The organism is Mesorhizobium sp. M8A.F.Ca.ET.202.01.1.1 (assembly GCF_004791595.1).
Taxonomy (GTDB): Bacteria; Pseudomonadota; Alphaproteobacteria; order Rhizobiales; family Rhizobiaceae; genus Mesorhizobium.
Window position 1 is genome coordinate 110,868 of the sequence record NZ_SRUN01000007.1, and the last position, 205,093, is coordinate 315,960.

203 protein-coding genes, 1 tRNA gene and 1 riboswitch (1 of these 205 running past the window's edge) are annotated in these 205,093 nt (G+C 63.6%); of the genes, 107 read left to right on the plus strand and 97 right to left on the minus strand.

Annotation, left to right across the window (positions count from 1 at the left end; translation table 11 throughout):
* On the minus strand, nucleotides 1-175 hold the start of the coding sequence (locus EN845_RS16930; RefSeq protein WP_127872125.1) for a hypothetical protein. Its footprint begins 284 nt before the window's first position; 175 of the gene's 459 nt are visible here — the first part of the coding sequence; the start codon lies at nucleotides 173-175; the stop codon falls past the left edge of the window.
* Nucleotides 176-412: 237 nt separating this feature from the next.
* Nucleotides 413-1,252, minus strand: coding sequence for a hypothetical protein (locus tag EN845_RS16935; RefSeq protein ID WP_127872124.1), 840 nt, complete (start codon nucleotides 1,250-1,252; stop codon nucleotides 413-415).
* 369 nt (nucleotides 1,253-1,621) lie between these two features.
* On the opposite strand from EN845_RS16935, the gene glmM reads away from it, so the two are divergent.
* The 8 genes from glmM (at nucleotide 1,622) to EN845_RS16975 (ending at nucleotide 12,274) form a co-directional block, all read left to right on the plus strand.
* A complete protein-coding gene (gene glmM, locus EN845_RS16940; protein ID WP_127279665.1) occupies nucleotides 1,622-2,974 on the plus strand; it encodes a phosphoglucosamine mutase in 1,353 nt (450 codons plus the stop codon).
* A 245-nt stretch (nucleotides 2,975-3,219) separates the two neighbouring features.
* The gene (locus tag EN845_RS16945) at nucleotides 3,220-4,071 is read left to right on the plus strand and encodes an outer membrane protein (RefSeq protein ID WP_127872123.1); all 852 of its coding nucleotides are present in this window, start codon (nucleotides 3,220-3,222) and stop codon (nucleotides 4,069-4,071) included.
* Between the two features lie 207 nt (nucleotides 4,072-4,278).
* A complete protein-coding gene (locus EN845_RS16950; RefSeq protein ID WP_127281137.1) occupies nucleotides 4,279-5,061 on the plus strand; it encodes an outer membrane protein in 783 nt (260 codons plus the stop codon).
* Nucleotides 5,062-5,319: 258 nt separating this feature from the next.
* Nucleotides 5,320-6,495 (plus strand): phosphoserine transaminase, encoded by a 1,176-nt coding sequence (locus tag EN845_RS16955; protein ID WP_127872122.1) that lies wholly within the window; start codon nucleotides 5,320-5,322, stop codon nucleotides 6,493-6,495.
* A 64-nt stretch (nucleotides 6,496-6,559) separates the two neighbouring features.
* On the plus strand, nucleotides 6,560-8,161 hold the full coding sequence (serA, locus tag EN845_RS16960) for a phosphoglycerate dehydrogenase (protein WP_127279677.1): 1,602 nt from the start codon (nucleotides 6,560-6,562) through the stop codon (nucleotides 8,159-8,161).
* 527 nt (nucleotides 8,162-8,688) lie between these two features.
* Nucleotides 8,689-9,297, plus strand: coding sequence for a gluconate 2-dehydrogenase subunit 3 family protein (locus EN845_RS16965; protein ID WP_245464451.1), 609 nt, complete (start codon nucleotides 8,689-8,691; stop codon nucleotides 9,295-9,297).
* 2 nt (nucleotides 9,298-9,299) lie between these two features.
* The gene (locus EN845_RS16970) at nucleotides 9,300-11,066 is read left to right on the plus strand and encodes a GMC family oxidoreductase (RefSeq protein WP_127872121.1); all 1,767 of its coding nucleotides are present in this window, start codon (nucleotides 9,300-9,302) and stop codon (nucleotides 11,064-11,066) included.
* Entirely contained in the window at nucleotides 11,063-12,274 is a 1,212-nt protein-coding gene (locus EN845_RS16975; RefSeq protein WP_127872120.1) for a cytochrome c, read from the plus strand. The genes EN845_RS16970 and EN845_RS16975 overlap by 4 nt, the downstream gene beginning before the upstream one ends.
* 62 nt (nucleotides 12,275-12,336) lie before the next feature.
* Here EN845_RS16975 and EN845_RS16980 read toward each other — a convergent pair whose 3' ends face one another.
* Nucleotides 12,337-13,236: a DMT family transporter gene (locus tag EN845_RS16980; protein WP_127872119.1), complete on the minus strand. Its 900-nt coding sequence runs from the start codon at nucleotides 13,234-13,236 to the stop codon at nucleotides 12,337-12,339.
* A 211-nt stretch (nucleotides 13,237-13,447) separates the two neighbouring features.
* Between EN845_RS16980 and EN845_RS16985 the strand changes: the two genes are divergently transcribed.
* On the plus strand, nucleotides 13,448-14,746 hold the full coding sequence (locus EN845_RS16985; protein ID WP_127279499.1) for an adenylosuccinate synthase: 1,299 nt from the start codon (nucleotides 13,448-13,450) through the stop codon (nucleotides 14,744-14,746).
* 75 nt (nucleotides 14,747-14,821) lie between these two features.
* Nucleotides 14,822-16,561, plus strand: a complete 1,740-nt coding sequence (locus EN845_RS16990) for a hypothetical protein (RefSeq protein WP_127872118.1) — start codon at nucleotides 14,822-14,824, stop codon at nucleotides 16,559-16,561.
* Between the two features lie 26 nt (nucleotides 16,562-16,587).
* Here the strand turns inward: EN845_RS16990 and EN845_RS16995 are convergent, their stop codons facing one another.
* The 4 genes from EN845_RS16995 to EN845_RS17010 form a co-directional block, all read right to left on the minus strand.
* Complete coding sequence (locus EN845_RS16995) at nucleotides 16,588-16,887, minus strand: CcdB family protein (protein ID WP_127279501.1); 300 nt, start codon at nucleotides 16,885-16,887, stop codon at nucleotides 16,588-16,590.
* On the minus strand, nucleotides 16,887-17,129 hold the full coding sequence (locus EN845_RS17000; RefSeq protein WP_127279502.1) for a type II toxin-antitoxin system CcdA family antitoxin: 243 nt from the start codon (nucleotides 17,127-17,129) through the stop codon (nucleotides 16,887-16,889). The genes EN845_RS16995 and EN845_RS17000 overlap by 1 nt, the downstream gene beginning before the upstream one ends.
* 86 nt (nucleotides 17,130-17,215) lie before the next feature.
* Nucleotides 17,216-19,033 (minus strand): ABC-F family ATP-binding cassette domain-containing protein, encoded by a 1,818-nt coding sequence (locus EN845_RS17005; protein ID WP_127872117.1) that lies wholly within the window; start codon nucleotides 19,031-19,033, stop codon nucleotides 17,216-17,218.
* 1 nt (nucleotide 19,034) lies between these two features.
* Nucleotides 19,035-19,679 (minus strand): thiamine diphosphokinase, encoded by a 645-nt coding sequence (locus EN845_RS17010; protein ID WP_127279533.1) that lies wholly within the window; start codon nucleotides 19,677-19,679, stop codon nucleotides 19,035-19,037.
* Nucleotides 19,680-19,765: 86 nt separating this feature from the next.
* A riboswitch (TPP riboswitch) is annotated at nucleotides 19,766-19,880 on the plus strand.
* Between the two features lie 43 nt (nucleotides 19,881-19,923).
* Here EN845_RS17010 and thiB point away from each other — a divergent pair.
* From thiB to EN845_RS17035, 4 genes are all read left to right on the plus strand, one after another.
* Nucleotides 19,924-20,922 (plus strand): thiamine ABC transporter substrate binding subunit, encoded by a 999-nt coding sequence (thiB, locus tag EN845_RS17015; RefSeq protein ID WP_127279532.1) that lies wholly within the window; start codon nucleotides 19,924-19,926, stop codon nucleotides 20,920-20,922.
* A gap of 224 nt (nucleotides 20,923-21,146) precedes the next feature.
* Nucleotides 21,147-22,766, plus strand: a complete 1,620-nt coding sequence (gene thiP, locus EN845_RS17025; protein ID WP_127872116.1) for a thiamine/thiamine pyrophosphate ABC transporter permease — start codon at nucleotides 21,147-21,149, stop codon at nucleotides 22,764-22,766.
* Complete coding sequence (gene thiQ, locus EN845_RS17030; protein ID WP_127872115.1) at nucleotides 22,759-23,535, plus strand: thiamine ABC transporter ATP-binding protein; 777 nt, start codon at nucleotides 22,759-22,761, stop codon at nucleotides 23,533-23,535. The genes thiP and thiQ overlap by 8 nt, the downstream gene beginning before the upstream one ends.
* Nucleotides 23,536-23,767: 232 nt before the next feature.
* The gene (locus tag EN845_RS17035) at nucleotides 23,768-25,237 is read left to right on the plus strand and encodes a M48 family metalloprotease (protein ID WP_023784820.1); all 1,470 of its coding nucleotides are present in this window, start codon (nucleotides 23,768-23,770) and stop codon (nucleotides 25,235-25,237) included.
* Between the two features lie 15 nt (nucleotides 25,238-25,252).
* Here the strand turns inward: EN845_RS17035 and EN845_RS17040 are convergent, their stop codons facing one another.
* On the minus strand, nucleotides 25,253-26,116 hold the full coding sequence (locus EN845_RS17040) for an RNA polymerase factor sigma-32 (protein ID WP_127279395.1): 864 nt from the start codon (nucleotides 26,114-26,116) through the stop codon (nucleotides 25,253-25,255).
* 312 nt (nucleotides 26,117-26,428) lie between these two features.
* Here EN845_RS17040 and EN845_RS17045 point away from each other — a divergent pair, with 312 nt between their 5' ends.
* The 3 genes from EN845_RS17045 (at nucleotide 26,429) to EN845_RS17055 (ending at nucleotide 28,787) form a co-directional block, all read left to right on the plus strand.
* The gene (locus EN845_RS17045) at nucleotides 26,429-27,202 is read left to right on the plus strand and encodes an amino acid ABC transporter substrate-binding protein (protein ID WP_127279396.1); all 774 of its coding nucleotides are present in this window, start codon (nucleotides 26,429-26,431) and stop codon (nucleotides 27,200-27,202) included.
* A gap of 137 nt (nucleotides 27,203-27,339) precedes the next feature.
* Nucleotides 27,340-28,020: an amino acid ABC transporter permease gene (locus tag EN845_RS17050; protein WP_127279397.1), complete on the plus strand. Its 681-nt coding sequence runs from the start codon at nucleotides 27,340-27,342 to the stop codon at nucleotides 28,018-28,020.
* Nucleotides 28,017-28,787 (plus strand): amino acid ABC transporter ATP-binding protein, encoded by a 771-nt coding sequence (locus EN845_RS17055; protein WP_127279398.1) that lies wholly within the window; start codon nucleotides 28,017-28,019, stop codon nucleotides 28,785-28,787. The genes EN845_RS17050 and EN845_RS17055 overlap by 4 nt, the downstream gene beginning before the upstream one ends.
* 79 nt (nucleotides 28,788-28,866) lie before the next feature.
* On the opposite strand, the gene EN845_RS17060 is transcribed toward EN845_RS17055, so the two are convergent.
* The 7 genes from EN845_RS17060 to EN845_RS35510 form a co-directional block, all read right to left on the minus strand.
* Nucleotides 28,867-29,448 carry a CarD family transcriptional regulator gene (locus EN845_RS17060; protein WP_006327799.1) on the minus strand — a complete coding sequence of 194 codons (582 nt, stop codon included), beginning with the start codon at nucleotides 29,446-29,448 and terminating at the stop codon, nucleotides 28,867-28,869.
* Between the two features lie 370 nt (nucleotides 29,449-29,818).
* Complete coding sequence (gene fdxA / locus EN845_RS17065; RefSeq protein ID WP_095089463.1) at nucleotides 29,819-30,157, minus strand: ferredoxin FdxA; 339 nt, start codon at nucleotides 30,155-30,157, stop codon at nucleotides 29,819-29,821.
* A 235-nt stretch (nucleotides 30,158-30,392) separates the two neighbouring features.
* The gene (locus EN845_RS17070; protein WP_127279399.1) at nucleotides 30,393-30,779 is read right to left on the minus strand and encodes an RNA-binding S4 domain-containing protein; all 387 of its coding nucleotides are present in this window, start codon (nucleotides 30,777-30,779) and stop codon (nucleotides 30,393-30,395) included.
* Nucleotides 30,780-30,792: 13 nt separating this feature from the next.
* On the minus strand, nucleotides 30,793-34,179 hold the full coding sequence (locus tag EN845_RS17075) for a helicase-related protein (RefSeq protein ID WP_127872114.1): 3,387 nt from the start codon (nucleotides 34,177-34,179) through the stop codon (nucleotides 30,793-30,795).
* 725 nt (nucleotides 34,180-34,904) lie between these two features.
* On the minus strand, nucleotides 34,905-35,630 hold the full coding sequence (gene phbB, locus EN845_RS17080; RefSeq protein WP_127277284.1) for an acetoacetyl-CoA reductase: 726 nt from the start codon (nucleotides 35,628-35,630) through the stop codon (nucleotides 34,905-34,907).
* 122 nt (nucleotides 35,631-35,752) lie between these two features.
* Nucleotides 35,753-36,937: an acetyl-CoA C-acetyltransferase gene (locus EN845_RS17085; protein WP_127277282.1), complete on the minus strand. Its 1,185-nt coding sequence runs from the start codon at nucleotides 36,935-36,937 to the stop codon at nucleotides 35,753-35,755.
* 23 nt (nucleotides 36,938-36,960) lie between these two features.
* Nucleotides 36,961-37,119, minus strand: a complete 159-nt coding sequence (locus tag EN845_RS35510; RefSeq protein WP_167531411.1) for a hypothetical protein — start codon at nucleotides 37,117-37,119, stop codon at nucleotides 36,961-36,963.
* A 120-nt stretch (nucleotides 37,120-37,239) separates the two neighbouring features.
* On the opposite strand from EN845_RS35510, the gene phaR reads away from it, so the two are divergent.
* On the plus strand, nucleotides 37,240-37,848 hold the full coding sequence (gene phaR, locus EN845_RS17090; protein ID WP_127277280.1) for a polyhydroxyalkanoate synthesis repressor PhaR: 609 nt from the start codon (nucleotides 37,240-37,242) through the stop codon (nucleotides 37,846-37,848).
* A gap of 96 nt (nucleotides 37,849-37,944) precedes the next feature.
* On the opposite strand, the gene EN845_RS17095 is transcribed toward phaR, so the two are convergent.
* Complete coding sequence (locus EN845_RS17095) at nucleotides 37,945-38,364, minus strand: rhodanese-like domain-containing protein (RefSeq protein ID WP_127872113.1); 420 nt, start codon at nucleotides 38,362-38,364, stop codon at nucleotides 37,945-37,947.
* A 108-nt stretch (nucleotides 38,365-38,472) separates the two neighbouring features.
* Between EN845_RS17095 and ftrA the strand changes: the two genes are divergently transcribed.
* Nucleotides 38,473-39,471 carry a transcriptional regulator FtrA gene (gene ftrA / locus EN845_RS17100; protein WP_127277276.1) on the plus strand — a complete coding sequence of 333 codons (999 nt, stop codon included), beginning with the start codon at nucleotides 38,473-38,475 and terminating at the stop codon, nucleotides 39,469-39,471.
* 15 nt (nucleotides 39,472-39,486) lie between these two features.
* On the opposite strand, the gene EN845_RS17105 is transcribed toward ftrA, so the two are convergent.
* The gene (locus EN845_RS17105) at nucleotides 39,487-40,629 is read right to left on the minus strand and encodes a citrate synthase (RefSeq protein WP_127872112.1); all 1,143 of its coding nucleotides are present in this window, start codon (nucleotides 40,627-40,629) and stop codon (nucleotides 39,487-39,489) included.
* A 93-nt stretch (nucleotides 40,630-40,722) separates the two neighbouring features.
* On the opposite strand from EN845_RS17105, the gene EN845_RS17110 reads away from it, so the two are divergent.
* From EN845_RS17110 to EN845_RS17130, 5 genes are all read left to right on the plus strand, one after another.
* On the plus strand, nucleotides 40,723-41,811 hold the full coding sequence (locus tag EN845_RS17110; RefSeq protein WP_127277272.1) for a citrate synthase/methylcitrate synthase: 1,089 nt from the start codon (nucleotides 40,723-40,725) through the stop codon (nucleotides 41,809-41,811).
* A gap of 223 nt (nucleotides 41,812-42,034) precedes the next feature.
* A complete protein-coding gene (locus EN845_RS17115) occupies nucleotides 42,035-43,165 on the plus strand; it encodes a patatin-like phospholipase family protein (protein ID WP_127277270.1) in 1,131 nt (376 codons plus the stop codon).
* 827 nt (nucleotides 43,166-43,992) lie between these two features.
* Entirely contained in the window at nucleotides 43,993-45,165 is a 1,173-nt protein-coding gene (locus tag EN845_RS17120) for an efflux RND transporter periplasmic adaptor subunit (RefSeq protein ID WP_127872111.1), read from the plus strand.
* A gap of 79 nt (nucleotides 45,166-45,244) precedes the next feature.
* Nucleotides 45,245-48,415: an efflux RND transporter permease subunit gene (locus EN845_RS17125; RefSeq protein WP_127872110.1), complete on the plus strand. Its 3,171-nt coding sequence runs from the start codon at nucleotides 45,245-45,247 to the stop codon at nucleotides 48,413-48,415.
* Between the two features lie 119 nt (nucleotides 48,416-48,534).
* Nucleotides 48,535-48,693 (plus strand): DUF3309 family protein, encoded by a 159-nt coding sequence (locus tag EN845_RS17130; RefSeq protein WP_127278628.1) that lies wholly within the window; start codon nucleotides 48,535-48,537, stop codon nucleotides 48,691-48,693.
* A gap of 50 nt (nucleotides 48,694-48,743) precedes the next feature.
* Here the strand turns inward: EN845_RS17130 and EN845_RS17135 are convergent, their stop codons facing one another.
* Nucleotides 48,744-49,703 carry an SDR family oxidoreductase gene (locus tag EN845_RS17135; protein WP_127872109.1) on the minus strand — a complete coding sequence of 320 codons (960 nt, stop codon included), beginning with the start codon at nucleotides 49,701-49,703 and terminating at the stop codon, nucleotides 48,744-48,746.
* 95 nt (nucleotides 49,704-49,798) lie between these two features.
* Between EN845_RS17135 and EN845_RS17140 the strand changes: the two genes are divergently transcribed.
* Nucleotides 49,799-50,713, plus strand: coding sequence for a LysR family transcriptional regulator (locus tag EN845_RS17140; RefSeq protein ID WP_127872108.1), 915 nt, complete (start codon nucleotides 49,799-49,801; stop codon nucleotides 50,711-50,713).
* Here EN845_RS17140 and EN845_RS17145 read toward each other — a convergent pair.
* The 3 genes from EN845_RS17145 to EN845_RS17155 all read right to left on the minus strand — a co-directional run bounded on the left by EN845_RS17145 (nucleotide 50,671) and on the right by EN845_RS17155 (nucleotide 53,068).
* Nucleotides 50,671-51,852 carry an MFS transporter gene (locus EN845_RS17145; RefSeq protein ID WP_127872107.1) on the minus strand — a complete coding sequence of 394 codons (1,182 nt, stop codon included), beginning with the start codon at nucleotides 51,850-51,852 and terminating at the stop codon, nucleotides 50,671-50,673. The genes EN845_RS17140 and EN845_RS17145 overlap by 43 nt on opposite strands.
* A 98-nt stretch (nucleotides 51,853-51,950) precedes the next feature.
* The gene (locus tag EN845_RS17150; protein WP_127278624.1) at nucleotides 51,951-52,259 is read right to left on the minus strand and encodes a DUF1244 domain-containing protein; all 309 of its coding nucleotides are present in this window, start codon (nucleotides 52,257-52,259) and stop codon (nucleotides 51,951-51,953) included.
* An 11-nt stretch (nucleotides 52,260-52,270) separates the two neighbouring features.
* Entirely contained in the window at nucleotides 52,271-53,068 is a 798-nt protein-coding gene (locus tag EN845_RS17155; protein ID WP_127872106.1) for an N-formylglutamate amidohydrolase, read from the minus strand.
* A gap of 269 nt (nucleotides 53,069-53,337) precedes the next feature.
* Here EN845_RS17155 and EN845_RS17160 point away from each other — a divergent pair, with 269 nt between their 5' ends.
* The 3 genes from EN845_RS17160 (at nucleotide 53,338) to EN845_RS17170 (ending at nucleotide 56,184) form a co-directional block, all read left to right on the plus strand.
* Complete coding sequence (locus EN845_RS17160; protein WP_189522881.1) at nucleotides 53,338-53,802, plus strand: DUF1036 domain-containing protein; 465 nt, start codon at nucleotides 53,338-53,340, stop codon at nucleotides 53,800-53,802.
* Nucleotides 53,799-55,232, plus strand: a complete 1,434-nt coding sequence (gene pyk, locus EN845_RS17165) for a pyruvate kinase (protein WP_127872104.1) — start codon at nucleotides 53,799-53,801, stop codon at nucleotides 55,230-55,232. Before EN845_RS17160 ends, pyk begins: the two co-directional genes overlap by 4 nt.
* 217 nt (nucleotides 55,233-55,449) lie before the next feature.
* A complete protein-coding gene (locus EN845_RS17170; RefSeq protein ID WP_127872103.1) occupies nucleotides 55,450-56,184 on the plus strand; it encodes a L,D-transpeptidase in 735 nt (244 codons plus the stop codon).
* Between the two features lie 33 nt (nucleotides 56,185-56,217).
* On the opposite strand, the gene EN845_RS17175 is transcribed toward EN845_RS17170, so the two are convergent.
* The 4 genes from EN845_RS17175 to ykgO form a co-directional block, all read right to left on the minus strand.
* Nucleotides 56,218-56,682, minus strand: a complete 465-nt coding sequence (locus EN845_RS17175) for a hypothetical protein (protein WP_127872102.1) — start codon at nucleotides 56,680-56,682, stop codon at nucleotides 56,218-56,220.
* A gap of 42 nt (nucleotides 56,683-56,724) precedes the next feature.
* Entirely contained in the window at nucleotides 56,725-57,792 is a 1,068-nt protein-coding gene (locus tag EN845_RS17180) for an alpha/beta hydrolase (RefSeq protein WP_127872101.1), read from the minus strand.
* Between the two features lie 106 nt (nucleotides 57,793-57,898).
* Nucleotides 57,899-58,507 carry a hypothetical protein gene (locus EN845_RS17185; RefSeq protein WP_127872100.1) on the minus strand — a complete coding sequence of 203 codons (609 nt, stop codon included), beginning with the start codon at nucleotides 58,505-58,507 and terminating at the stop codon, nucleotides 57,899-57,901.
* Between the two features lie 109 nt (nucleotides 58,508-58,616).
* Nucleotides 58,617-58,742 carry a type B 50S ribosomal protein L36 gene (gene ykgO / locus EN845_RS17190; RefSeq protein ID WP_006203764.1) on the minus strand — a complete coding sequence of 42 codons (126 nt, stop codon included), beginning with the start codon at nucleotides 58,740-58,742 and terminating at the stop codon, nucleotides 58,617-58,619.
* Between the two features lie 242 nt (nucleotides 58,743-58,984).
* Here ykgO and EN845_RS17195 point away from each other — a divergent pair, with 242 nt between their 5' ends.
* Nucleotides 58,985-59,413, plus strand: coding sequence for a lysozyme inhibitor LprI family protein (locus EN845_RS17195; RefSeq protein ID WP_127872099.1), 429 nt, complete (start codon nucleotides 58,985-58,987; stop codon nucleotides 59,411-59,413).
* Nucleotides 59,414-59,428: 15 nt separating this feature from the next.
* Here EN845_RS17195 and EN845_RS17200 read toward each other — a convergent pair whose 3' ends face one another.
* The 10 genes from EN845_RS17200 to EN845_RS17245 form a co-directional block, all read right to left on the minus strand.
* Nucleotides 59,429-60,505, minus strand: a complete 1,077-nt coding sequence (locus EN845_RS17200; protein WP_127872098.1) for a 5-(carboxyamino)imidazole ribonucleotide synthase — start codon at nucleotides 60,503-60,505, stop codon at nucleotides 59,429-59,431.
* Entirely contained in the window at nucleotides 60,502-60,999 is a 498-nt protein-coding gene (gene purE / locus EN845_RS17205; RefSeq protein ID WP_027141852.1) for a 5-(carboxyamino)imidazole ribonucleotide mutase, read from the minus strand. The genes EN845_RS17200 and purE overlap by 4 nt, the downstream gene beginning before the upstream one ends.
* Nucleotides 61,000-61,097: 98 nt before the next feature.
* Nucleotides 61,098-62,003: an anti-sigma factor gene (locus tag EN845_RS17210; protein ID WP_127872097.1), complete on the minus strand. Its 906-nt coding sequence runs from the start codon at nucleotides 62,001-62,003 to the stop codon at nucleotides 61,098-61,100.
* The gene (locus EN845_RS17215; protein WP_127872096.1) at nucleotides 62,000-62,539 is read right to left on the minus strand and encodes a sigma-70 family RNA polymerase sigma factor; all 540 of its coding nucleotides are present in this window, start codon (nucleotides 62,537-62,539) and stop codon (nucleotides 62,000-62,002) included. The genes EN845_RS17210 and EN845_RS17215 overlap by 4 nt, the downstream gene beginning before the upstream one ends.
* Before the next feature lie 389 nt (nucleotides 62,540-62,928).
* Complete coding sequence (locus EN845_RS17220) at nucleotides 62,929-64,134, minus strand: aminotransferase class V-fold PLP-dependent enzyme (RefSeq protein ID WP_127872095.1); 1,206 nt, start codon at nucleotides 64,132-64,134, stop codon at nucleotides 62,929-62,931.
* Nucleotides 64,135-64,158: 24 nt separating this feature from the next.
* A complete protein-coding gene (locus EN845_RS17225) occupies nucleotides 64,159-64,620 on the minus strand; it encodes a RidA family protein (protein WP_127872094.1) in 462 nt (153 codons plus the stop codon).
* 38 nt (nucleotides 64,621-64,658) lie between these two features.
* Complete coding sequence (locus EN845_RS17230; protein WP_127872093.1) at nucleotides 64,659-65,453, minus strand: amino acid ABC transporter ATP-binding protein; 795 nt, start codon at nucleotides 65,451-65,453, stop codon at nucleotides 64,659-64,661.
* Between the two features lie 4 nt (nucleotides 65,454-65,457).
* On the minus strand, nucleotides 65,458-66,108 hold the full coding sequence (locus EN845_RS17235) for an amino acid ABC transporter permease (RefSeq protein WP_127278465.1): 651 nt from the start codon (nucleotides 66,106-66,108) through the stop codon (nucleotides 65,458-65,460).
* Between the two features lies 1 nt (nucleotide 66,109).
* Nucleotides 66,110-66,775 carry an amino acid ABC transporter permease gene (locus EN845_RS17240; protein ID WP_127872092.1) on the minus strand — a complete coding sequence of 222 codons (666 nt, stop codon included), beginning with the start codon at nucleotides 66,773-66,775 and terminating at the stop codon, nucleotides 66,110-66,112.
* A gap of 73 nt (nucleotides 66,776-66,848) precedes the next feature.
* Nucleotides 66,849-67,679 carry a transporter substrate-binding domain-containing protein gene (locus EN845_RS17245; RefSeq protein ID WP_189522882.1) on the minus strand — a complete coding sequence of 277 codons (831 nt, stop codon included), beginning with the start codon at nucleotides 67,677-67,679 and terminating at the stop codon, nucleotides 66,849-66,851.
* A gap of 169 nt (nucleotides 67,680-67,848) precedes the next feature.
* On the opposite strand from EN845_RS17245, the gene EN845_RS17250 reads away from it, so the two are divergent.
* The gene (locus tag EN845_RS17250; RefSeq protein WP_127872090.1) at nucleotides 67,849-68,637 is read left to right on the plus strand and encodes an IclR family transcriptional regulator; all 789 of its coding nucleotides are present in this window, start codon (nucleotides 67,849-67,851) and stop codon (nucleotides 68,635-68,637) included.
* Between the two features lie 19 nt (nucleotides 68,638-68,656).
* On the opposite strand, the gene EN845_RS17255 is transcribed toward EN845_RS17250, so the two are convergent.
* Nucleotides 68,657-68,860, minus strand: coding sequence for a YdcH family protein (locus tag EN845_RS17255; protein ID WP_127278462.1), 204 nt, complete (start codon nucleotides 68,858-68,860; stop codon nucleotides 68,657-68,659).
* Nucleotides 68,861-69,098: 238 nt separating this feature from the next.
* On the opposite strand from EN845_RS17255, the gene EN845_RS17260 reads away from it, so the two are divergent.
* The 5 genes from EN845_RS17260 to EN845_RS17280 all read left to right on the plus strand — a co-directional run bounded on the left by EN845_RS17260 (nucleotide 69,099) and on the right by EN845_RS17280 (nucleotide 72,702).
* Nucleotides 69,099-69,278 carry a YdcH family protein gene (locus tag EN845_RS17260; RefSeq protein ID WP_127278461.1) on the plus strand — a complete coding sequence of 60 codons (180 nt, stop codon included), beginning with the start codon at nucleotides 69,099-69,101 and terminating at the stop codon, nucleotides 69,276-69,278.
* Between the two features lie 349 nt (nucleotides 69,279-69,627).
* Nucleotides 69,628-70,881 carry a flavodoxin-dependent (E)-4-hydroxy-3-methylbut-2-enyl-diphosphate synthase gene (ispG, locus tag EN845_RS17265; protein WP_127872170.1) on the plus strand — a complete coding sequence of 418 codons (1,254 nt, stop codon included), beginning with the start codon at nucleotides 69,628-69,630 and terminating at the stop codon, nucleotides 70,879-70,881.
* A gap of 5 nt (nucleotides 70,882-70,886) precedes the next feature.
* On the plus strand, nucleotides 70,887-71,741 hold the full coding sequence (locus EN845_RS17270; RefSeq protein ID WP_127872089.1) for a lytic transglycosylase domain-containing protein: 855 nt from the start codon (nucleotides 70,887-70,889) through the stop codon (nucleotides 71,739-71,741).
* 57 nt (nucleotides 71,742-71,798) lie between these two features.
* A complete protein-coding gene (locus EN845_RS36110) occupies nucleotides 71,799-71,900 on the plus strand; it encodes a hypothetical protein (RefSeq protein ID WP_245491608.1) in 102 nt (33 codons plus the stop codon).
* 49 nt (nucleotides 71,901-71,949) lie between these two features.
* On the plus strand, nucleotides 71,950-72,702 hold the full coding sequence (locus tag EN845_RS17280) for a Stf0 family sulfotransferase (RefSeq protein WP_167531419.1): 753 nt from the start codon (nucleotides 71,950-71,952) through the stop codon (nucleotides 72,700-72,702).
* Between the two features lie 15 nt (nucleotides 72,703-72,717).
* Here the strand turns inward: EN845_RS17280 and EN845_RS17285 are convergent, their stop codons facing one another.
* Together EN845_RS17285 and EN845_RS17290 are read right to left on the minus strand one after the other, a co-directional pair.
* Nucleotides 72,718-75,051 carry a response regulator gene (locus EN845_RS17285; RefSeq protein ID WP_127872087.1) on the minus strand — a complete coding sequence of 778 codons (2,334 nt, stop codon included), beginning with the start codon at nucleotides 75,049-75,051 and terminating at the stop codon, nucleotides 72,718-72,720.
* Nucleotides 75,052-75,223: 172 nt separating this feature from the next.
* Nucleotides 75,224-76,141 carry a polyprenyl synthetase family protein gene (locus EN845_RS17290; protein ID WP_127872086.1) on the minus strand — a complete coding sequence of 306 codons (918 nt, stop codon included), beginning with the start codon at nucleotides 76,139-76,141 and terminating at the stop codon, nucleotides 75,224-75,226.
* 222 nt (nucleotides 76,142-76,363) lie between these two features.
* Between EN845_RS17290 and EN845_RS17295 the strand changes: the two genes are divergently transcribed.
* The 3 genes from EN845_RS17295 to EN845_RS17305 all read left to right on the plus strand — a co-directional run bounded on the left by EN845_RS17295 (nucleotide 76,364) and on the right by EN845_RS17305 (nucleotide 78,100).
* Nucleotides 76,364-77,125 carry a transglycosylase domain-containing protein gene (locus EN845_RS17295; protein WP_127872085.1) on the plus strand — a complete coding sequence of 254 codons (762 nt, stop codon included), beginning with the start codon at nucleotides 76,364-76,366 and terminating at the stop codon, nucleotides 77,123-77,125.
* Nucleotides 77,126-77,266: 141 nt separating this feature from the next.
* Nucleotides 77,267-77,449, plus strand: a complete 183-nt coding sequence (gene rpmF, locus EN845_RS17300; RefSeq protein WP_008834724.1) for a 50S ribosomal protein L32 — start codon at nucleotides 77,267-77,269, stop codon at nucleotides 77,447-77,449.
* A 249-nt stretch (nucleotides 77,450-77,698) separates the two neighbouring features.
* Nucleotides 77,699-78,100 (plus strand): hypothetical protein, encoded by a 402-nt coding sequence (locus EN845_RS17305; protein WP_127278211.1) that lies wholly within the window; start codon nucleotides 77,699-77,701, stop codon nucleotides 78,098-78,100.
* Nucleotides 78,101-78,103: 3 nt separating this feature from the next.
* Here EN845_RS17305 and EN845_RS17310 read toward each other — a convergent pair whose 3' ends face one another.
* The 3 genes from EN845_RS17310 to EN845_RS17320 all read right to left on the minus strand — a co-directional run bounded on the left by EN845_RS17310 (nucleotide 78,104) and on the right by EN845_RS17320 (nucleotide 79,528).
* Nucleotides 78,104-78,535: a heme-binding protein gene (locus EN845_RS17310; protein ID WP_127872084.1), complete on the minus strand. Its 432-nt coding sequence runs from the start codon at nucleotides 78,533-78,535 to the stop codon at nucleotides 78,104-78,106.
* Nucleotides 78,536-78,696: 161 nt separating this feature from the next.
* On the minus strand, nucleotides 78,697-78,930 hold the full coding sequence (locus tag EN845_RS17315; protein ID WP_127278213.1) for a hypothetical protein: 234 nt from the start codon (nucleotides 78,928-78,930) through the stop codon (nucleotides 78,697-78,699).
* Between the two features lie 76 nt (nucleotides 78,931-79,006).
* Nucleotides 79,007-79,528, minus strand: coding sequence for a helix-turn-helix domain-containing protein (locus EN845_RS17320; protein ID WP_127278214.1), 522 nt, complete (start codon nucleotides 79,526-79,528; stop codon nucleotides 79,007-79,009).
* Nucleotides 79,529-79,622: 94 nt separating this feature from the next.
* On the opposite strand from EN845_RS17320, the gene EN845_RS17325 reads away from it, so the two are divergent.
* The 5 genes from EN845_RS17325 to EN845_RS17345 all read left to right on the plus strand — a co-directional run bounded on the left by EN845_RS17325 (nucleotide 79,623) and on the right by EN845_RS17345 (nucleotide 82,164).
* The gene (locus EN845_RS17325; RefSeq protein ID WP_127278215.1) at nucleotides 79,623-80,459 is read left to right on the plus strand and encodes an alpha/beta hydrolase; all 837 of its coding nucleotides are present in this window, start codon (nucleotides 79,623-79,625) and stop codon (nucleotides 80,457-80,459) included.
* 89 nt (nucleotides 80,460-80,548) lie between these two features.
* Nucleotides 80,549-81,205: a glutathione S-transferase family protein gene (locus EN845_RS17330; RefSeq protein ID WP_127872083.1), complete on the plus strand. Its 657-nt coding sequence runs from the start codon at nucleotides 80,549-80,551 to the stop codon at nucleotides 81,203-81,205.
* Between the two features lie 5 nt (nucleotides 81,206-81,210).
* Nucleotides 81,211-81,534, plus strand: coding sequence for a metalloregulator ArsR/SmtB family transcription factor (locus EN845_RS17335; protein WP_127278217.1), 324 nt, complete (start codon nucleotides 81,211-81,213; stop codon nucleotides 81,532-81,534).
* 13 nt (nucleotides 81,535-81,547) lie between these two features.
* Nucleotides 81,548-81,703 carry a hypothetical protein gene (locus tag EN845_RS35515; RefSeq protein ID WP_189522879.1) on the plus strand — a complete coding sequence of 52 codons (156 nt, stop codon included), beginning with the start codon at nucleotides 81,548-81,550 and terminating at the stop codon, nucleotides 81,701-81,703.
* Nucleotides 81,700-82,164: an SRPBCC family protein gene (locus EN845_RS17345; RefSeq protein ID WP_127872082.1), complete on the plus strand. Its 465-nt coding sequence runs from the start codon at nucleotides 81,700-81,702 to the stop codon at nucleotides 82,162-82,164. Before EN845_RS35515 ends, EN845_RS17345 begins: the two co-directional genes overlap by 4 nt.
* A 32-nt stretch (nucleotides 82,165-82,196) precedes the next feature.
* On the opposite strand, the gene EN845_RS17350 is transcribed toward EN845_RS17345, so the two are convergent.
* From EN845_RS17350 to EN845_RS17360, 3 genes are all read right to left on the minus strand, one after another.
* A complete protein-coding gene (locus EN845_RS17350) occupies nucleotides 82,197-82,460 on the minus strand; it encodes a metalloregulator ArsR/SmtB family transcription factor (RefSeq protein ID WP_019861642.1) in 264 nt (87 codons plus the stop codon).
* 31 nt (nucleotides 82,461-82,491) lie between these two features.
* Nucleotides 82,492-83,739, minus strand: coding sequence for an MFS transporter (locus EN845_RS17355; RefSeq protein WP_127872081.1), 1,248 nt, complete (start codon nucleotides 83,737-83,739; stop codon nucleotides 82,492-82,494).
* A gap of 88 nt (nucleotides 83,740-83,827) precedes the next feature.
* Nucleotides 83,828-84,022 (minus strand): DUF1192 domain-containing protein, encoded by a 195-nt coding sequence (locus tag EN845_RS17360; protein WP_027141877.1) that lies wholly within the window; start codon nucleotides 84,020-84,022, stop codon nucleotides 83,828-83,830.
* 121 nt (nucleotides 84,023-84,143) lie between these two features.
* On the opposite strand from EN845_RS17360, the gene EN845_RS17365 reads away from it, so the two are divergent.
* The 4 genes from EN845_RS17365 (at nucleotide 84,144) to EN845_RS17380 (ending at nucleotide 87,654) form a co-directional block, all read left to right on the plus strand.
* Nucleotides 84,144-85,154, plus strand: coding sequence for an NAD(P)H-quinone oxidoreductase (locus tag EN845_RS17365; RefSeq protein WP_127278220.1), 1,011 nt, complete (start codon nucleotides 84,144-84,146; stop codon nucleotides 85,152-85,154).
* 178 nt (nucleotides 85,155-85,332) lie between these two features.
* Complete coding sequence (locus tag EN845_RS17370) at nucleotides 85,333-85,473, plus strand: DUF1127 domain-containing protein (RefSeq protein ID WP_064987068.1); 141 nt, start codon at nucleotides 85,333-85,335, stop codon at nucleotides 85,471-85,473.
* Between the two features lie 257 nt (nucleotides 85,474-85,730).
* Nucleotides 85,731-86,813 (plus strand): helix-turn-helix transcriptional regulator, encoded by a 1,083-nt coding sequence (locus EN845_RS17375; protein ID WP_127872080.1) that lies wholly within the window; start codon nucleotides 85,731-85,733, stop codon nucleotides 86,811-86,813.
* Between the two features lie 145 nt (nucleotides 86,814-86,958).
* Nucleotides 86,959-87,654 (plus strand): DUF1013 domain-containing protein, encoded by a 696-nt coding sequence (locus EN845_RS17380; RefSeq protein WP_015315358.1) that lies wholly within the window; start codon nucleotides 86,959-86,961, stop codon nucleotides 87,652-87,654.
* A gap of 63 nt (nucleotides 87,655-87,717) precedes the next feature.
* Here the strand turns inward: EN845_RS17380 and EN845_RS17385 are convergent, their stop codons facing one another.
* From EN845_RS17385 to EN845_RS17400, 4 genes are all read right to left on the minus strand, one after another.
* Nucleotides 87,718-88,437, minus strand: coding sequence for a YafY family protein (locus EN845_RS17385; RefSeq protein WP_013529238.1), 720 nt, complete (start codon nucleotides 88,435-88,437; stop codon nucleotides 87,718-87,720).
* A 72-nt stretch (nucleotides 88,438-88,509) separates the two neighbouring features.
* The gene (locus EN845_RS17390) at nucleotides 88,510-88,917 is read right to left on the minus strand and encodes a hypothetical protein (protein WP_127278673.1); all 408 of its coding nucleotides are present in this window, start codon (nucleotides 88,915-88,917) and stop codon (nucleotides 88,510-88,512) included.
* A gap of 65 nt (nucleotides 88,918-88,982) precedes the next feature.
* Nucleotides 88,983-89,573 (minus strand): DJ-1/PfpI family protein, encoded by a 591-nt coding sequence (locus tag EN845_RS17395; RefSeq protein ID WP_127278672.1) that lies wholly within the window; start codon nucleotides 89,571-89,573, stop codon nucleotides 88,983-88,985.
* A gap of 81 nt (nucleotides 89,574-89,654) precedes the next feature.
* A complete protein-coding gene (locus EN845_RS17400; protein WP_015315361.1) occupies nucleotides 89,655-89,822 on the minus strand; it encodes a hypothetical protein in 168 nt (55 codons plus the stop codon).
* Between the two features lie 263 nt (nucleotides 89,823-90,085).
* Between EN845_RS17400 and EN845_RS17405 the strand changes: the two genes are divergently transcribed.
* Together EN845_RS17405 and EN845_RS17410 are read left to right on the plus strand one after the other, a co-directional pair.
* Nucleotides 90,086-91,039, plus strand: a complete 954-nt coding sequence (locus EN845_RS17405; protein WP_127278671.1) for a ring-cleaving dioxygenase — start codon at nucleotides 90,086-90,088, stop codon at nucleotides 91,037-91,039.
* A gap of 117 nt (nucleotides 91,040-91,156) precedes the next feature.
* Nucleotides 91,157-91,318: a hypothetical protein gene (locus EN845_RS17410; protein ID WP_015315363.1), complete on the plus strand. Its 162-nt coding sequence runs from the start codon at nucleotides 91,157-91,159 to the stop codon at nucleotides 91,316-91,318.
* A gap of 27 nt (nucleotides 91,319-91,345) precedes the next feature.
* Here EN845_RS17410 and EN845_RS17415 read toward each other — a convergent pair whose 3' ends face one another.
* From EN845_RS17415 to tkt, 7 genes are all read right to left on the minus strand, one after another.
* Nucleotides 91,346-92,059 carry an SGNH/GDSL hydrolase family protein gene (locus tag EN845_RS17415; RefSeq protein WP_127278670.1) on the minus strand — a complete coding sequence of 238 codons (714 nt, stop codon included), beginning with the start codon at nucleotides 92,057-92,059 and terminating at the stop codon, nucleotides 91,346-91,348.
* Between the two features lie 137 nt (nucleotides 92,060-92,196).
* A complete protein-coding gene (locus EN845_RS17420; RefSeq protein ID WP_127278669.1) occupies nucleotides 92,197-92,934 on the minus strand; it encodes a thioredoxin family protein in 738 nt (245 codons plus the stop codon).
* A 178-nt stretch (nucleotides 92,935-93,112) separates the two neighbouring features.
* Nucleotides 93,113-94,138 carry a class I fructose-bisphosphate aldolase gene (locus EN845_RS17425; protein WP_127872079.1) on the minus strand — a complete coding sequence of 342 codons (1,026 nt, stop codon included), beginning with the start codon at nucleotides 94,136-94,138 and terminating at the stop codon, nucleotides 93,113-93,115.
* Nucleotides 94,139-94,286: 148 nt separating this feature from the next.
* The gene (locus EN845_RS17430) at nucleotides 94,287-95,483 is read right to left on the minus strand and encodes a phosphoglycerate kinase (protein ID WP_127872078.1); all 1,197 of its coding nucleotides are present in this window, start codon (nucleotides 95,481-95,483) and stop codon (nucleotides 94,287-94,289) included.
* A gap of 159 nt (nucleotides 95,484-95,642) precedes the next feature.
* Nucleotides 95,643-97,523 (minus strand): potassium/proton antiporter, encoded by a 1,881-nt coding sequence (locus EN845_RS17435; RefSeq protein ID WP_127872077.1) that lies wholly within the window; start codon nucleotides 97,521-97,523, stop codon nucleotides 95,643-95,645.
* 186 nt (nucleotides 97,524-97,709) lie between these two features.
* The gene (gap, locus tag EN845_RS17440) at nucleotides 97,710-98,720 is read right to left on the minus strand and encodes a type I glyceraldehyde-3-phosphate dehydrogenase (RefSeq protein ID WP_127872076.1); all 1,011 of its coding nucleotides are present in this window, start codon (nucleotides 98,718-98,720) and stop codon (nucleotides 97,710-97,712) included.
* A 199-nt stretch (nucleotides 98,721-98,919) separates the two neighbouring features.
* Complete coding sequence (gene tkt, locus EN845_RS17445; RefSeq protein WP_127872075.1) at nucleotides 98,920-100,911, minus strand: transketolase; 1,992 nt, start codon at nucleotides 100,909-100,911, stop codon at nucleotides 98,920-98,922.
* Between the two features lie 261 nt (nucleotides 100,912-101,172).
* On the opposite strand from tkt, the gene EN845_RS17450 reads away from it, so the two are divergent.
* The 4 genes from EN845_RS17450 to EN845_RS17465 all read left to right on the plus strand — a co-directional run bounded on the left by EN845_RS17450 (nucleotide 101,173) and on the right by EN845_RS17465 (nucleotide 103,716).
* Nucleotides 101,173-101,445, plus strand: coding sequence for a DUF4164 domain-containing protein (locus tag EN845_RS17450; protein ID WP_015315371.1), 273 nt, complete (start codon nucleotides 101,173-101,175; stop codon nucleotides 101,443-101,445).
* An 11-nt stretch (nucleotides 101,446-101,456) separates the two neighbouring features.
* On the plus strand, nucleotides 101,457-101,822 hold the full coding sequence (locus EN845_RS17455) for a cell division protein ZapA (protein WP_127277837.1): 366 nt from the start codon (nucleotides 101,457-101,459) through the stop codon (nucleotides 101,820-101,822).
* A 214-nt stretch (nucleotides 101,823-102,036) separates the two neighbouring features.
* The gene (locus tag EN845_RS17460; protein WP_015315373.1) at nucleotides 102,037-102,696 is read left to right on the plus strand and encodes a peroxiredoxin; all 660 of its coding nucleotides are present in this window, start codon (nucleotides 102,037-102,039) and stop codon (nucleotides 102,694-102,696) included.
* A gap of 147 nt (nucleotides 102,697-102,843) precedes the next feature.
* Entirely contained in the window at nucleotides 102,844-103,716 is an 873-nt protein-coding gene (locus tag EN845_RS17465) for an MBL fold metallo-hydrolase (RefSeq protein ID WP_127872074.1), read from the plus strand.
* Nucleotides 103,717-103,797: 81 nt separating this feature from the next.
* Here EN845_RS17465 and rpoH read toward each other — a convergent pair whose 3' ends face one another.
* Complete coding sequence (gene rpoH, locus EN845_RS17470) at nucleotides 103,798-104,709, minus strand: RNA polymerase sigma factor RpoH (RefSeq protein ID WP_127872073.1); 912 nt, start codon at nucleotides 104,707-104,709, stop codon at nucleotides 103,798-103,800.
* A gap of 190 nt (nucleotides 104,710-104,899) precedes the next feature.
* A complete protein-coding gene (locus tag EN845_RS17475; protein WP_127872072.1) occupies nucleotides 104,900-105,955 on the minus strand; it encodes an RluA family pseudouridine synthase in 1,056 nt (351 codons plus the stop codon).
* A gap of 26 nt (nucleotides 105,956-105,981) precedes the next feature.
* Here EN845_RS17475 and EN845_RS17480 point away from each other — a divergent pair, with 26 nt between their 5' ends.
* From EN845_RS17480 to EN845_RS17495, 4 genes are all read left to right on the plus strand, one after another.
* Entirely contained in the window at nucleotides 105,982-106,365 is a 384-nt protein-coding gene (locus EN845_RS17480; RefSeq protein ID WP_127872071.1) for a fimbrial protein, read from the plus strand.
* Nucleotides 106,366-106,378: 13 nt separating this feature from the next.
* On the plus strand, nucleotides 106,379-106,786 hold the full coding sequence (locus EN845_RS17485; RefSeq protein WP_127872070.1) for a VOC family protein: 408 nt from the start codon (nucleotides 106,379-106,381) through the stop codon (nucleotides 106,784-106,786).
* Between the two features lie 90 nt (nucleotides 106,787-106,876).
* Nucleotides 106,877-106,951, plus strand: a tRNA-Glu gene (locus tag EN845_RS17490).
* Nucleotides 106,952-107,718: 767 nt separating this feature from the next.
* Nucleotides 107,719-108,087 carry a cell envelope integrity protein TolA gene (locus EN845_RS17495; RefSeq protein WP_127872169.1) on the plus strand — a complete coding sequence of 123 codons (369 nt, stop codon included), beginning with the start codon at nucleotides 107,719-107,721 and terminating at the stop codon, nucleotides 108,085-108,087.
* Between the two features lie 44 nt (nucleotides 108,088-108,131).
* Here the strand turns inward: EN845_RS17495 and EN845_RS17500 are convergent, their stop codons facing one another.
* Nucleotides 108,132-108,347: a hypothetical protein gene (locus EN845_RS17500; RefSeq protein WP_127872069.1), complete on the minus strand. Its 216-nt coding sequence runs from the start codon at nucleotides 108,345-108,347 to the stop codon at nucleotides 108,132-108,134.
* A 324-nt stretch (nucleotides 108,348-108,671) separates the two neighbouring features.
* On the opposite strand from EN845_RS17500, the gene EN845_RS17505 reads away from it, so the two are divergent.
* From EN845_RS17505 to phoB, 9 genes are all read left to right on the plus strand, one after another.
* A complete protein-coding gene (locus tag EN845_RS17505) occupies nucleotides 108,672-109,586 on the plus strand; it encodes a DUF2865 domain-containing protein (protein WP_127872068.1) in 915 nt (304 codons plus the stop codon).
* Between the two features lie 125 nt (nucleotides 109,587-109,711).
* Nucleotides 109,712-109,948 carry a hypothetical protein gene (locus EN845_RS17510; protein WP_127872067.1) on the plus strand — a complete coding sequence of 79 codons (237 nt, stop codon included), beginning with the start codon at nucleotides 109,712-109,714 and terminating at the stop codon, nucleotides 109,946-109,948.
* Nucleotides 109,949-110,532: 584 nt separating this feature from the next.
* Entirely contained in the window at nucleotides 110,533-115,083 is a 4,551-nt protein-coding gene (locus tag EN845_RS17520) for a PAS domain-containing protein (protein WP_127872065.1), read from the plus strand.
* Between the two features lie 531 nt (nucleotides 115,084-115,614).
* Nucleotides 115,615-116,670: a phosphate ABC transporter substrate-binding protein PstS gene (gene pstS, locus EN845_RS17525; protein WP_127277560.1), complete on the plus strand. Its 1,056-nt coding sequence runs from the start codon at nucleotides 115,615-115,617 to the stop codon at nucleotides 116,668-116,670.
* Nucleotides 116,671-116,736: 66 nt separating this feature from the next.
* A complete protein-coding gene (pstC, locus tag EN845_RS17530) occupies nucleotides 116,737-117,720 on the plus strand; it encodes a phosphate ABC transporter permease subunit PstC (protein ID WP_127872064.1) in 984 nt (327 codons plus the stop codon).
* Between the two features lie 3 nt (nucleotides 117,721-117,723).
* Nucleotides 117,724-118,575 carry a phosphate ABC transporter permease PstA gene (pstA, locus tag EN845_RS17535; RefSeq protein WP_127277556.1) on the plus strand — a complete coding sequence of 284 codons (852 nt, stop codon included), beginning with the start codon at nucleotides 117,724-117,726 and terminating at the stop codon, nucleotides 118,573-118,575.
* Nucleotides 118,572-119,375: a phosphate ABC transporter ATP-binding protein PstB gene (gene pstB / locus EN845_RS17540; protein WP_127277554.1), complete on the plus strand. Its 804-nt coding sequence runs from the start codon at nucleotides 118,572-118,574 to the stop codon at nucleotides 119,373-119,375. Before pstA ends, pstB begins: the two co-directional genes overlap by 4 nt.
* A gap of 25 nt (nucleotides 119,376-119,400) precedes the next feature.
* Nucleotides 119,401-120,108: a phosphate signaling complex protein PhoU gene (phoU, locus tag EN845_RS17545; RefSeq protein WP_127277552.1), complete on the plus strand. Its 708-nt coding sequence runs from the start codon at nucleotides 119,401-119,403 to the stop codon at nucleotides 120,106-120,108.
* A gap of 18 nt (nucleotides 120,109-120,126) precedes the next feature.
* Nucleotides 120,127-120,816, plus strand: coding sequence for a phosphate regulon transcriptional regulator PhoB (gene phoB / locus EN845_RS17550; protein ID WP_010911896.1), 690 nt, complete (start codon nucleotides 120,127-120,129; stop codon nucleotides 120,814-120,816).
* A 257-nt stretch (nucleotides 120,817-121,073) separates the two neighbouring features.
* Here phoB and EN845_RS17555 read toward each other — a convergent pair whose 3' ends face one another.
* Nucleotides 121,074-122,318, minus strand: a complete 1,245-nt coding sequence (locus EN845_RS17555; protein WP_127277549.1) for an ROK family protein — start codon at nucleotides 122,316-122,318, stop codon at nucleotides 121,074-121,076.
* A gap of 264 nt (nucleotides 122,319-122,582) precedes the next feature.
* On the opposite strand from EN845_RS17555, the gene xylF reads away from it, so the two are divergent.
* From xylF to EN845_RS17575, 4 genes are all read left to right on the plus strand, one after another.
* Nucleotides 122,583-123,623, plus strand: coding sequence for a D-xylose ABC transporter substrate-binding protein (xylF, locus tag EN845_RS17560; protein WP_127277547.1), 1,041 nt, complete (start codon nucleotides 122,583-122,585; stop codon nucleotides 123,621-123,623).
* Nucleotides 123,624-123,764: 141 nt separating this feature from the next.
* A complete protein-coding gene (locus EN845_RS17565; protein WP_127277544.1) occupies nucleotides 123,765-125,117 on the plus strand; it encodes a sugar ABC transporter permease in 1,353 nt (450 codons plus the stop codon).
* Between the two features lie 10 nt (nucleotides 125,118-125,127).
* The gene (locus EN845_RS17570) at nucleotides 125,128-125,952 is read left to right on the plus strand and encodes an ATP-binding cassette domain-containing protein (RefSeq protein ID WP_127277541.1); all 825 of its coding nucleotides are present in this window, start codon (nucleotides 125,128-125,130) and stop codon (nucleotides 125,950-125,952) included.
* A 149-nt stretch (nucleotides 125,953-126,101) separates the two neighbouring features.
* Complete coding sequence (locus EN845_RS17575) at nucleotides 126,102-127,742, plus strand: CHASE domain-containing protein (RefSeq protein WP_127872063.1); 1,641 nt, start codon at nucleotides 126,102-126,104, stop codon at nucleotides 127,740-127,742.
* Between the two features lie 136 nt (nucleotides 127,743-127,878).
* On the opposite strand, the gene EN845_RS17580 is transcribed toward EN845_RS17575, so the two are convergent.
* The 6 genes from EN845_RS17580 to EN845_RS17600 all read right to left on the minus strand — a co-directional run bounded on the left by EN845_RS17580 (nucleotide 127,879) and on the right by EN845_RS17600 (nucleotide 131,313).
* Nucleotides 127,879-128,124, minus strand: coding sequence for a YMGG-like glycine zipper-containing protein (locus EN845_RS17580; protein ID WP_027141909.1), 246 nt, complete (start codon nucleotides 128,122-128,124; stop codon nucleotides 127,879-127,881).
* Nucleotides 128,125-128,207: 83 nt separating this feature from the next.
* A complete protein-coding gene (locus EN845_RS17585) occupies nucleotides 128,208-128,534 on the minus strand; it encodes a hypothetical protein (RefSeq protein ID WP_127872062.1) in 327 nt (108 codons plus the stop codon).
* Between the two features lie 104 nt (nucleotides 128,535-128,638).
* Complete coding sequence (locus tag EN845_RS35520) at nucleotides 128,639-128,815, minus strand: hypothetical protein (RefSeq protein WP_167531410.1); 177 nt, start codon at nucleotides 128,813-128,815, stop codon at nucleotides 128,639-128,641.
* 132 nt (nucleotides 128,816-128,947) lie between these two features.
* Entirely contained in the window at nucleotides 128,948-129,982 is a 1,035-nt protein-coding gene (locus EN845_RS17590) for a sensor histidine kinase (RefSeq protein ID WP_127872061.1), read from the minus strand.
* 163 nt (nucleotides 129,983-130,145) lie between these two features.
* Nucleotides 130,146-130,310: a DUF1328 domain-containing protein gene (locus tag EN845_RS17595; protein WP_027031438.1), complete on the minus strand. Its 165-nt coding sequence runs from the start codon at nucleotides 130,308-130,310 to the stop codon at nucleotides 130,146-130,148.
* 208 nt (nucleotides 130,311-130,518) lie between these two features.
* On the minus strand, nucleotides 130,519-131,313 hold the full coding sequence (locus tag EN845_RS17600) for a response regulator (protein ID WP_127280180.1): 795 nt from the start codon (nucleotides 131,311-131,313) through the stop codon (nucleotides 130,519-130,521).
* 222 nt (nucleotides 131,314-131,535) lie between these two features.
* Here EN845_RS17600 and EN845_RS17605 point away from each other — a divergent pair, with 222 nt between their 5' ends.
* Nucleotides 131,536-131,739: a NepR family anti-sigma factor gene (locus EN845_RS17605; RefSeq protein WP_127280183.1), complete on the plus strand. Its 204-nt coding sequence runs from the start codon at nucleotides 131,536-131,538 to the stop codon at nucleotides 131,737-131,739.
* Between the two features lie 3 nt (nucleotides 131,740-131,742).
* Nucleotides 131,743-132,294, plus strand: a complete 552-nt coding sequence (locus EN845_RS17610) for an RNA polymerase sigma factor (protein WP_010911883.1) — start codon at nucleotides 131,743-131,745, stop codon at nucleotides 132,292-132,294.
* A gap of 44 nt (nucleotides 132,295-132,338) precedes the next feature.
* Here EN845_RS17610 and EN845_RS17615 read toward each other — a convergent pair whose 3' ends face one another.
* Nucleotides 132,339-132,719, minus strand: coding sequence for a response regulator (locus tag EN845_RS17615; RefSeq protein ID WP_245464483.1), 381 nt, complete (start codon nucleotides 132,717-132,719; stop codon nucleotides 132,339-132,341).
* Between the two features lie 151 nt (nucleotides 132,720-132,870).
* Between EN845_RS17615 and EN845_RS17620 the strand changes: the two genes are divergently transcribed.
* The 3 genes from EN845_RS17620 to EN845_RS17630 all read left to right on the plus strand — a co-directional run bounded on the left by EN845_RS17620 (nucleotide 132,871) and on the right by EN845_RS17630 (nucleotide 134,557).
* A complete protein-coding gene (locus tag EN845_RS17620; RefSeq protein WP_127872060.1) occupies nucleotides 132,871-133,632 on the plus strand; it encodes a Crp/Fnr family transcriptional regulator in 762 nt (253 codons plus the stop codon).
* A 126-nt stretch (nucleotides 133,633-133,758) separates the two neighbouring features.
* Entirely contained in the window at nucleotides 133,759-134,085 is a 327-nt protein-coding gene (locus tag EN845_RS17625; RefSeq protein WP_127872059.1) for a DUF883 family protein, read from the plus strand.
* 10 nt (nucleotides 134,086-134,095) lie between these two features.
* Nucleotides 134,096-134,557 carry a hypothetical protein gene (locus tag EN845_RS17630; protein WP_127872058.1) on the plus strand — a complete coding sequence of 154 codons (462 nt, stop codon included), beginning with the start codon at nucleotides 134,096-134,098 and terminating at the stop codon, nucleotides 134,555-134,557.
* 26 nt (nucleotides 134,558-134,583) lie between these two features.
* Here the strand turns inward: EN845_RS17630 and EN845_RS17635 are convergent, their stop codons facing one another.
* Nucleotides 134,584-136,116, minus strand: a complete 1,533-nt coding sequence (locus EN845_RS17635; protein WP_127872057.1) for an HWE histidine kinase domain-containing protein — start codon at nucleotides 136,114-136,116, stop codon at nucleotides 134,584-134,586.
* 155 nt (nucleotides 136,117-136,271) lie between these two features.
* Here EN845_RS17635 and EN845_RS35525 point away from each other — a divergent pair, with 155 nt between their 5' ends.
* The gene (locus tag EN845_RS35525; protein ID WP_167531409.1) at nucleotides 136,272-136,445 is read left to right on the plus strand and encodes a hypothetical protein; all 174 of its coding nucleotides are present in this window, start codon (nucleotides 136,272-136,274) and stop codon (nucleotides 136,443-136,445) included.
* A 29-nt stretch (nucleotides 136,446-136,474) separates the two neighbouring features.
* Here EN845_RS35525 and EN845_RS17640 read toward each other — a convergent pair whose 3' ends face one another.
* A complete protein-coding gene (locus EN845_RS17640; protein WP_127872056.1) occupies nucleotides 136,475-137,395 on the minus strand; it encodes a diacylglycerol kinase family protein in 921 nt (306 codons plus the stop codon).
* Between the two features lie 250 nt (nucleotides 137,396-137,645).
* On the opposite strand from EN845_RS17640, the gene EN845_RS17645 reads away from it, so the two are divergent.
* Nucleotides 137,646-138,938, plus strand: a complete 1,293-nt coding sequence (locus EN845_RS17645; protein ID WP_127872055.1) for a PRC-barrel domain-containing protein — start codon at nucleotides 137,646-137,648, stop codon at nucleotides 138,936-138,938.
* Nucleotides 138,939-138,967: 29 nt separating this feature from the next.
* Here EN845_RS17645 and EN845_RS17650 read toward each other — a convergent pair whose 3' ends face one another.
* Nucleotides 138,968-140,527, minus strand: coding sequence for an alkaline phosphatase family protein (locus EN845_RS17650; protein WP_127872054.1), 1,560 nt, complete (start codon nucleotides 140,525-140,527; stop codon nucleotides 138,968-138,970).
* Nucleotides 140,528-140,752: 225 nt separating this feature from the next.
* Here EN845_RS17650 and EN845_RS17655 point away from each other — a divergent pair, with 225 nt between their 5' ends.
* The 4 genes from EN845_RS17655 (at nucleotide 140,753) to EN845_RS17670 (ending at nucleotide 143,766) form a co-directional block, all read left to right on the plus strand.
* Nucleotides 140,753-141,685: a VOC family protein gene (locus EN845_RS17655; protein ID WP_127872053.1), complete on the plus strand. Its 933-nt coding sequence runs from the start codon at nucleotides 140,753-140,755 to the stop codon at nucleotides 141,683-141,685.
* Between the two features lie 3 nt (nucleotides 141,686-141,688).
* The gene (locus EN845_RS17660) at nucleotides 141,689-142,306 is read left to right on the plus strand and encodes an alpha/beta hydrolase (RefSeq protein ID WP_127872052.1); all 618 of its coding nucleotides are present in this window, start codon (nucleotides 141,689-141,691) and stop codon (nucleotides 142,304-142,306) included.
* A 4-nt stretch (nucleotides 142,307-142,310) separates the two neighbouring features.
* Nucleotides 142,311-142,610, plus strand: a complete 300-nt coding sequence (locus EN845_RS17665) for a GNAT family N-acetyltransferase (RefSeq protein ID WP_127872051.1) — start codon at nucleotides 142,311-142,313, stop codon at nucleotides 142,608-142,610.
* A 97-nt stretch (nucleotides 142,611-142,707) separates the two neighbouring features.
* On the plus strand, nucleotides 142,708-143,766 hold the full coding sequence (locus EN845_RS17670) for a dipeptidase (RefSeq protein WP_127872050.1): 1,059 nt from the start codon (nucleotides 142,708-142,710) through the stop codon (nucleotides 143,764-143,766).
* Between the two features lie 7 nt (nucleotides 143,767-143,773).
* On the opposite strand, the gene EN845_RS17675 is transcribed toward EN845_RS17670, so the two are convergent.
* Genes EN845_RS17675 through EN845_RS17690 form a run of 4 tightly spaced genes read right to left on the minus strand, consistent with a single transcriptional unit; the run spans nucleotide 143,774 to nucleotide 148,456 of the window.
* Complete coding sequence (locus EN845_RS17675; RefSeq protein ID WP_127872049.1) at nucleotides 143,774-144,019, minus strand: hypothetical protein; 246 nt, start codon at nucleotides 144,017-144,019, stop codon at nucleotides 143,774-143,776.
* A gap of 2 nt (nucleotides 144,020-144,021) precedes the next feature.
* Nucleotides 144,022-145,281 (minus strand): aminomethyltransferase family protein, encoded by a 1,260-nt coding sequence (locus EN845_RS17680; protein WP_127872048.1) that lies wholly within the window; start codon nucleotides 145,279-145,281, stop codon nucleotides 144,022-144,024.
* 3 nt (nucleotides 145,282-145,284) lie between these two features.
* Nucleotides 145,285-146,850, minus strand: a complete 1,566-nt coding sequence (locus EN845_RS17685; protein WP_127872047.1) for an NAD(P)/FAD-dependent oxidoreductase — start codon at nucleotides 146,848-146,850, stop codon at nucleotides 145,285-145,287.
* The gene (locus EN845_RS17690; protein ID WP_127872046.1) at nucleotides 146,837-148,456 is read right to left on the minus strand and encodes an NAD(P)/FAD-dependent oxidoreductase; all 1,620 of its coding nucleotides are present in this window, start codon (nucleotides 148,454-148,456) and stop codon (nucleotides 146,837-146,839) included. The genes EN845_RS17685 and EN845_RS17690 overlap by 14 nt, the downstream gene beginning before the upstream one ends.
* Nucleotides 148,457-148,736: 280 nt before the next feature.
* Between EN845_RS17690 and EN845_RS17695 the strand changes: the two genes are divergently transcribed.
* The 5 genes from EN845_RS17695 (at nucleotide 148,737) to EN845_RS17720 (ending at nucleotide 154,166) form a co-directional block, all read left to right on the plus strand.
* Nucleotides 148,737-149,534, plus strand: coding sequence for a methyltransferase domain-containing protein (locus tag EN845_RS17695; RefSeq protein WP_127872045.1), 798 nt, complete (start codon nucleotides 148,737-148,739; stop codon nucleotides 149,532-149,534).
* A gap of 30 nt (nucleotides 149,535-149,564) precedes the next feature.
* Nucleotides 149,565-150,275 carry a transcriptional regulator BetI gene (betI, locus tag EN845_RS17700; RefSeq protein ID WP_245511760.1) on the plus strand — a complete coding sequence of 237 codons (711 nt, stop codon included), beginning with the start codon at nucleotides 149,565-149,567 and terminating at the stop codon, nucleotides 150,273-150,275.
* A 25-nt stretch (nucleotides 150,276-150,300) separates the two neighbouring features.
* Nucleotides 150,301-151,383, plus strand: a complete 1,083-nt coding sequence (locus EN845_RS17705; RefSeq protein WP_127872043.1) for an ABC transporter substrate-binding protein — start codon at nucleotides 150,301-150,303, stop codon at nucleotides 151,381-151,383.
* A 402-nt stretch (nucleotides 151,384-151,785) separates the two neighbouring features.
* The gene (locus EN845_RS17715; protein ID WP_127872042.1) at nucleotides 151,786-152,859 is read left to right on the plus strand and encodes an extracellular solute-binding protein; all 1,074 of its coding nucleotides are present in this window, start codon (nucleotides 151,786-151,788) and stop codon (nucleotides 152,857-152,859) included.
* Nucleotides 152,856-154,166, plus strand: a complete 1,311-nt coding sequence (locus EN845_RS17720; protein ID WP_127872041.1) for a flavin monoamine oxidase family protein — start codon at nucleotides 152,856-152,858, stop codon at nucleotides 154,164-154,166. The genes EN845_RS17715 and EN845_RS17720 overlap by 4 nt, the downstream gene beginning before the upstream one ends.
* Here the strand turns inward: EN845_RS17720 and EN845_RS17725 are convergent.
* The 3 genes from EN845_RS17725 to EN845_RS17735 are packed head-to-tail and all read right to left on the minus strand — an operon-like array spanning nucleotide 154,130 to nucleotide 156,991.
* On the minus strand, nucleotides 154,130-155,203 hold the full coding sequence (locus EN845_RS17725) for an ABC transporter ATP-binding protein (RefSeq protein WP_127872040.1): 1,074 nt from the start codon (nucleotides 155,201-155,203) through the stop codon (nucleotides 154,130-154,132). The genes EN845_RS17720 and EN845_RS17725 overlap by 37 nt on opposite strands.
* A gap of 52 nt (nucleotides 155,204-155,255) precedes the next feature.
* The gene (locus EN845_RS17730) at nucleotides 155,256-156,077 is read right to left on the minus strand and encodes an ABC transporter permease (protein ID WP_127872039.1); all 822 of its coding nucleotides are present in this window, start codon (nucleotides 156,075-156,077) and stop codon (nucleotides 155,256-155,258) included.
* Entirely contained in the window at nucleotides 156,074-156,991 is a 918-nt protein-coding gene (locus tag EN845_RS17735) for an ABC transporter permease (RefSeq protein WP_127872038.1), read from the minus strand. The genes EN845_RS17730 and EN845_RS17735 overlap by 4 nt, the downstream gene beginning before the upstream one ends.
* Nucleotides 156,992-157,260: 269 nt before the next feature.
* On the opposite strand from EN845_RS17735, the gene EN845_RS17740 reads away from it, so the two are divergent.
* Nucleotides 157,261-158,679 carry an aminotransferase gene (locus EN845_RS17740; RefSeq protein WP_127872037.1) on the plus strand — a complete coding sequence of 473 codons (1,419 nt, stop codon included), beginning with the start codon at nucleotides 157,261-157,263 and terminating at the stop codon, nucleotides 158,677-158,679.
* 144 nt (nucleotides 158,680-158,823) lie between these two features.
* On the opposite strand, the gene EN845_RS17745 is transcribed toward EN845_RS17740, so the two are convergent.
* Together EN845_RS17745 and EN845_RS17750 are read right to left on the minus strand one after the other, a co-directional pair.
* Complete coding sequence (locus EN845_RS17745) at nucleotides 158,824-159,582, minus strand: SDR family oxidoreductase (RefSeq protein WP_127872036.1); 759 nt, start codon at nucleotides 159,580-159,582, stop codon at nucleotides 158,824-158,826.
* A gap of 31 nt (nucleotides 159,583-159,613) precedes the next feature.
* A complete protein-coding gene (locus EN845_RS17750) occupies nucleotides 159,614-160,645 on the minus strand; it encodes an aldo/keto reductase (protein WP_127872035.1) in 1,032 nt (343 codons plus the stop codon).
* A 115-nt stretch (nucleotides 160,646-160,760) separates the two neighbouring features.
* On the opposite strand from EN845_RS17750, the gene EN845_RS17755 reads away from it, so the two are divergent.
* Nucleotides 160,761-161,378 (plus strand): TetR/AcrR family transcriptional regulator, encoded by a 618-nt coding sequence (locus EN845_RS17755; protein WP_281040980.1) that lies wholly within the window; start codon nucleotides 160,761-160,763, stop codon nucleotides 161,376-161,378.
* A gap of 44 nt (nucleotides 161,379-161,422) precedes the next feature.
* On the opposite strand, the gene EN845_RS17760 is transcribed toward EN845_RS17755, so the two are convergent.
* Nucleotides 161,423-162,625: an aromatic ring-hydroxylating dioxygenase subunit alpha gene (locus EN845_RS17760; RefSeq protein ID WP_127872034.1), complete on the minus strand. Its 1,203-nt coding sequence runs from the start codon at nucleotides 162,623-162,625 to the stop codon at nucleotides 161,423-161,425.
* A 437-nt stretch (nucleotides 162,626-163,062) separates the two neighbouring features.
* Between EN845_RS17760 and EN845_RS17765 the strand changes: the two genes are divergently transcribed.
* Complete coding sequence (locus EN845_RS17765) at nucleotides 163,063-163,470, plus strand: hypothetical protein (RefSeq protein ID WP_127872167.1); 408 nt, start codon at nucleotides 163,063-163,065, stop codon at nucleotides 163,468-163,470.
* A gap of 133 nt (nucleotides 163,471-163,603) precedes the next feature.
* Here EN845_RS17765 and EN845_RS17770 read toward each other — a convergent pair whose 3' ends face one another.
* The gene (locus tag EN845_RS17770; protein WP_167531408.1) at nucleotides 163,604-165,691 is read right to left on the minus strand and encodes a PAS domain S-box protein; all 2,088 of its coding nucleotides are present in this window, start codon (nucleotides 165,689-165,691) and stop codon (nucleotides 163,604-163,606) included.
* A gap of 77 nt (nucleotides 165,692-165,768) precedes the next feature.
* A complete protein-coding gene (locus EN845_RS17775) occupies nucleotides 165,769-166,542 on the minus strand; it encodes a response regulator transcription factor (protein ID WP_189522880.1) in 774 nt (257 codons plus the stop codon).
* Nucleotides 166,543-166,587: 45 nt separating this feature from the next.
* Between EN845_RS17775 and EN845_RS17780 the strand changes: the two genes are divergently transcribed.
* Nucleotides 166,588-167,289 carry a response regulator transcription factor gene (locus tag EN845_RS17780; RefSeq protein ID WP_127275746.1) on the plus strand — a complete coding sequence of 234 codons (702 nt, stop codon included), beginning with the start codon at nucleotides 166,588-166,590 and terminating at the stop codon, nucleotides 167,287-167,289.
* Between the two features lie 71 nt (nucleotides 167,290-167,360).
* Here the strand turns inward: EN845_RS17780 and EN845_RS17785 are convergent, their stop codons facing one another.
* Nucleotides 167,361-167,528 (minus strand): hypothetical protein, encoded by a 168-nt coding sequence (locus tag EN845_RS17785; RefSeq protein WP_127275745.1) that lies wholly within the window; start codon nucleotides 167,526-167,528, stop codon nucleotides 167,361-167,363.
* A gap of 40 nt (nucleotides 167,529-167,568) precedes the next feature.
* Nucleotides 167,569-167,901 (minus strand): hypothetical protein, encoded by a 333-nt coding sequence (locus EN845_RS17790; protein ID WP_127275744.1) that lies wholly within the window; start codon nucleotides 167,899-167,901, stop codon nucleotides 167,569-167,571.
* A 343-nt stretch (nucleotides 167,902-168,244) separates the two neighbouring features.
* Between EN845_RS17790 and EN845_RS17795 the strand changes: the two genes are divergently transcribed.
* Nucleotides 168,245-168,700: a L,D-transpeptidase gene (locus EN845_RS17795; protein ID WP_127275743.1), complete on the plus strand. Its 456-nt coding sequence runs from the start codon at nucleotides 168,245-168,247 to the stop codon at nucleotides 168,698-168,700.
* Nucleotides 168,701-168,805: 105 nt separating this feature from the next.
* Here EN845_RS17795 and EN845_RS17800 read toward each other — a convergent pair whose 3' ends face one another.
* Both EN845_RS17800 and EN845_RS17805 read right to left on the minus strand, forming a co-directional pair.
* Nucleotides 168,806-171,889: an efflux RND transporter permease subunit gene (locus EN845_RS17800; protein WP_127872033.1), complete on the minus strand. Its 3,084-nt coding sequence runs from the start codon at nucleotides 171,887-171,889 to the stop codon at nucleotides 168,806-168,808.
* Complete coding sequence (locus EN845_RS17805; protein WP_127872032.1) at nucleotides 171,886-173,259, minus strand: efflux RND transporter periplasmic adaptor subunit; 1,374 nt, start codon at nucleotides 173,257-173,259, stop codon at nucleotides 171,886-171,888. The genes EN845_RS17800 and EN845_RS17805 overlap by 4 nt, the downstream gene beginning before the upstream one ends.
* A gap of 145 nt (nucleotides 173,260-173,404) precedes the next feature.
* Between EN845_RS17805 and EN845_RS17810 the strand changes: the two genes are divergently transcribed.
* Entirely contained in the window at nucleotides 173,405-173,938 is a 534-nt protein-coding gene (locus EN845_RS17810) for a TetR/AcrR family transcriptional regulator (protein WP_127872031.1), read from the plus strand.
* 38 nt (nucleotides 173,939-173,976) lie between these two features.
* Here EN845_RS17810 and EN845_RS17815 read toward each other — a convergent pair whose 3' ends face one another.
* Nucleotides 173,977-174,417, minus strand: a complete 441-nt coding sequence (locus EN845_RS17815; RefSeq protein ID WP_127278763.1) for an Lrp/AsnC family transcriptional regulator — start codon at nucleotides 174,415-174,417, stop codon at nucleotides 173,977-173,979.
* Between the two features lie 131 nt (nucleotides 174,418-174,548).
* Here EN845_RS17815 and EN845_RS17820 point away from each other — a divergent pair, with 131 nt between their 5' ends.
* From EN845_RS17820 to EN845_RS17850, 7 genes are all read left to right on the plus strand, one after another.
* Nucleotides 174,549-177,605, plus strand: a complete 3,057-nt coding sequence (locus tag EN845_RS17820; RefSeq protein ID WP_127872030.1) for an aminotransferase class III-fold pyridoxal phosphate-dependent enzyme — start codon at nucleotides 174,549-174,551, stop codon at nucleotides 177,603-177,605.
* A gap of 115 nt (nucleotides 177,606-177,720) precedes the next feature.
* Nucleotides 177,721-178,728, plus strand: coding sequence for an amino acid ABC transporter substrate-binding protein (locus EN845_RS17825; protein WP_127872029.1), 1,008 nt, complete (start codon nucleotides 177,721-177,723; stop codon nucleotides 178,726-178,728).
* 198 nt (nucleotides 178,729-178,926) lie between these two features.
* Nucleotides 178,927-179,997 carry a LacI family transcriptional regulator gene (locus tag EN845_RS17830; protein ID WP_127872028.1) on the plus strand — a complete coding sequence of 357 codons (1,071 nt, stop codon included), beginning with the start codon at nucleotides 178,927-178,929 and terminating at the stop codon, nucleotides 179,995-179,997.
* A gap of 22 nt (nucleotides 179,998-180,019) precedes the next feature.
* Nucleotides 180,020-180,766: a transporter substrate-binding domain-containing protein gene (locus EN845_RS17835; protein WP_127872027.1), complete on the plus strand. Its 747-nt coding sequence runs from the start codon at nucleotides 180,020-180,022 to the stop codon at nucleotides 180,764-180,766.
* Nucleotides 180,767-180,831: 65 nt separating this feature from the next.
* Complete coding sequence (locus EN845_RS17840; RefSeq protein ID WP_127872026.1) at nucleotides 180,832-182,484, plus strand: amino acid ABC transporter permease; 1,653 nt, start codon at nucleotides 180,832-180,834, stop codon at nucleotides 182,482-182,484.
* Nucleotides 182,465-183,868, plus strand: coding sequence for a GH1 family beta-glucosidase (locus EN845_RS17845; RefSeq protein WP_127872025.1), 1,404 nt, complete (start codon nucleotides 182,465-182,467; stop codon nucleotides 183,866-183,868). The genes EN845_RS17840 and EN845_RS17845 overlap by 20 nt, the downstream gene beginning before the upstream one ends.
* A 31-nt stretch (nucleotides 183,869-183,899) precedes the next feature.
* On the plus strand, nucleotides 183,900-184,568 hold the full coding sequence (locus tag EN845_RS17850) for an SDR family oxidoreductase (protein WP_127872024.1): 669 nt from the start codon (nucleotides 183,900-183,902) through the stop codon (nucleotides 184,566-184,568).
* A gap of 41 nt (nucleotides 184,569-184,609) precedes the next feature.
* Here EN845_RS17850 and ugpC read toward each other — a convergent pair whose 3' ends face one another.
* The 6 genes from ugpC to EN845_RS17880 form a co-directional block, all read right to left on the minus strand.
* Entirely contained in the window at nucleotides 184,610-185,719 is a 1,110-nt protein-coding gene (ugpC, locus tag EN845_RS17855) for a sn-glycerol-3-phosphate ABC transporter ATP-binding protein UgpC (protein ID WP_127872023.1), read from the minus strand.
* On the minus strand, nucleotides 185,706-186,644 hold the full coding sequence (locus tag EN845_RS17860) for a PfkB family carbohydrate kinase (protein WP_127872022.1): 939 nt from the start codon (nucleotides 186,642-186,644) through the stop codon (nucleotides 185,706-185,708). The genes ugpC and EN845_RS17860 overlap by 14 nt, the downstream gene beginning before the upstream one ends.
* Nucleotides 186,644-187,666, minus strand: a complete 1,023-nt coding sequence (locus EN845_RS17865; protein ID WP_127872021.1) for an SIS domain-containing protein — start codon at nucleotides 187,664-187,666, stop codon at nucleotides 186,644-186,646. The genes EN845_RS17860 and EN845_RS17865 overlap by 1 nt, the downstream gene beginning before the upstream one ends.
* A complete protein-coding gene (locus tag EN845_RS17870) occupies nucleotides 187,666-188,511 on the minus strand; it encodes a carbohydrate ABC transporter permease (RefSeq protein ID WP_127872020.1) in 846 nt (281 codons plus the stop codon). The genes EN845_RS17865 and EN845_RS17870 overlap by 1 nt, the downstream gene beginning before the upstream one ends.
* Nucleotides 188,511-189,395, minus strand: coding sequence for a sugar ABC transporter permease (locus tag EN845_RS17875; protein WP_127872019.1), 885 nt, complete (start codon nucleotides 189,393-189,395; stop codon nucleotides 188,511-188,513). Before EN845_RS17875 ends, EN845_RS17870 begins: the two co-directional genes overlap by 1 nt.
* A 187-nt stretch (nucleotides 189,396-189,582) precedes the next feature.
* Entirely contained in the window at nucleotides 189,583-190,821 is a 1,239-nt protein-coding gene (locus EN845_RS17880) for an extracellular solute-binding protein (protein WP_127872018.1), read from the minus strand.
* A 217-nt stretch (nucleotides 190,822-191,038) separates the two neighbouring features.
* Here EN845_RS17880 and EN845_RS17885 point away from each other — a divergent pair, with 217 nt between their 5' ends.
* Nucleotides 191,039-192,253, plus strand: coding sequence for an ROK family transcriptional regulator (locus tag EN845_RS17885; protein ID WP_127872017.1), 1,215 nt, complete (start codon nucleotides 191,039-191,041; stop codon nucleotides 192,251-192,253).
* A gap of 107 nt (nucleotides 192,254-192,360) precedes the next feature.
* Nucleotides 192,361-193,971 (plus strand): inorganic phosphate transporter, encoded by a 1,611-nt coding sequence (locus EN845_RS17890; protein WP_127872016.1) that lies wholly within the window; start codon nucleotides 192,361-192,363, stop codon nucleotides 193,969-193,971.
* Between the two features lie 146 nt (nucleotides 193,972-194,117).
* On the opposite strand, the gene EN845_RS17895 is transcribed toward EN845_RS17890, so the two are convergent.
* From EN845_RS17895 to EN845_RS17905, 3 genes are all read right to left on the minus strand, one after another.
* Entirely contained in the window at nucleotides 194,118-194,969 is an 852-nt protein-coding gene (locus EN845_RS17895; RefSeq protein WP_127872015.1) for an MFS transporter, read from the minus strand.
* A 183-nt stretch (nucleotides 194,970-195,152) separates the two neighbouring features.
* Entirely contained in the window at nucleotides 195,153-196,313 is a 1,161-nt protein-coding gene (locus EN845_RS17900) for a patatin-like phospholipase family protein (protein ID WP_127872014.1), read from the minus strand.
* Nucleotides 196,306-197,094 carry an acetoacetate decarboxylase gene (locus tag EN845_RS17905; RefSeq protein ID WP_127872013.1) on the minus strand — a complete coding sequence of 263 codons (789 nt, stop codon included), beginning with the start codon at nucleotides 197,092-197,094 and terminating at the stop codon, nucleotides 196,306-196,308. Before EN845_RS17905 ends, EN845_RS17900 begins: the two co-directional genes overlap by 8 nt.
* Nucleotides 197,095-197,321: 227 nt before the next feature.
* On the opposite strand from EN845_RS17905, the gene EN845_RS17910 reads away from it, so the two are divergent.
* Complete coding sequence (locus tag EN845_RS17910; protein ID WP_127872012.1) at nucleotides 197,322-198,110, plus strand: 3-hydroxybutyrate dehydrogenase; 789 nt, start codon at nucleotides 197,322-197,324, stop codon at nucleotides 198,108-198,110.
* A gap of 66 nt (nucleotides 198,111-198,176) precedes the next feature.
* Nucleotides 198,177-198,956, plus strand: coding sequence for a phosphodiesterase (locus tag EN845_RS17915; protein WP_127872011.1), 780 nt, complete (start codon nucleotides 198,177-198,179; stop codon nucleotides 198,954-198,956).
* On the opposite strand, the gene EN845_RS17920 is transcribed toward EN845_RS17915, so the two are convergent.
* Nucleotides 198,943-199,842 carry a glycosyltransferase family 2 protein gene (locus EN845_RS17920; protein WP_127872010.1) on the minus strand — a complete coding sequence of 300 codons (900 nt, stop codon included), beginning with the start codon at nucleotides 199,840-199,842 and terminating at the stop codon, nucleotides 198,943-198,945. The genes EN845_RS17915 and EN845_RS17920 overlap by 14 nt on opposite strands.
* A gap of 171 nt (nucleotides 199,843-200,013) precedes the next feature.
* Nucleotides 200,014-200,676 carry an acyl carrier protein gene (locus tag EN845_RS36115; RefSeq protein ID WP_281040981.1) on the minus strand — a complete coding sequence of 221 codons (663 nt, stop codon included), beginning with the start codon at nucleotides 200,674-200,676 and terminating at the stop codon, nucleotides 200,014-200,016.
* 302 nt (nucleotides 200,677-200,978) lie between these two features.
* Between EN845_RS36115 and EN845_RS17930 the strand changes: the two genes are divergently transcribed.
* From EN845_RS17930 to EN845_RS17945, 4 genes are all read left to right on the plus strand, one after another.
* Nucleotides 200,979-202,307 carry an NAD(P)H-dependent oxidoreductase gene (locus EN845_RS17930; protein ID WP_127872009.1) on the plus strand — a complete coding sequence of 443 codons (1,329 nt, stop codon included), beginning with the start codon at nucleotides 200,979-200,981 and terminating at the stop codon, nucleotides 202,305-202,307.
* Nucleotides 202,308-202,309: 2 nt separating this feature from the next.
* A complete protein-coding gene (locus EN845_RS17935) occupies nucleotides 202,310-203,338 on the plus strand; it encodes a thiamine pyrophosphate-dependent dehydrogenase E1 component subunit alpha (RefSeq protein WP_127872008.1) in 1,029 nt (342 codons plus the stop codon).
* Complete coding sequence (locus tag EN845_RS17940; protein ID WP_127872165.1) at nucleotides 203,338-204,336, plus strand: alpha-ketoacid dehydrogenase subunit beta; 999 nt, start codon at nucleotides 203,338-203,340, stop codon at nucleotides 204,334-204,336. Before EN845_RS17935 ends, EN845_RS17940 begins: the two co-directional genes overlap by 1 nt.
* A gap of 3 nt (nucleotides 204,337-204,339) precedes the next feature.
* On the plus strand, nucleotides 204,340-205,093 hold a 754-nt coding region (locus tag EN845_RS17945), incomplete at its 3' end, for a biotin/lipoyl-containing protein (protein WP_135897773.1).

Consider the following 205,093-nt stretch of genomic DNA (forward strand, 5'->3'; position numbering starts at 1 on the left):
ACGTCGCGCATTTCTCTTTGCGGAAAGCGGCCCAGTCCATGCCGTTCAGAGTGCCGCCTTCCTTGGCTGTCCGATAATTCTCGCCGCATTCCTTCATCGTCAGTGCGCTTGCAGGGGCGACGCTCCAAGCAACAAATGCGGTCGCAGCCAATACCGCCAATTTCAAACTGTGCATAAGACCCTCCTGGTTGATAATAAGCTTGACGTCCTTTTGTATACGTTTTGTTCTTTGTATGTTCAACCAGAATCTTTGCGGATTATCGATGAGCCTGGCGGGGGCAGTGTAGGCGAATTGATGATGCCGGCAGCCCCCGCAACATGCGTGCAAAGCCGCAGGCGTCTTCGCGCGCAACAAAAAGGCCCGCGCATCTTGCGATGCGCGGGCCTTTGTTTGGAGACTATGGCTACGCGATCAGCCCTTCAGCTTGGCATTGCAGAGGCTGTAGAAGCCGCCGCCCTTCTGGATCCACTTCAGGCCGCCGAGCGCGTTGGCGTCCTTGAGGACATAGTACTGGTCGAGGCAGGTATGCATGCGGCCCTTTCCGGGAGTTTCGCTGGCATACTTCGCCGAGATCGCGGACGGGAAGGTGACGCCCTTGGGCGCAACCGTCGTCGGCTTTGCCGGCTCCTTGGTGTAAGTGGCCTCGCTCGGGGCGGGCACGGTGTCGTCGTCGGACGCGCTGGCGCCGCATTCAGCCTTGCGGAAGTCGTTCCACTTCATGCCCTTCAGGGTGTTCGCCGTCTTGGCGGCCTGGTACTTGGTGCTGCATTCTGCCATGCTCAGACCCTTGCCAGAAGCAGCGGCCGGAGCTGCCGCCGCCTTGGTGGTCGCCGGTTTGGTGTCGGCGGCAGCGGATGCACCAGCGGCACATTCAGCCTTGCGGAAGTCGTTCCACTTCATGCCGTTCAGCGTGCCGGCGGCCTTGGCCGCCTGGTACTTGGTGCTGCATTCCTTGGCGGTCAGGCCCTTGGCCGTGCTGTCGGCAGCCGCGGCCGCAGCCTTGGTGGTCTTGGCCGGCTTGGTTTCAGTCGCCTTGGTGGTGGCAGCCTTGGTATCGGTGGTGGCCGCGGCGTCGGTACCGCATTGCGCCTTGCGGAACTGGTTCCAGGTCGCCCCCGCAAGCGTCCCCGCGTCCTTGGCGGCGTTATACTTCGTGCTGCACTCGGCCATCGTCAGCGCGTTGGCTGGCGCGGCCAGGAACAACGTCGCGACCGCGAGGCCGGTGAGAGTGGCAATTCGGTGGATGAGCATAGCGTTTCTCCGTGGCTGAAGCCCATTATACGTCCCAGCGAATCAATAACGCTCAACGGTCGGTTGCGCCAGATGCCAGGTGGCTTATATATCGCCGGAAATCGCCTTCTAACGACAAGGTGATGAAATCATTTGAACTTACGGCCGCCGAGCTAAGAATTCTCGGGGTGCATCCGCGCTCGATGGCTCGGAAAACTGGTATATTGTGGCGCAACGGTGGCTCGGTAACAGGACGCCACCAGGTTGTGTGCAGTGCACAACAATGATTTTCTAAGGATTGGTAACATATAATCACACAATGTGATCGGGGCACGACGGCCAATTGTGGCATGACGTGCCGGCTAAGGACAATCAGGGATACTGGCTAGCATGGCAGGGAATTACTTCGGCACGGACGGCATTCGCGGGCGCGCCAACAAGTTTCCGATGACCGCGGAAATCGCCATGCGGGTCGGCATGGCCGCTGGCCTTTCGTTCCAGCGCGGCAGCCATCGCCATCGTGTCGTGCTCGGCAAGGACACCAGGCTTTCCGGCTACATGATCGAGAACGCGATGGTGGCCGGCCTTTGCGCCGCCGGCATGGACGTGTTCCTGCTCGGCCCGATCCCGACGCCGGCGGTGGCCATGCTGGTGCGTTCGCTGCGCGCCGATATCGGCGTCATGATCTCGGCTTCGCACAATCCCTATTACGACAACGGCATCAAGCTGTTCGGCCCGGACGGCTACAAGCTCTCCGACGAGATCGAAGAACGCATTGAGAGCATGCTCGACAAGGACATCGAACTGGCGCTCGCCGATTCCGACGGGCTTGGCCGCGCCAAGCGCGTCGATGGCGTGCACGACCGCTACATCGAATTCGCCAAGCGCACCTTGCCGCGCTCGATGTCGCTTTCGGGTCTCAGGATCGTCGTCGACTGCGCCAATGGCGCGGCCTACAAGGTGGCGCCAGAGGCGCTGTGGGAGCTTGGCGCCGAGGTCGTGGCCATCAATGTCGAGCCCAACGGCTTCAACATCAACAGGGAATGCGGTTCGACCCATCCGGCCGGGCTGCAAAAGAAGGTGCATGAAGTGCGCGCCGACATCGGCATCGCGCTCGACGGCGATGCCGACCGCGTCGTCATCGTCGACGAGAACGGGGCCATCGTCGACGGCGACCAGATCATGGCGCTGATTGCCGAATCCTGGCACCAGAGCGGGCGGCTGGCCGGCGGTGGCGTCGTTTCGACCGTCATGTCCAATCTCGGCCTTGAACGCTTTCTCGGCGACATGAAGCTGCAATTGCACCGCACCAAGGTCGGCGACCGCTATGTCGTGGAGCATATGCGCGCGCATGGGCTCAATGTCGGCGGCGAGCAGTCGGGTCACATCGTGCTGTCCGACTTTTCAACCACCGGCGACGGTCTGGTCTCGGCGCTGCAGGTGCTGGCCTGCATCAAGCGGCAGGGCCGCCCGGTCAGCGAACTGTCGAAGAAGTTCGAGCCGGTGCCGCAACTGTTGAAGAACGTTCGCATCGCCGGCGGCAAGCCGCTGGAGGAGGCCCTGGTCAAGGCCGCGATCGAAGACGCCCGTCACCGTCTCGGCAAGGCCGGGCGGCTGGTCATCCGCCCATCCGGCACCGAGCCGCTGATCCGTGTCATGGCCGAGGGCGACGATCCGCAACTGGTCGAGGCCGTCGTCAACGACATCGTCGGGGTCATCTCGGAAACCCGCAGCGCCGCCTGACATTCGCCCGCCGGAAGGCGCCGCCGCCTTGCTTGCATCGAAGCCCGCCCCGCCGGCGGGCTTTTTGTTGGCCGGAGAACCGGTTCATTCTGTCGAAATCATCGCCAGATCTCCTGGATTTTAGAGATTCGTGGTTAATCGACAAGGTTAAACGCCTTTTAACTTTTGCAATTCATTATCCACGCCTGAAAGCCAATTTCATTCGGACACGATCGCCGTTCCGAGGGTTTCTAGGGGTGACAAGCATGTTCAATACAGCAAGAAAGGCCCTGTTCGCGCTGCTGTTCGCGGGCTTGGCCTGGCCGGTATTCGCGGCTGACCTGCCTGAGCCGCAGGTCGAAGAAGCGCCACCGCCGGTCTATGAGCAGCCGGTCGACGTCGGCGGATGGTATATCCGCGGCGACCTCGACTATCACAAGTCGAAGGTGGGTGACATCGACTACATCACCTATGGGGCCGCGCCCTGCCCGTGCGGACCTCCCGTCGGGGTCGCCGGCAGCAAGAGCTTCGACTACGGCAAGCTCAAGGGCGGCTTCTCGCTCGGCGGCGGCGTCGGCTACAAGATCAATGAACACTTCCGCACCGACCTGACCGCCGATTATTGGTTCAAGTCGAACTTCAACGGCGCCACCTCGGATCTCACCACGACCTCCACCGAAGTGTCGAAGATGAGCGCCTTGCTGCTGCTGGCCAATGCGTATGTCGATATTGGCACCTGGCATGGCATCACGCCCTATGTCGGCGCCGGCATCGGCGGTGCGCGCGTCAAGTGGGATACTGTCTACGATCCGAACACGACCGAGTCCAACCCCGGAACATCCAGCTGGCGCTTCGCCTACGCGGTCATGGCCGGCGCCTCCTACTGTCTGACCGACAAAGTCATCCTCGATGCTGGCTACCGTTTCTCCCATATTCAGGGCGGTCGCATGTTCGAGTATGGTCCAAGCGGCGCCACGCCGGGCGCCGGGCCGGGCTTCGATCACGGCTTCAACACCAACGAAGTGCGCGGTGGCTTGCGCTATCAGTTTGGCGGTAACAACGGGTGCAGCGTACCGGTTGCCTATCAGCCCGAACCCGAGCCGATCTACACCAAGTAATCGTCTAGAAGTTCCAAGAATTCGTCGACCGCCCGGCATCAGCCGGGCGGTTTTCGTTTGAGATGATCCGGGGTGAGTCCGTTCGAAATCAATTAGCTAACGCTCTGTTAGCCTTAACCGGCACTTAACCACTATGGTTAACAATGCTCCTTGAAACGATGGCTGCCTGCGTGATCGCAGGTGTCGCCAAATTGGGAGTCGGGGACCATGACACTCATATCGCGTATTGCGTTGGCGCTTGCCGGATTTGGCCTCTTGCCACTGACATCGGCACTCGCCGCCGATTACGATCCTCCGGTCTATGTCGACCAGGCGCCGGACTATGTGCCGGTCGAGGTCGGCTCCGGATGGTATCTGCGCGGCGACGTCTCCTATCTGGTGCAAAAGAGCTTCAAAAACGGGGATTTCACCTTCCCGTCGGCGATCAACAACGAAAACTTTAGCGAGAGCAACAAAGCGGCCTTCGCGAGCATCGGTTTCGGCTATCATTTCACCGACTATCTGCGCGCCGATCTCAACCTCGGCTATTTGCCCGGTAACGACGTCAGCTTCAGCTATGACGATTCAGCGGTCGTCACGCTGCCGACATTGTCGACCCAGGGATCGGGATCGCTGAAGAACTATGCCTTCTCGGGGATACTCAATGGCTATGTCGATCTCGGCACATATGTCGGAATCACGCCCTATCTCGGCGCCGGCATCGGTGTTGTCCGCAGCAGGCACACGCTTTCGGCGACTTACACGGATAACAATGTCCCCGCCAACAGTTTCAACCTGCAGGACAACAAGACACAGTATTCCTTCGCCTATACGTTGAATGCCGGCCTTGCCTATCAGGTTTCCAAGAACGTTTCCGTCGATCTCGGTTATCAGTATTTCTCGGCCCCCGACGCCGAATATGTGACGGCCGAAAGCCTGACCTCCTTCCCGGTCCACAAGGGAATCAGCAATCACCAGGTCAAGCTGGGGCTGCGCTACGATCTCTGGTAGGTCCCGCACAGATCAGCATTTCGGCGGCGGATCCCTGCGGTCCGCCGTCTGCATTTGAATCACGCGATCCTGATCACGGACATTCTTGTTTGATGCATGTCGTCGACCCAAAACCGCCGGGCACTTTTGGGCGACATGCATTTGGTATCCCGGCAGCGACAAAAACTTTCCTCTTGACGCCCGAGGCCTGAACGCATATCGCCGTCCGTGGGCCACCCCTCCCCAACGAGGGGCCACTATCTGGAAGGATAGACCACGATGACGACGCATACGAAGCCCGGATTCCGTCCGGTAAATCCCAATTTTTCCTCAGGTCCCTGCGCAAAACGTCCCGGCTGGTCGGTCGAGGCGCTGAAATCCGCTGCGCTCGGCCGCTCCCACCGCGCCAAGATCGGCAAGACAAAGCTCGAGCAGGCGATCGCGCTGACGCGCGAGATTCTCAACGTTCCGGCGGACTACCGCATCGGCATCGTGCCGGCCTCCGACACGGGTGCCGTCGAGATGGCGCTGTGGTCGCTGCTCGGCGAGCGCGGCGTCGACATGGTCGCCTGGGAAAGCTTCGGCTCCGGTTGGGTCACCGACGTGGTCAAGCAACTGAAACTCGCCGATATCAGAAAGATCGAGGCTGGCTATGGCGCGCTGCCTGATCTGACCAAGATCGATTTCGACCGCGATGTGGTCTTCACCTGGAACGGCACGACCTCGGGCGTGCGCGTGCCGAACGGTGATTTCATCCCAGCCGATCGCAAGGGGCTGACCATCTGCGACGCGACGTCGGCCGCCTTCGCGCAAAGGCTGGACTTCGAGAAGCTCGATGTCGTGACCTTCTCCTGGCAGAAGGTGCTGGGCGGCGAGGGCGCGCATGGCATGCTGATCCTGTCGCCACGTGCCGTCGCGCGGCTGGAGAGCTACAAGCCTTCATGGCCGTTGCCGAAAATCTTCCGCCTGACCTCGGGCGGCAAGCTGATCGAAGGCATCTTCAAGGGCGAAACCATCAACACGCCATCGATGCTTTGCGTCGAGGACTATCTCGATGCGTTGAACTGGGCGAAGTCGATCGGTGGCCTCGATGCGCTGATTGCCAGGGCGGATGCCAATGCCGCCGTGCTCGACCGGTTCGTGGAAAGCTCATCCTGGCTCGGTCATCTCGCCGTCGCGCCGGCGACACGCTCGAACACGTCGGTCTGTCTGTCCTTCAGCGATCCGGATATCGCGGCGCTCGACGCTGACGGGCAGGCGGCGTTCGCCAAGGGGCTTGTCTCGACGCTCGACAAGGAAGGCGTCGCCTACGACATCGGTTCCTACCGCGATGCCCCACCGGGATTGCGCATCTGGTGCGGCGCAACCGTCGAGACCTCCGATCTCGAAGCGCTGCTGCCCTGGCTCGACTGGGCCTTTGCCAGCCAGAAGGCGTCGCTGAAAGCGGCTGCCTGAGGTACTCCGCGGCGGCCCGAGGGCCGTCCGTTCCCGGATCAATCTCATTTTCAAGGAGGCCGCCATGGCGCCCCGCGTTCTCGTTTCCGACAAACTCTCTCCTACCGCCGTGCAGATCTTCAAGGATCGCGGCGTCGAGGTCGACTATCTGCCCGACCTCGGCAAGGACAAGGAAAAGCTGCTTGAAGTGATCGGCCAGTACGACGGCCTCGCCATCCGCTCGGCGACCAAAGTCACCGAGAAGCTGATCAACGCCGCCACCAATCTCAAGGTCATCGGCCGCGCCGGCATCGGCGTCGACAATGTCGATATCCCGGCGGCAAGCCGCAAAGGTATCATCGTGATGAACACGCCCTTCGGCAATTCGATCACGACGGCCGAACACGCCGTGGCGATGATCTTCGCGCTCGCCCGCCAGATACCGGAAGCCAACGCTTCGACCCATGCCGGTAGATGGGAGAAAAACCGCTTCATGGGCGTCGAGATCACCGGCAAGACGCTCGGCGTCATCGGCTGCGGCAACATCGGTTCGATCGTCGCCACACGCGGCGTCGGGCTGAAGATGCATGTCGTCGCCTTCGACCCGTTCCTCTCGGACAAGCGGGCCGAGGAACTCGGCGTCGACAAGGTGGAACTGGACGAACTCTTCGCCCGCGCGGACTTCATCACGCTGCACACGCCGCTGACCGACAAGACCCGCAACATCATCGATGCGGCCGCCATCGCCAAGATGAAGAACGGCGTGCGCATCATAAACTGCGCCCGTGGCGGGCTGGTGGTCGAAGCCGACCTCGTCGCGGCGCTGAAGAGCGGCAAAGTGGCGGGCGCCGGTATCGACGTGTTCGAGGTCGAACCGGCGGAGCAGAATACGCTGTTCGGCATGGAGAACGTGGTGGCGACGCCGCATCTCGGCGCCTCGACGGCGGAAGCGCAGGAGAATGTCGCGCTGCAGGTCGCCGAGCAGATGGCCGACTACCTGATCAAGGGTGCAGTCTCCAACGCCATAAACATGCCGTCGATCACGGCGGAAGAGGCGCCACGGCTGAAGCCGTTCGTCAAGCTCGCCGAAGTGCTCGGCGCCTTCGTCGGCCAGGTGACCGAGGATCCGATCACCGAGGTCGAGATCCTGTTCGACGGCTCGACCGCGACGATGAACACGCGCGCGCTGATCAGCGCTGCCCTGGCCGGGCTGATCAGGCCGCAGGTCGCCGACGTCAACATGGTCTCGGCGCCGATCATGGTGAAAGAGCGCGGCATCATCGTCGCCGAGGTCAAGCGCGACAAATCGGGCGTCTTCGACGGCTATATCAAGCTGACGGTCAAGACCGAGCACAGGACCCGCTCGATCGCCGGCACCTGCTTCTCCGACGGCAAGCCGCGCTTCATCCAGATCAAGGGCATCAACCTCGACGCCGAGGTCGGCCAGCACATGCTCTACACGACCAATGCCGACGCGCCCGGCATCATCGGCCTGCTCGGTACTGTCTGTGGCGAGAATGGCGTCAACATCGCCAACTTCCAGCTTGGCCGCAATCGGCCGGGGGGCGACGCCATCGCCCTGCTCTATCTCGACGCGCCGTTCCCGGAAAAGGTGCTGGAGCAGGTGCGGGGCCACAAGTCGATCGACTCGGCAAAGCGCCTCCAGTTCGACGTGGGCGGGTTCTAGTCGATCCCTCCGCACCCTCAGGGTGATAAGCAAAACCATTACGACGCCCCGTTTGCCGGCATGCATGCGGGGCGTTGCCGTGACCGCTGGAGTGGCCTGGCGGGTTGGGCCGTTGCCGGCGGTAGCACGCTTTGGAAACCCGCCTGATGATACGCTCGTTGCTTCAAGCTGCTACAAGGATATCCTCTTTAGCCATCAGTACATTAGCGCATGACGATAAGAAGATGACTGGCCTAATCTAACGATTTTGTGATCTGCTTGACGATCCCGGTTTCTTTCCGCAGGCTGACACCAAGTGATTGGCATGACTTAAACTTAACAGATTTTGTCATGATTTTGCGCGCTCCTTTCGGCGCGCCTCTATTGTTGTCGGGGTGCCTTCGATGGATCGTCACAATACTGTCCGACTGAGCCGCCGTCTTTTTCTGTCTTCGGTTGCGATGTTTACGGCAACGGCAACATCGGCAAGCTTTGCCCGATCCTTGTCGGGCTCGCTGCCTTGGGCGCCGCTGTCGTCCGATCCGCCGATGCAGGTCGTGTCCGGCGGCTGGCAGTTCTTCACGCCGCAGGAAGCCGCGCTCGTCGAGGCCATCGTCGACCGCCTTGTCCCCGCCGACGATCTCTCGATGGGCGGCAAGGAGGCCGGCTGCGCTGTCTATATAGACCGTCAGTTGACGGGCGCGTTCGGAACGTCGAGCCGGCTCTACACAAAAGGACCGTTCCTGCCGGGGTTGCCCACGCAAGGTTACCAGGGCGAAGCCAATCCCGCCCAGCGTTACCGCATCGGCCTTGCCGCCATCGACGCTTTCCTGAAACAGCGCGACGGCAAGACATTCGCCGAGCTCCAGCCGGCGGACCAGGATGCATTCCTGACCGCCATGGAAGCTGGAAAGGTTGACTTGCCAAACGGCGTCAAGGGTCCTGGTTTCTTCGGGCTTCTGTTGCAGAACACGATGGAAGGGTTCTTTGCCGATCCGGTCTATGGCGGCAACAAGGACATGGTCTCGTGGCGCATGCTTGGTTTCCCCGGCGCTCGCTATGACTACCGGGACCACGTCAGCAAGCACAATCAGCCCTATCCGCGGCCGCCCGTCTCCATCGAAGGCAGCCCGGAATGGCTCGTGAAAAGGAGCTGACCATGGCGACGATACTGCCTCGCAAGGATGTCGTGATCGTCGGCCTCGGCTGGACAGGGTCCATCCTTGCGCATGAACTCACCGATCAGGGCCTGGACGTTCTGGCCATCGAGCGTGGTCCCTGGCGCGATACGGCAACCGATTTCAACATCGGCTACGCACAGGACGAGTTGCGCTACAGCGTGCGGCGCGACCTGTTCCTGCAGCCTGCCGTGGAAACGCTGACAATGCGCAACGACCCGTCGCAGTCGGCGCTGCCGATGCGCGATTTCGGCTCGTTCCTGCCAGGCAACGGTGTCGGTGGCGCCGGGGTGCACTGGAACGGCCACACCTGGCGGTTCTGGGATTCGGATTTTCAGATCAAGACCAACCTGACCAAGAGGTATGGCGCGGCACGGATCGCCGATCTCCAGGTCGAGGACTGGGGCGTGACCGGCGCCGAGATGGAGCCTTATTACGACCAGTTCGAATATCTGGCGGGCATCTCGGGCAAAGCCGGCAACATCAAGGGGCAGCTACAGGAAGGCGGCAATCCGTTCGAGGATCCGAGGTCGCGGGACTATCCGAACCCGCCGATGGAGATGACCTACGCGCCGACCCTGTTCGCCAATGCCGGCCGGTCCATGGGATTGCACCCGTTCCCGACACCGTCCGCCAACATGTCACGGACCTATGTCAATCCGCTCGGCATCACCATGGGGCAGTGCACCTATTGCGGATTCTGCGAGCGGTTCGGCTGCGCCAACTATTCCAAATCCAGCGCCCAGACCACCATCCTTCCCGTCCTGATGAAGAAGGCCAATTTCGAGGTCCGGACCGATAGCGAGGTGCTGCATGTCGATCTTGCCGCCGGCGGCAAGTCGGCGCGCGGCGTAACCTATGTCGATACGTCGGGACAGGAATTCTTCCAGCCGGCCGATCTCGTGCTTCTGTGCGCCTACGGCCTGCACAATGCCCGGCTGATGATGCTGTCGGGCATCGGCAGGATCTATGATCCCGCTACCGGCGAGGGCACGGTCGGCCGCAACTACTGCTACCAGACCAACGCCGGCGTGCAGGTGTTCTTCGATGACAAGAACTTCAATCCGTTCATTGCCGCGGGCGCGCTCGGTCAGACGATCGACGACTATAATGGCGACGCCTTCGACCACGGCGGGCTCGATTTCGTCGGCGGCGCGGGCATAAACTGCATCCCCACCAATGGACGTCCCATTGGGACCCGGCCGACGCTGCCGGGCACGCCGAAGTGGGGCAGCGCCTGGAAGAAGGCGACCGTCGCGGGCTACAAAAGCACGCTCGGCTTCTCCTCGCAGGGCAGCAGCTACGCGACACGCACCAACTACCTCGACCTCGACCCGACCTACAAGGATCGCTTCGGCCGGCCGCTTATGCGCATGACCTTCGATTTTCCCGACAACGATATCAGGATGTCGAATTACCTCTGCGACCGGATGGAGGAAATTGCAAAGACGCTTGGCGGCAAGCAATACAATGTCGGCCGTCGCAAAAAGGGCTGGGACAGCGTCCCTTATCAAAGCACCCACAATACTGGCGGCGCCATCATGGGAACCGACCCGAAGAGGAGCGCGGTCAACACCTTCCTGCAAAGCTGGGATGTGCCCAACGTCTTCGTCATCGGCGCGTCGGCCTTTCCGCAGAATGCCGGCAAGAATCCGACCGGAACGGTCGGCGCGCTCGCCTACCGCGCCGCTGACGGCATCCGCAATCATTATCTTCGCAATCCCGGCGCCCCGTTGGTGCAGGCATGAGGACGCTCGCTGCCGGCGCCGGCGCGGCCCTGCTGGCGATCACGCCTGCACTTGCCGCCGATCAGGCCGACCAGATCATCCGCGGCCAATACCAGGCGGTGCTCGGCGATTGCGCGGGCTGTCATACGAGGCCGGGGGGCAAGCCGCTGGCCGGCGGCCTGCCGCTCGAAACGCCCTTCGGCGCACTGGTGCCGCCCAACATCACGCCCGACCACGAGACGGGCATCGGCAATTGGTCGGAGATCGATTTCCGCAACATGATGAAGACGGGCGTCGGCCACGATGGCGTGCGGCTCTATCCCGCCATGCCGTATCCCGCCTATACCAGGATGACCGAGCAGGACATCTCCGACCTGTGGGCCTACATGACCACGGTCGAGCCGGTCGCGAACAAGGTCGAGGCGAACCAGTTGCCGTTCCCGTTGAACATCCGGCTGGCGATGTGGGGCTGGAATCTCCTGAACTTCAGCGAGGCGAGCTTCCAGGCCGATCCCTCCAAGTCGGCGGAGTGGAATCGCGGCGCCTATATCGTCCAGGGGGCCGGGCACTGCGGGACCTGCCATACGCCCAAATCCTTCCTGGGCGCCGATCAGGACTCCAGCTTCCTGCAAGGGGCGTCGCTGCAGGGCTGGTTCGCCCCCGACATCACCAACAATGCTCAATCCGGCCTTGGCAAATGGTCGCAAGAGGATGTGGTCGCTTACCTCAAGACCGGCGTCAACGCGCATTCGATCGCGTCCGGTCCGATGGCCGAGGCGATCGAGAACTCGACCTCCAAAATGATGGATCCCGACCTAAAGGCCGTGGCCGTCTATCTCAAGAACCTGGGGTCGGACACCGGCAGTGCGCAGGCGCCCAAGCCCGACGAAGCGCGGATGGTGGCGGGCGAGGCGATCTACCGTGACAATTGTTCGGCCTGCCATGGCGGCGACGGCGCCGGGGCCGGCGCGTTGTTCCCCACCCTCATCGGCAATTCCATCGTCGCGCAGGGCAATCCCGAGACGCTTGCGCGCGTCGTTCTTGCCGGAAGCCAGGCGGTGCACACGACTGGTGCTCCGACCACGCCTTCGATGCCCTCGCTGGCATGGCGGCTGAAGGACCAGGAAATCGCCGACGTGCTGACCTATGTGCGCGGCAGCTGGGGCAATTCCGCGCCGGCGGTCTCGTCCGACGATATCGCGGCGGTGCGCAAGGAATTGGTGCCGTAGCCTGCATTCCGGGCTGGATTTCGATATCGTTGCGAAAGCCGAACGATTGACTGACGGCGGCTCTATCGGCGGTTCAGCATCGTCTTTCGTCCGCTGTATTCGGCGAGCCAGATGCCGCCCAGAACGAGGACCAGCGCCAGCGCCTGATAGAGCTGGAAAGTCTCGCCCACGATCAGCACCGAAAGCAGCGTGCCGAAGATCGGCACTAGATTGATGAACAGGCCGGCGCGGTTGGCGCCGATCAGCTCGTTGCCCCTGATATAGGTAATCTGCGAGATCACCGAAGCGCCGATCGCCGTATAGACGATGACCGTCCAGCCGCGCGCATCGGGCACGATCACCTTGCCGGCGGCGGCCTCCCACAGGAAAAAGGGCAATGAGGTGATGAGTGCCGCGAACGACATGGCCAGCATCAGGCTCTGCCAGCGCATCGCCGGCTTCAGCCGCAACCCGACCGAATAGCCGCTGTAGAGGACGACCGCGACCAGCATGATGGCGTCGCCGAAATTGAGTTCCAGCGTCAGCAGCCGGCGTGGATCGCCATGGCAGGCCGTCAGGATGACGCCGAAGATGGTCAGCACCACGCCGGCGATCTGCGCCCAGTTCACGCGCAGGCGGAAGAAAACGAAATTGGCTGTCATGATCAGGATCGGCATCGCCGCCTGCTCGATAGAGACATTGATTGCCGTGGTGTAATTGAGCGCGGTGTAGAAAATGGTGTTGAACAGGGTGAAGCCGCTGGCGCCCAGCGCCGCCAGCACGATCCAGTGCCTGCGCACGACAGGCCAATCCTCCTGGATCGTGCGCCAGCCGATCGGCAGTAGGATTGCCACGGCCAGCATCCAGCGCAGGAAGACCAGCGTCATCGGCGAGACGTGGTCGACCGCCAGCTTGCCGGCCACCGAATTGCCGCCCCACAGCAAGGTGGTGAGCAGCAGGAACATGTAGGCGCTTCGATGCATCGCGGGCTTCCGGCCGCGGGATGAGTTGCGGTGTTTGCCGGCCTATTGCCCCCGTCAGTCCAAGTAAATGATGTCAAAGCCGAAAATTGTTGTGCCTCAGGGCATTTTCGGCGGCAAAGAAAGGTCGCACTCGCGAGGTCTTGACGCTATAGAGGCCTGTCGTTTCGAACCATATCCAAGCCGCGCGGCGGCGTCTCAAGGGAAAAGAAACATGGCCAATGTGGTGGTCGTCGGCTCGCAGTGGGGCGACGAAGGCAAGGGCAAGATCGTCGACTGGCTGTCGGAGCGCGCCGATGTCGTCGTGCGTTTCCAGGGCGGCCACAATGCCGGCCACACGCTGGTCGTCGACGGCAAGGTCTACAAGCTGTCGCTGCTGCCTTCCGGCGTCGTGCGGGAAGGCAAGCTGTCCATCATCGGCAATGGCGTGGTCTTCGATCCGCATGCTTTCGTCGCCGAAGTGGAGAAACTGAAGGGCCAAGGCGTGGACGTGACGCCGGATCGCCTGAAAATAGCCGAAAACACGGCGCTTATCCTGTCCGTACACCGGGAGCTGGACGGATTCCGCGAGGATGCCGCTTCGAATTCCGGAACGAAGATTGGCACGACCCGGCGCGGGATCGGCCCCGCCTACGAGGACAAGGTGGGCCGCCGCGCGGTTCGGGTGATGGATCTGGCGGATTTGGAAACTTTGCCTCTGAAGGTCGACAGGCTGCTGACGCACCACAATGCGCTGCGTCGCGGGCTCGGCCATGGCGAAGTCACGCATGACGCGATCATGCAGGAATTGACCTCGGTCGCGAACGACATCCTCCCCTACATGGACCGCGTCTGGAAGGTGCTCGACGACAAGCGCCGCGCCGGCGAGCGCATCCTGTTCGAGGGCGCGCAAGGCACGCTGCTCGACATCGACCACGGCACCTATCCGTTCGTCACCTCGTCCAACACGGTCGCCGGACAGGCGGCCGCCGGCTCCGGCGTCGGTCCGGGCGCCATCGGCTACGTGCTCGGCATCACCAAGGCCTACACCACGCGGGTCGGCGAAGGTCCGTTCCCGACCGAGCAGAAGAACGAGATCGGCGAGTTCCTCGGCACGCGCGGCCATGAATTCGGTGTCGTCACCGGGCGCAAGCGCCGCTGCGGCTGGTTCGACGCGGTGCTGGTGCGCCAGGCGGTTGCCGTCAACGGCATCAAGGGCATCGCGCTGACCAAGCTCGACGTGCTCGACGGGCTGGACGAGATCAAGGTCTGTACCGGCTACAGGCTCGACGGCGAGACGATCGACTATCTGCCGGCAAGCCAGGGCGCGCAGGCCCGCGTGGAACCCATCTACGAAACGCTGGAAGGCTGGAAAGGCACCACCGCCGGCGCGCGCAGCTGGAACGATCTACCGGCCCAGGCGGTCAAATATGTCCGGTACATAGAGGAGTTGATCGGCGCGCCGGTCGCACTCCTCTCCACCAGCCCGGAACGGGACGACACGATACTTGTGACCGATCCGTTTCAAGACTAGTTTCTGAAGCCTTTCCGGGCATCGCGGCTGATTTGCGGGGGCCGGCGCGGAGGCAAACTACAGGTCGACTGAAGCATGGCAGATTTCGTTGCTGTTCTGAAAAACGCGTTCGAGAAGCACGGCGACGAGACGCCCGAGAAGCGTGCGCGCATCTATAACAGCGTTCGCGCCATGCTGGCGAAGAAGCTTGCGGAATATTCGCCGCCGCTGGCTCCCGAGGCCATAGACAAGCAGAAACGCTCGCTGGACGACGCCATTGCCGGCGTCGAGCGGGACTACGTCAAGAGTGTGCCGGAGACGGACCCGCTCGCGGAACTGGAGCACATCTTTTCCTCCATCGACCGCAACAAGAACCAGTCGAGCCACGTCAAGCAGCCGGCCAAGGCCGAATCGATTCCCGCTCCGTCCCCGTATCGGCAGGCGCCTGTCGCGGCCAGCCCGGAGCCGTACAAGCCGGCGCAGCCCGTGGCGAACCCCGAACCCAACCGGCCTGCTCCAGCGGTCAAGGTCGAGCCAGCCTGGCAAAGGTCGACGCCGGTCCAGCCCGCTCCGGACTTTTCGGAGAAGACCTTGCCGGGAATGGACGCGGATCGGGACGACGACCAGGACGATGTCTTTGCCAATGACGAAGCGCCGGCGGGCGCCGACACTTTCGAGCGTTTGCGCCCAGCTGAACGCAGGCGCGGCTATGGCGGACTGATCGCCGCCGTCGTCGCGTTGCTGGTCGTTGCCGGCGGCGGTTACGGCATCTGGCTGAACAAGGATGCCTTCGGCAAGATGCTGGGCCTGGGCGGCAGCAAGGTTGTTGCCAAGACCGAACCGGTGAAAACGGCGCCGGCCAAGCCGGCGACCGATGCCGCGGCCACGCCACCGGCGCCCGCGACCGGTGCCGAAGGCACGAAATTCACGCAGCGGCTGACGCCTGAAGGCGGCGAAACCGATCCCGGCCCGGGCGGTGGACAAAGCGGCATAGGCGAGGGTGAATCCGTCGCCGCGCTGACGACGCCGCCAACGGCGACGAATGCGCCGGCCACGGCCGCGCCGGCGGTTCCCGCACCGGCTGCCAATACGCCCGCTGCCGCCACGCCCGCGGCAGGCGCGCCTGCCGCCACCACGCCTGCGGCGGGCACCCCGCCCACGACACCACCCGCCAACGGAACCGCGCCCGCGGCGCCGGCCGGTGCCGCCGCCACGCCGCCGCCCGCGCCGGCGGGCGCCGCTCCGGCGGCTCCGGCCGCGGCTGCGGCGCAAAGCTCGGTTCCGGTCGGCCAGAAGGCGATCTTCTACGAGGAGCGCACCAGCACCGCGCAGGGTTCGGCCGAGCCCGGCAGCATCGTCTGGTCGCTGGTGCAGGAATCGCCCGGCGGCGACCTGCCGCCAGAGCCTGCGATCCGTGCCGAGGCGACCATTCCCGGCAAGGACATCCAGTTGCGCATGACCATCCGCCGCAACACCGACCAGACCCTGCCGGCGAGCCATATCATCGAGATGATCTTCCTGACGCCCGACGGCTTCGAGGGCGGCGGCGTCGACAACATATTGCGCGTCGCCATGAAGAGCTCGGAACAGGATGCCGGCAGCCCGCTGATCGGCATCCCGGCCAAGATCGCCGACGGCTTCTTCCTGGTCGCGCTCAACGACACCAAGGCCGATGAAGACGCCAACATGACCTTGCTGCGCGGCCAGGACTGGATCGACGTACCGGTCGTCTACAAGACCGGACGGCGGGCATTGCTGACCATGGAAAAGGGCATTCCCGGCGAGAAGGTGTTCGACGAGGCGATCAAGGCCTGGCAAGCGAAAACGGCGGGCTGAGCAGACGGCGTAACGGCGGCCTTCGATCAGAAACCCTGGAACAGCATGTCGAGCGCGGCGACGATCTCGTCGTGATGTTTCGTCAAGTTCAGCCGACTTTCACCCAATTCGCTTGCCGGAACGGTAGCAATCAGGTGTGTCGCCATAACCAGCTTCCGGCCGTTGATGTCGAAGATCGGATGAAGCTTTCGCATCGGCGGCGGCACCGTTGCGAACGGCAGAAGGGGGACGACTACCCGCGTCCTGAAATTGTCGAGCAGATCGGATTGAACGTCGAGCAAATAGTTGCCTTCGACGCGACCGGCGAAGACATCATAGCGGGGCATCAGAACTGCCGGTACTCTTCCAACGGGACGCCATGTTTCTCGATGTAGTCGTTCCACGACTCCATCGTGGCGCGGTTCTCTAGCTTCCATAGCCGCGTTTTTTCGGCCGCCACCGCTTCCGCGATGCCGGCCTCCGCGGCGCGCGAGACATTCACATCAAGCCCTTTGGCTTCCCGCATGAGATTTGAGTCGATCGACAGATTTGCTGGCTGACGGACCGCATTCAAGGCAATCTTACGCATGGTGGGCCTCCGCGACATGCGCATAATATATGCGCATTCCGATATGGAAGGCAATAAAATCAAGCTGCCCCGATCGCGGGCGGAACCTACCCTTCCATCTCTTCCCGCAGCATCTCCAGTTCCAGCCATTCCTCTTCCAATGCGGCCAAGGTGGCGCGCTCCTTGTCGAGGGCGGCGATGGTCTTCTGGAACGAGGCCGGGTCGCGCTCGTAATAGGCCGGGTCGGAGATGTTGTTTTCCAGCCGCGAGATCGACGCTGTCACGGCCTCGATCTTCTTGGGCAAGGAGTCCAGCGCGAACTTCTGCTTGAACGACAGTTTTTTGGCCGGCCCTTTTGCTACGGCAGGTTCTGCCTTGGTGGTCGGCGCGTCGCCGGCGTCGGCCTTGGCGCGCGCCTTGCGGTCGTCGAGCCGGGTGCCGCCGCGCTGCGCCAGCATGTCGGAATAGCCGCCGGCATATTCAATCCAGCGGCCACCACCGTCCGGCGCGATGACGCTGGTGACGGTGCGGTCGAGGAAATCGCGATCGTGGCTGACCAGGATGACGGTGCCGGCGAACCCGGCGACCAGTTCCTGCAGCAGTTCCAGCGTCTCCATGTCGAGATCGTTGGTCGGCTCATCAAGTACCAGCAGGTTCGCCGGGCGCGCCAGCACGCGCGCCAGGATCAGCCGCGCCCGCTCGCCGCCGGACAGCTCGCGCACCGGCGTGCGCGCCTGCTCCGGCTTGAACAGAAAATCCTTCATGTAGGAGACGACATGGCGCTGCTCGCCATTGATGACCAGGTTCTCGCCGCGCCCGTCGGTGAGATATTGCGCCAGCGTCTCCTGCGGGTCGACCGCCTCGCGCTTCTGGTCGAGCGTGGCGATCTCCAGATTCGTGCCGAGCCGTATCGAACCAGCGTCCGGCGCCAATTCGCCGGTCAGCATCTTCAGAAGCGTCGTCTTGCCGGCGCCGTTCGGTCCGACGAGGCCGACGCGGTCACCGCGCTGGATGCGGGTCGAGAACCCCTTGACGACGGTGAGGTCGCCAAAGCTCTTCTCTATGTTTTTCGCCTCGATCACCAGCTTGCCGGATTCGGCCGCGTCGCTGGCCACCATTGTCGCGGTGCCCTCGGCGCCGCGATGGCCGCGAAAGCGCTGGCGCATGGTCTGCAGTTCGCCGAGACGTCGCATGTTGCGCTTGCGCCGTGCCGTCACGCCGTAGCGCAGCCAGTGCTCCTCGCGCACGATCTGGCGGCCGAGCTTGTGCTGCTCGCGCTCTTCCTCCTCCAGCACGAGGTCGCGCCATTCCTCGAAATGGCCAAAGCCCTTGTCCAACCGGCGGGTCTGGCCACGGTCGAGCCAGACGGTGGCACGCGACACACGCTCGAGGAAGCGGCGGTCGTGCGAGATCACGATGAGCGCCGAGGAAGTCCGGACGAGTTCCTCTTCCAGCCATTCGATCACCGACAGATCAAGATGGTTAGTCGGCTCATCAAGAAGCAGGATGTCGGGCTCCGGCGCCATGACGCGGGCAAGGGCGGCGCGCCTGGCCTCGCCGCCGGACAGGTCTGCCGGCCGCTCCTCGCCTGACAGGCCGAGATGCTCCATCAGATAGCTGGCGCGGTAGGGATCGTCGGCCGGGCCGAGTCCGGCCTCGACATAGGCCCGCACATTGGCAAAGCCGTCCATGTCGGGCATCTGGGGCAGGTAACGCACCGTTGCCGAAGGCTGGCGGAACACCTCGCCGTCCTGCGGTTCGATCAGGCCGGCGGCGATCTTGAGCAGCGTCGACTTGCCGGACCCGTTGCGGCCGACCAGCGCGATCTTGTCGCCGGCCGACGCGGTCAGGGCGGCGCCATCGAGCAGCGGCGTGCCGCCAAAAGTCAGTCTTATCCCGTCGAGATTGAGAAGGGGCGGGGCCATGTCAGCTTTCGGGCAATGGATAGGGATGGGCAAGCAGCAGCGCGCGGCCGTGGCCGAGCGCGATGTCGAGGCGGCCCTTGACCTCGTTGGAAATGGTCAGCGACGATCCGAAAGCCACCTCGACCTTGTCGAGCGGCCATTTGGCGCCGGTGACGGTCAGGCCGGAGAGTTCGGAAAAGCCGAGAATAGAAAATAGCGTGCCGTCGGCATAATCGAAGCTGGCCCTGCCGTTGAGCAAGGGGACACCCTCCTGGGCGCCGCTGGTCAAAAGCACATCCGTTCCGGCCTCGGCCAGCCGCAGGCCAAGCGCCAGATGCAGAAAGGCGTGATCGGCGCGCTTGCCGCCGAAGGCGCCCGCCAGCACAAGGCGGGTCGCTCCACGCTCCAGTGCGGCCGCGATTGCCAGTTCGCCGTCGGTCTTGTCCTTTTCCGTCGGGAAGGTTTGCTGGGGCACGGCGGCGAGATGGGCGGGCAGATCGGCCGGAACCGAATCGAAATCACCGACCCACAATTCCGGCACGAGGCCCAGCATCCGCGCATGACCGATGCCGGCGTCGGCGGCGATCACGCGCGAGCCTTCGACCTGGCGGTCGAGCCGGGGCGTGCGGAGGAGATCGCCGCCAAGCAGGATGGTGAATGTGCTCATATCCCGTCGCCTTACCAGCCCGGCACGGGAAACGGAAGGCGGCAAACTCCCACTTGCGTGTCCCACCCGCCGGGCCTATGTGTCGAAACGCTCTAACGGGGTGCCGGACGCGAATTTCGCGGGCCGGCTGAGAGGCAGTCTCGCCAACCCGCTGAACCTGATCCGGTTTGTACCGGCGGAGGGATTAGACGTTTCGGACAGTCCGACGCCTCAATTCCTTTCAACGCAAACGAAGGAGGCGCCGATGCGCACGTTTTTATATTCTCTCATCGCAGCCACGGCGGTGACGCTGTCCGGGCCGGCCTTGGCCAAGGACAAGCTCACGGTCTACACCTATGAGAGCTTCACCGCCGACTGGGGTCCAGGCCCCGTGGTGAAGAAGGAATTCGAGGCCGAATGCGGCTGCGATGTCGAGTTCGTCTCGGTCGCCGACGGCGTGGCGCTGCTCAACCGCGTCAAGCTGGAAGGCGCTTCGACCAAGGCCGACATCGTGCTCGGCCTCGACACCAATCTCACCGCCGATGCCAAGGCCTCCGGCCTGTTCGCGCCGCATGGCGCGGTGAGCGATGTCAACGTGCCGGGCGGCTGGAGCGACGATACTTTTGTTCCCTTCGACTACGGCTATTTCGCCGTCGTCTACGATACGCAAAAGCTGAAGTCGCCGCCGAAAAGCTTGAAGGAGCTGGTCGAGGGCAGCGCCGACGACAAGATCGTCATCCAGGACCCGCGCACCTCGACGCCCGGTCTCGGCCTGCTGCTCTGGGTGAAGTCGGTCTATGGCGATAAGGCGCCGGAGGCCTGGGCCAAGCTCAAGACCAAGGTGCTGACCGTGACGCCGGGCTGGAGCGAGGCCTATGGCCTGTTCACCAAGGGCGAGGCGCCGATGGTGCTTTCCTACACCACCTCCCCGGCCTACCACATGGTCGCCGAGAACACCGAGCGTTACCAGGCGGCGTCTTTCGAAGAGGGCGAGTATCTGCAGATCGAGGTCGCCGGCATCACCACGACCGGAGCCAAGAACCCGCTGGCGGAAAAATTCATGGCCTTCATGACCGGACCGAAATTCCAGGACGCCATCCCCGAGACCAACTGGATGTTCCCGGCCGGCAAGACCGACAAGCCGCTCAACCCGGCCTTCGACAAACTGGTCAAGCCGACCAAGACCCTGCTGTTCAGTCCGGAGGAGGTCGCGGCCAACCGCAAGACCTGGGTGGATGAATGGCTGGCGGTGATGAGCAAGTAGTTGGCTGTATGATCCGAAGATGAATGCTTTACGGCGCCCCCCTCTGTCCTGCCGGACATCTCCCCCGCTTGGGGGGAGATTGGCTGTCATCGGCGATTTCGCCAATCGCCAACATTGCAGGAATGAGCTGGGCGCCGGAGCTGCTAATCTCCCCCCTCGTGGGGGAGATGTCCGGCAGGACAGAGGGGGGCGCGAAGGAACGCGACGCACGTTAAAGGCCTTTCGTGCAACCCGCGTCTGATCCCCGCATTACCGCCGGCAGCGTAGCGCTGGCGGCGATCGCGCTCTTGATCGGCGGCGCGTTTGCCGGGCTGCTTGTCGAAGGCGCACACGATCTCTCCGGCGCCTGGGTGGCCTTCGACCCTTATCTGTTGCGCGTCGTGCGCTTCACACTCTGGCAGGCGGCCCTGTCAACGCTGCTCTCCGTCGGGCCGGCCCTGTTCGTGGCGCGGGCGCTGTCGCGGCATCCACGGTTCTTCGGCCGCGCCTTCATTCTGCAGCTCTTCGCCGTGCCGTTGGCGCTGCCGGCGATCGTCGCGGCGCTCGGCATTCTGGCGCTTTATGGCCGTGCCGGCTATTTCGCCGGCCTGTTCAACTGGGTTGGCGGCCAGGGCTGGCCGGGCATCTACGGCCTCTCCGGCATTCTCGTCGCCCATGTCTTCTTCAACCTGCCGCTGGCCACCCGCCTGTTCCTCGAGGCGCTGCAGACCATCCCCTCCGACCAGTGGCGGCTGGCGAGCCAGCTCGGCATGGCGGCGCGGCCGGCGTTCCGGTTGATCGAATGGCCAACACTGCGCGCCGCCATGCCCGGCGTCGCCGGGCTCGTCTTCATGCTCTGCATCACATCCTTCACCATCGTGCTGACGCTTGGCGGCGGGCCGGCCGCGACGACGCTCGAAGTCGGCATCTATCAGGCCTTGCGCTTCGATTTCGATCCCGCGAGGGCTGTCGCGCTGACATTGCTGCAGATCGCCTTGACCTTCATCGTGGTGCTGGCGCTGACGCGGCTCGGCGCCAATGTCGTCGGCGACACCAACCTGCCGGTCGCGCCGCGCCGCTATCTCTCCGTCAACGGCACCGAAGCCACACTGAATGCCTTGCTCATCGGATTGGCGCTGCTGGTCGTCGCGGGACCGATGGCGGCGACCGTGATCGCCGGATTGAGCGCCGATCTCGACCGGCTGGCCGGCGAGACCGCTGTCCGGCAGGCGACACTCACCAGCGCCGTGCTCGGCTTCCTTTCGGCGCTGCTTTCGGTGATGCTCTCGTTGGCATTGACAATGGCGCGGCGGGCGCTGGCATCGAACCGCCGCTCCGGCCCAATGACACTGCTCGAACACGCCACCGATACCGGCGCCGGCTTTGTGCTGGTCGTGCCGCCGATCGTCGTCGGCGCCGGTTGGTTCCTTCTGTTGCGCCACGTCGGCGACGTCTTTGCCATCGCCCCGCTCATGGTCGTCACCGTCAACGCTGTCATGGCGATGCCTTTCGCGCTGCGCGCCATCCGCCCCGCCTATGATGCGGCAATCGAGCGCCACGAACGGCTCTGCGCACAGCTCGGCATTTCCGGCTGGGCAAGGCTGAAGCTGGTCGACTGGCCGTCGCTGCGGCGGCCGCTCGCCACCGCCTTCGCCTTCGCCATGGCGCTGTCGCTTGGCGATCTCGGCGTCATCGCCCTGTTCGGCAGTGATTCCGTACAGACCTTGCCCTACCTTCTCCTGGCGCGCATGGGCAGCTACCGCACCCAGGACGCCGCCGGCCTGGCGTTGTTGCTGGGCCTTGTCTGCCTGGTACTGGTGCTGGCAGCGGACCGGCTGGGAAAGGGGATGGCCCGCGATGTCTGACGGTGCGGCTGACGGCAAAGGGGTTCCGGTACGGCTGGACAAGGTCTCGTTCAGTTATGGCGAGGCATTGTTCGCTTTCGATGTCGAGTTCACCGCGACGCAAATCACTGCCATCATGGGGCCAAGCGGTTCGGGAAAGTCGACGCTGCTCAATCTGGTGGCCGGATTCGAGATGCCGAGATCCGGCCGCGTGCTGATCGGCGGGGGCGATGTCCGTGGTGAGCCGCCGGCCGTGCGTCCGGTGTCGATGGTGTTTCAGGAGAACAATCTTTTCGCGCATCTTTCCGTCGAGCAGAATGTCGGGCTCGGCCGTTCGCCATCGTTGCGGCTGACCGATACCGACCACGCCGATATCGCGGGCGCCCTTGCGCGCACCGGTCTTGCCGGCAAGGAGAAGCGGCTGCCGCGCGAACTTTCGGGCGGTGAGCGCCAGCGCGTCGCCCTGGCTCGCGTGCTGGTGCGTGACCGCCCGGTGCTGCTGCTCGACGAACCCTTCGCCTCGCTTGGGCCCGCCTTGCGCGACGACATGCTCGACCTGGTTGCTGGCCTTCATGCCGAGCGTGGCATGACGGTGCTGTTCGTCACGCACCAGCCGCAGGATGCCCGCCGCATCGGCCAGAAGGTGGTGTTTCTGGACAATGGCGCCGTCGCCGCCACAGGCACGGCGGACGATTTCTTTGCCGGGGCTGGTCCGGAGGCGTTCCGGCGCTATATCGGTGCGGGTGCCGGGGATGCCTTATCACGAGATATTGCCCGGAAGCGGACATAATTTACGCTCAAACCGGCCCGAGGCGATGTGGCGCTTGCTTGCCATGACTGGAGTAGTGTGGCTAGGTCCGCTCGATACCGGTCCGGCACTGGCCGTGATTTGCCTACAGCATCTGCTGCCCGGCCCGAGGGGCGCGTGACGGACGCTGTAGCAGTTTGTTTTGCGCATTGCATGATCATGCGCAAGGACCTGAAAGGAAGCCATTCTGGCGATCGGCGTTGACAGGCTACGAATGAACCCGCTGGCGCGCTTCTTGGCGCTGGCTGGCTTTGCCGTGGCGCTGGCGAGCTGCCAGATGTTCACGCCTCCGGAGGTCCAGGAATCCGGCTTCCAGCCATCCGACAAGCCGATCACGGTGGACAATGTCGCCGCCAACAACAAGCTTGCCGAACTCGCCAAGGCGCAGCATCCGCGCATCCTGGCGACCTATGGTGGCGAATATTCCGATCCCAAGCTCGAGCGCATGGTCGCCAAGGTGGTCGGCAATTTGACCGTGGTGTCGGCCAACCCGACCCAGACCTATCGCATCACCATCCTCAATTCGCCCAACGTCAACGCCTTCGCACTGCCGGGCGGCTATCTCTACATAACGCGCGGCCTCCTGGCGCTGGCCAATGATTCGTCCGAGCTCGCCGCTGTCATCGCGCATGAAATGGGACACGTCACCGCCAATCATGGCCTGCAGCGCCAGCAGTTGGAGGCCGAGGAGGGCCTGGCGACCAAGGTCGTCTCGGATGTGCTCGGCGACAGCCCGACCGCCAAGGCAGCACTGATCCGCGGCAAGCTCAGGCTGGCGCAGTTCTCGCGCAACCAGGAACTGGAGGCGGACGCCATCGGCATCAAGTCGATCGGCGAAGCCGGCTACGATCCCTATGCCGCCGGCCGCTTCCTGCAGTCGATGTCGGCCTACACCGATTTCCGCTCGATCAGCGGCGCCACGGACGCCAGCCTCGACTTCCTTGCGACGCACCCCAACACGCCGCAGCGCATCGATCTGGCACAGCGCCACGCCCGCCAGTTCGGCGCGCCAGGCTTCGGCACGCGCGACCGTGATTCCTTCCTCGCCGGCATAGACGGCCTACTCTACGGCGACACGCCGGAAGAAGGCTATGTGCGCGGCGAGACCTTCCTGCATCCGGGCCTCGGCGTGTCGTTCACGGTGCCGGACGGTTTCATCATCGACAATTCGGCGGCAGCGGTGACGGCGACCGGTCCTGGCGACATAGCAATCCGCTTCGACGGCGTTTCGATCGACAAGAACCGCGCCTTGACCGACTATATCAGAAGCGGCTGGGTGGCTGGCCTCGACGACAGCACTGTCAAGCAGGAAACCATCAACGGCAATGAGGCGGCGACCGCGCATGCCGGCGCCGAAGGCTGGCAGTTCGATATCGCGGTGATCCGCGCCGGCGGCCAGGTTTACCGATTGCTGACCGCGGCGCCCTCGGCCAGCACCTCGCTGGAAACGGTGGCGCGCTCGGTCAGCGGCTCCTTCCGCATTCTCAGTCCCGCCGAAAAGGCGGCCCTGAAGCCACTGCATATCCGTGTGCTTACGGTACAGCCGGGACAGACCATGGGCTCGCTTGCCGCGCAGATGGTGGGCGTCGACCGCAAGCTCGACCTGTTCCGCGTGCTCAACGCGTTGTCGCCGGGGGCCGCGGTTTCGGCCGGCGACAAGGTCAAGATCGTCACCGACAAGTAGCGCCCATTGCGCGAATCAGGCGGCGGTCGCCATGAATTCGGGATTCTGCTTCACCAGCGCGACCTTGAGCTTTTCCATCGCGCGGGCCTCGATCTGGCGGACGCGTTCCTTGGAAATGCCGAGCGTCTCGCCGAGTGCCTCGAGCGTGGCGCCCTCGTCGGTCAGCCGGCGTTCCTCGATGATGCGGAGTTCGCGGGCGTTGAGAGCTTGAAGCGCCTCCCTCAGCCAAAGCGAGCGGCGCGCGACGTCGATCTTGTCGCCGACAATCTCGTCGGGCAGGGGATCGTCCGAGACCAGGAAATCCATCCGCTCGGTCGCACCCGCATCATCGGCAAGCGGCACGTTGAGCGAGGAGTCCGGTGCCGAGAGGCGTGAATCCATCAACGCCACATCGGCCTCGGAGACACCAAGCGCAACCGACACCTCGCGGTAGAGGGTTGTGTTGGAGAGCGGTTCGGCGCCGTTCGCGAGGCGCGCACGCAGGCGCCTGAGATTGAAGAACAGGGCCTTTTGCGCCGAACTGGTGCCGCCGCGCACGATCGACCAGTTGCGCAGGATGTAATCCTGCATCGAAGCGCGAATCCACCACGTCGCGTAGGTCGAAAACCGTACCTCGCGCTCAGGCTCGAAGCGGGCCGCGGCCTCGAGCAGGCCGACATGACCTTCCTGGATCAGGTCGCCAAGCGGCAGGCCGTAGTGACGGAATTTCGAGGCCATGGAAATGACCAGCCGCATATGGGCCACGGTGATGCTGTGCAATGCGTTCTGGTCGTTGTCTTCTTTCCAGAGCAATGCAAGCCGATGCTCCTCGTCGCGCTCGAGGTAGGGCGCCCTCATTGCCGCGCGGACCATGACCCGACCTGCCGTGTCTTCCATCATAAGGCGCTCCCTGGCTCAGGCGATGCGGATGACAGGCACCGGCTTGAAATGACGGCGTCATGCCCTAGAACAGCCAAAACTGCCGTGCGCGGGAAAGGTTCCGCTGGCGCGGGCAGGCGAGCGATGAGATCCGGGCAATTTCGGCACGGCTGCCCGGAACTCTGAATGCTGCAGAGAAATTCCTTTTAGAGTATTCGATTTCTGGAATTGGCCCTCTTTGAAATTTCATTCCTTATTTTTTCGACCCGCATCTGTCATTTTCCAGCCCTCACAACATGCCTGACATCAGGCCAAGGACGGGATCACAGAAAAATGAAATGGCTCAAGTCACTCATCATCGCCGGAACGCTGCAGGCCCTGGCGGTCGCATCGGGCCATGCCGGCGCCAATCTCGACCAGATCAAGCAGGCCGGCGTCATCAAGGTCGGTACGGAAGGCACTTACGCGCCTTTTACCTATCATGATGCATCCGGAGCGCTGGTCGGCTTCGACGTCGAAATCGCCAAGGCGATCGCCGACAAGCTTGGCGTCAAGGCGCAGTTCCTCGAGGGCAAGTGGGACGGCCTGATCGCCGGCCTCGATGTCAAGCGCTACGACGCCGTCATCAACGAAGTCGGCATCACCGATGCCCGCAAGGCCAAGTACGATTTCTCCGATCCCTACATCGCCTCCAAGGCGGTGCTGATCGTGCGCGGCGACAACACCGACATCAAGACCTTCGCCGATCTCAAGGGCAAGAAGTCGGCGCAGTCGCTGACCTCCAATTTCGGCAAGCTGGCCGAGTCGAATGGCGCCGAACTGGTCGGCACCGACGGCTTCGACCAGTCGATCCAGCTGCTTTTGACCGGCCGCGCCGACGCCACCATCAATGACAGCCTGTCGTTCCTCGACTTCAAGAAGCACAAGCCCGACGCCAATGTGAAGATCGCCGCCCAGGAAGAGAATGCCGATTATTCCGGCGTCATCGTGCGCAAGGGCGATCCGGAGCTGGTCGCGGCCATCAACAAGGCGCTGGCCGACATCAAGGCCGACGGTACTTATCAGAAGATCGCCGACACCTATTTCGGCCAGGACGTGTCGAAGTAATTCATAAAGCGGGGCCGGTCGTCGCCCCGCGGCCCATCCAGCGGCGAGCCGTTTTTGACGGCTCGCCGCTTTTGTCGTGATATGGCTGACGCATTCGCGCTTCGATGGCGCCGCTTGTCCATTCCGGAGGATTTTTCGTGCCGCACTGGCTGCAACTGATGCTGGAGTCGCTGCCCTCGCTGCTGTGGGCAGCGTTGATCTTCACCGTGCCGCTGACGCTGCTGTCCTTCGTGCTCGGCCTGACGGTGGGGTTGGGCGCGGCGCTCGGCCGGCTGTTCGGCCCGAAGCCGCTGGTGGCGCTCGTGCGCTTCTATGTCTGGATCTTCCGCGGCACGCCGCTGCTGGTGCAGCTGTTCCTGATCTTCTACGGCCTGCCTTCGGTCGGCATCCTGCTCGATGCCTTTACCGCGGCGCTGATCGGCTTCACCCTCAACATCGGCGCCTACACGTCGGAAATCATCCGCGCGGCGATAGGCTCGGTGCCGAAAGGCCAGTGGGAGGCCGGCTACTCGATCGGCATGACCTGGAGCCAGGCGATGCGGCGCACCATCCTGCCGCAAGCCGGCCGGGTGGCGGTGCCGCCGCTCTCCAACACTTTCATCTCGCTGGTCAAGGACACGTCGCTGGCCGCCGCCATCACCGTGCCGGAGATGTTCCAGGCAGCGCAGCGTATCGTTGCCACCACCTATGAGCCGCTCATCCTCTATGTCGAGGCTGCGATCCTCTATCTGGCGATGAGTTCGGTGCTGTCGGCCTTGCAGACGCGGCTGGAGGAGCGGCTCAACCGCTATGGCGGCTTCCTGGAGGCACGCTCATGATCGGCCTCACCAACATCGAAAAACGCTTCGGCGAAAATCTCGTGCTGAAAGGGGTGACGGTTGCCATCGCCGAGGGCAGCGTCACAGCCCTTGTCGGTCCTTCGGGTGGGGGAAAAAGCACGCTGCTGCGCTGCATCAACCTCCTGGAGATCCCGACCTCGGGCACGGTGCGGATCGGCGACGAGATGCTCGAGTTCCGCCCGGGCGGAAAGGTGCCGGCGGCGGACATAAGGCGTCTGCGCCTGCAGACCGGCATGGTGTTCCAGAATTTCCAGCTGTTTCCGCATCGCACCGCCATCGAAAATGTCATGGAAGGTTTGGTCACGGTGCTCAAATGGTCGCCCCAGAGGGCACATGAACGGGCGCTCGCGCTGCTGGAGAAGGTCGGCATGGCCCACAAGGCGGATGCCTGGCCGGCGACGCTGTCGGGTGGCCAGCAACAGCGCGTGGCGATCGCCCGGGCGCTGGCGCCGTCGCCCAAGGTGCTGCTGTGCGACGAACCGACTTCGGCACTCGACCCGGAATTGGCGCAGGAGGTGGTCGATGTGCTTAGTCAGCTCGCCAGCGAGGGAACGACCATGGTGATAGCGACGCATGATTTGCGCCTGGCTTCCAAGATCGCCCAGGAAGCGGTGTTCCTCGATGCCGGCGTCATTGTCGAGCAGGGGCCATCCGCCACGCTATTCGGCAATCCGGAGCGCGAAAGGACAAAGCGGTTCATCGCCACGCTGAAGCAGGAGGCGGCGGAGAAGGAGGCCGGCGTATAGACGCGGCAATCTCCGGCAATCTTAAAGACAAAAAACCCGGCACGAGGCCGGGTTTTTCGTTAACTCGAAAGCGAAAAGCTCAGGCAGCCTCTTCCTGCTCGGCTTCCTCATTGTCGGCCTTGGCGCCACGCTTGGGGCCCTTGTTGAGATTGACCTCGATCAGGCGCACGGCTTCGGTTTCCGACATGCGGTTGACAGCCGCGATCTCGCGGGCCATGCGGTCGAGCGCCGCTTCATAGAGCTGGCGTTCGGAATAGGACTGCTCCGGCTGGTTGTCGGCGCGGTAGAGGTCGCGCACGACTTCCGAGATCGAGATCAAGTCGCCCGAATTGATCTTGGCATCATATTCCTGGGCACGGCGCGACCACATGGTGCGCTTGACGCGGGCGCGACCCTGCACGACCTTCAGCGCGCGCTCGACATAATCCTCTTCCGACAGCTTGCGCATGCCGATGGAGGTCGCCTTGGCGACCGGCACCTTGAGCCGCATCTTGTCCTTCTGGAAGTCGATGACGAACAGTTCCAGCTTGTGGCCAGCCACTTCCTGCTCATCGATCGAGACGATCTGGCCGACGCCATGCGCCGGATAGACGATGTACTCGCCGGTCTTGAAACCGTGACGCGCGGCCGTGGACTTCTTCTGCGGGGTGATCGTTGCCATTACGCCCTGAACTCCTTGTTGTGGGCCGGCGGCGGTGCCGGCTGAACTCACGTGATCGGGGTCACCGATCATTAGCCGCACAACAGATGAACCCACCGGAAAAAGCCGGGACCGGCAAACCGCACGAATTGCGACCGCCTGGCCCAGATCGCTCTGGTCCGGAATGGGATTTTCACCTTTCAGTGATTTGGGGCGTCTGCGCCATAAATCGACGTTGTGTCACCGGCATGTTTCGCTGATGTAACACAAAAAGTCGGAAGAATCAAGGTTTTGCTGCGTAAGCGAAGGCCACAACCAATCGCCGCCTGTCAAGGCGGTTAATCCGACGTGCTTGTTACGCTACGTCATACAAGCCTTTACGGCGGTGTTGTCAATCGCCTTCGCCGGGCTCGGCGGAGAAGTATTTCTCGAACTTGCCGGCCTCACCGTCGAAGCTCTTGGCGTCGGCCGGCGGCTCCTTCTTGGCGGTGATGTTCGGCCATTTCTCGGCATATTCGGTGTTGATCTGCAGCCATTTGTCGAGGCCGGACTCGGTGTCGGGCTTGATCGCGTCGGCCGGGCATTCCGGTTCGCAGACGCCGCAGTCGATGCACTCGTCGGGATGGATGACGAGCATGTTCTCGCCTTCGTAGAAACAGTCGACCGGACAGACCTCGATGCAGTCCATATATTTGCATTTGATGCAGTTGTCGGTCACGACATAGGTCATCGGTCGGCTCCGGGATGTCCCGTTTTTGTTGGCTTTTTTTGTGAGGTAACGCCTTTATCGGCTGCTTGCAAGGGTGGCCGTTCCCAGGGGCATCAGGGTTTGGGAATGGAATTCCAAGTGGGCGGCGCCGCGAAGGCCCGGCATGCCCCACCGGCCGTCCTGTTTGCCGCTCCCGGTTCTGCTTTTTGTTTGTCGTTGCCCTCGGGAAACGCCCCTCCGCGGTCGGTCGAACGGCTCAATCTTCGTCGAGCAATCGGTCGGTCTGGCGGCGCTCTTTTTTGGTCGGGCGGCCGCTGCCTGCCTCCCGCAACGCCGGGATGGCATCGGGAAGGGCGTCAGCCTTGGGTGCGGGCGGCGGCGACATGTCTTCATAAAGAGTGCGGGCTTCCTCGGCCGGGCCGCGCCGCACTCCGGCGCCGAGCACCTTCCAGACGAAGATACGCCGGTCGAGCGTGATGGTCAGCACGTCGCCCGGCTTGACCAGATCGGATGCCTGCGCTGCTTTGTCGCGATTGATGCGCACGCGGCCGGCGACCACCAATTTAGCCGCCAGCGAGCGCGATTTCACCGCACGCGAAAAGAACAGCCATTTGTCGATGCGCTGGCGGCCTTCAGCAACCATCGAAGCGCCGAGCCTACTTCTTTAGTTGGTCGCGCAAGGCGGCGAGCTTGGCGAAGGGGGAATCCGGATCGAAGCGCACCGGGCGCTCCTCGCGCGGCTTGGGTTGGAAGGCGGGCTTTCCGCCCCCCTTGCCTTCCGGCCTGCCGCCCTTCCAGTCCGGGCGGCCTTCACGGCGCTCGGGACGATCGCCTTGCGGGCGGCCATCGCGGCGCTGCTCGCCGTCACCTTGCGGCTTGGGCTTGAACTTCGAGCGGTCGAAGCGCGGCTTGCCGGCGCCGTCGCGGCGTCCTTCATGGGCGGGACGGTCCGTGGGCGTGCCTGTTGCCGGTGCGCCGCCGGCATCGGCCGACGCGTTGCCTCGGCCGCGCGCTTGTCCGTTTTGCGGGCGGTTGTTGCGGCCGTCGCGATGACGCGGACGCTGGTCAAAGCGGCCTTGGCGCCACAACAGGATCGGCTTTGGCGCTTCGGCTTCCGGCACCGTTTCGCCGACGGCTTGCGCCACCGCAACGGGTTCGGCGGCTTCCGTCGGCGCGGAGGCCCCGACGGCCGGCTCCGCCGCCGCGGCGCCCTCTTCTGGGGGCGCGGCGTCAATCTCGGCAGTCTCAGCTTCGGCCCGCGACTCAACCGGCGCCGGCTCGACGGGTTCAACGGCGGCTTCGGCCACAGGCGCCTCTTCGCCCCCTGCAACGTCAGCCGTGGCTTCCGCCTGCTCTTGCACGGCAGCTTCCGTCGGCGCGTCTGCCGCGATTTCGGCCGCAACCTCCATCGCCGCGACGGCTGCCGCATCCGGCACCGGTTCCGATCCTTCGGCGGCTGGCGCTGCCGCCTCTTCCGCCGCCTTGGCCTGTTCCGCGCGGGCTGCCTCCGCGGCTGCCTGCTTGGCCGCGGCGGCTTCCCGCGCGGCAGTATCCTGCGCTTCCAGCCGCGCCTTGACGTCCGCCGCCGGCTTCGGCTCGGCGCGATAGCCGAGACCCTTGAGAATCTCTTCCATGTCGTCGGCGGTGGCGCCGAGGATCGACATCATTGGCGGCGTCACCATGAAGGACTGGCCGTCATAGGCGCCGTCCGGTCGCTGGCCGAGGCCGGGCTTCCAGTTGGTCGCCGGGCGGATCAGGTCAGCCAGCCGCTCCAGAATGTCGATGCGAACGGCGCGGCGGCCGAGATTGCGGTAGCCGGCAAGCTTGTAGAACGCCTTGTCGAAGGCCGGATCGATCACCACCGAGGTGCGGCCCGATGCCAGCGCATGGACGACGTCGCCGAAGCCGGGCTTGTCCTTGCCGTCGTTCTTCAGCGCCCACAGCAAGGTCACCAGTCCGGCGGGCGCCGGTTTGATCAGCGCCGGCACGAAGACGTGGTAGGCACCGAAGCGCACGCCGAGCCGGCGAAGCGCCGCGCGGCCTTCCTGGTCGAGCGACTTCATCTCCTCGGCGATGTCGCGGCGATTGATGAGGCCGAAATTCTCGACCAGCTGGAAGGCGATGCCGCGGCCGATACCGGAAATCTGATCGGCATTTTTCAAGTCGACCAGCGGCTTCAGCAGGGATTCGATCTGGAAATTGACGAAGCGCTCGGCGCGCGCGGCGACCTTGTCGCGCGCCGGGCCGGTGAGCTGTTCGTCGGCCAGCAGCACCAGGCGCGGCTTCAGCGCGTCCTCGCCCGAAACCAGTGTGCCGATCGGCGCGCCGATCCAGCGCAGCGTGCCGTCCGAACCGAGCGCTAGATCGCCATTGGCGCAGGCACCGAAGCGCTCCGCGCGTGCATCGAATTCGGCGGCCAGCGCCTTTTGCGCGGCCGTGCGCACGGCCTTGGCGTCTTCGCCGCCGGCGGTCTGGTCGGCGGTGAAGCGGAACCCTTGTAACTCGCCGACGTGATGGCCTTCGACAAGGACGGTTCCGGTAGGACTGATTTCGGCTTCAGGCATGGTATTTTCTCTAAGGCGCCGCATGAGGACGGAAGTCCTGCGGTCTACGAAGCGTTTCGTCAACCGCTCATGCAGCGCATCCGACAATCTGTCTTCGATTTCGCGCGTCTTTTCCTGCCAGTGTGCCTGATCGGCCAGCCAGCCGGGCCGGTTCGACACGAATGTCCAGGTGCGGATCTGGGCGATGCGGTGCGACAGCGTGTCGATATCGCCCTCGGTGGTGTCGGCGCGGCGCACCTGCTCGGCCATATAGTTCTCGTCGACATGACCATGCCGGGCGAGGTCCATGTAGATCGAGGCGATGAGGTCGGCATGCTGGGCGGGCGCGATCTTGCGATAATCCGGCAGCGCGCAGGCTTCCCACAGCAACGCCACGCGCTTGGCATTGGTTGCGAGCGCGCGGATGCCTTCGTCGCGGGAGAGATGTTCGAGCGCCTGGGCATCGACGGCCGGCAGTGCGCGTGTCAGGCCCTCGACCGGGGCGTTGGTCTCAATGGAACGCTTCAGCGCATCGAGGCTGGCGAAATCGAATTGGGCGGTGCGCCACTGCAGCACCTTCACCGGGTCGAAGTCATGGCCCTCGATCTTCTGGACCAGGTCCTCGTCCAGCGGATCGACCTGGCCGGTGACGCCGAACGTGCCGTCGCGCAGATGCCGGCCGGCGCGGCCGGCGATCTGGCCGAGTTCGGCCGCCGTCAAATTGCGGTACTGGTAGCCGTCGAACTTGCGGTTCTGGGCAAAGGCGACATGGTCGAGGTCGAGGTTGAGACCCATGCCGATCGCGTCGGTGGCAATGAGATAGTCGACATCGCCCGACTGGAACAGCGCCACCTGGGCATTGCGGGTGCGAGGCGACAGCGCGCCCAGAACCACCGCCGCACCGCCCTGCTGGCGCCGGATCAGCTCGGCGATGGCGTAGACCTCGTCGGCGGAGAAGGCGACGATCGCGGTGCGCCGTGGCAGGCGCGTCAGTTTCTTGGAACCGGCATAAGCCAGATGCGACAGGCGCGGCCGCGTCACCACCGAGACGCCTTTCAGCAGCCGCTGGAGGATGCCGTGCATGGTGGCCGCGCCGAGCAGCAGCGTTTCCTGGCGACCGCGCAGATGCAGGATGCGGTCAGTGAAGATATGGCCGCGCTCGAGGTCGCCGGCCAGTTGCACCTCGTCGATGGCGACGAAGGCGGCGTCGGTCTCGCGCGGCATGGCTTCGACGGTGCAGACCGAATATTTGGCGCCCGGCGGCTGGATCTTCTCCTCGCCGGTGATGAGCGCCACCTTGTGGGCGCCAACTTTCTCGCAGACGCGCGTGTAGACCTCCCGGGCCAGCAGCCTCAGCGGCAGGCCGATGACGCCGGTTTCGTGCGCCACCATGCGCTCGATGGCGAGATGGGTCTTGCCCGTGTTGGTCGGCCCAAGCACGGCGGTCACGTCGCGGCCCGACAGGATCAGCGGCTCGGTATGTTTCTGCTGGATGTTCATCGGCTCGGAAATAAGGCTTTCTGGCCTCTCGTTGTCGGGAGCGTGCCTGGACGGCGCGTATGACAGCCGACACATAGGGATTTCGGGCGCGAAGCGAAAGCGGAATGTTCCGCCCGGGTTCCGAAGACGCCCGTGTCAGCCCGCAAATCAGTTCCTGCTTAACAGTTGGAACGAGTCTGGAACGAATCAGCGACGAATCGGTGACTCCGTCAGATTCAGCTTTTGTTCACGGCTAGATATGGATTTTGCGACCATGAGTCTCACCACATGCTGAATCAGAAAACTGGCCCGTTTTATGCTAGGCGAACCTCTCTGTTAACTTTCGCCTGTGAACGAGGTCGGGGGCTCGATGCGCACTGCTCAAGATTATGAAATTGTTAATCTTTCTGAATTGTGGGTTAAGAAACTATGGGTGATCTCGGCCTATTAATGTTAACTTCCGCTCAAAGCCGGAACGAATCGGCGACAAAACAGCGTCAGCGCTATTTTCCCTTTTTGTTCCCCCAATATCTTGTGTTGTGAACAGCTTATCCACCGAGAATCCACAGGCTTGCCCACAGGTTTCGCGCAGGCGCGCTGCCGCCATTAACCTTTGCGTGCCGGATTGGGGCAGCCGCTCGTAGCGAGGGGTTTTAGGCCCAGAGCATCACTTGAAAACGGACCGGTTTCCCGGTCCGTTTTCGCCCGTCAAGGCCGCTGGTTGGTGGGCAGGCGAAAATCAATGCCTAGACGAAGTACTGGCCGCCATTGGCGGTGAGGGTCGAGCCGGTGATGAAACCGGCATCCTCGGAAGCGAGGAAGACGACGCAGCGCGCGATCTCTTCCGGCTCGCCGAGGCGGCCGACCGGGATTTGCGGGATGATGCGCTCGTTGAGCACTTTCTCGTCGATCGCCTTGACCATCTCGGTGGCGATGTAGCCCGGGCAGATGACGTTGACGGTGATGCCCGCGCGGGCGCCTTCCTGGGCGAGCGCTTTCGAGAAGCCGATGTCGCCGGCCTTGGCAGCGGAGTAATTGACCTGGCCGGCCTGGCCCTTCTGGCCGTTGATCGAGGAGATGGTGATGACGCGGCCGAACTTGCGGTCGCGCATGCCGCTCCACAGCGGATGGGTCATGTTGAAGACACCGGACAGATTGGTGTCGATCACCTCTTTCCACTGCTCGCGCGTTATCTTGTGGAACATGGCGTCGCGGGTGATGCCGGCGTTGTTGACCAGTACCGAGACAGGGCCGAGGTCGGCCTCGATCTGCTTGATGCCGGCGGCGCAAGCGTCATAATCGGCGACGGACCATTTGTAGACCGGAATGCCGGTCTCGGCCTTGAATTTCGCCGCCGCATCGTCATTGCCGGCATAGTTCGCGGCAACCGAATAGCCGGCAGTCTTCAAAGCGATCGAGATGGCAGCGCCGATACCGCGCGATCCACCCGTGACGATTGCAACCTTGGTCATGTGTTCTCCTCCCGTTGGTCGGAGGAGCGAATAGGGAGTAGCCAATAGCGAATAGGGTTTGATGTCCCGCCGCGCTGAGGCCGTTCTTCCTTATTCGCTACTCCTGTTCGCTATTGGCTTGTTCAGATGGCTTCGACGCACATGGCGACGCCCATGCCGCCGCCGATGCATAGGGTGGCCAACCCCTTCCTGGCGCCGCGGCGACGCATCTCGAAGACCAGCGTGTTGAAGACGCGGGCGCCCGAGGCGCCGATCGGATGGCCGATGGCGATGGCGCCGCCATTGACGTTGACGATCGAGGGGTCCCAGCCCATGCCCTTGTTGACGGCGCAGGCCTGCGCGGCGAAAGCCTCGTTAGCCTCGACCAGGTCCAGATCGCCGACCGACCAGCCTGCCTTTTCCAGAGCGCGCTTCGAAGCGGGAATAGGTCCGGTGCCCATGATCGCCGGATCGACGCCGGCGGTTGCCCAGGACACGATGCGCGCGAGCGGGGTGACGCCGCGCCGAGCGGCCTCCGCTTCGCTCATCAGCAGCGCGCCGGCGGCGCCGTCATTGATGCCGGAGGCGTTGGCGGCGGTCACCGTACCGTCCTTGTCGAAGGCCGGCCTCAGCTTGGTCATGGCATCGATCGTGGCGCCGTGGCGGATGTACTCGTCCTGATCGACAACCGTGTCGCCCTTCTTGCCCTTGATGGTGAAGGCGACGATCTCGTCCTTGAACTTGCCGGCTTTCTGCGCGGCCTCGGCCTTGTTCTGCGAGCCCAGCGCGAACTGGTCCTGGTCGTCGCGGGTGATCTGGAACTGGCGGGCGACGTTCTCGGCGGTGTTGCCCATGTGGTAGCCGTTGAAGGCGTCCCACAGCCCGTCCTTGATCATGGTGTCGATCATCTTGTAGTCGCCCATCTTGACGCCGGCGCGCAGATGCTCGGCGTGCGGCGACAGCGACATCGATTCCTGGCCGCCGGCGATGATCACCTTGGCGTCGCCGGTGGCGATCTGCTGCATGCCGAGCGCGATGGCGCGCAGACCCGAGCCGCAAACCTGGTTGAGGCCCCAGGCGGTGGTTTCCTTGGGCAGGCCGGCAAGGATCGAGGCCTGGCGGGCTGGGTTTTGGCCTTGCGCCGCGGTCAGCACCTGGCCGAGGATGACCTCGTCCACCTCGGCCGCCTCGACGCCCGTACGTGACAAAAGCTCCTTGATGACGACAGCACCGAGTTCATGCGCCGGCGTGGCCGCGAAAGCACCGTTGAAGGAGCCGACGGCCGTGCGTGCGGCACTGGCGACAACGATGGAATTGGCAGAGGACATATTCTTCTCCAGACTTCGAGCTGTCATGTTTTCAGGCATTGTTGGCAACTTTTCTTGCCCTTTCCATGACCCAAGTCAAACCGGAAATCGGCATGGCGCCCATGCGCCGCAAGCAGGTCGCGCATCGCCGTGCCGGCGGACCGGGCGCTGCTGCGCAGCATATTTTGCCCGCTATGCAGCATAATATGATCCCGCAGTGCACAAACTGCTTGGAATTGTGGGGCTTTTGCGCATATCCTCAAAAAGGGCGCAATCGTTACCGGCTGCTTACTCAGGCGTGCCGGTGTCCGGGGAGGATGCAGATGGCCGCAAAAGACGACCCGATCATTATCAAGAAATACGCCAACCGCCGCCTCTATAATACGGGGACGAGCACCTATGTGACGCTCGAGGATCTGGCCGAGATGGTCAAGAAGGGCGAGGAATTCACCGTCCAGGACGCCAAGACCGGGGACGACATCACCCATCCGGTGCTGACGCAGATCATCTTCGAGCTGGAGAACAAGGACGGGCAGAACATGCTGCCGATCCCGTTCCTGCGCCAGCTGATCGCCTTCTATGGCGACCAGATGCAGATGATCGTGCCGAGTTTCCTCGAACAATCGATGATCGCCTTCTCCAAGGAACAGGAGCGGTTCCGCGAGCAGATGAAGGGGGCCATCGGCAAGTCGCCGCTGGACGTGATGAAGATGGCGACGCCGATGAAGGCGCTGGAAGAACAGACACGGCGCAACATGGAAATGTTCCAGAATGCGATGCGGCTGTTCACGCCATTTCCGCCGGCGGGTTCCGCACCCGCCGCGGCCCCTGCCGAATCGGCCAGGAAGGAAGCGCCGGAGAAACCCGACGATCTGCAGCAGCTGAAGGACCAGATCGCTGCCATGCAGCGCAAGCTCGACACAATGTCGTAAGGGGCGGGGTCCAGGCCAAAATCCGCCGGTGTCTTATCGGTCGATGGTCGACTGCCACAGGTCGCGGATTTCGTCGGGTAGCCCGTCCAATGGGCATCATGGGCGCAGGACACCAGGCTCCTTGCCCGAAGCGAAGGGCAGGTCCTCATCCTGCCAGCCTGAAATGCCACCGATCATGATCTTGACCGGAAGACTAAGGCTGGCCAGTTTGAAGGCCGCCCGATCCGCGCCATTGCAGTGCGGGCCGGCGCAATAGACCACGAACAGCGTGCCTGACGGCCATTTTCCCATCCGCTCGGCCGATATCTCGCGGTGCGGCAGATGCAGCGCGCCCGGTACATGGCGGCGTTCATAGGCTTGCGGCGATCCGACGACGTGCAGAAGCACGAAGTCCGGCTCTCCGCCGCGCAGCGTCGCGGCGACATCGGAACAGTCGGTTTCCACGGAAAGCCGGCGCAGGAAATGGTCCCGGGCAATCTCCGGCGATGCCGCCGGTATGTCTGTCACATAGCTCATCAAATTTCTCCATCTCTGATGGAGCTGTTCTCCATCGCTGATAGGTCAGAGGTAGCGCAGCGAGCCGGGCGATTGCAGCTGGCAGCTTTGCCATATATCGTCAAGATCATGCCAAACATGTCGCTTGCCAGTCCGCCCCCTGCCAACCCGCTTGTCGTCGCAATCGCCTATGACGGGCTGTGCACGTTCGAATTTGGCGTGGCGGCCGAGGTGTTCGCCTTGCCCAGGCCTGAGATGGGCCCGGATTGGTACCGTTTTGCCGTTGCCGGCATAGACGCCGGTGAAATGCGGGCGATGGGCGGCGTGCGCATCCTCGCCGATGGCGGACCTGACTTGATCAGCGAGGCCGGCACGGTCATCGTGCCGGGATGGCGCGGTGTGGATTGTCCTGTGCCGCCTTTGCTGATCGACGCACTTCGCAAGGCGAGCGAGCGGGGTGCGCGGGTTCTTTCCATCTGCTCGGGCGTCTTCGTGCTTGCCGCGGCCGGCCTGCTCAAGGGCAAGAAGGCAACCACGCATTGGCGCTACGGCGAAAGGCTGAAGGAGCGGTACCCCGACATCACGGTGGTACCCGATGTCTTGTACATCGACGAGGGCAATGTGCTGACATCGGCCGGCAGCGCGGCCGGCATCGACCTGTGCCTGCATCTGGTTCGGCGCGATTTCGGCACCAAGGCGGCCAACATGGTGGCGCGCCGCCTGGTCGTGCCGCCGCACCGCGACGGCGGCCAGGCGCAATATGTCGAGAGCTCGGTGCCCGAACCTCACGAGCGCAGTCGGCTTGGACCGTTGATAGACAGGATGCGCGCCGACATTTCCGCCGACTATCCGGTCGCCACCCTGGCCGGGATGGCCGGGATGAGCGAGCGGACATTTCTACGCCGGTTCGCTGCCGCAACCGGCGTCACGCCGGCAAGCTGGCTCCTGTCCGAACGGCTTTCTCGGGCGCGTACGCTGCTCGAAGATACAAGCTTGCCGATCGACCGCGTTGCCGAGACGGCCGGATTTGGCGCGGCGGCGACGTTGCGGCATCATTTCCGCCGGCGGTTCGCCACGACCCCCGCCACATACCGGGCGCGGTTCGGGGCCAACGCCAACTCCGGCTGACAACGTCTCAGGCCATCACGTCAACAATCCCTCATAGCGGCCGCGCGGCCTGATGATGCTGCCGCTCACGATCTGTTCGACCATGTGCGCGGCCCAGCCGACGCTGCGTCCAAGCGCGAAGAGCTGGAACGGCGCATCGCGCGGCAGGCCAAGGCCGCGCGTCAGCACGGCAAGGGCAAAGTCGATATTCGCTGGAGCGCCGGTCGCGGCGATGGCGGCGGTTTCCAACGACCGCAATGTCTCGTCATTGTTGTCGATGGCCGCCAGAAGCGCCGTGGCGCGGGGATCGCCCTCGGGATAGAGTTGGTGGCCGAAACCCGGCAGCGGCCGGTCGTGGCCGAGCCAGCGCCGGATCGCGGCATCGGATCCATGACTTGCGGCGTCCTCCGCCAGTTGCATAACCGCCTCGCCGGCACCGCCGTGGCGCGGGCCGGACAGCGTCGCCAGGCCCGCGAGCAGGCACGCGGCGGGCGAGGCGCCGGTCGAGGCCGCGACGCGGGCCGCGAAGGTCGATGCGTTGAGTTCGTGATCGGCGAGCAGGACAAGGGCACGGCGGATTGCTTCCGCGCCATCATCGTCCACCGACCAGCCCCGTGCCAATCGCCGATGCACTGGTTCCGGTCCCGCCACGGCACCGAGGGCGCCGGCCAGCACGCCGATCGCGTGCGCCGCGTCGGCGCATAGCGAGGCGGCACTTCGTCCCAGCGAAGGCCGCGCCTGGCCGGCAAGCAAGGCGAGTTGCGCAAAGGCCGGGGCGCGGCCGATCTGGCGCGCCGCATCCGGCGACGGCGTTTCGAAACGGACGGGGCGAGGCAGAGCCCAGAGCAGCCCAGCGGTTTCTTCCAGCGTGGCATGGTCGGACAGCGCTGCGGCGTCCCGGCCTCGATAGATGAGGTGGCCGTGCCAGACGGTCGAAACCGAAGTGACAATCGACGGCTCGCCCCAGGCGATCGCGCTCTCGGCGATGGCCGACGGGCTGCGCCCTCGCGCCCTTCGCGTTGCCAGCGCCGCGATGTCGTCGGCGCGGTACTGGCTGCGGCGCGGATCGTCCCGATCCGGGCGCATGCCGATGCGTCCGCGGCTGACATAGGCATAGAGCGTCTGCGGCCTCACGCGCAGCCTTTCCAGCGCCTCTTCCCGCGACAGCCATTCGGACATTTGGGTCTCTGATATTGATTCTATTGATCAAGATTGATGGATATGGTGCTCACCCTTATCTCCCATCGGGAAAAGCTTCAAGGAGACAAGGCTATGGCGAATGGGCTCGATGATGTGGTGGCGGCCGAAACCGTGCTGTCCGATGTGGATGGTCTAGGCGGTCGCCTGACGATCCGGGGCCATTCGCTTGGGGAATTGGCAGGGCGATGGAGCTACGCCCAGGTCGTCCACCTGCTGCTGGACGGGTTCTTCGACGATCTGCCTGGCGATGCCGAACTGGCGGCAAAACTGGGTGAGGCTCGCGTCGAGGTGTTTGACCGGCTCGCGCCCGCGCTGCCCTTGCTGACACCGCTCGACATCTACAGCGCCATGCGTGCGGGCATGGCACTGCTGCCGGATGGCGAGACGCTGACGGACGCCTTGCGGCTGATCGCGGCGCCGGCGGTGCTGACGCCGGCCCTGCTGCGCCTGCAGCGCGGCGAGCAGCCGATCGCACCCGACGGCAAGGCGGATCATGCCGCCGACATGTTGAGGATGCTCAGGGGATCGGTTCCGTCGCCGGCCTTGGCCAAGGCGCTCGACACCTATCTGGTGACCGTGTGTGATCACGGGCTCAATGCGTCGACCTTCGCCACCCGCGTCGTCGCCTCGACCTTGGCCGGCCTGACATCGTCGGTACTGGCGGGCCTCGGCGCGCTCAAGGGACCGCTGCATGGCGGCGCGCCCGGCCCGGTCATCGATATGCTCGACGCGATCGCCGCGCATGGCGATGCGGCCGGCTGGCTGCGCAATGAGATCGCGCAGGGCAGGCGCATCATGGGCTTCGGCCATCGCATCTACCGTGTGCGCGATCCGCGCGCTGATGTGCTGAAAGCGGTGGTGCGCAAGCTGGGCGGCGAGGGCGGCACCGGCCGCCGGCTGGCTTTCGCCGAGACGGTCGAGCAGACGGCGCTCGAGGTGCTTCGGATCGCAAAGCCGCAGCGCTCGCTGCAGACCAACGTCGAATTCTACACAGCGCTTGTCCTGGAAGCGGCGGGCTTTCCGCCGCAAGCTTTCAGCAATGTCTTCGCCGCCGGGCGCGTTTCCGGTTGGGTCGCGCATGCGCGTGAGCAGCAGACCACCGGACGGCTGATCCGTCCGCAGTCACGCTATGTCGGGCCGGTGCCGGATCTCGTCGCCTAGCTCCAGTCTGCCAGGGTTCATGCCTGTTTCGAAAGCTACGGCCTCTCCGCTTTGCAGCGGAGGGGCTTTTTCGACATGACCGAAATTTCATGTGATCACGCGACCGTGTTCGTGTTCTTGCCTTGGTCCGTCCTTATATGCTGCACTGCAACATAAGCCGGCGACAGCTGCTTCCTTCCAATGACGTAGGGGCAGGCCGGCGCATCAGGATGACAGGAACGCCATGACGAAGAACGGCAAGGCGGAGGAAAAGAAGAAGATCAACATCGCGCTTCAGGGCGGCGGCTCGCACGGCGCCTTCTCCTGGGGCGTGCTCGACCGACTGCTGGAGGACGGCAGGCTGGAGATATCGGCCGTTTCCGGCACCAGCGCCGGCGCCATGAACGCGGTGGCGCTGGCTGACGGCTTTGTCCGCGGCGGAGTCGAGGGCGCGCGCAAGAAGCTGGACGATTTCTGGCATGCGGTGGCGGCGAAGGGCCGGTTCAGCCCGGTGCAGCGCATGCCGTGGGATGTTGCCTGGGGCAACTGGTCGATCGAGAACACGCCGGGCTATGTCTTCTTCGACACCATGTCGCGGGTGTTCTCGCCCTATGTCGCCAATCCGCTCGGCCTCAATCCGCTGCGCGACGTCGTCGCGCGGGAGATCGACTTCAAGAATGTCCGCGCCTGCAAGTCCATGGAACTGTTCATCTCCGCCACCAATGTCGAGACAGGGCAATTGCGGGTGTTTTCCGATGGCGAGATCGACCTCGATACGGTGATGGCCTCGGCCTGCCTGCCGCAATTGTTCCGTGCCGTCGAGATCAAGGGCGTGCCCTACTGGGATGGCGGTTATGGCGGCAATCCGGCGCTCTACCCGTTCTTCAAGACGGCGGCGACCGAGGACGTGCTTCTGGTGCAGATCAATCCGGTGGTGCGCGAGGGGACACCTAGAAGCGCCAACGAGATCCAGAACCGCATCGACGAGATCACCTTCAATGCCGGGCTGCTGCGCGAATTCCGCTCGATCGCCTTCGTCAAGGAACTGATCGCCGCCGGGCGTCTGCCGCATGGCGAATACCGCGACATCCGCATGCATCGCATCGACGCCGACGAGGCGTTCAAGGATCTGTCGGCATCCTCCAAGGTCAATGCCGAGTGGGCCTTCCTGACCTATCTGCGCGACCTCGGCCGCACCGCCGCCAGCGATTGGCTGGAGGAGAATTACGATGCGGTCGGCAAGCATGCAACGCTCGATCTTTCGGGCGAACTCGATGACGGGTTCAAGCCGATGCGCGGTCCCGCACCGGGCCGTCGGGTGAAGGAATTTCTCGCCGTTCGCAAGAACCCGGAGGCGGAGCGCCGTCGGGCCTGAACCTGACGGAACTGGCTTCAAGAGGGGGCAGCGTTTGCCGGCACTCGTGGCCAAGCTTCCGGAGCAGCGCCTGGTTCAGCGTTGGTGTGACAGCAACCTTGGCGTGCGGGAGAGCCGTCATCATGCTGACGTCTGTTGCCACTGACGATCGGATGGCGCCGGCCCCGGGGGCGTTCTGAGGCATCGGGCGCAACGCTCGATCCAGAATTGCGAATGGGACGAAACACGCCCGGCGTTCTCGCGCCAGTCTCGCGCCGACCCCGTCGTCGCGCGTATCAGGACACGATGAGCGGGACGTAATACTGTCAGCGCATTGGTGTTTTCAGCATCTGGTTCGACCTCGGCGCATCGGGATCGGCACGCCTGATCCGAAGCAGCTGCCGCGCCTTTTCCCGAGCGATTCCAGGATCTTGGCCCGGCGTTGTGGCGCCGCAGCCCCTAGTCCCTCGCCGATAGCGGCGACGCGGATTGTCGGTTCGTGCCTGCACTTCAATCAGCGAAGCGAAGCGGATCGCGGCTCTATGCCGGAGACGGCCATGGCGATCAGGGCTGGTCGCCCGTGGCCTCCGTTTCAGGCCGGATCGTGAGCCGGCGGGCCGCTTCGTCAAGTAGACTGGCAAGTCACGAAGAACCGTTTCATGGCGGCCACAGCTTATGCGGCTACGCAATGCTGCTGCAACTTTCGGACTATATTGCGGTGCAACTTTGATGTAGAAGCGCGCTCGCCGATCACGGCAATTTGAACCCGGTCAGGCGCGCACCCATATCGGCGACGCGCCCGCATCATAAGACGCGGTGCTGGCCGAACCCGCAGTGGAAAAATGACGATGCCTAAAATCAGGTTTCACAAGCTTGCAGCCATTGTTGTGCTCATCGGTTTCGCGGCGTGGATGGCGACAGGCGAGTTCTCATCGGTTGGCAGCGTAGCGGCCAACAAGGCCAAGGCAGCCGAGGTCGAGGGCAAGGCGCCGGACGCGAGCAAGCCGAAGACGGCGGAAGCCGAACCCAAGGCCCCGCTGCGCACCGTCGCGGTGGTGACACCGCCGCGCAAGACCTATGCGCGCGCCATCCGCATTTCCGGGCTGACCGAGGCCGACAAGCGCGCGGTACTGGCAACCCGCGTTGCCGGCGTCATCGACAAGCTGCCTGTCAAGCAAGGCGATCACGTCAAGACCGGCGACCTTGTGCTGATGCTCGCCGCCGAGGAAAAGATCTCGATGGTCGACAATGCCAAGCAGCTCGTGGCGCAGCGCAGGGCCGAGCTCGATGCGGCCGAGCGGCTGGCCAAGACAGGTAATTTGCCGAAGCTGCAGCTCGACACCGCCCGCTCCAATCTAACCCAGGCGCAATCCCAGCTGGACACCGCGCAGGCCGAGCTCGACCGCAACGAAGTGAAGGCTCCGTTTGACGGCGTCATCGACCGGGTGCCGGTGGAACTGGGCAGCTCCGTCATGCAGGGCGGCGAGGTGGCCACCATCCTCAAGCTCGATCCGGTGATCGCGCGCGGCGAGATCAGCGAGCGCGACCTCGGCTATCTCAAGATCGGTGACAAGGCCAGCGTTCGGCTGGTCAGCGGCCAGACCGTCGAAGGCACCGTGCGCTATATCAGCCGCGACGCCTCGTCGGCGACCCGCACCTTCCGCGTCGAGATCGCCATCCCCAATGCCGATGGCTCGGTGCCGGCCGGCATGACGGCGGAAATCCAGCTCAGCGCGTTGCCGACCGACGCCGTGCTTTTGCCGCGCTCGGTGGTGACGCTGGGCGACAAGGGCGATCTCGGCATCCGCGCCGTGGGCAAGGACAACAAGGTGGCGTTCTTCCCGATCGACCTGGTCGACGACACGCCGACCGGTCTCGTGCTTGGCGGCATCCCGGCGGATGCGCGCATCATCGTCGCCGGCCAGGAACTGGTGAAGGAAGGCGATGAGGTTAAGCCCGTCGAGGCCGACCAGGCGACCATCAACAAGCTGATCGGCGATGCCACCGCCGGGACGCAGTAGCGCCGGCGCCGGCGCCGGGCCTTTGCCCGGCGACAGCGTGTCCGTTCGCCACTCCCGAAGCCAACAGCAGGCATAAGTCATGGATATCGTCAGACTAGCAATCAACAATGCCCGCCTGACCATCTCGGTCCTGGTCTTCCTGCTGATTGCAGGCTGGGTCGCCTATCAGTCGACGCCGAAGGAAGCGGAGCCCGACGTTCCGATTCCGATGATGTATGTCAGCCTGATCTATCAAGGCATTTCGCCTGAAGATTCCGAGCGCCTTCTGCTGCGGCCGATGGAAAGCAAGCTGAAGAGCCTGAAAGGCCTCAAGGAGATGCGCTCGGCCGCTTTCCAGGGCGGCGGCTATGTGCTGGTCGAGTTCCAGCCGCAGACCAACCTGGCGACGGCGCTGCAGGATACCCGCTCCAAGGTTCAGGACGGCAAGGCCGACCTGCCGCAGGCGGCCGAGGAGCCCGTCGTCACCGAGGTCAACATTTCCGAATTCCCTGTGCTCGTCGTCACGCTGTCGGGCGAACTGCCCGAGCGCGTGCTGGCGGCCGCGGCGCGCGAACTGCGCGACCGTATCGAGGAAGTGCCCGGCGTCCTCGAAGGCTCGCTGCAAGGCTCCCGCGACGATCTGGTCGAAGTCGTCATCGATCCGATGAAGCTGTCTTCCTACGGCTTGCAACTCGAACAATTGATCGGCGCCGTCGGCGCGTCCAACAGCCTGGTCGCCGCCGGCAACATCGAGGGCTCGCAGGGTAAATACGCCGTCAAGGTGCCGTCGCTGATCGAGACGCCCGAGGATGTGGCGGCACTTCCCGTGGTCGCCGGTCCCAATGCCGTGGTTCAGGCCAAGGACATCGCGACCATCCGCTCGACCTTCGCCGATGCCACGACGATCACGCGCCTCAACGGCAAGCCGGCCATCGCCATCGAGGTCAAGAAGCGCATCGGCGCCAATCTAATCGACACGCTGACCAAGGTCAGGGAGGTGTCCGACACCTTCGTCAAGACCATGCCTGAAGGCATGCATGTGACCTACACGCAGGACAAGTCGGTCTTCGTCAACCAGTTGCTCGGCGATCTGCAGAATCACGTGATGATCGCGGTGATCCTGGTGTTCATCGTCATCCTCTACGCGTTGTCCGGTCGAGCCTCGCTGCTCATTGGCCTCGCCATCCCGTCATCGTTCCTGATCGGCATCCTGCTGCTCGCCATGATGGGCTACACGATCAACATGATCGTGCTGTTCAGCCTGATCCTGGCGGTCGGCATGCTGGTCGATGATGCCATCATCGTCACCGAGTTCGCCGAGCGACGGATGAGCGAGGGCATGCCGAAGCAGGAAGCCTTCGCGCTCGCCGCCAAGCGCATGGCCGGTCCGGTCATCGCGGCAACGATGACCCGCATCGCCGCCTTCTCGCCGCTGCTGTTCTGGCCGGGGATCATTGGCGATTTCATGAAGTACATGCCGATCACGCTGATCGTCACGCTGTCGGCATCGATGCTCTATGCACTGGTCTTCGCGCCGACGCTGGGTGCGATCTTCGCCAAGGCGCCGCAGCATCACGAGGATGGCAATCGCGATGGCTGGTACATGGCTGTCGTCAAGCAGGCGGTGCGCTTCCCCATCACCGTGATGGTGCTCACCGTCGTCTTGCTGGCCGGCATCTTCGTCGGTTATTCGAAGTACGGTGCCGGCGTCGAGTTCTTCCCGAGCGTCGAACCCGATTACGGCCTGCTCTATGTGCATGCCCGCGGCAACCTTTCGCTGGCCGAAATGGATACCGCGACCAAGATCGCCGAAAACCGGCTGCTCGGCTGGCCGGGCGTGAAGTCGGTCTATACACGCGTCGGCAAATCCGACGGCGGTGGCCAGGACGTGCCCGAAGACGTCGTCGGCGTCATCCAGTACGAATTCATCGATTGGCGCGAGCGCAAATCGGCCAACGATATTCTGAACGACCTGCGTGGCGTCATGGCCGGCATTCCCGGCGTCGATGTCGAGGTTCGGGTGCCGGAAGCAGGCCCGCCGACCGGCAAGCCGATCCAGATCAGGCTCTCGGCCATCGATCCCAAGGGGCTCGACGAGAAGGCGCGCGCTGTCGCCGCGCGCATCGCCAAGGTGCCCGGTGTCATCGACATTTCCGATGGCTTGCCGCCGCCTGGCGTCGACTGGGCACTCGATGTCGACCGGGCCAAGGCAGCCCAGTATGGCATCAGCCCGACCTCGGTCGGGACGGTGGTGCAGCTCGTCACCAACGGCCTGAAGCTTTCGGAATACCGGCCCGCCGGCGCCGACAAGGCTGTCGACATCCGCCTGCGCTTGCCGGAGGACCGGCGCACGCTGTCGACGCTCGACGAGCTCAGGGTGCAAACCTCTCAAGGGTCGGTGCCGATCTCGAACTTCGTCGTCCGCAAGGCAAAGCCGAGCGTCGGCATCCTCAACCGTATCGACGGCGCCCGCACCGTGGTGGTGCAAGCCAACGTTGCCGCCGGCGCTCAGGTCGCCGCCGTGCAGCAGGAGGTCACCCAGGCCGTCACCGACATGAATCTTGGCAGCGGCATACGCTGGAAGCTGGCCGGCTCCAACGAGGACAGCGCGGAGGCCAGCGCCTTCCTCAGCAAGGCCTTCGGTGCCGCGATCTTCCTGATCTTCCTGGTGCTGCTGGCGCAGTTCAACAAGTTCACCAGCGTCTGGCTGGTGCTGTCCTGCGTGGTCATGGCGACGATCGGCGTGTTCCTCGGACTGCTGATAACAGGCGAGACGTTCGGCATCGTCATGTCGGGCATCGGCGTCATCGCGCTGGCCGGCGTGGTGGTGAACAACAACATCGTGCTGATCGACACCTATGACCGGCTGCGCGAGGAAGGCTGGGACAAGATGGACGCGGTGCTGCAGACCTGCCGCGAGCGTGCCCGCCCGGTGGTGCTGACGGCGGTGTCGGCCATTCTCGGCGTGCTGCCGATCGCCTTCGGGCTTGGGCTCGAAATCTTCCATCACGAGACGACGATCAACGCGCCGTCGACGCAATGGTGGATTTCGCTGTCCTCGGCGATCGTCTTCGGCCTGTCCTTCGCCACCATCCTGACCCTGGTGGTGACGCCGTCGATGCTGATGGTGTTCACGCGTGCCAAGATCAAGCCCGGCGAGCGGCGCGGTTGGTTCGGCCGCCTGTTCCGGCGTGGCAAGGGCGAGATCTCGTCGGACACGCCGGCAGCAGACGACGTGCCGGCGATCGCCTTCCCGAAAGCTGCGGAGTAGGCAGACTTCCCAATGAACGGCAAAGGCCGCCTGGAACAACCGGGCGGCCTTTTGCATTTTCCCCAAGGGTCAATGCCAAGCATTGTCTTGGAAGCACAACGCAGAGCGGGGAATTTGCCATGCCGATCAGCACCATCCTCATCATCGTCCTGATCCTTGTCCTGATCGGTGCGGTTCCGGCCTGGCCCCACTCGCGCTCCTGGGGATATGGCCCGTCGGGCGTTCTCGGCGTGGTGCTTGTGGTCGTCCTTGTGTTGCTGTTGGTGGGGCGGATCTGAGCGGCCGCTTCGTCCATCGACAGCCGCTGGCGGCTTGGCCGCGACGAGCCTCAGGCAGCTTCCGCGGCGCTATTCACCGTAGCGATCCCGATATCCTCAAGGGCCTCGGCGACCGCTTGATCGAGCGGTGTATGCGGGACCTCGCCGATGATGCTTTCCAGCCGCGTCGAGACCAATTGGTGGGGTTCGAAGCGCAGATAGGACATCGAGACGATCTCACGCCACATCGCCACGAACGGACTGCCGGCGCGCAGCACCCACCAGGGCATCGCCGTCATCTTCAACTGGCGGCCAATGGCTTTCTCGGCGGCGGCTTTGATCTCGAGATCGGTGATGGCGTGGCCTGGAAAATTCAGCGCCTCATAGAAGCCGAGCTTGTCGAGATTGCTGGCCAGCGCGACGAAGCCGACCGCGAAGTCCGGCAGATAGGCCCATTCATGCACAAGGTCGGCCGGACCGGGCGCTGTGTAGATGCCCTTGTTGATCTTGGCGGCAACGACCAGGTCGAACCAGGAGCCGCTGCCGGTACCGCCGAAAAAATCGCCGGCGCGCAGAAGGATGGTGCGCACGCGGCCCGCCTCGGCCTCACGACGGAACAAATCCTCCATGGCGCAGCGAATGCGGCCTTTTTCAGTGGTCGGGTGGAAGGGGGTGTCTTCCGTGATCACCGCCGGCATGGGCGAGCCGTAATTGTAGACCGTGCCGGGGAAGAGATGCACCGTGCCATTCGCATGGCAGGCGGCCATGACATTTTCGGCCATCGGCAGGCACTTGCCCCAGTCGGTGTAGATCGGGTTCAGGCCGTTGAAGATGATGTCGACGCCCTCGGTGGCCCGGATCAGCGATTGACGGTCCAGCGCATCGCCAGCAACCGCGGTGGCGCCTGCGAGCTCTGCCGGCACCTTGCCGGTGCGAGTGACGGTGCGGACGTCGAAGCCGGCGTCGATGAAGGCTTTGGCAACGACGCGGCCGAGCCGGCCATTGGCTCCGAGGATTGCGATCTTGGTCATTTCAGGTCTCCGTTTTGGTGTTTGCAGCTCGAATATGCTTGCCTCATCTGCGAATGAAAATTGACTAGGAATGGGGTTTTGATATTCATAAATGAATGGATGACATCGATTGGAACCTGATCAAGAGTTTCGTCACCGTGGCGGAAACCGGCAGCCTGTCGGCCGCAGCACGCAAGCTCTCGGCCAGCCAACCGACGCTTGGTCGTCACATCGGCGAGCTCGAGCAGGCGCTGGGCGTCACCTTGTTCCGGCGCGGACGACGCGGCTATGAACTGACGGAAGCCGGCAGCACACTGTTCGAACGCGGCAAGGCCGTAAGCGAACAGGCAAGCGCTTTCTCATTACTGGCGCTGGGTTCGGTCGAAGCGATCGAAGGCACGGTGCGGATTGCCGCCAGCGAAGTGGTGGCCGCCTATGTGCTGCCCGGCATGATGGCACGGCTCGGCATCGAGGAACCCGGCATCGAGGTCGAGATCGTTGCCTCGAACCAGGTCGAGAACCTGCTGCGCCGGGATGCCGACATCGCCATTCGCATGGTCAAGCCGGCGCAGAACGAACTGGTGGCACGCAAGGTCTGCGATATCGCGCTCTGCGCCTGCGCGGCCATCTGCTATCTGGAGAGGCACGGGCGCCCGCTGGAGCCTGCCGATCTCGTCGATCACGCGCTGATCGGCTTCGATCGCAGCGACGAGATGATCCGAGCCTTTTCCCAGTATGGCGCCCCGGTCACCCGAAACAGTTTTCGTTTCAGGGCGGACAATCAGGTCGTGCTCTGGGAAGCCGTGCGGGCGGGAAACGGCATTGGCCTTGGCCAGGAGCCGTTGGCAGACCGCGATCCGCTGGTGGAAAAGCTGTTGCCAGGCCTGCCATTGCCTGCCCTGCCGGTATGGCTGGCCATGCATCGCGACGTGCGCGGCAGCGTGCGTATCCGCCGCGTGGCGGATTTTCTCCACGAGGAACTGAAACGCTATTCGGCAGGTGCCGCGTCGGGGGCGAACTCGGCGCGGTGAGCCAATCCGGCCATCAGCAAGACGATGATCAGCAGAATCGACATGGCGATGAAGATCGGGCCGAAGCTGGAATGCTCGGCGACGAAGCCGATCGCCGACGGCGCCACCAGAATGCCGGAATACCCCATGGTGGTGACGACACTCATGCCGGTGCCCGACGACATGCCTTCCTGGTTGCCGCCGGCCGAAAAGATGATCGGCACCATGTTGGCGATGCCGAAGCCGCACAGCGCGAAAGCTGATATGGCGAGCCAGGGCGAGGGTGACAGGCCGGCGATCAGCATGCCGGCGGCCGCGACGATGGCCGAGCCGCGCAGTGTCATCACCGCGCCGAAGCGGTTGCGGACGCCATCGCCGAAAAAGCGCATGATCGCCATGACGCCGGAGAAGGCGGCGTAGGCAAGGCCGGCGACGGCGAGGTCGGCGCCGAGTTCCTGCCGCAGATACAGGGCCGCCCAGTCGAGCACCGCGCCCTCGGAAATCATCGTCAGTAGGGCCATCAGGCCGATCAGGTAGACCAATGGGTTTGCCGGCAAAGCGAATTTATGATGCTCGGTCGCCTGCGGTCTGTTTTCGGCCACGATATGGGGCACCGCCGCCGCGATTGCCGCGAAGGCAAGCGCGGTCACCACCGAAGCATGGGCGAGGTGGCCATAAGTCTGGATGGCAAAGCCGCCAAGGGCGCCGCCGGCGAAACCGCCGAGGCTCCAGAAGCCGTGCGAGGAGGACATGATGGCGCGCCCCAGCCGCCGTTCCACCACCACAGCATTGGCATTCATGGCCACATCCATGCCGCCGATCGAGCCGCCGAAGATGAACATGGCGACGGCCGCCAGCGGCACGTCGGGCGCCAGTGCCACGATCAGAAGGCCGAGGCTGCCGCAGAGACCGAACCAGCGCAGCACGGTGCGCGAGCCATGTTTGGAGATCAGGTGGCCGCACCATGTCATGGCGGTGACCGCGCCGGCGCCGAACAAAAGGATCAGCAGGCCGAGCGTGAATTTCGAGATATCCAGCCGCGTCAGGAACACCGGAATCTGCGGCGCCCAGCTGCCGGTCAGGAAGCCATTGGCGAGGAAAATGGCCGCCACGGCCCAGCGGCCGCGAATGGCAGTCTGCATGGCGTTCGGCGCGTTCATAGGGCGATTCCGGTCAGAAAATGGCTTTGCGCGGCAAATTAGATCGATTCAATTTTCAGTCAAGCGCACTTTCGAGAAAGCATTTGGGCCAAACGGCCTCAGTGATCCTTGGGACGCCGGGCTTCGAATTCGGCCTTCTTGGCGTCCGAAGCTTCTGTCTGGTTGAGCGCTTGCCATTCGGCATAGGGCATGCCGTAGACGATCTCGCGCGACTGATCCTTGCCGAGGTTGACGCCCTTGGCTTCCGCTGCCTCGCGATACCAATTCGACAGGCAGTTGCGGCAGAAGCCGGCGAGGTTCATCAGGTCGATGTTTTGCACGTCGCTGCGTTCGCGCAAATGCCTCACCAGCCGGCGAAAGGCGGCGGCCTCGAAGTCGCGCTTCTGCTCGTCGCTGAGTTCGGTCATCGAAACCTCCGTCATAGCGGCCCGGTGCGCGAGCCGAACATCTTTACCGCATGTATATCGGCACGGCGGTCGATCGCGTCAACGATCGGCGCCAGTCGCTCGGCCCAGGCGAGAATGCCCTGCTGGTCCGCTATCAGGTCCTGGCGGATTTCGAGCAGCGCGTGGGCATATCCATTGACGATGGCATGCTTGAACATGGTGTCGCCGCGCAGAGCGCCGTCATACGGTTCGTTGTCGCCAACGATGAGGTTTTTGTCCTCGGCCAGCATGTCGATCAGCGGCCGCGCCACCCGGTCGTCCTTGTCCCAGAGGATGCCAACATGCCAAGGGCGTTTGATGCCCTGCATGACCGGCGTGAAGGAATGCACCGAAAAGATGAAGGGCGCCTGCCCGGAGGCCTGAACGACCGAAGCGATCATGGCGCCGACGGCGTCGTGGTAGGGCCGGTAGAAGCGGTCGAGACGCCTCTCGCGTTCTTCCGGCGCCATCGGATAGTTTCCCGGCACGATCGTGCCGTCATAAAGCTGGCGAATGAGCGTCGGGTCGTCCTCACCGCGATTGGGATCGATCAAGAGCCGCGAGAAACTGGCGATAAGTGCCGGCACGTCAAGCAAGGTGGCCAGTTCGCGCGTCACCGCTTCGACGCCGATGTCATAAGCGATATGGCGGTCGAATTCGGCCGACGGCAGCCCCAGGCTGCCATACTCCTCGGGCAGGTCGCGGCGGGCATGATCGGCCAGCAGCACGATGCCTCGCTTGCGGTCGCCCTCGACGATGTCGAAGGGCGCGAAAACTGTGGATCGGGTCATTGGCGGAAAATGGTCGTTCGCTGGCTTTCGGGGAGGATGCTATCGTCATTCCACGAAGACGACGCGTGCGCAATGCCGTTGTTTGGCCAAGGTTTCCCGGGAAATCTGGCAAGGGGCGACGGATCGTGCGCCGGGAGCCTTCCTAAATCGATTGGAATTGGACAAAACGGCGCGTTGACATGCGCCCGGACTTTTCCGAAAAGGGGCGCAGAGAGATGCTGATGTGGTTCTTGAGGGGTTTTGGAATGGGTTCCGCCGGCAGGCAGCGCATGCGCTCCGGCCTTGCGATGCCGCTCCTGATCCTGACCGTTGGCGTGTCGGCAATGGTCATGGCCTCGCCGGCGCACGCCGATTTCCGCGTCTGCAACGCCACGCAGAACCTGGTCGGTGTCGGCATCGGCTATCGTGCCAAGGCCGGCTGGATCACCGAGGGCTGGTGGCACATCGAAGGATCGAGCTGCAAGACGTTGATCGAAGGGCCGCTGTCATCAAGGTTTTACTATCTTTATGCAGAAGACGCCGAGCGTGGTGGACGCTGGGACGGCCCGATCAACATGTGCGTGGCTGAAAAAGAGTTCAAGATCGCCGGCGTAAGCGACTGCGTCGCCCGGGGCTTCCAGCGTGCCGGATTCCAGGAATATGACACGGGCGAGCAGGCAAGCTGGATGGTCCAGCTCACCGATGAGCCCGCAACGGGAGGCGCCCCAGCCGCCCCGGGAACGAACAGTCAATGAGACGTAGCCGCAAGGTCAAGATCCTAGCCACCATCGGTCCGGCCTCCTCGTCCGAGGAGATGCTGAAGAAGCTGTTCGAAGCCGGTGCGGATGTCTTCCGCATCAATATGAGCCATACCGATCATGAGCTGATGCGCACGCTGGTCGCACGCATCCGGTCCGTCGAGGAAAAGGTCGGCCGGCCGATCGGCATCCTGGCCGACCTGCAAGGCCCGAAGCTGCGTGTCGGCAAGTTCGCCAACGGCAAGGAAGTGCTGACGCTGGGCCAGACCTTCACGCTCGACGACAATCCCGAGCCCGGCACCTCGACCAGGGTCTACCTGCCGCATCCCGAAATCCTGAGCTCGGTCGAGGCTGGCCATCGCCTCCTGATCGACGACGGCAAGCTCGAGCTGAAGGCGGTGAAGAGCGACGGCAAGTCGATCGTCTGCACCGTCATTGCCGGCACCACGATTTCCGACAAGAAGGGCGTCAGCCTGCCCGACACCGACCTGCCGGTCGGCGCGCTGACCGAGAAGGACCGCAAGGACCTCGACGCGGTGCTGGCGACGGGCGTCGACTGGGTCGCGCTGTCCTTCGTGCAGAGGCCCGAGGATCTGGCCGAAGCGCGCAAGATCGCGCGCGGCCGGGCGCTGATCATGGCCAAGATCGAAAAGCCGCAGGCGGTCGCCCGTCTGGCCGAGATCATCGAACTGTCGGATGCGCTGATGGTCGCCCGCGGCGATCTCGGTGTCGAAATGCCGCTGGAAGCGGTGCCCGGCATCCAGAAGCAGATTACGCGAGCCGCGCGCCGTGCCGGCAAGCCGGTGGTGGTCGCCACGCAGATGCTGGAATCGATGATCACCGCCCCGGTGCCGACCCGCGCCGAGGTCTCCGACGTTTCGATCGCCGTCTTCGAAGGCGCCGACGCCATCATGCTGTCGGCGGAATCGGCGGCAGGTGCCTATCCGGTCGAAGCGGTTGCGATGATGAACCGCATCGCCGCCAAGGTCGAAACCGACCCGACCTATGCCGGCATCATCAACGCGCAGCGCTCCGAGCCGGAAGCGACCGGCGCCGACGCTATTTCGCTGGCCGCCCGCGAAATCGCCGAAACGCTGAAACTATCGGCGATCATCACCTACACGGCATCAGGCACCACCGGCCTGCGCGCCGCGCGCGAGCGCCCGCAAGTGCCGATCATCGCGCTGTCGCCGATCCTCAATACGGCGCGGCGGCTGTCACTTTTGTGGGGCACGCATTGCGTGGTCTCGCCAGACGCCACCGATCTCGACGACATGGTCAACCGCGCCTGCCGTATTGCGCTGGAAGAGGAATTCGGCAAGCCGGGCGACCGCGTCATCATCACCGCCGGCGTGCCGCTCAGGACACCGGGATCGACCAACATGCTGCGCATCGCCTATGTCGGATCGGAAGCAGCCGGACGGTAAGCCCTCCCGAGGGAACACCGCGCGAACCAGGTCACTTTTGGGCGACATGCATTAGCGCAGAGCCCACTGTGGCCGCAGTGCAACAAAAGTCTGGACAATCATCGCCGCCCTTGTCTCGACACAGGGCAGCCGCGATCCACTCTACAAGACGCGGTGAGGCGGCGTTAACAGCCGCTTCGCACCCGCCTGAATTTCCCTTCGCTTGAAAGTATATTGAATGTCATTTGCCGTTTCACGCCGGTCCCTTCTGACCGGGCTTTCGCTTATTGGCGTTTCGACCATCTCCGCCTGTGCCCAACTGCCCAGGCAGTCGATCAGCCTGGCGAGCACGCCTGCTCCGGTTCCGCTCGAACGGGCACCGGAAAAGGCGCCCATCGAAGCTGCCACCCCTGAAACCGTAAGCCCGGCGTCGCCCGACTATGCGGGCATGTACAGCGCGGTCGAAGACGGCGGCCATGCGCTGCCGGCAATCCCGTTCGCCGAGGTCGACGGGCGGTTCCTGAGGCAGATCGTCGACGATCCGACAGGCGAAAAACCCGGCACGATCGTGGTCAATACGACCGACAAGCACCTTTACTGGGTGCTCGAGGACGGCAAGGCCATGCGCTATGGCGTCGGACTGGGACGCCAGGGCTATTCCTGGAAGGGCCGCGCGATCGTCCAGTGGAAACGAAAATGGCCGACCTGGACGCCGCCTTCGGCGATGATCCGCAGGGATCCGAAGCTGGAAAAATGGCGCCAGGGCATGCAGCCCGGCATCAGCAACCCGCTCGGGTCGCGTGCGCTCTACATCTTCAAGGACGGCATCGATACGCTCTACCGGATCCATGGATCGCCGGACTGGAAATCGATCGGCAAATCCGCGTCATCCGGCTGCGTGCGCATGTTCAATCAGGACGTCATGGACCTCTACGATCGGGTTCCCGGCAAGACGCCGCTGCTGGTCATCTAGCGGCTCGCGCCGCCTGCCTAAGACATGATGGCCTCATGCCGTCGCGGCCCTGAGCGCCCTTGCCGCGGCTGCCGCGTGGTTTCTTGCCTGGAGAAACCGGCGCGCGCGAGGAATAGGATCGTACAGATACTGATCCGTGCCTAGCATCTTTCGCCGGTTGAGTTCGATCGTATCGAGCAGATCGAAATCGACCCGCGCGATGGTGCAATGCCATCCGGCGTTGTGCGAAGCCCAGCCTCTCGTATGGTGTTCGAGCAACCGCTCTCGAGCGCAATAGCCGTGGTAGTCGAAAGCGATCACGCCGTTCGTCACATAGATATGGTTGCCGTAAAATCCCTCGCCGGGAATGATACGTTCGCCGTAAAATCCCTCCAGAGGTGGATGCTTGAGAAAGGTGCCGGCGAGAATGGCGCACGCGCCGTGACCGAAGAAGATGCGATCCGGCAGTGCCCATCGCTTTTCGGGATTTTTCTTTATGCCGTGTTTCAGGACATACATGCCGCTCTGTTCCCAATAGCGTCTTGCGATGGCTTCGGATTGTCAGGTCGGGGCGAGCTCGGCCTGTGGTTCCTTGATGTCGGCGCATTTGCCCACGCCATAGGCATCGCCGGCAATCCGGGCTTCCACCGTCGTGGCGATTGCTTCCAGGTCGATAGCCTTGCCGGCAACTTTCTCGATGGCGCCGACGACGAGGTCGGAGGCGATCCAGTCCGGCTTGTGACCAAGATTTTGCACCCAGACCAGCTCGGCGCCTGATATGTCGCGCACCAGGCCGACAGAGTGAATGCGGGCATAGACCACCTTGTCGCGATCGCCGGAGATGACCACGGTCGGCGCCGTTATCACTTTGTAATGCGGTGCCGCGCCAAGCGCATACCGATAGAGCCCGGCGACGTCGGTGGCATTGGCGCGGAAGGCCGACGGCCGCAGCACCAGCGGGATCGCGGCTGAGGCGAGGTAATTTTCCGGCACTTTGTTGGGCGAGAAGACGCAGGTCGTGGCGTCCGCCATCTGCAGCGTTCCCGCAGGATAGCTCAGGGTCTCGGAGAACAGCCGGCCGATCACCGGAATGGTGGTCAGGTCGTAGTACCAGGACGTAGCGCCGCCCGGCCAGGGATGGCTAGCCGGCGCCAGGAAGACGAGGCCGAGCGTCTTGTCGGCATGCTCGCGGCCGAAAGCCGCCGTCACCACGCCGCCGAAGGAATGGCCGACGATGATGGCCTTCTTGATGCCGAGACGGTCCATCAGCGCGGCGATGGTGTTGGCTTGTGCCGACGGATTTTCATTGTTGCCGGGGCCGCGTCCCGACCAGCCGGCTCCCGGCCGGTCGAAAAACAGCATTTCGGCACGGCCTTCGAGCAGCGGCCTGAGCGGCAGCATCTGGTCTTTCAAATTGGCGCTGGCGCCGTGAATGAAGACGATCGGTGGCAGATCCGCACCAGCTGACGCGGGAACGTGGACATAGTGGATGCGGGCACCGCCAATGTCGACGTATGCGCCGACCGGCGGACCGCGGCGCTCAATCAGCCATGAGCCGACTCGAGTGACGCCGACAAGAGCAAAGACGAGTGCGAAAAGGAAGGCGACCGCGGCGTAGATCAAGTTCATGGGGGAATATACGGGGTGGGATGGGATTAGTTCTAGGGGAATAGGGGAATAGGGGAATGGGAAGCAGGTACCACCGCCGATTTAATTGCCTACTCCCTCAAAGGAATCAAATTCCCTCACCGGCAAGCTCTTCCGACAGGGTCGCGACCTGGTTCTGGGCGCTGCGCATCATCGGATAGATGGCCAGCACCTTCTGCCAGGCCTCGAGCGCCGATTGCTTGTGACCGGTCTCCGCCATGATCTGTGCCAGGCCCGACAGCGCGCCGAAATGGCGTGGCTCGAGCTGCAGCGTACGGTCGATATCGGCCATCGACTTGCCGTAGTTCTTCATCATGAAATGCACGGTGGCGCGGCGGTTCCAGCCTTCGGCGTAGCTTGGCTGCAAGGTCACCACCTGGTCCAGGAAATCGAGCGCGACGTCGAACTTCTGATCGTTCATCGCCTTTTGCGACCACTGCATCATAAGGTCGATCGAGGCGCTGCCGGACTGGAACCATTCGTTCCAGATGTTGCCGGCAATGCGCTCGGCGGCCTTTTCGTTGCGCTCGCGCTTCAGGTCGGAGAACAGCTTGTCGAGGCGGGCCTGTTTCGTCATCGGCGGGGCCGGAGTGTCCGGGGCCGCCGGCTGGGCCGCCTGATCGTCCGCTGCCCGCGCCGCTATGGTAACGGCACCGGAAAGAGGGAAAGCGATCAAAAATGCAAAAAGAATCCGCATCGCCCGACTCTAGTCCCGGGCGGCGGAACATCAAAGTGAATTCAGCGTGGGAAGGTCGGCTCGCCGACAAGCATCAATGGGCGGAGGCAAAAAGCCTCCGGCCGAAAACTCAACCCTGGCGCGCCTTGTAGCGCGGGGCGGTCTTGTTGATGATGTAGATACGGCCTTTGCGGCGAACCAGCTGGTTGTCGCGGTGACGCGCCTTCAGCGCCTTGAGCGAATTCTTGATCTTCATGGTCTTGCCTGTCGGTGTGGACCCGGTTCCGGGTCGAAATTTTAAGGCGCGCCAGAAGACGCGCCTTTTGAACGGTGGGTGGCTCATAAACGAGGAGCCTTGCCCATGTCAACCGTAAGTCAACGGCAAGCGTGCTCCGCGTCCTGATATCATCAAATATCCGCCATGTCGGCCCCGTGGCATTGCGCGACCTTGGGCGGGCTGGGATGATGCCGCGACAAGCAAGTGATTTGGGGACAAAGATGCGTCGAATTTTCCTGTCCGCCGTCCTCGCCGTCCTCGCCGTCCTCGCGGCAAGCGCGGCTGCCCGCGCTCAGGAATGCGACCGATCCGACGACAGCCAGCAAATGATGAACATCTGCGCCGGCGAGGATTATCAGGCCGCCGACGCAAGGCTCAACGCAGCCTATCAGGCGCTGATCGGCTCCGATGATGCGGATGGCAAGCGATTGCTCCAGGTGGCGCAGCGCGCCTGGATCAGCTTCCGGGATGCCGAATGCGCGCATTCCACGGCCGCCAGCGCGGGTGGCTCCATCCACGCGATGGAAGTTTCGCAGTGCCTGACCAGGCTGACTAATGATCGCATCAAGCAGCTCGCCGCCTCTGCCAATTGCGAGGAAGGCGATGCAAGCTGCGCCAGCCCGGGCGAGGACAGCGGCGAGGTGCAATAGGCTCGTGTCCGCGAATTAAGTACGTGGGCTGATGCGGGTGAAGTGGCCCATCTTGCGGCCAGGCCGCGCTTCCGCCTTGCCGTAGAGGTGCAGCATCAGGTCGGGCTCGGCGAGCAGGGTTGGAACGCGCAGCACGTCGTCGCCGATCAGGTTCTCCATCACGCAATCGGAATGGCGGTTGGGGCTGCCCAGCGGCAGGCCGGCAATGGCGCGTATGTGTTGCTCGAACTGCGAAACGATGCAGGCGGCTTCGGTCCAATGGCCTGAATTGTGGACGCGGGGCGCGATCTCGTTGGCCAGCAGCGAACCATCGGCCAGCACGAAGAACTCGACACCGATGACACCGACATAGTCGAGCGCGGACAATATCTTCGACGCGGCCACCCGCGCTGCTACCGCCGTTTCGGGTTTGATGCCGGCCGGCAAGGTCGATGTGTGCAGAATGCCGTCGCGGTGCACATTTTCGGCCGGATCATAGGCGGCGACCGCCCCATCGACCCCGCGCGCGGCGATGACGGAAATCTCGCGCTCGAACGGCACGAAGCTCTCCAGGATCAGCGGCACATTACCCATTGCCTCGCAGGTGCCGGCGAAACCACCGGCTTCCATGTTACGGAAGACGCGCTGGCCCTTGCCGTCATAGCCCATGCGCCGCGTCTTCAGGATGCCGCTGCCGCCGAATGCCTTCAGCGCCGCCGTCAATTCGTCGTCCGTGTCGACCGGACGGAAATCGGCGGTGGCAATGCCGATGCTGTTGAGGAATGTCTTTTCGCTCACCCGGTCCTGCGCCACGTCAAGCGCACGCGCTGGCGGATAGACCGCCACCTTGGCGGCAAGCGCGGTCGCAGCGGCCACCGGCACGTTCTCGAACTCGTAGGTGACGACGGCGCTGGCCGCCGCCAGTTCGGCAAGCGCGGCCGGGTCGTCATAGGGGGCCGTAATCTGCCTGTTGGCGACCTGGGCGGCCGGGCAATCCGGCTGCGGCTCCAGCACGGCGGTGCGGTAGCCGAGGCGGGCAGCGGCCATTGCAAGCATGCGGCCCAGCTGGCCGCCGCCAATGATGCCGATCGTCGATCCGGCGGGCAGGCTCACGGCGTGTCCGTCGGTTCGGCGGCGACCTTGGCGGTCTGCGAGGCGCGCCAGGCATCGAGCCTCTGGGCAAGCTTGTCGTCGTTGAGCGCCAACACGGCGGCGGCCAGGAGGGCGGCGTTGGCCGCGCCGGCCTTGCCGATCGCCAGTGTCCCGACCGGAATGCCGGCCGGCATCTGGACGATGGAGAGCAGAGAATCCTGGCCCGACAACGCTTTCGATTCCACCGGCACGCCGAACACCGGCAATGGCGTCATAGCCGCCGTCATGCCGGGCAGATGCGCCGCACCCCCGGCGCCGGCGATGATCACCTTGTAGCCGGCCGCCTTGGCGCCCTTGGCGAATTCGTAGAGCCGGTCAGGCGTGCGGTGCGCCGAAATGATCAGCCGTTTATGGGGAACGCCAAGCGCCTCCAGCGTTTCGGCTGCCTGGCGCATCGTCGCCCAGTCGGATTGGCTGCCCATGATGATGGCGACGTCGGCGCGTTGATCGTTCAAGCTTCTGCTCCCCGGCGACAAAGGCGCGCCTTAGCGGAATTCGCGCGGGGCCGCAAGGATTTGCGGCTATCGGCGAGATGCCGACGGCCGCATCCGGCTCATACCGCGGCCTTGCGGAAGCGGGCGACGAAGTCGTCGAGTTCGGGCCGCTCCATGTCGGAGATCGCCCAGTAGGAGAAGGCGCCGTCGCTCCAGTGCACCATCGAGAAGCCGCCCGAGGAAAGATCGTCCGGCTGGGTGGCCTTGCCGCCCTGCTGCGGTTCGGCGACCAGCGTGATCAGGTGCTCGCGATGGCGGTAGACCAGCGCCGGTACCGGCCGGCCTGATATCACCTCGACCCGGCCGCCGATCAGTGCGAAGCCGTCCTGGGCAAGGTCGGGCGCCGGCGGCGAGACACCGATGCGGGCGTCGAGCCACGGCTTGACCGTATGGCGGTCGGAGGAAACGATGTCGATCGGACTCGCGGCGAGCAGGCTGCGGCGATGGCCGCTGGCGACAGCGGCGGCAAAGCCGTCCTCCGCGCCGTTGAACATCACCCATTGCGTCGCGCCGCTGGCCAGCACCGCGCTGATCATGATCGACGCCGCCATGGCGCGCCAGTCGAACGAGCCGAAGCGGCGTGCCCTTGGCGATGTCCGTGCCTGCGAGGGACGCGTCCCGGCTCCCCGTCTCTGGCCTGCGCCGGCGCCCGTGATCAATCCCGACAGCGGCGTGCCGCGCTGCGGCTCGGTCGCCTCTGCGTCGTCTCGCCGTTCGGTATCCGCCATGCCGATTGCCGCGATGCGGGCCAGAAACGCGTCGCTGATTTCGGGGCGCGGCAAGCGGCTGACCGCGCCTCGCAAGGCGACAATGCGGGCATGTTCGGCGGCAAGCCGGGGGTCGGCGGCGATGCGGCGCTCCACGGCAAGGGCGGCCGCGGCATCGAGTTCGCCATCTACAAGGGCGTGAATCATCAGTCTGACACCTTCGGGATCATTGGGCAGTCCGTCGTCATGGCTGGTCATGGCGCTCTCCCCAGTTCCGACGCCAGCAGGCCGCGGGCGCGGGCAAGCCTGGACATCACCGTGCCCATCGGCACGTCGAGCATGGCCGCTATTTCACGATAGCTGAGGCCGTTTATGTCGCGCAGCACCAGCGTCTCGCGAAACGGCTGCGGCAGGGCAGCGATCGCAGCTTCCAATGCCGCCGTATCGGCCCTGGCGATCAGGCTCGCCTCCGGCCCGTCCTCGTCGGGCAGGCTGGTGCCATGGGCCGCCGCCATGTCGTCGAGATCGCCGAGATCGCCGACAGCCATCATGCCGCGCGGCCGGTTGCGCGCCATCCAGGTGTAGGAGGTGTTGCGCACGATGGTCAGCAGCCAGGCACGGGCATTGCCGCCGGCATAACCCGATATGCCGGCATGCGCCTTGATGCAGGCGTCCTGCACGACATCCTCGGCGTCGGCGGCATTGCCGGTCAGCCAGCGGGCCAGCGCCAGCGCGTCGCCGAGATGCGGCAGCACCACCTGATTGAAGCGCTCTGCCAGGGCCCTCTCGCTCAAAGCAGCACCATGATCCGATACTCCGGGACGGACTGGGCGCGCCGTCTCAAGATGCGACAGCGATTTTGCCTTGCTTGCAGGAGCAAAGCCCCCGGAAGCGGGCAAAGTCGCCTGCCGTGCTGAAAGTGAATTCATCTGCATCACCAGTGTCAAGCGCTATGGCGGAGGGACTGATGACGATCATGCTCGACAGCGCAGGACGGCGGCTGACGCCGCAGCCCTGTCCGCTGTGCTTGCAATGACGATGCATGCCGATCTCCTCAACGCCAGCCGTGGCGTATGTCGAGGAGACTTATCGAGGAGACGATTTATTCCCGCGTGGGCAAATCCGGCTGTTCACAGTCCCGTGATCAGCTGGTGCTTTCGGCATTGTTGGTTCGGTTTGGCGATCAATCCGGCCAGCGCGAGACGCCTGACGAATCCTTGCGGGCGATCTTCATCGCGTCGGCCGGGCGCTCCTTCGCCGTCAGTACGGCGCGCAGGCGCTCGGCGACGATATCCGCCTCGCCGGGGTGAAGGTTGCAGGGGTCGAGGAAGAAATGGCCGCGCTCGACCTCGTGATTGCGCACGATGATCGGCGGCGCGCCCGCGGCAAGTGCCGAGGCAAGACCGGCGGCGGTGAAGCGGCTCTCGGGCGAGACGAAGATCTGCAGTCGGTCGAGCGGATTGGCGGTGGGATCGGGAATGATGATGGCGGCGATGCCGGGCAGTCCCTGCAGTGCATCCTTCCACAGGTTCAGTGCTGCCTCCTCGCGCCGGCGGATGCCAGCATGGTCACGCTTCTCCCAGGCTTCGAGCGCCGCCATGGTGCCGGCGATGCTTTCCTTGCCGACCTTCATGGCGCGCGCCACGCCGCGGTTCTGCAGATAGGCGGCCCGTATCAGATCCTTGCGGCCGGTGACGATGCCGCTGGTCGGCCCGCTCAGGAATTTATGGCCACTGTAGATGACGACGTCGGCGCCGCGCGCGAGGAAGCCACGCAGATCGTATTCGGACGCGGCATCGACGATTACCGGCACGCCCTTGGCGTGGCAGATTTCGCAGAATTCCTCCAGCGACAGCATGCCATACTGCACGGTGTGGTGGGCGACGACATAGAGGCCCGCCGCCGTGCGCTCGTTGATCGCTTCGCGCACGTGATAGTCCTGGGTGACGCTGACGGTCCCTGCCGGGATGACCTTGGCGCCGGCGACACGGATCGACTGGTCGATCGGCGCGCCGTAATTGACGATATGGCCGAGCTGGATGACGACTTCCGACTTCAGCCCTTCGGTATTATCGGGCAGGCGCTCGATGGCGAGCAGGTTGGTCCCCGTCATCGCACCGGCGATCGCCATGGTGATGCCGCTGGCGCAGCAGGCGGTGATGAATCCGGCCTCGCCGCCGGTGAGGCGCGCGACAATCGTGCTCGCGGCGCGCTGCAGATCGTCCATCTCCACCCATTGCGAGGCCATTTCGGCCATGGCGCTGATCGCCTCGGGAACGATGATCGAGGCGCCGAGCGCGGTCATGGTGCCGGAGACGTTGATGATCGGCCGCAAGCCCAGCCGTTCGCGAATGGTGGTGTTGGAGCCGGTGTCGGAATAGGTTTTCATGTGAGCAATCCCGTTGGTGGCAGGTCAGGCGGCGATCTCGACGACCGCTTCGATTTCGACAGTGATATTTCCAGGCAGCGAGCCGACGCCGATCGCCGAACGGGCATGGCCGCCGATCTTGTCGAAGACATCGGCGAACAGGTCCGAACAGCCATTGACCACCCTTGGGTGGTCAATGAAGGTCGGCGTCGCGTTGACGAAGCCGAGCAGCTTGACGACGCGCACGATGCGGCCGAGATCGCCGGCTGCCGCATGCATGACGGCAAGCAGATTGAGCCCGGTCAGGCGGGCATGCCCATAAGCCTGCTCGACGGTCACATCCTCCCCCACCTTGCCGGTGCAAAGCGTGCCGTCGGCGCGCAGCGGCCCCTGGCCGGAGAGGAAGATCAGCCGGCCGCTCTCGGCATGGGTGACGAAGTTGGCGATGGGCGTCGGCGGCTCGGGCAGCGTCAGGCCGAGTTGGGCGAGCCTGGTATAAGGCGTCATTGATGAAGGCTCCTTGGGGCAGCTTTGGCCGCCTGATGTCAGAAATGCGAGGCGCGGAAGCGCGCCAGGAAGGTGCGGAGGCGTTCGTTGGTGGTCTCCGCCGCGAGGATCTCCTTCGGCGGCCCGACGGCGCTGACGCCGCCATCGGCCATGAAGACGATGCGGCTCGAAGCGTCACGGGCAAAGGCCATTTCGTGGGTAACCATCAGCATGGTCATGCCGTCCTCGGCGAGGCTGCGCACGACGGCGAGCACCTCGCCGACCAGTTCGGGATCGAGGGCGGAGGTGATCTCGTCGAGCAGCAGGATCTTCGGCTCCATGGCCACGGCGCGGGCGATGCCGACGCGCTGCTGCTGGCCGCCGGAGAGCTCGGCCGGCAGGCTGTCGGCCTTGTGGGCAAGGCCGACCCGGCCGAGCCAATGCTCGGCGATCGAGCGTGCCTCGGCCTCGTTCTTACCCCGCACCTTGGTCAAGCCCAGCATGATGTTGCCGGCTGCCGTCAGGTGCGGGAACAGGTTGAAGCTCTGGAACACCATGCCGGTCTCGGCGCGCATGCTGGCCAAATCGCGTTCGCTGCGGCGCTGGCGCGTCCCGGCCTCGCGATAGCCGACCTCCTTGCCGTCGATGCGGATCGAGCCGCTGTCGTAGCTCTCCAGGAAGTTGACGCAGCGCAGCAGGGTGGTCTTGCCGCTGCCGGAAGGGCCGATGACGGTCACCACCTCGCCGCGCTTCACCTGAAGGCTGACGGAGCGCAGCACCTCGACGGCGCCGAAGGCCTTGGAGACATCACGCACGTCGAGCAATGCGGGACTGGCGTTCGAGGCTTCGGACATCGTGCTATTCCCGGATGAAGGAGAAACGCCGCTCCAGCCGCCGGCTGGCGAGCGAGAGAGCGTAGTTGACCGCAAAATAGATGAGTGCGCCCAGTATATAGAGCGGCATCGCCTCATAGGTGCGGCCGATGACCTGGTTGATGGCCTGCATCAAATCGGTGATGCCAAGCAGCGACACCAGCGCGCTGCCCTTGACCGCGTCGGTGACGCCATTGATCCAGGGCGGCAGGAAGCGCCTGAAGGCCTGCGGAAAGATGACGTAGGTGAGCCGTTGGCGAAAGGTCAGTCCGATCGCCATCGCGGCTTCGGACTGTCCCTTCGGGATCGAGCCGACCGCGCCCCTGAGATACTCGATGACCTGCGCCGTCTTGAACAGGGTCAGCGCGGACACCGCGGCCCAGAACGACGGCAGATGCAGCCCGATCGCCGGCAGGCCGTAATAGACGAAGAACATCAGCACCAGGATCGGAATGCCGCGAATGGTGTCCGAGAAGATGCGCACCGCCCAGCGCAGCGGCGCCGGTCCATAGACCAGGCCGACGCCCAGCAGGACGCCGGCGATAAGCGACAGCACCACGACCAGCAGCGATACCCACAAGGTCACGGCGAAGCCTTGGGCGAGGAACGGCAGCGCGTAGAGGATCTGGCCAAGCATGTCAGCGCGCCGCCCTGAACCGGCGCTCGATGAGCCGCAGCCCAAAAAGCATGATGTAGCCGGTCACCAGATACATCGCTGTGGTGACCAGGTAGACCTCGACGATGCGGAAGGTGTTGAAGTTGATCCACTGGGCGCCGAAGGTGAGTTCGGGCACCGAGATGACGGAGGCGATCGAGGTGTCCTTGAACAGCGAGATGAAGGTGTTGGACAGCGCCGGCAGCGTGATGCGCAGCATGGTCGGCAGGCGCACGTGGAGCAGCCTTTGCCAGGGCGTGAGGCCGATCGCCTTGCCGGCGTCGAGCTGGCCGCGCGGGACAGCCTCGAGGCCGGAGCGAAACACTTCGACCAGATAGGCGCCGCTATAGACCGAGAGGGTCAGGACAAACGAGGTTGGTGCGCTGTAGGCCAGGTCGACCACGGTCGGCAGGCCGTAGAAGACGAGATAGACGAGCAGGATCAGCGGCACGTTGCGGATGAATTCGACATAGGCGGCGATCACTGCCCGGACCGCGCGTCCTGCCGAAACGTACCAGACCGCGAGCACCAGCCCGATGACGACGCCGATGGCGATCGAGATCACGGCAAGCTCGAGGCTGAGCAGCAGGCCGCCCCACAGCTTGTCGAAATGCCGCCAGATCAGGTTGAAATTGAGGGCATAGCCCATGCGTCCGCCTCGGTGTGAAGGGCGTCGAGTCGATTACGGAAGGGCTGGAATGCCGCCCTTCCGTAATCCGGGATCAGATGACCGGGAAGCCGGGATGTCGCGCCGGCGGTTCCTGGCCGAAATAGTCCTTGAAGGCGGCATCATAGAGCGCCGATTCATGGCCGAACATGGCGATGGTGAAGGTCTGGTCGACGAAGGTCAGCCAGTCGAGATCGCCTTGCCGAACTGCCGCGCCATAGAGCATCGAATACCAGCTCTTGCCGGCATCGAAATATTTGTCGGGATTGCGCGAGGCGAGCCAGCGCACGGTGGACAGATCGACCGCAGCGGCGTCGGCTCGTTTCGATTCCAACGCCTGCAGCACGTTGGCCTGGGTGTCGATCTGCAGCACCTGGGCCTGCGGCAGAGCGTAGTGGACCGAGCTTTCAGCGTCGACATTCTGCAGGATCGAAATGCGGGTCGCGGAACCGCCGGCGAGCAGCTTGTCGAAGGTCTTGTTCTCGGCGGTCGGCAGTGTCAGCAAGGCAACGCCTTCGACATAGTAGGGCCGGGAGAAATTGATCAGCTGCGAGCGTTGCGCCGTCATCGTCATGAACTGGATCGTGATGTCGACCTTGTTGGTGGTCACGTTGGGAATGCGCTGCGCCGGATCCTGCATGACGAACTCGACCTTGGTCGGATCGTCGAAAAGGCCCTTGGCGAGGATGCGGCCCATGGTGATGTCCATGCCCACAAGTTCGCCCGCATCGTTCTCGAAGTGCCAGGGCGCGTTGGTGCTGCCGGTGCCGACAATCAGCTTGCCTCTGTCGAGCACGGTTCGCAGAAGACTGTCGGATGCGGCTTGCGCGGCGGCCTTCTGGGCATCGACGGTTGCCAGCACCCCGGCGGTGGCCAGTCCCGCCATTCCCAATTTCAGAAAATCACGTCTTCCGGATATGTCGTTCACGGCGACCTCCTTTCGTGTTGTGTTCCCCTATGCACAGGTCATACACGCGACAGCGATTATCAAAATTGTCTCTTACAAGAGACGCATGTATCCTGTACAAGACAGATACTAACACCAGGAATCGACAATGCAAGATGGCAATGCCCAAGCAATTTCGGCCGACGAGAAGACGACGGCCTCCCGCGAGAAAGGCCTCAACCGGGTCCTGGAGATCCTGGAGTTTCTTCACACGACGCAGCGGGCGATCGGCATTGGCGATCTTGCCAAGGGGGTGAACGCGCCGCGTTCGACCACCTACACGCTGGTGCGGTCGCTGGTCGATGCCGGCCTGCTGGAAATGGCCGGCGACGGCAACCGCGTCTATTTCGGCAAGAAACTCTATCTCTACGGAATGGACTATGTGCGCGGCAACGACCTGTTGCGGCGTGGGCGCCAGGAGGTCGATCATCTGTCGCGCGAGACCGGCGAGACCTCGGAACTGTGCATGCTGCAGAGCGGCCGCTACACGATCGTCCATTCCAGCCCCGGCAGCAGGCCGTTCCGCATCAGCTCCGCCACCGGCCTGCAGATACCGCTGCCCTGGACTGCCTCGGGACGGCTGCTTCTTGCGGGGCTGGATAGAGCCGCGATCGAGGCCATGGTGTCCGACGACGACCTCGTGCTGCCCGATGGCCGAAAGCTGCGGCTCGACGATTTCATCGCCGACATCGCAAAGGCCGGGGTGACCGGCTACTGCGTCACCTCGGGCCTTGTCGACGCCTATACGAAATGCCTCGCCGTGCCGGTCTTTTCAGCGCCAGGCAAGGTCGAGGCGACGATGTGCCTGGTGGTTCCGATCGACACGTCGGAGGAGCGGACCGCGGATCTCATCGGCCTGCTGCGCGGCCGTGCCGCCGGGCTCTCGATCGGCGGATAGGCGGAAAAGCGTTCGCGTCTCAGGCGATGATGTCTGGAATGATCTTGTCTTCCAGCTTCATCAGCCGGTCCTTGAGGACAAGCTTCTTCTTCTTCATGCGCTGGATCTGCAGCGGGTCGCAATTCATGGCGATCATCGCGTTGATCGCGGCATCGAAATCGGCGTGTTCCTGCTTCAGCCGGGAAAATTCGAGGCGAGTATCGGCCTGTTCCTGATCGGACATTCTCTACCGTCTGCACGTCTGCGGCGCCCAAAACTGGGCCTGGTTGGGCGGGGGCGGCAATTTCTGCCACCGGCGCGCAGCCCATATCACATTTCATGTTGTCGTGGAATGCTACCACGCAGCATTCGACATCGCCGTCTGATGGTGGCACACTGTCATTGTGCCGTCACAGATACGACCTGCGGTGGACGTGCCTTGGCGGCTGCAATCGAGGAAACCATGAAAGGGAGAACCAATCATGTCTCTTGCATCCCATCTTGATGAGTTGCAGCGGAAACACGGCGACATTGAACGCGAAATCGATGACGCGATGAACCACCCGTCGGTGGACGACCTCGAAATCGTGAATCTCAAGCGACGCAAGCTGGCACTCAAGGATGCGATTGAGAAATTGAGGGCGCAACCAACCACGCATTGATCCTCACGTGATATAGCCGCTCACCACTGGCGGTTTTCCTTGCCGGCGGCGCCAGCCGCCGGTGCAGTGGTTTTAATTTCAGCGATTCCACAAGCCGAAGCTAATATTCGTCAGGGCCGTTTATGCCGGGCCGCCGTAAGGTCGTGCGCTGTTTCAGGGTCCTGGCCGGCACCAATTGCTGCCAGTGGCGACCTGTCGCCATTGACAAGCCATCTTTGCTCCTCCACCTCATGCCCGGACTTCAGCGCATCGGACCCGGCTTGTGCGTCCAAGCGGACGCACGGGCTTCAGAGAGACGCATAGCGCTCCAGAGAGACGCATGGCGCTCCAGAGACAAAAGGCTGCCGGCATGACCGGGTATTTTTCCTTTCCCTTCCCCCGCCGCACCTCGGTCGGCGTCGATGTCGGCGGCGTGGTCGTCGGCGGCGGCGCGCCCGTGGTCGTGCAATCGATGACCAATACCGATACCGCCGATGTCGATCAGACGGTCGCGCAAGTCGCGGCGCTGCACCGCGCCGGCTCCGAGATCGTGCGCATCACCGTTGACCGCGACGAGAGTGCCGCCGCCGTGCCGCGCATCCACGAGCGACTGTTGCGGCTCGGCATCAACGTGCCGCTGGTCGGCGATTTCCACTATATCGGCCACAAGCTGCTGGCCGATCACCCGGACTGCGCCGAGGCGCTTGCCAAGTACCGCATCAATCCCGGCAATGTCGGCTTCAAGGACAAGAAGGACCGGCAGTTCACCGATATCGTCGAGATGGCGATCAAGCACGACAAGCCGGTGCGCATCGGCGTCAACTGGGGCTCGCTCGACCAGGAGCTGTTGACGCGGCTGATGGACGACAACCAGGACAAGGGTTTTCCCCTGACCGCGCAGGAAGTCACGCGCGAGGCGATCGTGCAGTCGGCGATCCTGTCGGCCGAGATGGCCGAAGAGATCGGTCTTGGCCGCGAAAAAATCATCCTGTCGGCCAAGGTCAGCGGCGTGCAGGATCTGATCGCCGTCTACACCGAACTCGCCACCCGTTCCAACCACGCGCTGCATCTCGGCCTCACTGAAGCCGGCATGGGGTCGAAAGGCATCGTTGCTTCTTCCGCCGCCATGGGCATCCTCTTGCAGCAAGGCATCGGCGACACCATCCGAATCTCGCTGACGCCGGAGCCGAATGGCGACCGCACCCGCGAGGTGCAGGTGTCGCAGGAACTGCTGCAGACCATGGGTTTCCGGCAGTTCGTGCCGATCGTCGCGGCCTGCCCCGGCTGCGGCCGCACCACCTCCACCGTGTTTCAGGAACTGGCGCAGAACATCCAGGCGGACCTGCGCAAGAACATGCCGGTGTGGCGTGAGAAGTACCCAGGCGTCGAGAACCTCAAGGTCGCGGTGATGGGCTGCATCGTCAACGGTCCGGGTGAGTCCAAGCACGCCGATATCGGCATTTCGCTGCCCGGCACTGGCGAGACGCCGACAGCGCCCGTCTTCGTCGACGGCAAGAAAGCAGCGACCCTGCGCGGGCCGTCGATCGCGGCGGATTTCGAGAAGATGGTCGCCGACTATATCGAACAGAGGTTCGGTCAGGGCGGCAAGGCCGCGGCAGAGTAGGTGAAATGCGGCGTTTCCTGTGGGCGACGCTGATTTTCCTGTGCGGCATGGCCTGGTCGACGCTTGCCCAGGCCGATCCGCCGCAATCGGCCAAGCAGCGGCTGATCGACAAGGTCTGCAACCTGATCCAGGCGCATGCCGACCAGAACGCTCTGCCCCGGGACTTCTTCGCCCGCCTTATCTGGAAGGAAAGCCGTTTCGATCCCAATGCCGTGAGCCCCGTCGGCGCCGAGGGCATTGCCCAGTTCATGCCGGGCACCGCCAAGATGCGGGGGCTTGCCGATTCCTTCGACATCAACCAGGCGATCCCGGCGTCGGCTAGATATCTCGCCGAAATGAAGACCAGTTATGGCAATCTTGGCCTAGCGGCGGCCGCCTACAATGCCGGCGAGAGCCGGGTGTCGCGCTGGCTGAATTCCGGCGGCTTCCTGCCGATGGAGACGGAAAGCTATGTGTTCGACGTCATGGGCGAGCCGGTCGACAAGTTCACGGACCCGGCCTATGCCGGCAAAGTCGAGCCGCTCGATGCCAAGCTGGATTTCGCCGTCGCCTGCCGCAAGCTGCCGGTGATCATGTCGCGGACGGTCGCAATGGCCTCGATCAACATCAAGCCATGGGGCATCCAGGTGGCGGGCAATTTTCGCCGCAGCGCGGCGATCGGCCAGTGGCTCAGGGTGCGGGGCCGCTTTCCGGCCCTGCTTGCCGGGCATGATCCTGTGGTGAGCCGGGTGCGCACGCCGATCGGCCGGCGCGGCATCTACGCCGTCAGGATCGGGATCGACGACCGCGCCGCCGCGAATGTCATCTGCCAGAAGCTGCAAAGCGTCGGCGGCGCCTGCGTGGTGGTGCGCAACCGGTAAGGGCCGAGGGCGCGAAGCGCTGCGCCGACAGGTTGGCGGGGCTGGCGCGCTGGCAATATGAGCGTCCACAACCGGATACGCTACGATCTCGAAGTCGAGACGAACGCCCAAACGCCGCTGCAATGTGCCCGTCGCATCGAGCAACGGTTTCAGCTATAGCGGCGGCCACCATCTCTCCTTGGGCAGCAGCCCTGTCATGCGAGCGCCCATGTTCGACGGATACATCATCTGCGGCACGCCCAGAACCGGCAGCACCTTGCTGTGCAAGCTGTTGGCGGCCACCGGAACGACCGGTGATCCCCACTCATTCTACCGGCGGCAGGATGTGTCGGAGTGGGCGCAGGATTGGGGATTGCCCGATCGCGACACGATGGGCGAGCGTGAATTCCAGCTTGCCTATCTCAATGCGGCGATCGGTGCCGGCAAGGGCGATACTGAAATTTTCGGCTTGCGCCTGATGCGGGAGAACCTGGATGAGCTGTCGGCGATCCTCGACCAGGTCTATCCCGGGCTTGCGTCAGACACAGCGCGTTTCGAACGAGCCTTTGGCCGAGTCCTCTACATACACCTGTCGCGCGAAAACAAACTCGCGCAGGCCGTCTCCCTGGTCAAAGCCCGGCAAACCGGTCTTTGGCATATCGCCCCCGACGGAACCGAAATCGAAAGGGTGGGACCTGCCAGGGAACCTCACTATGATTTCGAGCGCATCAAGGGCGAGGTCGAAGAACTGGAAGCCTATGATACGGCCTGGAACATCTGGTTCGCACAACAGGGCATAGCACCATTGCGGATCGGCTATGAGCACCTTGCCGCCGAGCCGGCCGTGGCATTGCTGCGCATCTGCGAAGCCCTGGGCGTCCCGGCGCCGGATGCCGGGCATGTCAGGCCCGGCGTCGCGAAGCTCGCCGACGAGACAAGCCTGGACTGGATGCGCCGGTTTCATCTGGACGCGGCCGTCTGAGGCGTTGGTGGGTGGTCAGGCGGTCTTGGCCACCACCGTCTCGCTGAGCCAGGTGCCGATCTTGGCGCCGAGGCGATCGGGCGAAACGGGCTTGGGCAGATAGTCGTCCATGCCGGCCTCGATGCACTTGTCGCGGTCGCCCTTCAGCGCATGCGCGGTGACGCCGATGATCGGGATGTGGCCGCCCGACGCCGCTTCGATCGCCCGGATGGCGCGTGTTGCCTCGTAGCCGTTCATTTCCGGCATCGAGACGTCCATCAGAACCAGCCTCGGATGCAGCGACCGGTACATCTCGACCGCGGTGCGGCCATTGCCGGCGATGCGGTAGCTCAGGCCGAGTCCATTGAGGATCTGGCCGAACACCATCTGGTTCACGTCATTGTCCTCGGCGATGAGGATGTCGATCGGGCTGTTCGGCGCGGCATTCGATTCCGGCACTGTCGCGACCGGTACCGCGGGGCCACGGATAACCGTGAAGGCCGGAGTCGCCTGCATCGGTTGGACCGGTTCGCGAATGAACTGCGCCTTGCCGACCTGCGAGCGCGCCTTCTGGATGACCGAGATGACGGTGCCGAGCAGGACCGCCGACCGCGCCGGCTTGGTCAGGTGCGCCGATATGCCGAAGTCGATGATCATCTTGCCGAAATCGACCTGGTCGACGGAGGTCAGGATCACGACCGGGATGGCGGACAGCCGGCTGTCGGCGGCGATGGCCCGGGCGACATCGGCGCCGTTCATGCCGGGCATCTGATAGTCGAGGATGATGCAGTCGACGCTGGCACCGAGTTGGCAGGCGCGATCGAGGAAGGCGAGGCCCATTGCGCCGCTTTCGGCGGCGGCGCAGTCGAAGCTCCAGCTTCTGAGCTGTTCGAGCAGGATCTCGCGGTTGACCGGATTGTCGTCGATGACCAGCACGCGCGCGCCGGTGACGTCCACCGGGACGACAGCGTCGGGCGCCTCGGCACGGTGGACCGGCAGCGGCACGGCGAACCAGAAGACGGAACCGCGGCCGACCTCGCTCTCGACGCCGATCTTGCCTGCCATCAGGTCGATGAGACGGGCGGCGATGGCAAGCCCGAGGCCGGTGCCTTCATGACGGCGGGTCGAAGACCCGTCGACCTGGGCGAACTTCTCGAACACGTTTTGCAATTTCTCGGCCGGGATGCCGATGCCAGTGTCCTCGACGCGCAGCTTCAGCTGGACGACGTCGTTGATGGTTTCGCCGCCGACATCGATCAGCACATGGCCCTTCTCGGTGAATTTCACCGCATTGCCGACCAGGTTGGTGACGATCTGCCGAAAGCGACCGGCGTCGCCGACGACATAGGCCGGCAGCCGAGGATCGACACGCACGATGAGTTCCAGGTTCTTCTCGGCAACGCGTGCCGAGACCAGTGTCGCCACATCCTCCACCGCTTCCGAGAGGCGGAAGGGGGCAGGATCGAGCGTCAGCTGCCCGGCATTGATCTTCGAGAAATCGAGGATGTCGTTGATGATGGTGAGAAGCGCGTTGCCCGATTTGACGATGACGTCGGTGAAGGTCTTCTGGCGCGGGTTCAGTTCGGTCTTGGCCAGCAATTCGGCCATGCCGAGCACGCCGTTCATCGGGGTGCGAATCTCGTGGCTCATATTGGCGAGGAATTCCGACTTGGCACGGTCGGCCGCCTCGGCCTTGAACAAGGATTCGGCCGACTGGGCAAAGGCGCGGCGGATCGCCTGTTCCATCGGCCGGAAGATCCAGAAGGCAACGATGGCGAGCACGGCAAACAACAGGCCGCTCGCCCACAAAAGCAGCCGGTCGCCGGAGGCGTCCGCCAGATGGCGTTCGTCGTCCATCGCGGTGCGGACACGCACCAGCATGGGCTGAACGAACAGGTCGTTCTGGTTGCGGATTTCGCGAGAACTCCATTCATCGGTCTTTTGCGCCACCGACATCAGGTTGAAGTTGCGAACCATGTCACGCGGCGACCAGAACAGATCGCCATTGACGGAAGCGGCCGCCAGCTCGTTGACGGTCTTGGCCGACAGGCGCGGGCGGATCGCGGCGAGCTGGGCGCTCAGCGTCTCGATCTCGCCGGTCAGGCGCTCGGAATGGTCGCGCGCCGAAGCCGTCAGCGCATCGCGCGTCTCGATCCGCCAGGCGGAACTGGTTGTCTCGGCGAAGCTGGTGGCGTTGCGCAGGTCGCGGGTGAAAACGACGAGATTGCTGCTCAGCGCATCGATTTCATGGCGCAAGGAATTGACGCGATTGAGCGCAACCATGATGGCGGCCGAAGCCAGCGCGAAAACCAACAGTCCCGAAAGATAACGTATCCGGACGGACCGGATGAAGGAAGAATATTCCGGCATGCGCAACCCCAACACATACGCATTATTTTAATGGTCGGGATTACGCTTCATTTACATTAAGATTTCGTTGGCGCACCGCAGGTCAATGCATGCGCTGCGGGGACGCGGCGGATCGGATCGATGCGGTGACGCCGAGCCGTCGACCATGCGCAACCCGATATGGGGCCTGCCGTCAGCTGTTGCGGGTTGCCACGAAAGTCGCGGCGGCCTTGAGCAGGGCCGCCTTTTCGCCATAGGGTTCGAGCAACGCGTGCGCCTGGCCGACGAGACCGTCGAGCTGCTTGCGAGCCCAATCCGCGCCGTGCAAGGCCACCAGCGTACCCTTGCCCGCGGCGGCATCCTTGCCGGTCGCCTTGCCCATCTGCCTGGCGTCGGCCGTCAAATCCAGCAGGTCGTCGGCGAGCTGGAAGGCAAGGCCGATCGCCGAACCGAACTCGGCCAGCCTTTCCATGTCATCCGATCGTGCACCGGCCAGGATCGCACCCGCCTCGCAGGCGAAACGGATCAGCGCACCGGTCTTCATCGCCTGCAGCCGGATGATGCCGGCCTCGTCCGGTCGCACCTGCTCGGCATCGAGATCGAGCTTCTGGCCGCCGACCATCCCGCCGGCCCCGGCGGCGCGGGCGAGCGCCACCACAAGGGCTGCGCGCCGCTCGGCCGGCAGCGCGGTCGCCTCGCCGGCGAGGATGTCGAACGCGAGCGTCAGCAGTGCGTCGCCGGCAAGTATCGCGGTGGCCTCGTCGAAGGCCTTGTGCACGGTCGGCTGGCCGCGGCGCAGGTCGTCGTCGTCCATCGCCGGCAAGTCATCATGGATCAGCGAATAGCAATGCACGCATTCAAGTGCGGCCGCGACGCGCAGCGCCGCTTCGCCATCGGCGGAAAACAAGGCAGCACTTTCCATGACCAGGAAGGGGCGCAGGCGTTTGCCGCCGTTCAGCACGCCATGGCGCATCGCCGCCATCAGGCGATCGGGCCTCGCGATCTCGCCCGAAAGCGGGCGGTCGTCGAGCAACCGACGCAGCATCACCTCGACGGCGGCCGCGCGTCTGATGAGCGCCATTTCGAACGCCATTTCGTCGTCATTCGTCATGGCCGGGACCGGTAGCCGACACTCAGACGTTGCGCAAGAAGGCAAGCGCCATTATGCCGGAGCGGTAAGAGCCCGTTTGGAAACTCACCTCCTGCGGTCATCTGAAGGCATTTTCCGCGCTTCCGGTGCTCACGTACTCGAATGTACGCTCCGCTCCGGTGCTCGAAAACACCGTCTTATGACCCTCGGGAGCGCGTTTCGAGACGAGCTTCGTGGCACGGGTTGGGCGGCTTGGCGGAACCGATCGTCGATCATGAGACCGAAAAGCTGGACATGGCGACGAGATCGCGAGGCGTGAACCGCCGCAATCTCAGGCGCTGGCTCCGGCGCGGCATCGTCGTGGCCGCGGTGCTGGCGCTTGTCCCGGTGGTGCTGACCTTTCTCTACCTGCCGTCCTTCGTGCATCCGGTGTCGACACTGATGCTGAAGGACCTGGCGACCTTCTCCGGCTACGACCGGCGCTGGGTGTCCATCGATGACGTGGCGCCCGTGCTCGCCCATTCGGTCATCATGTCGGAAGATGGGCAGTTCTGTTTCCACCGCGGCGTCGATCTCGGCGAGCTCAGGGGCGTCGTCGACGATGCGCTGGCCGGCGAGGCGACGCGCGGCGCATCGACCATCACCATGCAGACGGTGAAGAACCTCTTCCTCTGGTCGCGGCCGCTGGGCTCGGTGCGCAAGGTCGTCGAGCTGCCGCTGGCCGTCTATTTCGACGCGGTGATGTCGAAACGACGCATCATGGAAATCTATCTCAACATTGCCGAATGGGGGCCGGGCATCTATGGCATCGAGGCGGCGGCGCAGCACCATTTCGGCATTCCGGCAAAACAATTGTCCAGACGGCAGGCGGCCCTTCTCGCCGTCACGCTGCCCAATCCGATCGCCCGCAATCCCGCAAAACCCGGGCCGGGCCTCAGGCGGCTGGCCAACCTGATCGAGCGGCGCGCCGGCCGCTCGGGCGCCTATGTCGGCTGCCTGGACTAGCCGGCACAAAAAAGATTCACCGCAGCGCTGGCCAAAACGGTGTCAGGCGTGTATAGGCACCCGACTTTCTCAGATTTAGGCCCCGACATGGCCCTTTCACGAGGGCGGGCGGGGCTTTTGACCATGTAGTGGAGCATATCCATGGCCGTTCCGAAACGCAAAACCTCTCCGTCCAAGCGCGGCATGCGCCGCTCGGCCGACGCCCTCAAGGCCCCGACCTATGTCGAGGACAAGAATTCCGGCGAAATGCGCCGCCCGCACCACATCGACCTGAAGACCGGCATGTATCGCGGTCGCCAGGTGCTGACTCCCAAGGAAAGCTGAGCCCAGCTTTTCCCTGGGTTTGAGTAACAAAGGACCGGCCTCTGGCCGGTCTTTTTGCGTTTGGGACGCCGTGCGCGCCGGCTATTTCAAGCGCTGAGCTTCCCTGTCTCGTTTTCCATGTCGGCCGGGCAACCGGCTGACATGGTTGTTGCATCCGGTCTTCGACCGTGTTTGCGGCCGCGCACGAAAAATCTTGACGCCGTGCCTGTGGAGCATTCTACAGAAGGTGCCCCCATATGGAGACGCCAGATGTTCGGTGCCGTCCCGCTTTTGATCGTGCCTTTCGTGCTCTACAATCTCGGCCTGCTCGGAATATTCGGCGGCGGCGACGATCCGTGGGCGAGTGAGATCTTCTCGTTCCGCATGATGTCGGGCGGGGTGTTCTCGATGACACTCGGCGACCTGATTGTGCTGATCGGGCTGATCTTCCTGTTCCTCGAAATGGTGAAGTCGGCGCGCACGACCACGGCCTCGATCATGGACCATCTTCTGTCGATGCTGGTCTTCGTCGCTTTCCTGGTCGAGTTCCTGCTGGTGAAGGGTGCCGCGCACTCCATCTTCTTCACGCTGATGATCATCGCGCTGTTCGACGTGCTGGCCGGGTTCGCGGTGTCGATGCGGTCGGCCAGCCGCGACATCAATTTGAATTGAGGCTCAGCCCGGATCGGCGGTGAAGCCGGCGGCTTCGATGCCGGCAATCGCGGCTGCCTCGTCATTGTCGGATGTATCGCCGGAAATACCGACGGCGCCGATGATGCTCCCTGCCTTGTCGCGGATCAGCACGCCGCCGGCGACCGGCAGCACGCGTCCTCCCGACACGTCGGAAATGCCGGCAACCAGATGCGGACGTTCCTTGGCGAAGGCCTCGACCTTGCGCGAGCCCATGCCGATGGCCAGCGCGCCATAGGCCTTGCCGGCCGACATTTGCGGGCGCAGGAACGAAGCGCCGTCCTGGCGCTGGAAGGCGACCAGATGCCCGCCGGCGTCGAGCACCGAGACGCCGAGCGGCTTGAGCTTGAGATCGGTGCCCCTGGCGAAGGCGGCATTGATGATCTCGACGGCTTTTTCGAGCGGCAGCGCGGTCATGGCAATCTCCTGTTGAACAGCCCGATCATCGGCGGTCAGCCGGGCGAGGCAATCCCGGTTTCGGTTGAAATTGCTTCCTGTGAAGCAGCGGGATGAAGGCGCCTGACCGGTGGCGTCACCACAGCTCGATTCAGGGCGAGGAATTGGCGGAGGGGGAGACGTTACTTTTTCTTGGCGCGGGCCGGCTTCTTGGCAGGTGCGGCAGGCGTGTTGGCCAGCTCTTCGGCTTCCTTGGCGAGCCGCAGCGCCCGCAGCTTGTCGGTCTTGACCTTGCGGGCGTCGCTCTCGGCGACATACTCGGCCATGGCTTTCTGCCGGACCGTCGCCGCCTCTTCCTGCTTCTTGAAGCGCAGATCGGCACGCGCGCGGGCAGTGTCCCTAGAGTTCTCAACCAAGAGTCTATCCAATCCCATCACGTGTGATTTTCGTCCCTTGTAGCAGAGCCGGCCTTTCAACGGGGAAAATAGTTGGTCAGCCGGCAGGGCTGGCGTTGAGGGCCTTTTTAGCAACGACCGCTTCATAGGCGGCCCGCAGCGTCGCGCGGACAGAGGGGCCGGGCGCTGTATCGAGGGGGGTGCCGAGATGCTCATGGCGCAACTCGGCCATGAATTTCTCCCACATTGGCGGCCCGCCCTTTTCAAGGAGTTCGGCGCGGATCGAGAGCTCCTCGCTGGTCGGCAGCCAGACGCGGCCCCAGGCGCCGAGATGGGCAAGGATGGGCACCAGTGTGATGGCCATCTCGGTCAGGCTGTAGATCGCCTTCTGCTTGTGACTGGGGTCGTCGGCCTTGGTCAACATGCCGAGTTCCATCAGCCGCTTCAGCCGGTCGGCGAGGATGTTGGAAGCAATGCCTTCCATCGACCCGTTGAGCAACTCACGAAAATGCCGCCTGCCGCCAAAAATCATGTCGCGCAGGATGATCAGGCTCCAGCGGTCGCCGAACACCTCGAGCGAGAGGTTGATCGGGCAGCCTGACCGGCGATCGAGGGTCATTCGGTGTTCTCCGCGCAAAACCAGTTGCATTATCGTATCGGTTTTATTATCGTGCAACCGATTGCAAAATGCAAGCAGATGAGGAGGCCAGCAAATGACAACCGAGGACCGTCCCGAGATCATATCCGAAACCTTTGGCGATCCGGCGGACCCCGCGCTGCTGTTGATCATGGGCGCTATGGCCTCAATGCTTTGGTGGCCCGAGGCGTTTTGCCGGAAACTCGCGAATGCCGGCCTTCACGTGATCCGCTACGACAATCGCGACACCGGCCGGTCGACCAAATATCCGGTGGGACAGCCGCCCTACACTTTCGACGACATGGCCGACGACGCGATTGCCGTTCTCGACAGCCGCGGCATCGGCAAGGCGCATGTCGCGGGCATGTCGATGGGCGGCATGATCGCGCAACTCGTCGCGCTCAAGCACCCCTTGCGCGTCGCTTCGCTGACCGTGATCAGCAGTTCGCCCGTGGGGACCGACACTTCGCATCTGCCGAAAACGACCGACGCCTATCTGGAGCATTCGGCCGATGGAGCCAAAGTCGACTGGACGGATCGCCGCCAGGTCATCGACTTCATGGTCAGGGATGCGCGGGCGATCGCCAGCACCGCCCATCCGTTCGACGAGGCGGGGATGAGAGCGTTCATCGAACGGGATTACAGCAGGTCCGGCGGCTTCCTGAGCGCCACCAATCATTTCATGCTCAAGGGCGGTAACCAGTGGAAGGGCCGCCTGCCCGAAATAGCGGCGCCGCTTCTGGTCATCCACGGCACGTCGGATCCGATCTTTCCGGTCGAGCATGGCGAGGCCCTGACCCAAGCTGTTGCCGGCGCGAAACTGCTTCGCATCGAAGGCGGCGGTCACGAACTGCATCCGGATGACTGGCCTGACATAGAGGCCGCCATCGTCGCGCACGTCCGATCCAGCTGAGACTTCGCGGGTGGGCCTTGACGAGCGAGGTTCACCGCAATAGTTAAGCAAATGCTTCAGTGTTTCCACAGAAACAGACGAGCACAAGAATGTCCCTGACGCTGCATTTCCATCCGCTGGCTTCCTTCTGCTGGAAGCCGCTGATCGCGCTTTACGAGAACGCCACGCCTTTTGCGCCGGTCATTGTCGATCTCGGCGACGAGCAATCACGCGCGGCCTTCCTGAAGATTTCGCCGACCGGCAAGATGCCGGCGCTGCGCGACGACGCGCGTGACCGCACTGTGCTGGAATCGACCATTGTCGTGGAATATCTGGCCGCGCACTATCCGGGACCGGTCGAACTCGTTCCCGCCGACATCGACCTGGCGCTGGCGGTCCGTCAGGCCGACCGCTTCTATGATTTCTATGTGCAGGAGCCGATGCAGAAGATCGTCGGCGACAGGTTGCGGCCGCTCGACAAGACCGATCCATTCGGTGTCGAACAGGCGCGCGGCCAGTTGCGCAATTCCTATGCCATCATCGAACAGGAAATGCAGTCCAGGGAATGGGCTGTAGGCGATGCCTTCACCACGGCCGATTGCGCGGCGTCTCCGGCGCTCTTCTACGCCAACAAGGTCGAGCCGTTCGGCGACAAATATCCCGCCGTGAAGCGCTATCACGACCGCTTGCTGCAACGCGCCGCCTTCATCAGGGTGATCGAGGAGGCGCAGCCCTACTTCAAGTTCTTCCCCTACAACAACGGCTGATCGCGATGCTGCACGATCCCGCCCAACTCGACCTGATGTTCCAGGCGCTCGCCGATCCGGCGCGGCGGCAGATGGTCGACCGGCTGTCACGCGGCCCCGCCTCGGTGAGCCAGCTGGCCGAGCCGTTGGCGATGTCGCTGTCGGCGGTCGTCCAGCACCTCAATCTGCTGGAAGCGAGCGGCCTCGTGCGCACGCAGAAGGTCGGGCGGGTGCGCACTTGCCAGATCGATCCAAGGGCGTTGCGAGCGGCCGAGCACTGGATCAATGAGCGGCGCCTCTCGTGGGAGCGCCGGCTGGATCGGCTCGGCGATTTCCTGGCCGAAAGCTAGAGAGGAAAATGTCATGTCGAAGACCAAATCCGAACTGGTGCGCGGCTATTTCGCCGCCTTTCAGGCCGGAGACCGCGCCGTGATGGGTTCAAGCATGCTCCCGAAGACCGGCCTCCGGTTTTCAGGGTCACGTTCCGGGCAATTCACTCCACCAAGGAAGGTTTCATGACTGAGCGATCCGTTGTCCATTCCACCTTTGTCGTCGAGCGGAGCTATCCGGTGGCACCGGCGAAAGTCTTCTCCGCATTCAGCAGCCCGGATGCCAAGCGGCGCTGGTTCGTCGATCCCCATGACCCGGTGCCCACCCGGCACGAAATGGTCTTCCGCGTCGGCGGCAAGGAGGTCAATGCCGGCTGCCCGAACGACGGGCAAATGCATTTCTTCAACGCGGTCTATCAGGACATCGTGCCGGACGAGCGCATCGTTTACAGCTATGAGCTGCTGTTCGGCGAAACCCGCGTTTCGGTGTCGCTGGCGACGATCGAATTTGTGGCGGAAAGCGGCGGCACGCGGCTTGTGATGACGGAGCAGGGCGCCTTCTTCGACGGCCACGACACCTCAGCCACGCGCGAGCATGGAACGGGCGAACTGCTCGACGCGCTCGGCGCCTTCGTGAGTTCGCAATCCTGACCGGGTTGCTCAAGTGCCGGAGGCAGAAACGATCAGGCTTCCCAAAATTGATCGAGCCAGATGTTGAGTCTCAGGAAGCCGGCATTGCTCACCGTATAGACACGCCGCGTGCCTTCAGCCTTGGCGTTGACCAGCCCGGCGTCGAGCAACACTTTCAGATGCTGTGATACGGCCGGGCGGGAGACTGGCAGTCCGGACGCCAATTCGTTGACGGTCTTCGGACCGCGTCGAAGTTCTTCCAGAAGATGGCGCCGATTGGGGTCGGCGATCGCCATGAAGGCGTCGGAAAACATCATGCCTCATTTGTGAGGCAAAGTTTTTCAAATCTCAACTGTTTGCTTCTGCTTTTCTTCTCGGATCGAGCCGCAATGCTTCGGGGGTCACCGAACGGTCGGCCGGCTGCGTCTTGAAGGCGTCGCGATCCTCGATCGGCACCGGAGCGCGGCGGCTGATGCGCAGCAGCGTGTAACCCGCCAGGGACAGATGCGCCAATGCGGTCGCCAGGAACAGGCCCTCCGGGCGCATCCAGCCCATCAGGGCGGCGGCCAGCAACGGCCCGATCATGGTGCCGAAGCCGTAAAGCAGCAGCAGGCCACCCGATACCTTGACGAAATCCTCGGAGCGGGCGTGGTCGTTGGCATGCGCCACGGCAATCGAATAGAGCGTGTAGGCGAAAGCGCCGTAGGCGGCGGTGAAGACGAGGACGAAGACTGCTGAGCGCGGCTCGAACAGGAAGATGAGAAGCGCAAACAGCGCCGCGCCGAAGGCAGCACCGGCCAGCACGAAACGGCGGTCGGTCTTGTCGGAGAGACGCCCGGCCGGAAGCTGCATGGCGGCACCGGCGACGACCACCAGGCTCATCATCAAGGCGATCTCGGCGGTGGAGATGCCGATGCGGGCACCGTAGACCGCGCCGAGCGTGCCCCAGGCGCCGTTGGCGATGCCGATCAAGAGGCAGGCGATCGCCGACACCGGCGAGTTGGCGTAGAGCCCCTTGACGTCGAGCTTGACGTCCTGCAGCGGCTTCGGGAGGGAAGCGCTCGAAACCGCTGTCGGCAGAAGCGACAAGCAGAACAGGATGCCGGTGATCATGAACAGCGACGCCGATTTCACGTCGCCGCCGGCGACGATCATCTGTCCGCCCATGATCGAGGCATAGGTGACCATCATATAGAGGCCGAAGACGGTGCCACGGTTCTCGTTGGTGGCCTTCTCGTTCAGCCAGCTCTCGATGACCATGAAGGCGCCGGCCATGGTGAAACCGGTGAAGGCACGCAGCAGGATCCAGACATATTCGTCGATGACCAGGCCCGTCAGCAGCGCCACGATGGCGCCGGACGCGGCAAAGGCGCCGAAGGCGCGCACATGCCCGGCACGGCGCACGATGCGCGGCGCAAAGAAGCAGCCGGTGACGAAGCCGCCGGCCCAGGCCGTGCCCATCAGGCCGAGCGAAGCGGTCGAGAACCCTTCCAACTGGCCGCGCAGGGGCAACAGCAGCCCGTGCAGTCCCGATGCCGCCAGAAGGAAGGCGGTGCCGCGGAGCAGGGAAAGGATCGGTCTGTAGGCTGCGAGCATTTTTTGATCCGGCTGAGGGCTGGGAGGGGCGCAGGTTTGAAGACAGTCGCATTCGGGCTTTTCGGCGGCGGACGGTTACCCCAGCGAATTATCCGCGGCGGAACAGCGCCTCGGCCGCCGACTTGGTGTTGTCCTTGGTCTTGAGTTCGGCCTCCAGCCGGGCGATCTCGTCGCGCAGGATGCCGATGCGCTCGGACAGTTCACCGACGGAAAGCAGCGACAGGTCTTGCCCGATCTCGTGCGGGCGTGCCTTCTTCTTGGGTTCGTCGTCGAAGATCGCCATCGTCGCTCCTCCTACGCCAGACCAGATTGGCCATTTGCCTGATTTGGCAATCAGCATACATAGGGCAGGGGCATCGATGCAAACAGCCGGTAAAAGCCGGCTAGGAAAGACGGGAAACTTCATGGCGAGCGGACAGAAAATTCCGGCACGGATGACGGCGATCGCGATTTCGGAGCCGGGCGGTCCCCGGGTGCTGAAGCCGGAAACGCGCGACGTGCCGCTGCCCGGCCCCGGAGAAATCCTGATCAAGGTCCATGCCGCAGGCGTCAACCGGCCCGACGTCCAGCAACGCAAGGGTGCCTATCCGCCACCCCCCGGCGCATCGGACCTGCCCGGCCTCGAAGCATCGGGTGAGGTGGCGGCCCTTGGCGACGAGATATCGCGCTGGCGCATCGGCGACCGGGTCTGCGCACTCACGCCCGGCGGCGCCTACGCCGAATATGTAAGGGTTCACGCAGGCAGCGTTTTGCCGCTGCCGGCGGGCTTCACCCATACCGAAGCGGCGGCGGTGCCGGAGAACTACTTCACCGTCTGGCACAATGTCTTCGAGCGCGGCGGACTGAAGAAGGGTGAGACGCTGCTCGTCCATGGCGGCTCGTCCGGCATCGGCACCACGGCGATCCAACTCGCCTCGGCCTTCGGCGCCTATGTCATCACCACCGCTGGATCGAAGGAGAAATGCGACGCGTGCCTGAAGATTGGCGCCGACCGCGCGATCAATTACCGCGAGCAGGATTTCGTCGCCGCGGTCAAGGAGGCGACCGAAGGCCGAGGCGCCAACGTCATCCTCGACATGGTCGGCGGCGACTATGTCCAGCGCAACTACGAGGCCGCCGCGATCGAGGGCCGCATCGTGCAGATCGCCGTCCAGGCAGGTGCCGTGGCGAGCGCCGACTTTTCCAAGATCATGGTCAAGCGGCTGACCCATACGGGTTCGACGCTGAGGCCCCGCACCGTGGAATTCAAGGCGGCGATCGCGGCCGCGCTGGAGGCGCAGGTGTGGCCGCTGCTCGGCACGCGCAAGGTGGCGCCGGTCATGGACATGATCTACCCGCTCACCGATGCCTGGCGCGCGCATGAGCGGATGGAGGAGGGGGATCATATCGGCAAGATCGTGCTCGACGTGGGCTAGGCCCGTATCACCTCAATCTCGACACCGTCCCCGAGCGCGCCTTGCCTGCAAGATGAACAGAAGGTTAATGCTGCAATGCAGCATTTGCATCATTGCTATGCAAAATCAGCCGTTCAAGTCCTCATCGATGATCACTATTTGAGCATCATCGAAACGAACCCAATTCAGGAGGACTACCATGAACCCGATCCGTGCTTTCCGTAATTGGCGCATGTACAACGAGACCGTTCGCGAATTGAACCGCCTCAACGCACGTCAGCTCAGCGACCTCGGCATCAACCGCGCCGACATCGAAAGGATCGCCCGTCAGGCGATCTGATTGCAAGCGCGACCTCGCCGCAAGGCAGGGGTCGCAATGCAGAGCCGCCGCGCACGCTTGTCGTCGCCGGTTCCGAACCCGCTGGACCCTGTCCAGCGGGTTTTGTCTTTTTGGGTGCCAGTCGGCGTGAGCCACCGTCACCCGTGTCAAGCACCAGGCGGCTTGACCTCTGTTTTCAGCATGGCATCTTGACGGATGGGGACCGGTTGCCGCGTGAGCGCGTGACCGGCAGGGCATCGACGAAGGCTTCCACGCCCATGTTGGATGATCTTATCGACAAGATCTACGAGGCTGCTTTCGTTCCGGACCTATGGCCGGAGGTGCTGAAAGGCATAAATAGCGCCTCCGCCTCGGTGGGCGGCGCCGTGTTCCTGTTTGCCGATGAGCAGCCGGTGCGCGGAAGGACGGTGCCGTTGCTGCAGGACTTGCTGAATGAATTCCTTCTGGGCGATACGCTGCAGTTCTCCGCGGCGGTCTCGCGCATGTGCGCGGTGCAGCCGGCGAGTTTCGTCGATGTCGAGAGTTTCCTGACAGCCGAGGAAATCGAGAACGATCCCATCCGGGTCCGCCTGCGCGCTCTAGGGATTGGCGCGCATACCTGTACCGCCATCCCGATGCCGAGCGGCGAAATGGCCATCTTCGTCTTCCAGCGAAGGCTTGGCGAGGGCCGCTACGACGCCGGGAGCTTCGACATTCTCGACGGTCTGCGGCCGGCCATGGCGCGCGCCAGCCTGATCGCCGCACGGCTTGGCCTGGAGCGGGCCAAGGGAACCGTTGCCGCCATGACGGCCATGGGGCTGCCGGCGGCCATTCTCTCATCGAGGGGGCATGTGCTCGCCGCCAATCAGCTGTTCGAGAGCATGGGCTCGATCTTCCTGCCAGTTGCCTTTGGCGGCATGGCAATCGTCGATGCGGATGCCAATCGCCTGTTTCAGCAGGCCGTCGTCGCCGCACGCGGGGACGCCGAACCCTCGGTCCGGTCCATCCCGGTTCCGGCCGCCGCCGACAGGTCGCCACTGATCCTTCATGTCCTGCCGCTGCGTCGCTCCGCCCACGAGATATTCTCGGGCGCCGACATCCTGGTCGCGGCGACGGCGGTGAACGCCAGTTCCATGGTGCCATCGCCTACGCTGCTTGCCGGACTGTTCGACCTGACGCCAGCCGAGGCGCGCCTGGCCTCGGCACTTTCGCAAGGGCGAACCCTGACGGAGGCGGCGGCAAGCGCCAACATCACCGTGAAGACCGGGCGAACCTATCTCGAACGGATATTTGCCAAGACCGGAACGCGCCAACAGAGCCAGCTTGTCGCGCTGCTCAAGGGCACGGAGCCGTTCCGGTAACCGCCGGTTCGCGGTTTTCGGCGGGCTTTTCCAAAAACATTGCGAAGCGGCCAGGGAACGGTTATACAGGCCCCGAATTTCCCATTTTGGTGGCTCTAAACCACCGCCCGCGCGGGAACGCGGGCGAACGAGAAGGATTTTTGCAATGGCCAATACGCTGCTGATGCCCAAGGCGACCGCCGTCTGGCTGGTCGACAACACCGCGCTTTCCTTCGAGCAGATCGCGCAGTTCTGCGGGCTGCATCCGCTCGAGGTCAAGGCGATCGCCGACGGCGAATCGGCGCAAGGCATCAAGGGCATGGATCCGATCATGACCGGCCAGCTGACCCGCGACGAGATCGCGCGCGCCGAGAAAGACCCGAACCAGCGCCTGAAGCTTTCCGACCCCAAGGTGCGGGTGCCGGAATCCAAGCGCAAGGGTCCGCGCTACACGCCGCTGTCGAAGCGCCAGGATCGGCCGAATGCCATTCTGTGGCTGGTGCGCAACCATCCCGAACTCAAGGACGCGCAGATTTCGCGCCTTGTCGGCACCACCAAGTCGACGATCGAGCAGATCCGCGAACGTAAGCACTGGAACTCGGCCAATCTGCAGCCGATGGACCCGGTGACGCTGGGTCTCGCTTCGCAGATCGACCTCGACATGGAGGTCAACCGCGCCTCGCGTGGCCGCGAACAGGCGCAGCCGGTCGGCGACACGCTGCTGCCGGCGGCATTGACCGAGCGGTTGGTGCCGGCGCCGGAGAAGCCGAAGGACGAGGACGCCGAGCTCGACGCCAACGCCGTCTTCGCCAAGCTGTCAGCGCTGAAGTCGAAGGACACCGATACGGACGACGAAGAATAGGCTTTTCGCCAATTCGACAAAAAAGCCCGCTTCGAGCGGGCTTTTTTGTGCGGTCGGGCAATCTCAGCTTCGCGCCGCGCGGTCGGGCGCCATGCCGTAGTCCTCGCTGCGCTCCACCGCCCGGTAGAAATCGGCGAGCTGCTTGCCGCGTTCCGGCTTGAAGATGCGGCCGGCGATGACCACCGAGGCGATGCGGTCGATGCGGAAAGCGCGAAAATCATCACGCATCTCGCACCAGGCGACCAGCGTCCAAACCTTGCCCCAGAACCATAGGCCGAGCGGCCTGATATCGCGCGCGGTACCGCGACCGGCTTCGTCCGAGTAGTCGATGGTCAGCACCTGGCGTTTTTCGACCGCGCGCTCGATCAGGTCGATCGCCTCGCGGGCGGCGTCGCTGACCACCCACATCGGCGTGTGGATCTCGGTGCGGGCGATGCGATCCTTTTCGGCATCGGGCAGTACGGCACCGATCTTGACCAGCGCCTCGTCGGCGGCGCGCGCCATGGCAGCGCCGCCAAAGGCGCGCACCATGCGGGCGCCGGCAACCAGCGCCACGATCTCGTCACGCGTGAACATCAGCGGCGGAAGGTCGAAACCCTCCCTCATCATGTAGCCAACGCCAGCCTCGCCGTCGATCGGCACCCCAGTCGACTGCAGGTCGGCTATGTCGCGATAGATGGTTCGCTCGGAAACCTCGAGCCATGTGCCGAGCTTCTGTGCGGTGACCAGGCGGCCGCCACGCAGATGCTGCACGATCTGAAAGAGCCTGTCGGCGCGGCGCATCGTTTGCTTCCCCAGTGTCTTTCCCATGCATGCCGTGGCTCCCGGACCGGGTCCACTTCCACATGACATGCATTACGGTTTCAGCCCTTCGCGCTTACGCTGCGCGGCAACGAATTCCGCGCCGAAGGACAGTTTCCTCGTTGTCGGCGTCCTCGAATCAAGCACGCGCCAGAAGGGAGCGATGTCGCGGAGCGTCATGCCGCGCTCGAAATCCTCCTTGGCTGCCTCGGCGACCGTGCGCAGATGATAGCCTATGGTGACCGGGCATGTCACTTCGGCGCCGTGCTCAATGGCGAGCGCGGTGCGCAACGCGCGAACGTCCATCTCGACACCTTCAGGAATCGAGCGGATGAAATCATGGACCTGGCGCGCGGTTGGCACCAGCATGGGCTGGCCCTCGACGACGTCTCCCATCGTGCGCGGCGTTGGTTTCACGCCGTTGATGCCAGGCGTGTTCAGCCTGTCGTTCCAGCTTTTCATCGATCGTCCTCTCGGCCGGCCATGCGCATCAGTCACCATCGCACGCGCCTCCTGACAGCATACTGTCAGGAGGCTTCAGCATACTCCTTGGCGAACAGCGTCCGCATCTGCGCGAGATCGCTGCCTTTTTCGGGATAGAGCGTCCGCAGAAAGGCAAGGGCGAAGGTGCCGGGCGCCGAGCCCGGCGCGGAGACGATCCTGCCGTCGGCCACGGCGTGCGGCACGTCCTGATAATTGCCGTCGCCGGCATAGCCGGCTTCGTGGCGGTTGATCCAGTCACGGCCATTGCTGGTATGCCTGGCCTTCTCGAACATGCCGGCTCGGGCCAGCGCCAGCGTCCCGGCGCAAATGCCGCCAACGACACCGCCGCGCGCCGCGACGGCCGTCAGCAGTTCGGAAGCATCCGGCGGCGCCTTGCCCGCCCACTGGTCGGAACCGATGACGGCCACGGCATCGAGATCGATATTGTCATCGGCGTCCGCCGAACGGTCCGGTGTCAGGCGAAAACCGCTGATTCCGGTCACCGGCTTGCCTCCCGGCGTCAGCGACACGGCGCGAGCGCCGAACCACTCGACCGCCGAGGCCGCCAGCAACCCATATTCCCAGTCGGCAAAGCCCTCGATGAAAAGGAAGCCGATTGTCTTGTTCTCGGGCATGAGCTCGCTCCATCCCTCGCGCCGGACCTGATATCTGGGTGCTGACGTGTCAGCCTCCAACCGCTGGCTTGAAAATTCTGCTCAATTGCCGTGATGGCGACGCTCGGCATACATGTCGGGCCAGCCGATATCCTTGCGAATGTCGGCGGGCAGCGCGTTCATGAACCGCTGCGTGCGGATCTCGTTGCGCATCGTGCGGATCTTGCCGACATAGTGCTGCATGCCACGCAGAATGGTAAAACCGTTCATGACCAATCTCCTCTCTCTAACTGGAGGCAGTATCGCATACCCCTCCTGACAGCAGTCTGTCAGGAGGATGGCAGGTCGTATCGCGACAGTTCCGTTCTCGTCATGGCAGGTCCTGCGGGTGCGGGTCGTTCACCAAGATCAGCCAATCTGGCCGTATTGTTCATCGCCTGGCGACAAACTGTCGGGACAGGCGGCCTTAAGCGGGACGACCGGAGTTCTGATATGAAAGGAGAAAATTCTTCCCCAAAAACAGGGAGACGACCATGAGCATGCAACTGACAGGAATTCACCATCTGACCGCCATCACCGCCAATGCGCCCGGCAATCTGCACTTTTACACAAAGGTGCTGGGCCTGCGGCTCGTCAAGAAAACGGTGAACCAGGACGATACCTCGGCTTACCATCTCTTTTATGCCGACGGCGAGGCAACACCGGGTACGGACCTGACCTTCTTCGACTGGCCGGTCGGCCGCGAACGGCGTGGCACGCACAGCATCGCGCGGACCAGCCTCAGGGTCGGCAGCCAGGAGAGCCTTGCCTGGTGGAAGCAGCACCTTGCCAGCGAAGGTATCGTGACAGGAGAGATCGCTGATATCGGTGGCTACAAGTCGCTGGATTTCGAAGACCCCGAAGGCCAGCGCCTGCGGCTCGTCAGCGATGACGGAAAGGGCGGCAGCCATCCCTGGGCGCAAAGCACGGTGCCGGCCGGACATCAGATCCGCGGGCTCGGGCCAATCGTCATCAGTGTTCCCGATATCACCAACACCGAGGCGGTGCTGACCAGGGTGATGAACATGCGCAAGGTACGCGACTATGCCTCGCCGGACGGCGAGGGCCAGGTCCGCGTCTTCGAAATGGGCGCGGGCGGGCCGGCGGCGGAGCTTCATGTCGCCGTGCAGCCCGGGCTGGCGCCCGCAAGGCAAGGCGCCGGTGCGGTTCACCACGTCGCCTTCAGGGCGCCCGACCAGGAGACGCTCCATCAATGGACGGCGCGTCTTGCCGAATTCCGTCTGCCGTCGAGCGGCGAGGTCGAGCGTTACTACTTCCGCTCGCTCTATTTCCGTGAGTCGAACGGCATCCTGTTCGAGATCGCCACCGACGGGCCGGGGTTCACCGCCGACGAGCCGCTGGAAACGCTCGGCGAAAGCCTTGCCCTGCCGCCGTTCCTGGAGGCAAAACGCGCTTCGATCGAGGCTGGCCTCAAGCCGCTGAAGTAGATCGTTGCGCGGTTAGGTGCGGGCGCCGCGTTCCGGTTCTGGATCGCGGCGTCTTTCTTTCCCGGAGACCGAGCGAAACCGCTTTGACAGGTGACGGCGTTGCTGGTCAAAGGCGGCATGACGAAACTCCTCGCCCTTGTCATCGTCGGGTTCATGGTGATCCAGCTCATCAAGCCGCTCGGTTGGCCCGGGCTCAGGCGACGCGGCGATTTCTGGAAATTGGCGCTTCTTGCCATGGCGGCGATTTCGCTGGCGGCCGTGCTCGGGCATTTGACCTAAGCTGTCGCGCCGCCTGGCCATAGATATTCAGTCGCCAAGCACAGGGCCGACGAGATGTTCCGCCCAGGCCCGGTAGCCGGCCTCCGAGGCATGGAACCCGTCGGAGGCAAAACCGGCTTCAGGGTTGGTGATCGGCAGGCGCGGCGCTGGCACCGCGCCGCGTTCCAGGCAGAGGCGTTCGCCCATCCGGTTCATCGCGGTGGCGCGGACCTCGAGGATCTTGCCGAGCAGCGACGGCATGGCCGGCGCGCGCGTGAACTCCAGCACCGGCGACCATACCACGCGCGCCTCCGGCCATTTGGCGCGCAGCGCGTAGAGCAGGCCGCCGAACTCCTTCTTGAAGCGCGGCACGGAATGAAAATTCTTGGTGTCGTTGGTGCCGATGGCGAGCATGATATGCGTCCACGGATCGGCCGACAAATTGGGCAGGACATGGTCGCGGATCTGGCCAGATGTCGCCGAATTGAAGCCGGCGGCACGCCAGCGCACAGCGCTGCCCGTGCGCTGCGCAATCAGCACGGCGAGCTGCGCGGCAAGGCCGTTTTCGGAATTGCCGATGCCGACCGACGCGGCGGAGGAATCGCCCAGGACCAGCAGCGACATCACCGGGGCCTGGCCCGAGATCTCGTGCATGACCGGGCCTTGCGCCGGCAGCATGCGCGAGGTGCGGCGGCGCACGCCCAACCCCTGCCAGACATAGACCGGGAAGGCGAGCCAGGTGAGGATGGTCGGGAAACGCATGGCAATACCGTGAAATGACGAGGCAGCCTTAGCGCATGTTTTGATCGGCGTGAACGGATCCCGCCTCATCGACCCATGCCCTTTGTTTTGGCGCAATTCCGGACGGGAAACCGTTTCACGCTTTTTCTGAAATTGCCCTAGGGGCAAGCGTCGTCCTGCCGCGACCTGTTTCCATAGTCGTCGTGCAACCGCACCCAGTCCATCGAAGTGCCATAGGGGCCGGTCTCGCCACGGCCTTTCGGCGCCATGTCGAGATATTGATAGGCGCCGATGAACTGCTCGCTGCCACGGGCGCGCGACATGAAGGTCAGGAAGATGTCACCGGCTTCCTCCCTGTAGAAGACAGTGGTGCCAGGCAGGTCCTTCGACGTCGATACCGGTGTCTCGAAATTATAGACGGCTTCGCCGGAGGCGATCTGCCTGTCGGTGAAGGAGACCTGCATGTCGAAGTTGAAATCCGAGGCATAGGAGGACACCCAGTCGAATTTCCATCCCATGCGCTGCTTGTAAGGCAGCAGCTCGGCGAGCGGCGCGCGCGCGATCACGACAAGCGACACGTCATGATGCCTGAGATGCTGGTTGGCGCCGTCGATGTGATCGGCGACGAAGGCACAGCTCTCGCAGTGATGCGTCGAGCCCGGCGCGAACACGAAGTGGTAGACGATCAGCTGGCTGCGGCCGGCGAAGAGATCGGCCAGTTTCTTTGGTCCGTGTTCCGTCTCGAAGACATAATCCTTCCGCACCTTCAGCCAGGGTAGCTGCCGCCGCTCGGCCGCAACGCGTTCGCGTAACCGCGTCAGTTCCTTCTCGCGGTTTAGATGTGCCTTGTGGGCCTCGAACCAGTCTTCGCGCGAAACGACCTTGTTGCGATGCATGAACTTCTCCCTGTCTGCACCCCAAGGACGTACGGGATGGGCGCGAGCCGACATCGCCGCTGCCAGGAATGCCCAGAGGAAATAAGAATGCGAATGCCTGGCCCCAAGGCCGGCGCGCCAAAACAAAAAACCCGGGCACGTCGGCCCGGGTTTGAAGGGAAGGGATAGCAGGGGGTCTTCAGGCAGCCTGTTCCAGGCTCGCCTTCCATTTGCCGAGTGCGGCCAGATGGTTCATATGGGCGCGGTGGGTGAAGGCGGCCTGGCCGGCGGCGATGTTGGACGCCTTGCCGCTCCAGGCCTTCTGCGGCGCCGCCTGCAGCGCGCGGCCGTAGGAGAAGGTCAGCTTCCACGGGTGCGGACCGATGGCGTTGATGGCGTTGAGGTTGGCGGTCGCCTCCTCGTCCTCCTGGCCGCCGGAGAGGAAGGCGATGCCCGGTACCGCCGCCGGCACCGTCTCGCGGAACAGCTTTATGGTCTTTTCGGCGACTTGCTCGGGACTGTCCACGATGCCCGACTTCTTGCCCGACAGGACCATGTTCGGCTTCAGGATCGTGCCTTCAAGCACGACGCGGGCCGCGTAGAGCTCGTCGTAGAGCCTTGTCAGCGTCGCCTTGGAAACCTCGTAGCAGGTGCCGATGTCGTGGGCGCCGTCCATCAGCACTTCAGGCTCGACGATCGGCACGATGCCGGCTTCCTGGCAAAGGGCGGCATAGCGGGCGAGCGCATGGGTGTTCGCGCCGATCGAGGTGGCCGAGGGGACGCCCCTGGCGGTGTCGATGTCGATCACCGCGCGCCATTTGGCGAAGCGGGCGCCGAGCTTGTAATAGTCGGCAAGCCGTTCGCGCAGGCCGTCGAGGCCTTCGGTGACGGTGTCGCCGGGAAAGCCGGCCAGCGGCTTGGCGCCAGCATCCACCTTGATGCCGGGAATGGCGCCTGATGCCTTGATGATGTCGACCAGAGGCGTGCCGTCGGCGGCCTTCTGGCGGATGGTCTCGTCATAGAGGATGACGCCGGAAATGTACCTGGTCATCGCGTCCTTGGTGCGGAACATCATCTCGCGGTAGTCGCGGCGGCTGTCGGCGGTCGATTCGACGCCGATGACGTCGAAGCGCTTCTTGATGGTGCCGGAGCTTTCATCGGCGGCCAAGAGGCCCTTGCCGTTGGCCACGATCGCGGCGGCAATGTCTTCGAGACGTTCGCTCATCATGCTTCTCCTGAACCGGTTGATCTGCGCCTAGCAGAACACTACCGCCAAAGGAATGACGCCGGAAAGCTCGAATCGATTGAAAGTCGCCGGCGCCGTCGCCGGCTCCCTTCGAGTTGATCGAATTGCCCGGGAGCGGCCGAACGCTTCAGCGCTTCAGCACGTCGACGCCGGGCAACGGCTTGCCTTCCATCCACTCCAGGAAGGCACCGCCGGCGGTCGAGACATAGGTGAAATCGTCGGCGACACCGGCATGGTTGAGGGCAGCCACCGTATCGCCGCCGCCGGCGACGGAGACCAGCTTGCCGGCCTTGGTGCGCGCCGCCGCGTGCTTTGCCGCCGCAACCGTGGCGTGATCGAACGGCTCGATCTCGAAGGCGCCGAGCGGACCGTTCCAGACCAGCGTCGCCGCGCGGTCGATCCATTCGCCGATTGTCGTCACGGTCTTGGCGCCGACATCGAGGATCATGCCGTCGGCCGGCACGTCGGAGATGGCGACGGTCTCGCAGGCGGCGCCCGCCTTGAACTGCTTGGCGACGACGCCGTCGACCGGCAGGATGATGGCGCAGCCGGCTTCGGCGGCCTCGATCATGATCTGCTTGGCGGTCGGGGCCAGGTCATGCTCGCAAAGCGACTTGCCGACATCGGTGCCGCGCGCGGCGAGGAAGGTGTTGGCCATGCCGCCACCGATAACCAGCGCGTCGACTTTCTTCACCAGGTTCATTAACAGGTCGATCTTGGTCGAGACCTTGGCGCCACCGACGATGGCGACGACCGGACGCACCGGATTGCCCAGGCCCTTCTCCAACGCCTCGAGTTCGGCCTGCATGGTGCGGCCGGCATAGGATGGCAGCAGGCGCGCCAGCCCTTCCGTCGAGGCGTGCGCCCGGTGGGCCGCCGAAAAGGCGTCGTTGACGAAGATGTCGCCATTGGCGGCGAGCTGTTCGGCAAAGGCGGGATCGTTCTTCTCCTCGGCCTTGTAGAAGCGGGTGTTTTCGAGCAGCAGCACGTCGCCCTTGTCCATGGCGGCGACGGCGCTGCCTGCCGTGTCGCCGACGCAATCGCCGGCGAAGCCGACGGGACGGCCAAGCACTTCAGCCGTGGCTTTTGCGATCGGCTCCAGCGAGAATTCGGCCGAGGGGCCATCCTTGGGCCGGCCGAAATGGGCGAGCAGGATGACCTTGGCGCCCTTGCCGGACAATTCGGCGATGGTCGGCGCGATGCGCTCGATGCGGGTGGCGTCGGTGACCTTGCCGTCGGCGACGGGAACGTTGAGGTCGACGCGCACCAGCACGCGCTTGCCGCTGATGTTGCCGATGTCGTCCAGTGTCTTGAAGGCAGCCATGCCGGTCCCTTTCGTCTGAAAATCGCCGGGACCATACCCCGCATCGGCGGCGATGCAAGGCTTAGACCGAGGTCGGATGCGAAATTTTGAGACCGGCGCGGACATAGTCCGTGAATACCACCCCGGCGTATGTGGGGGTGGTGCAAACAGTCGCCCGAGTCAGCGTTCGACCGATGCCTTCTCGACCGGCGGCTCAGGGGTGTCATCCGCTTGTGCCGCCACCTGCGCCTCGGCCGGCTTGCGCCAGTTGCGGACAAAGGCGCTCAGACGGTCGCCCATCTCGCCGGCGCTGAGGAAGACCGGCACCCGCGCCACCGGCGCGGTCGGCTCGAAGGACAGGCCGAGGCCCGTTATTCTGCCCTTGTCGTCGACATCCCTGACGATCAGCTCGATCGGACCGAGCAGCACCCGGTCGGCATATTCGGCATGGCCGCCGAGCCGCGCCGTGACCAGCGCGCCGACGGTCTGTTTCTGCTCGGCCTCGGTGAGACCGGGCGCATAGGCGGCTTCCAGTTCGGCTGCGGAACGCGCCGGATCGACGGCGAAGGCACCGAAGAAATCGGCATCCTCCGGGTCGACCACGGCGCGGCTGGCAAACAGCTTGTCGAGCAGGCGCGGATAGCGGTCGGGCACGAAGATGTAGACCTGATCGCCGGCGGCGAGCCGGCCCATGTCCTGGAAACGCATCGAACGGCCGTCACGCAGCACCAGCGAGGGCCGGGCCCAGCGCGGGATGCGCTCGCCGCGCGCCACCGGACTGCCCGGCGCCACACGATAGGCGAGAAGTTCGTGATGCGCGGAGCCGGGCAGTTCCAGTTCGACCTTGTCCAGCGGTCCGAGCCGCGCCGGTACGATCAGGCCGAGGCGCCGCGCCAGCGGGCCGACCGTCCAGCCCTGGATGACCAGCGACACCAGAACGATGATGAAGGCGGCGTTGAAGATGGTGCGGCCGTTCTCCAGCCCGCCGAGCAGCGGTGTGATGGCGAGCAGGATCGAGACGGCGCCGCGCAGGCCGACCCAGGAGACGAAGGCGACTTCGGGACGCGGCAGGCGGAACGGGATCAGGCAGAGCCACACGGCGACAGGTCTGGCAATGAACATCAGGAACAGGCCAAGCGCTATCGCAGGCACCATGATCGCCGGAAATTGCGAGGGCGTGGCGAACAGGCCGAGGATGAGGAACATGATGATCTGCGCCAGCCACGACATGCCGTCCTGGAAGCGCTTCAGGATGGTGACGGCGCGGATGTCGGAATTGCCTGCGATGAGCCCGGCGATATAGACCGCCAGGAAGCCCGAGCCGCCAATTGCGCCGGCGGCCGCGAAGACCATCAGCGACAGGGTCAGCACGAAGATCGGCAGCAGGCCATGGTCGAGGTTGAGCCGATCGACCAGGCGTACGATGGCGAGGCCGCCAAGCACGCCGACGATGGCGCCGAGGCCCATGTTGACGAGGAAGCCGAGGATCAGATTGGTAACCAGGACATTGGCTTCGGGATTGGCGTGGGCGGCGATGATCTCGACCAGCGTGATGGTCAGGAAGATGGCGATCGGATCGTTGGTGCCCGATTCCACCTCGAGCGTGGAGCGCACGCGCTCGCGCAGATTGATCTCGCCGGCGCGCAGCAGGAAGAACACCGCCGCCGCGTCGGTCGAGGCGACGGCGGCACCGAGCAGGAAGGATTCCAGCCAGCTGAGGTCGAGCAGATAATAGGCGGCGGCGCCGAACAGGCCGGTGGTGAGAAGCACGCCGAAGGTCGCCAGCGACAGGGCTGGTCCTGCCGCCTGCCGCAAGGCGTTGAGCGGCGTGCCGAAACCGGAATCAAACAGAATGACGGCGAGCGCCAGTGAGCCGGCAAAATAGGCGATACGGGCGTTGTCGAACTGGATGCCGAGGCCGTCGGTTCCGGTGGCGAGCCCGATGCACAGAAACAGGAGCAGGAGCGGGGCGCCGAAGCGGAAGGCGATCAGGCTCGAAAACGCGGCGGCGACAACAAGCGCCGTGCCGACCAGCGTAACGAGATAGATCGCATGCTCCATCCGTGATTTGCCCCTCGAATTCCTCTGCCTGCTGGCTTTACGGGAGAGTGGGGCGAAGGCGTGACCAGTGCAAGGCGGGAGGGTGGTTTTTTGCCCGGCGTCGCCGATTTTCGCGTTGCTGCTCCGGCAAACGAAAACGCCCGGACGAAGCCGGGCGTTTCGATTGTCGGGAAGGCGGATCCTAGGTCAGGCGATGATCCTGCCGAAAGCCACGGCGGTGTCGCCCATGCGGTTGGAGAAACCCCATTCATTGTCGTACCACGACAGCACCGAAACGAAGTTGCCGTCCATCACCTTGGTCTGGTCGAGCGCCATGATCGAGGAGCGCGGATCGTGGTTGAAGTCGATCGACACGTTCGGGTGATGGGTAACGCCGAGGATGCCCTTCAGCTTGCCGTTGGAGGCGGCGATGACCGCTTCGTTGATTTCCTGGACCGTGGTCGCGCGCTTGGCGATGAACTTGAAGTCGACGACCGAGACATTCGGCGTCGGCACGCGGATCGAGATCCCGTCGAGCTTGCCCTTGAGATCGGGCAGCACGAGGCCGATCGCCTTGGCGGCACCGGTCGAGGTCGGGATCTGCGACAGGGCGGCGGCGCGGGCGCGGTAGAGATCCTTGTGCATGGTGTCCAGCGTCGGCTGGTCGCCCGTGTAGGAATGGATCGTCGTCATCATGCCCTTTTCGATGCCGACCGTCTCGTGCAGGACGGCCGCAAGCGGCGCCAGGCAGTTGGTGGTGCAGGACGCGTTCGAGATGACGATGTGGTCCTTGGTCAGCTTGTCGTGGTTGATGCCGTAGACGACGGTGAGGTCGGCGCCGTCGGCGGGAGCCGAGACCAGCACGCGCTTGGCGCCGGCGGTCAGGTGCGCGGCGGCCTTGTCGCGGGCGGTGAAGATGCCGGTGCATTCGAGCGCGATGTCGACGCCGAGTTCCTTCCACGGCAACTGTGTCGGGTCCTTGATCGCCGTGACCTTGAACTTCTCCTTGCCGACGGTGATCTGGTCGCCGTCGACCGACACTTCATGGGGGAAGCGGCCGTGCACGCTGTCAAAGCGCAGCAGGTGGGCATTGGTCTCGACCGGGCCGAGATCATTGACGGCGACGACCTCGATGTCCTTGCGGCCGGACTCATGGATGGCGCGCAGGATGTTGCGGCCGATGCGGCCAAATCCGTTGATGGCAACTCTGACGGTCATTGTTCTCTCCCTGGGAGCAGACGATTGGTCCGCAGCTTCATAGCGGCGGACGGGTGAAGAATCCAGCCGCAGCGAGCTGGATTTAAATCGATTAGGTTAGGCCAGTTCGGCGAAACCGCTTTTCACGCGATCCCGCCGGGGATTTTGTGTCGTGCATGTCGTTATCCCAAAGCCGCGATACGGGCGACATGCCCGGGCCTCACTTGCCGTGAAGGCGGGCTTCAGCCGCCTTGGCAGCCGCATCGGCGGTGATGCCGAAATGTGGATAGAGCTGCTCGATGGTGCCGGAGGCGCCGAAGCCGGTCATGCCGACGAAGATGCCATCCGAGCCGATGAGATGATCCCAGCCCTGGCGGATGCCGGCCTCGATCGCCATCTTGATCGGCGCGTCGCCGATGGTCTTCTTGCGATAGGCGTCGCTCTGCTTGTCGAACAGTTCGAAGCAGGGCACCGAGACGACACGGGTCGGGTGGCCATGCTTTTCCAGCAGGTCGCGCGCGCCGAGCGCGATCTCGACCTCGGAGCCGGTGGCGAAGATCGTCACCGCGGCTTCACCGCTGGCGGCGGCGAGTTCATAGGCGCCCTGGCTGCTCAGGTTCTTTTCGGTGAACTCGGTGCGCACTGTCGGCAGGTTCTGCCGGGTCAGCGCCAGGGTCGACGGCGTCTTTTCGGATTCGAGCGCGATCTGCCAGCATTCGGCGGTTTCCACGGCGTCGGCCGGACGGAACACATTGTGGTTCGGGATGGCGCGCAGGGCCGCCAGGTGCTCGACCGGCTGGTGGGTCGGGCCGTCTTCGCCCAGACCAATGGAATCATGGGTCATGACGAAGATCGAGCGAATGCCCATAAGCGAGGCAAGCCGCATCGAGGGGCGGGCATAGTCGGAGAAGCACATGAAGGTGCCGCCATAGGCGATGAGACCGCCATGCAGCGTCAAGCCGTTGATCGCGGCAGCCATGCCATGCTCGCGGATGCCGTAGTGGACATAGCGCTGGCCGTAGTCGTCCGGCGTGATGTTCTTGGTCTGGCTGGTCTTGGTGTTGTTGGAGCCGGTCAGATCCGCCGAGCCGCCGATGGTCTCCGGCACCGCGCCATTGATCACTTCGAGCGCCATTTCCGACGATTTGCGGGTGGCGACCTTCGGCTTGTCGGCCGAGAGCTTCTTCTTGTAGTCGGCGATGACGGCGTCGAAATTGCCCGGCAGCTTGCCGGCGAGGCGGCGCTCGAATTCGGCCTTCAGCTTCGGATCGGCCTTGGCCAGGCGGCCTTCCCAGTCGGTGCGCGGCTTGGCGCCGGCCTTGCCGGCGGTGCGCCAGGCGTCGAGGATGTCAGCCGGAATCTCGAAGGGCGGCGAGTCCCAGTTGAAGAACTTGCGCGCGCCCGCGATCTCGTCGGCGCCGAGCGGTGAACCGTGCGCCTTGTTGGTGCCGGCCTTGGTCGGGGCGCCGAAGCCGATGGTCGTCTTGCAGGCGATCATCGTCGGCTTGTCGGAATGGCGGGCAGCTTCGATGGCATAGGCGATCGCTTCCGGATCGGTGCCGTCGATATGGCTGGCGTTCCAGCCGGAGGCCTGGAAGCGGGCGACCTGGTCGGTGTTGTCGGCGAGCGATACCGGGCCATCGATCGAGATGTTGTTGTTGTCCCAGAAGACGATCAGCTTGTTGAGCTTGAGGTGACCGGCAAGCGCGATGGCTTCCTGGGACACACCTTCCATCAGGCAGCCGTCGCCGGCCAGCACATAGGTGTAGTGGTCGACGAGGTCATTGCCGAAGGCGGCGTTCATGATGCGCTCGCCGAGCGCGAAGCCGACCGAATTGGCGAGGCCCTGGCCGAGCGGGCCGGTCGTGGTCTCGATGCCGGTGGCATGGCCGTATTCGGGATGGCCCGCCGTTTTCGAACCCAACTGGCGGAAGTGCTTGATCTGGTCGATGGTCATGTCTTCGTAGCCTGTCAGATGCAGCAACGAGTAGAGCAGCATCGAGCCATGGCCGGCCGACAGGATGAAGCGGTCACGGTCGGCCCAGTGCGGGGCCTTGGGGTCGTATTTCAGGAAGCGGGTGAACAGCACCGTGGCGATGTCGGCGCAGCCCATGGGCAGGCCGGGATGGCCGGAATTCGCCTTCTCGACGGCGTCCATGGAGAGAAAACGGATCGCATTGGCCATCCGGTCATGTTGTTCACGCGACGTCATGGTTCCTCCGAGGTGGGGGTTTGAGGGCTTGGGAGAGCCCTTGAAAAGGGTGCGCGACACATAGCAGGCGCGGGCTTTTAGTCAACAAATCGGGTGCAGATTTGCCGGTCTTGTGATGCCGTCGGCGGGCCTACATTAGCGTTAGCGGGGGACAGTCGCGAGAGCTTTGTTGACGTTGCCTTCACCCGGTGCCTAATGTTTCTGACATAACGCGTTCTGAACGCGAACGATTCGGTGATGGGCAGGGCACAGGACGAGGCCATGACCGGGGAAACCACGCTCAAGGAAGTAATCGCCAGGCTGAGCAAGGCCATCGAGGGGCTGGAAAATGCCGTCGCGGCCAAGCTCGAGCATGAACGAGACTATTCGGAAGCCGAGGCCGAAGTGCAGCGGATGAATGCCGATCGCTCCCGGCTGGCGCAGGAGCTCGACAATTCCGAAGCGCGCGCCGAACGGCTGGAAGACGCCAACAAGGAAGTCTCGCGACGGCTGGTGACCGCGATGGAAACCATCCGCGCCGTGTTGGACAGATAGGAGCTGGCCCGATGGCACAGGTCACGGTTTCAATCGACGGCAAGCAGTACCGCATGGCCTGCGACGAGGGCCAGGAAGAGCATCTGATCGATCTCGCCGAACGCTTCGACCGCTATGTCTCGCATCTGAAGGATTCCTTTGGCGAGATCGGCGACCAGCGGCTGACCGTCATGGCCGGCATCATGGTGATGGACGAGCTTTCCGAACTGCAGAAGCGCGTCAAGGGCATGGAGAGCGAAGTGCTGACCTTGCGCAAGACGCGCGACGAGGCGCTGACCAAGGCCGACAAGAGTGACAGCGTGCTGACCAGCGCGCTTGGCGCCCTGGCGCAGCGGATGGAAGATCTGGCGACGTCGCTGGCGATCACCAAGGCCTGAGGCGCGCCTCGCCGATCCCTGGCGTTTGTCTCATGCCCGATGTCGCGCCTTATTTTTCGCGCCCGATCCGCGGACACGGAAAAATTTTTGCCCGCCGGCTGAATAGCCGTCATCTCCAGCGTTTAATCAGTCACGCTGCGGTGCTACGATCGGGCGCCGGCACCGGCCGGCGAAAAGAATACCGGCTACATTTCACAAGGGGTAGGGATAGGTCATGAGTCTTCGTATCAACGACATTGCGCCGGACTTCACCGCAGAAACCACGCAGGGAGCCATCAAATTCCATGACTGGATCGGCGACGGCTGGGCGATCCTGTTCAGCCATCCGAAGAATTTCACGCCGGTCTGCACGACAGAGCTTGGTACGATGGCGGGTCTCGAGGGCGAGTTCAAGAAGCGCAACGTCAAGATCATCGGCATCTCGGTCGACCCGGTCGAAAGCCACGGCAAATGGCAGGACGACATCAAGACGGCCACCGGCCATTCGGTGCATTATCCGCTGATCGGCGACAAGGACCTCAAGGTCGCCAAGCTCTATGACATGCTGCCAGGCGGCGCCGGCGAGACCTCGGAAGGCCGCACGCCCGCCGACAACGCCACCGTGCGCTCGGTCTACGTCATTGGACCGGACAAGAAGATCAAGCTGGTGCTGACCTATCCGATGACGACAGGGCGCAACTTCGACGAGATCCTGCGCGCGGTCGATTCCATGCAGCTCACCGCCAAGCACCAGGTGGCGACACCGGCGAACTGGAAGCAGGGCGAGGACGTCATCATCACCGCCGCCGTTTCCAACGAGGATGCGATCAAGCGCTTCGGCGCCTACGAGACCATCCTGCCTTATCTCAGGAAGACCAAACAGCCTTCCGCCTGAAGCCAACGCGTCGCAACCGTTTTTTGGTTTTTCCGCTTCTGCGAGCCAAGTCATGCTTGACTGGCCCGCGGGAGCGGACAACCATGCCCGCAATGGGTTCCGGTGGAGAAAATCGTTCCTGCCGGCCGTGGGGTGAGGGAGCCGGACGTGGATGTAGCTTTGGCCAGGCCTTTGGTCAGCGGCTTCTATGACAAGCCGACCGGGGCCATTCAGTATGTCGTCACGGACCCGGCGACGAAGCGATGTGCCATCATCGATCCGATCCTGGATTTCGACGAGAGATCCGGCGCAACCGGTACGAGGAGCGCGGATGCCCTGCTCGGTTTCGTCGGGGAGAACGGGCTGGAGCTCGAATGGATCCTCGACACCCACCCGCACGCCGACCATATCTCGGCGGCGCATTACCTCAAACAGAAGACCGGAGCGCCGATGGCGATCGGCGACAGGATCGTCGACGTCCAGGCCCTGTGGAAGGTCATCTACAACTGGCCCGATTTTCGCGCCGACGGCATGCAGTGGGACAGGTTGTTCGCCGAGGGCGAGACGTTCCGGATCGGAACCCTTCCGGTCAAGGTGCTGTTCTCGCCAGGACATACGCTGGCGTCGATCACCTATGTGGTGGGGGATGCGGCCTTCGTGCATGACACGATGTTCATGCCCGACAGCGGCACGGCGAGGGCGGATTTCCCCGGCGGCAGCGCCGCACGGCTCTGGCGCTCGATCCAGGACATCCTGGCGTTGCCCGACGAGACGCGTGTCTTCGTCGGCCATGACTATCAGCCCGGTGGCCGCGAGCCCTTGTGGGAAAGCACCGTGGCGATACAGAAATCCACCAACACCCATCTTGTCGCCGCGCGCACCGAGGCCGAGTTCGTGGCGCTACGCGAGGCGCGCGACCGCACATTGCCGATGCCGCGGCTGATCCTGCATGCGCTGCAGGTCAACATGAACGGCGGACGGCTGCCGGAACCGGAAGCCAATGGCCGGCGGTACCTCAAATTTCCACTGGATTCGCTTTGAGGTAACCGTGGCTCGCTGGGCGTACAAAAAAGCGGCGCCAGTTTCCTGACGCCGCCTTGATATTCCTGGCCGATCCCGGCTTTAAGCCGCCGGCCGTGCCTCAATGGTGCGCAGCGCCTGCATCTGGCGCTTGGCGGCGGCCTTGACGGCATCCTGCACCTTCTCGAAGGCGCGCACCTCGATCTGGCGAACACGCTCGCGGCTGATATCGAACTCGGCCGACAGTTCTTCCAGGGTGAGCGGCTCCTCGGCGAGGCGACGGGCCTCGAAGATGCGCCGCTCGCGATCGTTGAGCACGGCCAGAGCGCCCGACAGCATGCCGCGCCGGTTTTCCAGCTCGTCCTGCTCGATCAGCATCTCTTCCTGGCTTTCGTGGTCGTCGACCAGCCAGTCCTGCCATTCGCCGGACTCGCCTTCCGTCGCCCGGATCGGCGCGTTGAGCGACGCGTCGCCGGACAGGCGGCGGTTCATCGACACCACTTCGGCCTCGGAAACGTTCAGCCGCGTGGCGATCTCGGCGATCTGGTCGGGCTTCAAGTCGCCGTCGTCCAGCGCCTGGATCTTGCCCTTCACCTTGCGGAGATTGAAGAACAGACGCTTCTGGTTGGCGGTCGTGCCCATCTTGACCAGGCTCCACGAGCGCAGGATGTACTCCTGGATCGAGGCCTTGATCCACCACATGGCGTAGGTGGCGAGGCGGAAACCACGCTCGGGTTCGAATTTCTTGACGGCCTGCATCAGGCCGACATTGCCTTCCGAGATCACCTCGCCGATCGGCAGACCGTAGCCGCGATAGCCCATGGCGATCTTGGCGACGAGCCGCAAATGGCTGGTGACGAGCTTGTGCGCGGCCGTGGTGTCTTCATGCTCGGCGTAACGCTTGGCGAGCATGTACTCTTCCTGCGGCTGAAGCATGGGAAAGCGGCGGATTTCTTCCAGATAGCGGCTGAGGCCGCCTTCGCCGGAAACGATACTGGGTAATGACTGGGCCATGATAGCGCCCCCTCTCTATTGGAGTGATGCCCCCGAAACGCGGCGGGCATGTGACGCGAGCACCAAAAGGCTCGCCCGCGACATCAGAACTTATACAGGAACAAAACCAGAAAAGACAGGCATTTGTTCAACACGAAACAGTGTGTCACGTTGAAGTGAACAATGCCACTCAGGTTTTTTGATGGCAGGTTCAGAGTTTGCGAAAGCTGCCGACGAGTTCCTCCATGTCCCCCGGTATCGGCGCCTCGAACCTCATCGTTAGATGGGTAGTGGGATGCCGAAATGCAAGGAGCCAGGCATGCAAAGCTTGCCGGGAAAATGCCTTGACCTGACTTTTCAGGGGCTCCGGCAGTCGGTTGGCCTTGGTACGGAACGCCAGGCCGTAATCGGGGTCGCCGATAACGGGGTGGCCGATATGGGCCATGTGAACGCGGATCTGGTGGGTGCGGCCGGTTTCCAACCGACATTCGACGAGGCTTGCGGTGGCGAATTCCCGCTGGTCATCGCCGAAACGCTCCTGCACGGCAAAGCGGGTGACGGCATGGCGCGCGTCGTCGCGGCCCTCCGGCACGACAGCGCGGCGCACCCGGTCGGCGGCGCGGCCAAGCGGCGCGTCGATCGTTCCAGTAGGCCTCTGCGGTATGCCCCAGACCAGCGCAAGGTAGGCTCGTTCGAGGTCGCCCGTCAGGCCGTGGTCGGCGAAGGCCTCCGACAGCGCCTTGTGGGCGCGGTCGGTCTTGGCGACCACCATGACGCCGCTTGTCTCCTTGTCGAGTCGATGGACGATGCCCGGCCGGCGTACCCCGCCGATGCCAGACAGGCTGTCGCCGCAATGGTGGATCAGCGCATTGACCAGCGTGCCGGTCCAGTTACCGGCGCCGGGGTGCACGACCAGCCCGGCAGGCTTGTTGATGACGATCAGTTCGTCGTCTTCATAGAGCACGTCGAGCGCGATGTTCTCGCCCCGTGGCTGCGCCGGTTCCGGCTCCGGCATGGCCACCGACACATTTTCGCCGGCGCTCATCTTGCGCTTGGTTTCGTCGACCGGCTTGCCGTCGATGACGACGGCGCCTTGCCTGATCAGCATCTGCACGCGACTGCGTGACATGTCCGGGCCGAGGGCCGCCGCCAGCCACTGGTCCAGGCGTTGGCCGGCCGCATCCGCGCCGGCGACCAGCAAGGTGGGCGCGGCCCCCATCAACAGGTCCTCTATCAATTCGGGGGCCTCTTCGCTATGAGCGCTCATCGAAAAACCATTCTGGAATATTTGCCATGGCCCGGCCCGATGCCGATGAAGAACAGGAAAAGCCGCTTGACCCCGAGGTCGACAAGCTGCGCGGCAAGCTCATCCGCTTCATGGCCATTAATCTCGGCCTGCTCTTTCTGGCTCTTATGGTGGTGATCGCGGCGATTGTCTACAAATCACGCAAGGCGCCGCCGGCCAACCCGGCGCTGTCCGGCGACGTCCAGAAGCCGGCGGGCGAGCCGGCCAGCGCCGATATCGTGCTGCCGGTGGGCGCCAAGGTGGTCAGCCAGTCGCTGTCGGGCGATCGTCTTTCTATCGATGCCGATCTCGCCGACGGCAGCCGTGCGATCTTCGTCTATGATATCGCCGAGCGCCGCCTGATCGGCCGTTTTGCAATCCGCAACAAATAGGCAGGCAAAGACGATGGCCGGATACTCCGAACATCGCCGTGTCGCGACCGTGGCGCTGGTCGTCGCCGACTATGACGAAGCGATCGCCTGGTATGTCGGGCGGCTGGGCTTTCTGCTGCTCGAGGACGTCGATCTCGGCGGCGGCAAACGCTGGGTGATTGTCGCGCCGGCAAACGGGCAGGGCGCCAGGCTGCTGCTTGCCGAGGCATCCGACGAGGCGCAGAGGAAAAGCATCGGCAACCAGACCGGCGGCCGGGTTTTTCTCTTCCTCGAAACCGTCGATTTTGCCGGCGATCATGCCGCGATGTTGGAGAAGGGCATCGAATTCCGCGAAGCGCCCCGTTTTGAGCCCTATGGAACGGTGGCGGTTTTCGCCGATCTCCACGGCAATCTGTGGGATCTGATCCAGCCGAAACGCTAGCTTGCGGGCTGTTTTTCGTCCGCTGCCGCAAAGCCGCCGAACCCCAGTTGCTTTTTGCCAGCCGCCAGCCTATATCGCCCCTTCTTGAGCGCGCCCATCGTCTAGCGGTCAGGACACCGCCCTCTCACGGCGGGAACAGGGGTTCGATTCCCCTTGGGCGTACCAAGCAACGGCGCGGTCGTTGATCTCCAGACAATCCAACAACACCGGCCAGTACCGGCATGGGCTCTGCATGCCTCGAAAGAGCGCGCAAATGCCGCGAGAGCCGGGGACGTCGTGTGCCCGGATCCACCCAATTTAAGTCAGGCCGCGGCGCTTGAAAGCGCTGCGATCTCTGATACTTGCGGGGCGGGGTAGCTTTCGCGGCAACGCGGATTTCGGGTCGGGTAGAGTTTGGAATGACTTCCGTGACGATGATATGCACGCACTGCCATGGCGGCGGCAAGGTTTTCGATTGCTCCAGATGGCGTGCGTCAAAAGGGCATTGCTGCCCGCAAGGGACGCATCAAAGGGGTTGTCCCGGAAAGACCATGGTGTGCGCGCAGTGCGCGGGTCTCGGGACGGTGCCAGAAGCCGAATTCAGGGCGGTCGCATAGGCCGTCCTGCCGCAAGAGGATGGTTTCGCGGCTCAGCGATTCCCGACTGGGCGCGTGGGACGACAGGCGCGTTAAGGTTTGGTTTACCAATAGCCTGTCTATTGGAGTCAATTCGCTTTCGGCCCGCGACCACGGATGTACTGGCGCAACTGCCGAGGTGAAAAGGAAAGGTCGGCTCAGTGCCGGCCTTTTTGTTTTCGGCTATTGGCTCACATTAGCCATGCTCTGTCCGAACAACTTTTTGGCAAGGGATATTGCCATTGCCGGTGTTGGCTCTACCATCGATCCCGGCGGTCCCGTGCGGATTGCCGGCTGGTCGTGACGATGAGGCTTGCGATGAAGGGTGTTGCCGAACTGGTCATTGCGGGTGTGATGTCGGCAGGGATCGTCTGTCCGTCGAATGCCGCAACACTCAACAACATGGACGATGTCGGAGCCGCGATCCAGTCATGCTGGACGCCGCCCGCCGATGCCGGGAATTCGACTGTAACCCTGAGCTTCAGTTTCAAGCGCGACGGCACTCTGATCGGTCCGCCGCGGCCAACCGCGGCCAAGGTGGCCGGGGACGAGAAGGCGCGCAAGTCGTTCATCGACGCGGCCGTCGCCGCGGTCAAGAATTGCACGCCGCTGAATTTTTCACCTGATCTGGCGCAAGGCATTGGCGGCAACGTCTTCACGTTGCAATTCGTTTCACCCAAGAAATAGCTCTCAAGACAATTGCTGCCGAGCCTTTTTCCCCAGCCGGCAGATCAATGGCTCAGGCGCCGCAGTTCGGCATGCCGTGCCAGGTCCGGTGTCTCGAAGACATAGTCGCTCCAGGCCGATTCCGGAATCTGCCCTGCGAGATAGCACTCCAGCAACAGGTTTTGCTCGGCATTAAGCGGCCGTGGGGCACGCTCGTGATCCAGCCCGAGAGAGTGAAAAAGGTTTCTTGTCAGTTCCGATACCGTGAAGTGGATCGACATCTGCGTTCTCCTTCGCCCTTCAACGCAGCAGCACGGGCAAAGGTTTCAAGGCCAGCCACCGGTAACGCCTGATTGATCGCGTGGCTCGACGCATCGGCCTGCCGACGGCCGCGACCCCGGGGCTGTCTCCGTTGTTTTCCGGTTCGTCTCAATCTTGAAATAAAAATGTAATATCGAATTTACAGGCCGAACTATATTACACTAGATGAAGGTCTGCTCAGGCAAGAATTCTTAAAGCATTAGATACAGCTCATCTAGTGAAAGTTTATCCAAGTCGAAAGAGCGTGGTTCCGGACTATCGGCAACAAGGATCATGGCGTTCAGATGACCCGTTTCTACCTTTTCATGATGATCGCGCTGGTAACGGTCGCCGCGTCTACGCTTGGCACGACATCTTCCTACGCGGACAGTTGTGGTGCGATCAGAAGTCAGTTGCTGTCAGCTGGCGGAGGTGTGAGCCCGGCACTGGCTCAGCTTCGTCGCCAGCTCGCGGCAATCCAGGGCCTGGAGAAGCAGCGCAGATGCACCGCGCAAAGTGCCGCGGGCGGCTTCTTCAACGCTTGCGCCGACCTGGCTCGAAACCGGACGGAGGTGCAGCGCCAGATCGCGGCTGCTTCCAATTCCGGTAGGGACAATTCGAGCCTGCGGGCACGGTTCGCGGCGCTCGGCTGTTCATCGGGAGCGAAGCAGGAGCGCCCGGCGCAGAGGGCCCAATCCGCGACGGCAGCGGCCGGGACCATGGTCGGCGGCAATGCGATGCTGTTTTGCGTTCGCCTGTCGGATGGATATTTCTTCCCCGCGCCAAAGTCGCAATTCGCCGGCAGCGGCGATCTCAAGGAAATGGCCGATCAATGCCGCTACATCTGCGACGATGCGGCGGTCGATCTCTACACGCTGAGCGATGTCAGCCAGGAAACCGACAGCATGGTGGCGCTCGACACGCGCAAACCATACACCGAGTTGCCGGCCGCTTTCCGGTATCGTGACGATGCCAATTTCAAGGCCTGTGACGTCAAGCGTTACTATCAGCGGGTTGCCGAACTGAGGGCCAGGACGGTGACGCCCACGAACATGACCAATGCCATTATCCCTTTGCCTCAGGCAAAGCCGGACCTCGGCAGCGTCGCGGCAATTCCAGACTCCGACAGCGAGGCTCCGGGTGCCGCCCAGCTGCAGTCGATCGAGGCCGGCAAGCGGACCGTGCGTGTGGTCGGCCCCGCCTTCTTCCCGGCTGAGTGACCACGAGCGTTTTCGCGGGAACGGCCGTCTTCGGTGAGCCTGTCGTTTGCCCGCAGGAAGCAGGATCCGGCTGGAACATGGACCTGCGCCCGGCGTTGTGGTCGGTATCAGGCAGGAGAAACGCCATGGCCACGTTTAGGGAAATGAGGGTCCTGGAGATCGTCGAAGACGGCTCCCTGACTACCGACCAGAAGATCGCCGAATTGCGCAAGATCGAATCCGAGGCGCGCGGACTGCAGCGGGCGGCGTCGGAGGGCCCAATGGGGGACGATGACGGCTGGCAGGAGGATCTGCGCCAGGTTCGGCTGGCACTCGACAAACTCGGGGCCAAGGAACCGAGGAAGGGCGCGGCATCGCTGTAGGATACTGTTCGCCGGAACAGCTGGGTGATGCTGTCAAGCGCCGAGCCGTTCTACTCGCAGACCATGCGAACCCTTTGGCCGGGTGCGCTCACGTTCCTGCATGCCAATTGTTTTTCGGAGTCCGATGACTGCGGAGGCTGCGGTGATACCTTGGTCTGATACCGCCTGTGCACGGCAGGCTTGGCTCTGCGGTCGGAAACCCGCCCGGGTTGCTGGGGCGGTCCCGGAAAGGCGCCAGTGTCGACCTGAGGCTGGTAGTCGATATTGGGCGGCGGCCGGTCCCAGATCCGCCTGGCGTCGAGCGGTCGTGGGATAATGACCGTGCCGTCATAGCTGCGCGAGCAGCCGCCGCCGAAAAGCAGCGCCACGCCCAGCAAGAAAGGCCCTATCCGTCCATACATTAGCACCACCCCTGCGCATGCTTATAGCGCGGCCTTGCTCCACGCCACAACCGGACGGAATAACGCAGCAGGAACAGGCCGGTTGCGCCGTTAAGGTTAGCGGATCGTTAATGCTTCTGCGGCACATTCCGCCGACGAACCGCGGAGGGAGGGTTCGGCCTTGATTTTCGGGGTGGGGACAGCATGGCGGAAGTGGACGAAACAATCGGCGCGCGCGGCAAGCGCGACCCCGGCAAAGCCGCCGCGCATGGCGGCGACGGATCATCCGGCGTCGACATGGAGGGCGCCGACGTGCTGCGCCAACTCGTCGACGCGGCTTCGGACTGGACCTGGGAAACCGATGCGGAACTGCGCTTTTGCTGGCTCTCACAAGGCTACCAGGCGGCGACGGGTATCGATCCGGCTGACGTGCTTGGCCGGTTCCGCTTCGATTTTCTCAATCAGGTCCTGAAGGGCAACCGCAGCGCGGCAGGCCATCTGGAGGATTTGCAGGCGCACCGGCCGTTCCGCGACTTCGTCTACGAACTGAAGGGTGGCCGCCCCGACTGCCGCTGGGTGCTGACTTCAGGCTTCCCGCGTTTCGACGGCGACGGAAAATTTGCCGGCTATCGCGGCATGGGCCGCAACGTCACCGCGCTGGCCAGCGCCTTCGAGGGCATGGAACCGCCGGTTGGCAGCGAGCCAGTCCGGCATCTTGCCGATCTCGAGCGGACGATGGACGCCATGCATATGGGCGTCGTGCTTCTGGACGCCAGGCTCGACACACTGATCGTCAACAAAGCCTATCGCGATCTCTCCAGGATTCCGGATGGGGCCGTGACCGTCGGCGCGCCGTTCAGCCTGTTGATGGAACTCAACCGCCGCAACGGCATCTATGGCGACATCGACGAGAAGCAATGGCAGCGCTACCTCGCCACCCGCGTCGAGGAGATCAGGGCCGGTACCGTCGCGCCTCGGGAGTTTGCCCACGCCGACGGGCGGACCATGATGTTCTCCGTCACGGCTCTGTCGGGAGGCAAACGCCTGTTGACCTACTATGAGGTCACCGAGGTCAAGCGGCGTGACGCCGAGATCGAGAATGCCAACGCCAAGATCGCCGAGACTTTCGCCAATCTGCGCACCATGGTCGATCAGATGCCGATCGGTGTTCTCGTCCTCGACGCCGACATGCGTGCCGAGGTCATCAACCGCGCCTTTTACGATTTCTGGCAGATCGACGCCCGGCGCGCCGAGACCGGCTGCAGCTTCCGCGAGCTGATGGACGCGAGCCGCGACATCGACCCGTATGGTTCGGACGACGCGACATGGCAGCGGCATGTGGCCGAGCGCGAGGCTGAAATCAGGGCCGGCATAGCCGGATCGCGGCAGTTCCCGCGCAATGACGGCCGGACGCTGATCTCGTCGATGGCGCCGCTGGCCGGCGGCAGGCGGTTCATTTCCTATGTCGATGTCACCGACATGAAGGATCGCGAGGCCGAACTCGCCGAAGCGCTGGAAAAGGCGCGGCTGGCGGAAGCGGTGATCAACGGCGTCAAGGATCCGATCTTCGTCAAGGACGACAACCTGCGCTTCGTCTTCGTCAACGAGGCCTTCGCGGCGCTGTTCAAGCAGGCGCCGCAAGCCATGCTTGGCAGGCCGGGAAGCGATTTCCTCGGGCCGGACCAGGTCGCGCTGTTCGAAAGCAGCGAACGCGAGGTGCTGGCCAGCGGACAGCAATACGAAGTGGAAGAAAGCTTCGAGGCCGGCGGCGCCAGCCGTTCGCGCATCGTCAGGAAGAATCGCGTCCGCGTGGCCAGCGGCCGCGACTATGTCGCCGGCTTTCTCTTCGACATCTCCGACATGAAGCGGCGCGAGACCGAAGCCGAAGATGCGCGCAAGCATCTCGCCAACGTGCTGGAATCGCTGCCGGCCGGCGTTATCATCTACGACCGGGACGACAAGTTCGTCTTCGCCAACCGCAGGCTGCAGGATACGCTGCCGGCGCTGAAACCCTTCTGGCAGCCCGGCCGCACCTTCCGCGAAGCGCTGGAGTTCGGCCATTCGGTCGGCTATTTCCGTTCGAGCGGCGATCTCGGGATCGACAGCCTTTACGAAGTCGATTCCGAACGCTGGCTCGACGGCATCCTGGCGCGGTACCGTCTGCCCAATTCCTCCTATGAGCGCCTCAATGCGGATGGGCGCTGGTACCAGGTCTATGACATGCGCACCGGCGACGGCACGTTCATCGGCGTGCGCGTCGACATCACCGACCTGAAGAGCCGCGAGGCGGCGCTTCGTGACTCGATGCGCCAGATCGATCTCTTCCGCCACGTCATGGACGAGTTGCCGGTGGCCGCCTTCATCAAGGCGCAGGACCTGAGCATCGAATTCGTCAACAAGGCGTGGTGCGCGCTAACCGGTCTCACCAAGGACGATGTCATCGGCCGGACCGACCGCCAGCTGTTCAGCGGCGAGGAAGCGGAGGGCTTCAGCCACGACGACACCGATGTCGTGACGAACGGCAATGTGCGCGAGGTCGAGGAGCCCGTTACCCATCGTGACGGTACGGTGCGGCAGTTGATGACGCGCAAGAGCCGCCTTGTGGCCACCGACGGATCGGTGCATCTCGTGGGCTCCAGCACCGATATCACCGACGTCAAGGCACGCGAGCAAGCCCTGGAAGAGAGCATGCGCGAGAACGAGGTGTTCCGCAGCCTTATCGACAACGTACCGGTGTCGATCTACGCCAAGCGCTCCGACCTCCGGCAATTCTATGTCAACAAGGGCTGGTGCGACCTCACCGGCTTCAGCAAGCAGGAGGCGATCGGCAAGACCGACGTCGAGATATTCGGGCCGGATGGCGAGGCCTTCGTGGCCAGCGATCTCGCCGTGCTGCGTACCGGCGAGACCCAGGAGATCGAGGAGACGGTTCGCCTTCCCGACGGCAGCGTCAGGCATCAGTTCGCCCGCAAGGGCGCAATGATCGCCTCCGACGGTTCGCTCTACCTGATCGGTTCCACTACCGACATTACGGAGCTCAAGCAACGCGAAGCGGAGCTCAGCGAGGCACGCCAGCGCGCCGTGCTCGCCGACCGCGCCAAGTCGGAATTCCTCGCCAATATGAGCCACGAAATCCGCACGCCGATGAATGGCGTGCTGGGCATGGCTGAACTCCTGGCCAAATCCAATCTCGATCTGAAGCAGAAGACGTTCACCGACATCATCGTCAAATCGGGCAACGCGCTCCTGACCATCATCAACGACATCCTGGATTTCTCCAAGATCGATGCCGGCCAGCTGGTGCTCGATCCGGCGCCCTTCAATCTCGCCGAGGCGATCGAGGACGTGGCGACGCTGGTGTCGACGCGGGCCAAGGAAAAGGACCTCGAGCTCATCGTGCGTATCGAGCCGCGGCTCGAAAGGCTGTTCATCGGCGATGTCGGCCGCATCCGGCAAATCGTCACCAACCTGCTCGGCAACGCGGTGAAGTTCACCGATGAAGGCCATGTGCTGGTCGACGTGACCGGAGAACGGGTTCCGACGGGAACCAGGCTGACGATCTCGGTCACCGACACCGGCATCGGCATCCCCGAGGAAAAGCTGAAACTGGTGTTCGAGAAATTCAGCCAGGTCGACACGTCGTCGACGAGGCGCCACGAAGGCACCGGCCTTGGCCTTGCCATTACCTCGCGGCTGGTCGACCTGATGGGCGGCGACATCGGCGTCGAGAGCGCCGAGGGCAAGGGATCGACCTTCTGGTTCACGGTGACGCTGCCCGGGGCCGGGCAGCAGAACGGGCAGCGCATCACGCCGGTGGACGTGACCGGCGCACGCGTGCTGATCGTCGACGATAATGCCGTCAACCGCGCCATCCTGACCGAGCAGATGACCTCTTGGACGTTCGATTCCTGCGCTGCCGAAAGCGGCGCCGAAGGCCTCAAGGTGCTGATCGCCGCGGCAGCTTATGGCGTGGCGGTCGACTGCGTGGTGCTCGACTACCAGATGCCCGAGATGACCGGCGCCGAAATGGCGCGCATCGTGCGCAATACCGAGGGCCTCGCGGACACGCCGATCATCATGCTGACCTCGGTCGACCAGTCGCTTGCCAACACCAGCTACCGCGATCTTGGCATCGACGCGCAATTGATCAAGCCGGCACGCTCCTCGGCGCTCCTGGAGACGCTGGTCGCGACCATCCAGCGCCATCGCCACACCACCAGCGGCCACGCCGTTCAGCCGCCAGCGGGCGAGGTGCTCGAGGTTGCCCTGCGGTCGTCTCTGGCGGTAGCCGAGCAGCGCGCGCAGCTGCAGCCGCCACCGGTTCGTCCCAGGCCGCCTGCCACGGTCGGCGGGCACAGGCTGGATATCCTCGTGGCCGAGGACAATGAGGTGAACCAGATGGTCTTCACCCAGATCCTCGGCGAGACCGGATATGGTTTCGAGATCGTCGGCAATGGCCGCAAGGCGCTCGACGCTTTCGGCACGCTCAACCCGTGCATGATCCTGATGGATGTCTCGATGCCGGAGATGAGCGGTCTCGAAGCGACGGCCGCGATCCGCCTGCTGGAGCAGGAAACCGGCACGCATGTGCCGATCGTCGGCGTCACCGCGCATGCGCTCAAGGGCGACCGCGAACGCTGCCTGGAGGCGGGCATGGACGACTATCTGCCCAAGCCGATCAGCCCCAGGGCCCTGCTCGAGAAGGTCGAGCGCTGGGTTGGCGCCGGCCGTCAGGTCCACCGCAACGCGGGATAGCACCCCCGTCGCCCGGATTTCAGGATCCGGCGAGGCAAATCAAGGGAATCAGCAGGGGATTTGCCGCTACCCCTGCGTGCAGTGACTATGGTGCGATCGCGCCATATCAAAGGCTGCCTCCAGCCGGAACAATAGCAAAATCGAATTCCGCTCTTCTCGGTTACGGGCGGGAGCAGCGACCGCCTGCAAGAAACAGCGTCACCTACCCCAACGGACCTGTTTTTGGCGATGGCCCGGCCATGACACGCTCTGGCTGCGAGCAACGCGCTCCCGTCCGGATTTTATTCACGTGGGAAGGCTCGGTCGAATCCCGGGTGATTCCAGCCGCCGGACGGCTCAAGCCCCTGATTCCGGCGGTAAACCCGGACCGGGCCGCGAGCGCCGGGCATCAGCGCCTTTCCCGGTGCGGGCGACGCGTTACCGGGCTGACACGAAACTGTCATGCGACTGTTATAATCGAAGGCTATTGGCCTCAGCGGGCGCCGGAGGAAATGGCGCCGAGAGACCATCTTCCGAACAGGAGCAGGCCACATGAGACATTTCATCCGCTCGGCGGCCGTTGCGATTGCAATGGCTGCGGCGTCCACCCTCACCCTTTCCGCAGCAATGGCAGCTGACCTTTCCGGCGCCGGCTCGACCTTCATCTATCCGGTGTTCGCCAAATGGGCCGACACCTACAAGAAGGACACCGGCATCGGCCTCAACTATCAGTCGATCGGCTCGGGCGGCGGCATCAAGCAGGTCATCGCCAAGACCGTGACCTTCGGCGCCACCGACAAGCCGATGTCCGACGCCGATCTGGAAAAGAACGGCCTCGTGCAGTTCCCGATGGTGATGGGCGGCATCGTGCCGATCGTCAACCTCACGGGCATCAAGCCGGGCGAACTCGTCCTTGACGGCAAGACGCTGGCCCAGATCTATCTCGGCGCCATCACCACCTGGGATGACGCCGCGATCAAGGCGCTGAACCCCTCGCTCACCCTGCCGTCGACCGCGATCGCCGTCGTGCATCGTTCGGACGGTTCGGGCACGACCTTCAACTTCACCGACTACCTCGTGAAGCTCTCGCCCGACTGGAAGGACAAGGTTGGTTCGGACACGGCTGTCGAATGGCCGACCGGCGTCGGCGCCAAGGGCAGCGAAGGCGTTGCCAACACCGTCAAGCAGACCGACGGCGGCATCGGCTACGTCGAATATGCCTATGCCAAGCAGAACAAGCTGTCCTACTCCAAGATGCTGAATGCAGCCGGCAAGGTCGTCGAGCCGTCGCTCGAATCCTTCGGCGCTGCCGCTTCGAATGCCGACTTCAAGACTGCCAAGAACTTCAACGTCATCATCACCAACGAGCCCGGCGACGCCACCTGGCCGATCGCCGCCTCGACCTGGGTGCTGATCCACAAGGCTCCGGACGATGCCGCCGCCACCGGCGAAGCGCTGAAGTTCTTTGCCTGGGCCTACAAGGACGGCAAGGAAACCGCCAAGGCGCTCGACTACGTGTCGATCCCCGACAGCGTCGTCGATCTGATCAAGGCTTCGTGGAAGGCCGACATCCAGGCCGGCGGCAAGCCGGTCTACGCTGGCGAGTAACATCACCCGAAGGAGCGCCGCTTTGCGCGGCGCTCCTTTTTCTCAACACAAAGAGCCGAGCTTGACATGAGTGCTGTCCAGGAAGCCTTGCCAGCCATCAAGGGCTCGCGCGATGCCATCGTCAGACGTTTCGCGCTGACGGACACGATCTTCCATGCGGCGACCCGTGCCGCCGCGATCCTGGTTCTGGTCCTGCTTGGCGGCGTCGCCATCTCGTTGTTTGCCGGTTCCTGGCAAGCGCTCTCGACCTTCGGCTTCTCCTTTCTGACCACGGAAAGCTGGAACCCGGTGACCGAGAAATTCGGTGCGCTGGCGCCCATCTACGGCACCATCATCACATCCGCCATCGCCATCCTGATTGCCGTGCCGCTCGGCATTGGCATCGCGATCTTTCTCACCGAACTTTGCCCGCGCGCATTGCGGCGCCCGATTGGCATGGCGGTCGAACTGCTCGCCGGCATCCCCTCGATCATCTACGGCATCTGGGGCCTGTTCGTGCTGGCACCGTTCCTGCAGACGACGGTGCAACCCTTTATCATCTGGCTGTTCCATGGTGTTCCCGGGCTCAACAATCTGTTTGCCGGCCCGCCCTATGGTATCGGCCTGCTCACCTCGGCGATGATCCTCGCCATCATGATCCTGCCTTTCATCACCTCGATCACCAAGGACGTGTTCGACACCGTGCCGTCGGTGCTGAAAGAGTCGGCCTACGGCATCGGTTGCACGACCTGGGAAGTGACGCGGCGCGTGGTCATTCCCTATACCCGGATCGGTATCATGGGCGGCGTCATGCTCGCCCTTGGCCGTGCGCTCGGCGAAACGATGGCCGTCACTTTCGTCATCGGCAACGCGCACCGCATCTCGACTTCGCTGTTCGCGCCCGCCACGACGATCTCGGCGACCATCGCCAACGAATTCACCGAAGCCGTTGGCGATCTCTACACCTCCTCGCTGGTGGCGCTCGGCCTGATCCTGTTCGTCATCACCTTCCTCATCCTTGCCATCGCACGCTACATGCTGATGCGCATCGACGCCCGTACGGGAGCCTGACCGATGTCCACAGCCGCATCGCTTCACCAAAGCCGCAAGCGCAGGAATGGCGTGATGATGACGCTGTGCGTCGTCGCCGCCGGCATTGGCCTCGCCTGGCTGGCGCTTATCCTCGGCGCGCTGCTCTACAAGGGCCTGTCCGGCGTCTCGCTGGCCGTGTTCACCGAAATGACGCCTCCGCCCGGCGACGCCGGCGGCCTGCTCAATGCCATCTACGGCAGCGTGGTGATGACGATCATCGCCGTGATCGTCGGCACGCCGATCGGCGTGCTCGCCGGTACCTACATGGCCGAATACGGCCGCTTCTCCAAGCTCACCACCATCGTGCGCTTCATCAACGATATCCTGTTGTCGGCGCCATCGATCATCATCGGCCTGTTCGTCTACGAGCTGATGGTGCGGCCGATGGGACATTTCTCCGCCATTGCCGGCGCCGTTGCGCTGGCCATCCTGGTCATTCCGGTCGTGGTGCGCACCACCGAGGACATGCTCAACCTGGTGCCGAACGCGCTGCGTGAAGCCGGCACCGCGATCGGCGCGCCGCGCTGGGTGGTCATCAAATCTGTCGCTTACCGCGCCGCGCTCTCCGGCATCGTCACCGGCATATTGCTCGCCATCGCCCGCATCTCCGGCGAGACGGCGCCGCTGCTCTTCACCGCGCTCAACAACCAGTTCTGGTCGAGCAATCTCAACGCGCCGATGGCCAGCCTGCCTGTCACCATCTTCCAGTTCGCTCTCAGCCCCTATGAGGAATGGCAGCAACTGGCATGGACCGGCGCACTCATAATCACCCTGACGGTTCTCGGCCTGAGCATTTTCGCCCGCAGCCTTACCGGACGCAGAGAGGACAGATGAAACCGATGTTGTCCACCGAGTTGAACACGCCCGAAGTGGCCGTGGATAAGGCCAAGATCGAGGTCAAGAACCTCAACTTCTACTACGGCCAGTCGAAGGCGTTGAAGGATATCAGCCTGTCGCTGCCCGAGCGCAGCGTCACCGCCTTCATCGGCCCGTCGGGCTGCGGGAAGTCGACGCTGCTGCGCGTCTTCAACCGCATCTACGAGCTCTACCCGAAGCAGAGCGCCGACGGCCAGGTGCTGCTCGACGGCCAGAACATCCTCGACCGCTCGCAGGATCTCAATCTCCTGCGCACCAAGATCGGCATGGTGTTCCAGAAGCCGACGCCGTTCCCGATGTCGATCTACGAGAACATCGCTTTCGGCGTCCGTCTCTACGAGAAGATCAGCAAGTCCGAGATGGACGGCCGTGTCGAACAGGCGCTGAAGCGCGCGGCATTGTGGACCGAGGTCAAGGACAAGCTCAACGCCAGCGGCCTCAGCCTGTCGGGCGGCCAGCAGCAGCGTCTTTGCATCGCCCGCACCGTGGCGGTGAAGCCGGAAGTCATCCTGCTCGACGAACCAGCGTCGGCGCTCGATCCGCTGTCGACCGCCAAGATCGAGGAACTGATCGACGAGCTGCAGGCCGACTACACGATCGTCATCGTCACCCACAACATGCAGCAGGCGGCGCGCGTGTCGCGCCAGACGGCGTTCATGTATCTGGGCGAACTGGTCGAATTCGACAAGACCGAGAAGATCTTCACGTCGCCTCGCGAGAAGCGCACGCAGGACTACATCACCGGCCGCTTCGGCTGATATCACGCATACGAGGACCAGGATCATGGCCGAACACACAGTCGCAGCCTTCGATGAGGATCTCGGACAGATCAGCAGGCTGATCAGCGACATGGGCGATCTCGCCGGCACGATGGTCGGCGGCGCCACCAAGGCTCTGCTGAATTCCGACAACGCGCTGGCACAGCGCGTCGTCTCCGACGACGCCATCATGGATGCGCGCCAGCGCGAACTCGACGACCGCGCCATCACCCTGATCGCCAAGCGCCAGCCGATGGCCGACGATCTGCGTCATGTCGTCGGCTCGATCCGCATGGCGGGCGACCTCGAGCGCATCGGCGACCTTGCCAAGAACATCGCCAAGCGCGTCGGTTCCGTCGGCCTCACCGCCACGCCGCGCGACCTGTCGCACTCGATCGATTCCATGGCGCAGCTGGTGCTGATCCAGGTGCAGGGCGTGGTCGAGGAATATGCGGCCGGCGATGCCGCCGCCCTCGCCAAGCTCAGGAATGACGACGAACGCATCGACGTCAAATACACCTCGGTGTTCCGCGAACTGCTGACCTACATGATGGAGGATCCGCGCAACATCACGGCTTGCACGCATCTCTTGTTCTGCGCCAAGAATCTCGAGCGCATCGGCGACCATGTGACCAACATCGCCGAGAATGCGTATTATGTGCTGACCGGAACGCAACTGCCCGCCAATCGTCCTAAGCAGGACGAGACGGCGATGTCGGCGCCGGCGGCTTGACGATAGGATGATCTGCCAATGATCGCGCCACGCATCATGGTGGTGGAGGACGAGGAGCCGCTCGGCGTGCTCCTCCGCTACAATCTGGAATCGGAAGGCTATCAGGTCGAGGTGGTGACGCGCGGCGACGAAGCCGAGATCCGCCTCCAGGAGAATGTGCCCGACCTCCTGGTGCTCGACTGGATGGTGCCGGCGGTTTCCGGCATCGAACTCTGTCGGCGCCTGCGAATGCGGCCCGAGACCGAGAGGTTGCCGATCATCATGCTGACGGCGCGCGGTGAGGAGAGCGACCGCGTGCGTGGCCTTTCGACCGGCGCCGACGACTATCTGGTCAAGCCGTTCTCGACGCCGGAATTCATGGCCCGGGTCAAGGCGCTGCTGCGTCGCGCCAAGCCGGAAGTGCTGTCCAGCGTGCTCAAGGTCGGCGACATCGTGCTCGACCGTGAATCGCACCGGGTCTATCGCAAGAAGAGCGAAATCCGGCTCGGACCGACCGAGTTCCGGCTGCTCGAATTCATGATGCGCCATCCCGGCCGGGTGTTCTCGCGCAGCCAGTTGCTCGACAATGTCTGGGGCGAGACGATCTATATCGACGAGCGCACGGTGGACGTACATGTCGGCCGGCTGCGCAAAGCGGTCAACAATGGCCGCATGCCCGACGTCATCCGCACCATCCGCGGAGCGGGCTACGCGATCAGGGAAGACTAGGTCGAGGGCGGCTACGCCCCTGACTTCGTCATCCGCGAGCGAAGCGACGCGGCGCAGACCCGAGGATCCATGCCGGGACCTCGACGCGTCGCCGCAGTGCAGAATTCTGCGCCGTTGCACTCTACGATCGAGGTCACGGCATGGATCCCAGGGTCTCCGCGACGCCGCTTCGCGGCTGCTCCGCCCAGGGATCACGACCTTGAGGGCGCTCGGCCAACCTCCAGCATTGGTGGTGATTCATTCACCGGAGCGTTCGCTCAGGCCACGCTCTTCCCAGCACTGCCTCTCGCCTGCACTCCCGGCGCGAAAATCTCCTGGTCGACGAAGGTCAAGGCGCGCATGGCGCAGCCTTCGCGGATGAGCGGCAGTTCGTTCGGCTCGGTGTCGAAGGAAATCGATTCCGAATGCTGGCCGCCGGCGGTCTGGGCGATGGCCTCGCGCAAGGCCGGCTCGATCAGATCGAAGGCGGCGGCACTGACACCGACCATGGCGACCGGCGCCGGGTCGATCAGCGCGAACAGGCTGCCCAGCCCATAGCCCAGCGCCTCGCCCGCCTTGCGATAGGCTTCGCGCTCCGGTCCGTCTTTCTCCCTTGCCGTCGCGGCGAGTGTCCGCATCTGCGCGTCGCTGACATCGGCGACCGGTTCGGCGTCCTCGCCAAGCTGCCTGGCATTACGCCAGATGGCATAGTTGCCGGCATAGGCCTCGACGCAGCCGCGCCGCCCGCAACGGCAGAGCGCGCCGCCCGGGCGATGGATCATGTGGCCGAATTCGCCGCCCGATGAATGGGTGCCGGTGAACAGTTCGCCCTTGAGCACCAGGCCCATGCCGATGCCGTGCGAGAGCAGGATGGCGATGAAGTCGTCGCGGTAGCGTTGAGGGTCGCGCCAGCGCAACGCCACCGCCATCATGTTGCAGTCGTTCTCCATGGTGGCGGGGATGCCGAATTCGGCTTCGAGTATGTCGGCGAAGGCAATGTCCGTCTGCGGCGTGATCGGCGACCACAGCATGGCACGCGCCTTGGTGTCGGTGATGCCCTGGATCGCCAGCGCGATGCGGGCAACACTGCGGATATCGAGATCGGGGTCCTCGATGCGGCGGCGCACTATTGCCGTGCATTCGCCGATCAGCGCCTCGCGCGACATGGTCAGCGTGTCCAGCCGGCGCTGCTCCTCGGCGACCACCTGGCCGGCATAATCGATGACGGCGACGGATAGGAAATTCAGCGACAGCACCACGGTCATCACAGCCGCGGCCTCGGGGTTGAGGCCGAGGCCAACCTGCGGCCGGCCGCGTTTGAGCGAGCCGGCCTCGTTCGGCTTGCCTTCGGTCAGGATACCTTCGCCGATCAGGTCGGCGGATATCGCCGATATGGTCGAGTGGCTGAGGCCAGTGGTGGCGGCGATCTCGGTGCGCGAGGGCTGACCATCCCGGCGCACGGCTGCAATCACCATTGCGCGGTTGCGCCGGCGCAGATCGTCGTGGCGGATTCCCACCGACATGCTTTCCCTCCCGGCTGCCGCGGTTCTTGATCCCCCTCGAATACCTCCGGCAACAGGGTCAAACACTGGCAGAAGCGGCCGGTGCTGTCATTTATTTATTGCGAGGCTCGAAAAAAAATTTCTGGCACCTCAAAATCCATCAGAATCGATGTTGACAGTGTTCTGGCGATGGACCAGTGTTTTTTCGAGGCTCGAAAAAATAGAGCCTTTGTGCCGGCCTTCGGGCCAGTTTGGTCGCGCCATACGCGGCGCAGGGAGGATATCATGAAGAGATTCACAGCCGCCATCCTGGCGGGTGTCGCCATGTCGCTGACACTGGTGTCGGTCGCGCAGGCGAAGGACAAGGTCATCGGCGTTTCCTGGTCCAACTTCCAGGAAGAGCGCTGGAAGACCGACGAGGCCGCCATGAAGAAGGCGATCGAGGCCGCGGGCGACAAGTACATTTCCGCCGATGCGCAGTCCAATCCCGGCAAGCAGCTGACCGATGTCGAGAGCCTGATTTCGCAGGGCGCCAATTCGCTGATCATCCTGGCGCAGGATGCCTCGGCCATCGGTCCGGCGGTGCAGAAAGCGCTCGACGAGGGCATTCCGGTCGTCGGCTATGACCGCCTGATCGAAAACAAGGACGTCTTCTACCTGACCTTCGACAACAAGGAAGTCGGCCGCATGCAGGCCCGCGAAGTGTTCAAGGTGAAGCCTGAAGGCAACTACGTCTTCATCAAGGGCTCGGGTGCCGACCCGAATGCCGACTTCCTGTTCTCGGGCTCGATGGAAGTGCTGAAGGAAGCCATCGACTCGGGCAAGATCAAGAATGTCGGCGAGGCCTATACGGACGGCTGGCTGCCCGCCAACGCCCAGAAGAACATGGAGCAGTTCCTCACCGCCAATGACAACAAGGTCGACGCGGTGGTCGCGGCCAATGACGGCACCGCCGGCGGCGTCGTCGCGGCGCTGACGGCGCAGGGGCTCGCCGGCACCGTGCCGGTCTCTGGCCAGGACGGCGACCACGCCGCGCTCAACCGCATCGCGCTCGGCACCCAGACCGTGTCGGTGTGGAAGGACGCGCGTGAACTCGGCAAGAACGCCGCCGAGATCGCCTCGCAGCTCGCCGACGGCAAGAAGATGACCGACATCGCCGGCGTGAAGGACTTCACGACGCCTGGCGGCAACACCGTCAAGTCGCTGTTCCTGACCCCGGTCGCCATCACCAAGGATAATCTCAACCTCGTCATCGACGCCGGCTGGATCAAGAAGGACGAAGTCTGCGCGGGCGTCGCCGCCGGCAGCGTTGCGGCCTGCAACTGAGTTTGACCGCTTGAAGAAATGAAGGCGCCGCGGCCCAAAGCCGCGGCGTTTTCTCAAAAAGATTTGTGTTTCCGCATCACGCGGATAGCTTCTAGGCTGGCTTCGGCATCCGCGTAGACGGCCAGCCGGTTGGAGGAAATCATGACCGATACGACGTCCAACCCGCAGGCCGACACCGCGCGCGCCTCGGAACTCGGCGCGGTCGCCCGGTTCCTGAAGGCGACCGAGATCGACACCCGCATGCTCGGCATGATCGGCGCCCTGCTGCTGATCTGGGTCGCGCTGCATGTGATTTCGAGCCTGCGTCTCGGCGTCAATCCGCTCGATTTCGACAGCCGCACGTTTCTCACGCCGCGCAATCTGTGGAACCTGTCGGTGCAGACGTCCGCGGTCGCCATCATGGCTTGTGGCATGGTGCTGGTCATCGTCATGCGCAACATCGATCTGTCCGTCGGTTCCGCCGAGGGCCTGATCGGCATGGTCATGGGTTTTGCGCAGGTGCATTTCCTGGTTCGGTTCGTGGGGCTTGAACTCGGCAACCCATGGATCTGGGTCCTGGCTCTGGTCATCGGCCTGGCGCTCGGCCTTTTGATCGGCGCCTTCCAGGGCTTCGTCATTGCCTATCTCGAAGTGCCGGCCTTCATCGTCACGCTGGGCGGCCTGCTGGTCTGGCGCGGCGCCGCCTGGTGGGTCACGTCAGGCCAGACGGTGGCACCGCTCGACGCCACCTTCCAGCTGATGGGTGGCGGCCCGGCCGGATCGATCGGCGCCACCTGGAGCTGGGTCGTGGGCATCGTCGCCTGCCTGGCCGTCGTGTTCGCGCTGTTCAACGGGCGCGTGCAGCGCAAGCGCTTCCGCTTCCCGCTGCGGCCGGTCTGGGCCGAGACGCTGCTCGGCGCCGTCACCTGCGCCGTCATCATGGGCGCGGTCTGGCTGGCCAACTCCTATCCATGGCCGATCGGCATCGTGAACCGCTACGCGGCCGCCAACAACATCACCGTACCCGAGGGCGGCCTGTTCATCGCCCACGGCATCGCGATACCGGTGCTGATGGCGGTCGCCGTCGGCCTGGTCATGACCTTCATCACCAACCGAACCCGTTTCGGCCGTTATGTCTTTGCCATAGGCGGCAATCCGGAAGCGGCCAATCTCGCCGGCATCAACACGCGCTGGATCACCATGAAGGTGTTCATGATCATGGGCGTGCTGGCCACGATCGCAGCCGCCATTTCGTCGGCCCGGCAGAACTCCTCCACCAATGTGCTTGGCACATTGGACGAGCTGCTCGTCATTGCCGCGGCCGTCATCGGCGGCACGTCGCTTGCCGGCGGCTCGGGAACGATCATCGGCGCCATGCTCGGCGCATTGCTGATGCAGTCGCTGCAGTCGGGCATGGTGCTGCTCGGCGTCGACTCGCCGCTGCAGAGCATCGTCGTCGGCGCCGTGCTGGTCATCGCGGTGTGGCTCGATACCGTCTATCGCAAGCGGGTTTAGGGATACGATCATGGCTGACAAAACCGCTCCCGCTACTGCCCCCGCAACCGCCCCCATGGGCACGCCGCTGGTCGACATGCGCAACATCTCGATCGCCTTCGGCGGCATCCGTGCCGTCGACGACGCGTCGATCGACCTTTTCCCGGGCGAGGTCGTAGCGCTGCTCGGCCACAACGGCGCCGGCAAGTCGACGCTGATCAAGATCCTGTCCGGTGCCTACAAGCGCGATGCCGGCCAGATCTTCGTCAATGGCGAGGAGGCAGCGATCTCCAACCCGCGCGACGCCAAGAAATACGGCATCGAGACGATCTACCAGACGCTGGCGCTGGCCGACAATGTCGATGCCGCCGCCAATCTGTTCCTCGGCCGCGAGCTGATGACCGCCTGGGGCACGCTCGACGACGTCGCCATGGAGGCCGAGGCGCGCAAGGTGATGGGGCGGCTCAATCCCCGCTTCCAGCGCTTCAAGGAGCCGGTGATCAAACTGTCAGGCGGACAGCGGCAGTCGGTGGCGATCGCACGCGCCATCCTGTTCAACGCCCGCATCCTGATCATGGACGAGCCGACGGCGGCACTCGGCCCCCAGGAAACGGCACAGGTCGGCGAACTGGTCAGGCAGCTCAAGTCCGACGGCATCGGCATTTTCCTGATCAGCCACGACATCCACGACGTGTTCGAGCTCGCCGACCGGGTTTGCGTGATGAAGAACGGCCAGGTGGTCGGCACGGCACGCACCACGGACGTCACCCAGGACGAAGTGCTGGGCATGATCATCCTGGGCAAATGTCCTCCAGGTGCCATACCGGGGCCGGGGGCGCTGAGGATCGCCGCCTGAGGCCGGCCGCAGGCCGGCCAGGCCGCTCGGGCACGCCCCGTTGCCGTTCACGTGATATGCCAGTGATCACGATGGCTTGGCCTGACCATTGTGTTGGCCCGGCGAGTTGCCCATAAAGGTCCTGTTTTGCTCATGGACCGCATCATCCGTTGAAGAAGCTTTTTCCAATCGTCGCGTTCATAGCCGTTGCATTGATCAGCATGACCATGGCGGGGTTCGCTTATTTCGCGACGCAGGAGGCCGCCCGCATTAAGTTCGAAGGGGCGGCCGATGACGCCCTCAACCGGATCGAGAGCCGCATCGACCTGCATCTGTCGCTGTTGCGCTCGACACAGGCCCTGTTCGATGCGCGCAACGGCGATATTTCCCAGAGCGAGTTCAAGGCCTTCTTCAAGGCGCTGGATATCGACAGCAATTTTGCCGGCCTGCGCGGCATCGGCTTCCTGCGGCTGGTCAAGACGGGCGACGAAGCCGCAGTGGAGCGCGACATCCTCCACGATTTCGGCGCCAGCCATCCGGTCTATCCGGATACGACGCAGCCCTGGCGCACGCCGATAGCCCTTTTCGAGCCGCTGGATCCGTCCAACCAGGCCAGCATCGGCTATGACATGTTCAGCGAGCCGGTGCGGCGCGTGGCGATCGAAAAGGCGATGGCCGACGACCAGCAGCATGCAAGCGGGCTGGTGCAGCTCGGCCAGGGCACGGGCGTCGCGCAGACCTTCACCGGGTTCCTGGTCTTCGTGCGGCTCAATGTGGAAACGGCGCCGGAGGTCATCAACGCATCGCGATCCTCGACCGCCGGCTTTCTCTATGCCGCCTTCCGGGCCCGGGACCTGTTCCAGATCGCGCTGAGCCGTGCGCCGCTGCTGCCGGTCAACACAGAGATTTACGACGGAGCGGTGAACGGCGACAATCTGTTGTTCCGCTCGGAGACGCCACCGGTTTCATCCCTGGGAGACCGGCTGCTGGTCACCCGCAAGATGACCGTGGCGGGGCGCCCTTGGACCGTTTTGTTCAGGCCGACCAGCGCCTTCACGCAACCCTCGTCGCGCGCCATCCCCGTCATGCTGGGACTGTTCGGCCTGCTCCTGGCCGGTGCCATCGCGCTGGTGGCGCGCTACCAGGAGCGGGCCTATGACGCCGTATCGGCCTTGCATGAGACAACGGAAAAGAGCCTGCTCGAAAAGGACCTGATGCTGCAGGAGATGAAGCATCGCATCAAGAACTCGATCACCAGGGTGCTGGCGATCGCGCGGCAGACGGCGTCGCGGGCCACCGACGTCAATGAGTTCTCCGCTTCCTTCTCGGCCAGGCTGCAGGCGATGGCCGCCTCGCAGGATATGCTGACGCGCTCGCGCTGGCAGAAAGCCGACCTTGCCGATCTGCTGCGAATCGAGCTCGGCCAGGTGTTCGGCAAGGAACTGCCGGAGGGTCTCCTGTCAGGCCCGGAGGTGCTGCTCGACGAAACCACGACGCAGGCGCTTGGCCTGACCTTTCACGAACTCGCCACCAATGCGCTGAAATATGGTGAAGCCGGCAATTCCGCCAATTCCTCCAAGGGAGATTGGGCGCTGAAAGTGAACTGGTCGCTGGAAGGGCGTGGGCGCGAGCGGATGCTGGCGCTGAACTGGCGGGAAGTCGGGAAAAACAGGATCGAGGCGCCGGCCGTAACCGGATTCGGCACCAAACTGATCGACCTCAACGTCACGCGCGAATTGCGCGGCACGATCAAGCGCGATTTCCAGGCTGACGGCCTGAAGGTGGAAATCAGAATTCCGTTGGTCGGCTAAAATCCTGCCGGTCGCCAGCGTCGAACGCTAAGAAAATCCGGAGGCCGGACATGGCCCCCGGATCTGTATTCCATCAGAGCGGTTCAGCGTTTCATGGAATCGCCGAACAGCTCCTGGAAATGCTTCGATCGCTGAATTAGTTGCAGCGGGCCGTGTAGATCCGGCCGCGATGATCGCGATACTGGCAGTAGCCGTTGCGCAGGTTGCGAACCAGCAGGCCGGACCCGGCACCGACGGCCGCGCCGATCAGCGCGCCCTTGCCGCCGCCGACCAATCCGCCTACGCCCGCGCCGATCAAGCCGCCGCCGACGACGTCCTGCTCAGTCGTGGTGCAGCCGCTGACGGCAACCACCGCAACCATGGCAATAAGTATTTTCCGCATAGAGTCACTCCTCACTTGTGTCCACACTTTAGTAAGCTCCAACCGCCATTTAGCACGAAACGATGGCCTTTGCTGCTGCAAATTTATTGTTGGCCAAGGTGGTCTTTTTCTGGGCGGATCGTGTTCGATGCCATGACGAGGTTGGAAATCACCAACGAAGCGTCAAGGCTACCGTCCGGCCGCACCTTCCAGGCAATTTGATCGTAGTCGTCCTCCAGCGCAGGGTCGACCGCGAGGCATTTGGCGACGATATGCTGCGCCTGTCCCTGTACGTCGCCCATCGCGAAGGGGCGCTCAGCGGTGCATTCGTCGGCTGTTGCAAAAACACTGACTGGGACCTGCAATTCCCGACATTCGGCCATCGAGTTCGAGCAACCGATCACCAGTAACAACGCGGCTATGTGTTCCATGACAGATGTTCCTCTGGCCGCAATAACGGCCAACATCGTCAAAAAGTTCCTGTCCTTCCAAGGGAGTTACGCGATACTTGGATGACAACAGGGCAGGACCTAAGTCAGGTCGACTGCCAGACAACGGCCAGCAACATTGTCACGGTCAAGGCAAGAAGGAGCCCCTTCGCCAAACCCTTATCTGCTCGAGGGGGTGTTTCTACGGAGGATTCGGCTTCCAGAAATTCGCCCATCGAAATACGTGCGGCTTGTTCCAGTCTGTTCATGTCGGCGACTGTCAAGACATCCTCCGGTATCGCGCTGCAAGCCTGCAAACAATGTCCGACGGCGGGGCAGGTTCCGGCGGTATCCGGGAAAACAGCATCCGCCCTCATGGTGAATAGCCGGTTAAGAATCGCTGCTTGCCGAGGCTCTCACTGCGTCTCGAAATTGCTGTGCGGAACGACAAGGCGATATTCGAGGTGGCCGCCGCCGATATCGAGGTCCGCGGTTCCGTTCAGGGATGCTGGCACCACCCGCTCCAAGGCGACGCTGCCGAATCGCTTTTGACCGCCGCGATCGTTGTCGGTCCCTATCGTTTCGGCCCATGTCAAAGACAGGGCTAACTCCCCCGTGGCGGCGGCGTCGAGGTTGGCGGTGACCTCGACGAAACCGTCAGGCCGGGACAGGGCGCCATAGCTGACGGAGTTGACGGCGAGTTCGTGCATCGCCAGGCCGATATGCAGCGCGGCGTTGGGATTGAGGTAGGGATTGGCGCCACGGAAGCGCAGGCTGTGCGATGGGTTCGCTCCGTAGCGGCCGACCTGGCTCGCCACCAGCTCATGAAGGGCTGCCCCTCGCCAGTTGGAGGATGTCACCAGATCCTGGGAGGACGCCAGCGACTGCAGCCGGCCGCGGAAGCGCGTCAGGAAGTCGCCGACGCCGTCGGAATAACGACCGGTCTGGGTCGCGATGCTCTGGATGATCGCCAGCAGGTTTTTCGAGCGGTGGCTGACTTCACGCAGCAGCGTCGTCAATGTCTGTTCGCGCCGCTTCTGCTCGGTCGTCTCGACCATGGTGGTGACGACGCCTTGTACATCGCCATCGTCGCCTCGGTCGGCATCGACCCAAATCTGAAACCAGCGGACGCCATTCTCGACCGGAACACTGATTTCAAGGCGCTGAGGATCGCCGGTCGCGACCACATCGTGCTTGGCGGCGCCGATGCGATCGGCCTGCGCCGTCTGCAGGATGCCGTTCCCGTCGGCATCGTCGGAAGCCCAGGGCGCGCGCATGTTGCGGGCCCATACGGTCTTCATCTCGCGATCCTGGTAAAGGACGGAAATGCCGGCATTGTGCAGCGCGTGGAGAAGAGCCCGACCAAGCTGCATGCCACTTTCGGCCGGATGCATGGCGATGACTTCATCGCTCCGTGCGCCTTCCGTTCTATCTGAAGTCCTGGAGCGCATCGATCAAATCTGTCCACCCAACTCAGGCTGAACGGCTCACTGTCGAATGGGTTCCCCTAAAAGCGGTCCGCCGGACGGTGTCCATTGAAGGACCCCGCCCGGCGGTGGCTGGAAACCGTTTGAGGGGTGCGGCTTCCAGTGTTCACCTGATGAGCCGTCAGGCTCATGCCCTCTTGAACAGGCCGGCCAGAAGCGAAATGACCAGGAAAGCGAGGAAGATAAAGAACAATATCTGCGCGATTCCGGCGGATGTGCCGGCGATGCCGCCGAAACCAAGCGCGCCGGCAATAATCGCCACGACGAGAAATACGAGCGCCCAGTACAGCATGGTCCATCTCCTTCGAATGATGCGATAAAAACGTGGGTGGATGCGGTTTGTTCCACCATTCGCCGAAAAAGACGGGGCTTGCAAATCGTTCCGGGCAGCGCCGGCTGGAAATTCGCCGGTAGCCGATCCGGCTTGTCAAAAAAGGCCGACGGATGGGTCGCATCCGGCGGCCTTTCTTTGATCTTGTCCGGCTTCCGGAGGCCGCGATCTATGCGGCAGCCTTGGCCTGCCGATCGAAGAACAGCGCCTGGCTGATCAGTGCCTTCACCATGTCGGGATTGAACGGCTTGGTCACGAGGAAGGCGGGTTCGGGGCGCTCTCCGGTCAGGAGACGCTCGGGAAAGGCGGTGATGAATATCACCGGCACCGATGTCGAGGAGAGGATTTCGTTCACGGCCTCGATGCCTGAGCTGCCGTCGGCGAGCTGAATATCGGCCAGCACCATCTTCGGTCGGGTCTTGCCGAACATTGTCACCGCTTCGGCATGGGTACGCGCCGTTCCCACCACCCGATGACCGAGGCTCTCGACCATCTCCTCTATGTCCATGGCAATCAGGGGTTCATCCTCGATGATCAGCACGTCGGTCGCCACCTGGCGTGAGATCTCGTTGCTTGCCTGGGCAAGCAACTCGGAGAATTGCTGGTCGCCGACATCGAGGATTTCGGCCGCCTCGTCCTCGCTGAAACCTTCGACGGCAACCAGCAGGAAGGCCTGGCGCGGAAGCGGCGCGATGGCATTGAGATTGGCGGCCGCGCGCTGTTCCCACGCCGATTGTGCCTGCTCCTGCGGGACGCGGATGGCAACCGATGTGAAGAGCTTGGCGAAAACCTTGTACAAGGCGATCCGGTCACTCGATGCCTCTGGGAAGATCTCGATGTCGGCGATGATGGCTTCGAGCATCGCGGCGACCAGCGCGTCGCCGCTCTCTTGCGATCCCGAGACGGCACGCGAAAAGCGGCGCAGGAACGGCAGGTGCGGTGCGATGGTGGCGGATAAACTCATGGTAAGACGTCTCCCTCAGATGACGCGAGTGCACGGATTGCAGGTCAAGCTTGTTGCAAGCCCCGCTAATACAACGCGGGTTTTCCGAAAAAGTTCCGGCCTATATGGAACGAATAGATGGGAACGGCGTTTGATATCGGGATGGGCAACCCAGACGAGGGTGTCGCTTGCCTTGTGTTGTGTTGTTATGAGCGGCTTGGGCGCTGGGACTATAAGGGCGAAATGAAGGATATGACGAAAGATATTTTGGCTGGCGCCGCGGGCAGGCGCCGGAACGGTGCCGGCGACCCGCTGGGGCCGAACTCCGAAATCGGACGCAAACTCAAACAATATTACGACGAGCTGGTCTCCGACAATGTGCCGGATCGCTTCGCCCAGTTGCTCAGCCAACTGGAACAAGCCGAACCCGCACAGAAGAAGGACTAGATCATGGCCGCGGTCTCCCAAGGCTTCAAGACCGATCTGCTTGGGGCAATCCCAAGCTTGCGGGCCTTTGCCGTGTCGCTGACGCAGAATGCCGACAAGGCCGATGACCTCGTTCAGGAAACGCTGGTCAAGGCCTGGGACAAGCATGAGAGCTTCCAGCCTGGCACCAATCTCAAGGCATGGCTTTTCACGATCCTGCGCAACGAATTCTATTCGCAGATGCGCAAGCGCGGCCGCGAGGTGCAGGACAGCGACGGCATCATGACGGCCCGGCTTGCGGTGCATCCGGCACAGCACGGCCAGCTCGACCTCAAGGATTTTCGCGGCGCCCTCGAGCAATTACCGGAGGACCAGCGCGAAGCCATCATCCTGATCGGCGCATCGGGATTCTCCTACGAGGAGGCCGCCGAAATCTGCGGTTGCGCGGTCGGAACGATCAAGAGCCGCGTCAGCAGGGCTCGTACACGCCTTCAGGAAATCCTGAAAATCTCCGGCGAGGACGAGTATGGTCCCGATGCGATCTCCGCCCAGGTCACGGGCACGGCGGCACATTGAAATACGGGCTGCATCACGGCAATTCGAGTGCCGTCGCGTCAGTCTTAGCCGGGGGAGCCGCGACCGTAGGCTAGCGCCACCGCTTCAACGAGGTCTTCGCCTGAATAGGGCTTGGTAACCAGCCTCACCCCGGGAAAGGATGCCTTGATCTCGTCCGCATCGGAGTAGCCGGACGCAAACACGAACGGGACGCCGGTCTCCCGCAAGCCCGCGGCGAATTCGAGCGTCGAAGCGCCGCCCAGCATCAGATCGACAATGGCCGCGTCGAAATGCGTCGCGACCTTACGGCCGTCGATCTCGGCCAGGTCGCGGGCAACCACCACCTCGCCCGCACCGTGGTCACGGCAGAGTTGCTCGACATCCATGGCTATGAGGAATTCATCCTCCAAGACAAGAATGCGCAATCCGTCAAGTAATTGGGGCACAGGCAATCGCTCCTTGAAACGCCGGGATTCATGATCGCAATTTGGGGTCTTGTCATTTAAAAAAGACATGCGCCGGCGACGAAACAGCGATCTCGGGCAAGCGCGTGAAACTGGCCTGCCGACCGGCAGACTTTCGCAACGGGGGATCGAAATGCCAAGCCAGATCGGGCGCTCTTCTTCAAGCCGGCAATATCCTTGCGAGCAGTGCCCATTACGGCCCTTGCCGGTGTTCCGGGAGTTCGAGAAACCGGAGCTGGCCTTCATCAGTAAATTCAAGAAGGGCGAGCTCACGGTCGACAAGGGTGCCACTGTTCTCGTGGAAGGAAGCCACAGCGCCCATCTCTACACCGTGCTGTCCGGCTGGGCATTTCGCTACAAGCTGTTGCAGGACGGCCGCCGACAGATCCTCAATTATCTCATGCCTGGCGATCTCATCGGCCTGCAAGGCAGCGTCATGGGGGAGATGCAGCATTCCGTCGAGGCCCTGTCGCCGATGCTGCTTTGCGTGTTCGAACGCGATAACCTGCATGAACTCTACCGCAACCATCCCGGTCTCGCCTACGACATCACCTGGATCGCGTCGCGCGAAGAGCGCATGCTGGACGAGAACCTGCTCAGTCTCGGCCGCCGCAGCGCGATCGAGCGTGCCGCCTATCTTATCGCCTTCATCGCCAGCCGCGCCAAGGTCGTCGGACTGAACGGCAAGCAAACCATCCAGATTCCGATCACGCAGCAGCACATCGCCGATACGCTTGGCCTGTCGCTCGTTCACACCAACAAGACGATCCGCAAGCTGATGGACCGCCAGCTGATCGTCTGGCGCGACGGCGGTTGCGGGGTCGTCGACAATGAAGGGCTGAAGCAGCTCGCCGGCTGGGAGGGGCTGGGCGAGGGCCGCCGGCCATTGATCTGACACCGCACTTCTTGCCAGGGCGGCGGATCGGGTGCGCATGACCGGGTTTTCGGCTAGTTTGTCCGGGCATCGGAACTTTGGGACGCACGGCGCGTTTGAAATCGAGCAATCACAAGGAGTTAAGCAATGGCAACCGCCGCAAGCAAGACCGCCAACGAAGCGCGGACGAATCCGGATCTCGAAGCCGACATCAGGCAGTTGAAAGCCGATATCGACAAGCTCACCAAACAGCTGGCCAAGACCGGCGAACACGGCTACGGCACGGCGCGCCGGGCGGCGGCCGAAGGCGTCGAACAGCTGCGCGCCCAAGGTGAGGCCGCCTTCGACAGCCTGCGCGGCAACGCCAGGGATCTTGAGGCGCAGATGGTGGCAAGCGTACGCGAAAAGCCGGTGACGTCTCTTGCAATCGCCGCTGGCGTCGGCTTCCTGTTCGCACTGCTGGCGCGTCGCTAGTTCCGCCGAGATGGGACTGCTGGCTTCCCTGCTCTCGGCTTTCGCCTCGGGTGAAACAATGGCCGCCGTGCGGCGCGCGCGCACGGCGGCCGTCGTCTACGCGTTTGCAGCGTTGGCGGCATTCTGCGGCCTCGGCTTCCTGGTCGGGGCAGCTTATATCTGGACGTCGGTGCGGTATGGATCGCTAGCTGCCGCGATTGGTTTCGGTGTCGGCTTCCTGGTAATCGCGGGCCTTGTTCTTCTGATCCACCGGCTGATGGCGGGCGCCCGGGTCCGCCGCGAGGCAAGGCGGCGCAAGGCCGACATGAAGGCGATCGGCATTACGGCCGCGCTCGCCGTGCTGCCGACATTGCTGAAGGGAAAAGGCGGACTAGGGGTTATTCTTGGTCCGGCCGTGGCACTGGCGGCTTATGCCATCTACCGCGAGAACGTGAAGCCGGACACCGATCATCCGGATGCCGGCGAGGAGTAGTATGTCGGCACCTGCACTGCCTCGTCTCACTCCGACAGATCTTCCAGCGGCATCGATATTTCGGCGAAGACGCCGTCCGGCCGGAATTCATGGGTCACTTCGCTCGAAATGACCTTGGCCAGACTGCGCCGGATGAGGATCGAGCCAAAGCCGTGCCGCTCGGGTGGGGCAACTTCAGGACCGCCGCTTTCGCGCCAGGTGAAAACGAGGCGCCGGTCGCCTTTCCTGCCTTGCGCCTTCCAGCCGAGATCAACCTTGCCCGATGCAACAGACAGCGATCCATATTGCAGCGCGTTGCTGGCCAGTTCGTGCAGGATCAGCCCGAGCCCGACGGCCTGATCAGGCGACAGCAACAGATCGGCGCCGGAGATCGTCAAGCGTGGCTGGTCGGCGGTGTCGAAGGGCTTGATCTCGATCTGGACGAGTTCACGGATGCCGATGCCGCGCCATTCGCGGTCGGACAGCAGACCATGGGCAATACCCAGGGCCTGAAGCCGCGCGCGGAAGGCCTCGAGGAATTCGCTCGGCTGGCGGGCATGGCGCACGGTCTGCGTCGCCAGCGCCTGGACCGTTGCCAGCGTGTTCTTGACACGGTGGTTGAGTTCTCTGAGCAGCAGCCGTTGCCGTTCGTCGCCAAGCTTGCGTTCCGAGATGTCGTAGTTGACGCCGAAAATCAGCGTCGGCTTGCCGTCGCCATCGCGCTCGATGACACTGCCGCGCGTGGCCACCCATCGCGGTGGATGAAAGCCTTTCACCCGGTATTCGCCGAAATAGTCGTCGCTGCCGGTCAAGGCGTCGCGAAAGCGGGTTTCGGTTTGATAGACGTCGCGCGGGTCGATGGCGGTCAGGATGTCGCGCGCCCGCAAACGCGTCGAGCGCGGCAGGTTGAACAGTTCGGACAGCCTGACGTCGCACTCGATCATGTCCGTGCGGATGTCCCATGCCCAGCTGGCGAGTGACGCCGCGTCGAGGGCGATGGCGCGCCGCTTTTCCTCGCGCGCGAGTGCGGCCTCGGCGATCGCGCCGCTGCGGGTTGCATCCTTCAGGGTGAACAGGCTGCCGGCGAGACCGGCGAGCATCGTCAACTGGTCCAGTGTGGCGCTGGACGGAAAGACATGGGGTTTGCGATCCATCACGCACAGCGTGCCGATCCTGGCGCCGGCCACGAGCATCGGTGCGCCTGCGTAGAAGCGCACATGATGCTCGCCTGTGACCAGCGGGTTGTTCTTGAAGCGGGGATCCGCCGTCGCATCAGTCACCACCATGGGGCCGTCACCGGCGGCGATGGCGTGGGCGCAGAAGGAAATTCTGGTCGCCGTTTCCGTTTCGTCGAGGCCAAAGCATGACTTGAACCATTGCCGCTCGAGATCGACAAGCGTGACCAGCGCTATCGGTGCCTGCATTACGGCCGCGGCGAGGTTGCTGATGCGGTTGAAATCCACGTCGATCGTCGAATCGATCACCTCCAGCCCACGCAGCACGGCGAGCCGGTCTTCGTCCTTCACCGCGCGCGCGACCTCGGCCGGCAGACCCAGCGCTGCTTCTGCCTTGCTGCTCACCCAAGTCCCCAATGCCCAGTCCCGACTTCCGCCGTCCTGTTGGTCTCTTCGCCGGCACTGGTCCGGCTTGCCTGGAACCATCCTAGCGAGGAACCGTTACCCGACCATGTTTTGCCGGCCGCGTCAGCCGGCGCAAATCGAGACAAGGGCCGATCATGACCAAGATCATTCCCGAAAACAAAGCGCGTCAGGGACGGTGGGGCTGGCATGTCTTGTATATCCTGATCGCCGCGCTGCTCCTGAGCTTCGCGGCCTGGGGTGCCGCTGAAATCTATGGCCGGGCGGCCAAGACACCGGCGACCGAGCAAGGAAGCGCGCCGAGCGGCTAGTTTTTTGGCTTTCGTCGTTCGAGACCGCATCAGGCAGCCTTTGCCTCGGCGATGCTGGACGGCACCAGGACGTTGAGCGCTCCGGGATGGATTTCGATCGTCGTCTCACGATCGAGCCTGACCAGTTCGCCATCCATCACGGCCCGGAACTTTCTGCCGCCGGAATGGATTTTCAGCACCGTACGGTCGGCTTGGTGAATTTCGACATGCTCGTTGTCGCGCCACTTGCCGCGCGCAATGTCGAACAAGAACTTGAGCAGTTCGGCGCGTTGCTGCGCCACCGTCACATAGATGCCGAGCACGCCGCCGGCAGGGTTGTCGGCATAAGGCAGATGGCCTTCGCCGAACAGATTGTTGGTGACGCCGATGCCTGATATGCGCGCCGTCACCTCGGCGTCGCCGATGCCGAGCGTGACGTTCATCGCCGGCGGGTTCTTGATCGTTGCCCAGGCCGCCTTGGCCGAAGCCCTGATCTTGCCCAGGCGCGAACCGAATTCCATCCCCTGGCGCAACTGCACCATCTTGGCGTGCATGCCGATCGAAAACTGGTGGACGAAGGGCTGGCCATTGGCCGTGGCCATGTCGACCGCGATGATTTCGCCGTCGGCGAAGGATTTTAGCGCGGCATCGAGCGACTGCGGAATGCCGAGGCCGCGCGCAAAAAGGTTCATCGTGCCGGCCGGCAGTATGGCGAGCGCCTTTTGCTTGCCCATCAGCCTCGCAGCCGCGGCCGAGATGGTGCCGTCACCGCCGCCGGCGAGCACGACATCGACGGCGCGGCGCGACACGGCGTTGTCGAGGGTTTCCACGACATCCTTGCCGGCAACGATATCGATGCTGAGAGAGTGGCCCGCCGATTCCAGCGTCTGACGCATCCGGTCGGAGAAAGCCGAGATATCGGTGGTGCGCAAGGTGCCGCCGTCTCGGTTCAGCACCGCTGCAAATTTCATGCCCCGCTCCGCCGATCAATCACAACCTGACCAGGACGCGCCCAGCCGGAGGCTGAACGCGGCGGGCTTGGAAAGGTTCCGGTTGCGCCGCAATCCAGGCCGGATTCGAAGCTGGGTAGCGCGCATTCGCTTCGTGGGAACAACAGCATGGTCACGACGTTGTGAACCTGTAGAGATGCCGCGTCCGATCTCCCCAGCGACGGTTCAACCGGGCGCGGCGTGCACGAAATCAGCACGAGGAGAGACTATCATGATCCGCACCCTTTTAGCCACGACCGCCCTTGCGACAATGGTCGCGACCGGTGCCTTCGCCCAAAGCACTGCAACCCCGGCCCCCGCGAAGCAGCCTGCGGCGCAGGAGCCGGCCGCGCCGGTGGTGCACGCTGAGGGCAGCATCGTCACCAATATCATCGGCGAAACCGTCTACAACGGCACTGGCGACAATGCCGAGAATATCGGCAAGGTCACTGATGTCGTCTTCGACAAGGACGGCATGGTGAAATCCGTCGTCATCGGTGTCGGCGGCTTCCTTGGCGTCGGAACCAAGAACGTCGCCTTTGACTATGACAAGCTGCAATGGGCCGAGAAGAACGGCGACCGCTGGCTGGTCGCGCAGACGACCAAGGACGAGCTGACGGCGCATCCGGAATTCGACAGCAAGGCTTATGCGCTGGCCCCGGCCGCATCGACGACTGCCCAGGCGCCGGCCACGTCGACAGACACCGCACAGAAGCCCGCGGAGGCGAATGCGGAACCGGTGAAACAGGCTGATGGCAATCTGGCCACAAACATCATCGGCGAAAATGTCTACAACGGCACAGGCGACGACGCCCAGAAGATCGGCGACGTGAACGACATCGTGCTGACCAAGGAGGGCAAGGCGCAGTCGCTGATTATTGGCGTGGGCGGCTTCCTCGGCATGGGCGAGAAGAACGTCGCCTATGATTTCGCCAAGGCGCAGTGGGCACAGAAGAATGGCGACCGCTGGCTGGTTGCGCAGACCACCAAGGAAGAACTGCAGGCGCAGCCGGACTTCAACCGCAAGGCTTATGATCCGGTGCCGGCCACGACGGCATCGAACGAGCCGGCGGCAACCGCCCCCGCCACCGCGACGGCTCCTGCTGCCGCTCCGGCGGACAAGACGGCGGCGGCGCCGGCTGACGCCACCGCTCCCGACCAGACAAAGACCGCGGCCATCGACAAGTCGAAGCTGACGGAGATGCCGATTGGCGAGATCAGGGCCGACGATCTGAAGGGCACGACAGTCTATGGCGCCAACGACGCCAAGGTCGGCGAGATCGGCGATGTCGTGCTGGCGCCCGACAAGAAAACCGATGCTGTGATCGTCGACGTCGGCGGCTTCCTCGGCATCGGTTCGAAGGAGGTCGCGGTTGGCATGGATAATTTGAAGTTCATGACCGACAAGGACGGCAAGAAGTACCTCTATACGACCTTCACCAAGGAGCAGCTCGAGAAGCAAGCGGCTTACGACAAGGGCTCCTACGCGCAGAAGCGCGACGAGCAGCGTCTGATCGTTCGATAGGCAAGGAAACGGGCGGTAGGGGAGATCCCTTACCGCCCTGCCTGCGACCTTGCGTATCCAGCCACCCCGTTTTCCGTCAGTTCCGAGAGTGCAAGCGACTGGTCGAGATGTTCGGCCCGCCAGGCAAGCAGCCTTTCGGCGAATTCCAGGCGGGTGGAGCGATGTGCCGGACTGCTGGCGAGGTTCTTCAATTCGCCAGGGTCGTTCTCCATGTCGAAGAGCAAAGGCGGCAAGCCCCCGCCAAAATGCACATATTTGAATTTCTGCGTGCGGATGACAGCGAGGTTGCACTGGCGCGAGGTAAGGCCGAAGTGCCGTTCGGCTTCACCGTCCGCGACCGAGCGAAAGTCGAACTCCCAGTGCGCGGCGTCGCGCCAAACGGCGGGCGTTCCACCGCTCAGGAAGGGTTTCAGCGAGCACCCGTCAAGATGCGGTTCGGGAGCCACGCCGAGCAGGTCGATGAGCGTAGGCAAAATGTCCACAGCTTCGGTGAAGCGATCGACAGTGCTGCCAGCGGCCTTGCGATGGCGGGGATCGCGGATGATCAGCGGGATGTGATAGCTGCCGTCGAAATAACCGCCTTTGCCCAGCATGAAATGGTCGCCCATCATTTCGGCGTGGTCGGAGGTGAGCACGATGATGGTGTTGTCCCAGGCGCCTTCGGTCTTCAGAGCTTGCCAGAGGCGGCCGAGCTGTGCGTCGACTTCGGAGACCATGCCGTAATAGATGGCTCGGATGCGGCGGAAATCATCCTCGCTCCAGTCGTGTACCTTGCCCGTGGCACCGGGGCGGAACCTTGCGCGGTTTTGCCGGCCAAGATCATAGGAGATGTAGGGGTGGCCCTGAGATTCCGCTCGCCAACTTTCCGCACGGTGAAAAGCCGGGCCGTCCGCCGGATCGTATCGGGTGTTGTACGGTTCCGGCACAATGAAGGGCGGATGCGGGCTGATAAAGGAAAGATGGGCAAACCATGGCGCGGCCTCCTCTTGCTCGCCCAGCCAGCGGATGAATTCGCCGGCAAGGAAGGCCGTTGGCGTCTGGTCCTTGGAGTAAACGGGTGGCGCTTCAGTCACCGCGCCGTCCGCCTCGCCCACGGGGCGATGGATATCAGGACTTCCAGCGCTGGCATCGATGCCCTGCTGCTTCAGCCATGACAGCCACTGCTTCTGATGTTCGGGCAGCAATTGGCGCACCGTGAAGCCGGGCAGCACGCCTTCATAGCTGTGCAACCGTGGATCGGCCGGTGCCAGCTGGCGCGGGTCGAGCGACACGTCGGTATAGCCGAACAAGGTCGGATCGTAACCGACGCTGCGCGCGGCAAGCGCGATGTTGCCGTGGCGGGCATCGAGCGGCGTGCCGTTGCGGCAGACACGGTTGTTCATCTGGTAGAGGCCTGTGTAGAGGCAGGCGCGCGCGGGCGAGCACGGAGCCGCGCCGCCGTAGTGGCGCTTGAACAGCACACCTTCGGCGGCCAGCGCATCGGCATTCGGCGTCTTCACCTGGAGATGGCCGGCAGTCGACAGGCAGTCACCGCGCCACTGGTCGCAGGTAATGAGGAGGACATTTGGCCGCCTGCCTTTTCCAGTCACTTGCGCTACCCCTTCCCAGCACGTTCGAATGCGCACATGGAACCGATTCCATCAGCCGCGCAAGGCCATGGTCTTTGGCCGAATGGTGAACGAGTTTCTTGTCACTGTTCACTTTTACAGCACAGTCCATTCTGTGTTTGCCGCCTTTGCCACAACAGATCGTGTCCTCATATTGGCGTGGACAGCGGCGAGGGCCGCACAAACACCAAGGGAAGGAGCAAAGACATGCTCGACCAGATCAAGGGCCTGCATCACGTCACCTCGATGGCCAGGGATGCACGGCAGAACAATGATTTCTTCACCCACAAGCTCGGCCTGCGCCGGGTCAAGAAGACGGTCAATTTCGACGCGCCGGATGTCTACCATCTCTACTATGCCGACGAGGTCGGAACGCCGGGTTCGGTGATGACCTGTTTTCCGTTTCCCAACATCGGCAAGGGCCGCCATGGCGTCGGCGAAGTCGGCACGACGGTCTACTCCGTGCCGGAAGGTACGCTCGCCTATTGGGAAAAACGCTTCACCGACGAAGGCGTAACCAATGTCGCCCGCGAGGAAAGTTTTGGCCAGAAACGGCTCAGATTTGACGGCCCGGACAGCGACGGCTTTGCCCTCGTCGAGGACAAGGCCGACACCAGAGCGCCCTGGGTGAAGGGCGGCATTGCCGCTGACGAGGCGATCCGCGGCTTTCATTCGGTTTCACTGAGGCTGAAGGATGGCGGCGCCACCGAGGAGCTTTTGAAGTTCATGGGCTACGAGGAGGTCGACAAGTCAGGCAATGTCAGGCGGCTCGCCGTCAAGAACGGCAACGGCGCCGATGTCGTCGACATCGAATCGCTGCCGACGGCCCCCTTCGCCGATCTCGGCGCCGGCTCCGTCCATCATGTCGCCTTCGCCGTCGAGAACCGCGCCAAGCAGCTCGAAGTGCGCAAAGCGCTGATGGATACAGGCTATGGCGTGACGCCGGTGATCGACCGCGACTATTTCTGGGCGATCTATTTCCGCACGCCCGGCGGCGTGCTGTTCGAAGTCGCCACCAACGAGCCGGGCTTCGACCGTGATGAGGACACCGCCCATCTCGGCGAGGCGCTGAAGCTGCCCACCCAGCATCAGCACCTGCGGCCCTATCTCGAACAGCATCTGCAGAAGCTGGAGGGCTGAGCGATGAGCAAGGACGCTTTCATCCACAAGATGCTGCCCGGTTCGCCGGGTGGTCCGCTGCTCTTCGTCTTCCATGGCACGGGCGGCGACGAGAGCCAGCTTGTCTCGCTGGGGCGCGATCTCGCGCCCCAGGCCACCATCATCTCGCCGCGCGGCGATGTTTCAGAACAAGGTGCCGCGCGTTTCTTCCGCCGCACCAGCGAAGGCGTCTACGACATGGACGACCTTGCGCGGGCGACGGGCAAGATGGTGGGCTTCGTCAAGGCCCATGTCGAGGCGACGACGCCATCGGCCGTGCTCGGCCTCGGCTATTCCAACGGCGCCAACATCCTGGCCTCGCTGGTATTCGAAGCCCCTGATCTTTTCGAAGCCGCGGTGCTGATGCATCCGCTGATCCCGTTCGAGCCGGAGGTGAAAGGCAGCCTTGCCGGCCGTCACATCCTGGTGACCGCCGGCAGGCGCGATCCGATCTGCCCGCCGAACCTGACGGCGCGGCTCGAAGCCTATTTGCGTGCCGATGGCGCCGATGTCACAGTGGAGTGGCACGAAGGCGGGCACGAGGTGCGGCCAAACGAAATCGAGGCGGCGCGGCGGCTTTTTGCCGGTGCCCAAGGAGTGTAAAGACATGCCCGATCAGCTGCCAGAGATCGAACTTGAAGATCGCGGTTCCAAGGGTCGCTACGTCCTGCGCGGCGCCGGCGGCGCCGAAGCCGAAATGACCTTCACCAAGATCGGCGAGCACCAGCTCATCATCGATCACACCGAAGTGCCGGACGCCTTTCGCGGCCAGGGCGCCGGGCTTCGGCTCGTCATCCGCGCCGTCGAGGATGCGCGGGCGGCGGGCAAGAAGATCATCCCGCTCTGCCCGTTCGCCAACGCCCAGTTCCGCCGCCATCCGGAATGGGCCGACGTGCTGAAGCAATAGGTCGGACAGGCTTTGTCATTTGCGCGGGTAGCACATCTTGCCTAAGTGGGTATGATATATCGCTCCCGCGCCGATGAACGAACCGAATGACCCCCCTATGACCGAATCCGACCTCGTCCCCGTCTTCGACGGCCATAACGACACGCTGCTGAGGCTCTATCAGTCCAAGGACAGCGACGTCGAAAAGCTGTTCGTCGAAGGGAAATCGGGCGGCCATATCGACCTGCCGCGCGCCAAGGCCGGCGGATTCGCCGGTGGCATGTTCGCCATCTTCCCGCCGCCGGTCGAGAAAGCGCGGCGCAGCGCCGTGCCTTCGGCGCCGAGCGACAGCGAGCCGTTGCCGCCCGAGGTTCCGCGCGCCGATGCGCTCAACTCGACGATCGCGATGGCGTCGATCCTGTTCCGGCTGGAGCGTGCCGGCGCATTGGCGGTATGCCGCAGTGCCGGCGATGTGCGCAATGCCATGGCGCAAGGCACGGTTGCCGCGGTGTTCCACATCGAGGGCGTCGAGGCGATCGATCCTGAACTCACCATGCTCGACGTGCTGCATGCCGCGGGCCTGCGTTCGCTCGGCATCGTCTGGAGCCGGCCGAACGCGTTCGGCCACGGCGTGCCGTTCCGCTTTCCGTCCTCGCCCGACACCGGACCCGGCCTGACCGATGCCGGCAAGGCGCTGGTCAAGGCCTGCAACGAACTGAAGATCATGATCGACCTCTCGCATCTCAACGAGAAGGGCTTTCGCGATGTCGCTGAAATCAGCGATGCGCCGCTGGTCGCCACCCATTCCAACGTGCACGCGATCTGCGGCCATTCGCGCAATCTGACCGACTGGCAGCTCGGCGCGATCCGCGAGTCCGGTGGCATGGTCGGCCTCAACTTCGCCACCGGCTTCCTGCGCGAGGACGGCCGCATGAATGCCGACACCAGCCTCGACATCATGGTGCGCCATATCGATTCCCTGCTGCAGGCTCTGGGCGAGGACGGCGTCGGTCTCGGCTCGGATTTCGACGGCGCCATGATCCCGGCCGTCGTCGGCGACGTCGCCGGTCTGCCTAAACTCGTCGATGCGCTGGCGGCGCGCGGTTTCGGCCGCGCGCTGATCGAAAAGATCGCCTACCGCAACTGGCTAAGCATGCTCGAGCGCACGATCGGCTGAGCCGGCGCTACTTGTCGTAGCCCATGCGCTTCAGCCAATCCTTGCCGACGCCACGGTCGCGAATGATCGGCAACGGGTTTTCCGAATCGAGCCTGGCGCAGATGCGGTAGACCTCCAGGGTCTCCGCACTCATCTCGTCGCGCTTGTAGAAGAACATGGCGGCGGCGTAGCGCGTTCGGCCCGACCATTTCTCACCGAGCGGCGTGTTGACCAGTTCCCACTGTTCGGCGGCTTCGCCTTCTTCCTCGGCCATGCTCAGAAATCCGCCGGCGGGTTGGCGGTGCGGCGGTCGAGCTTGATGAAGGGGCGCGCCACCACCTTGGCCCGTTTCATCAGCTTCTGGTACTGCAGCTCGCGCATGGCGTAGATCTCGACCCAGAGGTCTTCCACGACAGTATCACCATAGGGCCGCGCCAGCGAGGCGATGGCGATGTTGCGCTTCGCCATCGGCGACCACATGGCGGCGCTAACCAAGCCGACTTCCTGGCTCTTCTTGTAGTAGACGATGGCGTGTTCGGCCGGGATGTTGCCCTCGATCTCCAGCCCGACCAGGACATGGCGCAGTCTGCGTCTTGTCCTCGCTTCGAGGATGGCGCGGCGGCCGTTGAAATGGGCCTTTTCCAGATCGATCATGAAGCCGAGCCCGATCTCGTCGGGCATGCGCAGGCGGTCGGCGCGGATGGCGTGTTCGGCGGTGGTGAAATCGGCATTGGCGACAATCAGCCCTGCTTCGAGCCGCGCGCGGTTGAGCGCGGTATAGCCGATGGCCCTGATGCCGCGCAGTTCGCCTGCCGTCATCAGCCGGTCCCAGAGACTCAGCGCCTTGTCGGCCGGCACGAACACTTCGTAGCCGAGATCGCCGGTGAAGCCGGTGCGTGAAATGATGACCGTGCCGCCGTCATGCGGGAACTCGGCGAGGTCGAATATTTTCAGCTTCTCGACACCGGTGAAGCCCGCATCGCGCAACACGGCGAAAGATGTGGGGCCTTGCAAGGCGAGCCCGGCGACGGCCTCGGTTTCTTCCTCGACGGTGACGTCGAAACCAAGGGCGCTGTCCAGCAGCCAGGGCAGATGCCGCTCCTGCGAACACAGCCGGAAGCGGGTTGGCGAAAGTCGGAACAGCGTGCCGTCGTCGAGGACAAAACCTTCATCGTCACACCACGCGGTGTAATGAACGCGGCCGGGCCTGAGTTTGGTGACATCGCGCAAGGTGACGCGGTCGAGGAAGGCTTCGGCATCCGGGCCTTCGATGCGGTATTTGGTCATCGGCGAGATGTCGAAGACTGCCGCCTGGCTGCGGATGGCGAAATATTCGAGCTCCTCGTCCCAGAGCGAATGCGGCGCGCGGTAGCCGGCCCAATTGTACCAGTCCTGGGTCTTGGCCAGCGCATCGAGGCGCGGCTGGAACGGCGTGCCGAGACGCAGCGTGCGGAAGTGGGTTTGCGCGAGAGTGCGGGCAGAAACGGCCGCATTGGCTGTCGTTGCAACGGGCTTCTTCCTGGTTGCCTGAGCCATAACCTACCCTTTCATCGCGATGATGCGCCGCGCGGCATTCAACCCGGGCGCACCGGAAACACCACCACCGGGATGCGAACCAGCACCGGCCAGGAACAGCTCGTCGAGCGGCGTGTCGTAGCCCGACCAGCCGGAGACGGGACGCGAGATCAGCATCTGATCGGCCTGCAGTTCACCATGATGCCAGTGACCACCGGGCATACGGTAGCGCTTCTCGATGTCGGCAGGCGTCAGAAGCTCGGCATGGCGCACCGTCTTGCCGATGCCAGGCGCGTAGGCTTCCAACCGAGCCAGGATTGCCTCGAGGAATTTCGGCTTGCCGGCGTTCCAACCCTCTTTCAACTGATAGGGCGCGTATTGCACCACGGCTGACAGCACGCAGGCGCCGTCTGGCGCCAGCGACGGGTCCGCAAGGCTGGGCAAGGTTATCTCCATCGCCGTCTCGGGCGAGAACTCGCCGTACTTCGACGGATTGAAGGCACGCTCGACATGGTCGGGGGAGGGGGCGATGACGAGCCGCCCCTTGTGGTCGGCGGCATCGGCGCCAGTGAATTGGGGTGGCCGGTCGAGCGCCAGATGGAGCTTGGCGGCATCACCCTTCATGCGGATATTTTTCACCTTGCGCATGAAGCCGGTATCGATCCCGCGTGGTCCGACAAGATCGAGGAAGGTGGTCGCCGGGTTGATGGCGGAGACGATCGTCCTGGCGCGAAGCTCCTCGCCATTGTCTAGGACGACGCCGACGGCGCGGTCTTTCTCGACAATGATCCTTGCGACGGGCACCGATGTGCGGATCGTGACGCCGGCCTTTTCGGCGGCAGTGCGGACGGCCACGACCACCGCGCCCATGCCACCCCGTGGCAGCAGTTGCGCTCCGGCCGCACCGCCGATCTCTCCGGCCAGACGATAATAGAGCCCGAGCAGCGAGGTCGGCGAGCGCGGGCCAAGATGACTGCCGAGGGTGGCATCGAAGGCGAGCAGCCCCTTCAGCCTGTCGTCGGCGAGCTGCTCGTCAAGCAGGTCGGCAACGTTCATCAGAAGCACGCGCAGGAAGTCGCGCATGTCTTCCTTGCCGAGTTTCTTCAACGCTAGCGCGGTCTGGCCGAGCGAAGCTGTCTCCAGCAGCGACATGCCGCCGAGATCAGGCGGCCGGCGTGACAGGAACGGCTTCAATATGCCGGCATAGCGCAACAGCTGCGCGCGCAAATCCTTCCAGGCGGACTGTTCCGACGAACTGGCGCCGGTCAGCACCTCGCCATAGGCGCCATGCAGGACAAGTGGCGGTCCATCTTTCGACAATGCGACTGACGGGATGAAGTCGGCGCGGGCGATTTGCAGCCCGTGCTTTTCCAGCTCCAGCGTCTTCATCACATCGGGGTGCAGCCGGTTCAGCACATGTGCGATCGACGAGACGCGAAAACCGGGCGCGAATTCCTCGGTGCGCGCCGCGCCGCCAGGTTCGGCTGCGGCTTCCAGCACCAGCACCTTGCGGCCGGCCTTCGCCAGCGTGGCGGCAGCGACAAGCCCGTTGTGGCCGCCGCCGATAACGATGCCATCAAATAACGTCATGGGCCGGGCTCATATGCGAGGTGGATTTTGCGAGATCGCGCAGGATTTCGGCCGCAGCATTGCGGCCGGGCGCGCCCATGACGCCGCCACCGGGATGGGTCGAGGAGCCGCACATATAGAGCCCACCGAGCGGCGACCGATACTGCGCATAGCCCGGCACCGGGCGGTTGAACAGAAGCTGGTCGAAGGTGAGTTCGCCCTGAAAAATGTTGCCTTCGGTGAGACCGACCTCAGCCTCGATTTCGCGCGGCGTGCGCACTTCCATGTGGACGATGCGGTCGCGAAACCCCGGCGAGTATTCAGCGATCTGCGCGATCACGCTTTCAGCAAAACCGTCGCGGTCGGCATCGGTCCACTCGCGGCCGTTCACCTTGGGCGGCGCGTACTGCACGAAGCAGCTCATGAAGTGTTTTCCCGGCGGGGCCATGGTCGGGTCGAGCGTCGTCGGGATCACCATGTCGAGGAAGGGATCGGCGGACCAACGGCCGGCCTTCCAGTCGTCATAGGCGCGCTCCATGCGCTCAATCGAATCGGTGAAATGCATGTCGCCGCGATAGACTGGCGAGTCCTTCGGCAGCGCCGGGAATTCCGGCAGCGAATCGAGCGCGATGTTGACCTTGCCTGAGGAGCCGCGGATCTTGAAGTTCTTGACCCGGCGCAGGAAGATGTCGGGCAGTTCCTTCTCCTCGACCAGCTTCAGGAAGGTGCGCTTCACGTCGGCATTGGAGACGACCAGCTTGCCGTAAATCTCCTCGCCGCCGGCAAGAACGACGCCCTTGGCCCTGCCTCTGTTCACCAGCACATGGTCGACCTCGGCGCTGGTGCGGATCGTGCCGCCGGAGGCCTTGAAGGAGGCTGCCAGCGCCTTGGTGACTGCGCCCATGCCGCCGCGCGCATAGCCCCAGGCGCCGACCGATCCGTCGACCTCGCCCATATAGTGGTGCAGCAGCACGTAAGCGGTGCCGGGCGACATCGGTCCGAGTGCCGTGCCGATGATGCCGGATAGCGCGAAGTTCGCCTTGATGACGTCGGTCTCGAAATATTCGTCGAGGAATTCCGAGATAGACATCGTCCAGAAGCGCAGCGTCAGCGCCATTTCCTCGGCGGAGAGACCGGCGAATTTCTTGCCGAGATAAAGCAGTTCGCCGAGGTCGCGCGGCCGCAAACTGGTCGGGTCCGGCGCGGTGCGCATCAGCAACGGCTGGATGAAGCGGCACTGGCGCGTCACGTCGCGAGAGTAGCGGTCATAGGCCTCGGCATCCCTTTTGGAGAAGCGGGCGAATTCGCGCCGGTGCGCGTCGTGGTCGCGGTAATTGGCGAGGTAGTCGCCGTCGCGCGTGAACACCGCACCGCCCTCATAGGAAATGACCTGCAGGCCAAAGCGCGGCAGGTTGAGGTCGCGCATGATTTCGGGGCGGAACAGCGAGCAGACATAGGAGCAGTTGGAGTAGAGGAAGCCCGGCGTCAGCTCCCGGCTGGTGGCAGCACCGCCTACCCAGTCGTTCTTCTCGACCACAAGCACGTCGAGGCCGGCGCGCTGGAGGTAGCAGGCGTTGACCAGACCGTTATGTCCGCCGCCGATGATGATCGCATCCCAAGCTTTCATTGTGGCCCAGTCCTCCCTGTTTTGCGTCATTCCCAAGGGGAAGCGCTATGCGCTTCTCCCGGGGAAAACCGCTCGCATTTTTCCTCGAATTAATTAGGCGACCCGCTCTTCATTTTTGCGTGATCTGTTCCCGAATGCGCGGAATTTGGCATGACATCAGCCATTCTGTCCAGCCATTCTGAATGAATGTTCAACAAATGGTATTGCGTTTTCCCGCATCTGCGCTACGCTTCGCCGGCGTTCGAACCGAGCATTCCGTCGATTGGGGGACCGAGGGCTGATGATCGAAACGGCAGACGCCGAACCGGAATATGACGACACCGCCATCCGCTTCCTCGAGGCGCTGTGGGGCGATGGCTACCTGTCGCCAGGCGGGCCGGACGAGGTCGACCGGCTGGTCGAGGGGCTTTCGCTCAAGGGCAGGACGATCCTCGATATCGGCTGTGGCTGCGGTGGCATCACGTTGCATCTGGTCGAGAGTCACGGCGCGGCGCACGCCACCGGCTTCGATGTCGAACGGCCGGTGATCGCGGCGGCCAGGCAGCGCGCCGCCGCGCGTGGCCTTGGTGAGCGCGCCAGCTTCGTTCAGGCGCCTCCGGGATTGCTGCCTTTCGCCGACAGCTCCTTCGATGTCGTCTTTTCCAAGGATGCGCTGTTGCATGTGCCCGACAAGGACGGGCTCTTCGCCGAGATTTTCCGCGTGCTCAAGCCGGGCGGGGTCTTTGCCGCCTCCAACTGGATGATCTCGCATGACGGCGAACCATCACCCGACATGAAGGCGTATGTCGCGGCCGAGGGGCTGTCCTTCGCCATGGCCTCGCCGGCGCGCTATGCCAAGGCGATGCGTGGCGCCGGTTTTGCCGATGTCACCGTCAGGGACCGCAATCCCTGGTACCGCGAGGTGGCGCGAGGGGAGCTCGAAAGGCTGAAGGGATCGCTCTATCCGGCCGTTGTCGCCGTGGTGGGCGCGGCCTATGTCGACAAGAACATACGAACCTGGGAAGCCATGCAGAAGGTGCTTGACAGTGGAGAGCACCGTCCCACTCATCTTCGCGGGTCGAAGCCGGATGCAAAGTGATAGCCGGCGATGCTGGAGACCATCACACGCATGAAAACGGAAGACGCCAGGGACGCGCTCCTTGAACCGGCGCGGAAAGCCGAATCCGAGAAGCGCGGGCGCAAGGCCTCGAAGGAGGTCAGGCAGCTTCAGCTCATCGAGGCGACGATCGATTCGCTCGCCAAGCGCGGCTATTCGGAGACGACAATGGCCGACGTCGCCGATGGCGCCGGCTTGTCGCGCGGCATCGTCAATTTCCATTTCGAGAGCAAGGAAAAGCTGCTCGTCGCGACGCTGCAGTATATGTATGACGAGTATTCGGCGCATTGGCGCAATGCGCTGCAGAAAGCAGGCGACGATCCTGCCGACCAACTGCAGGCCCTGGTCGCTGCCGACTTCGACCGCTCGATCTGCAACAAGCGCAAGCTCGCCGCATGGTGCGCCTTTTGGGGCGAGGCCAAGTCACGGCCGACCTACCAGGCGCTGAGCAGCGCCCGCGACGTCGTCTATCAGGACATCTTCATCGAGCTCTGTGCGACGCTCAAGCAGAGCGGCGGCTACGCCTATGAGCCGCAGGTCATGGCATTGGCGCTTAGCGCCATGCTGGAAGGGCTTTGGCTGCGGCTGATGATGGGGACCGAGAACACGACCCGCGAGACCTCCTTGCAGGCGGCGAACGAATTCCTGTCGGCGGCTTTCCCGAAACACTACCCGCGGAACGCCGCCGCCCCGACCAAATCATCAGAAAAGACGAAATCATAAGAAAACCACAGAGGATGGAACAGCAATGAAGACACTGACAAGACGCCTGACACTGACGCTCGCACTGGCCGGAACCCTGGCGGCCTCCGCCACCGCCTTGGCGATCGCCGCCGACAAGGATCTGATCGTGTTCGACTGGTCCGGCTACGAGGATCCGGGCTTCCACCCGAAATATGTCGAGAAGAACGGCGATTCGCCGACCTTCGCCTTCTTCGGCGATGAGGACGAGGCGTTCGAGAAGGTCCGTTCCGGCTTCAAGGCCGACCTTGGCCATCCCTGCTCGCAGAGCGTGGTGAAATGGCGCGAGGCTGGCCTGCTGCAGCCGCTCGACACCTCGAAGATCACAGGCTGGAAGGACCTCAATCCCGGTATCATGGCGATGAAGAATCTCGCCACCACCGATGACGGAAAAGCCTGGTTCATGCCCTGGGACTGGGGCAACACGCAGCTCACCTACAATTCCTCCAAGATCGACGACAAGGACGTGCAGTCGCTGAAGGCGTTCGCCGATCCGAAGTTCAAGGGCCGGGTGTCGATCGGCGACAATGTCGACGACGCCTATGCGCTGGCGAGCCTCGCCATCGGCCTGAAGGACTGGACCAAGATGACGGACGACCAGTTCAAGCAGGCATCCGATTTCCTGCGCCAGGTGCACAAGAACGTGCGCTCCTACTGGACCGACACCACCGACATCGTGCAGTTGTTGAGCGGGGGCGAGGTCGACCTCGCCTGGGCCTGGAACGATGCGACCGTGCAGTCGGTCGCAGCCGGCATGCCGATCAAGTCGAAGAAGGACACGGCGGAGGGCATCTCGACCTGGGTCTGCGGCTATGTGCTGTTCAAGGATGCTCCCGGCAACATCGACAAGGCCTATGATTACCTCAACGCAGTCAACGATCCGGAGATCGCCAAGGTGCTGGTCAAGGATTGGGGCTACGGCCAGGCCAACGCCAAGGGCATGGCCGGCGTCGATCAGACCGTCCTGAAGGAAAAGGGTTATGACGACGTGCAGAAATTCGTCGACAAGACGCTGTTCCAGCAGCCGCTGCCGTCCGATCTCAAGCTCAAGATGATCGCCGAGTTCGAGAAGATCAAAGCGGGCTATTGAGGCCTGCTTTCGAGTGGCCGTTCCTGCCCGCTCGGATATGGAACTAGGGTGATCGCTCGGGTTGCCATCATCCATTCGAGCGCTGGCGCCGCCCCTCACCTGCCTGCCGGCATCCTCTCCCCGTATAATGACGGGGAGAGGGGTGCTGTCGTCGCCGGTTTCGCCAATCGCCGACGTTGCAGGAAGAGTGCCGGCACTGCGGGCAGCCTTCTTCTCCCCGTCGCTATACGGGGAGAAGTGCCCGGCAGGGCGACGAGGGGCAGCGCTGACTTCAATGATTGCCGGTCCCGGCCGCAAGTTGGTCCGAAGTGGTTGCTCCATCGAATTCGCGGCCTCGCCAAAGCTTGGGAATTCTCCTAACCTCGCTCCCGATATCTTTCGCGATGGGGGAGTTTTCGCACCATGAATTCCGCGCTTCGTCGCCTTGTCGCCGCCGCCTGCATGGTTGGCGCCGGCGCGGTTTACGCGCTCGCCGAAGGCGGCGGCGACCTCGTCGTATTCGACTGGTCGGGCTATGAGGATCCGCTGCTGCATCCGGCGTACACGACCAAATACGGTGCCGAGCCGACCTTTGCTTTCTTCGGCGACGAGGACGAGGCCTTCGAGAAGATGCGGGCAGGCTTCAAGGCCGATGTCGCGCATCCCTGCTCGCAAAGCGTGGTGAAGTGGCGCGAGGCCGGCCTGCTGCAGCCGCTCGACACGTCCCGGATCGCTGGCTGGAAGGATCTCAATCCAGGTATCATGGCGATGAAGGATCTCGCCGTCACCGCCGACGGCAAGGCTTGGTTCATGCCATTCGACTGGGGCAACACCTCGCTGCTCTACCGCACCGACAAGGTGACGGCCCAACAGGCACAGTCGCTCAAGATTTTCGCCGATCCGCGGTTCAAGGGCCGCGTCACCATCGGCGACAATGTCGATGACGCCTATGCGCTGGCGAGCCTAGTCATCGGTCTCAAGGACTGGACCAAGATGACCGACGACCAGTTCAAGCAGGCGTCCGCTTTCCTGCGTGACGTGCACAAGAACATCCGTTTCTACTGGACCGACGACACCGACCTCAACCAGGCCTTTATCGGCAACGAGGTCGACCTCGTCTGGGGCTGGAACGAGACCTTCGTGACGCTGAAGGGACAGGGGCTGCCGATCGCCATGAACCGCGAGACCAACGAAGGGATTTCGACCTGGGTGTGCGGCTACGTGCTGATGAAGGATGCGCCAGGCAAGCTCGACGAGGCCTATGATTTCCTCAGCGCCGTCAATGCGCCCGGCGTGTCGGACTATATGGTCAAGACCTTCGGCTACGGCCACGGCAATGGCGCCGGGATGGCTGCGATCGACCACAAGGTGCTGGCCGACCGCGGCTTCGACAATCTCGACAAGTTCCTCGACAAGACCTTGTTCCAGCAACCCGTCGCGCCGGAGCTAAAGCAGCGCATGGTCGCCGAGTTCGAGAAGATCAAGGCCGGCTATTGAGCGACAAGACCGAAAGGACCGGCGTCGTCATCGTCGGGGCCGGCTTCACCGGTCTCTCGGCCGCGATCGAATTGAAGCGCGCCGGCGTCGATTTCGTGCTGGTGGAAGCCCGCGGTCGTGTCGGCGGCCGCGTCGAGGCCATGCGAAACGGACTTGGCGAGCGCATCGACAGCGGCGGCCAGTTCCTGTGCGAGGACATGCCTCAGCTGATGGAACTGGCGCGGGCCCGCGGCAAGACCTTCGTCGAGACCTACGTCGAGGGCGATTTTATCACCCATCCGGCGATGTCGGCCGCGAGAGCCGAGCGGACCTATCATGCCTCGATGGCGATCCGCGAACGCATGAACAGGATCGAACCCAACGATCCCGCGATCTCACGCCTGACCGTTGCCGACTGGCTCGAAGGCCAGAACGACGCGACTGACGCCAAGGCTGCCTTCCGGTCGATGATCGAAGGCCTGTGGTGCCTGGCGCTGGAGAAGGTGCCGCTCTGGTACCTGATCGACAATGACCGGCGCATCACCAATGAGGTGCCGGAGCTGCAATATTCCCTGCGCGAGACCATGCAGTCGGTGGCCGACGATCTGGCTAGGGATTTCGGCGGCCGGGTGAGGCTGGGTGAACCGGTCACCCACATCGAATATGGTCCGCCAGGGGTTCGGGTTGTCTCGAGCAATGGCGTGATCGAAGCGCGCGCCGTTCTGGTGGCCGTGCCGCCGGCGACAGCCGCGAAGCTCGATTTCACGCCCGTCCTGCCAGCAGCCTTGGACAGGGCGCTCGGCGCCTGGGAAAGCGGCGCCGTGATCAAGATCCTGGTGCGCTATCCCAGGCCATTCTGGCGCGAGCGGGATTTGAGCGGGATGGTGATGTGGCGGGATCTGCCGGGGCTGTTTGCCTGCGACGCCAGCAAGGATCCCGATCATGCGGCGCTTGTCGTCTTCGCCGGCGGGCCTCTGGCGCTGCGCTGGCACAAACTCGGCGAGGCGGACCTGCGGGCGCAGGTGACGATGAGGCTTGTGGAGGCGCTCGGTCCGGAGGCTGCGGATAGTCTCGATTTCAGCCGCCGCGACTGGACGCACGATGGCTGGAGCGGCGGTGCCTATAGCGACCTGATCATCGACGTGACGGCGAGGGATGCCGAACGCACCATTCTTGCCGGTGCGCCGCCGCTGCATTTCGCTTCGTCGGAATTGTCGCCGTCATTCCCGGGCTATGTCGAAGGCGCGATCGTGGCCGGGCGCATTGCGGCGCGCAGGATCATCGCCGATGTTCAGTCGGCCATCGCGACCAGAGCTTCGGGATCATAGGCGAGGCGGATCGGGGTGCCGACCGGGATATCGTCGGCGCCGAAATCGTTGGTCTCGGTCACCGACAACGGCTTTTCCAGGCCCGGGATTTCGACGATCAGATGGGTGATCTCGCCGAAATAGTGGCGCTCGACCACCTTGCCGGCGACCTCGAATTTGGCTGTCGCGTTGTCCCATAGCACGCGCAGCCGCTCCGGTCGGATGCCGAGCGTCGCGGCGCCGCCATTGCGCACGAAAGCCTTGGGCTTGTCGGTCTTGATGCGGCCGAATCCGAGCGTGTCGACGATCAGCGAGGCGCCGTTCTCCTCGACGATCTCGGCCTTGACGAAATTCATGCCGCCCAGGAAGTCGGCGACCTGGCGGTTGACCGGACGCTGGTAGATTTCCTTTGGCGAGGCGACCTGCGCGATCTTGCCGCCGAACATCACGGCGATGCGGTCGGACATGGCGAGCGCCTCATACTGGTCGTGGGTGACGAGCACGAAAGTGATGCCGACCGCCTGCTGCAGCCGGCGCAACTCGACTTGCATCTGCTCGCGCAGCTTCTTGTCAAGCGCCGACAGCGGCTCGTCGAGCAGCAGAACTTTTGGCCGCATTACCAGGGCGCGGGCAAGCGCGACGCGCTGGCGCTGGCCGCCGGAAAGCTCGGTGGCAAGCCGCTTGCCGAGGCCGGTGAGCGAGACCTGCCCCAGCGCTTCCTCAACCCGGCGCTTCTCTTCGCCGCCCTGCAGCTTCAACCGCTTCAGCCCGTAGGCGACGTTCTGCTCGACATTGAGGTGCGGGAAGATCGCGTAGCTCTGGAACACCATGTTGGTCGGCCGGCGGTTGGCCGGGATGCCTTCCATCGACTGGCCACCGACCGCGATCGAACCGCTGGTCGGATTGTCGAAGCCGGCGATCATGCGCAAAAGCGTGGTCTTGCCGCAACCGGAGGGTCCAAGCAACGAGAAGAACTCGCCTTCCCTGATGGTCAGGGAGGCGTCGTCCAGCGCCTTGAACGCTCCGTAGCTGCGGGTGACGTTGCGGATCTCGATCATCGGCCTTTCGGATTGGATCCTGTCCGCGTGAGGGCGCTCGATCCGCTGCTGCTCAGGCATAGAGGCCTCCCTCGTTCTGGGTACGCCTGGCCGCGCGGCGACGCAGGATTTCGGCGATCGTCATCAGCAGGAAGGAGGCGACCAAAAGCAGCGTGCCCAGCGCCAGCACGCCGGGCAGCTTCGACGCGAAACGCAACTGGCCCCAGATGTAGATCGGCAGTGTCGCCTCGGTGCCTGTCAGGAAGAAGGCGATGATGAACTCGTCCAGCGAGATGGTGAAGCAGACCAGCAGGCTGGAAATGATCGCCGGCGCCACCATGGGCAACGTCACGCGCCGGAAGGTGCCGAAGGCGCTTTCGCCGAGATCGGCGGAGGCTTCCTCGAGGCTGCGGTCGAAACCTTCGAAGCCGGAGGTCAGCACCGTCATCGAATAGGGAATGCAGACCAGGACGTGGCCGAGCACTACGGTGAACAGCGAAAGGCTGAGGCCCAACTGCAGCATCACAAGCAGCATGGAGATGGCAACGATGACTTCTGGCAGCACAAGCGGCGCCATGATCAGCCCGTTGATGGCGCGGCGGCCGGGATAGCGGTAGCGGGTGATCGAGCGGGCGGCGAGGATGCCGAGTACGGTGGAGAGGATGGCCGCCGAGACGCCGACGATCAGGCTGTTCCAGGTGGCGTCGAGCAGCGCCGGCGTGCGCGGCAGGTCTTCGTACCATTGCAGGGTGAAGCCGGTCAGCGGGAATTTCGGCGTCGCCGCCGTGTTGATCGAGAAGATCGGAAGGAAGATGACGGGCAGATAGAGGAAGACGATGTAGAGGAACGCATAGGCCGACAGCCAGCCGCCCGGCAGGAAGCGCCGCGCTCTCATCGCGCCATCCTCTGCAAGGTGCGGATGATCAGCACCGTGGCGCCCGCCATCAGGGAGACGATCAGCATGGTGGTGACGGAAAGTGCGGCGCCGAGCGGCCAGTTGGCGGCCTTGCCGAACTGCGCCTGGATAGCGTTGGCGATCATGACGCCGTCCTTGCCGCCGACGAGCTTTGGCGTGACATAGTCGCCGACCGTCGGGATCATGACGATCAGCGCCGCGGAAATGATGCCTGGCGCCGACAGCGGCAAGGTCACGCGCAGGAACGAGCGCAAGGGGCCATCGCCAAGATCGGTGGCCGCTTCGACCAGCGTGCGGTCGACCTTCTCCAGCGAAACGAAGATCGGCAGAATGGCGAAGGCCGCCCAGGCATGGGTGAGGGTGATGATGACGGCGCTCGAATTGTAGAGCAGGGCTGTCGATGGTTCGTCGATGATGCCGAGGCCCATCAGGCCGGAATTCAAGACGCCGTTATAGCCCAGGATGACCTTCCACGACATCACGCGCAAGAGATAGCTGGTCCAGAACGGTATGGTGATGAGGAACAGCCAGAGGCTCTTGTGACGGCCGCCATGGAAGGAAATGAAGTAGGCGATCGGGTAGGCGAGGACGACGGTGAACAGGCTGACCGTCAGCGAGATGTAGAGCGAGCGCCACAACAGATCGCGGTAGATCGGCTCGGTCAGAGCGACGCGGTAGTTCTCCAGCGTGAAGGTGCGGTCGATGGTCAGGTAGTGCTGCGTCCAGAAGGAATGGGCGATGACCACCATGATCGGCAGGACCAACAGGATCAGCGCGTAGAGGAAGGTCGGGCTTATCAGGGCAAAGCCCTGTACGGGCTCGGATCGCAGAAGGGCATTTCGTCTGGCCCGCGTCATGCGCAACGGGGGCGACCCTTCCGCAGCCACAGTCATTGCAGGGCACCGGGGGGCAGGGCTCCGGGTGCGATCTCGGTTGCTGGCCTGGACTGTCCCGCCATACGGCATCCCATTGGGCTGGCGCCGGCTATTGTTCCCCTTGCCGGCTTTCTTTCATCATGCGCGCATCCGCGGATTGAAATCAAGCGCTAATTCTGCAATGTTGATTGAACGGACATTCAAAATCGGGTGAGCAGGGCGACGATTTCGGCCATGGCGGACCGGATTGATGCCCGGGAAATTCGAGGGATGATGTGGAGGCGATGATGGCGGCTCTGAGAGATCTGAAGGCACGCGAAACGGCTGGCCCTGGCAACGACGATGCGGCCGAACTGGCCAGGCGTCATCTCATCCAGCCCTGGCCTTATGCCGGTTCCGTCGGTTCGGAGGCGCGCGCGCTGATCGGTGAGGGCGATGGCATCTACATCACCGACAGCACCGGCAAGCGGCTGATCGATGGGCCTGCCGGCATGTGGTGCGTCAATGTCGGCCATCGTCGAGAGGAACTCGCCAGGGTGATGTACGATCAGGCGATGGCGCTGTCCTACAACACGCCTTGGTACACGATGAACGCGCCATCGGCGGAGCTTGCCAAACGCATCGCCGGCCATGCCCCAGGCGAACTCAGCCATGTCTTCTACACCACGGGCGGTTCCTCGGCCGTCGAGACGGCGCTGCGCTTCATGCAGTTCTACAACAATGTGCGTGGCCGGCCGGAAAAGAAGCTCATCCTGAGCCGAGGCGGCGCCTATCATGGCTCGACCTATCTGTCGGCCTCGCTCAATGGCCGTCCGCGCGATCGCGACTGGATGGACGGCGCCGACGAATTGGTGGTCAAGCTGTCCTCGCCCGATCCGTTCAGGCGCCCGCAAGGGATGAGCCTTGCCGCCTTCACCGATTTCCTCGTCGACCAGTTCCGCGACACGGTGGCGCGCGTCGGCGCCGACAGAATAGGCGCCTTCGTCGGCGAACCGGTGCAGGCTTCCGGCGGCGTCGTCGTGCCGCCCGACGGCTATCTCAAGCGTATCCGCGAGATCTGCCGTGGCAACGACATCCTCTACGTCTCCGACGAGGTGGTGACGGGCTTCGGCCGGCTTGGCCATGTCTTTGCCTCGGGCGATGTGTTCGGCATCGATCCGGACATGATCACCTTCGCCAAGGGCGTCACCTCAGGCTATTTCCCGCTCGGCGGCGTCATCATCTCGGAGCGGCTGCTGGAAAACCTGCGCCGGTCCAACCATCCCGATGCGCTGTTCGGCCATGGCCTGACATACACCAGCCATCCCGTCGGCTGCGCGGTGGCCTTGAAGAATCTCGACCTGCTGGAGGAAAGCGTGCTTGCCCACACGCAGGCGGTCGCGCCCTATTTCCAGGCGCAATTAAAGACGCTGGAAGAGCTGCCGCTGGTCGGCGAGGTGCGCGGCGTGGGGTTGATGGGCTGCGTGGAATGCGTCGCCGACCGCGAAAGCAAGGATCCACTGCAACTCGACAAGGATGTCGGCAAGCGCATCGACGCCCACTGCCACGAACTTGGCCTGCTGGTGCGGCCACTGATCAACATGTGCGTGATGTCGCCGCCGCTGATCATCACGCGCGAGCAGATCGACGACATGGTGGCGATCCTGCGCGAAGGCATTTCACGCACGATGGATGATCTCAGGAAAGAGGGCGTGTGGCGGGGATGACAGCCGATCCCCCTCGCGGGGGATGCCGCCGGTACGTCTTGGCGATCAGTTCGAAATTATAGCAATTTTCCGCAAGCCATGGACGCCGCAACGCGGCAGATTGTCCCGGCAACGGCGGACAAGCCCTGAAGAGCGGTATCCGGATCACCAGGGAATCGTTCCGAGTTCTGCGTGCGTGAACGTCCCTGTCGGGCCGTCCGGGCCAAGCATCGCGACACGCACCGCCTCGCGGGCGCCCTGCTCGACGGTCTCGGTGCCGGCATAGCCGTTGAGGTTGGTTTTGGTGAAGCCCGGCGAGACGGCGTTGACCTTGATTCCGGTCGGCTCCAGCTCGATCGCCATGGCCAACGTCATGGCGTTGAGCGCCGTCTTGGACGCGGGGTAGACCGGGCCGAAGATCGAGCGGTAGGGGAAGGCCGGGTCCGCATTGCGTGTCAGCGAACCGACGCCGCTCGACACGTTGACAATGCGGGCTGCCCGCGCTTCGCGCAGCAGCGGCAGCATGGCCTGGGTGACGGCAAGCACGCCGAACACATTGGTCTCCCAGACCGCGCGCACTTCGTCGAGGGACACGTTGCTCGGGCGGGTCAGCTTGGCATAGTCCTCGATGGATTGGCCGGGCCGCTTGCTGGTGTTCGAGATGGCGGCGTTGTTGACGAGCACGTCGAGGCGGCCAAGCTCATTGCGGATACGCTCCGCCGCGGCGGCGATCGAAGCCTGATCCGTCACGTCGAGTTGGAATGCGCGCGCGTCCTGCCCGATATCACGGGCCGCCGCCTCGCCGCGCTCGAAATTGCGCGATCCGACCAGCACGGTGAAGCCGTGCGCCACGAGATCCCTGGCGATCTGAAGGCCTATTCCTTGATTGGCCCCGGTGACCAAGGCGACGGGTCTATCCAGCATGATGATCTCTCCTTCGACGGTTGTTCAGGATTTATGCAGCGGCGCGTTCGGCGGTCGGCCGGCGGCGCAGATCGGCTTGCAGGATCGCCGGCGGGTTGTAGTTGGCCTCGTTCAAGCCGACGTCAGTCCCGGGCGGGACGATCCGGTCGATCCGGTCCAGAACCTCGTCGCCGAGGTGAACCTCGGCGCCGACGAGCAGGTCGTCGAGATGCTGCATCGTACGTGGCCCGAGAATGGCCGACGTCACGGCCGGATGAGCCATGACGAAAGCCATCGCCATGTGGGTGAGCGACAGCCCCGCCTCTTCAGCCAGCGGGATGAGTTGCTCGACCGCATCCAGACTGCGCTCATCGGACATCTGCGTCGGCATGTATTTCACCCGCAGGCTGTCGGGCAGCGGTTGCCCCTTGCGGTAGCGCCCGGTGAGCAGGCCTTTCGACAATGGGCTCCAGACCATCGCTCCCATTGCGTAGCGCTCGCAGACGGCGAGTACTTCGCGCTCGATGCCGCGATCGAGGATCGAGTAAGGCGGCTGCTCCACGCGGAAACGGGCGAGCCCGCGCCGCTCGGCGACCCACTGGGCCTCGACGATCTCGGAGGGCGGGAAAGTCGAGGATCCGATCGCGCGCACCTTGCCGGCGCGCATCAGATCGGTGAGTGCCGAGAGCGTTTCCTCGATGTCGGTGTCCGGTGCCGGGCGATGTATGAGGTAGAGATCGATGTGGTCGGTCTGCAGACGGCGCAACGACGCTTCCACCGCCTGAATAATCCAGCGGCGCGAATTGCCCTGGCTGTTCGCATCCTTGCCCATCTGCCCGTTCACTTTGGTGGACAGCACGACCTTGTCGCGCCGACCTTTCAGCGCCTTGCCGACGATCTCCTCCGACTCGCCGTTGCTGTACCTGTCGGCGGTGTCGACGAAGTTGATGCCAAAATCCAAAGCCTTGTGAATGATACGGATGCATTCGTCGTGATCGGGGTTTGCGATGCTGCCGAACATCATCGCGCCCAGGCAGTAAGGGCTGACCTTGATGCCGGTCCGTCCGAGCGGGCGATACTGCATGTTTCTCTCCTCGTGCTTGGCTGTGGCTAAAACCGCCTTGCTGTGCTATTCAGCCTAAACGGATCCATGTTCCACATTATACGGAACATTGTTCCGTTTGGCAAGCAGGTGCATTTTGGACGACAGAACGGACGATTCAGACGCTGGCGTGGGGCTGCGAGGCGGCGCGGATCGACGCGTGCGCGCCGACGCGCAACGCAATCTCGACACGCTGCTCCAGGCCGCCATGGCGGTGTTCGCGACCTCGGGCGTCGACGCCCCGGTGCGCGAAATCGCGGAAAAGGCGGGCGTCGGCATCGGTACTCTCTATCGGCACTTTCCGCAGCGCTCCGACCTGATCGCCGCCGTCTTTCGCCGGGAGATCGATGGCTGCGCGGACGCAGCATCCGTCCTGTCGGCCGGGCATGAGCCCTTCGACGCGCTGGCGGCCTGGATGCAGCGATACGCGGCCTTCATTGCCGCCAAGCGTGGCCTGGCCAAGGCCCTGCACTCAGGAGATCCGGCGTTCGACAGCCTGCCGGGCTACTTCGACCAGCGGCTGCGGCCTGCCTTGCGCACGCTTCTCGACGCGGCGATCGCCGCCAGCGAAATCCGTGGCGATGTCGATGCCGACGAGCTACTGGGCGCGGTGGCGAGCCTGTGTATGTCGGCCCACAATGCCGGGAGCGGCCGCGCGGAGCGCATGGTGGCTCTCCTCGTCGACGGGCTGCGCTACGGCGCGAAGTCGTCGTAGGAGTGATGTAGGAATCGTCCGGCCTATAGTGCGGTCGCGCGCACCTACGACCGCGACCGCAGCGCGTCGTTCAGATTCCACATGTCCTTTTCCTCCGGCGCGGTATCCAGGCCGAGCACCGGAATCTGCTTGCGCAGGTGGTCGTGGTGCGTGCGTACGCCATATTCGAGGTCGGAGAGGTAAAACCCCTCGAAGGCCTCGGACAGCATGGATTCGTTCGACCAGACCGAGAGCTGCACATCTTCCGACATGGTGTCACGATCGATACGGAAGGAGAGGTAGCGGGCAGCGGCCTGCTCGCGACTTTCATCGCGGTAGCGATAGATGGCGCCACGCAGCAGGGTCTCACCCGTCGACAGCGGGAACTCCTGGTAGAACTGCACCGATTCCGGCATCACCGACAGGACGGCGTTGGGGAAGATGCCGTAATAGACCCAGGCCTTCCTGAGATGGTCCGGCAGATGCGTCGGCTCCGGCGCGATCTTGACGTAGTTCCTGACGCTCCAGCGGCGGCCGGCATGCGGGTTGTAGGTGGCGAAGGAGCGCGAGACGCCGTTGATGAAGGGCTCGTCGAAATAGGTGGCGCCATAGAGATCCTGCAGGGCCGGATGCGCCATGGCGACGTGATAGCCTTCATTGTCGACGTCGCGCACCGACTTCCAGTTGACCGGTGTCTTCTGGGTCCAGATGCCCCAGGAGGGCACCATGTCGGCGGCCTTGTAGTGTGCGAATTCGGGTTCGATCGGCTTCAACAGCTCGGCGACCGAGGGCTGTGGCCCGCCATTGCGGAAGCGGATGAAGATGAAGCCCATCCAGACTTCGAGATCGAGCGGCATCAGGCCGAACTCGGTCTTGTCGAGATCGGGGAAGGAGCGCGGCCGGGCGGCGCCGCGCAACGTACCGTCGAGGTTGTAGACCCAGCCATGGAACGGGCAGACCAGCGCGTTCTTGCAATTGCCCTGGCTGTCGGCCACGACGCGGCTGCCGCGGTGGCGGCACATGTTGTTGAAGCCGCGCACGACGCCGTCCTTGCCGCGTACGATCAGAGCGCGCTCGCCAATGACATCCATGGTGAGATAATCACCGGCATTCGGTATGTCGCAGACATGTCCGGCGATCTGCCAATGATTGCGGAAAACATACTCCTTCTCCAGTTCTAGAAGGGCGGCGGAATGGTAACTCCAGCCCGGTAATCCCCGCCGGTCCCAATCGTTCGGGATTGCCACGTCACGGAGGTGCGGGTTCATGAACCGTCTCTTCTTTTTATTGAATATGCATTCAATATAATCATATTTTGCATTGAAATGCAATGGCTTGTGGAAATACGCAGATTCCGTATCGGAAATGTAAGCCCAGGTTCCAACGGCATCCGGCTCCGCCGCGGGCCCCGAAAACCCCGGAAAATCCGGGTGTTAGCCGGACTTCCACAACCTCCGCCCTGTCGCCGGTTCACGCTGCAAATCGCGCCCCTCGACAAGGTATTGCGCTGGCAAGAAAGCCCCGGCGGCGCACGGAGGGCAACCCGCCACTCAGGTCAAAATAGCCAATGACCGATTTTGACCGTTTCTGCCCGCATGGATGTTTCAATCCGGTTACATTGCCGCGCTCTCGTCACCTTTGCGCCGTTACAGAGCGCGATTAAATTCGTTTTATCGCAAAAAGAAAATCAACGAAGGGGAAGATGATGCATGCGAAAGTCCAGATCACCAGCGGCAACCGCTTTCAGGCTCCAGAGCGCGCTGACCGCCGCCCGAAGCTGGCCCTTCGCCAGCGTGCCAGCGACCACCCGATGGCAATGTTCATGGCGCTGGCTGCTTGCGCCTTCGCCGGCATGGCGTTCACGCCGACGGTCGGTCCGGCCTTCGCTTCGTTGAATCCGCCTGCCAACGTCATCGAAGGTGCGCCGACCACAACCACGACCGCCCGCCTGCCGATGCCAGCGATCGATTTCGCCTGCAAGGGGCAAGCCTGGGGCGCCGAGAGCGTGGATTGCCTGCGCGCCATCGCCCAGCAGTCCGGAACGCACAAGGTCCGCGCGATCCGCATGATCGCCAACGCCGTGCCGGTGACCAGCACGCCGAACATCTTCTGATTTTTGTCTCCGGGTTTCTGCCTGGGCATGATTCCGAAAACAGGTTCCCGTTTGGGGATCATACCCTGACCTCCCCGAGCGCACCTCCAGCGCTCTCCTCGGCTCCCGCCGCACGTCGGCCGGGGGCCTCTTTTTATGCTTTCAACGCGGCCTGCTCGGCAATGGTCGAAAGCACGCTGCGTACATCCAGCGTGCTGAACGGTTTTTCGAGGATCTGGGGCCGCTGCTGCGCCGGCAACGCCTCGATTTCCGCCTTCGCGCCGATGAGGTCGCCGGTGACCAGCACGAAGCGCCGCGCCAGGTCGGGGCGCTCGGCGAGCAGTTCGCGGTAGATCGAAATGCCTGATGTGCCGGGCATGCGCAGATCCGAAAAGACGATGTCAGGCGGCATGTGGCCGCTCAAGGTGGCGGCGCTCGATTCCCAGACCGGCGCGATCCGCGACTTGATGCCCATCAATTCGAGAATGTCGGACAAGGACCCGGCGACGTCAGGCTCGTCATCGATGATCAGGGCATGGCGCAGGCCGCTCGATCGCGGCTGGCTTTCGCCAGCTGCGATCATGCCTGCCGAGATAGCGGGCAACTGGACGACGAAACGCGCGCCTCTCGGCTGCACTTCCTCGAACCAGACATTGCCATTGTGCCGCTCGATGATGGATTTCGAAATCGACAGGCCGATGCCGGTGCCGACACCGACCGGCTTGGTGGTGAAATAGGATTCGAAGATGCGGGAGCGGATGGCTTCGGGAATGCCGGGGCCGTTGTCCTCGACCGAGAAGCCGGGATTGCCCCGGTCGCCACGGAAGCTCCGCACCTTGATCAGCCGATCGCCGGCGACGCCAGCCAGGGCGTGCTGGCTGTTGATGAGGAAATTGGCCGCCACCTGCGTCACGTGGTCGGCGTCGGCCATGGCCAGCAGGGGACCCGGTGCGAAATCGGTATCGATGATGATGCCGCTCGAGCGCGCGCCATAGGCGGTCACTTCGAGAGCGGCGCGGATCACCTGGTTGAGATCGGTCTCGGCCTGCGCCGCCGGATGGAGGCGGACCATCGACAGGAAGCTCTTGACGATGCGCCCGCAGCGCTCGGCGGCGGCGCGCACTTTTTCGGCGCGCACCTTGGTCTGCGGATCGCTTGCGAATTCATGCAGCAGCGTCGATTGCGCGACCACCACGGCCAGCGGGTTGTTGAGTTCGTGTGAGACGCCCGCGAGCAGCGAGCCCATCGCCGCCATCTTCTCGTTCTGGTGCAGCTTCTCGCGCTGCCGGTTGATCTCCTCCTCGGCGCGCAGCCTCTCGCGCAGGTCGCGGATGGAGCCGAAGATCAGCCGGCGGTCGGCGACCCGCATCTCGGTCGCCGTCAGCTCGATCGGAAAGACCTCGCCGGCGGCATTCTGCGTCACCGTCTCGAGCCGCTGGCCGACCATGGGCGCGCCGCGGCCGGACATGTAGTCGGCGCCCGAGGAATAGCCCTTGCGGTAATATTCCGGAACGACGGTATCGAGCAGGTCCTTGCCGAGGATTTCGCTGCGCTGGAAGCCGAACATCTTTTCCGCGGCCGGATTGAATTCGATGATCGATCCGGCCTCGTCGATGACGATGATGGCGTCGAGCGAGGCCTGCAGCATGGTGCGGCGGATCACCTCGCTGGCATGGGCGTCGGAAGGGGAGTGTTCGATGGCGTCGCCGATGGCGAGCGCGATGATGTGCAGCGTCGCCTCTTCCTCATCGGTCCATTCACGCTCCTCGACGCAATCATTGACCGCGAGCGTGCCCCAGAGATGGCCGTGCGCGAAGACCGACACCGACAGGAACGACTTGATGTTCTGCTTTTCGAAATCGGCCCTCAGGAACCCCGAGAGATCACGCGTATGCCCGGCGAATATCTTGCCTTGCCGCTCATCCTCGGCCAGCCGCTCCAGCAGCGGATCCGAATTGACGATCGACTGCATGATGACGGTCGGTGAGGCCAGTTCGCCACCAAAATCGGGGTCGATCCAATAGGCGGCGACCGACTGAGCGAAACCCTGGCCGGGCAGTTCGCGCAAGCGGAACAGGATGCCGCGCTGGCATTCCATGGCGTGGCACAGCGTTTCCAATACGCCGTCCATTTCGCGCTGCCAGTCGCCTGCCTCGCGCAGCCGGCGCACGACACGCACGGCCGCCATCGCCGCGCCTTGCCTGAAACCCTGCATATCCGTGCTTGCCGTGTCGCCCGTCATTGTCAGCCGCTATTCCAGAGTCACGCCATCGATCGGCTGGCAACGGCCGTGGAGCGGAACCCCCGTGGGTCTGACGCTCAGTTGCCGTCGCCGGTCGGCAGCGAGAAGATATAGCCTTCGCCGCGTACCGTGCGCAGGAATTTCGGATTGGCCGGGTCCGTCTCGATCTTCTTGCGCAGACGCATGATGCGGATGTCGACGGCGCGCGATGATTCCGGATCCTCGGTGAAGCCGATCGCCTCGGAGATCGCAGCCCGGGTCAAGAGCCGGTTGGCGCGGGTCAGGAAAACCTCCAGCACGTCGAATTCGCTCTTGGCCATGTCGATCACAGTGCCGTTGGCGCCGGTGACCAGCCTGCCGTCGAGATCGGCCTGGAAGGGGCCGAAGGCGACGGAGCGGCGGTCGGTCCTGGCTTTCCTGTCCTGCGGCTCTATCGGCTGCGGGACACGGCGCAGCACGCTGCGCACCCTGGCCAGCACCTCGCGCAGTTCATACGGCTTGACGATATAGTCGTCGGCGCCGAGTTCCAGCCCGACGATGCGGTCGAGCGCGGTGCCGGCGGCGGTCGCATAGATGATGCCGATCGGCATTTTCGAGCGCAGCCAGCGGCCGAGCGACAGGCCATCCTCGCCAGGCATGGCGATGTCGAGGATGGCCAGATGGAAGGGCTGCGTCTCGATCAGGCTGCGCGCGGCGGCCGCGGTTTCCGCGGTCGCCACATCATAGCCCGCGGCGCCGAGATATTCGGCGACCGCGTCCCTCAGGTCGGGCTCGTCCTCGACGATGACAATTCTTGCCCGCACGATGCTCTCGCTCCCACTTTCAGTGGAAAGTAGATTGGGTATAAACATGATGTCCAGCACTCATATCCGGTTGCCAGGGAACGGTTGGAAAACATGGCCGCACGAGCCGTCATCGCGCTTGTTTCCGTCGCCGAGGTCGTGGCGACCGAGCTTGCCGACCATCTTGAGCGGCGCGGCCATGACGTGCGTCAGGCGCGGCAGCCCTGGGAGGCGGAATCGCTGCTGGAGGGCAGAGGCATCGATGTCGTCGTCGTCGGGGATAGCCTCAGCCAGGCGGAAGGGCGGGATCTGCTCAGGCGTTATGGCGGCCAAGGCGGGGGCGGCGAACATGGACCGGATTTCATCCTGATATGCCGGCCGGCCGATCTCCTCGACAAGGTGCTCGCGCTGGAGCTCGGTGCCGCCGACGTCGTCGAAAGTCCGCTCAATGTCAGGGAACTCGCCGCGCGTGTCGGCGGCCTGCTTTCGCGGCGTGGCAGGGGCACCCAGGAACTGATCGTGCTGGAGAACGCGACCGTCGATCTGAGATCGGCGATCGTCATGCATCGCTCCGGTACGCAGGAGCAGCTCTCGCCCGGCCAGGTGGCGCTGCTCAGGCTGTTCCTGGCGAGCCCGCGCAAGGTGCTGACGCGTGACGACATTATCGCGGCGGCGCCGGCCGAGAATGCCGACGCCTTCGATCGCTCGATCGACTCGCGCATCGTGCGACTGCGCCGCAAGCTCGATACCGAGACCATCACCACCATACGCGGCGCCGGCTACAGGTTCGATCCGCCGCGGCAGTTCGCCGACTGACGGCTGCCTTTTCCCGCTTGTTCCCCGGATCAGCATCGGCCCTTCCATTTCCGCGCCGATGCGCGCGAGGTTCAGCGCACCACCAGCAATGACGGACCCGAGGCCATGTCGCCGCCGGCGACGAACTCGCTTGCGTGAGCGCGTTCCTTGAGGAGCACGCTGGCGAGTGCGGCAAAGCCGAGCAGACCCTGCGCATAGAGCAGCGCGGAAAGCACGGAAGCTGCGAATTTCGTTTTCATCGTCGGAATTCCCCAAAAAATGCCGGTGTCGCGGGTCGCTTCAGGAAACTCCCGAAGTGCCCGCGCCGCCCACGGAGCCCCCCGTCGCGGCGCGGGCCTTCGGTCCTCTCGGCAGCAAGTTGCCGGAGGGGCCGCGCAAAACCAGCAGCCGAAGGCCAACCCGCCAGAGGGCCTTCAACCGGGCGATGCGCAGGCTGGAAACAATCCAGACCGTGGCGCAAAACAGAGCGACGTGCAGGGTCGAAATCTCGCTCGAACTCATCGCTGCCAGCTTCGCCGCCGGGCGGCCGGCAATGCTGCCGACGCCGCCGATGGCCGCCGCCGCGATGCTGATCCTGAAGAGCCAGGACCGCGTGTTCGTTTTCGTTCCCATGGTCGTTGCCGTCTGCTTTCGTTGCGTCAACTTTTGCCTCCCGTCCGTATCCGGATCATGCCGCCAAAAGCCGCGCTTTGTTGCAGTTTGGTTTCGAAATTCGCCTCCATCCTTTCATATAGCGGCAAGTCGAACTTTCGTTTCGGTATGAATACCTATGTACGTCATCCCTGACCACGTGTTTCGGATGGGACAGTTGCCGACGATACCGATTGCTCTGTTAACCAGGGGAAACAAATTCGAAACACAAACGCGTATATCGCGAAATATCACCGAAACATGCGGGAGGGATAAGCCACCCATCGAATTGGAGCCGGCCTGATCGGCAGAGAGAGGGGACGTCATGCACACCGCCATTTCCGCAAAGCTCATCAACATCACCGCCGCCGCGTTCATGGGCAGCGTGCTTCTGTTCGGCGCAAACGCCGCCCATGCCGCCAACACCGTCGTGGCACGCGTTTCGCTGTCGCAGCAGGTCATGGAAGTCTCGGTCGACGGCCGGCCGACCTTCGCCTGGAAGGTTTCCACCGGCGACAGGGCGCATGTGACGCCGACCGGCTCGTTCAAGCCGACGCGCATGCACGAGATGTGGTATTCGAAAAAGTACGACAACGCGCCGATGCCGCATTCGGTCTTTTTCAGTGGCGGCTACGCGGTTCATGCCACCTATGCCATCAAGCGCCTCGGCCAGCCGGCCTCGCATGGCTGCGTGCGGCTGCATCCGGACAATGCCGCCGATTTCTACCAGCTTGTCGAGACCTTCGGGCCGGCCAACACCAGCATCGTCATCGTCAAGTAGCAGGCAGGTTGCCGCGCTCGGCCATATGCCGGAGCTGCTGGAGCGACCGCCAAAAAAAGAGGCCGGAAAAATTCCGGCCTCTTTTTGTTTCTTGCGTCCTGTGCGTCAGCTCGGCAGCGCCGGCATCAGCTTCGGATCCGGCTTTTCCGCCAGATGCGGCAGGTCCTTGCTGGCGATGAAGGTGTAGAACATGGGCACGACGAACAGCGTGAACATGGTGCCGACCAGGATGCCGGTGAAGATGACGAGGCCCATCGAATAGCGGGCCGCGGCACCGGCACCGCTGGAAACGATCACCGGCACCACGCCCAGCGCCATCGCGGCCGTCGTCATGAGGATCGGCCGCAGGCGCACCTTGGCCGAGGCGATGATGGCGTCACGCCGCCGCATGCCATGCAGTTCTCGCTGCTGGTTGGCGAATTCGACCAGCAGAATGCCGTGCTTGGTGATCAGGCCGATCAGCGTGATCAGTCCGACCTGGGTGTAGATATTGAGCGTGCCGAGGCCCAAATTGAGCGGCACGATCGCGCCGAAGATCGACAATGGCACCGCCATCATGATGATCAGCGGATCGCGGAAGCTTTCAAACTGCGCCGCCAGCACCAGATAGATGACAATGACGGCCGCGCCGAAAGCGATCAGGATCGTGTTGCCCTGTTCCTTCTCCTGCCGGGACTGGCCGGAATAGTCGATGAAGAAGGTGTCGGGCAGGCTCTCCTTGGCAATGTCCTCGAGGACTTTCAAACCGTCGCCGGTGGTGACGCCGGGCAGCGGCAGCGCCGAGATCGTCGACGAATTCAACTGGTTGAACTGCTCGATGGCCGCCGGCGAGGCATTGTTCGAAATCGTCACCACGGCCGACAGCGGCACCATCTCGCCCGTCACGCTGCGTACGAAGTATTGGCCGAGCTTTTCGGGATTGTCGCGGAATTCCTGCGGCACCTGCGGAATGATGTCGTAGCTGTTGGAGTCGCGGTCGAACTGCGCCACTTCAGCGCCGCCGACCAGCAGCGTCAGCGTGCGGCCGATATCGGCGATAGGCAGGTTGAGGGCGGCGGCGCGGTCGCGGTCGATGGTCACCGTCACCTGCGGCGCATCATAGGCCATCGAATTCTGGACGACGATGAAGCGGCCCGAGGCCTGCGCCTTGTTCTTGATCTTCTCGGCTTCCTCGAACACCTGAGCGGAATCGCCGGTCGAGCGCACCACCATGGAGATCGGCAAGCCGCCGCCGGAGCCTGGTAGCGTCGGCGGCGCGAAGACAAAGGCCTGGACACCCGCCACCTTGGCGATACGAGCCGTAATGTCGGCCTGCAGTTCCTTCGAATTGCGCTTCCGCTCCGCCCAATCCTTGAAGGCAAAACCGACGAAGGCGCTGTTGGTCGTGCCGCCGAACGCGACGGCGGAGAACTGCGCCCGTGTTTCGGGGATATCCTTCACCAGGCCCAGGATCTGGTTGACGTAGGTCTCGGTGTAATCGGAGGTCGCATAGCGCGGCCCCGTCACCAGCGAGAGCAGGAAGCCCTGATCTTCTTCCGGCGCCAGTTCCGTCGAGGTCTTCGTGAACATGAAGCCGGTCACGCCGACAAGCGCCAGCACTATGAGCAGCGTCAGCGGGCGATAGTTCAAAGACCCCGTGACGGCGCGCTCATAGACGTGCTCGACCCGCGAGAAGGTGCCGTCGACGATGCGCTGGAAGCGGCCGGCATTGCCGGGCTTCAGGAGGCGCGCCGACATCATCGGCGTAATGGTGATGGCAATGACGCCAGACAGCACCACGGATCCGGCAAGCGTCACCGCGAATTCGCGGAACAGGGCGCCGGTCAGGCCGCCGGTGAAGGCCAGCGGCGCGAAAACGGCGGCCAGCGTCATGGTCATGGCGACGATGGCCGACGCGATCTCGCGCATGCCGCTGAAGGCCGCTTGCATGGGCGGCATGTGGTCTTCTTCCATGTGGCGGTGGATGTTTTCCACCACCACGATGGCGTCGTCGACGACAAGGCCGATCGCCAGCACCATGGCCAGCAGCGACAGAAGATTGATCGAATAGCCCACCGCGAACAAAAGGAAGCAGACGCCGATCAGCGACAGCGGGATGGTGATGATCGGCATCATCACCGAGCGGAACGAACCGAGGAACAGCAGGATGACGACGACGACGATGGCAACCGCCTCGCCGATGGTCTTGAACACCTCGTCGATCGACGCGCTGATCTGACCGGTCGCGTCGTAGACGACCTCGATCGTCATGCCTTTGGGCAGCGTCTCCTGAATCTGCGGGACGAGCTTGGTGAGCGCGGCCGCGGTGGTCAGCGGATTGGCCGCCGGGGTTGGGAAGATGGCGAGGAAGGTGCCGGGCTTGCCGTTGAAGGAGACCCTTGTGTCGGTGTTGGCGGCGGCGAGTTCGACGCGAGCCACATCGCGCAGGCGCACTACGTTGCCGTCGGTCGAACGTAGCGGTAGAGCCGCGAACGCCTCGGGCGTCTGCAGCGTCGAGCGCACCGTGATAGAAGAGACGACATATTCGTTCTGGGTGTTGCCGGGCGCCGACAGGAAGTTGGAGTTGTTGATCGCCGTCAGCACCTCGGCAGCCGTCACGCCGCGGGCGGCGAGCCTGACCGGGTCGATCCAGACGCGCATCGAGTATTCCTGGGCGCCGAAGATCTGCACGTCGGCGACGCCTTCGACCGTCGACATGCGGGGCCTGATGACGCGCTCGATATACTCGGTCAGCTGCTCCTTGGTCATGTTCGGATTCTGCATCGAGATGTACATCATCGCGAACTGCTGACCGGTACCCTTGACGATGACCGGGTCCTTGGAGGCGTCCGGCAAGGTGCCGCGCACGCCCTGGACCTTGGACAGCACTTCGGTCAGCGCCACGTCGGGATTGGAGCCGAGCTTCATCTGCACCGTCACGGTGCTGGAGGACGGACGGCTGGACGAGGTGACGTAGTCGATGTTCTCGGTCGAGGCGACGGCGCGCGCGATCGGGGCGGAGATGAAGCCCTGGATCAGGTCGGCGCTGGCGCCCGGATAGGCCGTCGTGATGGTGATCGCCGTTTCGTCGACCTTTGGATACTGCCGGATCGACAGGTTGAAGATACCCTGGAACCCGAGCAGCAGGATCATGCAGGCAAGGACCGTCGAAAGGACGGGCCGGCGGATGAAGAGATCGGAAAAGCTCATTGCTGGTCGGCCTGCTTGTTCGCCGATTTGGTCGGATCGATCGTGTTGTCGACGTTGACGGACATGCCGTTGAAGAGCCGGTTCTGACCCGCGGTGACGACCTCGTCGCCGGCCTTCAGACCCTCGACGATCTCGACCATGCCCTGATTGCGGCGGCCGGGCTTGACGAAGACCTGTGACAGGACCAGCGCCGGCTTGTCGGCTTCCGCCGCCGGCTTGGCCGGATCGGCCGGCTTGGCGGCGTCGGAAGCGGCCTTGTCCGCTGGCTTGGCTGCGTCTGCGGGCTTGGCTTCAGCAGCCGGCTTCAGGGCTTCGGCTGCCGGTTTCATCGCGTCCGCCGGCTTGGCGTCCGCAGGCTTGGCATCCGCCGGCTTGTCGGTGGCCGCCGCGGCTGGCTTTTCCTCCGGCTTGGCTGGCTGTGCCGGGGCCGCCCCGGCGGGTTTGGCCGGCTGCACCACGAAGATGTAGTCGCCATAGAGGCTGGTGGTCAGCGCCGTCTGCGGCAGTGACAGCACGTCCTGCTCCTCGGGCAGCTCGACACGCACCTGCACGAACTGGCCAGGGGTCAATCTGCCTTCGGGATTGGCGACTTCCGCCCGGATGTTCACCAGCCGGCTGGACGGGTCGATCTTGGGGTCGATGCCACGGATTTTGCCGGCGAAAGGCATGTCGCCGCCGCCCTGGCCAAGCCGAACGGTCTGGCCGATCTGGAGCAACGGCAGCTGCTGTTCGGGAACCGAGAAGTCGACCCGCATCGTGTCCAGATCCTGCAAGGTTACCACGGACGTGCCGGTCGCTAGGTACTGGCCGAGATCGATCTTGGGGATGCCCACCGTGCCGCTGAACGGCGCCCTCAGCTGCTTCTGGTCAAGCACCGCCTGCAGCTTGTTCACCTGCGCGGCGGTGGCCGATGCCGTCGCCCGCGCTGTGTCGAGCGTAGCTTCCGCATTAACGCCGCGCTTCTGCAGTTCGACGGCGCGCGTCAGCGCCGTCTCGACAAGCGCCACTTGCGCCTTCGTCGCTTCGAGATCGGCCCGCTCGACGGCATCATCGAGCTGCAGCAGGACCGCGCCATCCGCAACCTTCTGGTTGGCATGGAAGAGGATCTCCTTAACGATGCCGGCGGTTTCGACGGTCAGGTCGACGCCACGCACCGCGCTGACAGTACCTATGGCCTCGACGCCCGGCGTCCAGTTCGACGGCTTGGCGATGGTCGTCGAGACGGTCGCCGCCGGCGGCTTCATGGTGGCGAAATACTGCTTGATGCCGTTGTCGCGCAGGAAGTTGAAGCCGACGATGCCGCCGACCACGATGACGAGCACGGCAAGGACCACAATAATGAGAAAGATACGGAGTATGCGCTTGAACAAGGAAGTCCCCTCAGTCGAAATCCGGCGCGAAGCGCGGACATCGGGACACATATCGACCGCAGGTCCCGATTTCAAATAATGGCGGTCTTACTGTACCGTCTGGACGGTCTTGTCAATTGGGCCTAAGCTTGCTTAGGGAGGCGCCATGAGAGCCCAACGACCGAATTCGCGCGAGAAGATTCTCGCCGCGGCGGCTGATGTTGCCCGGGAATCCGGGCCTGGTAGCCTGTCGCTTGATGCCGTCGCCAGCCGCGCCGGCGTGTCGAAGGGCGGACTGCTCTACAATTTTCCCACCAAGGCCAAATTGATGCAGGGCCTTGTCGAAGGTTATCTACGCGATTTCGAGCAAGCGCTGGAATCGGCGAACAGCAACAACAACGACAAAAATCCCCTCGCCGTCTATATCAAGCTGTCAGCGGAGGATTGCGAGGAAAAGCAGCCGTCCGCATCCTGGATCTTTTCGGCGATCGCCGAGGATCCCGATTTCATGACGCCGATAAAGACATTCAAGCGGCAGCTTTTCGAGCGCCTGAAAGGCGAGACGCCGGACCTCAAATCGCTGCTGGTCTGCTATCTCGCCATCGAAGGACTGCGCAGCATGAACCTGTTCGATTCCGACGTGCTGTCGAAGGACGAACGCGAGCTTTTGGTATCCTCACTTCTCGATATCGCCAAATAGGCTGCCTGGCCGGCGAAGGACGCCGCCGCAGCCGTCGTTCAGTCGACGGCGCGTTCGATATCCCGGCGCAGGACGATCGCGGTTGTCAGGTCCTCGACGCCGCCGAGAGTGGCAACGAGGTCGCGCAGTGTGTTGAGGCGGTCGATCGACGGTACTTCGACCTCGACGATGAGATCGAGCTGGCCGCTGACCGATGATACCCGCCGGACCTCCGGATAGCGCGCCAGCTGGTCGAGAATGCCGATCGACGGCGTGCGGATGAGCGTTACCAGCAGAAAGGCGCGGATCAACCCTGGGTCCAGTTGGCCGATATCGGCCCGATACCCTCTGATCACGCCGCTCTTTTCCAGCGAGGCAACCCGTTCGCTCGTCGCGCTGCGCGACAGGCCGATGCGCCCCGCAAGCGTTTTCAGCGGGATGCGCGCCTCCTTCGACAGGATGCCCAGAATGTCCCTGTCCTTGGCGTCCAGTTCCTTCATTGCGCGCGCTCCATACGGTTCCGTCAATGTGCCGGTCAATGCGGTCATTGTGCCGGCATAACCGACGCTTTGCCGGATGCCCGATTTTCTGGCCCATGCCAAGCTTTGACAAATCAGATCCGGATTGCCCGATGACCAACGTCTCATACCCGGCGCCTCAAATCTCGCAGACCGAGGCCGTCGATATCGCAACGCGGCACTTCGGCATTGCCGGCAGCGTCACACCGCTCGACAGCGAACGCGACCGGAATTTCAAGCTGACCGCTCCAGACCAATCGCTCTGGATCCTGAAGATCGTCAACGCCAGCGAGCCGCTCGTCGAAAGTGAATTCCAGACCGCGTTGTTCGATCATCTGGAGCGCCATAGTCCGGACCTCGCCGTGCCGCGTCTCAGGAAGACGGGGCGGGGCGCTTCGCTCGCCCATACAAAAGTGCCGGGCGGCGAAGATCATGCCGTGCGCCTTGTGTCATGGCTTCCCGGACGGCCGCTGGCCGAGAGCACGCCCAGTCCGGCGCTGCTGGAAGGCCTGGGCGGCGCGCTTGGCCGGCTCGATCGTGCCCTGCAAGGCTTCATCCATCCCGGCGCATTGCGCTCTTTCGACTGGGACATTCGCCAGGCAGGTGCCGCGCGGCAACGCCTTCACCACATTGACGACGAACAGGACCGCGCCTTGCTGGAGCGGTTCCTCGATCATTTCGATGCCGAGGTGGCGCCCAGGCTGTCGGCATTGCGGGCGCAAGTCATTCATAATGATGCCAATGACTGGAACGTGCTCGTCGATCCCGAAAGGCCCGAGCGTGTCGCCGGGCTGATCGATTTCGGCGATGCGCTGCACAGCGTGCTCATCGCCGAGGTTGCCGTCGCCTGCGCCTATGCCATCCTCGATGCAGAGGATCCGATCGGCGCCGCCGCCCGTCTCGCCGCCGGCTTCCATGCCGAGTATCCATTGCGTGAGGAAGAACTCGACCTGCTCTTCGATCTCATTGCGATGCGTCTCGTCACCTCGGTGACGCTGTCGGCGGCACGCAAGGACCGCACAGCCGACAATCCCTACCTGTCGATCTCGGAAGCACCGGCCTGGCGGCTGTTGCGTCGTCTGGGCAGGATGAACCGGCGCTTCGCGACGGCGATCCTGCGCCATGCCTGCGGCTTCGAAGCCGCCTCCGGAGCGCGCGCCGTGACAGGCTGGATCGCGGCCAACCGCACGCAACTTCTGCCGATCCTCGACCGTCACCCGGCGACGCTTGCCAAGGCGCTCGTGCCCTATGGCGATCCGCAAAATCCGATGACGGTGACGTCGGCGACACAGCAGCCCGACAAGGCGACCGAATGGTGGGATGCCTATTGTGCCGAACATGGCGTCGCGCTCGGCATCGGTCCCTGGGGCGAGGCTCGCACCGTCTATACCAGCGACATTTTCGAGTCGCGTTTCGTCGAAGGCGCGCGCCGCGCTAACCATCTCGGCCTCGATCTTTTCATGCCGGCGGGCACACGGCTCTACACGCCGCTCGCCGCGACCGTCAGGAGCGTCGAGATCGAGGAGGATCCGCTCGGCTATGGCTGTCTCGTGGCGCTGGAGCATGTGCCGCCGGGCTGCCCGCCTTTCGTCACGCTGTGGGGGCACATGGCGCATGAGGCTGGGCGGCGGCTGAAGGCCGGCGACCGGCTTGAAGCCGGCGCGCTCGTCGGCGAGATGGGTACGCCGGCGGAAAATGGCGGCTGGGCGCCGCATCTGCATTTCCAGATATCGACGGATACGAGCCTTGCCGCGCGCGACATCCTTGGGGTCGGCGAGGAGCGCTATCTCGACGTGTGGAAGGAATTGTTTCCCGATGCCGCGGACCTTGCCGGAATTCCGCCCGAAACCTTCCGCCAGAGCGGCCGGTCGCGTCCAGAGATCGTCGCCGCACGCAAGGCGTCACTGCTGCCCAATCTCTCCATCTCCTATTCCGAGCCGATCAAGTTCGTGCGCGGCGAAGGCGCCTGGCTGATCGACGATCGCGGCCGCGCCTATCTCGACTGCTTCAACAATGTCTGCCACCTTGGCCATGCGCATCCCGATGTGGTCGAGGCGATCGCGAGGCAGGCGGCCAAGCTCAACACCAACACCCGTTATCTGCACGATGCCATCGTCACCTATGCCGAGCGGCTGACGGCGACGCTGCCCGCCGGCCTGTCGGTGGCGTCCTTCGCCTGCTCGGGCAGCGAGGCCAACAGCCTGATGCTGCGCATGGCGCGGGCCCATACCGGGCGCAGCGAGGCGATCGTGCTCGACTGGGCCTATCACGGCACGACGCAGGAACTGATCGACCTCAGCCCTTACAAATACAAGCGCAAAGGCGGCAAGGGGCGCCCGGCGCATGTGTTCGAAGCGGTCATTCCGGACAGTTACCATGCTCCGGCGGAGTGGCCGGAGGGCGAGCATGCAAAGCGGTTTGCCGAGAGCGTCACCGAGCAGATCGCCGATATGGCGAGACAAGGCCGCGCGCCCGGCCTGTTCCTGGCGGAATCGATCCCCAGCGTCGCCGGCCAGGTGTTCCTGCCCGGGGGATATCTCAGGGAAGTCTACGCGATGGTGCGTGCCGCCGGCGGCATCTGCGTCGCCGACGAGGTGCAGGTAGGCTTTGGCCGTGTCGGCAGCCATTGGTGGGCTTTCGAAACCCAGGGGGTGACGCCCGACATCGTCACCATGGGCAAGCCGATCGGCAACGGCCACCCGATGGCGGCCGTGGTGACGACCACGGAGATATCAGCCTCGTTCAACAACGGCATGGAGTATTTCAACACCTTCGGCGGCAATCCGGTGTCCTGCGCGGCCGGGCTCGCGGTGCTCGACGTCATCGAGCGCGACGGGCTGAGGCGCAATGCGCTGGAGATCGGCGACTATCTCATGGCGCGCTTCAAGGCGCTGCGGGCCCGCTACGAGATCATCGGCGACGTGCGCGGCCAGGGGCTGTTCCTCGGTATCGAACTGGTCGAGGACCGCAAGAGCAAGAGACCTGCGACCGCCCTTGCCCGCCGCATCAACGACGGGGTTCGGGCACGCGGCGTGCTGATCGGCACGGAAGGGCCGCACGACAATGTGCTGAAGATGCGCCCGCCGATGATCTTCAGCATGGCCAATGCAGATCATCTGGTCGGCGTTCTCGACGAGACGTTGGCCGCGGTTCTGGCGGAACGGGCTTAGGACGACACCGCGCAAGGAGGCGCGCGGGCGGAATTCAGGATCAACGATTTCAGGAACGTCCGGCGCGTCACGTGCCGGCGGGAGGAGAGGCTTTGCCTCATCAAGGGAGGAAACCATGAAACATGCAATCGTCAGCGCGCTCTTGCTCGCATCGGCCACTTTGCCGGCCAAGGCGGACACATTCGACATCGTCGAGCAAAGGGGATCGATCATCTGCGGCGTCAGCCAGGGCGTCGCGGGCTTTTCGGCGCCCGACGACCAGGGCAAATGGAGCGGCTTCGATATCGATTTCTGCCGCGCGGTCTCGGCCGCCGTCTTCGGCGACCCCGACAAGGTGAGTTACGTGCCGCTGTCGACCAAGGAGCGCTTCACGGCGCTGCAGGCCGGCACCGTCGACATTCTGTCGCGGCAGTCGACCTGGTCCTTGTCGCGCGACACCGGCATGGGCATCCATTTCGTCGGCGCCGCCTATTATGACGGCCAGGGCTTCATGGTGCGCAAGGACCTCGGCGTGGACAGCGCGCTGAAGCTCTCAGGCGCCACGATCTGCGCCGAACAAGGCACGACGACCGAGCAGAACGTCGCCGACTACTTCACCGCGCACCAGATGAAATACGAGGCGGTCGTCATCGATTCCGCCGACAGCATAATCAAGGCGTTCGATAGCGGCCGCTGCGATGTCTACACGACGGACGCCTCGGCGCTCTATGCGCAGCGCCTGAAGCTGACCGATCCCGCCGCGTTCACGGTGCTGCCGGACATCATCTCGAAGGAGCCGCTCGGCCCAGCCGTGCGCAAGGGCGACGACAAGTGGTTCGACATCGTGCGCTGGACGCTGTTTACGCTGATCGAGGCGGAAGAGGACGGCATCACGCAGGCCAATGCGGAAGCCTCGCTGAAGTCGCAGAATCCGACGATCCGCCGGTTCCTCGGCGTCGAGGGCGACAATGGCAAACAGCTCGGGCTCGACCCCGCATTCGCCTACAATATCGTCGCCAAGGTCGGCAATTACGGCGAGATGTTCGAACGCAATCTCGGCCAGTCCAGCCAGCTGAAAATCGCGCGCGGCATCAATGCGCTGTGGAACGCCGGCGGCCTGATGTACGCGCCGCCGGCGCGCTGACACCTGCCGGCGAACCGGGTGCCCCAGGTCCGCGCCCGGCGATGCTCGCCCCTGTGAAAAGGGGGTGATGCGCGACCTCGACGCATTGCCGCCTTCACCGCTCTTGGCCATGATTGTCGGATAAAAACGTTTATATTCTTCTTGAAAACGTTTTTATCCGATGATACGGATGCCGACCTGAGGAATGGGTCGCCGTTGATGGCAGAGAACAGAGAACCCGAACGCCGAGAGTTTTCGCCAACGATCAAGACGTTGGCCGCCCACACCGGCTATTCGATCGCCACCATTTCCAAGGCGCTGCGGGGATCGCCGGTCGTCGCGCGGCCGACAAGGGATGCCATCGTCGCCGCCGCGCGGGAACTGGGCTATCAGGCGAATGCGCGGGGCATGGCGCTGAGGACAGGCAAGACCTATCGGGCCGCGGTGCTGATGCCGATAACGTCCGCCGTCGGCTATGAATGGGACGGTGTCGAATACACGCAGATCCTGAGCGGCGTAAGCCAGGCGCTGGAAGACAGCGACTATCAGCTGTCCGTGCACGGCTTCCGGAGTTTTGGCGATGCCTTCGACATCGCCCGCCGCATCGTGGACCAGAGCGCGGCCGACGGCCTGATCTTTTCCGGCGTGCTGGCCGATGATCCCCGTATCGACATGCTGGTCGAAAGCGGCTTTCCATTCGTGTCGCTTGGCCGTTGCCGCAAGCCCCTCGTCTACGCCCATGTCGATGTCGACAATGAATGGGCGGCGTTCACCGCCACGACGCGGCTGATCGCGGGCGGACATGAGCGTATCGCCCTGATCAACGCGGATCGGCGTCTTTCCTATGCCCTGGACAGGATCGACGGGTTCTCGCGGGCCTTTCACGAGGCGGGTCTTGCAGCATCGACGGACCTCGTGGCCGACGGCGATCTGTCCACGCGCTTCGGCCGCGACAGCGCGCTCAGGCTTCTTGGCCTGCCCAATCCGCCCACCGCCCTGGTCTGCATCAACGAATCCACCACGCTCGGCGTCCTGTCGGCGCTGGGCAGCCTTGAACGGCGCGTCGGGGTGGATGTCGACGTCATCGCCTATGACGACATCAACGTCAGCGCCTATTTCACTCCGCCGATCACGACGTTCTACCAGCCGATCGAGCTTCTCGGCCGCAAGCTCGGCGAGTTTCTGCTGCGGCGCATGGCGGGCGAGGACCCGGCGGAACTCGCCCTGGTGTCGAGACCTGAACTCATCGGCCGGCAGCCGGACAATCTAGGCGGGCGAAACCGCAGTTAACCATCAAAATGGGAGGAAGAGCATGAAGAAAATCCTGATCGGGCTTGCGCTTGCGCTGCTGACAGCCAGCGCTACCAGCGCCGCCGACCTGGGCGGCAAGGTTCTGAAGGTCGGTTCCGACACCACCTCGCCGCCGATGGAAAGCGTCGACACGGCGACCGGCCAGATCGTCGGCTTCGACGTCGACGTCCTGAAGGCGGTCTGCGGCAAGATCAACTGCACGGCCGAATTCGTCACCACCGGCTGGGACGGCATCTTCGCCGCCCTCGACCAGGGCAGTTTCGACCTGGTCGCCTCCGGCGTCTCCATCACCGACGAACGCAAGAAGGCGATGGATTTCTCCGACCCTTACATCGTCAACAGCCAGGCCGTGCTCATGCGGGTGGAAGACGAGGGTCTATCCCTCGATGACTTCAAGGCGAAAGGCAAGAAGCTCTCGGCGCAGGCCAACACCACCGACGCGCAGGTCGCTGAAAGCATTGTCGGCAAGGACAATGTGGTCGCTTACGACAGTTTCGCGGCCTCGGTCATCGCGCTGAAGAACAAGGACGTCGACGGCGTTGTCATCAACGGCGCCAATGCCGCCGCCTATGAAAAGGAATTCGCCGGCGAGCTGGTCGTGCCGATCAGGAATCTCCAGTCCGATCCTCTCGGGCTGGTCTTCCGCAAGGGCGACGAGAACATCGCCGCGTTCAATGAAGGGCTGAAGGCGATCAAGGCCGACGGCAGCCTCGACGCGCTGATCGCCAAATACTGGGGCGCAAAATAGCCGCTTGAAGGACTTCGGCTCCGGCGCCTGGCGCCGGAGCCATGGGAACGGGAGGACGGGACCGGATGCAGCTTCTCATGCGCCTGCGGCCCAGCAATCTGATCATCGTCGCGGCGTTGCCGTTCATCGTCTATCTCTTTGCTTCGTCGGTTAACTACCAGCGCTCGCTTCGCGCCATCATCGGCGTGGAGAATGGCTCGTCGGCCTTCGTGCCGGGCTTCCTGGCGCTTGCCGTCGCGTTTATCGCCGGCCTTGCCGTGGTTGTGTTCTCGCGCGCCTCGTCCAGATCGCCGCGCCTCGTGGTCGTTGCCGCAGGGATCAGCCTTGCCACCGCGGTGGTGCTCGCGACAACCATCATGGTCCATCCCTTCGCGGCATCGGTCGTGGCGAACGCGGTCGATCCGTTCACCTCCGACCTGGTGGTTCAGGGCGTCACCCCACGGCGATTGACGGATGCCGCCAACCTCATGGTGCGCGGTCAGGCCGCTATGCTGTTGCGCGCCTATCTAGGCGTGACGATCGTGGCGCTCGGTATGTTCTTCATCGGCGCCGGTCGTGAGACCGGCAACCCGATGCAGCGTTTTGCGCGCTTGGCGCTTGCGGCGGTGAATGGCGTCGGCTTGGTCTTTATCCTGCTTTTCGCGCATATCGCATTCGCCGCGGGTGTCGCCACGACGATCCGTGCCGCCATCGCGGCCTACATACTGGCGGCAATGATGGGGCTGCTCTGGGTCGGGCTTCTCAAGCTCAAATACAGCTGGCGGGCCGACCTGACCTGCATAGCGGCAACCATTCTCATGGTTTGCGCCGCAACGTGGTTCCTGCTTCAGCCGCGCGACAGCTACGTGCTCGTCGGCTCTCTCGCCGGGAAGGTCGCGGTCACGTCCGGCACGCCGTCCGGCATCCTCGGTGCCGTCCGCTATGGGCAATTTCCGGGCGGCCCCGACAACAATGAGGTGCCGCTGCGCACCTTTCGGGGCGCGCGGGAGGCGATAGACGCGATCGGCAAGATCCCTGATGTCAGTGCTGCGCTCGTTCCAGCCGCGATGGCGCCGGACGGACTGCAGGTGCTGTGGCGAACGGAGGCGTTGAACGACCGCGACAAGGCGTTCGGCATCACGATCGCGGTGCTGGCGATCGTGCTCGGCCTGCTGACTTTCGGCGGCCATATCCACCGCAGGCATCCGCTGTCCATCGGGTCGGAATTCATCGTCGACACGATCCGCGGCATCCCGATGCTGGTCATCGTGCTCTATGTCGGCCTGCCGCTCGCCGGAGCGCTCAAGGACGCGACGCAGGGCGTGGTCGATCCGCCGAACCTGGTGCGCGGCATCGCCGCCATGGCGCTCGCCTATTCCGCCTATCTCGCCGAGATATTCCGCTCCGGCATCAATGCAATCCCGGCGGGCCAGATCGAGGCGGCGCACAGTCTCGGCCTCAACGGCTGGCGCACCGCCCGGCTGGTCGTGCTGCCGCAGGCCTTCCGCATCATCATCCCGCCGCTCGGCAACGAGCTGATCGCCATCCTCAAGGACACGTCGCTCTTGTCGATCCTGTCGATCCGCGACATCACCCAGCGCATGCGGGAATTCCAGTCGGCAAGTTTCCTGCCGTTCGCGCCCTACAACTCAGCCGCCATCTTCTACATTTTCCTGACGCTGGCCGCGGCAAGCCTCGTCAGCACCATCGAGAGAAAATATGACATCAAGCATCGATAACGCTCGCCGAGCCCTCGAAGCCCGCGCCTCCGGGCTGGTCTTTCCCCGGGGCTTCGTGTTCGGCGCCGCGACCGCGGCCTACCAGATCGAGGGCTCGCCTGATGCCGACGGCAAGGGCGAAAGCATCTGGGACCGGTTCTGCCGCATTCCCGGCGCGATCGTGGACGGCTCGAGCGGCGATGTCGCCTGCGACCACTACCATCGCTGGAAGGAGGATATCGCCGTGCTCGACGCACTCGGCCTTGGCGCCTACCGCTTTTCCTTCGCATGGACACGGCTTCTTCCCGAAGGTCGTGGCGAGGTCAACGCCAAGGGCATCGCCTTCTATGACCGGCTGATCGATGATCTGCTCGAAGCCGGTATCGAGCCCTATGCAACGCTCTACCATTGGGACCTGCCGCAGGCGCTGCAGGATCGTGGCGGCTGGTACAGCCGGGAAACAGCCGCCGCCTTCGCCGATTATGCCGGGCTTGCCGCCCGCAGCTTCGGTGACCGTGTCAGGAAATGGACGACGCTCAACGAACCGTGGACGTTCTGCTGGTCGGGACATGCGACCGGAGAGGACGCGCCGGGGTTCCGGGACGGGGTGAAGGGCGGCGTGGCTGCCAGTCATCATGCCTTACTGGCGCATGGCCTGGCCGTTCCGGTCATCCGGGCCGAGGTGGCGGATGCTCAGGTCGGCATCGTCTTCGATCTCAACGTCGCGGAGGCCGCCAGCGACGAGCCGCGCGATGTCGCCGCGACACGGCGCTTCGACGGCGCCCAGAACCGCTGGTTTCTCGACGCCGTCTTCAAGGGTGCGTATCCGGAGGACATGCTGGCGCTTTACGGCGATCTGTTGCCGCCGATCCACGCACAAGACAACGAGATCATCGCCGCGCCACTCGACTATCTCGGCATCAATATCTACCGCCGCTCGGTGATCGCGGCGGGTGACGAACTGGCGCCGCTGAGCTACCGGCGGGTACAGCCGGAAGGCATTTATTCGGCGGTCGATTACGAGATCTGGCCGCGTTGCATGTACGACATCCTGCGCTACGTGAACGACCGCTATGCGCCGCCGGCGATCTACATTTCCGAGAATGGCGTCGCCACGACGCCGGAAACCGTCGGCAAGGACGGGCATGTCTGGGATGATCTGCGCGCAACCTACTATGTCGACCATCTCGAGCAGGTGGCCAAGGCGGCGGCCGAGGGCGTGCCGGTGCGCGGCTATTTCGCCTGGACGCTGACCGACAATTTCGAATGGGCCTATGGCTATACGACGCCCTTCGGCATCACCCATGTCGATTTCGCCACGCAGCAGCGCCACATCAAGTATTCCGGCGACGTCTACGCAATGATCGCCCGGCAGGAGACCGCGCCCGTCGCGAAGAGCGCCTGACTTGGCTAGAGAAGGGCAAGGCGACCGGACCGTGCTGATAACCGGCGCTGCGCGCGGGCTCGGCCGCGAACTCGCGCGGCAATACGCCCAACAAGGCTGGCAGGTGATCGCTTGCGGGCGCGCACATCCGGCCCAAGCTTTCGAGGGTCGCATCGAGTTCCACCCCCTCGACGTCGCCGATCCGGCTTCAATTCTGGATCTTGCCACGCGTCTTGGTGGCAGGCCGCTGGACGTGCTTGTCAACAACGCCGCCATCCGCAGCGGAAACCCTGGCCTGTACAGATTCGCCCCGGACGAATTCCTGAAGGTCATGCGGACCAACACGCTCGGTCCGCTGCTGCTGGCGAGGGCGCTGCGCCCGAACCTGGCCGCGGGGCGCATGGGGGTCATCGCCAATATCGGCAGCCGTGCCGGGTCGATGGCCGAGGGACTGATTGATGATTACGATGACGACTATGCCTACCGTTGCTCGAAGGCAGCGCTCAACATGGCAAGCGCTCAACTGGCGCAGGATTTACGCGTCGACGGGATAACGGTGTTGTCACTGCATCCGGGCTGGGTGAAGACTGACATGGGGGGCGATCAGGCGGTCTTGGCTGTCGAGGACAGCGCGCGGGGCCTGCGCATGGTGATCGACAGCGCCACGATTGAGAATAGCGGCTCCTTCCAGACCCTCGATGGCACGCATATCGGGTGGTAGCCAGATGGTGCTGCCTGTCTACGCCCGATGCCCTCGATATCTCAGTGGGACGTCGTCCGTTCGAGACCCGTCGCCGGCAGGGCTTTGCCCGTCGAGGGGTCGAACAAGCGAAGCGCGGCGTCGTCGAAGGTGAGGCTGCGCTTTTCGCCCTTGGCGACCTGGGCTCGCGGCGGGAGGCAAGCGGTCAGCCGCTGCGTGCCGATCCTGGCCGTCGTGACCAGTTCGGGGCCGGTCAGTTCGACGACCTCGATCTCCACCGGCAATGACAGGTCGGTGGCGGCTCCGGTCGCCACACGAAGCGCTTCCGGCCTGATGCCGACGACCATTTGTGCGCCTTCACGAGCCGCGTTCGCATAGCGTGCCGGCAAGGAGATCCGTACATCGGATTCGGCAATGGCCAGCTTGCCGCCGGTGACGGTGGCCTGGAGCATATTCATCGACGGCGCGCCGACGAAGCCGGCGACATAGAGTGTTGCCGGCTCGTTGTAGATCTCTTCCGGCGTGCCGAGCTGCTCGATCCTGCCGTCACGCATGACGGCGATGCGGCTGGCCAGCGTCATCGCCTCGATCTGGTCGTGGGTAACGTAGACGACGGTCGTCTGCAGCATCTGGTGCAGACGCTTCAATTCGGTGCGCATCTCCAGGCGCAGCTTGGCATCGAGATTGGACAACGGCTCGTCGAAGAGGAAGACCTGCGGCTTGCGCACCAGCGCCCGGCCGATGGCGACGCGCTGGCGCTGACCACCGGAAAGCTGGCTCGGCTTGCGGTCGAGCAACGCCTCGATCTGCAGCAGTCTCGCCGCTTCGTTCACCGCCCTGTCGCGCTCGTCAGCGGCGACGCCGCGCATCTCCAGCCCGAAGCCGATGTTGCGGCGCACGGTCAGGTTCGGATAGAGCGCGTAGGACTGGAAGACCATGGCGATATCGCGGTTTTTGGGGTGGACGCCGAGGATCGAGCGGCCGCCGATCAGCACATCGCCGCTGGTCGCTTCGGCAAGGCCGGCGATGATGTTGAGAAGCGTCGACTTTCCACAGCCGGACGAGCCGAGCAGCACCAGGAATTCACCGCTCTGCAGCGCGATGTCGATGCCTTTCAGCGTTTCGACACTGCCGTAGCTTTTGCGGATGCCGCGGATTTCAAGCGCGCTCATGCATGGATTCCCTAGACTGCATCGGCCCGCCATAGTTGCGGGGCAAGGTGGAAATGGCGCGCGAGGCGACATAGGTCGCGGCGCGGAGGCACGCGGACAGCGGCTGTTCCTGCGCCAAAGCGGCCAGGAAGGCGGCATTGAAGACGTCGCCGGCGCCGATCGTGTCGACGACACGGACATCGGGCGCGGCGGCTTCGACAAGCGTGTTATCCGGGCCGATGGCGATGGCGCCCCGCGGCCCGCGCTTGACGACGAAGGTCGCGCCTTGCCTCATGCTGGATCGGATTTCACGCGCCGCGTCCTCAGGACTCGGCAATCCCGCCAGGGTCACCGTCTCGACTTCGTTGAACAGCGCCAGCGCGCAGCGCGAGAGCCACGCCCTTGTCGCGGCGCAATTGGCCTCGGTCCAGCCATCGATCGGCCAGCCTGTGTCGAGCGCCACGGATATGCCGTGGCTGTCGGCCCAGTCGAAAAATGCGTTGTAGTCGCGCGTGAGGTCCTCGGTCAGGAAGGAGCCGGAGAGCAGTGCGTAGCCGCCGGAGAGCGCGCTGCCGTCGAGAACGGACAAGACATCGCCGAGGCTGAAGCGGGGCAGGTGGCCGCGCGTGGTCAAGAAAGTCCGTTCGCCATCGGGATGGGTCATGCCGACCGACAAGGTCGTGCCTTCGGGACGGACCGGCCATTTCTCGGCACGGGCGCCGAACGCTTCTCGAAGCCAATGGCCGAACTGGTCGTCACCGACATTGGCGGCAATGGCGAAATCGACGCCCAGCGCTTGCCAGGCGAGCCCGGTGTTGCCAGCCTGGCCGCCGACGCGCAATTCGTCATGATCGACGACGGTCTCGGTTCCCGCCTTCGGCCATGGCGCGACCGGGCCGACAATCAGGTCGACATTGACGTTGCCGATCACCGCAAGCGGACGCATCACTCGCTCCTGGTGATCTTGGTGGTGCGCACGGGCGTGCCGGCATTGTCGACGCGGCTGTCGGCGAAGGCGATCATGAGGCGCTGCGCCACCGGCAGCATGGTGAAGACAGCGGCCATCCCTGAAGCGGGTCTGAACGAGAGCGTGACGGCACCGGCGACAGGCGCTTGCCCGGACGCGTCGAAAATGACCAGCGGCGCGCCGGCCTCGATCACTGAAAGGGCCATGGCGGTCACCAGCTCCGACGTGGGGTCGTTGCCGCGAAACAGTATGACGCCGATTTTGGGGCCGAGCATCTCCATCGGCCCGTGCCGCAACTGGCCGCCTTCGAGCGAAAAGCAGGGCAGCCGCGACAGTTCGGTCAGGCCAAGCGCCAGGGCTTCGGCCACGCCTTGCAGGCGGCGGCCGGAGGTGACGATCGTATCCACCTTGCCAAGTGCTGCGAGCGCGGGGGCGACGTCGCAATCCTGCGGAGCCTCGAGCATGGCAAGGGCAGGGGCCGGATCCTCACCCAGAGCAGCCAGGATGGCCAGATGCAGGGCCAGGGTCACGGTCAGGCTGCGTGTGGCGGCGAAAGCCAGCTCGGTGCCGCCGTCGCCGACCAGGCAAGGCGCAGTGCGGGCGAGAAATGAACCGCCTTCGAGCGTCAGGCCGAAAATGTCCGAGCTGCCGCCGGCCCGCGAAAACCATCTGACGACCTCGGCGCTTTCGCCGGATTGCGAGGTCACGATTACGGTGCGGCCCGTGAGCGGCAGTGGCTGGCCAAGCTGTTCGGACAGCGGCAGCGCCAGCGCATCGATGCCGAGCCCGCGATAGAGCGGCTCGACGGCACGCCCCACCGCATGCGAGCCGCCCATGCCAAGCAGGAGCAGACGACCGGTGCGCTTGATGGAAGCTGCGGCCTTCTTCGCCTCGGCCGTGTTCTGCCGGAACGAAGCGATCGCATCCGCGTGCTGGCGCGCCATTTCGCGGTCGATGGCCACCAGTCCGGCCGGCCGTTCTTTATCTGCAGTCATCATCATCATCCTTTCACACCGCCGCTGGTCAGGCCCGAGATCAGGGCCCGCTGCATGACAAGGCCGATCAGCACCGGCGGCAAGGCCGCCAGCACGCCGGCGGTTGCGATCAGGCCGTAGTCGGAAACACGGCCGCCGGCCAAATCGGCGATGGCGACGGTCAAGGTCTTGGCGCGCTGGTCGGAGGTGAACAGCAGCGCGTAGAAGAATTCGTCCCATGCCAGCAGCACGGCGAACAGCGCCGATGTCGCCATAACCGGTGCCGCCAGCGGCAATGTGATGATGCGCAATGTCTGGAACAGGCCGGCGCCGTCGATCATCGCCGCCGCCTCGATCTCGCGCGGGATGGAATCGAAGCCGGATTTCATCAGCCAGGTGGTGAAGGGCGCCAGGATGGTGAGATAAACCAGCGCCAGGCCGAAGACATTGTTGAGCAGGCCGAGATGCGACAGGCCCATATAGAGCGGCACGGCCAGCGCCACCGGCGGTAGCATGTAGGTGGCGATGACCATCGACAGCGACCAGCCGATCGCGGGCGTTCGCGAGACCGCCCAGCCGGCGGGGATGGCCAAGGCGAGTGCCGCCAGAGTCGCCATGCCTGATATCTCGAGACTGTTGCGCAGCGATGAGGTGAAGGCGGCACCGGCGCTGTTTTCGGCCGTCGACAGCAATTGTCCGTAGCGGGAGAAGTCGGCTGCCTGCGGCCACCAGCGCAGCGGCTTGGCGGCAAGATCGGCGGCCGGTGAGATGCTCATGATGAACAGCCAGGCGATGGGCGCCAGGATGATCGCGGCGAGCAGCAGCGCGCAGGCATAAATGAAGACGGTGAACGCGGGGCTCCTGCGTTCCATCAGGCGGCGCTCCCGGCGGTCTTTCGCACCAGTGCCGCATAGGCGACGGCGAGCAGCGTGACGAGCAAGGTGACGATCAGCGCCAGCGACGCGCCCGAGCCGGCGCGCTGGAAGGAGAAGGCTTCCTGGTAGACGAGGATCGAGAGCGTTCGCGTGGTGTTTGCAGGCCCGCCGCGGGTCATCACCCAGATGATGTCGAAAACCTTGAAGGCCTCGATGGTGCGCAGCACCAGCGCCACCATCAGCGGCCCGGCGAGATAGGGCAGGATGACGAAGCGGAAGCGGTTGAAAGGTCGCGCGCCATCGACGAGCGAGGCGGCGGTGATGTCGCGCGGCACGGCTTGGAGAGCGGCGAGCGCGATCAGCGCCACCAGCGGAAAATTCTTCCAGCAATCGGCGACGATCAGGGCCGCCAGCGCCGTTCCCGGCTCGCCGAGCCAGGATCGGTAGGCGTCGATGAGATGCAGTTGCGTCAGCGCGGCATTGAGCGCGCCATATTCGGGATTGTAGATCAGCCGCCACAGCGTGGCGTTGACCACGGTCGGCAATGCCCAGGGCAGGATCATCAGGGCGCGCAGGATGGCCCGGCCGCGAAATTCCTGATTGAGCAGAAGGGCGGCGAGGACGCCGATCACCATTTCGGCGGCAACAGAGATGACCGCGAACAATGTCGTGGTCACCAGCGTGCGCGAGAAATTCGAGCTCGACAGCATGTTGTAATAATTGTCGAAGCCGACGAAATCGCCGCCCGTGCCGACCAGCTTGGCGTCGGTGAAGGAAAGGCCGACCGTGTCGACCAGCGGCCAGCCGATGACGGCGACCATGACCACGAGCAAAGGCAGCATCAAGAGCCATGCGCGGGTCGTCATCCAGGTGCTCGACATCGGAGCAGCCTCTCTTCTTTCATCTGTGATCCGGACATAGCACGGGCGGCACTCGCGCATGACCCCGGAAATCGGAGGCCGATTTCCGGAAAGGATCATGCGCAAGATAGAAAGTGCTACAGCGTCTTTTGCGCGTCATAAGGGACGCGACGCTGTAGTGTCGCCCGTATTGAACGACTAGCTTGTCTCAAAGGCCGCTGTTCTGCGCGGCGGTCTTCAGGGCATCTTCCGGCGAAGATGTGCCGAGCAGCGATTCCTGGATGGCCTGCTGCAGCGCGGTCGACAGCTCCTGGTATTTCGGCGTGGTCGGACGCGGATACATGGCTGCCAGACCGAGCTTGGCGGCGGCGATCAGCTCCTCCTGGCCCTTGGTGACGGCCGGGTCGTCATAGGACGAGGCCCAGATCGGCAAAGAGAGCTTGGCGTATTGGTTCTGCGTGGCTTGCGAGGTCATGAAGGTGATGTACTTCCAGGCCTCGTCCGGGTGCTTGGAGACCGCGGTGACGCCGAGGCCCATCGAGCCGTTGACGGCCGACACTTCGCTTGTGCCGGCAACGCCCGGCGCCGGCACGACGCCGACCTTGCCGGCCACCTTCGAGTCCTTCGGGTCGTTGGCCATGTTGTACATGTAGGTCCAGTTCAGCGCGAAGGCGGCGTCGCCGTTTTCGAAGACCTTGCGAACGTCCTCTTCCAGGAATTCCTTGGAATTGGGATTGGTGAGACCCGACTTGTAGCTGTCGACCATGTATTTCAGCGCCAGCAGGCCGCCGCCATTCTGGAAGTCGGGCTTGCCGTCCTTGAGGAAGTCGCCGCCATAGGCGCTGACCAGCGTGGTGTAGTCGCAGATCGCGGCCTCGGCCTGCGACCAGCTCCACGCGATCGGCGTCTTCAGCAGGCCCTTGTCCTGGATCATCTTGGCCTGTGCGCCGAGTTCTTCCCAGGTCTTCGGCGGGGTCTTGATGCCGGCCTTTTCAAGGATGTCCTTGTTGTAGAACAGGTATTTGGTGTCGAGGATCCAGGGCATGCCATAGGACTTGCCGTCATACTGGACGGTGGTCCAGGCGCCCGGCAGCACGCCCTTCTTCATGTCGTCGGTGATCTTCGAAGACACATCGACCAGCACCTTGTTGGTGGCGTATTCGGCCGGCCAGATGACGTCGAACAGGACGACGTCATAACCGCCGCCCGACCCTTGAGCGAGCACGGTCTTGTCGTGCAGGCCCTCATAGGGGACGAATTCGAGATTGACCTTGACGTCCGGATTGGCCTTGGTGAAGGCATCCGTCATGGCGCGCACGTCGGCCTCGCTGTAGGCGGCCTGCGCCATGAACAGCGCGTTGAGCGTCGTTTCGGCGAAAGCGTGGGGGACGAACAGTCCTCCGGCAAAGACGGCGCCGACCAGTGTCTTGGTGATTGTCTTAAGCATTTTCTTCTCCCATTCCGGCGTTGACGGGTCGGCGGTGCCTGCGCTTGGCATCGTCTTCCCGGATCCATGTCGCGCGACCTGATCATCACCGGCTGCCCGTGGCGACAGGCTGGGAGCCTGACCATCTTGTTTTGCGGCGCCCGGCTTACATTAAGTCAACTCGCTTGACTTAATTAGTCGATCAATATTCTAATGGAGTCAAGAGGGGAAAACGCCGATGGACGACATCAGCCCGATCCGCGCCAAAAGCGGCACCAACCAGGAGGGCACCAGCGCGCATAATCGCCGCGTCATGATCGAGGCGCTGCGTCTCAATGGCGCGCTGTCGCGGGCCGATCTGGCGCGGGCGACGCAGCTCACCAAGCAGGCGGTATCCAACATCGTCGAGGACCTGGAAAGCGATGGACTGGTCGTGGCGCTCGATGCGGTGCGCAAGGGCAGGGGCCAGCCGTCGACCCCCTACAGGCTGGTGCCTGAAGGCGCTTTCGCCATCGGCCTGCAGATCGACCGTCACCTGACGCGGGCGGTCGCGGTCGACCTGATGGGCAGCGTGCTGGCGCGCGCCGAGGCGAACCTGCCTTTCGACGAGCCGTCAAAGGGCGTCGAGGTCATCCTGGGCCTGATCGATGGCGTCCGGCGTGAGCTGGCCGGCATCTCCTCGCAGTCGGAGAAACGCCTGGTCGGTCTCGGCGTCGCCATGCCCGGCCCGTTCGGCCTGAAGAATTCGGATGACAAATGGATGATGCCGGCCTGGCAGAAGTTTCCGCTGCTGGACACGCTGGCCAAGGGCACGGGACTGAATGTCGGCCTGCAGAACGACGCCGCGGCCTGCGCGACGGCGGAGCGCATCGTGGGTGCCGCGCATGGCGTCGACCACGCGGTGTGCCTTTATGTCGGCTATGGGATCGGCGCCGGACTGATCCTCAACGGCGAGCTGTACAGCGGCGGCCATGGCAACGCCGGCGAAATCGGCATGGCCCTGCTGTCGCCGGCCGGTCCGGGCTCGACACCGCTCGAACATCGCGCGTCGCTGGCCTCGCTTTACCAGCATCTCGGTCTCGATCCCGCCGACGAGGACCTCTACGGAAAGATCGGCGCGCTGGCCGCGTCGGGTGACGTGAAGATCATGCGCTGGATCGACGGGGCGGCGCACGACCTGCGCTGGAGCGTGCATCTGATCGAAACCATCTTCGATCCGCAGACAGTGATCCTGACCAGCGGCGCGCCGGAAGCGCTGGCGCGCCGGCTTGTCGAGGCGATGCATCCGCTGCTGCCGTCGATCGCCGACCGGCCAAGCCGGACCTTGCCGCGGCTGCAGCTCGGCACCACCGACCCCTGGTCGATCGCGCTGGGCGCGGCGGCGGCGCCGATCAGCCGTGCCTTCGATCCGCTGTTCTCGGCGATCCTGAAGACACGCTCCGGGCCCGCTTGAAAGGGACCGTGCGTCGAAGGCAGAGCCTCGCCCCACGTCACACAGGGTTCATCGTCCGGACATAGCGTCTTTTCCAGTTCTTTGCTGCAATGCAATAGGAGTGGGACATGGTGGACATAGTTTCTAGTGAGGCGGGCATTCCGAGACCAGATCATCCGCTGGATAGTTCTGGCGGCGCGAAGTGGTTCCTGCCGGCCTTCGGGGTGCTGGTGCTGGTCGGCGTGGTCTATGTTGGCAACGCGCTGAGCCAGGACCTGGCGGTGGCCAAGACGGTGCCGTGGATCCTGCTCGGCATCGCCTTGCTGATCGCGCTCGGCTTCGAATTCGTCAACGGTTTCCATGACACCGCCAATGCGGTTGCGACCGTCATCTACACGCGCTCGCTGCCGGCGGAATTCGCCGTCATCTGGTCCGGCGCCTTCAATTTTCTCGGCGTTCTCACCTCCAGCGGCGCGGTTGCCTTCGGCATCCTGTCGCTGCTGCCGGTCGAGCTGATCCTGCAGGTCGGCTCCTCCTCCGGCTTCGCCATGGTGTTCGCATTGCTGGTGGCCGCGATCCTGTGGAACCTCGGCACCTGGTTCCTCGGCCTGCCGGCGTCCAGCTCGCACACGATGGTCGGCTCGATCATCGGCGTCGGCCTCGCCAACCAGTTCATGGCACCCGCCGGCAGCGCCACCAGCGGCGTCGACTGGTCGCAGGCAACCAATGTTGGCGTGACCTTGCTGGTATCGCCGATCATCGGCTTCTTCGCCGCCGCCATCCTGCTCTATGCGATGAAGCTTCTCGTCCGCAATCCGGCGCTCTATGAGGCGCCGAAGGGCAATGCCCCGCCGCCCTGGTGGATCCGGGCGCTGCTGATCTTCACCTGCACCGGCGTCAGCTTCGCGCATGGCTCCAATGACGGCCAGAAGGGCATGGGCCTGATCATGCTGATCCTGATCGGCGTCGTGCCGACGGCCTATGCGCTGAACCGTACGCCTGACATCAACTATCTCGAAGCCTACAAGTCGGCTTCGGCTAGCGTGGAGACCGCGCTGGGCAAATATGTGAAGCCCGGTGTCACCGTCGCCGATGCGAAGGACGCCAAGGCAGCGGTGCAGGATGCCGTGCGCACCCGGACCTGGAGCGACAAGACGACGGTTGCGTTGCAGACCTACATCCACAGCACGACGGCCGAGCTGCAGCCTTACGCTTCGGTCGACAATGTGCCGACCGATCTGGTCAGCAACGCCCGCAACGACATCTATCTGATCGGCGAGGCGCTGAAACTGATCGACAAGAAGCAGTTGCTGCCGATGGAGGCCGCCGATCTCAAGGCGGTCACCGACTATCACAAGGCCGTCGACAACGCGACGAAGTTCATCCCGATCTGGGTGAAGGTCGCGGTCGCCTTGGCGCTCGGCCTGGGCACGATGGTCGGCTGGAAACGCATTGTCGTCACGGTCGGCGAGAAGATCGGCAAGAGCCACCTGACCTATGGCCAGGGCGCTGCCGCGGAACTCGTCGCCATGGTCACCATCGGCATGGCCGACCGTCTGGGTCTGCCGGTGTCGACGACCCATGTGCTGTCATCCGGCGTCGCCGGCACGATGGCGGCGAACGGCTCGGGCCTGCAATGGTCGACGGTGCGCAATCTGCTGCTCGCCTGGGTGCTGACCCTGCCGTGCTCGATCGCGCTCGCCTTCGCGCTGTTCATCGTCTTCCGTCAGGTGTTCTGAGCGCCAGACCCAAAGAACGGCGCCACCTGCGGCGCCGTTTCTCTTTGTCGGCCCATCCTGCGAAGAGTCAGAGCGTGCGCCTTCCCAAGCGAACGCGCCGCTTCGAACGGTTCAGCTTTCGATGGAATCGTTGGCCGGCTCCAGCCTCACTCCTGCCGCCGCGCAACTTCCGCCCGGCTACGGCGGCGCAGCTGGCGCAGCGACAACACATGCAGCAGGATTGAACTCGGCACCACGAAAGCAGGGGTTAGCACACCCGGATAATCGCCAGCGCCGATGCTCAGCACATCCGGAACGATCAACTGCCACGGGCCGGGCGAGGTGATTATGCCCATGGTGATCGCGACAGCGAAATCGGCAAGGCCAAGGACGTTCCAGAGAGTTGCCGCCCTCCCGCCTCCGGCTGTGCCGGTCGCCACCGCGATCGCCGCCGGCAACGCGAGCAGTCCTGTCAGCATGTCTCCGATGCCTGCTGGCACTGCGAACACGCCGGGCAGCGCACCATGCAGCCACGCCGCGAGAGCCCAACTGCCGAATACGCGGTAGAGCTGAACCGCGACGAGCCAGCTCGCTGGCATCGCATCGAGCACCTGCCCGATCCGCCCAGAGAACAGCAACAGCGGCGCGCCGATGACCACCGGCAGGAAGATGGCCGATGGCAACGCCGGCAAAGCCGTGGCGTCCTGGTGGAAGACGCCATTGATCGCGGCGCTCCAAGCGACGGCGAACCACAGCGTGTCTGCGATCATGATCGCCAACCAGGTCGCGCGACGTTGACCGGGCGTCAGGCTCGTATGTTCGAGGCCGAGCCACAATCCCAGAGCGACGAGCCCGTGAGCCGCGAGCTGGTGGAACGTGGTCGGAACGCCGCTGTCCGGGATCGCCGGCCAACGATAGATCAAGAGTAGCCACAGCGCCGTGAGCGGCACAAACCACAGCAGGCCGCGCCAGGCGTCACGCGATGGAACGACAGCAGGGGAAACGGCTTCGGCGGCCATCGGCGGTACTCCATTGAGCCCAGCGCATTCTGCTGGCGCCCAGATGTAAGCCCGCTCTCCGCGAGCGGCTATCCGCGATAATGTTGATGGCCTATGAAGCAGAGCTTCACAGTTTACGGGCTTCCAGCCGAGCGACCGCTATGCATTTTCCCGAGATTGCTCAGCTTGTGGCGGGTGCAAGCATCAAGTCGGATCTTCGCGATGCAGGTCGTGGATGGTGACGCCATCGGCATTGGTCGGCAGCATCAGCCATTTCTTGTGACGCAGCGTGCGCTCGGTGTCCTCGAGGCCCATCTCCCAATGCTCGCGCATCGAGGTGCCTGAAAACTCGTAGTCCTTGGCGTGACCCTCGTAGCCCTTGTGCTGATAGATCAGGTGGACGATGTTGACGACGCCGGCGTTGGAATAGTCGGCGATCAGCTCCTTCTCGCCTTCCTTGAGCTGCTCCGGCGGCACGCGCTTCAGCGCATCGAGCAGCTTCATCTTCAGCGCATGGATGCGCTCGAAATTGTCGGTGTTCTGCCGCGTGCGGCTCGAATACATGATGTCCTTGTGGCGCGACAGCACGTCGGCCATGCCGCGCGGCAGCACGCCGCGAGCGCTGAACAGATCGACCTGGAACACCAGCGAGGAACGGTCCTCTTCCTGGTCGAGCAGATATTGCAGCGGCGTGTTGGAGACGATGCCGCCATCCCAGTAATATTCGCCCTCGATGCGGATCGAGGGGAAGGCCGGTGGCAGCGCGCCGCTGGCCATGATGTGCTCCGGCGCGATCCGCACCTTCTCGGTGTCGAAATAGACGAAGTTACCGGTCCTGACATTGACCGCGCCGACACTCAGCCGCTTCTTGCCGTCGTTCAGCACATCGAAATCGATCAGGCTCTCCAGCGTGTCCTTCAACTCGGCGGTGTCGTAGAAGCTGGTGGCGCCTTCTGCCCCCGACAGCTGGAACCAGGGATTGGGATTGCGCGGCTTGAAGAAACCGGGCTGGCCCATCGTCATCGTCATCAACGACGAGGTTTGGTTGCGGATGTCGCGGTAGATGTCGCCTTCGGGCGTGTAGGACCAGATCTTGCGGCCGGAAATCGTCTGCCAGAACTGTTCCAGCCGCTGCAACCGGCGGCTCGGTTCATTGCCGGCGATGATCGCGGCGTTGATGGCGCCGATCGAGACGCCGGATAGCCAGCTCGGTTCGCAGCCGGCATCGGCCAGCGCCTGATAGACCCCTGCCTGATAGGCGCCGAGCCCACCGCCGCCCTGAAAGACCAGCGCGATACGGTCATACTGCGCCGTAATTTCCTCGATGGTGGCGGCTGCTGCCTTGTTGCGGGTACGCTCAAGCACTGACTTTCTCCAGCTGGGTTGCGCTGGCAGCGGATCGGCTCTGGTCAGCGAGGTAATCATGTACGACTTCGCCCAGGCCGAGCGTGAGGTCCGCCTTGAAGTGAACCGCCGACACGATGTCGAGCACGGGCAGCTTCGCCACGTCGGCCATGACATGGGGCCGCAGATCGAGCGCGGCCGGCGCGGTCCAGGCTTCCTTCAGCGTGATGTCGGTGAGGTAGTAGCGGACCAGTTCGCAGATGCGCGGCGTGCCGTCGACATGCGGGATGATCTTGATCAGGAAATTGGGGGCGGCGAGCGAAGCGAGCACGGAATCGTGGTCGGCTTCCCGATGCTTGTAGCCCATCGTGCCGGTGGCGCACAGAACGCTGCCATAGTGCAGCGTGCCGACGATCACCTCGCCTTCATGGACGATCTTGGGGTTGGCGAGCTTTTTCGGAAACCCCCACAGCTCACGGCCGCCGGCGATCGGCGCGTCGTCGTCGAGATACATGGAATGGACATAGCCGCCGTGCTGGCCCTTATGGCGTACGGGAATGACCTGACCGGTCTCGGTGTAGTCGCCGAAGCCGGTCGAGTCCGGCATGCGGATGAATTCGTATTTGACCAGCGGCTCATCGATCTCCAATGGCGCCGGCACGACGGCCTCGAGCGCCTCGCGTGTCGTGCGGTAGGTGATGATGATGTATTCGCGGTCGAAGAAACGATAAGGGCCGGGCGGGAAGGAGGGATTGGTGAGCGGCATCGCATAGGCGCGCTTCACGACATCGGCGATTTCCATCCAGGTGCCCCCAACGTTCGAAAATGACCCCGCGCGAATGCGCTGGGAAATATGTTGCATGGCAGCATGACAATGCCGTGTCATCGCCAAGACGCCCTTTCACGAAGCCGGCAAAGGCGGTCGCGGGGCTGTAATCGAGCCGACACATGGCCGTGGCATTGTCTTGTTGCGCCGCACAAACTATCTGCCTCAACACCACTCCCTCCCACCTCTTGCGAGATCTCCCCATGGGTTCCCTGTCTTCGAAGAATGCGCTTGTCACCGGCTCGACCAGCGGCATCGGCCTCGCGATCGCCCGCGCCTTTGCCGCCGAGGGTGCCGACGTCACCATCAATGGCCTTGGCGACGCCGCTGCCATCGAGCAGGAGCGAGTCGGCATCGAGAAGGATTTCGGCGTCAGGTGCCGCTATTCCGACGCCAACATGATGGATGGCGCCGCGGTCACCGCCATGATCCACGACGCGGAAGAGGCGTTCGGCAGCCTCGACATCCTGGTCAACAATGCCGGCATCCAGCATGTGGCGCCGATCGAGGAGTTCCCCGACGACAAGTGGGAAGCCATCATCCGCATCAACCTACTTGCCGCCTTCTACGCCATCAAGGCGGTGGTGCCGGGTATGAAAAGCCGCAAATGGGGCCGCATCATCAACACGGCCTCGGCGCACGCACTGGTCGCTTCGCCGTTCAAGTCGGCCTATGTTTCGGCCAAGCATGGCATATCGGGCCTGACCAAGACGGTGGCCCTGGAAGTCGCCCAGAACGGCATCACCGTGAACGCGATCGCGCCCGGCTATGTCTGGACGCCGCTGGTCGAGAAGCAGATCCCCGACACGATGAAGGCGCGCGGCATGACCGAGGAGCAGGTCAAGCACGACGTGCTGCTGGCCGCGCAACCGACCAAGGAATTCGTCACCGTGGAAGAGCTTGCGGCACTGGCATTGTTCCTGTGTTCGGATGCGGCCAAGCAGATCACCGGCACGACCTTGCCGATGGACGGTGGCTGGACGGCGCAGTAGAGCTGGTCGAAACATACCGGCTTCAGGCCGACGCCAGGCGGCGGCAGGAAGGCAGTGCGCGGGCCCATGAAAATCATCCAGCTCTCCGATCCGCATCTGATGGCGCCGGGTGGCCGTCTTCATGGCTCCGATCCGCTCGCCCGGCTGGAGGCTTGCCTGGCCGATATCGGCAGGAACCATGCCGATGCCGATCTGGTGGTGGTATCAGGCGACCTGACCAATGATGGCGAGCGCGCCGCCTATGCGGCATTGAGGCAGACGCTGGCGGGGTTCGTGCCGCCTTGCCGGTTGATGCTCGGCAACCACGACGACAGGGCGCTTTTTCTCGAGATGTTCCCGGAAGCGCCGGCCGGGCGCGGGTTCGTCCAGAGCGTCTTCGATGGCAGCGATGGCCGCCTGATCCTGCTCGACACGCTGGACGCCGGACATGTCGAGGGCAGGCTGTGCGCGGCCCGTCTCGACTGGCTCGACGAGAAGCTGCAGGAAGCGCGCGACCGGCCGGCTTTCCTCTTCATGCACCACCCGCCGTTCCGGATCCACATGCCGGTGCTTGACGAGGTCAGGCTCGCCGACGCCGATGCCTTGCATGACATTCTCCGGCGCCACAGCAATGTCGGCCACATCTTCGCCGGCCATGTTCACAGGCTGATCGCCGGCAGTTGGCGCGGCATACCGGTCAGCACGCTGCGCAGCACCAACCACCAGAGCGCACTGGATTTTTCGGACAGCTGGCGGCTGGGCCATGAGCCGCCAGCCTATGCCGTCATCTTCATCGACGCGGATGGGGTGGTGGTGCATTTCCACGATTTTGGGGCCGGCCAGCTCGAGCCGGTCAAGGGTCCTTGACGAGGCGGCTTTCGCCGCCGCCGAGGTGGGTCGCCCACACATGGTCCGAGATCAGCCGCCGGTACTCCCGGGTCATGACCAGTTTTCTGTGCGAGGCGCCGCCGATGTGAAAAAAAGCGCCGCCCAGCATGCGATGGTCCGCCTCTATCCCACCAAAGTCGAGATCGGCTGCCGTCTTCTGCGCATCCGAAACGTCGTTCTCAGCAAGCCCGCGATACAGCAGCGTCCAGTTTCCGCCGCCGGTGTCCATTCCGCTGACAAAACGCGGTGTGAAGTCCAGGTCCAGTCCTTGCACGGCGCTGAAGCGGAAGAAGCAGAACCCAGCCCACATGAACCAGGCTTCAGGGTCCGCTTGCGCTGGGCGCTTTGAGCCGTAGACGACTTTTCCCTCCATCATTGCGGGAATGTCCACGCGGGCGATCGGAAAGCAGTCGTGATCCAGAAATCCGAAAACCTCCGGCCGCAATGGCCGAACGACGTTGTGGAAGATCCAGTTCATGGAAATCCCGTGCGACCGGTTGGGATGGCCTTCCCGATTCCGAGGCAAACCGAAATAAGTGACTTTTCGCTCCCTGCAGATGTCCGCAATACGCACCCTGGCTGATCGATCGGATGAATTGTCAACGACGACCAGCGTCATTCCCGAGGAATACAAATGCCAGGCGCGGGTGAGCGCATCGATGACCCAGGGCGTATTGAAGGCAATGACAAAGCAGAAGCGCTGGGAGCCGGTTTGCCGCAACTCCTCGGCGAATTTCAGGCCTTCGGGAATGCCGCGCGCGCGAAAATCACGCTCAATCAATGCGTTGCGAAAAGCCTTGACCTTTCTGACAGGCCAGTTGTGGTTCAGCAGATCAACAAGGCCCTTGGCCGGCTTCCAACTCATGCAAACTTCGCCATTGCTCCAAAATCGGATGCCTGCTCATAAGACGAAGCCCATCTTCCCACAACCCTGGTCTTGAACCGCGAGAATTCGCGACCACCGGCTGGTCCGTACACGCATGCTGTATTTCAACCTGATCTGGTCGCGGGCGCTATCAATCGCGACATCGTAGCGCTAAAACGCCATCCGGGTTCTGCACGGGGTTGATATGTTTGTTGCGATCTTTCGCCCATTGCGCGCCATTCCCTTCATTGCTGCAAGTATTGCGCCGTAAAGCAGATAGCCCAGGACCTGGTGGCGCATTGCCGAGTATGACAGGGCCATCGGCGTCAGGAATCGCTTGGCGGTTCCCTCCACCACCCCGCGGCGCGCCGCGATGCGCCTGGCGAGCGCCTCATGCGACTGCGTGTAGGCCTCTGGATCGCCCGTCGTGCCGGACGCGTATTTGTCTTTCAGACGCCTGCTGAAGCGATTGGCGAACAAGGCCGAGCCGGTGATGCCGTGGATCATCGCGATCGGCTCCTGGCCAACGCTGCCGGACACCGGCACGATCAGTTCGCGGGCCGGATGCTCCGGTACCAGCGACGCGATCAAGCGGCCGAATTCGCGCGGTGTCTGGGCTTCGAGCAGGACCGAGGTCTGCAATTTGACGCCGAACCGCTTCTGCACGGCAAGCGCCAAAGTCTCCGCCATCAGCGAATCGCCGCCGAGATCGAAGAAATTGTCGTCGAAGCCGACTGCCGGTACGCCCAACTCCGTGGCGAAGATGCCGGCAATCGCATGGGCCGGGCCATCGCCTGGCACTGCCACAGGTCCAACCCGTTGTTGCACGTTCATCGGAAGCCCCTAACCGATGCATGTTCACTGCCAACGCTTTTACGCAGGGTAACGGCTCCTAACAAGTATCCTGTGCGCCATGGGACGGGACGCACGCGCGCCGCCATTGCGTGCAGTCTCGTCACGGCAATGTGGAATTACGCGGTTTGCCGGCTCTCCACCGGCTTTTTCTGCTGTGCTGGACGCATTGTGAAAGTGCTGCAAAAACACGCAGATTTTGGACATTAGTCTTGACAGAAATACAGATGTTCAATACCCGTCAGGCAATTGAACAAGCCTGCATTATGGGAGGAATGAGCGGTATGGCTTCCAATGTTTCGTTGACGGGCCTTGCTCGCGATCTCGAGGAACGCGGCAAATCGGGCAAGCCGATCCGCATCGGCCTGATCGGGTCGGGCGAGATGGGAACCGACATCGTCACCCGTGTCGCCCACATGTCGGGCATCGAGATCGGCGCGATCTCCGAGCTGAACCTGCCTGCCGCCAGCAAGGCGGTGGACATTGCCTTCCAGGAAACCGGCCATGCGCGCGAAGTGTCGAACGCTTCGGCGATGACGGCTGCCATGGAAGCCGGCAAGGTGGCGGTCACCAATGACGCCAGCCTGGTCATCAACAATGATCTTATCGACGTCGTCATCGATGCCACCGGCGTTCCCGCCGTCGGCGCCGAGATCGGTTTGCGCGCCATGGAGCATGGCAAGCATCTGGTGATGATGAATGTCGAGGCCGACGTCACCATCGGCGCCTATCTGAAGAGCGAAGCCGACCGGCTCGGCGTCACCTATTCGCTGGGCGCCGGCGACGAGCCGTCCTCCTGCATGGAGCTGATCGAATTCGTCTCGGCGATGGGCCATCCGATCGTCGCCGCCGGCAAGGGCAAGAACAATCCGCTCAACATCGACGCCACGCCGCCCGCCTATGAGGAAGAGGCCAGGCGCCGGCACATGAACGTGCGCATGCTGGTCGAGTTCGTCGACGGCTCGAAGACCATGGTCGAGATGGCGGCGATCGCCAATGCCACCGGACTGGTGCCGGACAAGGCTGGCATGCATGGCCCTGCGGCGACGCTTGGCGAGTTGAACAAGGTCCTGGTGCCGCAGAAGGATGGCGGCGTCCTGTCCAGGGTCGGCGTCGTCGACTATTCGATCGGCAAGGGCGTCGCGCCGGGCGTCTTCGTCGTCGCCGACATGTCCCACCCGCGCATCTCGGAGCGCATGGAAGACCTGAAGATGGGCAAGGGCCCGTACTTCACCTTCCACCGCCCCTATCACCTGACCTCGCTCGAAGTGCCTCTGACCTGCGCCCGCGTCGTGCTCTACGGGAAGGCCGACATGGTGCCGCTGGACAAGCCGGTGGCCGAAGTGGCTGCGGTTGCCAAGAAGGACATGCAGCCAGGCGAGAAGCTCGATGCGATCGGCGAATATTGCTATCGCGCCTGGATCATGACAGCGCCGGAAGCGCATGCCGTCAGGGCCATTCCCTGCGGCCTGCTGCAGGGCGGTTCGGTGACGGCGCCGATCAAGAAGGGTGAGTTGATCACCTACGCCAATGCCACCCCGGCTCCGGGCTCCAAGATCGCCGAACTGCGCGCCCGCCAGGACAAGCTCGTCTACGGAACCGTGGAGGCGTGATCATGGCCGGAGCCAGCAAAGCCGTCGCGGACAGCCGCGCCAACCTGCCTTTCGTCTATCGCCAGTACAGCGCCGAGCAGTTGAAGCAGGTGCTCTACAAGATGTACCTCATCCGCCGCTTTGAAGAGGGCGCGGAGGAAAGCTACACGCGCGGCCTCATCCACGGCACCATGCATCTATCGATCGGCCAGGAGGCCAGCGCCATGGGCATCTGCATGCCGCTTGGCGAGGATGACCAGATCACCTCGACGCATCGAGGCCATGGCCATTGCATCGCCAAGGGCGCGGAAGTGAAGCGCATGTTCGCCGAGTTCTTCGGCAAGACCACGGGCTACTGCAAGGGCCGCGGCGGTTCGATGCACATCGCCGATGTCGCCAAGGGCAATCTCGGCGCCAACGGCATTGTCGGCGGCGGCATTCCGATCGCGGTTGGCGCCGCGCTGTCCTCCAAGATGATGAAGACCGGCAAGGTGGTCGTCTCCTTCTTCGGCGACGGCGCCAACAATGAGGGCGCCTTCCACGAGGCGCTCAACATGGCGGCGATCTGGAAGCTGCCTGTCATTTTCGTCTGCGAGAACAATGGCTACGGCATGTCGACATCGACGGCCCGGTCGACCGCGGTCAAGAACATCGCCGACCGTGCCGCCGCCTATTCGATGCCTGGCGTCATCGTCAACGGCAACATCTTCTCCGAGGTCGCCGAGGCTTCGTACAAGGCGGTCGAGCGGGCACGCGCGGGCGAGGGGCCGACGCTGATCGAGTCCAAGACCTACCGCCATCGCGGTCACTCCAAGAGCGACCGCAACCGCTACCGCACCAAGGAAGAGATCGAGGACTGGATGTCGAACCGCGACCCGATCACGCTGTTCGAGAACGAGTTGCGGGAATTCGGTTTCATCGACGACAAGGGCATCGAAGCCATCCGCGACGCGGTGGCGCAAGAGATCGCCAACGGCATCGAGTTCGCCAAGGCGAGCCCCTCGCCCGACGTCAGCGAGACCGGAAATTACGTGTATACGGAGCAGGCGTGATGGACGCGATGGTGCGTGAACTGAGCTACGCCCAGGCGATCCAGGAAGCTATGGCGATCGCCATGGACATGGACGAGCGCGTCTTCCTGATGGGCGAGGATATCGGCGTCTATGGCGGCGCCTTCCAGGTCACTGGCGACCTGGTCGATCGTTACGGCGCGGACCGGGTGCTGGACACGCCAATCTCGGAACTGGGTGGTGCTGGCGTCGCAGTCGGCGCTGCCGTCACCGGCATGCGGCCGATCTTCGAATTCCAGTTTTCGGATTTCGCCACGCTCGCCATGGAGCAGATCGTCAACCAGGCCGCCAAGATGCGCTTCATGCTGGGCGGCGAGGTTTCAGTGCCTGTCGTCATGCGCTTCCCTGCCGGCTCCGGCACGGGGGCCGCCGCGCAGCACAGCCAGAGCCTGGAAGCCTGGCTCGGCCATGTGCCGGGACTGAAGGTCATCCAGCCGGCGACACCCTATGATGCCAAGGGCATGCTTCTGGCTGCTGTCGCCGATCCCGATCCGGTCATGATCTTCGAGCACAAGCTGCTCTACAAGATGAAGGGGCTGGTGCCGGAAGGCTATTACACCGTGCCGATCGGCAAGGCCGACATCCGCCGCGAGGGCCGCGACCTCACCATCGTCGCCACCTCGATCATGGTGCAGAAGGCGCTTGACGCCGCCGCCACGCTGGAGGCCGAAGGCATCGACGTCGAAGTCGTCGACCTCCGGACCATCCGGCCGATGGACAAGCAGACCGTCATCGACAGCGTCAAGAAGACGTCGCGGCTGATGTGCGTCTACGAAGCCGTCAAGACGCTGGGCATCGGCGCCGAGGTCAGCGCCATGATCGCCGAGAGCGAGGCGTTCGATTATCTCGATGCGCCGATCGTGCGACTGGGCGGCGCGGAAACGCCGATCCCCTACAATCCGGAGCTGGAAAAGGCCACGGTGCCGCAGGTTCCCGACATCATCATCGCCGCGCGCGACCTCGTGAAAGGGGTTCGCTGAGACATGCCGACCGAAGTCATTCTTCCCAAGGTCGACATGGACATGGCGACCGGACAGATTTCGCGCTGGTTCGCCGAGGAAGGCGCTCAGGTCAAGAAGGGCGACGTGCTGTTCGAGATCGAGACCGACAAGGCCGCGATGGAGATCGATGCGCCTGCCAGTGGCGTGCTTCGCGACGTGACCGGCAAGGAAGGCGTCGATATTCCGGTCGGCGCGCCGGTCGCCTGGATCTATGCCGACGGCGAGGCTTATGGGACCAAGCAGGACGCGGCGCCAGTCTCCCCCCTCGCGACGAAGCACGATGTCCTTTCAACTGCCGGGAGCGAGGCGCCCCCCTCCGCCCTGCCGGGCATCTCCCCCACAAGGGGGGAGATCGGCCAATCGCCGTCGGGCGCACGCGCGACACCGTTGGCTCGCCGCTTGGCGCGCGAGGCGGGTCTCATCCTTTCAGCCATATCAGGCACCGGCCCGCATGGCCGTGTGGTCAAGGCGGACATCGATGCGGCGATTGCCAAGGGCGGCGCCAGGGAGGCTCCGGCGGTCGCTCCCGAAGCTCCTGCCGCATCTGCGCCGGCAGTAAAGGCAATGTCGGACGATCAGGTGCTGAAGCTGTTCGAGCAAGGCTCTTATGAACTCGTCCCGCACGACAATATGCGCAAGACCATCGCGCGGCGCCTGGTCGAGGCCAAGACCACCATCCCGCATTTCTACCTGACGCTCGACTGCGAGCTCGACGCGCTGCTTTCGCTGCGCACGC

Excerpts from the sequence above, each read along its gene's own strand:
- EN845_RS17395 (WP_127278672.1), bottom strand. The coding sequence starts at position 89,573 with ATGCCCGAGAACAAGACAATCGGCTTCCTTTTCATCGAGGGCTTTGCC.
- EN845_RS17270 (WP_127872089.1), top strand. The coding sequence starts at position 70,887 with ATGCGGCGTTTCCTGTGGGCGACGCTGATTTTCCTGTGCGGCATGGCC.
- EN845_RS17555 (WP_127277549.1), bottom strand. The coding sequence starts at position 122,318 with ATGTCGGTGGGAATCCGCCACGACGATCTGCGCCGGCGCAACCGCGCA.
- EN845_RS17840 (WP_127872026.1), top strand. The coding sequence starts at position 180,832 with ATGCAGCTTCTCATGCGCCTGCGGCCCAGCAATCTGATCATCGTCGCG.
- EN845_RS16955 (WP_127872122.1), top strand. The coding sequence starts at position 5,320 with ATGACGACGCATACGAAGCCCGGATTCCGTCCGGTAAATCCCAATTTT.
- EN845_RS17285 (WP_127872087.1), bottom strand. The coding sequence starts at position 75,051 with ATGCCGGAATATTCTTCCTTCATCCGGTCCGTCCGGATACGTTATCTT.
- EN845_RS17450 (WP_015315371.1), top strand. The coding sequence starts at position 101,173 with ATGACCGGGGAAACCACGCTCAAGGAAGTAATCGCCAGGCTGAGCAAG.
- EN845_RS17180 (WP_127872101.1), bottom strand. The coding sequence starts at position 57,792 with ATGAACTTGATCTACGCCGCGGTCGCCTTCCTTTTCGCACTCGTCTTT.
- pstA (WP_127277556.1), top strand. The coding sequence starts at position 117,724 with ATGTCCACAGCCGCATCGCTTCACCAAAGCCGCAAGCGCAGGAATGGC.
- EN845_RS17835 (WP_127872027.1), top strand. The coding sequence starts at position 180,020 with ATGAAGAAAATCCTGATCGGGCTTGCGCTTGCGCTGCTGACAGCCAGC.
- EN845_RS17225 (WP_127872094.1), bottom strand. The coding sequence starts at position 64,620 with ATGACGCCTTATACCAGGCTCGCCCAACTCGGCCTGACGCTGCCCGAG.
- serA (WP_127279677.1), top strand. The coding sequence starts at position 6,560 with ATGGCGCCCCGCGTTCTCGTTTCCGACAAACTCTCTCCTACCGCCGTG.
- thiQ (WP_127872115.1), top strand. The coding sequence starts at position 22,759 with ATGTCTGACGGTGCGGCTGACGGCAAAGGGGTTCCGGTACGGCTGGAC.
- EN845_RS17820 (WP_127872030.1), top strand. The coding sequence starts at position 174,549 with ATGACCAACGTCTCATACCCGGCGCCTCAAATCTCGCAGACCGAGGCC.
- EN845_RS17000 (WP_127279502.1), bottom strand. The coding sequence starts at position 17,129 with ATGCGTAAGATTGCCTTGAATGCGGTCCGTCAGCCAGCAAATCTGTCG.
- pstS (WP_127277560.1), top strand. The coding sequence starts at position 115,615 with ATGAGACATTTCATCCGCTCGGCGGCCGTTGCGATTGCAATGGCTGCG.
- EN845_RS17010 (WP_127279533.1), bottom strand. The coding sequence starts at position 19,679 with ATGAGCACATTCACCATCCTGCTTGGCGGCGATCTCCTCCGCACGCCC.
- EN845_RS17570 (WP_127277541.1), top strand. The coding sequence starts at position 125,128 with ATGGCTGACAAAACCGCTCCCGCTACTGCCCCCGCAACCGCCCCCATG.
- EN845_RS17920 (WP_127872010.1), bottom strand. The coding sequence starts at position 199,842 with ATGAGTTGGAAGCCGGCCAAGGGCCTTGTTGATCTGCTGAACCACAAC.
- EN845_RS17170 (WP_127872103.1), top strand. The coding sequence starts at position 55,450 with ATGTCATTTGCCGTTTCACGCCGGTCCCTTCTGACCGGGCTTTCGCTT.
- EN845_RS17185 (WP_127872100.1), bottom strand. The coding sequence starts at position 58,507 with ATGCGGATTCTTTTTGCATTTTTGATCGCTTTCCCTCTTTCCGGTGCC.
- EN845_RS17360 (WP_027141877.1), bottom strand. The coding sequence starts at position 84,022 with ATGGCGATCTTCGACGACGAACCCAAGAAGAAGGCACGCCCGCACGAG.
- EN845_RS17665 (WP_127872051.1), top strand. The coding sequence starts at position 142,311 with ATGCCCGATCAGCTGCCAGAGATCGAACTTGAAGATCGCGGTTCCAAG.
- EN845_RS17715 (WP_127872042.1), top strand. The coding sequence starts at position 151,786 with ATGAATTCCGCGCTTCGTCGCCTTGTCGCCGCCGCCTGCATGGTTGGC.
- EN845_RS16965 (WP_245464451.1), top strand. The coding sequence starts at position 8,689 with ATGCAGGTCGTGTCCGGCGGCTGGCAGTTCTTCACGCCGCAGGAAGCC.
- EN845_RS17210 (WP_127872097.1), bottom strand. The coding sequence starts at position 62,003 with ATGACCAGCCATGACGACGGACTGCCCAATGATCCCGAAGGTGTCAGA.
- EN845_RS17790 (WP_127275744.1), bottom strand. The coding sequence starts at position 167,901 with ATGGGAACGAAAACGAACACGCGGTCCTGGCTCTTCAGGATCAGCATC.
- EN845_RS17660 (WP_127872052.1), top strand. The coding sequence starts at position 141,689 with ATGAGCAAGGACGCTTTCATCCACAAGATGCTGCCCGGTTCGCCGGGT.
- EN845_RS17690 (WP_127872046.1), bottom strand. The coding sequence starts at position 148,456 with ATGAAAGCTTGGGATGCGATCATCATCGGCGGCGGACATAACGGTCTG.
- EN845_RS17785 (WP_127275745.1), bottom strand. The coding sequence starts at position 167,528 with ATGAAAACGAAATTCGCAGCTTCCGTGCTTTCCGCGCTGCTCTATGCG.
- EN845_RS17640 (WP_127872056.1), bottom strand. The coding sequence starts at position 137,395 with ATGAAATTTGCAGCGGTGCTGAACCGAGACGGCGGCACCTTGCGCACC.
- EN845_RS17380 (WP_015315358.1), top strand. The coding sequence starts at position 86,959 with ATGGCCAATACGCTGCTGATGCCCAAGGCGACCGCCGTCTGGCTGGTC.
- ugpC (WP_127872023.1), bottom strand. The coding sequence starts at position 185,719 with ATGAGCGCGCTTGAAATCCGCGGCATCCGCAAAAGCTACGGCAGTGTC.
- pstB (WP_127277554.1), top strand. The coding sequence starts at position 118,572 with ATGAAACCGATGTTGTCCACCGAGTTGAACACGCCCGAAGTGGCCGTG.
- EN845_RS17520 (WP_127872065.1), top strand. The coding sequence starts at position 110,533 with ATGGCGGAAGTGGACGAAACAATCGGCGCGCGCGGCAAGCGCGACCCC.
- EN845_RS17590 (WP_127872061.1), bottom strand. The coding sequence starts at position 129,982 with ATGCGCTCCAGGACTTCAGATAGAACGGAAGGCGCACGGAGCGATGAA.
- EN845_RS17610 (WP_010911883.1), top strand. The coding sequence starts at position 131,743 with ATGGCCGCGGTCTCCCAAGGCTTCAAGACCGATCTGCTTGGGGCAATC.
- EN845_RS17125 (WP_127872110.1), top strand. The coding sequence starts at position 45,245 with ATGGATATCGTCAGACTAGCAATCAACAATGCCCGCCTGACCATCTCG.
- EN845_RS17310 (WP_127872084.1), bottom strand. The coding sequence starts at position 78,535 with ATGACCGCGCTGCCGCTCGAAAAAGCCGTCGAGATCATCAATGCCGCC.
- EN845_RS17150 (WP_127278624.1), bottom strand. The coding sequence starts at position 52,259 with ATGACCGAACTCAGCGACGAGCAGAAGCGCGACTTCGAGGCCGCCGCC.
- EN845_RS17045 (WP_127279396.1), top strand. The coding sequence starts at position 26,429 with ATGAAATGGCTCAAGTCACTCATCATCGCCGGAACGCTGCAGGCCCTG.
- EN845_RS17400 (WP_015315361.1), bottom strand. The coding sequence starts at position 89,822 with ATGAACGGTTTTACCATTCTGCGTGGCATGCAGCACTATGTCGGCAAG.
- phaR (WP_127277280.1), top strand. The coding sequence starts at position 37,240 with ATGGCCGCAAAAGACGACCCGATCATTATCAAGAAATACGCCAACCGC.
- EN845_RS17585 (WP_127872062.1), bottom strand. The coding sequence starts at position 128,534 with ATGGAACACATAGCCGCGTTGTTACTGGTGATCGGTTGCTCGAACTCG.
- EN845_RS17415 (WP_127278670.1), bottom strand. The coding sequence starts at position 92,059 with ATGCGTTTCCCGACCATCCTCACCTGGCTCGCCTTCCCGGTCTATGTC.
- EN845_RS17655 (WP_127872053.1), top strand. The coding sequence starts at position 140,753 with ATGCTCGACCAGATCAAGGGCCTGCATCACGTCACCTCGATGGCCAGG.
- EN845_RS17075 (WP_127872114.1), bottom strand. The coding sequence starts at position 34,179 with ATGAACATCCAGCAGAAACATACCGAGCCGCTGATCCTGTCGGGCCGC.
- EN845_RS17795 (WP_127275743.1), top strand. The coding sequence starts at position 168,245 with ATGCACACCGCCATTTCCGCAAAGCTCATCAACATCACCGCCGCCGCG.
- EN845_RS17775 (WP_189522880.1), bottom strand. The coding sequence starts at position 166,542 with ATGTTTATACCCAATCTACTTTCCACTGAAAGTGGGAGCGAGAGCATC.
- EN845_RS17220 (WP_127872095.1), bottom strand. The coding sequence starts at position 64,134 with ATGAAAACCTATTCCGACACCGGCTCCAACACCACCATTCGCGAACGG.
- EN845_RS17620 (WP_127872060.1), top strand. The coding sequence starts at position 132,871 with ATGCCAAGCCAGATCGGGCGCTCTTCTTCAAGCCGGCAATATCCTTGC.
- EN845_RS17095 (WP_127872113.1), bottom strand. The coding sequence starts at position 38,364 with ATGAGCTATGTGACAGACATACCGGCGGCATCGCCGGAGATTGCCCGG.
- EN845_RS17910 (WP_127872012.1), top strand. The coding sequence starts at position 197,322 with ATGGGTTCCCTGTCTTCGAAGAATGCGCTTGTCACCGGCTCGACCAGC.
- EN845_RS16945 (WP_127872123.1), top strand. The coding sequence starts at position 3,220 with ATGTTCAATACAGCAAGAAAGGCCCTGTTCGCGCTGCTGTTCGCGGGC.
- EN845_RS17110 (WP_127277272.1), top strand. The coding sequence starts at position 40,723 with ATGGCGAATGGGCTCGATGATGTGGTGGCGGCCGAAACCGTGCTGTCC.
- EN845_RS17325 (WP_127278215.1), top strand. The coding sequence starts at position 79,623 with ATGACAACCGAGGACCGTCCCGAGATCATATCCGAAACCTTTGGCGAT.
- EN845_RS17930 (WP_127872009.1), top strand. The coding sequence starts at position 200,979 with ATGGCTTCCAATGTTTCGTTGACGGGCCTTGCTCGCGATCTCGAGGAA.
- EN845_RS17280 (WP_167531419.1), top strand. The coding sequence starts at position 71,950 with ATGTTCGACGGATACATCATCTGCGGCACGCCCAGAACCGGCAGCACC.
- EN845_RS17035 (WP_023784820.1), top strand. The coding sequence starts at position 23,768 with ATGAACCCGCTGGCGCGCTTCTTGGCGCTGGCTGGCTTTGCCGTGGCG.
- phoU (WP_127277552.1), top strand. The coding sequence starts at position 119,401 with ATGGCCGAACACACAGTCGCAGCCTTCGATGAGGATCTCGGACAGATC.
- EN845_RS17330 (WP_127872083.1), top strand. The coding sequence starts at position 80,549 with ATGTCCCTGACGCTGCATTTCCATCCGCTGGCTTCCTTCTGCTGGAAG.
- EN845_RS17915 (WP_127872011.1), top strand. The coding sequence starts at position 198,177 with ATGAAAATCATCCAGCTCTCCGATCCGCATCTGATGGCGCCGGGTGGC.
- phoB (WP_010911896.1), top strand. The coding sequence starts at position 120,127 with ATGATCGCGCCACGCATCATGGTGGTGGAGGACGAGGAGCCGCTCGGC.
- EN845_RS17880 (WP_127872018.1), bottom strand. The coding sequence starts at position 190,821 with ATGCTTAAGACAATCACCAAGACACTGGTCGGCGCCGTCTTTGCCGGA.
- EN845_RS17730 (WP_127872039.1), bottom strand. The coding sequence starts at position 156,077 with ATGAGAGCGCGGCGCTTCCTGCCGGGCGGCTGGCTGTCGGCCTATGCG.
- EN845_RS17830 (WP_127872028.1), top strand. The coding sequence starts at position 178,927 with ATGGCAGAGAACAGAGAACCCGAACGCCGAGAGTTTTCGCCAACGATC.
- EN845_RS17230 (WP_127872093.1), bottom strand. The coding sequence starts at position 65,453 with ATGTCCGAAGCCTCGAACGCCAGTCCCGCATTGCTCGACGTGCGTGAT.
- rpmF (WP_008834724.1), top strand. The coding sequence starts at position 77,267 with ATGGCCGTTCCGAAACGCAAAACCTCTCCGTCCAAGCGCGGCATGCGC.
- EN845_RS17350 (WP_019861642.1), bottom strand. The coding sequence starts at position 82,460 with ATGATGTTTTCCGACGCCTTCATGGCGATCGCCGACCCCAATCGGCGC.
- glmM (WP_127279665.1), top strand. The coding sequence starts at position 1,622 with ATGGCAGGGAATTACTTCGGCACGGACGGCATTCGCGGGCGCGCCAAC.
- EN845_RS17745 (WP_127872036.1), bottom strand. The coding sequence starts at position 159,582 with ATGCTGGATAGACCCGTCGCCTTGGTCACCGGGGCCAATCAAGGAATA.
- EN845_RS17085 (WP_127277282.1), bottom strand. The coding sequence starts at position 36,937 with ATGTCCTCTGCCAATTCCATCGTTGTCGCCAGTGCCGCACGCACGGCC.
- EN845_RS17175 (WP_127872102.1), bottom strand. The coding sequence starts at position 56,682 with ATGTATGTCCTGAAACACGGCATAAAGAAAAATCCCGAAAAGCGATGG.
- EN845_RS17935 (WP_127872008.1), top strand. The coding sequence starts at position 202,310 with ATGGCCGGAGCCAGCAAAGCCGTCGCGGACAGCCGCGCCAACCTGCCT.
- EN845_RS17430 (WP_127872078.1), bottom strand. The coding sequence starts at position 95,483 with ATGGCTGCCTTCAAGACACTGGACGACATCGGCAACATCAGCGGCAAG.
- EN845_RS16985 (WP_127279499.1), top strand. The coding sequence starts at position 13,448 with ATGGCCAATGTGGTGGTCGTCGGCTCGCAGTGGGGCGACGAAGGCAAG.
- EN845_RS17320 (WP_127278214.1), bottom strand. The coding sequence starts at position 79,528 with ATGACCCTCGATCGCCGGTCAGGCTGCCCGATCAACCTCTCGCTCGAG.
- EN845_RS17160 (WP_189522881.1), top strand. The coding sequence starts at position 53,338 with ATGCGCTCCGGCCTTGCGATGCCGCTCCTGATCCTGACCGTTGGCGTG.
- pstC (WP_127872064.1), top strand. The coding sequence starts at position 116,737 with ATGAGTGCTGTCCAGGAAGCCTTGCCAGCCATCAAGGGCTCGCGCGAT.
- EN845_RS17865 (WP_127872021.1), bottom strand. The coding sequence starts at position 187,666 with ATGATGATGACTGCAGATAAAGAACGGCCGGCCGGACTGGTGGCCATC.
- EN845_RS16935 (WP_127872124.1), bottom strand. The coding sequence starts at position 1,252 with ATGCTCATCCACCGAATTGCCACTCTCACCGGCCTCGCGGTCGCGACG.
- EN845_RS16995 (WP_127279501.1), bottom strand. The coding sequence starts at position 16,887 with ATGCCCCGCTATGATGTCTTCGCCGGTCGCGTCGAAGGCAACTATTTG.
- EN845_RS17195 (WP_127872099.1), top strand. The coding sequence starts at position 58,985 with ATGCGTCGAATTTTCCTGTCCGCCGTCCTCGCCGTCCTCGCCGTCCTC.
- EN845_RS17140 (WP_127872108.1), top strand. The coding sequence starts at position 49,799 with ATGGATGACATCGATTGGAACCTGATCAAGAGTTTCGTCACCGTGGCG.
- EN845_RS17765 (WP_127872167.1), top strand. The coding sequence starts at position 163,063 with ATGCATGCGAAAGTCCAGATCACCAGCGGCAACCGCTTTCAGGCTCCA.
- EN845_RS17505 (WP_127872068.1), top strand. The coding sequence starts at position 108,672 with ATGACCCGTTTCTACCTTTTCATGATGATCGCGCTGGTAACGGTCGCC.
- EN845_RS17365 (WP_127278220.1), top strand. The coding sequence starts at position 84,144 with ATGGCGAGCGGACAGAAAATTCCGGCACGGATGACGGCGATCGCGATT.
- EN845_RS17355 (WP_127872081.1), bottom strand. The coding sequence starts at position 83,739 with ATGCTCGCAGCCTACAGACCGATCCTTTCCCTGCTCCGCGGCACCGCC.
- EN845_RS17670 (WP_127872050.1), top strand. The coding sequence starts at position 142,708 with ATGACCGAATCCGACCTCGTCCCCGTCTTCGACGGCCATAACGACACG.
- EN845_RS36115 (WP_281040981.1), bottom strand. The coding sequence starts at position 200,676 with ATGAACGTGCAACAACGGGTTGGACCTGTGGCAGTGCCAGGCGATGGC.
- EN845_RS17425 (WP_127872079.1), bottom strand. The coding sequence starts at position 94,138 with ATGAGCGAACGTCTCGAAGACATTGCCGCCGCGATCGTGGCCAACGGC.
- EN845_RS17240 (WP_127872092.1), bottom strand. The coding sequence starts at position 66,775 with ATGGGCTATGCCCTCAATTTCAACCTGATCTGGCGGCATTTCGACAAG.
- EN845_RS17860 (WP_127872022.1), bottom strand. The coding sequence starts at position 186,644 with ATGCGTCCGCTTGCGGTGATCGGCAACGTCAATGTCGACCTGATTGTC.
- EN845_RS17740 (WP_127872037.1), top strand. The coding sequence starts at position 157,261 with ATGGCGGCTCTGAGAGATCTGAAGGCACGCGAAACGGCTGGCCCTGGC.
- EN845_RS16975 (WP_127872120.1), top strand. The coding sequence starts at position 11,063 with ATGAGGACGCTCGCTGCCGGCGCCGGCGCGGCCCTGCTGGCGATCACG.
- EN845_RS17420 (WP_127278669.1), bottom strand. The coding sequence starts at position 92,934 with ATGCATCGCAACAAGGTCGTTTCGCGCGAAGACTGGTTCGAGGCCCAC.
- EN845_RS17390 (WP_127278673.1), bottom strand. The coding sequence starts at position 88,917 with ATGAAAAGCTGGAACGACAGGCTGAACACGCCTGGCATCAACGGCGTG.
- EN845_RS17460 (WP_015315373.1), top strand. The coding sequence starts at position 102,037 with ATGAGTCTTCGTATCAACGACATTGCGCCGGACTTCACCGCAGAAACC.
- rpoH (WP_127872073.1), bottom strand. The coding sequence starts at position 104,709 with ATGGCCCAGTCATTACCCAGTATCGTTTCCGGCGAAGGCGGCCTCAGC.
- EN845_RS35510 (WP_167531411.1), bottom strand. The coding sequence starts at position 37,119 with ATGCTGCATAGCGGGCAAAATATGCTGCGCAGCAGCGCCCGGTCCGCC.
- EN845_RS17940 (WP_127872165.1), top strand. The coding sequence starts at position 203,338 with ATGGACGCGATGGTGCGTGAACTGAGCTACGCCCAGGCGATCCAGGAA.
- EN845_RS17335 (WP_127278217.1), top strand. The coding sequence starts at position 81,211 with ATGCTGCACGATCCCGCCCAACTCGACCTGATGTTCCAGGCGCTCGCC.
- EN845_RS17705 (WP_127872043.1), top strand. The coding sequence starts at position 150,301 with ATGAAGACACTGACAAGACGCCTGACACTGACGCTCGCACTGGCCGGA.
- EN845_RS17475 (WP_127872072.1), bottom strand. The coding sequence starts at position 105,955 with ATGAGCGCTCATAGCGAAGAGGCCCCCGAATTGATAGAGGACCTGTTG.
- EN845_RS17495 (WP_127872169.1), top strand. The coding sequence starts at position 107,719 with ATGAAGGGTGTTGCCGAACTGGTCATTGCGGGTGTGATGTCGGCAGGG.
- EN845_RS17675 (WP_127872049.1), bottom strand. The coding sequence starts at position 144,019 with ATGGCCGAGGAAGAAGGCGAAGCCGCCGAACAGTGGGAACTGGTCAAC.
- EN845_RS17680 (WP_127872048.1), bottom strand. The coding sequence starts at position 145,281 with ATGGCTCAGGCAACCAGGAAGAAGCCCGTTGCAACGACAGCCAATGCG.
- EN845_RS17815 (WP_127278763.1), bottom strand. The coding sequence starts at position 174,417 with ATGAAGGAACTGGACGCCAAGGACAGGGACATTCTGGGCATCCTGTCG.
- EN845_RS17905 (WP_127872013.1), bottom strand. The coding sequence starts at position 197,094 with ATGGAAATCGCCGATGTCGTGAAGCGCGCCTATGCGATGCCGCTCACC.
- EN845_RS17810 (WP_127872031.1), top strand. The coding sequence starts at position 173,405 with ATGAGAGCCCAACGACCGAATTCGCGCGAGAAGATTCTCGCCGCGGCG.
- EN845_RS17580 (WP_027141909.1), bottom strand. The coding sequence starts at position 128,124 with ATGCGGAAAATACTTATTGCCATGGTTGCGGTGGTTGCCGTCAGCGGC.
- EN845_RS17345 (WP_127872082.1), top strand. The coding sequence starts at position 81,700 with ATGACTGAGCGATCCGTTGTCCATTCCACCTTTGTCGTCGAGCGGAGC.
- EN845_RS17685 (WP_127872047.1), bottom strand. The coding sequence starts at position 146,850 with ATGACGTTATTTGATGGCATCGTTATCGGCGGCGGCCACAACGGGCTT.
- EN845_RS17120 (WP_127872111.1), top strand. The coding sequence starts at position 43,993 with ATGCCTAAAATCAGGTTTCACAAGCTTGCAGCCATTGTTGTGCTCATC.
- EN845_RS17630 (WP_127872058.1), top strand. The coding sequence starts at position 134,096 with ATGGGACTGCTGGCTTCCCTGCTCTCGGCTTTCGCCTCGGGTGAAACA.
- EN845_RS17105 (WP_127872112.1), bottom strand. The coding sequence starts at position 40,629 with ATGTCCGAATGGCTGTCGCGGGAAGAGGCGCTGGAAAGGCTGCGCGTG.
- fdxA (WP_095089463.1), bottom strand. The coding sequence starts at position 30,157 with ATGACCTATGTCGTGACCGACAACTGCATCAAATGCAAATATATGGAC.
- pyk (WP_127872104.1), top strand. The coding sequence starts at position 53,799 with ATGAGACGTAGCCGCAAGGTCAAGATCCTAGCCACCATCGGTCCGGCC.
- EN845_RS17605 (WP_127280183.1), top strand. The coding sequence starts at position 131,536 with ATGAAGGATATGACGAAAGATATTTTGGCTGGCGCCGCGGGCAGGCGC.
- EN845_RS17845 (WP_127872025.1), top strand. The coding sequence starts at position 182,465 with ATGACATCAAGCATCGATAACGCTCGCCGAGCCCTCGAAGCCCGCGCC.
- EN845_RS16970 (WP_127872121.1), top strand. The coding sequence starts at position 9,300 with ATGGCGACGATACTGCCTCGCAAGGATGTCGTGATCGTCGGCCTCGGC.
- EN845_RS17565 (WP_127277544.1), top strand. The coding sequence starts at position 123,765 with ATGACCGATACGACGTCCAACCCGCAGGCCGACACCGCGCGCGCCTCG.
- EN845_RS17625 (WP_127872059.1), top strand. The coding sequence starts at position 133,759 with ATGGCAACCGCCGCAAGCAAGACCGCCAACGAAGCGCGGACGAATCCG.
- EN845_RS17480 (WP_127872071.1), top strand. The coding sequence starts at position 105,982 with ATGGCCCGGCCCGATGCCGATGAAGAACAGGAAAAGCCGCTTGACCCC.
- EN845_RS17725 (WP_127872040.1), bottom strand. The coding sequence starts at position 155,203 with ATGATCGAGATCCGCAACGTCACCCGCAGCTACGGAGCGTTCAAGGCG.
- EN845_RS16950 (WP_127281137.1), top strand. The coding sequence starts at position 4,279 with ATGACACTCATATCGCGTATTGCGTTGGCGCTTGCCGGATTTGGCCTC.
- EN845_RS17825 (WP_127872029.1), top strand. The coding sequence starts at position 177,721 with ATGAAACATGCAATCGTCAGCGCGCTCTTGCTCGCATCGGCCACTTTG.
- EN845_RS17895 (WP_127872015.1), bottom strand. The coding sequence starts at position 194,969 with ATGGCCGCCGAAGCCGTTTCCCCTGCTGTCGTTCCATCGCGTGACGCC.
- EN845_RS36110 (WP_245491608.1), top strand. The coding sequence starts at position 71,799 with ATGAGCGTCCACAACCGGATACGCTACGATCTCGAAGTCGAGACGAAC.
- EN845_RS17005 (WP_127872117.1), bottom strand. The coding sequence starts at position 19,033 with ATGGCCCCGCCCCTTCTCAATCTCGACGGGATAAGACTGACTTTTGGC.
- EN845_RS17500 (WP_127872069.1), bottom strand. The coding sequence starts at position 108,347 with ATGTCGATCCACTTCACGGTATCGGAACTGACAAGAAACCTTTTTCAC.
- thiB (WP_127279532.1), top strand. The coding sequence starts at position 19,924 with ATGCGCACGTTTTTATATTCTCTCATCGCAGCCACGGCGGTGACGCTG.
- EN845_RS17260 (WP_127278461.1), top strand. The coding sequence starts at position 69,099 with ATGTCTCTTGCATCCCATCTTGATGAGTTGCAGCGGAAACACGGCGAC.
- betI (WP_245511760.1), top strand. The coding sequence starts at position 149,565 with ATGAAAACGGAAGACGCCAGGGACGCGCTCCTTGAACCGGCGCGGAAA.
- EN845_RS17885 (WP_127872017.1), top strand. The coding sequence starts at position 191,039 with ATGGACGACATCAGCCCGATCCGCGCCAAAAGCGGCACCAACCAGGAG.
- EN845_RS17155 (WP_127872106.1), bottom strand. The coding sequence starts at position 53,068 with ATGACCCGATCCACAGTTTTCGCGCCCTTCGACATCGTCGAGGGCGAC.
- phbB (WP_127277284.1), bottom strand. The coding sequence starts at position 35,630 with ATGACCAAGGTTGCAATCGTCACGGGTGGATCGCGCGGTATCGGCGCT.
- EN845_RS17130 (WP_127278628.1), top strand. The coding sequence starts at position 48,535 with ATGCCGATCAGCACCATCCTCATCATCGTCCTGATCCTTGTCCTGATC.
- EN845_RS17735 (WP_127872038.1), bottom strand. The coding sequence starts at position 156,991 with ATGACTGTGGCTGCGGAAGGGTCGCCCCCGTTGCGCATGACGCGGGCC.
- EN845_RS17070 (WP_127279399.1), bottom strand. The coding sequence starts at position 30,779 with ATGGTTGCTGAAGGCCGCCAGCGCATCGACAAATGGCTGTTCTTTTCG.
- EN845_RS16980 (WP_127872119.1), bottom strand. The coding sequence starts at position 13,236 with ATGCATCGAAGCGCCTACATGTTCCTGCTGCTCACCACCTTGCTGTGG.
- EN845_RS17135 (WP_127872109.1), bottom strand. The coding sequence starts at position 49,703 with ATGACCAAGATCGCAATCCTCGGAGCCAATGGCCGGCTCGGCCGCGTC.
- EN845_RS17780 (WP_127275746.1), top strand. The coding sequence starts at position 166,588 with ATGGCCGCACGAGCCGTCATCGCGCTTGTTTCCGTCGCCGAGGTCGTG.
- EN845_RS17255 (WP_127278462.1), bottom strand. The coding sequence starts at position 68,860 with ATGTCCGATCAGGAACAGGCCGATACTCGCCTCGAATTTTCCCGGCTG.
- ispG (WP_127872170.1), top strand. The coding sequence starts at position 69,628 with ATGACCGGGTATTTTTCCTTTCCCTTCCCCCGCCGCACCTCGGTCGGC.
- EN845_RS17115 (WP_127277270.1), top strand. The coding sequence starts at position 42,035 with ATGACGAAGAACGGCAAGGCGGAGGAAAAGAAGAAGATCAACATCGCG.
- EN845_RS17235 (WP_127278465.1), bottom strand. The coding sequence starts at position 66,108 with ATGCTTGGCCAGATCCTCTACGCGCTGCCGTTCCTCGCCCAAGGCTTC.
- EN845_RS17405 (WP_127278671.1), top strand. The coding sequence starts at position 90,086 with ATGAGCATGCAACTGACAGGAATTCACCATCTGACCGCCATCACCGCC.
- EN845_RS17750 (WP_127872035.1), bottom strand. The coding sequence starts at position 160,645 with ATGCAGTATCGCCCGCTCGGACGGACCGGCATCAAGGTCAGCCCTTAC.
- EN845_RS16990 (WP_127872118.1), top strand. The coding sequence starts at position 14,822 with ATGGCAGATTTCGTTGCTGTTCTGAAAAACGCGTTCGAGAAGCACGGC.
- EN845_RS17375 (WP_127872080.1), top strand. The coding sequence starts at position 85,731 with ATGTTGGATGATCTTATCGACAAGATCTACGAGGCTGCTTTCGTTCCG.
- EN845_RS35515 (WP_189522879.1), top strand. The coding sequence starts at position 81,548 with ATGTCGAAGACCAAATCCGAACTGGTGCGCGGCTATTTCGCCGCCTTT.
- EN845_RS17055 (WP_127279398.1), top strand. The coding sequence starts at position 28,017 with ATGATCGGCCTCACCAACATCGAAAAACGCTTCGGCGAAAATCTCGTG.
- EN845_RS17875 (WP_127872019.1), bottom strand. The coding sequence starts at position 189,395 with ATGTCGAGCACCTGGATGACGACCCGCGCATGGCTCTTGATGCTGCCT.
- EN845_RS17145 (WP_127872107.1), bottom strand. The coding sequence starts at position 51,852 with ATGAACGCGCCGAACGCCATGCAGACTGCCATTCGCGGCCGCTGGGCC.
- EN845_RS17370 (WP_064987068.1), top strand. The coding sequence starts at position 85,333 with ATGAACCCGATCCGTGCTTTCCGTAATTGGCGCATGTACAACGAGACC.
- EN845_RS17385 (WP_013529238.1), bottom strand. The coding sequence starts at position 88,437 with ATGCGCCGCGCCGACAGGCTCTTTCAGATCGTGCAGCATCTGCGTGGC.
- EN845_RS17290 (WP_127872086.1), bottom strand. The coding sequence starts at position 76,141 with ATGACGAATGACGACGAAATGGCGTTCGAAATGGCGCTCATCAGACGC.
- EN845_RS17435 (WP_127872077.1), bottom strand. The coding sequence starts at position 97,523 with ATGGAGCATGCGATCTATCTCGTTACGCTGGTCGGCACGGCGCTTGTT.
- EN845_RS17890 (WP_127872016.1), top strand. The coding sequence starts at position 192,361 with ATGGTGGACATAGTTTCTAGTGAGGCGGGCATTCCGAGACCAGATCAT.
- EN845_RS17455 (WP_127277837.1), top strand. The coding sequence starts at position 101,457 with ATGGCACAGGTCACGGTTTCAATCGACGGCAAGCAGTACCGCATGGCC.
- EN845_RS17510 (WP_127872067.1), top strand. The coding sequence starts at position 109,712 with ATGGCCACGTTTAGGGAAATGAGGGTCCTGGAGATCGTCGAAGACGGC.
- EN845_RS17600 (WP_127280180.1), bottom strand. The coding sequence starts at position 131,313 with ATGAGTTTATCCGCCACCATCGCACCGCACCTGCCGTTCCTGCGCCGC.
- ykgO (WP_006203764.1), bottom strand. The coding sequence starts at position 58,742 with ATGAAGATCAAGAATTCGCTCAAGGCGCTGAAGGCGCGTCACCGCGAC.
- tkt (WP_127872075.1), bottom strand. The coding sequence starts at position 100,911 with ATGACGTCGCGTGAACAACATGACCGGATGGCCAATGCGATCCGTTTT.
- EN845_RS17595 (WP_027031438.1), bottom strand. The coding sequence starts at position 130,310 with ATGCTGTACTGGGCGCTCGTATTTCTCGTCGTGGCGATTATTGCCGGC.
- EN845_RS17760 (WP_127872034.1), bottom strand. The coding sequence starts at position 162,625 with ATGAACCCGCACCTCCGTGACGTGGCAATCCCGAACGATTGGGACCGG.
- EN845_RS17245 (WP_189522882.1), bottom strand. The coding sequence starts at position 67,679 with ATGGCGGGACTGGCCACCGCCGGGGTGCTGGCAACCGTCGATGCCCAG.
- EN845_RS17410 (WP_015315363.1), top strand. The coding sequence starts at position 91,157 with ATGACGAAACTCCTCGCCCTTGTCATCGTCGGGTTCATGGTGATCCAG.
- EN845_RS17305 (WP_127278211.1), top strand. The coding sequence starts at position 77,699 with ATGTTCGGTGCCGTCCCGCTTTTGATCGTGCCTTTCGTGCTCTACAAT.
- EN845_RS35525 (WP_167531409.1), top strand. The coding sequence starts at position 136,272 with ATGACCAAGATCATTCCCGAAAACAAAGCGCGTCAGGGACGGTGGGGC.
- EN845_RS17770 (WP_167531408.1), bottom strand. The coding sequence starts at position 165,691 with ATGACGGGCGACACGGCAAGCACGGATATGCAGGGTTTCAGGCAAGGC.
- EN845_RS17485 (WP_127872070.1), top strand. The coding sequence starts at position 106,379 with ATGGCCGGATACTCCGAACATCGCCGTGTCGCGACCGTGGCGCTGGTC.
- EN845_RS17645 (WP_127872055.1), top strand. The coding sequence starts at position 137,646 with ATGATCCGCACCCTTTTAGCCACGACCGCCCTTGCGACAATGGTCGCG.
- xylF (WP_127277547.1), top strand. The coding sequence starts at position 122,583 with ATGAAGAGATTCACAGCCGCCATCCTGGCGGGTGTCGCCATGTCGCTG.
- EN845_RS17870 (WP_127872020.1), bottom strand. The coding sequence starts at position 188,511 with ATGGAACGCAGGAGCCCCGCGTTCACCGTCTTCATTTATGCCTGCGCG.
- EN845_RS17040 (WP_127279395.1), bottom strand. The coding sequence starts at position 26,116 with ATGATGGAAGACACGGCAGGTCGGGTCATGGTCCGCGCGGCAATGAGG.
- gap (WP_127872076.1), bottom strand. The coding sequence starts at position 98,720 with ATGACCGTCAGAGTTGCCATCAACGGATTTGGCCGCATCGGCCGCAAC.
- EN845_RS17800 (WP_127872033.1), bottom strand. The coding sequence starts at position 171,889 with ATGAGCTTTTCCGATCTCTTCATCCGCCGGCCCGTCCTTTCGACGGTC.
- EN845_RS17060 (WP_006327799.1), bottom strand. The coding sequence starts at position 29,448 with ATGGCAACGATCACCCCGCAGAAGAAGTCCACGGCCGCGCGTCACGGT.
- ftrA (WP_127277276.1), top strand. The coding sequence starts at position 38,473 with ATGCCAAACATGTCGCTTGCCAGTCCGCCCCCTGCCAACCCGCTTGTC.
- EN845_RS17250 (WP_127872090.1), top strand. The coding sequence starts at position 67,849 with ATGCAAGATGGCAATGCCCAAGCAATTTCGGCCGACGAGAAGACGACG.
- EN845_RS17695 (WP_127872045.1), top strand. The coding sequence starts at position 148,737 with ATGATCGAAACGGCAGACGCCGAACCGGAATATGACGACACCGCCATC.